Source organism: Streptomyces sp. enrichment culture, from assembly GCF_964272895.1.
Taxonomy (GTDB): Bacteria; Actinomycetota; Actinomycetes; order Streptomycetales; family Streptomycetaceae; genus Streptomyces.
Genome location: NZ_OZ186832.1, coordinates 6,522,663 through 6,752,034 on the forward strand (window position 1 = coordinate 6,522,663; position 229,372 = coordinate 6,752,034).

A 229,372-nucleotide genomic window follows, 5' to 3' on the forward strand; every position below is an offset into this window, starting at 1 on the left:
CCCTCGAACTCAGCGCCGCCCGCGACCAGGTCACCCTGGAGGAGCTGACCAACCACATGGCCGGCGGCGCCGAACTGGCCGCGCTCAAGCACGAGCTGGCCCAGGTGAGCGGCGTCGACACGGCCGGGCTCCCCGACGCCGAGGACGTCACGCCGAGGCCGGGGGCCGGCTGACCGGCTGGGGCACGGGGGCCTCGTCGGCCCGCGGCTGTGGCGTGCCGGGCCGGCGGCCCCGTACCAGCAGCACCGCCCCGGCCGCCCCGAGGAGCACCCCGAGGACCGCGGCGCCGGCCGGTGCGGTCGTGCCCAGGGCCCGCAGCTGCGCGTTGTCCTGCTCGGCCTTGTCCACCGCGGCCTTCTGCGTGGCCTCGGTGTGCGCCAGCTTCGGCACGTCCAGCAGCACCACCGCGTCCTCGGTGGCGCCGGGCGCGCGCAGCACCTGACGCGGACCGAGCTCGGCGTACAGGACGCGTCCGGTGGTCTGGTCCACGATCAGCTTGATGCCGTGGTTGGAGTACCACTCCTCGGCGAGCACCTGCGGGGCGCCCGCGCGCCCCACCAGCGCGCCCGGCACCTGCCGGGTGCCGACCTTGGTCGGGGCGACGGTGCCGGTGAACACGTACCCCTCGTACCCGCGGACCTTCTCCGTCCCCGCGTACGCCAGCGGGACGGTCGCGCCGAGCGTCCTGTCCCACCATTGATACGTGCGCTTCTCCACGTCGAAGGGGAACTTCAGGAACGCCTCACCCTCGTGGTACGGCTCCTCCTCGCAGCAGTGCGCGGGCCGGTTGGTGGCGCGGTCGGTCACCCAGCGGGACACCGAGAAGTCCAGGGCGTCGTGCGGATCGGCCGCGGGCAGCGACTTGTCCGTGTCGACCGTCGTCACGACGTCCCACACGGCCTTCCCGCTCGCCTCACTGTCCTCGACGTCGCCCCGCACCCGCTGGGTGACGGTGATCCGCCGGTCCTCGACCGTCTCGGCCTCGTCGACGTCGAAATAGCTGCCCCGGCCCTGGTAGACGGCGGTGACGTCGATGTCGATCGGGTTCACGGCCGCGCGGGGCTTGACGTACCAGACCAGCATCGGTGCGAGAACCAGCAGAAACACGCCCACGCCCAGCAGGATCAGGGACAGCGGTGAGGCACTCCGACGCATCCGGCACTCCCGAGGGTTCGACTGCCGGGACCGTAGGAGGGCAGGAGGGGCCGCGTCTACGCACGCGGGTGACAAAAACACGGCCGGCGGGACCGGATCCGGGCTGCGCCGCGTGGGCGCGACGCGCCACGGCGATCGCCGCACCCGCCCACGGCCCGGATGGACGCCCCCGGAAGGCGCCGCGTCCCCCACCGTGCGAGATTCCCCTCAGGAGGGGGCCGGTCGCGGCGTCGCAGTCCTCCCGCGTGCTGCTCGGGTGATCGCACCGGCCTCCCTCCACCACCGGCCCGTCAGCCGGTGCGCACCTCCGCCACCCCCACCGGCCGGTGCCCGGCCAGCGACAGCGCGCACGCCTCCGCGACCCACCCGGCCTCCAGCGCGTCCGCGACCGTGCACGGCGAGGGCCGGGACCCGGCCACCACCTCGGTGAACGCGGCGAGTTCGGCGCGGTAGGCGGCGGCGAAGCGGTCCATGAAGAAGTCGTGCGGGACGCCCGCGGGGAAGCTCACCCCCGGCTCCACCGACCTGAGCGGCAGCTTGTCGTCCAGACCGACGGCGACGGAGTCCAGGAACCCGTGGATCTCCAGGCGCACGTCGTAACCCCGCCCGTTGTGACGGGAGTTGGACACGACCGCGATCGTCCCGTCGTCCAGCGTCAGCAGCGCGCCCGCGGTGTCCGCGTCCCCGGCCTCCTCGATGTAGTCGGCGCCCCGGTTGCCGCCGACCGCGTACACCTCCGTCACCTCGCGCCCCGTCACCCAGCGCACGATGTCGAGGTCGTGCACCGCGCAGTCCCGGAAGATGCCTCCGGACGCGGCGACGTACGCGGCGGGCGGCGGCGCCGGATCCAGCGTCGTCGACCGTACGGTGTGCAGGGCGCCCAGCTCCCCGGAGCGCACCGCCTCCCGAGCGGCGGCGAAACCCGCGTCGAAGCGGCGGTTGAAGCCGATCTGCACCGGCACCCCGGCCTCCTCCACCACCTTGAGCACCTCGACGCCCTCGCCCATGGTCCGGGCCACCGGCTTCTCGCAGAACACCGGCAGCCCGGCCGCCACGGCCGCCCGGATCAGCCCCGGATGGGCGTCGGTCGCCGCGGCGATCACCACGCCGTCCACCCCCGCCGCCAGCAGCGCCTCGGGGGAGTGGGCGACCTCGGCGCCGAACCGCTCGGCGGCGGCCTCGGCCGCGCCGGCCGACGGGTCGGCCACCACGAGCGAGTCGACCGCGTCCAGTCCGGACAGGGTCTCGGCGTGGAAGGCGCCGATACGGCCGAGGCCGAGGATTCCGATGCGCATGGTGCTCCCTGGTGCGTGGCGGCGGTCCGTCATGGTCCGCGAGGGGTACGGGGCCGGTCGTGCGCCATTCTTGTCAGGACAAACCCCTCGCGCCACCATCAGGAGGCCGTCAAAAACCCCTCAAGGAGCCGTCCCATGGGCCACCCGTTCCCGATCCGCGAGATCGCACGTCAGGCGGGACTGAGCGAGGCCACCGTCGACCGGGTGCTCAACGGCCGGGGCGGCGTGCGCGAGAGCACCGCCCAGGAGGTCCGGCGGGCCATCGCCGACCTGGACCGGCAGCGCACCCAGGTGCGGCTCATGGGCCGGACCTTCATGGTCGACCTCGTGATGCAGGCGCCCGAACGCTTCACCACCGCCGTGCGCGCCGCCCTGGAGGCCGAGCTGCCCGGCCTGCGCCCGGCCGTGCTGCGCTCCCGCTTCCACTTCCGCGAGACCGGGCCCGCCGCCGAACTGGTCCGCACCCTGGACCGCATCGCCCGGCGCGGCTCGCAGGGCGTCCTCCTCAAGGCCCCCGACGTCCCCGAGGTCACGGACGCCGTCGCCCGGCTCACGGCGGCCGGCGTCCCCGTGGTCACCCTGGTCACCGACCTGCCCGGCACCGCCCGGTCGGCCCACGTCGGCTGCGACAACCGGGCCGCCGGCGCCACCGCCGCCCATCTGACGCAGCAGTGGCTCGGCGACCGCCCCGGCCATGTCCTCACCACCCTCAGCAGCGGCTTCTTCCGCAACGAGGAGGAGCGCGAGATGGGCTTCCGCGCCGTCATGCGAGCCCGGCAGCCCTGGCGCACCCTCGTGGAGATCACCGAGGGCGACGGCCTGGACGCCACCCAGTACGACCTCGTACGCGCCGCCCTCGACCGCGACCCGGAGATCCGCGCGGTCTACTCGATCGGCGGCGGCAACGACGCCACCCTGCGGGCCTTCGCCGACCTCGGCCGCCCGTGCACGGTGTTCGTCGCGCACGACCTCGACCACGACAACACCCGCCTGCTGCGCGCACACCGCCTCTCCGCCGTGCTCCACCACGATCTGCGCCACGATCTGCGCCAGGCATGTCACGCCGTGATGCGCGCCCACGGCGCCCTGCCGCCGGCCGGTCCGGTACCGCCGTCCGCGATCCAGGTGGTCACGCCGTACAACATCCCTACGACGGCTCCACGCTGACCCAGGCGCCGCTGTGCGCCGAGGCCGCCATCGCCTCCAGCGCGGCGGCACTGCGCACGGCGTCCGCGAGCGTCGCCCCGTAGGGCCTGCCCTCGGCGACCGACCGCAGGAAGCGGTACGCCTCGATCACCTTGAGGTCGTCGTAGCCCATGGCGTTGCCCGCGCCCGGCTGGAACGCGCCGAACTCGCCGTCGCCCGGCCCCACGTACACCCGGCTCACCGGCTGGTCCTGGTAGGCCGTGCCGCGGCTGACGCCGAGCTCGTTCATCCGGCGGAAGTCCCAGAACAGCGCACCGCGGGTGCCGTGCACCTCGAAGCCGTACGCGTTCTGCTCGCCGACCGAGACCCGGCACGCCTCCAGGACACCGCGGGCGCCGGAGGCGAAGCGCAGCAGGCAGCTGACGTAGTCCTCGTTCTCGACGGGGCCGGGCGCGCCGCCCGCGGCCCGGGTGTGCCCGGCGGTGGCGCCGCGGGGCCGGGGGCGCCCGGGGAGGAACACCGCGGTGTCCGCGGTGAGTTCGGTCAGGTCGCCCAGCAGGTACCGGGCGAGGTCGACGCCGTGCGAGGCGAGGTCGCCCAGCACCCCGCTGCCGCCGCGCGCCCGTTCGTACCGCCAGGTCAGGGCGGACTCGGGGTGGGCCGCGTAGTCGGAGAACAGCCGCACGCGGGCGTGGGTGACGGTGCCGATCTCCCCGGCCGCGATCAGGTCGCGGGCCCTCTCGACGGCGGGCGCGTTGCGGTAGTTGAAGCCCACCGAGCCCTGCACGCCCGCGCCGGCGACGGCGTCGGCGACCGCGCGGGCGTCCGCGAGGGTCAGACCGACCGGCTTCTCGATCCACAGGTGCTTGCCGGCCGCCGCCATCGCCGCACCGATCTCGCGGTGCAGGAAGTTCGGCGCGGTGACGCTGACCGCCTCGACCCGCGGATCGGCCGCCACCTCCCGCCAGTCGCGGGTCGCCACGGCGAACCCGAACTGCTCGGCCGCCTCCTCGGCCCGCCCCGGCACCTCCTCGGCCACCGCCACCAGCTCCGGCCGCACGGCGAGCCGCGGATAGTGGTGCAGCACGCGGGCGTAGGCCCGGGTGTGGACCCGGCCCATCCAGCCGAACCCGACGACGGCGACACCGAGGGGGCGCGCGACCATGGCAGCTCCTACTTGGACCGGTCCAACAGCTGTTCAGCCCACCCTGCGCGCGCTTCCCCGAGGGTGTCAACCCCTTTGACAACCCGGCGCGCCGCGTGGAACGGTCCATCCCATGAGACCGCCGACCATCCGTGACGTAGCCGAACGCGCCGGAGTGTCCAAGTCGCTGGTCTCGCTCGTGCTGCGCGGTTCCCCGCAGGTGCGGCCCGAGAAGCGGGACGCCGTGCTGCGGGCGGTGCGCGACCTGGGCTACCGGCCCAACGCCGCCGCGCGCAGCCTCAGCGAGCAGCGCACCCGCACCGTCGGCGTGCTCCTGAGCGACCTGCGCAACCCCTGGTTCGTCGACCTGCTGGACGGCCTGAACTCCCTGCTGCACGACAACGGCCTGAACATGCTCCTCGCCGACGCCCGCCTGAACCGGCGCGCCGGCCAGGACCCGGCGGGCCCCCTCATGGACCTCGGCGTGGACGGGGTCGTGGTCGTCGGCACCCTCCCCGAGCCCGCCGCCCTCGGGCCGGTCGCGGCACGGGTCCCCGTCGTCGTGGCCGGCGCCCGCGAGCCGGTGCCGCCGGGTGTCGACCTGGTGGCCGGCGACGACGAGCAGGGCGTCCGCCTGGTCACCGAGCACCTCATCGCCCTCGGCCATCGCCGGATCGCGCATCTCGCCGGGTACGGGGCGGTCGGCGAGCTGCGCCGGCGCGCCTTCGAGCGGACCATGCGGGAGCACGGGCTCGCCGACGGGGCGCTGGTGGAGCCGGGCGACATGACCGAGGAGAGCGGCCACCGGGCCGCCGTGCGCCTGCTCGCGGCCCCGCACCGGCCGACGGCCGTGATCGCCGTCAACGACACCGCCGCCGTCGGCGCGCTGTCCGCCGCCGAGGCGCTGGGACTGCGCGTCCCGCACGATGTGTCGGTGACCGGCTACGACAACACCGGCGTCTCCCGGCTGTGGCACCTCTGGCTCACCACCGTCGACCAGGCCGGCCACGAGGTCGGCCGCCGCGCCGCCCGCTACCTGCTCGACCGGTTCGCGGGGGAGCGCGGCGAGGGCCGGGTGCACCTCGCGGTGCCGACACTGCAGGTGCGGGGGACGACGGGACCGCCGCCGGAGGGTGTGGGGTGAGGACCGGCAGACCTCGGGGACCGATGGGGGAGGCCGACGCCAGAGGTCGACGCCAGAGGCCGATGTCAGAGGTCGATGTCAGAGGCTGATGTCAGAGGCTGATGTCGATGTCAGAGGTTGATGGCGTACGCCTTGCGCAGTGTCTCGTGGACCGTCCACGTCGTACGGTCGCCCGCGCGCAGCACCGCCATGTCGCCGGGGCCGACCTCCAGCGTCGGCCCGCCCTCGACCTCGACCGTCGCCGAGCCGCTGACGACCACGAACAGCTCGTCCGCCTCGGTGTCGGTGACGACGCCGGGGGTGATCTGCCAGATGCCCCGGATCTGCCGCCCGTCGGCCGACTCCCAGAGCACCTTCCCGGTCACCTCGGGGTGTCCGGACACGATCTGCGCCGGGTCGAGCGGCTCGGGTTCGAGCTCGGCGTCGGGGATGTGGAGAGCGAAGCTGTGCGTCATGCGCCCGACCCTAGCCAGCGGGTCCGGGCCGCCGGCGGCGACAGAGTGTGGGGTATCGCCCCTGGTGACAGGACAGTTCGTCGGGGCGCCGGAGTGGCGGGGGCGCGCGGGCCGGGTCATCGTGGAGGATCGGGTGCAGGGCAGAGCAGCGAGAGGGAGCGAGTCGTGATCGACGTCCAGCGGCAGATCGAGGCCGTGCACCGCCGGGTCGGGCGGCGTGACTTCAAGGGCGGCGAGGTCCGCGTGGTGAGCCTCGGGCAGACGTACGACGTCCCGGTCGAGGACCTGTGGGCCGCGCTCACCGACGCCGAGCGGATCCCGCGCTGGTTCCTGCCCGTGTCGGGGGAGCTCGGTCCCGGCGGCCGCTATCAGCTCCAGGGCCACGCCGGCGGCACCGTCGAGCGCTGCGACCCGCCGAAGGGCTTCCTGGCGACCTGGGAGTACGGCGGTGACGTCAGCTGGATCGAGGTCCGGCTGGTGCCGGAGGGCGAGCGGCGCACCCGCTTCGAACTGGACCACATCGACCCCGACAGCGACGACAAGTGGGCCGACTTCGGCCCCGGCGCGGTCGGCGTCGGCTGGGACATGGCCCTGGTCGGCCTCACCCTGCACCTGCCCACGGGTGCCGCCGTGGACCCCTCCGCGGCCATGGCCTGGTTCGGCTCCCCGGAGGGCCTGTCCTTCGTCCGCGCCGGCAGCGAGGCATGGTGCGCCGCGAACATCGCCGGCGGCGAGGACCCCGCCGTGGCCCGCGTCGCCGCCGACCGCACCACCGCCGCGTACACCGGCCAGGACGCCTCCTCCGCATGAGGTAGGCTTTATCCCGCATGATCACGCGGTCACCGCTGATCACCGCATCGGGACGTGGCGCAGCTTGGTAGCGCACTTGACTGGGGGTCAAGGGGTCGCAGGTTCAAATCCTGTCGTCCCGACTGATGCGAAGCCGCAGAGCGAGGCCGTTCCGGAGGAATCCGGGGCGGCCTCTTCTCGTGCAACGGCCCTGAGGTGTACGGGGGATGCCGCCGCGGCCGGGCGGGGCCCGTGCGGGTTCCGTGACGGGCGGTCGCTTCGGACTGCGGAGCCCCCCTGACGGGCGTATCGCTTCGCACTGTGGAGCCCCCTGACGGGCGGTCGCTTCAAACTGGTGAGCGAGAGGTGGGGCGGATGTGGCTATGATCCTCCGCAGCAAGGCCGTAGCGCAGAGGTCGTCGCGCCCAAGCAGCGAGCTGGAGGACGTCGGTTCGAATCCGACCGGCCTTGCGTCTCCTTGAAGTCGACGCGGACGCCGGGCACCGGCGCAGGACCGGTGGAGTGGTGATGAGCCAGCCGACAACACCCGTACGCTGCCCGGCGATCGAGCACCCCGACCTGCCGCTCGCCGACCCCGCGCGGCTCGGCCCGCTGGTGGCGCGGCTCGCGGACGCGCGGCCCGTCACCGAGGACGAGACGTTCCCGCTGGGCACGCTGCGCGCCGACGGCCGTGTGGACCTGTGCAAGCGGGGGCTCGGCCCGCGGGGCGCCGCCCGGCTGCTGCCCGCGGCCACCGCCTCACCGCACGCCGCCCATCTGCTGCTCGGCACCAACTCCCTGGGCGACGAAGGCGTCCGGTCCGTCGCGCGCGCCCTGACCGCCGACGCCTCCCACGGCATCCACACCCTCTACCTCGGCTGCAACCGCATCGGCCCGGACGGCGTGAACGCCCTCGCCGAGGCCCTCGCCGACGACACCTCGGTACGCGCCCTGTGGCTCAAGCGCAACCCCGTGGGGGAGTCCGGCGCCCGTGCCCTGGCCGCCCTGCTGCGCCGCAACCCCGCGCTGCGCACCCTCGACCTGGTCAACTCCGGTATCGGCGCCACGGGCGTACGGCTGCTGCTGGACGCCCTGCTGGACCGGGACACCCCCGTCGAGCGGCTGTTCCTCGGCGGCAACGGCCTGACCGCCGCCGAGACGCCGCTGCTCGCCGCGCTCGTCCGGGACGCGGGCGTACGCGAGCTGTATCTACCCGCCAACCACCTCGGCGACGAGGGCGCCGCCCTGCTGGCCGCCGCCACCGACCCCGCCCGCCCCGTCCGGCTCGGCCTCGGCGGCAACGGCATCGGCCCCGACGGCGCCCGCGTACTCGCCGGTGCCCTCGACGGCATCGACACCCTCGACCTCGGCCGGCCCCTGTCCGAGCGCAGCCTCGGCGCGCCCGCCAACAACACCGGCGACGACGGCGCCCGCGCCCTGGCCGCCGCCCTGCCCGGCAGCCCGCTGCGCCGCCTGGAACTGCGCCACACCGGCATCACCGGCCGCGGCGCCAAGAGCCTGCTCGCCGCCCTGCCCGACGGGCACCGTCTGGAGTACGTCGGTCTCGGCCCCGGACTGCCCCGCCGGGTCAAGCGCTCCTTCGCCGAGCGCCTGCGCCCCGCTCGCCCCACCCACCCCGACCTGCACGCGATCGGCAGCGTCTACCGATGAGCACACAGCCCCTGCCGCCCGGTGCCCTCCCGCCCGCCGACACCGCCGCCTGGGCACGCATACGCCGCTACGCCGTCCCGCGCCGGATGATCGAACGCGCCACCGAGGCCCGCCTGGCCGGCGACTGGCGGGCCGCCTGCGCGGTGGCCGCCGTGGACGTCCCCGACGACCTCGACCCGGAGCGGATCGCCGACCGCCACGGCCCCGAGACCGCCGCCCGCGTCCTGGACGACCTGCGCCATCTCGCCCCCGACCTGCTGCGCTGGCACCTGCCGCGGATCCTCGGCGGCCACACCACGATCACCCCCGCCCAACGGATCGTCCTCGCCTCCTACGGCACGGACGGCCCCGTCCTGTCGCTGACCACCTCCCCGATGCTGGAGGGCCCCCAGCGGCTGCGGCTGCACCTCGAACCCGCCGCCGAGGCCCAGCGCGACCGGCTGCACGGCCTGATCCACGGCAGCCAGGACTGGACGGCCGCCCGCCGCTTCTGGGACGCCCGCCGCACCGCAGAACTCCGCCTGAGCGCGGGCCCCGCCGACTGCGCCCGGCTGCCGTTCCTGCACCCCGACGGCACCGCGCTCGCGCCCGCCGACCTGCCCACCGAGGACCCCGGCCCCGCCGACCCCGCCGCGCGCGCCGAGTGGGTCGCCGTCCTCCAGTCCCGCGGCGCCCATGCGGAGGCGTACGCCGCCGCCGGGCTCGACCTCGACCTCACCACCCCGCCCCGCGGCCCGCGCTCCTACCGGGACCTCGACGTCGCCGAGTTCATCACGCACATCGCCCCGGACCTGACCCGTCTCGCCCCGGAGACACGGCTGCTGGAGCGCGCCGGACGCGGGACGCGCTTCCGCCTCCCCGTGGACTGGCGCGGCTCCCTGCTGATCACCCTCGACGGCGAGGGCGGCCCGGTGCGGGTCGGCGGCCTGGACCGGGGGCTGGGCGAGGACCTGCCCCCGCTGCCCGACTACGCCTGGCAGCGGCTGCCCGACATCGCGCTGCTGCGGGCCGGCCGCATCCGCATCGAGGACCTGCATCCGCTGGTCGCGGCCGCCCTGTTCCCGCACGCCGCCCCCGCCGCCGGACCGCCCGGCCCCGACCTGCCCGCGCCGGTCCGGGTGCGCTGCGGCGCCGACTGGCACGAGATCGGTTCCAGGAACGGTGTGCTCGACATCCCGCACTCCGAGCAGGAGCAGCAGCGCGAACTCGCCCTGCGCGCCTTCGGCGGTACCGTCTCCGGCTGCTTCGCCGCCCGGCACGCCTGGACCAGCGGCGAGGGACGGCTGCCGCGCGCCCTGCGCGACCAGCGGCGCGCGCTGTTCCAGCACATCCAGCACGGCGACACCGCGGCCGTGCTCGCGCTGCTCGACGCCGGACTCGACCCGCAGGTGCGCGACCGCAAGGGCCGCGGCCTGCTGCACGTCCTCCACCTGCTCGAGCACCGGGAGCTGCTGCCGCGCCTGCTGGCCGCCGGACTCGACCTGGAGGCCCGGGACAAGGCCCGCCGCACCCCGCTCCAGGTCGCCGTCGCCGAGCGCGGTTCGACCGCCCTGGTCGCGGACCTCCTGGACGCCGGTGCCCGCATCGACGTCGTCGACGAGAACGACCTCTCCCTCGCCCAGGTCATCCGCCGCTACCGGCGCACGGACCTGCTGCATCTGCGCCGCCGCGTGCTGGCGGAGCACCCCGGCCTCGGTGCCGACTGGTGGGACGAGTGGATGGCCGAGCGGTACACCGACGACGCGGACGGCGTATGGGACGAGGACCGCCCGGCCGAGAACGACGAGGACAGCCACGGATGACCGGTTCCCCGCCCGCCGCGCTCGCGGCGGCCGACGACCTCAACGCCCGCCTCCGCCGCACCCGCAGCGAACCGGCAGGCAACCCCCAACTCGAAGCGCTGGCCCTCGCCGTGACGGCCAATCAGCCGGTGCTGCTGTGGGGCGAGCCGGGCATCGGCAAGTCCGCCGGCATGGAACAGCTCGCGGCCGCGCTCGGCGTACGCCTGGAGACGGTCGTCGCCAGCGTCCACGAACCGTCCGACTTCGCCGGACTGCCGATCGTCGGCGACGACCCGGCCGACCGGGGCGTGCCGATGGCCCCGCCGGACTGGGCCGTGCGCCTCGCCCGTACCGGCCACGGGCTGCTGTTCTTCGACGAGTTGTCCTCGGCGCCGCCCGCCGTGCAGGCCGCCCTGCTGCGGGTGGTCCTGGAACGCCGGGTCGGCAGCCTGGAGCTGCCCGAGCCGGTACGGATCGTCGCCGCCGCCAACCCGCCCTCCAGCGCGGCCGACGGCTGGCATCTGACCCCGCCGCTCGCCAACCGCTTCGTCCACCTCGACTGGACCCACGATCCGCGCACCGTGGCCCGCGGCATGGCCGGCGTCTGGCCGGAGACCGCCCTGCCCGCGGTGGAGCCCTCGCGGGTGCCGGGCGCGGTGGCGCGGGCCCGCGGGGTGATCTCCGGCTTCCTGACGGCCCGCCCCGGCCTGGTGCACCACATGCCCCAGGAGGCCGAGGGCCGCGGCCGTGCCTGGCCCTCCCCGCGCACCTGGGAGATGGCGCTGCGCCTGCTCGCCGCGGGCTACGCCTCCGGCGCCGGACGCGAGGCGCTCGCCGCCGCCGTGACCGGTGCCGTCGGCGAGGCCGCGGGCATCGAGCTGCTGTCGTACCTGGAGAACCTCGACCTGCCCGACCCCGACAAGGTCCTCGCCGACCCCTCGGCCTTCGCGCTGCCCGAACGCGGCGACCGCCAGCTGGCGTTCCTCATCGCCGTGGTCGCCGCCGTGCAGAGCGAACCCACCCGCCCCCGCTGGGAGGCCGGCTGGGACGTCCTCGCCAAGGCCGTGGACGCCGGGGTGCCCGACGTGGCCGCGCGCGCCGCCCGCGACCTGGCCGCCCTGCGGCAGCCGGACTGGCCGATCCCGCCGGGCATCGACGCCTTCCTCGAACTGCTCCAGCTCGCCGGCGCCCTGCCCGGCGCGCGCTGACCCGCCATGACCGCCGCGCCCGGCCGGACCGGCGCCCTGGACCGCGCCAAGCTGCTGGCCGCCCGCTACAAGGCCGCCGAGGCCCGCCCCTACCTGGCCTCCGCGCTGTACGCGCTCTCGGTCGTGCCCACCGAGCAGGTGCCCACCATGGCCGTCGACCGGCACTGGCGCTGCTATGTCTCGCCCGCCTTCGTCGAGGCCACCGGCGTCGAGGAGCTCGCCGGGGTCTGGGTCCACGAGGCCGCGCACCTGCTGCGCGACCACCACGGCCGCGCCGACCGGCTGCCCGCGGCCGACCAGCGCGACCGGCTGCGGGTCAACATCGCCCAGGACTGCGAGATCAACGACGACCTGCTCGCCGACGGGCTGCGGCTGCCCGAAGGACGCGCGGAACCGGGCCTGTTCGGGCTGGCCACGGGCCGGCTCTTCGAGGAGTACCTGCCCGGCGTCCCCGCCACCTGCCCGCACGCGGACTGCGGCTCCGGCGCGCACGGCGTGCCCTCGCCCTGGGACCTGGGGGAGGGCGCGGGGGTGACCGGGGTCGGCCCGGTGGAGGCCGAGGCGCTGCGCCGCCGCACCGCCCAGGCGATCCGCGCCCACCAGCGCTCCCGCGGCACGCTCCCGGCGGGCTGGCGGCGCTGGGCCGAAGAGGTCCTGGAGCCCGCCGTCGACTGGCGCAAGGCCCTGACCGGCGCCGTCCGCGAGGCCGCCGCGTGGGCGGGAGGCGCCGTCGACTACACCTACCGGCGCCCGTCCCGCCGTACCCCCGCCCTCGGCGGCCGGGTGGTGCTGCCCAGCCTGCGCCGACCGCTGCCGCGCGTGGCGATCGTCGTCGACACCTCCGGTTCGATGGGCGAGGACGACCTCGCCGCCGCGCTCGCCGAGGTGCGGGGCGTGCTGCGCGAGGTCGGCGTCGGCGGCAACCGGGTCGCCGTCCTCGCCTGCGACGCCGACGTCCAGGCCGTCGCCCGGGTCACCGCCGTCGACCAGGTCGAACTCGCGGGCGGCGGCGGCACGGACATGGCCGTCGGCATCCGTACGGCCCTCGCCGCGCCCGAGCCGCCGAGCATCGTCGTCGTCCTCACCGACGGGTACACCCCCTGGCCGCCGGAGCCCGTCTCCTGCCGTCTCGTCGTCGCCCTGATCGGCCAGGACGCCCCCGAGCCGCCGCCGTGGGCGGAGACCGTACGGATTCCCGGCGGCCGCTGACCTCCCGCATGCCGGACGCCCCCTTGACGGGGGCCGGAGGCCGGGCGGAGACTCCGGAGAGAATTCCTAGCGAATGGGTAGGGAAACATGGGGCGCCGTGAGCAGGTCACCACGTGGCCGCCCCGCGCGTTCCCGCGGCCACCGCTGCTGACCTCCCGCCGCCACATCGACCTGCTGCGCGTCTGCAGCGCGGCCGGCGCCGGGGGCCGGGGCCTGCCGTCCTGACCGGGCACCGGCGGTGAGCTGCGGCGCGTGCCCGCCGCACCGGATGCCGTGCCACCGGTCGCACCGCGCGACAGACCCCGAGCCCGGCCGACCGCCGACTCGCCCTCCGCCCGCGTACGTCGACGCCTCCACCCAGGGGAGAACCATGTCCGTCGCCCCCCTCGCGCCCGCCCTCAGAGCCCGTATCGGCCCCGACTCGCGCAGCGGCCACTACCCCGTGCCGCGCCGCTACCGCCTGTATCTGTCGACCGCCTGTCCCGACGGTCTGCGCCTCGCCGCCACCCACGCCCTGCTCGGGCTCGGCACCGCCCTGCCCGTCACCCGCCTGCCCGCCGCACCCGACCTGCCCGACGGCGGCCACTCGGCCCTCCTCCCGCTCTACGAGGCGAGCGCGCACCGCCACCCCGGACCGGCGGCCGCGCCGGTGCTGGCGGACGACTGGACCGGCCGGGTCGTCAACACCCATGCCCCGGACATCATGAGCGACCTCGCGCACTGCTTCGGCGCGGGCCGCCCCGCCCTGTACCCGATCGGCGCCGAGGCGGCGATCGCGCAGGTGCGGCGGCTGTGCGCGCACGGCGACCTGGGGGAGCTGCGGCCCCGCCCGGACGGATACCTGCTGGGCCCCCACCCCACCGCCGCCGACATCGAGTTGTGGGTCGCCCTCGTACAGCGCGGCACCTCGGCCAAGGCGCCCCTGCACCCCACTCTGGCGGCATACCTCCGGCGGCTGACCGCACACCCCGCCCTCCGCCCCCTGCTCGACCGCGCCCGACCCCGGCCCGCGGACCGGCCCTGACAGGCGCGGCCACCGGCGCCCCGCCCACCCCGACGCGGCCCGCGCCACGCGGGCGGCGTCATAGGGCCCCTCACACCCCGGACACGCGAAAGCCCCGCACCTCCCTCGTAGTGCGGGGTTTCCGCGGGCGGTCGGGACTTCGTCACCCTCCCCCGAAGGCGACGAAGTCCCGGCCGCTCCCCCGGTGCCGGACTGTGGTTCTCGCGTGTGCTGTCACCAGCACATGACCGCGGTCTCGCCCGGACCCCAGCCGGAGTACAGACGGACCCGGACGAAGTAGCGGCGCCCCTTGACCAGCCGGGCGCGGAGCCTGGCGTTGCGCGGGGTGCCGCCGTCGTCGTCGCCCGCGAGATAGCGGGGCTCCCCGTCCCGCTCCTCGAACAGCACGACGACGGTGTCGCAGTCGCCGAACGCGGCGACGGTGTACTCGCGCGTCTCGGCCGGTTCGACCGTGAAGTCCGCCTGCTCGCCCGGGCCGAGACGCAGCGGCGCGGACCGGAACGGCACCAGCGCGGGCGGCCGGGACGCGTCCAGCGGCGGATACCAGCGCAGGACGAACTCCTTGTCCAGCGGCGACAGCGTGCCGGGCGGGTCGAGTCCGCCGCGGAACTCCTCCGGCTCCAGGATCAGCCCCGGCGGGAACGGATACTCCATCACCGACTGCGGGTCCCACACCGAGCCGTTGACCTCGGCCGGGCTCAGCTTGCGCAGGATGTTGACGTCGGTGGTCTCCCGGCTCCAGTGGTTCGGCGGGCCCGCCAGCTCCGCGTAGACCGCCTCGTCGTCGAAGTGGATCCCGGCGCACGGCGCCTGGTGCTCGTGGCGCATGCCCAGCGCGTGCCCGATCTGGTGCAGGGCCGTCGCACGCTCACCGGGCGCGGTCAGGTCCCAGCCGAAGTTCATGGTGCGGTCGTTGATGCCGACGCGCAGCGCGTCCTTGCCCACCGCCGACCAGGAGCCGTCGCCCAGCTGGAACCCGATGCGCAGCTCCGCCTCCGAGCGGTCGGCGACCTCCACGAAGGACAGCCCGATGCCCAGGCCCTGCCACTCCCCGAACGAGGCGCGCACCACGTCCCGCTGCTCCTCGCCGCCCACCCACGACACCCGCCGGGTCTCCCCGGATCCGGGCACATGGATGACCGAGGCGTCGGACCGGGCGTCGAAGAAGTAGTAGTGCAGGACCGTGCCGTTGACCCACTTGGGCCGGCCGCCCACGAGCGCGCTCAGCCGCTCGGCGGCCAGCCCCGGCGCGAACACGGGGGCCGGTGCCTGCGCGAGCGAGCAGTAGCGTCCGGTCATGGGAAGAGACTGCCGCCGGGCCGCCGCCGGACGCCTGAGTCGGGGTCTGCTCAAGTCGCCCTGTATCAGAAGTGAGTAGCCGCACTCCTGTTACCGTGACGCCTTTCGAACGGGACGCCAAGACCCTGGACACACCCTGGCCGTTCACCGGCCGGGAGGAGGAAGTGGAGCTGGTGCGCCGGTCCCTGACCGGCTCCCGGCACGGGATCGTCGTGACCGGGCCGGCCGGCTGCGGCAGGACCCGGCTGATCGAGGAGGCGGTACGGGGCACGGACTGCGTCCGCACGTCCGGCACCCCCGACAGCCGTGACACGCCCTTCGCCGCGTTCGCCACCCTGCTGCCCGAGTCCGTCACTTTGCACCGCGCCGTGCGCCTGCTGTCCGGCGTGCGGCTGCTGGTCGTCGACGACGCCCACCTCCTCGACGACGCCTCCGCCGCGCTGGTCCACCAGCTCGCCGTGCACACCCGCACCCGCCTGATCGTCGCCGTCACCGACGCGGCCCCGGCACCCGGTGCGGTGCGCCGCCTGTGGACCGGCGACCTGCTGCCCCGGCTCGCCCTGGAACCGCTGCCCCCGGACGACACCGTGCGGCTCCTGGAGGCCGGCGCGGGCGGACCGGTGGAGCCGCTCACCGCGCGCCGCATGCACCGCCTGTGCGGCGGCGACCTGCGGCTGCTGCGCGACCTGCTCGACGCGGTCCGCGCCCGCGGGCTGCTCACCGCCGACCCCGGCACCGGGGAACACACCTGGTACGGTCCGCTCCCGCTGACCCCCACTGTCCGGGAGCGGACCGCACCGGTCCTCGGCCGTACCGACCCCGCCGAGCGCGAGACCCTCGACCGGCTCGCGTTCGCCGAACCCCTGCCGCTGGACGCCGCCGACTGCGATCTGCGGATCCTCGAACGCCTGGAGGCCGACGGCCTGATCCGCGTCGAGGACGGCCCCCGCCCGCCCGACGCCGTCCGCCTCGCCCACCCGCTGCACGGCCCCGCCCTGCGCGCCGCCGCGGGCCGCCTGCGCGCCCGGCGCCTCGCCCGCACCGCCGACGAGACCGACCTCGCCCTCAAGACGGAGGCGGCCACACTGGAGCGCCGGATCGAGGAGGCCGACGTACGGGACGTCCCGACGCCCGCGGGGGAGTGGCTGCTGGAGTCCGGCGGCCCGGTGCCGCCCGCCTACGCCGCCGCCCGCGCCCGCTTCGCCCGCCTGCGCGGCGAACTCCGCGACGCCGCCGCGTGGGCCCGCCGGGGCCTGCACCACCTGCCCGACGACGCCCCGTGCCTCCTGGAACTCGCCCTGAGCGACGCCCAGTCGGGCAGGGGCGGCCCCCCAACGGGCGGCACGCCGCGCCCCGCGGCGGCCTGGGTCGCGGCGGCGCGCGGAGACCTGGAGGGTGCGCTCGCCGCACTCGACGCGCGGCGCCCCTACGACGCCGTCCGCCTCGGCGCGCCCGAGCGTGCCGCCGGACTGCTGCCCGCCGGCAGCGTGTTCGCGGCGCAGGCCGAGGCGCTGGCACGCCGGGACGGGTCCGCGCTCGACCGGGCCGCCGAGGCGCTGCGCGAGCGCGGCTTCCTGCTGTTCGCGGCGGAGGCGCACGCCCAGGCCGTCCGCGCCCACCGCGACCCGCTGGCCGCGCGGACCTCCCGCACCCGTGCCGTCGCCCTCGCCCGCCGCTGCCAGGGCGCCCGCACCCCGGCCCTGACCGGCCTGGTCCTCGGTGAACTCACCGCACGGCAACGGCAGATCGTCACCCTGGCCGCCGCCGGCCTCAGCAATCGGCAGATCGCCGAACGCCTCACCCTGTCCGTACGCACCGTCGGCAACCACCTCTACAGCGCCTATACGCGCCTGGGCGGCGACCGGCAGACCCTGCCCTGCCTGGTGGCCGTCCCCGAGGCGAAGTCGGCGTGAGTCCGGGCCCGTTGGGCGGCCGGGGCTCCGCAGGGGGCCCCGGCCGGGTCACGCCGCCCCGAACGCCGTGAACGCCCAGCCCGTCGCCTGGTGGACCGCGTCGTCCGGTACGGCGGCACGGGCGTCGCGCAGCGCCTCCGCAAGGGACAGCCCGGCGGCGAGCCCCTTGTGCAGGGCGAGCATCAGCGGCACCACCGCTTCGTCGTTGACGGGCGCGGTGCACGCGACGACGCCCGCCGTGCCGAGCGGCAGCAACGCCGTGACCAGACCGAGGAGTTCGTCCGCGCCGACGGACGCGAAACGGGCCGTGTCGCAGCAGGACAGGATGATCCGGTACGGGCTGCGGTCCAGCCGCTCCAGGTCGTGGACGACGATCGGGCCGTCCGCCATCCGCAGCGAGGAGAACAGCGGGCTGTCCGCCCGGAACGCACCGTGCGCCGCGATGTGCGCCAGCGCCGCCCCGTCCAGTTCCTCCAGCACCCGCGGCACCCGCGCCTCGGCCCCCTCCAGCACCGTGGGCGACCCGTACCGGCCCACCAGCTCCGGCACCTCCGCACCGCCCGTCGCCAGCCCCGGCCCGCGCACCAGCACATGGCGCCCTCCCGGCGGCGGCGTCGTCCGGCGGGCCCGCAGCCAGCTCGTGGCCGACGGCGACACACTCAGCACCCGCTCCCGCAGCGACGGCAGCAGCGCCCACGGCACCCGGTGCAGCCGCCCCGGCGGCACCACCACGACCGGCCCGCCGCCCAGGTGCGCGGCCGCGGGCCCCAGCAGCAGCTCCTCCAGCCGCCGCCCCATGGCCTCCACCAGCGGCAGCCGCGCCTCCGCGCCGGGATGCGCCAGCCGCCGCAGGCCCGCCTGGACATGCTCGGCCTCGGCCTCCGCCTGCGCCACCGGCCCCGCCTCGAACCGCCGCACCCGGCCGCCGCCGCACACCAGCGCGTGCACCCGGCCGTCCACCACCGCCAGCTCCACCAGCCGCGTCTCCCCGAGCGCCGCCAGCAGCCGTCCCGCGTCGAACCGGTCCCCGTCGCCCGGCACCTCCCCGCGCATGTGCAGCGTCCGCGAGCGGATCTCCCGCTCCAGGCGCCGCTGTTCACGCTCCAGCGTCGGCACCGGCCGCCCCTCCCGGCGGGCGGCCTCCGCGCGGGCCGCGATCTCCCGGAACGCGGCCAGCCCGCTCTGCAGCGCCGGGTCGGCGGGCGGCCGGGTCGGCGGCGCCGACAACGCTGTCGCACGCCACCGCTCGCTCCACTCCAGCAGCCGCCGCGGCCCGCCCGCCGCCAGCGACGCCCGCTGCGCCAGCGCGGCCAGCTCCGCGCCCTGCTGGGTGGCCCGCGCCCTGAGCTCCGAGGCGCCCAGCGTCATCCGGTGGTCGTCGAGTACGGCCAGCCCGCGCCGGCACGCCTGGAGCACCCCGCGCCCCGACCCGGCCGCCTGGGCCCGCAGCGCCTGCGCCGCCCAGCCGGTGATCCGCGCCAGCGGCGGCCCGCCGTGCCGGCTGCGCGCGGCCACCGCCAGATGCCGCTCCGCGTCCGCCCGCCAGCCCAGCGCCAGCGCGATCCGCCCCGCCAGCAGCGACGCCTCCGGCGCGGCCGGCGCCTTGAACGCCGCCAGCCGCTCGGCGACCGCCGCCGCGTCCGCCACCAGCCGCCCCGAACGCCGCCCGGCCGCCACCCGCGCCTCGATCAGCACCAGCCGGGCGTGCGTCTCCCACCAGGTGCGCCGCTGACCGGCGAACAGCCGCACCGCCAGCGCCGCCCGCGCGATCGCCGTGTGCGGATCACCCGCGAGCCGGGCCGCCCGCGCCGCCGCCAGCAGCAGCTCCGCCTTGCGCGTGGACTGCCCGCCGATCCCGTCCAGCGCCGCGATCGCCGCGTCCGCCTCCGCCAGCGCCTCCGGCGCCAGCCCCGCCGCCATCAGCACCTCGCAGCGCCGGATGTTCAGCATGAACGTCGGCGTGCCCAGCGCCGCGTACCGGCCCTCGGCCTCGTCGAGCAGCCGCAGCGCCGCCGGCACGTCCCCCGCGCGGAACGCGGCCAGCCCCCGGCTCTCCACCGCGTCCGCCTTGTCGTGCTCCTGGCCCGTGGTGTCCCACAGCGCCTCCGCCGCCGTGAAGTCCGCCTCCGCCCGGTCCACCGCGCCCAGCGCCAGATGCACCGTCGCGCGCAGGGTCAGCGCCCGTGCCGTCCAGATCACGTCGTCCGCCTGCCGCAGCACCGGGATCGCCCGCCGTACGTCCTCCAGTGCCTGCCCGTGATGACCCAGCACCCACCAGGCGTACGCCCTGCGGTACAGCACCCGCGCCCTGGTGTGCCCGCTGCCGCGCAGCACACCCCGCTCGAAGGCGGCCAGCCCCTGCCGAGTGCGCCCCGCGTGCACCAACGCGACCCCGAGCGTGCCCAGCACATCCGCCTCCCGCTCGGCGGAGTCCGCGCGTGCCGCGCAGTCCCGCGCCCGGCGCAGATGGTGCAGCGCGAGCCGCAGATCGCCGAAGTCCCGCTGCCAGATACCGATCACCTGGTGGGCGACGGAGGCATGCAGGGGTGACGCGTCGGACTCCAGCACGCGCCGGGCCCGCGCGAGCGCCTCGTTCGGGGCGGCGAACACCATCGGCAGCAGTTCGAGCACCGAGTCGCTTCCCGCTGTCACCCCACGGATGGTAGTGGCGGCGGAACCGCTGCACACGTGGCGGGGTCTGTATCAGGCAACGGTTCCGCGGCTCTGTTTGACGACCATGGCCACAACGGGAGGACACCCCATGGCTCCGCAGCGTTTCTCCGAGCAGTTCGACCAGATCCAGCGCTCACTGCCGGACGTCCCCCTGGCGATGGGGCCCGACGACTCCGCCGAGTTCATCTACGAGAAGGGCGTCGTCCTCGCCCGCGACGGCGAGGAGGCACGCCTCGTCGAGGACACCGTGCGCGCCCACTTCACCGAGAACCCGGCCCTGACCGCCGACACCGTGCGCCGGGCGAGCCCGCAGACCAACCGCTCCGGCATCACCCGCATCCAGGTCGGCGACCCGGGCCAGGGCCTCAGAGCGGGCGGCGACCGCGAGGTGGCCGCCGCGCTGCGCGCGCTGCGCCGGGCCGAGGGTCGTGCCGGACGCCGTCTGGCCAGCCGCAACCACCTGGTCTCCATCGCGGTCAACGCCTGCCCCGGCGACGAGCCCGTGCCCGTCCCGCGATCCGACACCCCCAACCCCGGCCCGGACACCACCCCGTACAACCCGGAGACCGCCGTCGGCGTCCTGGTCGTCGACACCGGCCTGATGCACGACTACCGCTCCTACCCGCCGCTCGCGCACACCGAGGGCGACGCCCAGATACGGGAGACCGACGAGGAGGGCGTCCTCCAGCAGTACGTCGGCCACGGCACCTTCATAGCCGGGCTCGTCGCGGCCGTCGCACCCAACACCGAGGTCACGGTGAGCAACGCGCTCAACGACGCCGGCGCGATCCTGGAGTCGGAATTCGGCGAGAAACTCTTCGAGGCCGTCGACCGCAGCGGCTGGCCCGACATCCTCAGCCTGTCCGCCGGCACCTCCAACGGCCGCGACGACGGCCTGCTCGGCATCGAGAACTTCATGCGCGAACTCAAGCAGCGGCGCACCCTGTTGATCGCCGCCGCCGGCAACAACGCCAGCGCCACGCCCTTCTGGCCCGCCGCCTACGCCGCCCTCCCCGACTACCAGGACGCCGTGCTGTCCGTCGGAGCGCTGCGCGGCGACGGCGAGTTCGGCGCCTGCTTCTCCAACCACGGCCCCTGGGTGAAGGCGTACGCCCCCGGCGAGCGCCTGACCAGCGCCCTCACCGGCTTCGCCACGCCGGTCCCGTACATCTACCAGCACTCCACCTACGACGCCTGCCGCTACGGCTTCGGCTACGCCTGCACCTGCCAGACCCCCAGCCACACCGGGGTGCTGAGCGAGCAGCACGGCGGCGGCACCGGCAAGGCCGACCAGGTCATGTTCGAGGGGTACGCCAGCTGGAGCGGCACCTCCTTCGCCACCCCGGTGGTCGCCGGGATGATCGCCGCGCACATGACCGCCCACAAGGAGACCGACCCGCGCCTGGCCCGCGCCCAACTGCTCGCCGCCACCACCGAGTTCGCCGAGGTGCGCGGGGCGCATGTGCCGGCCCTGCTGCCGCCCACCTGGCGACCGGTGCCGGTCGCGCCGACCTCATGAGGACCGAGGCGCGCAGGACGACCGAGGCGCGCAGGACGACCGAGGCGCGTACGACGACCGGTGCGCGTACGAGGATCGGAACAAGCCCTTCCACGGCGTACGATGACAGGCCGTACTCGAGGGGTGGGGCCGTGGACCGTGCAGATGTCGGCGCGCTCGTCCAGTCGGCCGTCGACGGTGACGCGGCGGCCTGGAAAGCGCTGGTGGAAGGGTTGAGCCCGCTGGTGTGGTCGGTGGTGCGCGCCCACCGGCTGTCCGACGCCGACGCGCACGAGGTCTACCAGACCGTCTGGTTCCGCTTCGCTCAGCACCTGGGGCGGCTGCGCGAACCGGGCAAGGCGGGCTCCTGGCTCGCCAGCACCGCACGGCACGAGAGCCTGAAAGTCATCAAGAGCCTCAAGCGGCTGACCCCCACCGACGACCCCCAGCTCCTGGACCGGGTCAGCGAGGACCGCACGCCCGAGCAGTCGGTGCTGGACTCCGAGGAGGCGGCCGCCGAGACCGAGCGGATCCGCCGGATGTGGCAGGAGTTCGAGGCGCTCGGCGAGCGCTGCCGGCAGCTGCTGCGGGTGCTGATGGCCTCGCCGCCGCCCACCTATCAGGAGGTGTCCGCGGCCCTGGGGATCGCCGTGGGCTCCATCGGACCGCTGCGCCAGCGCTGTCTGCGACGGCTGCGCGCCCGAATCGACGCACGGGGAACGCTGTGAACACCAACCACGGGAACGAAGACGCCTTCGACAACGGGTTACTCGAGGAGGAGCTCAGGCGCGCCGCGACGGTCCTGGACCCCGTCCCCGCCGAGCTGCGGCGCATCGCCGTGGACGCCTATGCCCTGCACGACCTCGACGCGCGGATCGCCGAGCTGACCTTCGACTCGCTGGTCGACGGCATTCCCGTCAGAGGAGTGGCCGACCCGCCGCGGATGCTGACCTTCCGCGCGGGCGACCTGACCGTCGACGTCGAGGTCACCGGCGACGGTCTGATGGGCCAGGTGCTGCCCCCTCAGCCGGCCGGCATCGAGGTCCTCGGCGGTCCGCACCCGGCGGTGCCGACCTCCCTCGCCGCCGACGACATGGGCCGCTTCACCGGCGACGCACCGCCGTCCGGCCCGTTCGCCCTGCGGCTGCGGACCGGGGGGCAGGTGGTGGTCACGGAGTGGCTGCGCGCCTGAGCGGCCGCTGAAGCGCGGCGGCGGGCTACGACCCCCAGGCGCACGGCAGGCTCTTCGGTCCCCGGATCATCGTCCTGGTGCGCCAGGGCACCTGGTCGGCGGGGACCGCGAGCCGCAGGTCCGGCAGCCGGGCGAGCAGGGTGTCCAGGAGCAGCTCGGTCTGGAGGCGGGCGAGCACCGCGCCGGTGCAGTAGTGCGGGCCGTTGCCGAAGGCGAGATGGGCGTTGGGCTCGCGGTCCGGATCGATGCGGTCCGGGTCGGGGAAGACCTCGGGGTCGCGGTTGGCGGCGAGGTAGGACACGTACACCGGCTCGCCCGCGGCGATGCGGTGGCCGGCGACCTCGACGTCCTCCAGGGCGATCCGGGCGAGGCCGACGCTGCTGCGGTGCGGGACGAACCGCAGCAACTCGTCGACGACGCGGCCGCGTTCCTCCGGCGTCCCGCGCATCCGGCTCATCAGTTCGGGCCGGGTCAGCAGCAGGAACAGCATCTGCCCGCAGTTGTGGGTGACCGCCTCGCCGCCGATCTGCAGCGGCCCGGCCAGGCCCACGGCCTCCTCCTCGCGCACCTCGCCCCGGGCGACGGCCCGCCCGAGCAGGGAGTACACATCCTCACCGGGGCTGTCGGCACGGGCCCGCACGGTCTCGGTGATCCACCCGTACAGCCCCTGCTTGGCGGCCTCGGCGGCCTCGGCGCCGACGGTGGAGATGATCACCCGCGTCCAGGAGTGCACCCGCTCGCGGTCCTCGGCCGGTACCCCCATCACCTCACTGACGACGGCGATCGGGAACGGCTCCAGCACCCGCTCGACCAGATCGGCGGGCGGCCCGTCCGCCACGACCCCGTCCACCAGCTCGTCGAGCAGCTCCTGCGCCCGGGGCCGCAGCCGCTTGGCCGCGCCCACCGTGAACGCGCCGGCGACCGCCTTGCGCAGCCGGTTGTGGTCGGGCTGGTCGGCGAAGGCGAGCGAACCGGGCCGCGGCTTGAAGTGCGGTGCCATCCGCGTCACGTGACGCCGTGTCACCTCGGCCCGTCCGAACCGGGGGTCGTTGGTGATGAACCGTACGTCCTCGTAGCGGGTGGCCAGCCACGCCCACCCCTCCCCGTGGGGCAGCCGGATCCGGGTCAGCGGGCCCTCGCGCATCAGCTGGGCCAGCACAGGGTCGAAGTCCGTGCCGGTCACGTCCAGCGCGGGCCAGTCCCACACGGGCGGCGGCGCCTGCCCGGTCAGCGTGGTGGTCTCCTCGGTCATGCCCCCACCCTCCCCGGCCCGGCGCCGCCTGTCGCGCCGGAGTGCTCCAGCCGGATCAGCCGCGGGGCACGGCGTCCACGAGACGCGCCAGCGCCGCCGCGAGCGCGGTGAGCCCGGGACCGGCCGGCCCGCCCGGCTCGCTCATGTACGTGTCCCGCCGGATCTCCACCATCAGCGCGGCGACGCGCGGGTCACGCCCGTAGAACTCCAGCGGCACGTACGTCCCCGCGAACGGGCTGTCCAGCCCGGTCTCCCCGAACGCCTCGCGCGCGGCGGCCAGCAGCTCGGGCGGTGTGTGGAAGGAGTCGGTGCCGAGGCACACGGGGGGCCGGGGACCGGCCCCGTGCAGCTCGTAGGGCAGCGCCCGGCTCGGGTACGAGTGCACATCGACGATCACGGCCCGCCCGGTCGCCGCCAGCCGCTCGGCCACGGCCTCGGCCATGGCCCGCGCGTACGGCCGGAAGTACCGCTCGATCAGCGGCTCCGGGTCCCCGTCCCCCTCCCGCAGCACCTCCTTGTGCGTCGTCCGCGTGTACACGGCCCCCATCCCCACGGCGAGCATCTCCTCGCGCTCGTCCGGGAACCGCTCCGGATCGACGACCAGCCGCGACAGCCCGTTCACGAACCGCCAGGGCGTCAGCCGCGCCCGTCGGGCCGCCTCCGCGGCGATCTCCGCCGTGTGCGCGTCGGTGATGTGGTCCAGCTCCGTCTCCAGCGCCTCGTCGTCCAGCACGATCCCGCCGCGCACCTCGGCGGGTATCTCCCGCGAGGAGTGCGGGACATGGAGGATCACGGGGGAGTCGTCGGAGCCGGGCAGAACGCGGAAGGACGCTTCGGCAGAGGTCATCGGTCGGCTCCCGGTGCGTTGTCAGTGGTGTGCTGCATGATCGCATCATGACGATCGAGAACCGGCAGGTGGCCGCACATCCGTTCCTCAAGGGCCTGGAGGAGGACGACTACTACCCCGAGGAGGCGGTGGCGCGCGGCAAGGAGATCCTGCTGCGCCTGTGCGAGCGGATCGAGCGGGACCGGCCCGCCGACGTGACCGCGCTCTACGCGCTGACCCGGGAGGCGACCGAGGAGTTCAACGACCTCCAGGACGACGACTTCGACATCGAGACCGTGGGCCGCGAGCTGATAGCCGAGGACTTCTGGTTCATCGCCCAGGCGTACGGGTTCCCGGACGCGGACGTGGAGGAGCTGATCGCCACGCGGGACTGGTGAGCTGCGCCGGGATCGGTGATCCGCGCCGGGCCCGGTGCTGCGCGGGGACCGGTGATCCGCGCCGGGACCGGCGAGCTGCGCCGGGGACGACGGCGCCCCGGCCGGGCGCGGTGCCGGCCGGGGCGCTGTTCAGGCGGTACGCCTGGGAATCAGCCCGGCGTCACAGGGACGCGAGGGCCTCGTTCCAGGTGGCCGACGGGCGCATGACGGCCGCGGCCTTGGCCGGGTCGGGCTGGTAGTAGCCGCCGATGTCGACCGGCTTGCCCTGGACGGCGATCAGCTCCTCGACGATCTTCTGCTCGTTGGCGGCCAGGGACTCCGCCAGCGGGGCGAACGCCTTCGCCAGGTCGGCGTCGTCGGTCTGCTGGGCCAGCTCCTGCGCCCAGTACAGGGACAGGTAGAAGTGGCTGCCGCGGTTGTCGATGCCGCCGACGCGACGGGTCGGGGACTTGTCCTCGTTGAGGAAGGTCGCCGTGGCGCGGTCCAGGGTGTCGGCGAGGACCTTGGCCTTGGGGTTGTCGGTGGCCGCCGCGTACTGCTCCAGGGACGGGACCAGCGCGAAGAACTCACCGAGGGAGTCCCAGCGCAGGTAGTTCTCCTTGACCAGCTGCTGGACGTGCTTCGGCGCGGAGCCGCCGGCGCCCGTCTCGAACAGGCCGCCGCCCGCCATCAGCGGGACGACCGACAGCATCTTGGCGCTGGTGCCCAGCTCCAGGATCGGGAAGAGGTCGGTGAGGTAGTCGCGCAGCACGTTGCCGGTCACCGAGATCGTGTTCTCGCCGCGGCGGATGCGCTCCACCGACAGCTTGGTCGCCTCGACCGGGGCGAGGATCCGGATGTCCAGGCCCTCGGTGTCGTGCTCCGGCAGGTACTGCTCGACCTTGGCGATCAGGTTGGCGTCGTGGGCGCGGGTGGCGTCCAGCCAGAACACCGCCGGGTCGCCGGTGGCGCGGGCGCGGGTGACGGCCAGCTTGACCCAGTCGCGGATCGGGGCGTCCTTGGTCTGGCAGGCGCGGAAGATGTCGCCCTCGGCGACCGGCTGCTCGATCAGGACGTTGTCGGCCTGGTCGACCAGGCGGACGGTGCCCGCGGTCGCGATCTCGAAGGTCTTGTCGTGGGAGCCGTACTCCTCGGCCTTCTGCGCCATCAGGCCGACGTTCGGGACCGAGCCCATGGTCGACGGGTCGTAGGCGCCGTTGGCGCGGCAGTCGTCGATGACGGCCTGGTAGACACCGGCGTAGGAGGAGTCCGGCAGCACCGCGAGGGTGTCGGCCTCCTGGCCGTCCGGGCCCCACATGTGGCCGGAGGTGCGGATCATGGCCGGCATCGAGGCGTCGACGATGACGTCGGAGGGCACGTGCAGGTTGGTGATGCCCTTGTCGGAGTCGACCATCGCCAGGGCCGGGCCCTCGGCGAGCTCGGCGTCGAAGGACGCCTTGATCTCCGCGCCGTTCGGCAGGGCCTCCAGGCCCTTGTAGATGCCGCCCAGACCGTCGTTCGGGGACAGACCGGCGGCGGCCAGCGTCTCGCCGTACTGCTCGAACGTCTTCGGGAAGAAGGCGCGCACGACATGGCCGAAGATGATCGGGTCGGAGACCTTCATCATCGTGGCCTTCAGGTGCACGGAGAACAGCACGCCCTCCGCCTTGGCGCGGGCGACCTGCGCGGCGAGGAACTTGCGCAGCTCGGCGACGCGCATCACGGAGGCGTCGACGACCTCACCGGCGAGCACCGGGACGGACTCGCGCAGCACGGTGGTGGTGCCGTCCTCGGCGACCAGCTCGATCTTCAGCGTGCCGTCCTCGGCGACGACGACCGACTTCTCGGTGGAGCGGAAGTCGTTCTCGCCCATGGTCGCCACGTTCGTCTTGGACTCGGGGGTCCAGGCGCCCATGCGGTGCGGGTGGGTCTTGGCGTAGTTCTTCACCGAGGCGGGGGCGCGGCGGTCGGAGTTGCCCTCGCGCAGGACCGGGTTCACCGCGGAGCCCTTGACCTTGTCGTAGCGGGCCTTGATCTCCCGCTCCTCGTCGGTCTTCGGGTCGTCCGGGTAGTTCGGCAGCGCGTAGCCCTGGCCCTGGAGCTCGGCGATCGCGGCCTTGAGCTGCGGGATGGACGCCGAGATGTTCGGCAGCTTGATGATGTTGGCCGCGGGCGTCTTGGCCAGCTCGCCCAGCTCGCTCAGCGCGTCGGGGATGCGCTGGTCCTCGCTCAGGTACTCCGGGAACACCGCGATGATGCGCCCGGCCAGCGAGATGTCCCGGGTCTCCACAGAGACACCCGCCTGCGAGGCGTACGCCTGGACCACCGGCAGGAAGGAATACGTCGCCAGGGCCGGGGCCTCGTCAGTGTGCGTATAGATGATGGTCGAGTCAGTCACCGGGTGCTCCGCTCCACGTCTGCAACATTGCTCGACATCAAGATATCTCGTGATCGCCCCCGTCTCGACAGGGGTCCGGCCGGATGCGGCCACAGATCGTGCGCGCCGCGGCGGAACCGGACAGGGTGATCTGGCGGTCATGGGGGGTGATCGTCAGATCGTCGACGACGGCCGGACCTGACCAGCCGGCCGCCCGAACGAAAGCGGACCATGAGATATCGCAGCAGAGTGACCGCCCCGGCCGCCCTCATCGGCACGGCGGCGGCCCTGACCGCCGGCCTGCCGGCCCACGCCGCCACGGGGGAACACCGCGGCACCGCCCACAAGCCGTCCCCGGGCCCCGAGACCCTGGGCGACCCCGTCTACCCCGGCCTCGGCAACGACGGCTACCGCGTCGCCGCCTACCACCTCGACCTGGCCTGGGACGCCACCGCCCGGACCGTCACCGGCACGGCGACCCTCCGAATCACCACCACCCAGGCCCTCAGCCGCCTCTCCCTGGACGCCCTGGGCCTCGACATCCACGCCGTCCGGGTGAACGGCCGTCCGGCCGCGCACGCCCAGGAGGGCGAGAAGCTGCGGATCACCCCCGCCAAGCCGCTGCCCGCGAAGGCCGGCGCCCGGATCACCGTCGCCTACACGGCCGACCCGCGGCGCACCCTCCCGCACACCGCCTGGGTGCCCACCCCGGACGGCTTCGCGCTGTGCCCGCAGCCGAAGTCGGCGCACACCGTCTTCCCCTGCAACGACCACCCGGCGGACAAGGCGGACTTCACCTTCCGCCTCACCGTCCCGGCCGGTCTGCGCGGCGTCGCCAGCGGCACCCTCACCGGCACCGAGACCCTCGCCGACGGCCGCACCGCCTACTGCTACCGCTCCCGCCACCTCATCGCCACCGAGGTGGTGCAGATCACCGTCGGCGCCTACGAGGTCAAGGAGCGCACCGGCCCGCACGGACTGCCGCTGCGCGACATCGTGCCCACCGCGCGCGCCGCCGCGCTGGAACCCGCGCTCGCGCTGACACCGGGCATCGTCGAGTGGATCGAGGCGCGCCTGGGCGCCTTCCCCTTCGAGACGTACGGACTGCTGCCCTGCAACACCGACGACCCGAAGGCGTTCGACTTCACCGGTCTGGAGACCCAGACGCTCACCCTGTACAAGCCGAACTACCTCCTCCAGGAGGAGAAGAAGATCGGCTCGCACATGATGCACGAGGTGGTGCACTCCTACTTCGGCAACAGTGTCAGCCCCGCCACCTGGGCCGACCTCTGGCTGAACGAGGGCCACGCCGACTACTACGGGCTGCTCTACCGCTACGAGCGCGGCTGGCCCGACTCGCTCGGCATGACCTCGCTGGAGGCGCGGATGAAGCACACCTACGCGCTCGGCGACCAGTGGCGCCGGACGTCCGGCCCGGTGGCCGCCCCCGACGAGGCCAACCTCTTCGACTCCCAGCGCTACCTGGGCGGCGTCCTCGTGCTCTACGCGCTGCGGCAGCGGGTCGGACAGAGCGCGTTCGACGCGATCGAGCGCGCCTTCCTCGCCCGCCACCGCAACTCCACGGCGTCCACCGCGGACTACATCGCCGTCGCCTCGGAGGTCTCCGGCGAGGACCTGTCCGGCTTCCTCACCGAGTGGCTGTACGGCACGAAGACCCCGCGGATGCCCGGCCACCCGGACTGGACGGTCACCCCGGTGAACCCGGCCCTCACCGCCCCGCACCACCGTCGGGGCGGGCACCCGCACGACAACTCGGCGACTCTCTGAGCGAGCCGTCAGTCGAGCCGGGCGGCGCTCAGGTCGCCCGGCTCGGCCGCCACCGTGCGCTGCTGCGGGATGACCACCGCACCCTGCTCCAGCGACACCGTGCGGGTGGGCGCCGGGATGCGGATGCCCTCCTCACGGAAGCGCCGGTGCAGCCGCTTGATGAACTCGTGCTTGATCCGGTACTGGTCGCTGAACTCGCCGACACCGAGGATGATCGTGAAGTTGATCCGGGAGTCGCCGAAGGTGTGGAACCGCACGGCCGCCTCGTGCTCCGGCAGCGCCCCGGTGATCTCGCGCATCACCTCGTCGACGACCTCGACGGTCACCCTCTCCACGTGCTCCAGGTCGCTGTCGTAGGCGACGCCCGCCTGGAGCAGGATCGTCAGCTCCTGCTCGGGGCGGTTGTAGTTGGTCATGTTGGCGCCGGCCAGGCGTCCGTTGGGGATGATGATGAGGTTGTTGGACAGCGAACGGATCGTGGTCTGGCGCCAGTTGACGTCCGTGACATAGCCCTCCTCGCCGCTGCTGAGCTTGATGTAGTCGCCCGGCTGCACGGTCTTGGAGGCGAGGATGTGGATGCCCGCGAAGAGGTTGGCGAGGGTGTCCTGGAGGGCGAGCGCCACGGCCAGACCGCCCACGCCGAGGGCGGTGAGCATCGGGGCGATGGAGATGCCCAGCGTCTGGAGCACCACCAGGAAGCCGATCGCCAGGACCACGACGCGGGTGATGTTCACGAAGATGGTGGCCGAACCGGCGACCCCGGAGCGGGACTCGGTCACCGTGCGCACCAGCCCGGCGACCACCCGGGCCGCGGCGACCGTCGCCGCGACGATCAGCAGCACGGTCAGGGACTGGTTCACATGCCGCTGCGCGGTCCGGGTCAGCGGCAGCACCGCTCCCGCCGCGGCGGCCCCGCCCAGGACCGCGGCCCACGGCAGCACCGTGCGCAGCCCGTCCACGAGCACGTCGTCGCCGCCCCAGCGGGTGCGGTCGGCCTGCTTGCCCAGCCAGCGCAGCAGGATGCGCAGCGCGAACGCCGCCAGCAGGCCCGCGGCGAGCGCGATACCGGCGAGCATGCAGTCGTGCACGGTCAGCGAGCGGGTCACCACCGGGCACCCCCGCGCGGACGGTGTGCGGCGGCGGAGGGGGCCGCCGGCGGCCGGATGTGAAGTGTCGTCACGTTGTCACCTGCTCGGTTTCGGGATGTGCTCGTGCGCCGGCCGGAGACGGGTCGCACACCGGCGCGAGCGCTCATCCTGCCGTATCCGGAACACCAGTTCGCGCACGTGGTCGGCGTCCGGCCGCCCTTGACGGCCCGCGGGCGGCGCGGGCAGGCTGGCGAGCCGTGATCACTGGGGGAGGGGACCGATGAGCGCGGGGCCCGTGCACACCGCCGAGACCGTCCGGGGACCGGTCCGATGACCGCGGCCGTGCTCGCCGTCGACCAGGGCACCTCCGGCACCAAGGCGCTGGTGATCTGCCCCGAGCGCGGCGTGATCGGCGCCGGGTTCGCGCCGGTGCGCCCCCGCCACCTCCCCGGCGGCCGCGTGGAGGCGGACCCCGGTGAGCTGTACGGCTCGGTGCTCGACGCCGGCCGGCAGGCGCTCGCCGCGGCGGGCGAACCGGTCGCGGCGATGGGCCTGGCCAACCAGGGCGAGACCGTGCTCGCCTGGGACCCGGCCACCGGCCGCCCGCTCACCGACGCCCTCGTCTGGCAGGACCGGCGGGCCGAGCCGCTGTGTGCCGGACTGGCCCCGCACGACGAGGAGTTGCGGCAGCTGACCGGGCTGCCGGTGGACCCCTATTTCGCCGCGCCCAAGATGGCCTGGATCCGCCGTCACCTCACCACCGAGGGCGTGGTCACCACCTCCGACGCCTGGCTGGTGCACCGCCTCACCGGCGCCTTCGCCACCGACGCCGCCACCGCCGGCCGCACCCAGCTCCTCGACCTGGAACGGGTGACGTGGTCCCCGCGCGCCCTCGACCTGTACGGCCTGTCCGACGAGCGCCTGCCGGACGTCGTCGACGCCGCCCACGTCGTCGGTACGACCCGTGCCTTCGGCCCCGAGATCCCGCTCACCGGCCTCGTCGTCGACCAGCAGGCCGCCCTGCTGGCCCAGCACCTGACCGGGCCGGGCGGGGCCAAATGCACCTACGGCACCGGCGCGTTCCTGCTCGCGCACACCGGCGGCACACCCCGGCGCGGTGACTCGGGCCTGGTCGCCTGCGTCGCCTGGCGGCTCGGCGGACGCACCGGCTACTGCCTCGACGGCCAGGTCTACACCGCCGCCTCCGCCGTCCGCTGGCTCACCGACCTCGGCGTCATCCAGGGCGCCGCCGACCTCGACCGGGTGGGCGGCGCGGTCCCCGACGCCGGCGGCGTCACCTTCGTACCGGCACTGTCCGGGCTCGCCGCCCCGTGGTGGCGCGGCGATGTCCGCGGCGCGCTCACCGGCCTCGGCCTGGACAGCGGCCCCGGCCACCTGGTCCGCGCCCTGTGCGAGGGCCTGGCGGCGCAGGTCGTGGAGCTCGCCGACGCGGCCGCCGCCGATCTCGGCAGCCCGCTCACCCACCTCCGCGTCGACGGCGGCCTCACCCGCTCCGCCCTGCTCATGCAGACCCAGGCCGACCTGCTGCAACGCCCCGTCGAGGTGTCCGCCCTGCCCGACGCGACCGCCCTCGGCGCCGGCGTCCTCGCCCGCCTCGGCGCCGAACCGGGGCTCACCCTGGCCGAGGCGCTGCCCGAGTGGCGCCCGTCCGCGGTGTACGAACCCCGCATCACGGCGGAGGAGGCGCAGGAACGGCTCGGCGTGTTCCGGGACGCGGTGGCCGCCGTACTGGAGAGGGGCGCGCGCCCATGACACCCCCGTCCGCCGTGGGCCGCCGATGACCGTCACCAGGAGCGGACCGCTGCCGCGGCAGCTGTACGACGTCGCGGTCGTCGGTGCCGGAGTCGTCGGGTGCGCGATCGCCCGCGCGCTCGCGCGGCACGCGCGCCTGCGGGTGGCGCTGGTGGAGGCCCGCGAGGACGTGGGGGAGGGGACGTCGAAGGCCAACACCGCGATCCTGCACACCGGTTTCGACGCCACACCCGGCTCCCTGGAGGCGCGGCTCGTCCGTGAGGGCGCCCGGCTGCTCGCCGCCTACGCCGCGGAGTCCGACATCCCCGTCGAACCCGTCGGCGCCCTCCTCGTCGCCTGGGACCGGGAGCAGCTCGCCGCCCTGCCCCGCCTCGCCGACAAGGCCGTCCGCAACGGCTACGACGCCGCACGGCCGCTCGGCCCGGACGAGCTGTACCGGCGCGAACCCCACCTGGGCCCCGGCGCGCTGGGCGCCCTCCACGTCCCCGGCGAGAGCATCGTCTGCCCGTGGACCACGACCCTGGCCTACGCCACCCAGGCCGTGCGGCACGGAGTCGACCTGCACCTCGAGGCGCCGGTCACGGACGCGAGCCGGCGGGACGCCGTCCACACCCTCACCACCGCCCGCGGGCCCCTGCGCGCCCGCTGGCTGGTGAACGCGGCCGGGCTGCACGCCGACACCCTCGACCGGCGGCTCGGCCACGACGACTTCACGGTGACCCCGCGCCGCGGCCAGCTGATCGTCTTCGACTCGCTCGCCCGCGGCCTCGTCCGGCACATCCTGCTGCCCGTGCCCACCGCACTCGGCAAGGGCGTCCTGGTCGCGCCCACCGTGCACGGCAACGTCCTGCTGGGCCCCACCGCGGAGGACCTGGACGACAAGCGGGCCACCGAGTCCACCGCCGAAGGCATCACCGCGCTGCGGGAGAAGGGCCGCCGCATCCTGCCCCGGCTGCTTCAGGAGGAGGTCACCGCCGTCTACGCCGGGCTGCGCGCCGCCACCGAGCACGACGACTACCGCATCCGCGCCCACCCCGAGCAGACGTACGTCGTCGTCGGCGGCATCCGCTCCACCGGCCTGACCGCCTCCCTCGCCCTCGCCGACCACGTCGTCGGCCTGCTGGCCGCCTCCGGCCTCGACACGGGCCGGCCGAGGAAGCTGGCGCCGGTGACCATGCCCCATCTCGGCGCCGCCGTCCCGCGCCCCTGCCGGCAGCCCGAACTGGTCGCCGCCGACCCGGAGTACGGCACCCTCGTCTGCCCCTGCGAGCAGGTCTCCCGCGGTGAGATCCGGGACGCCCTCGCCAGTACGATCCCGCCGCGCACCCTGGACGGACTGCGCCGCCGCACCCGGGCGAGGGCCGGCCGCTGCCAGGGCTTCCACTGCGGCGCGGCCCTGCGGGCGCTGCTGGAAGGGGCCGGGCATGACGCGTGAGGCGGACGTCCTGATCGTCGGCGCCGGTCCCGCCGGGCTCGCGGCCGCCGCGCGGCTGGCCGCCGCCGGAGCGGGCCGGGTGGAGGTCCTGGAGCGTCAGACGCGGGCCGGGGGAGTGCCCCGGTACTGCGCGCACGGCGGCTTCGGCACCTGGCTCCGCCCGGCGACCGGACCCGCCTACGCCCGGCAGCTGCTGGCGGGCGCCCGGCGCGCGGGCGCGGTCGTCAGCACCGGCGTCACCGTCCTGGACTGGGCCGGGCCGCTCGCCCTGGACACGGTGAGCGCCGACGGGCCGGAGACCGTCGCCGCGCGGGCCGTCCTCCTGGCCACGGGCTGCCGCGAACGCCCCCGCGCCGCCCGCCTGGTGCCGGGCACCCGCCCGGCCGGCGTCTACACCACGGGCGAACTCCAGCAGGCCGTCCATCTGTTCGGGCAGCGGATCGGCAGCCGGGCCGTCGTCGTCGGCGCCGAGGACGTCTCCTACGCCGCCGTCGGCACCGTACGCGCCGCGGGCGCCGAGGCCGTCGCCATGGTCACCGAACGGGACCGCGCCGGGGCGGCGCCCGTGCGGACCGCCACCGCCCGTCTGCTGCGCGGGGTTCCGCTGCTCACCGGCACCACCGTCGCCGAACTCCTCGGCCACGGCCGCCTGTCCGGCGTCCGCGTACGGCACCGGGACGGCCGTACGGCGGTGCTGGCCTGCGACACCGTCGTCTTCACCGGCGACTTCGTGCCCGAGCACGAACTGGCCCGGCGCGGCGGCCTGACCCTCGACCCCGCGGGGGACGGCTCCGTACGCACCTCACGCCCCGGCGTGTTCGCCGCGGGCGGCCTCAGCCGCCCCGGCCGGAGCGCGCGGGAGGCGGCGCGGGACGGCGAACGGGCGGCGGACGCGATCCTCACCGCACTCACCCGCTGACGGCCGGCGCGCGTCCTCACCCCGCGTCGAACGAACCGTGCCGCCCCGCCCCCGCCGCGAACCGCGCGGCGCCCTCCAGGCTCTGCGCCAACACCCCTGTGCCATGGGCGAGTTCCACCCGCAGCGCCTCCTCCTCGCCCAGGCCCTCCTGGTCCAGGACGGACGCCCGGTCCGAGCGCAGGCAGCCCTGGGGGAAAGCGGCGATCTCGGCGGCCAGCGCCTCGGCCGCGGTACGGGCCGTGCCGGTCGGGACGACACGGTTGGCGAGGCCGATGGCGTGCGCCTCGGCGGCCGGGACCGGGCGGCCGGTGAGGATCAGGTCCATCGCCCGGCTCGTGCCGATGAGCCGGGGCAGGCGTACCGTGCCGCCGTCGATCAGCGGGACGCCCCAGCGGCGGCAGAACACCCCGAAGACGGCGTCCTCCTCGGCGACCCGCAGATCGCACCACAGGGCCAGTTCCAGACCGCCCGCCACCGCGTGCCCCGCGACGGCGGCGATCACCGGCTTCGACAGCCGCATCCGGGTCGGCCCCATCGGCCCGTCACCGTCCCGCTCGACCCGGTTGGAGCGCTCGCCGCCGAGCGCCTTGAGGTCGGCGCCCGCGCAGAACGTGCCGCCCTCGCCCCACAGGACCGCCACCCGCGCCCGCGGGTCCGCCTCGAACGCGCGGAAGGCGTCCGCCAGTTCGGCGGCGGTCGGCCCGTCGACCGCGTTGCGGACCTCGGGGCGGGAGAGGACGACGGTGGTGACGTGACCGTGTCGTTCGACGCGGACCGGCATGGTGGAATCCCCTTCGACTCGACGCGGGAGCGACGACGAAGGAGTGTGTCACGGTGCGCTCCTGCGGAGTGGGGCACGGTGCGCTCCCGCGGAGTGGGGCACGGTGGGCTCCCGGCCGACGCCGTGGCGGTGGTGACCGGCGCCGACCCCGGTGTCGGCCTCGAAAATCCTTGACCTCATGTTTGCTTCAGGTCCTACGGTCGTCGCCATGAACATGGAGACCACCGCCTGGACGCAGCTGTACAGCGTCATGAACGCCCAGCAGGACAGCCGGCCCTTCGCCGTCGCCACCCTGCGCCGGATCGCCGCGTTCGCCCGCCCCCATCGCCGTCGTATCGCGCTGTTCGTGCTGCTCGGGATCGCCACCGCGCTGCTCGCCGTCGCCACGCCCGTGCTCGCCGGAAGGGTGGTGGACGCGATCGTGACCGGTGGCGAGGAGGGCACCGTCGTACGCCTCGCCCTGCTGATCGCGCTCATCGCCCTGGTCGAGGCCGCGCTCGGCATCCTCGGGCGCCGGCTGTCGGCCCGGCTCGGCGAGGGGCTGATCCTCGATCTGCGGACCGCCGTCTTCGACCACGTCCAGCGCATGCCGGTGGCCTTCTTCACCCGCACCCGCACGGGGGCGCTGGTCAGCAGACTCAACAACGACGTCATCGGCGCGCAGCGGGCGTTCAGCAACACGCTGTCCGGTGTGGTGAGCAACGTGGTCACGCTGCTGCTCACGCTCGCCGTCATGCTCACCCTGTCCTGGCAGATCACCCTGCTCGCGCTGGTGCTGCTGCCGGTGTTCGTGGTGCCCGCGCGGCGCATGGGCGCCCGGATGGCCCGGATGCAGCGTGAGGCAGCGGCGCTCAACGCGGCGATGAGCACCCGGATGACCGAGCGGTTCTCGGCGCCCGGCGCCACCCTGGTCAAGCTGTTCGGGCGGCCGGAGGAGGAGTCCGCCGAGTTCGCCTCGCGGGCCGGGCGGGTCGCCGAGATCGGGGTGCGCACGGCCACCGCCCAGTCGGTGTTCATGACCGCGCTGACCCTCGTCTCCGCCCTCGCGCTCGCCCTCGTCTACGGACTCGGCGGCTGGTTCGCGCTGCGCGGCAGTCTGGAGCCCGGTGCCGTCGTCGCGCTCGCGCTGCTGCTGACCCGGCTGTACGCGCCGCTCACGGCGCTGGCCGGGGCGCGGGTCGAGGTGATGAGCGCACTGGTCAGCTTCGAGCGCGTGTTCGAGGTGCTGGATCTCGTGCCGCTGATCGAGGAGCGGCCGGACGCGCGGGAGGTGCCCGAGGCGCCGGTGGCGGTGGAGTTCGAGGACGTCCGCTTCGGATATCCGTCGGCCGACAAGGTCTCCCTCGCCTCGCTGGAGGAGGTCGCGGCCCTGGACACCCGCGGTGGCGCGGAGGTGCTGCACGGGGTGTCCTTCCGGGCCGAGCCGGGGCGGACCGTGGCACTGGTCGGCTCCTCGGGGGCGGGCAAGTCGACGATCGCGCAGCTGCTGCCCCGGCTGTACGACGTGGACGAGGGCGCGGTGCGGATCGGGGGCGTCGACGTGCGGGAGGTGAGCGCGCGGTCGCTGCGCTCGGCTGTCGGCATGGTCACGCAGGACGGGCATCTCTTCCACGACACCGTGCGCGCGAATCTGCTGCTGGCCAGGCCCGACGCGGGGGACGAGGAGCTGTGGGACGCGCTGCGGCGGGCTCGGCTGGAGGAGCTGGTGCGGTCCCTGCCGGACGGGCTGGACACGGTGGTGGGGGAGCGGGGCTACCGGCTGTCCGGCGGTGAGCGGCAGCGGATGACCATCGCACGGCTGCTGCTGGCCCGGCAGCGGGTCGTGGTGCTCGACGAGGCCACGGCGCATCTAGACAACACCTCCGAGGCGGCGGTGCAGGAGGCTCTCGCCGAGGCGCTGTCAGGGCGGACGGCGCTGGTCATCGCGCACCGGCTGTCCACGGTGCGGTCCGCCGACCTGATCCTGGTGCTGGAGGGCGGGCGTGTGGTGGAGCGGGGGACGCACGAGGAGCTGCTGGCGGCGGAGGGCCGCTACGCCGAGTTGTACCGGACGCAGTTCGAGGAGCAGCAGGGGGTGGCCGTCTGAGGTCCGAGGTGCCCGGTTCCGGCGCCCGGCGGGGGCGGCGTGGTGGCTGATCGCGCGGCTCCCCGTGCCCCCGAGGGCGTCACCTCGCCGGCATCACCAATGCGCCGGCCGGTCCAGTGTCCTCGGCAGCCTCGTCGTCGCATCTCCCCGCGCCGCGTTCACCTGGGCCTGGGTCAGAAAGACGCTGTCGGTCAGATCGGCGCCGCTGAGGTCGGCGTTGCGCAGGTCGGCGCCGATCAGGTCGGTCATGCGCAGATCGGCACCCGTGAGGTCGGCGGCGATCAGGAGGGCGCCGCGCAGGCTCGCGCCCCTCAGGTCGGCGCCGGCGAGGCGGGCGCCCATGAGGTCGGCGCCCCGGTGATTGCGGGTGCGGCCGGGCACCTGGGCGCGGACCAGGTCGCCGACCTGGAGCAGGAGGACGTTGACCTCGCCGCGCAGGGCGTTCACGTCCAGGGCCAGGAGGTCGGCGGCGGCACCGCGGGTGAGGGAGCGCAGGCGGGAGTACTCACGCCGTAGCCGCTTGTGCACGGGGCGGGCCACGTCCAGGGCGAGGCCCTCGGCGACGTACCACAGCAGCTCGTGCAGCTGCCGCATCACCGGGAACACCTCGAACATCTGCCGGGCCGTGCCGGGCGCCCGGCGCCAGTCGGTGCCGCCGTAGGTGACCCTGGAGACCTTCTGCCCGGCCCCGAAGCAGTCGAAGACGGTGCAGCCCCGGTAGCCCGAGTCGCGCAGCCGGTCGTGGATCCCGCAGCGGAAGTCCGCGTCCAGGTTGGCGCAGGGCTCACCGGCCGGCTTGTCGACCGCGAAGTCCGCGGAGCGCGCGAAGGGCAGGGCCACACAGCACAGGCCGAAGCAGGAGCCGCAGTCCGACCGCAGTTCCTCCAGGTCCGGGCCGGCGATGAGGGCCGGGCCCGCGGACGGGGCCTTGCGCTGTCGGGTCACCGGGCGATCTCTCCTCGTACACGGGCGGGGGCACCGGGCGATGCCCCGGCGGCCAGCCATTCTCGCAGAGGCATCACCCCCGCCGGCCTGCGTGTTTCACAGGACGCCTCATGAGTCGACTTCCATCGGTCACAAACCAGGAATCAACGTGTGAAACCAACTCGTGGGGTAACCCGTGGCGGTGCGCGCCCTGCCGGGCAGGGCGGCCACCTCAAGAGATGTCGCTCGTTGCCCGCGAGACGGGCCCGTGCCTTCAAGCGGCACACGGACTCCGCACCGCTCACAAGGACGACGCATGAACCCTTCGACCCGTGCCCCCTGGCGCCGTGCCCTGGTGACCGGCGGCGCCGGCTTCCTCGGCAGCCATCTGTGCGAGCACCTGTTGGCTTCGGGTGCCGAAGTCGACTGCGCCGACAACCTCGTGTCGGGAACGACCCGCAACATCAGCCATCTGCTCGGCCGGCCCGGCTTCCGGTTCATCGACATCGACGTCTGCGCCCCCGACGCCCCCGAGCGCCTGGCCGGCCCCTACGACCTGGTGCTGCACTTCGCCTGCCCCGCCTCCCCGGCGGACTATCTGCGGCTGCCCCTGGAGACCCTCGACACCGGCAGCCTGGGCACCCGCGGCATGCTCGCCGTCGCCGAGCGCGACGGGGCCCGCTTCCTGCTGGCCTCCACCTCCGAGGTGTACGGCGACCCGCTGGTCCACCCGCAGCGCGAGGACTACTGGGGCAACGTCAACCCGGTCGGACCGCGCAGCGTCTACGACGAGACCAAACGGTTCGCCGAGGCCCTGGTCACCGCCCACGCCGGCACCCTCGGGACCGACGCGGGCATCGTCCGGCTCTTCAACACCTACGGCCCGCGGATGCGCGCCCACGACGGCCGGGCCGTGCCCACCTTCGTCTGCCAGGCCCTGGCCGGGCAGCCCCTGACCGTCGCCGGCGACGGCACCCAGACCCGCTCCCTGTGCTACGTCGACGACACGGTCGACGGCATCCTGCTGGTCGCCGCCAGCCGTTCGGTACGGCCGGTGAACATCGGCGGCACCGACGAGGTCGCCGTCCGCGACATCGCCCGCCGGGTCGTGGAGCTGACCGGGTCCTCCTCCACCATCACCTTCGTGGACCGGCCCGTCGACGACCCCCAGCGCCGCCGCCCCGACACCTCCCTGGCCCGCGAGCTGCTGGGCTGGACGCCCCGCGTGCCCTGGGAGGAGGGCATCAAGCAGACCATCGCCTACTTCGCGGCCGCGCAGCCCGCCCGCGAGCCCGCCCCGCAGCCCTGAGCGCCTTTGGAGACCCGCATGCGCGTGCTGGGAATCAACGCCCTCTTCCACGACCCCGCCGCGGCCCTCGTCGTCGACGGCACGGTCGTCGCGGCCGCCGAGGAAGAACGCTTCACCCGCCGTAAGCACGGCAAACGGCCCGTCCCCTTCTCCGCCTGGGAACTGCCCGAACGCTCCGCCCGCTGGTGCCTGGACCGGGCCGGCCTCACCCCCGCCGACCTGGACGCGGTCGCCTACTCCTACGACCCCTCCCTGGCCCGCCCCGCCGAGGCCATGGGCCTGCACGACCCCTGGGACCACCTGCGCCAGGAGTACGCGCGCCGCGCCCCGGAGTTCCTCGCCGAGGCCCTGCCCGGCCTCGATGCGGACAGGGTGCGCTTCGTCCCCCACCACGTGGCCCACGCCGCCTCCGCCGGACCGGCCTCCCCGCACCCCGACTCCTCCGTCCTGGTGCTCGACGGCCGCGGCGAGAGCTGCTCCCACCTCGCCGGCCGCTACACCGGACCCCGCCTCGACGTCCTGGCCACCCAGACCCTGCCCGACTCCCTGGGCCTGTTCTACGAGGACCTCACCCAGCACCTGGGCTTCCTGCGCAGCAGCGACGAGTTCAAGGTCATGGCCCTCGCCTCCTACGGCAAACCGCGCCTCGCCGACCAGCTGCGGCCCTACGTCCACGCCGACGGCGACGGCGGCTTCACCGCCCGGCCCGTGCCCTGGGCGTCCCTCGTGCCGCCCCGCACCGAGGGCGAGCCCTGGACCCAGGACCACGCCGACCTCGCCGCCAGCGCCCAGCTCTGCCTGGAGGACGTCCTGCTGGAACTGGCGCACTGGCTGTACGGCCGTACCGGCGACGAGGTCCTGACGCTGGCCGGCGGCGTCGCGCTCAACTGCGTCGCCAACACCCGGCTGCACCGGGAGAGCCCCTTCCGCCGCATCTGGGTGCAGCCCGCCGCCGGAGACGCCGGCACCGCCCTCGGCGCCGCCCTGCACGTGGCCGGGCAGACCGAGCCGCGCACCGAGCCCATGCCGACCGCCGCCCTCGGCCGCGACTGGACCGACGCCGAACTGCGCGGCTGGCTGGAGCGGGCCAGGGTGCCCTACGAGGAGCCCGCCGACATCGCCGACACGGTCGCCGCCGAGCTGGACCGGGACGGCATCGTGGCCTGGTTCCAGGGGCGCAGCGAGTACGGGCCCCGCGCCCTCGGCCACCGCTCCCTGCTGGCCCACCCCGGACGCGCGGCGAACCTGGAGCGGCTCAACGCCGTCAAGGGCCGCGAGGAGTTCCGGCCGGTCGCGCCCATGGTGCTGGCCGAACGCGCCGCCGAGCTGTTCGACGGGCCGCTGCCCAGCCCGTACATGCTCTTCGTGCACGACGTCGGCCCCGACTGGCGGGACCGGATCCCGGCCGTCGTCCATGTCGACGGCACGGCCCGCATCCAGACCGTGGACCGGCTGACCGAGCCGCTCGTGGCGCGGATGCTGGACGCGTTCGAGCGGCGCACCGGGCTGCCCGTCGTCGTCAACACCAGTCTCAACACCGCGGGCCGGCCCATGGTCGACGATCCCCGGGACGCCCTGGAGTGCTTCGGCTCCGCCCCGGTGGACCTGCTGGCCCTCGGGCCGTTCGCGATCCGGCGCGGGGCGGTGTTCGCATGACGGCCGCCGCTCCCGCCTACACCGTGGTCGTGCCGACGATCGGCCGCCCCTGCCTCGGGGACTGCCTGCGGGCCCTGGCCGTCGCCTGCGGGGCCGCCGCCGAGGCCCCGGAGGCGGCCGGTGGGGCCGGGCGCGCCCGCGAGACGGCCGGCGGTGCCGCGCGCCCCGCCGTCGGGACGCAGCGCTCCGCCACCTCCCTGGCCGACGCCGTCGGCGGGCCCCCGCCCGAGGCGATCGTCCTCGTCGACGACCGGCCCGACCCCGTCCTGCCGCTGCCGCTGGACGCCGCCGGTGCGCTGCGCGGGCGGATCCGTGTGGTGCGCAGCGGAGGCCGGGGGCCCGCCGCCGCCCGCAACGCCGGGCTGCGGCTGGTGCGGACGCCCTGGACCGTCTTCCTGGACGACGACGTCCGGGTGCTGCCCGACTGGGCCCGGCGCCTCGCGGCCGACCTGGGCTGTGCGGCCGAGCGCACCGGAGGGATCCAGGGGCGGCTGCGGGTGCCGCTGCCCGCCGACCGCAGGCCCACCGACTTCGAGCGCGGCACGGCGGGGCTGGAGCACGCCGCGTGGGCGACCGCCGACATGGCGTACCGCACCGCCGCGCTGGAGGCGGTCGGCGGTTTCGACGAACGCTTCGGCCGGGCCTTCCGCGAGGACGCCGACCTCGCGCTGCGGGTCCAGCGGGCCGGCTGGACCCTGCACCGCGGCCGGCGCACCACCCTGCACCCCGTACGCCCCGCCGACCGCTGGGCCTCGGTGCGCGCCCAGCGCGGCAACGCCGACGACGCCCTGATGAACCGGCTGCACGGCCGCGACTGGTGGACCCGCGCCCGGGCACCGCGCGGCAGGCTCCCCCGGCACGCGGCGGTGACCGGCGCCGCGCTCACCGCGTGCCTCGCCGCCGTCGCCGGCCGCCGCCGTACCGCGGCCGCCGCGGGGGCGCTGTGGGCGGCCGGCACCGCCGAGTTCGCCCTGGCCCGCATCGCGCCGGGCCCCGCACCGCAGACGAGGTCCTGACCATGGCCGCGACCAGTGTGCTGATCCCGCCCCTGGCGACCGTGCACTGGTGCACCGGCACCTGGCGCCACCGCCGGGCCGCCCGCCTGGGGGAGGCCGGGCCATGACCGCCGCTGACCGCGACGCCGGGACGGCCCGTACGGCAGAGGCCGGGTTCTCCGTCGGCACTGGGACGGCCCGTACGGCAGAAGCCGGGTCCTCCGTCGGCACCGGGACGGCTCGTACGGCAGAAGCCAGGGCTCCCGTCGACGCCGGGACGGCGCCCGCGGGACGGGCCGCCCCCGTGGACGCCGTGCTGTTCGACCGCGACGGCACCCTCGTCGAGGACGTGCCGTACAACGGCGACCCCGACCGGGTGCGGCTGCGCCCCGGTGCGCGGGAGGCACTGGAGCTGCTGCGGGACCGGGGCATCGCGACGGCCGTCGTCAGCAACCAGTCCGGCATCGGCCGCGGACTGCTCACCCACCAGGCCGTACGGCGGGTCAACGCCCGCGCCGACGCCCTGCTCGGCGGCCTGGACGCCTGGCTGTACTGCCCGCACCGCCCCGACGAGGGCTGCCCCTGCCGCAAGCCCGCGCCGGGCCTGGTCCTGGAGGCGGCCCGGCGGCTGCGGGTGGCCCCGCAGCGCTGCGTGGTGATCGGCGACATCGAGGCCGACCTCCGCGCCGCCCACGCGGCCGGTGCCCACGCCATCCTCGTGCCCAACGCCGTGACCCGCCCCGAGGAGATCGCCTCCGCCTCCGCCACCGCCACCGATCTGCTCGGGGCGGTCCGCGCGGCGCTCACCCCCCGGAGGGAGCCGTCATGAGGACCCTCGTCGTACGTCTCGACAGCTTCGGCGACGTCCTGCTCGCCGGCCCCGCGGTACGGGCCGTGGCCGCCCAGTCCTCGCACGTCACCCTGCTCTGCGGCCCGCTCGGCGAGCCCGCCGCGCGCATGCTGCCCGGCGTCGACGAGGTGATCGTGTGGGCCGCGCCCTGGGAGGGCTTCACCCCGCCGTCCGTCGCCGAGGCGGACGTCCCCCGGCTCCTGCGGCTGCTGGAGGACGCCGCCTTCGACACCGCGCTGATCCTGACCTCCTTCCACCAGAGCCCCCTGCCCACCGCCCTGCTGCTGCGGCTGGCCGGGATCGGACGGATCGGCGCCGACAGCGTGGACCACCCCGGGCGGCTGCTCGACGTACGGCACCGGCGGCTGCCCGGCCGGCACGAGGCCGAGGCCGCCCTGGACACCGCCGCCGCGATGGGCTTCTTGCCGCCGCCCGGCGACGACGGCCGACTGCGCGTGCTGCCCCCGCCGGACACCATCGCCCTGACCGGGAACGGCCCCTACGTCGTCCTCCACCCCGGCGCCAGCGCGCCCGCCCGCGCCTGGAGCCCCGAGCGCTGCGCCGAGGCCGTCGACCTGCTGGCCGACGCCGGGCACCGGGTCGTCGTCACCGGCGGCCCCGAGGAGACCGCGCTGACCCACCGGGTGAGCGGCGACATCGCCGTCGACCTCGGCGGCCGTACCGACCCGCGGACCCTCGCCGGCATCCTGCGCACCGCCGACGTCGTGATCAGCGGCAACACCGGCCCCGCGCATCTCGCGGCCGCCGTCGGCACCCCGGTCGTCTCGCTGTTCGCGCCGGTCGTCCCCGCCGAGCGCTGGGCCCCCTACGGCGTGCCCTGCATCGTCCTCGGCGACCAGAACGCGCCCTGCGCGAACACCCGCGCCCTGCACTGTCCCGTCCCCGGCCACCCCTGCCTGGAGGAGGTCACCGGCCGGGACGTGGTGGCCGCGGTCCACAAACTCCTGGAGGAGAGCGCATGAACGTCCTGGTGTGGCACGTGCACGGCTCATGGCTGACCGCGTTCGTCCAAGGGCCGTACACCTATCTCGTCCCGGTCACCCCCGACCGCGGGCCGGACGGCCTGGGCCGGGCCAGGACCTGGCGCTGGCCCGACTCCGTGCGGGAGCTCGGCCCGGACGAGCTCCGCGACGCCGACATCGACCTCATGCTGCTCCAGCGGCCCCACGAACTCGCCCTCGCCGAACGCTGGACCGGCCGCCGCCCCGGCGTCGACGTGCCCGCCGTGTACGTGGAGCACAACTGCCCGGACGGCACGGCCGTCGGCACCCGCCACCCGCTGGCCGACCGCGACGACATCCCCGTCGTCCACGTCACCCACTTCAACCGGCTGATGTGGGACAACGGCCGCGCCCCCACCGAGGTGGTGGAGCACGGCATCATCGACCCCGGCCCGCTGTGGACCGGCGAGGACCCGCGGGCCGCGGTCGTCGTCAACGACCCGGTCCGCCGCGGCCGTACGACCGGAACCGATCTGCTGCCCCGGTTCGCCCGCGTCGCCCCGCTGGACGTGTTCGGGATGCGCACCGAGCCGCTGGCGGACCGCCCCGGCCTTGAGCACTGCCGGACGCGGGACCTGCCGCAGGGCGAACTGCACCCGGCGATGGCCCGCTGCCGCCTCTATCTGCACCCCGTGCGCTGGACCTCCCTCGGACTGTCCCTGCTGGAGGCCATGTTCCTCGGCATGCCCGTCGTGGCCCTCGACACCACCGAGGTCCGCGAGGCCGTGCCCGCCGGGGCCGGAGTCGTGTCCAACCGGTTCGACGTGCTGGAGGACGCGGTCCGCGCCTTCCTCGCCGACCCGGCGTACGCACGCCGGACGGGGGAGGCCGCCCGGGCCGCGGCACAGGCCCGCTACGGAGAGCGGCGCTTCCTGGACGACTGGGAGCGCCTGATCAAGGAGGTCACGCGATGAGCCCCACCTGCCCCCAGGCCGGCCGTGTCGCCATGGTGTCCGAGCACGCGAGCCCCCTGGCCGTGCTCGGCGGCCCCGACGCGGGCGGCCAGAACGTGTACGTGGCGCAGGTCGCCGCCCAGCTCGTCCGGCGCGGGCACGAGGTCACCGTCTACACCCGGCGGGACTCGACCCGGCTCCCGGACCAGGTGACCACCCCCGACGGCGTCAAGGTCGTCCATGTCCCCGCCGGACCCCCCGCCCCCGTCCCCAAGGACGAACTCCTGCCCTACATGCCCGAATTCGGTTCCTGGCTGGCCCGGTGCTGGGCGAACCGGCCGCCCGACGTGGTGCACGCCCACTTCTGGATGTCCGGCATGGCCGCCCTGGCCGGCGCCCGCGCGCTCGGCGTACCGGTCGTGCAGACCTACCACGCGCTGGGCACCGTCAAGCGCCGCCACCAGGGCGCCGACGACACCAGCCCGCGCGAACGCATCGCCATCGAGACGGCCATCGGCCGCGAGTGCGCCGGGATCATCGCCACCTGCCGCGACGAGGTGTCCGAACTCCAGGCCATGGGCCTGCCGCGGGACCGCATCTCGATCGTGCCCTGCGGGGTGGACCCGGTGATGTTCCGCCCCGTCGGCGAGCGGCGCCCGCCCGGCCCGCGGCGCCGCCTCCTCGCGGTCGGCCGGCTCGTGCCCCGCAAGGGCTTCGACCGGGCCATCCGCGCGCTCGCCGGGGTGCCCGACGCCGAACTGCTCATCGCCGGCGGCCCCGAACCCGCCCTGCTCTTCGCCGAACCGGAGGCCGAGCGGCTGTGGTCCGTCGCCGAGGAGTGCGGCGTCACCGACCGGGTGCGGCTGCTCGGCGGGGTGAGCCGCGACCGGATGCCCGGCCTGATCTCCGGCGCCGACCTCATGCTCTCGCTGCCGCGCTACGAGCCGTTCGGCATCGTCCCCGTGGAGGCCATGGCCTGCTGCACCCCCGTCGTCGCCACCGCCGTCGGCGGCCAGCTCGACACGGTCGCCGACCGCATCACCGGCCGCCTGGTGCCCGCCGACCCCGGGCACGACATCACCGGCGACATCCGCACCCTGCTCGACGACCACGAACTGCGCGCCCGCTACGGCGCCCAGGGCCGGCGGCGCGTCCTCGCCCACTACACCTGGGACCGCGTGGCCGACGGCGTCGCCCGCGTGTACGCCGCCGTCTCCTCCGTCCCCTCGCTCTCGGGAGCCCTGCGATGACCCTCGCCACCGACGTCACCCACTGCGACGACCTGATCCGGGCCGTGGCGGAGTTCCGCCGGTACGCGCCGCTCGTGCAGCGCTGGGGCAGCGACCTCGCCGGGCGCCTCGGCGCCGGGGGCCGGCTCCTGGTCGCCGGCAACGGCGGCAGCGCCGCCCAGGCCCAGCATCTGACGGCGGAACTGGTCGGCCGCTACCGCGAGGACCGGCCGGCGTTCTCCGCGCTCTCGCTGCACGCCGACACCTCCTCCACGACCGCCATCGCCAACGACTACGGCGTCCGCGAGATCTTCGCCCGCCAGGTCACCGCGCACGGCCGCGCCGGCGATGTGCTGATGCTGCTGTCCACCAGCGGCGCCAGCGCCAACCTGCTCGCCGCCGCGTCCCGCGCCCACGGCATCGGCATGACCGTCTGGGCCCTCACCGGCCCGTCCCCCAACCCCCTGCAGAGCGTCGCCGACGAGTCCGCCTGCGTGAACGCGCCCACCGCGGCGACCGTCCAGGAGCTCCACCTCGTCGCCGTCCACATGCTCTGCGAGTACTTCGACGAGGAACTGGCCCGCAGGGAGCGGCTGCGGACGGCCCCGCTGACGCGGGACGCATGGGCCCGGAAGGAGAGGGCATGAACGGCAACGGCCGCGGAGGGGGAGAGGAGTTCGGGCCCGCGGGGCAGCGCCCGCGTGCGGCCGAGGAGCCGGGGGCCTCGGGGAGCCGGCGTCGTGAGGGAACGGAGTCCGAGGCCCCCGCCCGCCGCCCACGCCGGGGCGGCGGACGTACCGCCCGGCCCGTGCCGCTGCTGGTCGTGGGCGACGCGCTGATCGACCACGATCTGGCCGGCCGGGCCGAGCGGCTGGCGCCCGACGCGCCCGTGCCGGTGGTCAGCGGCGCCCGCCGGACCACCCGGCCGGGCGGCGCGGCCCTCGCCGCGTGCCTGGCGGCGGCCGACGGCCGCGAGGTCACCCTGATCACCGCGCTCGGCGAGGACCCGGCCAGCGCCGAGCTGCGCCGCCTGCTGCCCGACGCGGTGCGGCTGCTGCCGCTGCCCCTGACCGGCGAACTGTGCAGCAAGACGCGCGTCCTCGCGGCGGGCCGGCCGCTGCTGCGCCTCGACGACGGCGACGGCCGCGCCGCGGACGGCACCCAGGAGGCGTGCCGGGCGATCGCCGGTGCCGCCGCCGTCCTGGTCGCCGACTACGGCCGGGGCACCGCCGACGTCCTGCGCGACGCGCTCGGCGAGGCCGCGGCGCGGGTCCCCGTCGTCTGGGACCCCCACCCGCGCGGGCTGCCGCCCGTCCCCGGCGTCCGCCTCGCCACCCCGTCGGCGGCCGAGGCCCACACCTTCGCGGCCCGCGCCCGGGGCCGGGACACCGGGACCTCCCCGGCCGCGCAGGACGCCGTGCTGACCCCGGACGACGTGCCCGACGCGGCCGGCCCGCGCGGACGCGGAGCGCCGGCGCCGCAGGAGCCGCCCCACCCGGACACCACCCGGCCCCGCTCCGACGCCGCCCCCCACGACCCCGTGCCCGCGCCGGACGGGCCGCCCCGCCCCGAAGCCACCGCCGCGCAGGACGGCCCCGGCGAGCTGCCCACCGCCGCGCAGGACGCGGCGGCGCTGGTACGGGCCTGGCGGGCCGTGTCCGTCGCGGTGACCCTCGGCGGGCGCGGGGCCCTGCTGTCGTACGGGGAGACGCCGCTGCTGGTGCCCTGCCCGGTCACGGCGGAGGGCGACGCGTGCGGCGCCGGGGACCGCTTCGCGGCGGCCGCCGCTGGGGCGCTGGCCGACGGCGAGCTGACCGAGGACGCCGTGCGGATCGCCGTGCACGCCGCCACGCGGTACGTCGCCGAGGGCGGGGTCCGCTCCCTCGCGCCCGCCGCCCCACGCCCGGCCACCGCGGGCGAGCCCACGCGGGACGCGCTGCTCACCGCCGCCCGGGTGCGTGCGGCGGGCGGCACGGTCGTCGCCGCCGGCGGCTGCTTCGACCTGCTGCACGCCGGGCACGTGGCGCTGCTTCAGGCCGCCCGGCGGGCCGGGGACTGCCTGGTGGTGTGCGTCAACTCCGACGCCTCGGTGCGCCGGCGCAAGGGCGAGGGCCGCCCGCTGGTGCCGCTGGCCGACCGGGTGCGGGTGCTGCGGGCGCTGGAGTGCGTCGACGCGGTCGCCGTCTTCGACGAGGACACCCCCGAGCGGCTGCTGGCCGAACTCCGCCCCCACATCTGGGCCAAGGGCGGCGACTACGCCCGCACCGAGCTCCCGGAGGCCCGCCTGATCGCCGGCTGGGGCGGGCAGGTGGTCCTCCTGCCGTACCTGGACGGCCGCTCCACGACCGGCATCGCGGAACGCGCCGCACTCTCCTCCCACGGCCGGTGACCCCATGACCGTCCGTCACGCCTCGGCCCCTCCCTGACCGTCCGCCGCCCCCGCTCCTCCACGACCCGACCCCCAGGAGCCGCCTATGACCCGCCCCACGAGCCACCGCCCCCGCGTCCTCGTCCTGCGTGCCCTCGGACTCGGGGACCTGCTGGCCGGCGTGCCCGCGCTGCGGGCGCTGCGGCGGGCGTTCCCCCGGCACGAGATGGTGCTGGCGGTACCGCCCGCCCTGGAGGACGCCGTGGCCGCCACCGGCACGGTCGACGGCGTCCTGCCCGCCGAGGCGCCGAACCGGGGCGTGCCGGCGCTGACGCACTGGCCGTACCCGCCCCCGGAGATCGCCGTCGACCTGCACGGCAACGGCCCGGCGAGCCGGGACGCGCTCGCCGCGCTCGCCCCCCGCCGCCTGATCGCCTACGCGGGCTCCCGGCCCCTGCCCGAGCACCCTCCCACCTGGCACCCGCACGAGCACGAGCGGGCGCGCTGGTGCCGTCTGCTGGGCGCGCACGGCATCCCGGCCGACCCCGGTGACGTACGCCTGCCCCCGCCGCCGCGGCCGTCCCCGGCGCCCGGCGCGGTCGTGCTGCACCCCGGCGCGGAGGCCGCCGCGCGCCGCTGGCCGGCCGAGCGGTACGCCGCCGTGGCGCGGGCCCTGCGCGAAGCGGGACAGCGGGTCGTGGTGACCGGCGGGCCGCGCGAGGACGCCCTGGTCGCCGAGGTCTGCGCACGGGCGGGCCTCGACGGCGCGGACGTGCTCGCCGGCGGGCTGCCGTTCGCCGAGTTCTCCGCGCTGGTCGCCGAGGCGGCCCTCGTGCTCAGCGGCGACACCGGTCCCGCCCATCTGGCGGTGGCCCACGGCACCCCGTCCGTCACGCTGTTCGGCCCGGTGTCCCCGCTGCTGTGGGGCCCGCCCCCGACCCCCCGCCACACCGTGCTGTGGAAGCCCGGCCCGCCCGGCGACCCGCACGGCGCCGAACCCGACCCCCGGCTGCTGGGCATCGGGACCGGCGAGGTGGTCGCCGCCGCCCTGCGTCATCTGCGGCCGGACGCCGGAGCGGAGGACGACCCCTGTGCCCCCTGCGCCCTGTGAGCCCCGCCCGGATCCCCGGGTCACGGTCGCGGTGATCACCCGCGACCGGCCGGCGGGTCTGCTGCGCACCCTCGACGCCCTGGCCGCACTGCCCGAGCGGCCCCCGGTGATCGTGGTGGACAACGGCACCGGTGCCGACCGGCCCCTGGACCACCCCGCCGCGCCCCTGGTGCTCCGGCCCGGCCGCAACACCGGGGCCGTGGGCCGCAACCTCGCGGCCCGGTACGCCACCACGCCCTACGTCGCCTTCTGCGACGACGACTCCTGGTGGTCGCCGGGTGCGCTGCGGCAGGCCGCCGACCTGCTGGACGCGCACCCGCGCCTGGGCCTGCTGGCGGCCCGCGTCCTGGTCGGGCCGGACGCCGCCGAGGACCCGATGAACGCCGTGCTCGCCGCGTCCCCGCTGCCCGGCGACGACGATCTGCCGGGCCGCCCGGTGCTCGGTTTCCTGGCCTGTGCCTGTGTGGTGCGCCGGGAGGCGTTCCTCGGCGCGGGCGGTTTCAGCAAGCTGCTCTTCTTCGGCGGCGAGGAGACCCTGCTCGCCTACGACCTCGCCGCCGCCGGGTGGGGCGTGGCCTACGAGCCCTCCCTGACCGCCCGCCACGATCCCGACCACTCCGGGCGCGAGGGCCGGGGCCCGCTGATGCGCCGCAACGAGGTGCTCACCCTGTGGCTGCGCCGCCCCCTGCCGCTGGCCGCACGGGCGGGCGCCCGTCTGGCGGCCGACGCTGTCACCGGGGACGCCGGCGCACGCCGGGCCCTGGGCGGCGTACTCCTGCGGCTGCCCGCCGCACTGGTCAGGCGCCGGCGGCTGCCGGACCGCGTGGAGCGGGCCGCTCGGCTGCTGGACGCGGGTGCGGTGGCCACGGGGGAGCGGTCGTGAGCCCCGCCCCGGCGCGCCCCGACGGCCGTACGACCGTGGTGGTCATCACCCACAACCGCAGGGCCGAACTCCTGCGCACCCTCGGGCGGTTGCGCGAGCTGCCCGAGCGGCCGCGGGTCGTCGTCACCGACAACGGCTCCCGCGACGGGACGGCCGAGGCGGTCCGCCGGGGCTTCCCCGAGGTGACGCTGCTGTGTCCCGGACGGAATCTGGGCGCGGTCGGCCGCAATCTGGCGATGCGTCAGGTGCGCACGCCCTACGTGGCGTTCTGCGACGACGACACCTGGTGGGAGCCGGGCAGCCTGCGCCGGGCGGCGGACCTGCTGGACCGGCGGCCCGGGCTCGCCGCCGTCACGGCGCGGATCGTGGTGGAGCCGTCCGGCACGGAGGACCCCGTGGTGGCCGAGCTCAGGGAGTCGCCGCTGACCGGTCCTGACTGGCTGCCCGGACCCGCGCTCGGCTCGTTCCTCGCGGCGGCCACCGTCATGCGCGCCGACGCGTTCCGCGCCGAGGGCGGCTTCCACCCCGGTCTGTGGCTGGGCGGCGAGGAGGAGTTGCTGGCCACCGATCTGCTGCGGCACGGCTGGTGGCTCGCCTACGCCGAGGAGCTGACCGTGCATCACGCCGCGTCGCCGGTGCGGGACAGCACCGAGCGCCGGGTCCTGGGCCTGCGCAACACACTGTGGTTCACCTGGCTGCGCCGCCCGCTGCTCCCGGCCCTGCGCCGCACGGCACGCCTCGTGGCCGTCGCGCCCCGTGACCGGGCCTCGGTCCGCGCCTTCGCGCTGGCCGCCGCCGGGCTGCCGTGGGTGCTGCGCGGCCGCGATCCGGTCCCGCCCGAGCTCGAACGCCGGATCGCGGCCCTGGAACACGCCCGCCGCGACTCCCCGGCCCGCCGGTACGTGGGCTGAGCCGGCCGGGCTGCGGGGCCGTCGGCCGACGCGGCTGGGTGGCGCGGAGTCCGGGTCCCTCGGCCTGGCCTGGATGTGCCGGGTCCCTCGGACTCAGCTCCTTCGGCCTGCGTGGGCCGGGGCCTCGACCTGCGGGGCCAGGTCCCTCGGTCCTGGGCCGGGCGTCGGATGCCGGGTCCCTCGGCCTACGTGGGCCGGGTCCCTCGGACTCAGGGTCCCTCGGACTCAGGGTCCCTCGGCCTGCGGGGCCAGGTCCCTCGGTCCAGGTGGGCCGGGCCTCGGACGCCGGGTCCGTCGGCCGGGCCTCAGACGCCGGGGCCGTTCGCCTCGTCCTCCTCGCGCTCGCCCTCCGCCTGGGACGGTGTGGGGTCGCCGGGCAGGGGAAGGTCCTCGATCTCGGCCATGTCCCGCACGTCCTCGTCGTCCGCTGCGCCCTCGGCCTGGGACGGCGTGTGATCGATCATGGTCTCGCTCCTCCCGCGGGACGTTCGGGACCGGCGGTCCGCTCCACCGGCCCGGCTTCCGGGTACCCCCGCACGAAACGCCGACCCGCGTCACCCCCGGGGACGGTCATTCCGCCCGGCCCCTCTCCGCCGCCCGCACCGGACGGCGCAGCAGATACACGCCCGCCCCCGACACCAGCACCGCCATGCACGCGATGAACACGAGCCCGGCGCCCTCCAGCCCCATCGGCCCGGCGAGCACCCCCACCCCGATGACGGGGACCGAGATCCCGGCGTAGGCCACGACGAACAGGGAGGACACGACGGCCGCGCGCCGGTCGGCCGGGGCCGCCCCCGCCACCGCGGCCATCGACCCGCGGAACGACAGGCCCTGCCCGACCCCGCCGACCACCGCGCTCAGCACCACCAGCGGCAGCAGCTCCCACCGCAGCGCCCCGGCCAGCAGCGCCAGCCCGGCCAGCAGCGCCGCACAGCCCAGCGGCAGCGACCGGCCCACCCCGACCGCACCCACGGCCAGTTGACCGGCCGTGGAGGCGAAGAAGGCGAGGGCGACCACCAGCCCGCTCACCGCGCGGTCGTGCACCCCCAGGGACTGCGCGAGGAACGACGGACTGACCGAGGTGAACACGCCGAACAGCGCGAACCCCACGAAGGACGCGGCCGCCGCTGGCCCGAACACGGCCCGCACCCGTGAGGGCAGCCCCGGCCGCTGCGGCCGCACCGTGCTCAGCGGCCGCCGCTCCCGCACGGTCTCCGGCAGCCGCAGCAGCAGCGCCGCCGAGCAGGCCACCAGACACAGATGGACGACGAACGGCAGATACAGCGGCCAGTCGGCGTACTGCGCCAGCACCCCGGCGAGCAGCGGACCGCAGCCGAGCCCGCCCATGTTGGCGGCGGTCGCCACGAACGTGGCCCGCGACGCCCCGCCGGGCGGCGCCAGCTCCATGACGTACGCCGTGGCGGCACCCGTGAACAGGCCGGCCGACAGCCCCGACAGCAGCCGTCCCACGTACAGCCAGCCCAGCGCGGTGGCGCCCAGGAAGCACAGGGCGCTCGCCGCCGCGAACCCCAGCCCCCACCACAGCACCGGACGCCGGCCCACCGCGTCCGAGGCGTTGCCCGCCAGCAGCAGCACCCCGATGACCCCGAACGCGTAGACGGCGTACACCACGGTGACGGTGAGCTCGGAGAAGCCGAACTTCTCCTGGTACAGGCCGTACAGCGGCGTCGGCAGGGTCGTACCGGCCATGCAGACGGCGAACACGGCCCCGGCGAGCAGACACCGGCGCAGGCCCCGCGCGTCACCGGCCATCAGACGGAGTCGTCGCCGGTGCCCGGCAGAGGCTTCTCGGGCCGGTCGATCGCATGCTGTGCGGTCATCGGATGTCCTTCCGTCGGTCCACGCATACCCGCGCCCGGGTGCCGTCGCGACGGTGTCACCCGAACGTCGGCGTCCGGTCCCGGACCGGGAAGGGCCCCCGGCGAGGTACGCCGGCGCGGGGCGGACGCGCGCTTACCGTGATCCGATGCGAGCCGTACCGAGCTGGGCCCTGGTGCCGTCCGGCTGCGCCCCCGTGGTGCTGGTCGCCGGCTGGACGACGGCGGCCGTCCTGGAGGGGCCGTCCTACGACGCGGCCCGGCAGACCATCAGCGTCCTCGCGGCCCACGGCGCCGCCGGGTTCTGGGTGATGACCGGGGCGCTGCTCGCCCTGGGCGTGTGCCACCTGGGGACCGCCTGGGCGCTGCGGCCGGCCGCCACGGCGGGACGCGTGGCGCTGGCCGCCGGTGGAGTGGCGGCCTTCGCCGTGGTGCTGGTCCCGGCCCCGAGCAGCGGAGGGGCCCTGCGGCACGGGGCCGTGGCCGCCACCGGCTTCGTCGTTCTGGCCCTGTGGCCGGTGCTGGCCGCCGCCGGACCGGCCGCCCCCTGGGGGCTGCGCCCCGCACCCTGCCTCGCCGCCACGGCCGTGATGGGCCTCGGCGCGCTGTGGTTCCTCGTCGAGACGAACCGCCACGGCGCCCCCGGCCTCGCCGAACGCGCGGTGACCTGCGTCCAGTCCCTGTGGCCGTTCGTGGTGGTGGTCTCCTGCCTGTACCACCAGCGCACCAACGGCACCACCTGAACGGGAGGGGGCTCGGCGGGCCCACTCCCGTCCGGGGGCGCAGGGAAGGAACAGAGGTGCTCTACAGCGGGGTGACGTACGCCCCCGCGATACCGCCGTCGACGAGGAACTCGGCGGCGTTGACGAAGGAGGAGTCGTCGCTGGCCAGGAAGGCGACGGCGGCGGCCATCTCCTCCGGCTCGGCGAACCGTCCCACGGGCACATGGACCAGGCGGCGCGCGGCCCGCTCCGGGTCCTTGGCGAACAGCTCCTTCAGCAGCGGGGTGTTGACCGGGCCGGGGCACAGGGCGTTGACGCGGATGCCCTCGCGGGCGAACTGCACGCCCAGTTCGCGGGACATGGCGAGCACGCCGCCCTTGGAAGCGGTGTAGCTGATCTGCGAGGTGGCCGCGCCCATGACGGCGACGAACGAGGCGGTGTTGATGATGGAGCCCTTGCCCTGGCGCCGCATGTAGGGCAGCGCGGCCTTGCAGCACAGATAGACGGAGGTCAGGTTGACCTCCTGCACCCGGCGCCAGGCGTCCAGGCCGGTCTCCAGGATGGAGTCGTCGTCGGGCGGGGAGATCCCGGCGTTGTTGAAGGCGATGTCGACGCTGCCGTAGGTGTCGTAGGCGGTCCTGAACAGGGCCTCGACCTGCTCGGGGTCGGTGACGTCGACCTGGACGAACAGCCCTCCCACCTCGTCGGCGGCGGCCTTGCCGGCCGCCGGGTCGATGTCGGCGCACACCACATGGGCGCCCTCCGAGGCCAGCCGGCGGACGGTGGCCAGGCCGATGCCGCTGCCGGCTCCGGTGACGACGGCGGTACGGCCGACCAGGCGGCGGCAGATGACGGACTCGGACATGCTCAGTTCTCCTCGGTGCTGATGAAGACGTTCTTGGTCTCGGTGAAGGCGGCCAGCGCGTCGGGGCCCAGCTCCCGGCCGAGGCCGGACTGCCGGTAGCCGCCGAACGGGGTCCAGTAGCGGACGCTGGAGTGGGAGTTGACGGACAGGTTGCCCGCCGCGACCGCCCCCGAGACGCGGAGCGCGCGGCCCACGTCACGGGTCCAGATCGAGCCGGACAGGCCGTACTCGGTGGCGTTCGCCAGGCGTACGGCGTCGGCCTCGTCGTCGAAGGGCAGGACGACGGCGACGGGGCCGAAGATCTCCTCGGTGACCGTGCGGTCGTCGGGGGAGGCGGGGGCGAGCACGGTCGCCGGGTACCAGAAGCCCTTGCCCTCGGGCGCCTCGCCGCGGATGACGACGGGGGCGTCGTCGGGGACGTAGGAGCGCACTCTCTCGCGCTGCGCCGCCGAGATCAGCGGGCCCATCCGGGTGTCCGGATCGGCCGGGTCACCTACCCGCCACGCCATGACGGCCGGCTCCAGCAGGGCCAGGAAGCGGTCGTAGACGCCGCGCTGGACGAGGATGCGGCTGCGGGCGCAGCAGTCCTGGCCGGTGTTGTCGAGGAAGGAGCCGGGCGCGGCGGCCGCGGCCCGCTCCAGGTCGGCGTCGGCGAAGACGATGTTGGGGCTCTTGCCGCCCAGTTCGAGGGTCACCCGCTTCACGCCGTCGGCGCACTTGGCCATGATCTGCTTGCCGACGGAGGTCGAGCCGGTGAAGACGACCTTGGCCACCGCCGGATGCTCCACGAGGGCGTTGCCGGCGACCTGTCCGGCGCCCGGCAGGACCTGGAACAGCCCCTCCGGCAGGCCCGCCGCCAGGCCCAGCTCGGCGAGCCGGATCGCGGTCAGCGGGGTCGTCTCGGCGGGCTTGAGGAGCACGGCGTTGCCGGCGGCCAGTGCCGGGGCCGCACCCCAGGAGGCGATCGGCAGGGGGAAGTTCCACGGCGCGATCACCGCCACGACACCGAGCGGCTCGTGGATCGTGATGTCCAGGCCGCCCGCGACGGGAATCTGACGTCCGGTCAGGCGCTCGACGCCGCCGGCCGCGTACTCGAACAGATCGCGGGCGTTGCCGGCCTCCCAGCGGGCGTTGCCGATCGGGTGGCCCGCCTCGGCGACCTCCAGCCGGGCCAGCTCCTCAAGGTGGTCGTCGATCACCGCGGCGAAGCGGCGCAGCAGCCGGGCCCGGTCGCCGGGGGCGGTCCTCGCCCAGTCCTCCTGGGCCTTGACCGCCCGTGCGACCGCGGCGTCCACGTCCTGGGGGGTGGAGGCGGGGACGGTGGCGACGATCTCCTCGGTCGCCGGATCGAGTACGTGGTGCTCACTCACAGCAGGTTCTCCAGGGTGGGCGACGCGGTTGCGGATCGCAGAGGGCGGGGGGAGGGGAAAGGGCGAGGGCGCCGAGGCGGGGGCGGGGTGGTGCGCGGCGCGGGTCACAGGCGCTCGAAGGAGCGGAAGCGTTCCCAGTCCGTGACGGCGGAGTCGAACGCGTCCAGCTCGACGCGCGCCATGTTGAGGTAGTGCTCGACGACCTCGTCACCGAAGGCGGCACGGGCGATCGCGCTGTTCTCCCACAGCTCGGCCGCCTCCCGCAGGGTGGTCGGCACATGCCGGGCGTCCCCGCCGTAGGCGTTGCCGGTGCACGGCTCCGGCAGCTCCAGTCCCTGCTCGACGCCGTGCAGACCGGCGGCGACCATGGCGGCGACCGCGAGATAGGGGTTCACATCACCGCCGGGCAACCGGTTCTCGAACCGGTGGGCGGGGCCGTGCCCGATCACCCGCAGCGCGCAGGTGCGGTTGTCCGGGCCCCAGGCGACGGCCGTGGGCGCGAAGGAGCCGGGGCGGAAGCGCTTGTAGGAGTTGATGTTCGGCGCGTACAGCAGGGTGAAGTCGCGCAGGGCGGCGAGCTGGCCGGCCAGGAAGTGCCGCATCAGCCCGGACATCCCGTACTCACCGGTGTCGTCGGCCAGGACGGGCCGTCCGGCCTCGTCGCGCAGGGACAGGTGGATGTGACAGGAGTTGCCCTCGCGTTCGTCCCACTTCGCCATGAAGGTCAGCGCCATGCCCTCCTGCGCGGCGATGGTCTTGGCGCCGGTCTTGTAGACGGCGTGCTGGTCGCAGGTGGTGAGAGCCTCGTCGTAGCGGAAGGCGATCTCGTGCTGGCCGAGGTTGCACTCGCCCTTGGCGGACTCCACGGTCATCCCGGCCGCGCCCATCTCGTTGCGGATGCGGCGCAGCAGGGGCTCGACGCGGTGCGGTGCCGAGGACGGAGTAGTCGACGTTGTACTGGTTGGCCGGGGTCAGGTCCCGGTAGCCGCGTGACCAGGCGTCCTCGTAGGTGTCGCGGAAGACCATGAACTCCAGTTCGGTTCCCGCGCAGGCGGTCCAGCCGTGCTCGGCGAGGCGGTCCAGCTGGCGGCGCAGGATCTGGCGCGGGGAGGCGGCGACCGGGGTGCCGTCGTGCCAGGCCAGGTCGGCGAGGACGAGCGCGGTGCCCGGGTCCCACGGGGTGCGGCGCAGGGTGGCGGGGTCGGCGTGCAGCGCGAAGTCGCCGTAGCCCCGCTCCCAGGACGACATGGCGTAGCCGCCGACGGTGTTCATGTCGGTGTCGACCGCGAGCAGGTAGTTGCAGCCCTCGGTGCCGCGGTCGAGGGCGTCGTCGAGGAAGAAGCGTGCGGCGAACCGCTTTCCCTGGAGCCGTCCTTGCATGTCGGTGAAGGCGAGGACCACGGTGTCGATCTCGCCGGAGTCGACGAGTCTCCTCAGCTCCTCGACGGAAAGCGGGGGCGTACGGTCGGCCACGGGAATGCCTCCTGGCGTCAGTCGTGGAACTGGGAGATCCGGGGCCCGTCTCCCACGGGTGCCGCACCGGATGGGGTAAAGGTATGCACAGGAACCATTGGTTGGGAAGGGGGTGGCGGGGACGCGCTCGGCGAAGATCGATGTAACCGACCGTTGACATTCAGGGGTCTTGCGCTCGGGCGTCCGTAGGGCAAAGGTGTGGCCCCAAACCTTTGATTCGAGGCAGGGAGCGGCTCATGGCCGACGGAACCCACCCGCGCACAACGGCATCCTCCTCAGCGCCGCCCGCAGACGCGGACTCCGCGGCATCACCCTCGGGCGACGCCTATCTGGAACGGCGCACCCTGCGCCGCGGCAGCGCCGGCTGGCTGCTGCTGACCGGACTGGGCGTGGCCTACGTCGTCTCCGGCGACTTCGCCGGCTGGAACTTCGGTCTGAGCGAGGCCGGTTTCGGCGGGCTCGCCGTCGCCGCCGCCCTGATGGGTCTGATGTACACCTGTCTGGTGTTCTCCCAGGCGGAGATGGCGGCGGTCCTGCCGACGGCGGGCGGCGGCTACGGCTTCGCCCGCCGGGCGCTCGGCCCCTGGGGCGGATTCCTCACCGGCACGGCCATCCTGATCGAGTACGTGCTCGCGCCGGCCGCCATCGCCATCTTCATCGGCGACTACGTCGAATCCCTGAACCTCTTCGGACTGAACTCCGGCTGGCCCGTCTACCTGGCCTGCTTCGTGCTCTTCATCGGCATCCACCTCTGGGGCGTCGGCGAGGCCCTGCGCTTCAGCTTCGTCGTCACCGGCATCGCGGTCGCCGCCCTGATCGTCTTCGTCGCCGGGGCCCTCGCGGACTTCGACGCGAGCCGGCTCAACGACATCCCCGTGGACCACTCGGCCTTCGGCGCCAACTCCTGGCTGCCGTACGGCCTCCTCGGCATCTGGGCGGCCCTGCCCTTCGGCATGTGGTTCTTCCTGGGCGTCGAGGGCGTGCCGCTGGCCGCCGAGGAGACCAAGGACCCGGCACGCACACTGCCCAAGGCGATGGCCCTGTCCATCGGCATCCTGCTCGTCCTCGCGGTGCTCACCTTCGTCGCCACCACCGGCGCGCAGGGCTCCGCCGCGGTCAAGGACGCCGGCAACCCCCTGGTGGCGGCACTGGAGGGCTCGGGCGAGCCGACCACGCTCAGCCGGTTCGTGAACTACGCGGGCCTGGCCGGGCTCGTCGCCTCCTTCTTCTCCCTCATCTACGCCGGCTCACGGCAGCTGTTCGCCCTGTCCAGGGCCGGCTACCTGCCCCGGTTCCTGTCCCTCACCAGCCGCCGCAAGGCCCCCTACTTCGGCCTGCTGGTCCCCGGCGCGATCGGGTTCGCCCTCGCCGCCGGCACCGGCGACGGCGCCCGCATGCTCAACGTGGCCGTCTTCGGCGCGACCATCTCCTACGCCCTGATGGCCCTGTCCCACATCGTGCTGCGCCGCCGCGAGCCCGACCTGCCGCGGGTCTACCGCACTCCGGGAGGCACCGTGACCTCCTCCGTCGCCCTGGTGCTCGCCTGCGCCGCGCTCGCCGCGACCTTCCTCGTGGACAAGACCGCGGCCTTCATCGCCCTCGGCGTCTACGCCGCCGCGCTCGCCTACTTCGCCCTCTACAGCCGGCACCGCCTCGTCGCCTCCGCGCCCGAGGAGGAGTTCGCCGCGCTGGCCGCGGCCGAGGCCGAACTCGAACGCGACTGAGCCCCGTACACCGCACCAGATCGGAGCACCGTGTCCAAGCCCCTCATCGGCGTCAGCAGTTACCTGGAATCCTCCGTGCGCTGGGGAGTGTGGGACCAGCCCGCCGCCGTCCTGCCGGCCGCCTATCACCGGCTCGTGCAGAACGCGGGCGGCCTCGCCGCGCTGCTGCCGCCCGACGCCCCCGCCGCCGCCGAGACGGTGGTGGCCCGCCTCGACGGACTCGTCATCGCCGGCGGCCCGGACGTGGACCCCGCGCACTACGGCGCCGACCGGCACCCGAGGACCGGACCGGCCCACCCGGAGCGCGACGCCTGGGAACTGGCCCTCGTCCGGGCGGCCCTGGAGGCCGGCAAGCCGCTGCTGGGCATCTGCCGGGGCCTGCAACTGCTCAACGTCGCCCTGGGCGGCACCCTCGTCCAGCATCTGCCCGACCAGGTGGGGCACGGCGGCCACTGCGGCCCGCCCGGAGTGTTCGCCCGGCACACGGTGAAACCGGTCCCCGGCACCCTGCTGGCCGAGACCGTTCCCGACCAGGTGAGCGTGCCCACGTACCACCACCAGGCGGTGGACATGCTCGGACGGGGACTGCTGCCGTGCGCCCACGCGGAGGACGGCACCGTGGAGGCGATCGAACTGCCGTCGGCGCACGCCTTCACCCTCGCCGTGCAGTGGCACCCGGAGGCCGGCGACGACCCGCGCGTCATGCAGGCGCTGGTCGCCGCCGCGAGGCGAGGGGGACGGCAGGCCCACCACGGGGTGGGGAGGTGAGGGTGCGGTCCGCGGGGCTCAGCCGGTGATCTCCTTGCCGAAGACGGTACGGGCGATGACCCACTTCAGGATCTCGTTGGTGCCCTCGTAGATCTCGCCGATCTTGCTGTCGCGGTAGATCGCCTCGACGGGACCCGGAGTTCCGTCGGCGCCCAGTTCCCGGGCGAAGCCGAGGCCGCCGAACGCCTGGACCGCGTCGCGTGCCATGTCGACGGCGAGCCGGCTTCCGTACTGCTTGGCCATCGCGGCCTCCGGCTCGGGGAACACCTCGCCGGCGTCACGGCGCAGCGCGGCCTTCAGATACAGGGTGCGGGCGTTCTCGATCTCCGTGGCGCGGTCGGCCAGGAGGAACTGCCAGTGCTGGTTGGCGGCGATCTTCCGGCCGAACGCCTCCCGGCTCGACAGATGGGCGACGGTGTGGTCGAACGCGGCCTGCGCCATGCCGACACCGGCGGCGGCGATGCCGATGCGGCCGAGCGTGAGGGTGGCGAGGGCGTGACGCAGCCCGTGTCCGGGCTCGCCGCCGAGCAGGCAGTCGTCCGTCAGCTCGACGTCCTCGAACCACACGTCGGCGGTGAGCTGGCCGCGGTTGCCCATCTTCCGGTCGGGCTCGCCGACGCGCACTCCCGGCAGAGAGGTGTCCACGATGAACATCGACAGCCTCTCGCCGGTGCGGGCGAGGGTGACGACGAAGCCCGCGACCGGGGAGTTGGAGATCCAGCGCTTGCGGCCGTTGAGCACCCAGGTGTCACCGTGCCGGACGGCGACCGTCCGGACCGCCTGCGGACTGAGGTCGGAGGACGCCTCGGGCTCGGTGGTGGCGAAGGCGCCCACGACCGAGCCCTCGGCCACCGGTCGCAGCCACCTCTGGCGCTGGGCGGCGGTGCCGTGGGTCAGCACATTGCCGGCGAGGATGCAGTGGACGTCGAAGACCGCCGCGACGCTGCTGGAGTAGTAGGCCAGCTCCTCGATGGCGACGGCGGTCGCCGTGACCGGGTGCGCGAGGCCGTCCCCGCCGACCTCGGCGGCGAACGGCACCCGGAACAGGCCGGCGGCGGCGAGGCCGTCGAAGACATCGCGGGGGAAGCCGTCGGTGCGCTCGTCGCCGTCGGCGATCCGGCGTGCGGCGGGGGCGACGACATCGGCGGCGGTCTTGCGCGCGCGGTCGCGGACCTCGCGGGTCTCGTCGGGGGAGAGGAGGTCGTGGTAGAGCCGGTCCGCCTGACGGGCGGGGGACTGGGGGGCAGGCATGGGCACCTTCTTCGCAAGGGTGTGGCGGGGAGCGCGCGGCGGGGGAGTGCGGTCGCGCTGGAGGGTCGGCGCGGCGTGCGCTGGAGGGTCGGCGCGGCGGGGGGCGGTGCGCGCCGAAGGGTCGGCGGGGCCGGGGGGTGCGGTGCGCGTCGGAGAGGTCAGCGCGTCGGAGGGGTCGGCGCGTCGGAGGGGCCGGCGCGCCGGGCGGGTCAGCGCGTCGGGCGCGTCAGGCTCGCCAGCGCCTGCGTCGCGGCCCGCTCGCCGGACGTGGCCGCGTCGGCGAGTGAGGGCATGTCGAGCTGGTAGTCGCCGGCCAGGTGGACGGGGCCGAGGGGCCGGCGCAGCGTCGGCAGCGAGGCGCGCCCGCCGGGTGCCCAGAACGGCACGACCCGGTGGTGACGCCGCACGATCCCGTCGTCGAGCTTCCCCTCCAGCTCGGGGTAGAGCGAGAGGAGGTCGCCGGTGAACCGGTCGAGGATCTCCTCGTCGGTGAGTTCGAACAGCCGGTCGGCCGCCGCGCCGCCCGCGAAGCAGGCCAGCGCGCCGCCCGGTGTGCGCGGGCCGGGACCGCGCTGCGCCGCGGCATGGTTGAACATCGCCTGGAAGGACAGCTGCGGCGTCGAGACGGCGATGTGGTCGTCCCAGCGCTGCGGTCCCTCCTCGCGGGTGAAGTAGCCCACCACCACGTACCGGCCGTAGCGGATGTCCTCGAACGCCGCGCGGTACCGGGGCGGGAGGCCCGGCATGATCTTCACCGCCACGTCGCCGGGAACGGCCACGATCGCGCGGCGGGCGCGTATCCGCGCCGGTCCGTTCTCGTCCGCGTAGTCCACGACGACGGCGTCCTCGGTCCATTCCACCGACCGCACCGGCGAGTTCAGCCGCAGCCGGTCGCCGAGGTCGGCGGCCAGGACGTCGGTGAGGGTCTGGTTCCCTCCCTCGGGCAGGGAGAAGTTCGGCACCTTCGCCGGGTCCGTCAGCAGGATCCCCATCGAGATCGCGAACTGGGTCGCCGCCGTCTCCTCCGGCTCGCAGCCCATCCACTGCCCGGACCAGGACCGGACCATGGCCCGCGCGACGTCGGAGCGGATGCCGCGCAGCACGTACGAGGCGGGGCGGGCGTCGAGTGCCGCCCGGACCCGCTTCGCCAGCGGGTTGCCGGGGTTCATCGCCAGGAACGGCACGGCCGCGAGGATGCGGGCGCCGACGGCCGCCAGCCCGACCCGGTCCATGAAGGTCATCCGGGAGCGCAGCATCAGGGCGAACGGATTGGAGGTGTCGACCTGCTTGCCGTTGAGCGCGAGGGCGACCTTCTTGCCCGCCAGCGTCCCCATGGGGATGCGGTGGCGTTCGAGGGCTTCGATCAGGGTTCCGGTTCCCTCGGTGAACTGCGTTCCCAGGTTGATCCAGTAGTCGCCCCGGCGGACCGACTCCACGCGTCCCCCGGCCCGGCCGGAGGCTTCCAGCACCACCACGTCCCTGCCGGTCAGCGTGGTCGCCGCCGTCAGCCCCGCCATGCCGGCACCGACCACGACGACCTCGCAGGTCTCTTCGCGTACGCCGCTCGATGTGTCCATAGCTGCTTCAACTCCCGTTCTGGATCGCGCCGGCGGGGACGACGCCCGTCCCTCGGGCACGCGTGGCGACGATGGGCTCGGCGAGCACCTCCGCCCGGCCGGTCTCGTCCACGGACCGGCAGATGACGCGCAGTTCGAACTCGACCGTCCGGCTCCGCCTGCCCCGCGCGGCGAGGCGCGCCTCGACCTCGACGATGTCCCCGCCGCGGACCGGCGCGAGGAACTCGACCGAGGAGTATCCGGCGAAGAGGCTCTCGTGGCCGTCGACGGTGATCGCCAGGTGAGTTCCGGCGTCCCCGAACAGCTTCAGGCTGTACGCGCCGTCGACGAGGTTGCCGGCGTAGTGGGCGTCGGAGTGGGCGACGTAGCGCTGGTGGACGACCTTCACGCGATCTCCTCGTCGATGCGGCCGATCCGGCGGGCGACGGCCTCGCCGCCGATGCGGACACCGGGGTAGCCGCGCTTGGCGATCTCGGTGCACATGCGGCGGTACTTGCCGACACCGCCGACGTAGCCGAGGAACGTGGTCGGTTTGCCGGTCACGTTGGAGCCGCGGTACCAGGAGTCGGTGGTCGCGTACAGCGTCTGCCCGACGGTGGCCTCGGTGATGGTCACCCAGTCGTCCTGGGCCTCGGGAGTGGCTTCGACGACGTCGCCGCCCTCCTCCTTGGCATGGGCGATCAGGTCGGTGATCCAGTCGACCGCCTGCTCGATCGTGACGACGACATTGCTCGCGAGGGCGGGGCTCTGGGGGCCGCCGATCATGAAGAAGTTGGGGAATCCCGCGGTCATGATGCCCAGGTAGGTGCGTACGCCGTCGCGCCACGCGTCCTGGAGCCTGCCCGAAGGCGTGGTGATGTTGAGCGCGTACAGGGGCCCGGTGAAGGCGTCGAAGCCGATCGCGAGCACGATGGCGTCGACGTCGTAGGAACCGCCCTCCGTGACGATGCTGCCGGAGGTGATGGTCGTGATGGGTTCCTCGCGCAGCGACACGAGCGAGACGTTCGGACGGTTGAACGTCTCGTAGTAGTCGGTTCCGAAGCAGCTGCGCTTGGCGCCCAGCGGGTGGAAGCGGGGCTCCAGCAGGGCCGCGGTCCGCGGATCACGGACGATCTGACGGATCTTGTGCCGCACGAACTCCGCCGCGGTCTCGTTGGCCGCCGGGTTGGTGAGCAGGTCGGCGAACTCCGCGCCGACGCCGAGGAATCCGCTGCGCTCGTAGGCCCGCTCGTAGCGCTCCCAGCGCTCCTCGTCGGAGACGTCGAAGGCGCAGTCGGTCACCGGGCGGTCCGGGATGCCGCCCGGGGACTGCCGGCACTCCTCGCGGATCGCGGGGTAGTTGCCCTTGATCTCGGCGACGGTCTCCGCGGGCAGCGGGGCGTTGCGGGCGGGGAAGACGTAGTTGGGGGTGCGCTGGAACACGGTCAGGTGGGCGGCCACCTCGGCGATGAGCGGGATGCACTGCACGCCCGACGAGCCCGTGCCGATGACGGCGACCCGCTTGCCGGCGAGCTCGTCGAGCGCGATCGTCCAGCGGCTCGTCGACACCGTCAGCCCGGTGAAGTTCTCCATGCCGGGTACGTCGACGTCCTTCGGCGTCGACAGTCCGCCCGAGCCGGCCAGCAGGTAGCGGCCCCGGCAGGTGTCGCCGGAGTCGAGGGTCAGCTCCCAAAGGCGCTCGTCCGCCAGCCAGTTGGCCGCGGTCACCTTGGTGTTGAAGCGGAAGTGCCGGCGCAGGTCGAAGCGGTCGGCGACGTGGTTGATGTAGGCCAGGATCTCCGTCTGCGGGGCGAAGCGCTCGCTCCAGGTCCACTCCTGCTGGAGCTCCTCGCTGAACGAGTACGAGTAGTAGACGCTCTCCACGTCGCACCGGGCGCCCGGATACGTGTTCCAGTACCAGGTGCCGCCGACGTCGGGGGCGGTCTCGAACCCGGCGACGGTCCAGCCCTGCTCGGACGCCTTGTAGGCCGCGTAGAGGCCGGAGAACCCGGCGCCGATGCACAGGACATCGACGACCGGGGCGGTGGGGCGGGTGTCAGTCATGGTCTCTGCCTTCTCGTGGTCCGGGGGGCGTGACGGGCGCACGGAGGTAGTCATCTGTCTAGGTCGGATGACTAAGAATGTAGCTACGGACGGTTACCCCGTCAATGCCCGGCCTGCCGTCATGCGCGGGTGATCGTCACGCGCGGGTGGTCGTCACGCGGGGGGTGTCGTCACGCGCGGCGATCGTCACGCCCGGTCGGCCGTCACGTGCCGGTGGCGACACCGCGCAGATGCCGCACCACGTCGTCGATCGCCGCGTCGGTCTGGGTGAAGGTGCCGACCTCGGTGAAGAAGCCGTGGAACACGCCCGAGTGGCGCACCGCTGTCGTCGGGACGCCGTCGCGCCGCAGCCGCTCGGCGTACGCCTCGGCGTCGTCGCGCAGCGGGTCCACCTCGGCGGTGAGGACCAGCGCCGGCGGCAGCCCGCGCAGGGACGCCGCCTTCATCGGGGCCGCGTACTGGTCGACGCGGCCGGGGTCGACGTACTGCTCCCAGAGCCAGCGCGCGTCGGCCGTGGTCAGCAGGGGGGCGTCGGCGAACTGCGTCCACGACGGCGCCGCGAACCGGTCGTCGACCGCGGGATAGACGAGGATCTGCGCCGCCGGCAGCGGCAGCCCGCCGTCCCGCAGGCGCAGGCAGAGCGCGGCGGCGAGGTTGCCGCCCGCCGAGTCGCCGCCGACGGCGATCCGGTCCGGGTCGATGCCCGCCTCCTGGGCCGGTCCGCGCAGCCAGGCCAGCGCGTCGAGGGCGTCCTCCAGGGCCGCCGGATAGGGGTGCTCCGGGGCGAGCCGGTACTCCAGGGACAGCACCGCCCACCCGGAGCGGGCCGCAAGGGCGCGGCAGACCTCGTCGACTCCGTCGAGGGTGCCGAGCACGAAGCCGCCGCCGTGCAGATACAGCAGCGCCGGCCGCGGTTCCGCGGCCGGCGGGGCGGGCGGGTGGTAGAGGCGCGCCCGCAGCGGGCCGGAGCGGGTCGGCACCGCCACCTCCTCGACCCGGTCGAGGGGGGTGAGCGGGCGGTCGGACGGCGCGCTCGCCAGCAGTGCGCGCGCCGTCCGGACCCCCAGCTCGCGGAGCGGAGTCGTCAGGGTCCCGGCGATCAGCCGGGCGACGGACAGGGCGACGGCGTCCAGGCGCTCCCAGCCCGGAGGGACCGGCTCGGTCATGTGCGGAGCCTTTCGGCGAGGTGACAGGAAGGTGTTGACACGGTGTGAGCCGTGCCCCACCATCCTAGTCACGCGTTTGAGTCAGATGACTAAGAAATCGCGGCCGATACGTCGTGACGTGGTCATCAGGGCGTCGCCGTGATCGGGACGTCGTGATCGAGACGTCGTGATCGAGACGTCGTGAACGAGACGCCGTGATCGACGCCTTGATCGACGTCGTGATCAAGACGTCGTGACCGAGACATCGCGGATTCCAGAGACTGTGCGGCGCCTTGCGTGTCGTGCGGCTCGTGAAGGCGAAAGGACCGAAGGATGGCCGAGACGATGACGGCCCCCACGTCGACCCCGGCGGGTGCCGCGGCGGTCGACGTAAGGATCGAGGAGGACGCCAGTCCCCTCGTGCGATTGATCGGCCGCACCCTGCGTGACGCCGTCCGGACCGGGCATGCGCTCGACACCCTGGCCAGACACGCCGGCACCGTGGCGATCCGCTCCCACGACACCCCCCAGACCGCGACGATCACCTTCGGCGACGGCGGGATCGACGTCGCCGGCGGCGCCCCGGCCGAGCCGGACGCCGCCCTCACCGTCGACCTCGGCGCGCGCTTCACGCCCACGGCGGACCCCTCCGGCGACACCGACCTCGCCGAGGGCGTCCTGCGGGCGCTCACGCCGCCGCTGCCCGAGTGGCGGGAGGCCGCTCAGCGGTTCTGGGACGCGGCCCGCCCCCTGCCGGGCATCCCCGACGTGCTGATCGCGGTCACCGAAGGGCCCGAGGGCCTGGAGCAGGCGGTGTTCGGCGACGGCCCCACGCAGTACCTGATCGCCGGAGCGCCCGAGACGCTCGCCGGTGTGTTCTCCGGCGCCGACGACCTCGTCGCCGTCCTGTCCTCGGGCGCCCTGGGCATCCAGGGCACCATGTCCCAGCTGTCCGTGATGGTCGGCGCCTCCTGGAAGGTTCGTTACGATGTCTGACCTGCGCATCCCGGCCAGCAGCGCGCCGCACCGCGACTCGGGCGCACGGGCCGTCCGGCTCGAGGCGACCAACCCGGAAGGGTGCTTCCTCGGCAAGAACGTCTCGCCCGGGAAGTTCGCCGCGGGCAAGGACGCGGGCTTCCCCTTCGCGGACCTCCTGTTCGGCCTCGACCTCGGCAACCTCCCCGTCTTCGGCGCCGCCCACCCCGCCTGGCGCGGCCACCTCGACGACGTCTACCTCCGCCCCGACCTGTCGACCCTGGTCGAGTGGACGCCGGGCCTGCACGCGGTCATCGGCGACTACTGGCTCAAGGACGGCAGGCCGGTCCCGCTCTGTCCGCGCAACCTCCTGCGGAGGATGACCGAGCGGCTGGCGGCCCACGGATTCACCGCCACCGTCGCGGTCGAGATCGAGGCGACCGTCTTCGAGGAGCCGATCCACGAGGCGCGGGCCCGCGGATACCGCGACCTGACCCCCCTGGGCGGCAGCGCGGGCACGGCGTACCACCTGGCCAAGTCGGCGGACTGGACCGGCTACATGAACGCCGTCGCCGACCGCCTCGACGAGGTCGGCATCGCCTGGGAGGCGTGGAGCGACGAGGACGCCGCCGGCCAGATCGAGCTGAACCTCGCACCGGGCGACCCGATCGGCATCGGCGACGCCTGGGCCCGCACCCGCCAGATCATGCGCGAGGTCGCCTTCGAGCGCGGGCACAGCGTGACCTTCATGGCCAAGCCCACCGCCGGTTACGGCCAGGCGTCCCACATCAACCTCTCCTTGCAGCGCGACGGCGCCAACGCCTTCTACGCCGAGAACGGACCGTCGGACACGATGCTGCACGCCATCGGCGGGCTGCTGGCGACGATGGAGGGCGCCACCTCGATCGTGCTGCCGCAGATCACCTCGTACCGGCGGCTGGTCGACCTCAGCGGACCGCCCGTCACCATCAGCTGGGGCATCAGCAACAAGACGGCCGCGGTGCGCGCCGTGTGCGGGCACCCCCGGTACTCCCGCCTGGAGTACCGCCTGCCGGGCGCCGACGCCAACCTCTACCTCGCGCTCGCCACTGTGCTGGCCGGCGTCATCGCCGGTCTCGAGCGGAAGACCGACCCGCCCGAGCAGGTCACCGAGATGGCCTGGTGCCTGCCGCCGGGGCTGGGCGTCGACCGGATCCCCGACACCATCACCAAGGCCGCGGCGGCCCTGGAGGCCGACCTGGTCCTGCGCGAGCTGCTCGGCGAGGAGTTCGTCGACTGCTGGATCGCCTCGCGCAGATGGGAGTGGATGCAGTTCCACACCACCGGCGGCGACCCGTTCGCCGAACTCTCCGAGTGGGAGTCCACGCGCTACTTCGAACTGCCGTGAGCGCGCGCGAGGAGGCCGTCCCGGTGCGCCCGCTGATCGGCGTCACCGGGCGGCGGTACCGGCTGGACCTGATCGCGGGAGCCGACGCGCGGTACGGCGACCGCTGCACCGACAGCTACATGTCGGACTTCGCCACCCGCATCGCGCAGGCCGGCGGGCTTCCCGTGCACCTGTCGTACGACACGGATGCGCGGGAGGTCTGCCAGTGGCTGTCCGGTGTGGTGATCACCGGCGGACAGGACGTCCATCCGGCCTGCTGGGGCGGCGACACGGCCGTGGTCCGCGACATCGATCCGCGGACCAACCCGATGGTCCACGACCCGGCTCGGGACGCGTACGAGACCGGCCTCGTCCGCGCCGCGCTGGAGCGGGGCATTCCGGTGCTGGGGGTGTGCCGCGGCCTCCAGGTGCTCAACGTCGCCCTCGGCGGCACCCTCGTCGCCGACCTTCCGCCCGGACCCGTGAGCCACCTGTCCGCCGAGACCGCCCCGACCGACGGCACCGCTGATCACCTCGTGACCTTCGAGCAGGGCTCGCTCGCCGCCGGCCTGTTCGGCGAGCGCACGATGACCAACTCCTGGCACCACCAGGCCGTCGACCGCTGCGGCACCGGGCTGGTGGTGACCGGACGGACCAGCGACGGCGTGATCGAGGCGGTGGAACTCCCCGGTGCCCCGGTGCTCGGAGTCCAGTGGCACCCGGAGTGGATGAAGAGCGAGGACCCGACGATGACGTGGATCGTGGGGGCCGCGGCGAAGCTGCTCGCGGCCCGCGGTGAACCGACGCACAGGAGCGTGCGATGACGGACAACGTGACAGTCGAGCAGGCGGATCCCCCGCCCGCGCGCCCCCCGCAGGACGTACAGGCGGATCGCCCGGACGCGCGCCCCCTGCCGGTCGAGCAGGCGGGCCGCCCGGACGCGCGCCCCCTGCAGGACGTGCAGGCGGATCCCCCGCTCTCGCGCCCCCTGCCGGCCGTACAGCCCGGACGGATCGGCGAGGACCCCGCCGTCCCGACCCTGACCGAACTGCTGTCCCGGCGCGCACAGGACACACCGCAAGGGGAGTTCCTGCGCTTCGGCGACCGCTCCTGGAGCTTCGCCGACATCGACGCCTGGACCTCCCGGCTGGCACACCGGCTGATCGAGCGTGACGGCATCGAGCCGGGCGACCGGATCGCGATCATGCTTCCGAACGTCGTGCACTGGCCCGTCGTCTGGCTCGCCGCCCTCAAGGCGGGTGCGGTCGCCGTACCCGTCAACTCCTCCTACCGGCGCGGCGATCTCGCCTTCGTCCTGAAGGACTCCGGCGCGCGCGTCGCGTTCACCGACGCCGACCGGGCCGGGCTGATCGCCGATGTCGCCGCGACCGAGGACGGGCTCGCCGGGCTGCGGGTCGTCGACGTCGCCGACGACGGGTCCGCACCCTTCCCGCGGACGGCACCCGAGGTGCCGGTCGGCGCCGGGACACTGGCGAACCTCCAGTACACCTCCGGCACGACCGGTTTCCCCAAGGCGTGCATGCTCACCCACGACTACTGGGTCCGGCTGGCCTGGATCTGCGCGGCGGTGACCGGACTCGGCACCGAGGACGTGCTCCTGACGGCACAGCCGTTCTCCTACATGGACCCCCAGTGGAACACGGCGCTCGCCCTCACGGTCGGGGCCCCGCTCGTCGTGCTGCCCCGCTTCTCCGCGTCCACCTTCATGGCCGACGTCCGCCGGCACCGCACGACCTTCTTCTACGTCCTCGGGTCGATGCCCACGCTGCTGTTCAAGCAGCCGCCCGTGCCCGAGGACCGCGACAACGCCGTGCGCCAGGTGCTCTGTTCGGGCATCCCCGTCGCCCTGCACGCCCAACTGGAGGAGCGGTGGGGCGCGCCGTGGCGGGAGATCTACGGGATGACCGAGTCCGGCGTCGACCTGTTCAGCCCGCTCACCGACACCGGCGCGGTCGGGAGCGGAAGCCTCGGGCAGCCGGTGCCGACCAAGCAGATCCGTGTCGTCGGCCCCGACGGCACCGACGTGCCGGACGGCGAACCCGGCGAGCTGGTCATCAAGGGCAGGCCCATGATGAGCGGCTACTGGAACCGGCCCGAGGACACGGCCAGGGTCTTGCGCGACGGCTGGCTGCACACCGGTGACCTCGTCGTCCGGCGGCCCGACGGGGGCATCCAACTCGTCGGCAGGATCAAGGACATGGTGCGCCGCGGCGGCGAGAACGTCGCGAGCGTCGAGGTCGAGGCCGCCCTCGAGCGCGACGAGGTGGTCGTGGCGGCCGCGGTCGTCGCCGAACCCGACGACACCCTCGGCGAGGAGGTCAAGGCATTCGTCCAGCTGGCGCCCTGTGTGCCGGCGAGCCGTGCGACGGCCGAGGAGATCGTCGAGCGCGCCGGCAAGGAGCTGGCCCGCTTCAAGGTGCCCCGCTATGTGGAGTTCGTCGACGGCTTCCCCCGGACGCCGTCCGAGCGCATCTCCAAGCCGGCCCTCAAGGCCCGTGCCGCGAAGCGTCCCGGAGTGACGTACGACCTCGGCGCCCGGCGCCGCACGACGGGGGCGCGTGCGGCCTCCGGCGGAGGATTCCTGGACGTGGACGTCGTGCGGGAGGTCGCCGTGCTGACGCTGCGGCGCCCCGAGAAGCTCAACGCCATGGACGTCGCCACCCGGCGGCAACTGGCAAGACTCGTCCGTGAGTTCGGCACCGGCGAGCGCGTGCGCGGCCTCGTGCTCACCGGCGAGGGGCGGGCCTTCTCCGCCGGGGAGGACCTCCAGTCCCCGCCGACCACGGACGCCGAGGTCCGCGAGGCGTTCGAGAGCTTCCACGACATCACCCGCGCCGTCCTGCAGACCCGCGTACCGGTCGTCGCGGCGGTCAACGGACTCGCGGTCGGCGGGGCCTCGGAGATCACCCTGTGCTGCGACGCCCGCATCGGGACACCGGCGACGGAGTACTACCAGCCGGAGAACGGCCGGGGCCTGACCATCTCCAACGCCTCCAGCGTGCTGCTCCGGCGCCTGGTCGGCGGCCATGCGATGCGCCTGGTGCTCGGATCGCCCCGGATCCGGGCCGACGAGGCGCTGCGGATCGGGCTCCTGGACGAGATCGTCGAGCCCGGCGCCCTGATCGGCCGGGCCGTCGACACCGTCCTCGCCTGGACGCCCGAGGGCAACACGACCGCCCTCCACCTGGCCCTGCTGCGCCCGCAACCCGACGAGATCGAGGCGGCGTTCGCCCGCGAGGACCTCGCCGCGCGCGCGGCGTGGGAGAGCGGCGCCCTCAGCGCGGGGATCAAGGGCTTCTGGTCCGCCCGGGGCACCGGCGCGTGAGCCGCGCCCACCCCCGTCACCACACACCCATGCCACAGGAACCGACAGAGGGGACGTCGACATGATCGACACCCAGGCCGCGGTACTCACCGCGGTCGGCGAACCGCTCGAACTGACCGCCATCCGAGTCGACGACCCCGAGCCGCAGGAAGTGCGCGTCGCGGTCACCAACGTCGGGCTGTGCCACAGCGACCTGCACTACATGACGGGGACGGTCCCGACCGGCCTGCCGGTCGTGGTCGGCCACGAGGTGGCGGGCGTGGTCGAGGCGGTCGGGACGCAGGTGTCCGGCCTGCGCCCCGGCGACCGCGTGGTCGGCGCGCTGACCCCCTCCTGCGGCCGCTGCGTCAACTGCGAGGCGGGACGGTCGACCCAGTGCCGGCGCGTCGAGGAGATACGCCGCCGACCGCGGCCCGCGTTCCTCACCACGGACGGCCGGCCGATCGAACGGCTCGGCGACATCGGGGCGTTCTCCCGGCACACCCTCATGCGGGAGAACGCTCTGGTGAAGCTCCCCGACGACGTACCGCTGCCCGTGGGGTGCCTCCTGGCCTGCTGTGTCATCACCGGCGTCGGCGCCGTCTTCCGCGGCGCCCGGGTTCGGCCGGGCAGCACGGTGGCGGTCATCGGCTGCGGCGGCGTCGGATCGGCCATCATCCAGGGGGCCAGGCTCGCCGGCGCGTCCGCGATCGTCGCGATCGACCTGGACGACGCACGGCTCAAGGCCGCGCGCGGCTACGGCGCCACCCACGTCGTCAACGGCGCGAGCGGCGACGTCGTCGCGGAACTGCACCGCCAGTTGGGCGACGGAGTGGACTACGCCTTCGAGGCGGTCGGCTCGGCCCGTACCGCGGCGACGGCCGTGGCCCTCCTGCGCCCGACGGGCACCGCCTGCCTGGTCGGCATCGCGCCCGAAGGAACCGAACTGAGCATCCCGGCCTCGGACTTCTTCTTCGAGGAGAAGCGGCTCATCGGCTCCTACATGGGCTCGGGGCAGGCCCGGCAGGACATCCTCCAGCTCACCCGCCTCTACCAGCAGGGCCGCCTGCTGCTCGACGAGATGGTGACCCGCGTCGTCCCGTTCGGCGAGATCAACGAGGGCTTCGAGGCGATGAGGTCCGCAGACGTGACCCGCATCGTCGTCGACCTCCAGTCCTGAGCGACGAGCGACCGACGACCGAACGCAGAGGTGCACCTTATGGCGAGCAACGAGATCACGATCCCCCAGCCGGTGAACTACATCGCCGACGAGTGGAGCGAGTGCCGCACGGTCGACGACGTCTGGAACGTCGACCCCAACACGCGCGAACCCTTCCACCGCGGCGTCACGACGACACCCGGCGACCTCGAGCGGGCGCTGCGGCACGCGGAACGCGTGTACGACATCGGCCGCTGGGACGAGGACGCCCGGCATGAGCGCGCCGCCGTGCTGGAGCGTGTCGCCGCGATCATCGAGACCCGTACCGAGGAGATCGCCCGGACGGACTCGCTGACCAGCGGCACACCCATCGGTGTCACGCGCAAGGTCGCGGCCTTCCTGCCCGCGAGGATCCGGGCGGCCGCCTCCGACCTGGTGACCATCCCGCGCGTCACCGCGCTGGCGGCCGGCGGCCGCGACGTCCGCCTGCACAAGGTGCCGTGGGGGCCGGCCGCGATTCTCACGCCGTGGAACGGTCCGAGCTTCATTCCCGCCGCGAAGATCGCCAGCGCGATGGCGGCGGGCTGCCCCGTCCTCCTCAAGCCCTCGGAGCACGCGCCCGGCAGCGCGCAGATCATCGTCGAATGCTTCGTCGAGGCCGGTCTGCCCAGCGGCGCGCTGCAACTGGTGCACGGCGGCGGCGACATCGGCGCCAGGCTGACCGCCGACCCGCGCGTCAAGATCGTCTCGTTCACCGGCGGACCGGGCGCCGGCCGCGCCATCGCACGGGCCGCCGCGGAGGACTTCAAGGTCCTCCAGCTGGAGCTGGGCGGCAACAATCCGGTGCTCGTACTGGACGACGCCGACCTCGACATCACCGCCGACGGCATCCTCGACGGCATGACCAAGCTCAACGGGCAGTGGTGCGAGGGGCCGGGCAAGATCCTCGCGCACCGCAGCCTGGCCGGGCCTCTTCTGGAGGCGTTGACCGAGCGGATCTCCAAGCTCGTCGTCGGTCACTCCCTGGACGAGGAGACGGAGATCGGGCCGATCTCCAACGCGCCGCACTTCCAGACCCTCCAGAGCAGGATCGAGGGTCTGCGCAGCCTCGGGGCGAGCATCCACCGGCCCGCCCGGCTGCCCGAGCTGGACGGCTTCTTCTTGTCGCCGACGGTCGCCGCCGGCGCCGACCCCGCGCGGGCCACCGCCGAGCTGTTCGGCCCGCTCGTCTCCCTGCACGCCGTGGACTCCGCCGAGCAGGCGCTGCGTCTCGCCAACGCCCATCCCTCGGGCCTCGACGCCTATGTGTTCGGCGCCGACACCGACCGCGCGATCGACATCGGCTCCCGCGTCGTCGCCGGCGAGGTGCGCGTCAACGGCGCCAAGCTCGCGGACCTCGGTGAGGAGTCGGCGCAGAGCTTCTGGGGCCCGGCCGGCATCGGCGGCCACGGACCGGCGGAGTCGGTCCGCGTCTTCTGCGGCGACCGGGTCGTCGGCGTCGACTCGCCCGACCTGCCGTTGTGACTCAGGGTGCGGCGGGCGCGGGTCCCAGCCGGGCCGCGAGCCAGCCGTCGAGGACGGAGGCGGTGATGTCCATGTGCCGCGTGGCGGCGTCCCGGTCCCCGTAGGTGAACCAGTTCACGGCGAAACCGTCGGCCAGGGTGGCGATGACATAGGCGATCTGGTCGATGGTCTCCGGCTCGACCGGCTGGTCGGCGGACGCCTCGCGGAGCACGGCGCGCACCGTCTCGAGGGCCTGGTCGTACACCGCGATGCCGCGCTCTCCGTGCTGCCGCCGCGCCCAGCTGATGAGCTCGATGGTGGCCGCGGTGAAGCTGGCCGACTCCAGGTAGCACTCCATGACACCGCGCAGCAGCTGACGCGCCGTGTCCTTCAGATCGGAGCGCGGGTCGATGCCCTCGACCACCTCGCGGAACCTGCCGGACACGAACGCGTAGACGTCCGCGAAGAGGTCCTCCTTGGAGTCGTAGCAGTAGTGCAGCATCGCCAGGTTCGCCTGGGCCTGCTCGGCGATCCGCCGGGTCGTCGCGCCGTCGATGCCGTGGGTCGCGATGACCTCCACAGCGGCGTTGATGAAGTCGCTGCGCCGTTGGGCGACGGAGATCCGACGTGCCACGAGTTCCTCCCGTTGCAGGGCGCCCCCGGAGTTGGACGCTTGATTAAGTCGCTGACCAGCCTAACAGCCGCGTCGGCGGCCCGGTGGCAAGCGTCTTAGTCATATGTCTTGAACGCATGACCAACTCTGCCGTAGCGTGAAGCGTGGTCCGCCGCCTTCGTCGACCGAACGCTCACTCCGGACCGAGCACTCACTCCGGACCGAGCGCTCACTCCGGTCGGCGCGTCGCAGACGCATCGGCCCCAGCCGGTTCGCATCCGGATCTGCGAGTCCCGCCGAGGCGGGCGACGCCCCGATCCCGATCTCACCGCCTTCGCACAGCACCGAAGGCATCACCCGAAGGAATCAAGGACATGAAGGATCTGCTCTTCCTGCTGGCCGATCTCTGGATGATCTTCGCCGGCTTCTACTTCGGATGGCAGTTCATCAGGCGCTACGGCAACTACCTGCTCGGCCTGGAATGGATGATCGTCGCCACCTCGGGCTCCAACTTCCTGCTCTGGGCCCTGCTGAGCGGCGACGAGGGCAGCTTCCTGTACAACGTCGCATACTTCTTCGACGCCTTCTCACGCTCCGTCGGCATCACCCTCATTCTCGTCATGGGCCTGATGGCCGTGACGCACCGCTACAAGCCGACGGTCGCGGTGGACGTCGGCGTGTTCGCCCTCGCCACCGGCGCCGGCCTGTATCTCCAGCAGTTCCGCGGCCACCAACTCCACGTCGGCCCGGCGACGTTCTATGTCGTCGTCAACGTGCTCACCACCCTCTTCCTGGCCTACTTCTCGTGGCGGCTCTGGAAGATCGGCGCCAAGCGCCTCGCCGTCGGCGCCGGGCTGGCGACCGCTGTGGCCTCGGCGATCGCGATCACCTACGACTTCTTCCCGATCCCGGGCGACGACGAGCACCGAACCATCTTCTACACGGCCGCGCTGGCCACCTGGGGATTCCAGATGTGCGTGTACTTCTTCGCCTACCGCGCTCTGCACCACCACAACGCGGCGACGGGTGCGACGCCGGTCGGGCCTGAAGGCGTGAGGGCGTAGGGGCGTCAGGGCTTGAGGGCGCGAGGGCCTGAGCAACGCACCAAGGATCAGAGCAGGTTCGCGAGGAGCGATCACATGAAGACCGACAACGTCGAGTACACCACCTTCACCGGCTGGATCGACCCGCCCGCAGACATCCGGTCGGCCCTGAGGGGCGACCTGGCCTGCGAGGTCGCGGTGGTCGGCGGCGGCCTGGGAGGCATGTCGACGGCGCTGCGACTGGCCGAGCGCGGCCGGGACGTGGTGCTGCTTGAGGCCGAGTTCTGCGGTCACGGCGCCAGTTCGCGCAACGCGGGGCAGGTGGCGGGCGCTCCGGGCGGCGACCTCCAGCTCCTCAACCTGCTCCACCGCGCGAAGATGCCCGGCCTGATCCGGCTCGCCGAGCGCGCCGCGCACCACGTGGAAGACCTCATCACGACGCACGGCATCGACTGCGACTACGAACCGACGGGCAATTGTTTCGCGGCGGTGTCGCGTGGCCAGATGGGCCGCGTGCGCCGGGTGACCAAGATCCTCCAGCGGGCCGGCTGCCAGGTGGAGCTGGGCACGAGCGAAGAGCTTGGCATCCCGCGGGGATTTCTCGGCGGGATGCGCGAGAAGGTCGGAGGCATGCTGAATCCCGGCCTGTTCACCCTGGGGGTGCGCCGCGCACTGCTCGGCTCGTCCGCGCGCGTCTTCGAGCGGACCAAGGTCACCGACGTCACGCGCGACCGCGGCCAGGTCGTCCTCACCACCGCACGGGGCAAGGTGCGGGCGGACAAGGTGGTTCTGGCGACGAACGCCTACGCGGGGGAGTGGGACATCACCCCGCCACGGCTGGCCGTGCCCCTCTACGTCGCCGAGGTGGAGACCGAGCCCATCGACCCCGCCCGCCTGGCGGCCCTGGGCTGGACCAGTCGGTCCGGCCTCGTGACCCAGCACGCCATCATGGAGAACTACCGCCTGACACCGCGGAACACCATCGTCTTCGGCGTCCGACGCCTTCAGCGCGGCACGACGTATCCCCTCCCACAGAGGACACCCGACCCCGCCCTCGTCGAAGAACTCGCCCACGCCTTCGCGACCCGGTTCCCGGCCCTGTCCGACATCGCCATCGCTCGCGCCTGGGGCGGATGGATCGCCATCACCTCCACCTGGCTCCCCCTCGCCGGGCAGATCGGCGACACCGTCCACTATTCGATCGCCTGCAACGGCCACGGCCTGGCCCAGGCGCCCTACCTCGGCTCCCTCATCGCCGACCTGATCGTCGACGGCGAACGCCACGAGGACCTGGACGGAGTCTGGAAGAAGAACCCGGCCTTCCCCCGTCCGGTGATGATGAGCCCCCTGGGACTGCGCACCATCTGGGCCGTCGACCGCTTCAACGACCTGATCAACGGCAGCCGAAACAACGCCCGCCGAGCCACGACACCCTGACCCCCGACACCCTCACCACCGTTCCTCCCCCTCAAGGCGATGCCCTCCACCACCGCGGCCCACCGGTCCCCACACCCGGCGCACCCCGTCATGAGCTCGGCCAAGTGCCAGTGTGAGCCCCGGAACACCGGTCGGCAGCTGACCCGCCATCCGAATCGTTGTACGCTCCGAATTCCGCCCTTGACCTGCACAGAGCAGGCAGGGAGCAGACACATCGGGAGTCTCCGTGTTTCGAACCATGTTCAAGTCCAAGATCCACCGCGCCACCGTCACCCAGGCCGACCTGCACTACGTGGGATCGGTGACCATCGACGCGGATCTGCTCGACGCCGCGGACCTGTTGCCGGGTGAGCTGGTGCACATCGTGGACATCACCAACGGCGCCCGGCTGGAGACGTACGTCATCGAGGGGGAGCGGGGGTCCGGGGTGATCGGGATCAACGGGGCCGCCGCCCATCTGGTGCATCCCGGCGATCTGGTGATCATCATCAGCTACGCTCAGGTCACCGACGCCGAGGCGCGGGAGCTGAAGCCGCGGGTCGTGCACGTGGACGGCGACAACCGGATCGTGGCCCTGGGCGCGGACGCGGGTGAGCCGGTTCCGGGTTCCGACCAGCGGCGCAGCCCGCACGCCGTCACGGTCTGAGCACGGGGCCGCCCGGCACCCGCTCCGTCGCCTCGAGGGTCGGCGCGTCCGCCCGCCCGTTCGACGAGGAGTGCCCCATGAGCGACATCGAGATCCGCGACGACCGGGCGGCGGGACGCCTGGAGGCGTTCGGCGGCGACGGCGGTGGTGAGGTCGTCGGCCACATCGAGTACTTCGTGCTCGAAGCGCCCGAGCGGGCCCTGGTGCCCGTGCACACCATCGTCGAGCCCGCCCACGAGGGCCAGGGCATCGCCGGTTCGCTCGCCCGCGAGCTGTACGCCCTCGCCGCGCGCGAGGGCGTCCCGGTGGCCCCGCTGTGCCCGTACGTCGTGAAGTGGGCCGCCCGGCACCCCGAGGAGGCCCCGGCCGCCGCTCCCGAGCTGCTGCGCGCGGCGAAGGAGTGGCTGAGGGCCCACCCCGGGCGCTTCTGAGACGGCACCCCGCCGATGCTCGCCCTGCTGCACACCTCGCCCGTCCACGTCCCCGTCTTCGACGCCCTGCGCGACGAGACGCGGCCCGGCCTCCGGCTCCGTCACCTCGTCGACGAGGACCTGCTGGCCAGGGCCCGCGCCCACGGCCCCGAGGCGGTCGCCGCCGACGTGCGCGCCCTCGTCGAGCGGGCCGTCGCCGACGGCGCGCGTGCCGTGCTGTGCACCTGCTCCACCATCGGCGGCGTCGCCGAGGCGGCCGCCGCGCCGGCCGGTGTGCCCGTACTGCGCGTCGACCGCCCCATGGCCGCCGCCGCGGTCGCGGCCGGCCGTCGCGTGGTCGTCCTCGCCGCACTGGCGAGCACGCTGAAGCCGACGGCCGACCTGATCGACGAGGAGGCCCGCCGCGCCGGACGCGTGGTCACCGTACGCACCCGGCTCGTCGACGGCGCCTGGGCGCACTTCGAGGTGGGCGACACCGAGCGCTACGTCCGTCTGGTCGCCGCCGCGGCCGACGCGGTCACCGACGCCGACGCGATCGTCCTCGCCCAGGCATCCATGGCCCCGGCGCAGGCCCTGACGACCACCGGCGTACCGGTCCTCTCCAGCCCCCGCCCCGGCCTCGCGGCGGCGGCGTGCGCGGCCGGAGCGGCCGGGGCGGCGAACAGGGCGGCCGGGGCCTTCTGACTCAGCTCAGAGGTGGCCCCGGCTCCGGGTTCGGCGGCGGTTCCGGCCCCGGCGGGATCGGTGAGGGATCCGGCGGCCCCGGCACCGGATCGGGGCCCGGCACCGGTCCAGGGCCCGGTGGCGGCCCGGGCGCCGGCGGCGGGGGCGGCGGCGTCGGCTCCGGATACGGCTGCGGCCCGGGTGTCGGTCCGGGCGGCACCGGGTCGGGCGGCGGTCCGGGCGGCACCGGATCGGGCGGCGGCCCAGGCGGCACAGGATCAGGACGAGGTTCGGTCATGACGCCCTCCGGCACATCACAGACACGGGCATGGCCTCTGGACTACTCCCACGCGTACCCGTGGGCCGACCCCCCAGTCACCCTTTGGAGCCAACGGAGGAGCAACGCAGCCAAGGGGGCGCGGACCCTACCGGCATGAGGGGCACCGCCTCGCGGGCGCGGCCTGCCACAACGAACCCGCGCCCGCCGGGCACCGAAACCTCCCGAACCGCTACGCGGACACCTCCCCGCGATCTCCACCCCACAGCGTGTGGAACGCCCCCTCCCGATCCACCCTCCGATACGTGTGCGCCCCGAAGAAGTCCCGCTGCCCCTGCGTGAGCGCCGCAGGCAACCGCTCGGCCCGCAGCGCGTCGTAGTACGCCAGCGCCGCCGAGAAGCCGGGCGTCGGCACCCCCTGCCGGGTCGCCGCGACGATCACCTCGCGCCAGTCGTCCTGCGCGTCGGCGATCTCGTGGGCGAAATCGGCGTCGGACAGCAGACTCGGCAGATCGGCGCGCGCGTCGTAGGCCGCCCGGATGCGGTCGAGGAACGCCGCCCGGATGATGCAGCCGCCCCGCCAGATGGACGCGACCCGGCCGAGGTCGATGTCCCAGCCGTACTCGGCGCTGCCCGCGGCGATCTCGTGGAACCCCTGGGTGTACGACACGATCTTGGACGCGTACAGCGCCTGCTCGACCCGGTCGGCGAACGCCCCCGCCTCCGCCTCGCCCAGCGGCGATGCCTTCGGCCCGGCCAGCCCGCGTGACGCCTCGCGCAGCGCCGCGTGCCCGGAGAGGGAGCGGGCGAAGACCGCCTCGGCGATGCCGGAGACCGGCACCCCGAGGTCGAGCGCGATCTGCACGGCCCACCGCCCCGTGCCCTTCTGCTCGGCCTGGTCCACCACCACGTCGACGAACGGCTTGCCGGTCGCCGCGTCCACGTGCGACAGCACCTCGGCCGTGATCTCGATCAGGTAGGAGTCCAGCCGTCCGGTGTTCCAGGTCCGGAAGATCTCCGCGATCCGCGCGGGCTCGTACCCGGCGACATCGCGCAGCAGCTGGTACGCCTCGCCGATCAGCTGCATGTCGGCGTACTCGATGCCGTTGTGCACCATCTTCACGAAGTGCCCGGCGCCGTCCGGACCGACGTGCGTGACGCAGGGCGCCCCGTCGGCGGCCTTCGCGGAGATCTTCTCCAGCATGGGGCCGAGGGAGTCGTACGACTCGACGGGGCCGCCCGGCATGATGCTCGGCCCGTGCAGCGCACCCTCCTCGCCGCCGGAGACGCCCATGCCGACGAAGTGGATGCCCTGCTCGCGCAGATCCCGCTCCCGGCGCCGGGTGTCCGCGAAGTGCGCGTTGCCGCCGTCGATGATCATGTCGCCGGGCTCCAGGAGCGGCGCGAACTCCTGGATCACCGCGTCGGTCGGCTCACCGGCCTTCACCATGATCACCAGGCGGCGGGGCCGCTCCAGGGCCGCCACGAACTCCTTGGCGGTCTCGGCCGCGATGAACTCGCCCTCGCTCCCGAACTCCTCGACCAGCGCGCGCGTGCGCGCCGGCGTCCGGTTGTGCACCGCGACCGTGTAGCCGTTGCGCGCGAAGTTGCGGGCGAGGTTGCGGCCCATGACCGCGAGTCCGGTGACGCCGATCTGGGCTGAAGTGCTCATACCGCCTGCTCCTAGAAGATTCCGGTGGCTCCTGGTGGGCCCTGAGTACTGCGCGGGGCGTGATCGCCAGTATCACCCCTGGGGCCGTCGCGACGGGGCGTTGCCCCACCGCACGTGCGACTCCCGGACCCTTGTACGGACGGCGGCGGGCGGCTGCCTCAGCGTGCGTACGCCGGTCCCCCCAACAGGGGGACGATCCCGGCCACTTGCAGTGACCGCACGACCGATTGCTGTCTTGTCATGGCCTGTTCGGCACCTTTACTTTTGGCCCTCCTGACGCTTGCTAGGGGGCACCTCATGGCCGTACGCGGCCGGCACCGCCGGTATCAGCCGAACAGGATCAATCGCGCCTCACTCACCGTCACGGCGAGCGGAGCCGGAATGGCCCTCCCCCTGGTCGGCGCGGGTGCCGCCCAGGCGGCCGACGCGGAGACCTGGGAGAAGGTCGCCGCCTGCGAGTCGGGCCACGACTGGAACATCAACACCGGCAACGGCCACTACGGCGGCCTGCAGTTCACCCAGTCCACCTGGGAGGCGTACGGCGGCACCGCGTACGCGCCGCGCGCCGACCTCGCCACCCGCGAGCAGCAGATCGCCGTCGCGGAGAAGGTGCTCGACGGACAGGGGCCGGGTGCCTGGCCGGTCTGCTCGGAGCGGGCGGGGCTGACCCGCGGCGGCGAGAGCCCCGACCCGCACCCGCTGCGCGCCGCGGACCGCTCCGGCGACCTGCGCGATGTGCTGCCGCAGACCACGCCCCAGTCCCGTGCCGGCCGCGCCGAGATGTACACCGTCGTCCGCGGCGACACCCTGTCGGGCATCGCGGACCGTGAGCACGTACGCGGCGGCTGGCAGCGCCTCTACGACGCCAACCGCGCCGTCGTCGGCCCCGACCCCGACCTGATCCTGCCCGGCCAGCGGCTGACCCTGGACGGCGAGCGCGCCCGCCCACCGGCCGCCCCGGACAAGAAGCGGCCCGCGACCGGCGTCCCGCAGCAGAAGCGGCCCGAGCGAAGCCTCCCCGAGCAGAAGCGCCCGGAGCGCACCGCTCCGCAGAAGAAGCAGCCCGAGCGGGCCACGCCCGAGCACAAGCGCCCGGAGCGCGCCGCACCCGAGAGGAAGGGCAGCGCCCAGCAGCAGGAGCGGCGCACGCCCTCACGCTCCACCGAGCGTTCCCAGAACCGCGTCGGCGCGTCCCGCGTCGCCCCCGTCGACGCGGCCATCGGCACGCCGTACCACCAGGCCGGTTCCTCCTGGTCGAAGGGCTACCACACGGGCGTCGACTTCCCCGTGCCCACCGGCACCTCCGTCAAGGCGATCGGCGCGGGCCGGGTGGTCAGCGCCGGATGGGCCGGGTCGTACGGCTATCAGGTCGTCCTGCGGCACGACGACGGCCGCTACTCGCAGTACGCCCATCTCTCGGCGATCAGCGTCAAGGCCGGCCAGGGCGTGGCCGCGGGGCAGCGCATCGGGCGGTCGGGGTCCACCGGCAACAGCACGGGCCCGCATCTGCACTTCGAGGTGCGGACGGGGCCCGAGTTCGGTTCGGACATCGACCCGGTCGCCTATCTGCGCGCCGGGGGCGTCAGGATTTGACGCGCATGCGGTGCCGGTCGAGGTACGGCAGCGGTGCGCAGGGCAGGGCGAAGGCGGCGCAGGCCGGAAGGAACGGGCCGTACTGCTGGTCGGCCGCCGGCTCGTCGGGGAGGGCGGCCGGCGGCGCGACCGGTGCCCGCTGGGCGAGCACGGGCACGGGCCCCTCCAGGGCGGCCCGCCGGGGGACGACGACCGGCTCCACCGACGCCACCAGGGCGTCGGCGCTCTCGGCGGCCGTCCGCTGCGCCACGACCACGGGCTCCGGCGCCGCGGCCGTCCCGGTGCGGGAGATGCGCTCGGTGGTCAGCAGGATCAGACCGCCCGCCGCCACCACACCGCAGCCCAGGGCCAGCGCGGTGCCCGTGGCGCCGTAGCGGAACGTCTCACCGAACATCGTGATGCCCACCGCGGCCGCCACCACCGGGTTGACCACGGTCAGGGTGGCCAGCGGAGCCGCCAGACCGGCGCCCCGGTAGGCGGCCTGCGACAGCAGCAGACCGGCCGTGGCGAGCACACCGATGGCGGCCAGCGACGGGGCGTCCGACAGCGCCACACCGCCGGTCCAGTCGACCGCGACGGTCTTGGTGAACACCGACGACATGCCGAAGGCGATACCGGAGGCGGTGGCCAGGATCATCGCGCGCACCGCGGGATGCCGGTGCGCGGCCCGGCCCGCGGCCATCAGGGCGGCGACCACCGCACCGGTGACGACGAAGACGCCGACGCGCTGCGGCGAACTGAGCGACTGGCTGTCGGAGGCGCCGACCAGGGACAGCAGACCGGCCAGACCCACCGTCGCCATGACCGCGCCCCGCCAGGCGGTGGCACCGGCCCTGCGGCCCACGAACAGCGCCGCCATCGGCAGCGCGAACACGATGGTGAGGGCACCCAGCGGCTGCACCAGGCTGAGCGGACCGAACGCCAGAGCCACCACGTGCAGCAGTCCGCCGAGGCCGTTGAGACCCACCGCCGCCCACCAGCCGGGCCGGCGCAGCGGCGCGTACTCCTCGCCGGGCGAGCTCTCCGCCACCCGCTCCTGCACGATCGCCCCGCCCGCGTACGCGACCGCGGACACGAACGACAGAAGCACGGACAACGCGAGGGCGCTCATCGGCTGCTCCTCTGCGTGAGGCGGGGCGGTGCGGCCCTACGAGGCGAACCATCGGCTTCCATGGACAACACGATCCCCCTTTCCGATGTTCCCGTCGTCGTCCCTGAGCACTCAATGGCTCCTACTGCCGATGGAGTACGCAGGTGGTGCCGTCCTCCCCAGGGTGGGCACGCGCTTCGGACACCCTGAAGTCCCACCCCCTAGGGGGCTTGGTACTACTGCTGTTCGTGGACCTCGACCCTGATCTCGCGGCGCTGCGGCCGCTCGGCCCGTTCTTCGCCGTGCGCATCCTCCCCGGCCCGGCAGGACATCCGGCTGGACCCCCGCCCCGCCCCCTGCCGACCCTGGACCGCGCCTACGCAATCGTCACACCGGACGACCCCGAGGATCCACTGGGTTTCCGGGTCCGCAAGGTCGCCGCCGCCCTGCGCGCACCCGAGCCACGCGTCGCCGCCTCCGTCGCCCACCTGGGCCTCGCCGCCCGCCTCTGGTCGATCGCCCTGGGCTGCGCCGCCCGCTGCGGCAGGCTCCCCGACCTCGACCCGCGCCGGGTGCACTGGGACCCCGACGGCGGCGCGCCGGACGACCTGTGGCTGGCCGGGGTGGACTCCGGCCCCGCCGACGCGGCCGCCCTCGGGGAGGCGGTCCTCGGCGCCCACCTCCAGCCGCTGGCCGCGGCACTGCGCGCCCGCTACCGCCTCGCACCGGGACTGCTGCGGGGCAACGCCGCGTCCGCGCTGGCCGGAGCCGCCCGCGAGATCGTCCGCTGGGCCGGGGCCGCCGGCCGCCCGGAGACCGGTGAACGGGCGCGCGCCCTGGCCGCCGACCTGCTCGGGCACCCCTCGCTGACCGGCGCGGGCACCCTCGGCGGGACCGCCTTCCGGCGGCGCAGCTGCTGCCTCTACTACCGGGTGCCGGGCGGCGGGGTGTGCGGCGACTGCTGCTTCACCAGCCCCCCGCGCTCTTCCCCGGGCGCCGCGCCTGGGTGACCATGAGGGAGCCGGATGCGGAGAACTGGGGGTTCCTGTGCGTGTGGGACTGCTGACGCGGGAGTTCCCGCCGGACGTGTACGGCGGTGCGGGCGTCCATGTCGAGTTCCTGGCCCGCGAGTTGCGGCCCCTGGTCGATCTGGAGGTGCACTGCTGGGGCGAGGCGTCCCAGCGGGAGAGAGGGCACGGCGTCGTACGCCACCGCCCCTGGTCCGCGCTGGACGGCGCCAACGACGCGCTGCGCACCTTCTCCGTGGACCTCGCCATGGTGGCCGCGCTGGAGGGCCGCGAACTGGTCCACTCCCACACGTGGTACGCCAACCTCGCCGGCCACCTCGCCAAGACGCTGTACGGCGTCCCGCATGTGCTGACCGCCCACTCGCTGGAGCCGCTGCGCCCCTGGAAGGCGGAGCAACTGGGTGGCGGCTACGCCCTGTCGAGCTGGGCGGAGCGCACCGCGGTCGAGTCCGCGGACGCGGTGATCGCCGTCTCCGCCGCCATGCGTCAGGACATCCTCGACTGCTACCCGGCGCTGGATGCGGCCCGTGTCCACGTCGTGCACAACGGCATCGACACCGAGCTCTACCGCCCCGACCCCGCCACCGACGCCCTGCGGCGCGTCGGTCTCGATCCGGCCCGCCCGTACGTGCTGTTCGTCGGCCGTATCACCCGGCAGAAGGGCGTGCCCCAGCTGCTGCGCGCGGTTCGGGACATCGACCCCGCCGCCCAGGTGGTGCTGTGCGCGGGCGCGCCCGACACCCCGGAGATCGACCGCGAGTTCCGGGAACTGCACGAGGAGTTGAGCCGCGTCCGCGACGGCGTGCACTGGATCCCGAAGATGCTGCCGCGCCCCGAGGTCGTCCAACTCCTCACCCACGCGGCCGTGTTCGTCTGCCCGTCGGTGTACGAGCCGCTGGGGATCGTCAACCTGGAGGCGATGGCCTGCGGCACGCCGGTCGTCGCCTCGCGGGTCGGCGGGATCCCCGAGGTCGTCGTGGACGGGGAGACGGGGCTGCTGGTCGACGCCGACGCGGACTTCGAGGCGGGACTGACCCGCGCGCTGGACCGCGTACTGGCCGATCCGGTGGCCGCCCGGCGGATGGGGGAGGCCGGACGGGCGCGTGCGGTGGGGGAGTTCGGCTGGGACGCGATCGCGCGGCGCACGGCGGCGCTGTACGCGGACGTCCTCGGCCAGGCTTAGCCCCTCCCGTGCGGGGGCAGGCATGGGGCATTCACGTGAGGGGAGCGGCCATGCGTCGTGGTGGGCCTTCTGTTCTCGGGATCGTGCTGGCGGGCGGCGAGGGCAAGCGGCTGATGCCGCTGACCGCGGACCGCGCCAAACCCGCGGTGACCTTCGGCGGCACGTACCGCCTCGTCGACTTCGTGCTGTCCAACCTGGTCAACGCCGACATCCTGCGGATCTGCGTGCTGACGCAGTACAAGTCGCACTCGCTGGACCGGCACATCACCACCACCTGGCGGATGTCGAGCCTGCTGGGCAACTACGTCACCCCGGTGCCCGCCCAGCAGCGGCTCGGCCCGCGCTGGTACCTGGGCAGCGCGGACGCGATCCTGCAGTCGCTGAACCTGGTGCACGACGAACAGCCCGAGTACGTCGCGGTGTTCGGGGCCGACCATGTGTACCGGATGGACCCGCGCCAGATGCTCGCCCGGCACATCGAGTCCGGTGCCGGCGTGACGGTGGCCGGGATCCGGGTGCCGCGGGCGCAGGCGCCGGCGTTCGGTGTGATCACACCCGGCGCGGACGGCCGTACCGTCGAGCGGTTCCTGGAGAAGCCGCACGACCCGCCCGGCCTGCCCGACGCCCCGGACTGCGTGTTCGCCTCCATGGGCAACTACATCTTCACCACCAAGGCGCTGATCGAGGCGCTCCAGCGGGACGCCGAGGACCAGTCCTCCGTGCACGACATGGGCGGCTCGATCCTGCCCCAGCTCACCCACCGCGGCGAGGCCCAGCTGTACGACTTCGGCGACAACCACGTGCCCGGCGAGACCGCCCGCGACCAGGGCTACTGGCGGGACGTGGGGACCCTCGACGCGTACTACGACGCCCATATGGACCTGATCGCCGAGCGCCCGGCGTTCAACCTGTACAACCGCAGCTGGCCCATCTACACGCACTCCTACCAGCTCTCGCCGGCCCGGTTCAACGCGGGCGGCATCGCCGGCGAGTCGATCATCAGCGCCGGCTGCCTGATACGGGGCCAGGTCACCCGGTCCGTGCTGTCGCCGGGCGTCGTGGTCGACCCCGGCGCGGTGGTGCAGGGCTCGGTGCTGCACGACAACGTGCACATCGGGCGGGGCGCGGTGGTGCGGGGCGCGGTGCTGGACAAGAACGTGGAGGTACCGCCGGGCGCGACGATCGGCGTCAATCCGGAGCGGGACGGCGAGCTGTACACGGTCTCCGGGAACGGCGTGATCGCGCTCGGCAAGGGCCAGCGGGTGGGCTGAGCGGGGTCGCCCCGGTCACCCGGAGGGCGGCCCGGCGACGCGACTTAATCAGCTGTTAACTGTGCGTAGCGTGATCGTACTTGACCGTAATCGCCCGCACGGGTTTGACTGCTGACACACTCGCCGCCGACCCGAGGCAAGCCCTTGACTTCTGATCTGCTCGCACCCCTCGACCTGGCCTTCTGGAACATCGAGTCCCCCGAGCACCCCATGCACCTGGGCGCACTCGGCGTCTTCGCCGCCCACAGCCCCACCGCGGGCGCCCACGCCGCCGACCTCCTGGCCTCCCGCGCCGCCGCGGTGCCCGGCCTGCGGATGCGGATCCGTGACGCGTGGGAGCCGCACCGGCTGCTGCGCCCGACGGCCTTCGGGGGCGCGGCCCGTGAGCCGTACCCCGCCTTCGACCCCCTCGACCATGTCGTCCTGCACGCCCCGGCCGCCGGCTTCCAGGCCGCCGCCGGACGGCTGATGCAGCGCCCGCTGGACCGGGAGCGCCCGCCCTGGGAGGCGCATGTGCTGCCCGGCGAGGACGGCGTGTCCTTCGCCGTCCTCTTCAAGTTCCACCACGCCCTCGCCGACGGGCTGCGCGCGCTCACCCTCGCCGCCGCCCTCCTCGACCCCCTGGGCCCGCCCCCGTCCCGGCCCCGCCGCCCCCAGGAGCCGAGCCGCGGCCCGCTGCCCGCCGTGCGCCGCCTGCCCGCCCTGGTCCGCGGCGCCCTCGGCGAGGCGGGCCGCGCCCTGGACATCGGCGCGTCCCTCGCCGTCTCCTCCCTGGACGTGCGCTCCTCGCCCGCGCTGAGCTGTGAGCCGTCCGGCACCCGCCGTACCGCCGGAGCGGTCGTGGACCTCGACGACGTGCACCGGATCCGCAAGAGCGTCGGCGGCACCGTCAACGACGTCCTGATCGCGGTCGTCGCGGGCGCCCTGCGCCGCTGGCTCGACGACCGCGGCGCCGGCAGCGAGGGCGTGGCCCCCCGCGCCCTCGTCCCGGTCTCCACCCGCCGCCCGCGCACGGCCCACCCCCAGGGCAACCGCCTCTCCGGCTACCTGATACGGCTCCCCGTCGGCGACCCCGACCCGCTCGCCCGCCTCGCCGCCGTCCGCACGGCGATGGACCGCAACAAGGACGCCGGGCCGCACCGGGGCGCGGGCGCGGTCGCCCTGCTCGCCGACCACGTCCCCGCCCTCGGCCACCGCCTCGCCGGCCCGCTGGCCGCCCGGGCCGCCCGCCTCTGGTTCGACATCCTGGTCACGAGCGTCCCGCTCCCCGGCATCCCCCTGCGCCTCGGCGGCCACGAGCTCACCGCGGTCCACCCCTACGCCCCGCTGGCCCCCGGCCACGCGCTGGCGGTGGCCGTCTCGACGTACCGAGGCCGGGTGCACTACGGCCTTGTGGCCGACGCGGAGTCCGTGCCGGACGTGGACCGCCTGGCCGAGGCGCTGTCGCAGGAGGTGAAGAGGCTGATCATCGCGTGCGACGGGTGAGCGCCTGCCCCGAGGCGCAGGGCACCGAGCCTGAGCGCCCGCCCCGAGGCGCGGGGCACCGCGGCGCCTGGGCGCACACCCCGAGACGCGGGCACCGCGCCTGAGCGCACACCCCGCGGGCCGGGGCACCGCGCGACCGGCCCCGCACCCCGGAGATCACCCCGCGCCCGCACGGCGAGACCGATTTTGGCACCGCACCCCCGACCTCCGTAGAATCCCCCGTTCGAAAGCAGGCGCGAACCAGGGAAAAGCGATGACGGTGACAGAGGACGGCCCGGCGACCACGGACGAGGTCGTGTACGGACCCGGCATCGACCCCGAACGGCTCGCCGTCTGCCTGAGCGTCCTGGAGGAGCTCGACAAGCTGGAGGTCGACCACCCGGACGCGATCAAGGTGCGCCGGGCCACGTCGCACATCTACCGCACGGTCAAGCAGCGCCGCCGGCAGGAGCGCCGGGCCGCCAAGACCGCCCACGACCGGGCGGTCACCGAGGCCACCGCCACCGGCTCCGCCCAGCGCATCGACGACGAGACCGAGGGCATCCTGCCGTCGTCGAGCGTCGAGGAGGGCAAGATCGCGGGCATACTCCAGCGCCCGCGCTCCTGCTACACCTGCAAGACCCGCTACGTCGAGGTCGACTACTTCTACCACCAGCTCTGTCCGGCCTGCGCCCGCCTGAACCGCGGCAAGCGCGACGCCCGCGCCGACCTCACCGGCAAGCGCGCCCTGCTCACCGGCGGCCGCGCCAAGATCGGCATGTACATCGCGCTGCGGCTGCTGCGCGACGGCGCGCACACCACGATCACCACGCGGTTCCCCAAGGACGCCATCCGCCGCTTCATGGCGATGGACGACTCCGCGGACTGGATCCACCGCCTGGAGGTCGTCGGCATCGACCTGCGCGACCCGGCCCAGGCCGTCGCCCTGGCCGACCAGGTCGCCGAGCAGGGCCCGCTGGACATCCTGATCAACAACGCGACGCAGACCGTACGCCGGCTGCCGTCGGCGTACGCCGCGCTGGTCGAGGGCGAGAGCGCCCCGCTGCCCGCCGGCGAGCTGCCGCCCCACCACGTCATCGGCGCCTTCAACTCCGGCGCGGTCGACGGACTGGCCGCGCTGCCGCTGGGCACCAGCGGGCTGGACGCGCAGAAGGTGGCCGACCTCGCGCTGGTCGCCGGCAACGCCAGCATCGAGCGTCACCTCGACGGCACCGCCATCGACGCGGGCGGACTGCTGCCCGATGTCGTCGAGACCAACACCTGGGTGCAGACCATCGAGCAGATCTCGCCGGTGGAGCTCCTGGAGACCCAGCTGTGCAACTACACGGCGCCGTTCATCCTGATCAGCAAGCTGCGCCCGGCGATGGCCGAGGCCGCGCGCAGGGCGACGAGCAAGCGCGCGTACGTGGTCAACGTCTCCGCCATGGAGGGCGTGTTCAACCGCGGCTACAAGGGCGCCGGGCACCCGAACACCAACGCCGCGAAGGCCGCGATGAACATGGTGACCCGCACCAGCGCCCAGGAGATGTACGACGCCGACGGCATCCTCATGACCTCCGTCGACACCGGCTGGATCACCGACGAGCGCCCGCACTTCGACAAGCTGCGCCTGGCCGAGGAGGGCTTCCACGCGCCCCTCGACCTGGTCGACGGCGCCGCCCGCGTCTACGACCCGATCGTGCGCGGTGAGGCGGGCGAGGACCTGTACGGCGTCTTCATGAAGGACTACGCGCCCGGCAAGTGGTGACGGGCCGGCGCCTGTCGGAACGTCGGGTCTGCCGGTCCACCGCGCCCGGTCCGTCGGTCCACCGCGCCCGGCCTGCCGGTCCACAGCGCCCGGTCTGTCAGTCCACCGCGCCCAGGCGCGCGTGCCGGGCCGCGACCAGTTCCAGCAGGGTGCGCCAGTCGTCCAGGACGCCCGCGTCGAGACCGGGGACGTGCGCCGATTCATGGGCCTGGCGCAGGGCCAGCGCGTCCTCGGCGAGCGGGCCGTCCGCGGCCGTGGCCGTCCGATGAAGCCGGACCAGACCGGCGACCCGGTCACCGAGGAGGGTCCGTACGGCGTGCGCGCCCGGTCCTGTGTGACCGGTGCCGTCACCCGGGCGGAGCAGCCGGCCGACGTCGTGCGTGAGCCCCGCGATCTGGAGCTCCTTGTCGGCGGGACGGCCGCGGCGCAGCAGGGCCGCGGTCTGCAGGGAGTGTGCGAGCAGGTCGACCCGATCGCCCGGAGCGCGCACGCCCCGGCCCGCGCGCAGCAGGTCCATCAGCTCGTCGACGCCGCGCAGCTCCATGGGTCCGTCCTCCCGCGAGACAGCCGTAGCGGTTCGTCAGCAGATCATGGCGAGCTTTCGGTCGGGCCAACGGGATCTGAACGCCGTTCACGCATCGAAAACAGGTTCGATCTGCTGCGCTGAACGGGTGGCCGCAGAGCGGTTCATCTTGTACCAAAGAGGTGCGGAACGCTCGCGCTGTGAGGCCGTACGACCTCGGATAGTTACCCGATGTTTTCAGCCCGATCGAGCGGGCACCCGCTCATTTGGTTATCCTGACTCGGACGGACAGCACAGCGGGTACCACCCACACCCACGGTCCGTCCCGGGACAAGCCGGTGCACAACGGCCTGTGCTCCCACCGGAGATCGGCGCCACCGCGGCCGAGTCCAGCCAGACCCGAGCGGGCGTCAGGTGTCGGAGCGTTAGCCTGACCGGTATGCCCGAGGGTGACCCGACACATAAGGAGTGCGCGGTGACACCGGAGAAGACGAACAGAGACCAGCGCCCCAAGGAACGCACGGACCGTGCCGGCCGCCGACCGGGGGAGATCGGCAGCCTGGATGTGTGGGCCCGCTCCGCCCCCATCCGCCTGGCGGGCTACGAGGACGACCTCGCCGAGCCCCACATCCTGCCCAGCGTGGACTGAACCGCCGTCCTCCGTCGGCGCATGGGCGTGCGGGACCACGCCCATGCGGGATGCGACCGCTCCTTTCGCGACCTGAGCCGGGCGGCAGCCCCTAGTCGAGCGGAGCCGTCCGCCGCCAGGGGCGCAGCCGCTCCAACTGCCCCGCCAGGTCGAGCAGTTCCGCTTCCTTCCCCGGCCGCCCCACCAGTTGTACGGCGCACGGGGCGCCCGAGGGCAGCGTGCCGAACGGCACCGCCATCGCCGGCCAGCCCGTGAGGTTCCAGGGCGGCGTCATCGGCGCATAGGCGCTGTTCGCCGCGATGTTGCGCAGCCAGCCCCGCTCGTGCCACGGCCCCGCCTTGGGGGAGCGGCGGGCCAGGGCGGGCATCAGCAGCACATCGTGCTCGGCGAAGAACGGCTCCATCCGCCGCCGCAGCGCCGCACGGCTCGCCCCCGTCCGCGCGCCCGCCACGAAACGCCGGCCCACCGCGGCGTGCACGCGGGTGCGCCGGGTCAGCAGCCGCTGGTCGAGCCCCTGTGCGTCCACCGACGTACCCGCCGTCCAGTGCGTGAGCGCGGTGACGCCCAGCGACATCGGATACGGGGGATCCGCGCGCCGCACCCGATGACCCGCCCTGGCCAACAGCCCGGCCGCCTCCCGCACGGCGTCCGCGTACGGCTTCGCCACCGCCACCCCGGCCAGCGGAGCGCGGACCGAGACCGCCACGGAGCGGGGCGCCGCCGGCTCCTGCGGCTGCGGGATGTCGGTGGCCGCGAGCACCGACAGCATCAGCCGGGCGTCCTCGACGGTCGTGGCCAGCGGGCCGTTCTCCGACATCCCGAACCAGTCGCCCTCACCGATCCCGGCCGGCACGAGCCCGTGCCCCGGCTTGATGGTGACCAGCCCGCAGTTGGCGGCCGGGATGCGCAACGACCCCATGCCGTCGTTGCCGAGGGCGAGCGGCGCGAACCCGGCGGCGACGGCGGCCGCGCTGCCCCCGGAGGAACCGCCCGCCGTGCGCGAGGTGTCCCACGGGTTGCGGGAGAGGCCGAACGCCCCCTCCGTGGTACCGAAGACGCACAGCTCGGGGACGTGGGTCAGCCCTACGACCACCGCGCCCGCCGCCCGCAGCCGGGCCACCGTCACATGGTCCTCGGCGGCGGGCGCGTCCGGTGTCGCCGCCGAGCCGACGCGGGTCGACTCGCCGCGCACCCCGAGGTTGTCCTTGACCGCCACCGGCACCCCCGCGAGGGGCAGTTCGGCCAGATCGCCGCGGGCCCCGACCTCGTCGGCCTCGGCCAGCGCCGCCTCGGCCCGTACGGCACGGAAGGCGCCGATCCGCCCGTCCAGCCGCTCGATCCGCGCCAGATGCGCGGCCACCACCTCCCTGGGCGTGACCTCCTTGTCCCGTACGGCGGCGGCGATCTCGACGGCGGTCCGGCCCACCCAGCTGGTCACGGCGGCTCCTCTTCCCGGAACAGGGGGTTACTGATGAGTACGCAGGAGAACTCTGCCCCCACCGGAGGCCGTACGTCGAGAGGTGCGGGGCATCAGGTCGACGCCGCCCGGACGGCCCCCGTGCTCTCCCGTCCGATCAGCCGCGGCACCGGCACCCGCACCGTGCGTGCCGGGCCCCCGTCCAGCAGCGCGGTCAGCTCGGTGGCCGCCGTGCGGCCGAACTCCACGCTGTCGCGGGACAGGGCGGACAGCCGCGGCCGGACCATACGGCACAGCGCCGAGTCCTCCCAGGCCACCACGGACACCTCGCCCGGCACGGAGAAGCCCAGCTCCGCGGCGGCGGCGACCCCGGCGACGGCCATCACGTCGTTGTCGTAGATCAGCGCGGTCGGAGCCGGGTCCTGGGACAGCATCCGGCGGGTCACGGCGGCGCCGGCGGCGTCCGAGTAGTCCGTCGTCACCGACCGCACCTCCGTCAGCCCCCGCCGTTCCGCCTCGGCGCGCAGGGTGCGGATCCGGCGCTGGGTGTGGGCGAGCCCGTCCAGCCCGGCGATGTGCACGATCCGCCGGTGGCCGAGCCCGTGCAGTTCGTCCACCACCGCGGCCATCGCCCCCGCGTCGTCCGCCCAGACCGTCGACAGCCCCGGATGCCGGTCGTCGGGCGCGCCGCCGATCACCACCGCGGGCAGCCCGAGGTCGGCCAGCAGTCCGGGCCGCGGGTCCTCGGTGCGCGGGTCCGCCACCAGCAGCCCGTCCACCCGGTGCTCGGCCCACCACCGCCGGTACACCGCGCACTCGTCGGCCACGTCCTCCACCACCTGGAACAGCAGCCCCAGATGGCGCTCGGCGAGCACCTCCTGGATGCCCGAGACGAGCTGCAGGAAGAAGGAGTCGACGCCGAGCGTGTCGGCCGGGCGCGCCAGCACGAAGCCGACCGTGGCGGCGCCTTCGCCGGACAGCGCGCGAGCCGCGGTGCTGGGCCGCCAGCCGAGCTGCTCGGCGACCCGGCGCACCCGGTCGCGGGTGTCCTCCGAGACTCCCGGGCGCCCGTTGAGCGCGAAGGAGACGGCGCTCTGGGAGACGCCGGCATGCCGTGCGATGTCCTTCATCGTCGGCCGACGGGCCGGTGAACGCTTGCCCTGCACGCTGTCTCCCCCTTTCCGCGGCGGTCGCCGGGACAGTATGCGCTAATGCGGTTCAGCTCCGTCAACCTAATGCGCATTAGCCAATGTCGGCCACTAAACGCATTAGCTGCGTGAGATGCATTGACGGTCCTCCGGGACGGCGTGCAAGGTCTGCGTCATTGGCCGACTCCGCCGCAAAGGAGACCCGTTCGCCGTGCCCATGTCCCGCAGAACCTTCGCTTTTGCCGCCCTGTGTGTCCTGCTGCCGCTGAGCGCCTGCGGCTCCGGCGACGACGGCGGCTCCGGTGACGCCTCCGGAAAGATCGAGGGAGACATCACCTTCCAGACCTGGAATCTCCGGGCGAACTTCAAACCGTACTTCGAGGACCTGATCGCCGACTTCGAGAAGAAGTACCCCGGCACGAACGTCAAGTGGATCGACCAGCCCGCCGAGGGCTACGCCGACAAGATCAGCGCCGACGCCGCCGGCGGCACCCTGCCCGACGTCGTCAACGTCTCCCCGGACCTGGTCGCCCCGCTCGCCAAGGCGGGCCTCGCCCTCGACCTGGACAAGGCGGCGGGGCAGTACCGGAAGGAATACCTGGAGGGCGCCTGGGCCGGCCACCAGGTGCCGGGCATGACAGGGACGTACGCCTTCCCCTGGTACCTCAACACCGGCCCGCTCTTCTACAACAAGGCCCTCTTCGAGAAGGCCGGCCTCGACCCGGAGCGGCCGCCGAGGACGTACGACGAACTCTTCGACGCGGCCCTGACGATGGCACGCAGGACCGACGGCAAGGTCGCCACCCTCGCCAACGTCCCCACCATCGAGGACTTCGGCCGCTACGGCGTCCCGCTGATGAACGACGACGGTACCGGCTTCACCTTCAACGACCCCAAGGGCGTCGAACTCCTCACCCGGTACAAGGAGCTCTACGACGCCAAGGCCCTCGACCCGCAGGCGCTCACCGCCACCCCCGAGTCGTCCGGCAAGAAGTTCCTCACCCAGGCCGTCGCCATGAACCCCGGCAGCGCCCTCGACCTCGGCAACTTCAAGAAGCAGGCACCGAGCCTGTACGAGAACATCGGCATCACCGACCAGATCACCAGCACCGGCCACGCCAACATGTACGTCATGGGTGTCATGGTCAACGCGCAGACCAAGCGCACCCCCGCCGCCGTCGCCTTCGCGCGCTTCGTCACCGACGCCCAGCACCAGATGTCCTTCGCCCGGCAGGTCGCGATCTTCCCCAGCACCGCCGGCTCCCTCGACGACCCCTACTTCACCAAGGAGGACGGCACCGACGAGACCCGGGTGCGGGTGGCCGCCGCCAAGTCGCTGAAGACGGCCGTCAATTACACGCCCGTGCTGTTCAGCGAGCAGATGAAGACCGAGCTGCGCAACGCCGTCGCCCGCGCGCTCCAGGGCAAGGAGAGTCCCGAAGAGGCTCTTGACAACGCTGTCAAAGCCTGCGACCGGCTTCTCCGGCAGCAGGGCTGAGCCGGTATGACCCGATCGACCGCCATCCGGGAACGGCCGGTGGCCAAGGGTGCGGCACGGCCCGCGGAGCCGGGTGGGCGGCGCCCGGTGCGGCGCCAACTGCCCACCAGCCCCTGGCTGTTCGCCGCGCCCGGACTCGTGATCGCCGGCGCCTTCGTGCTGTACCCGTTCCTCTCCACGCTGGCGAACGCCTTCACCGACCGGCGCACCCTGGTCCCCGGAGAGTTCGTCGGCCTCGCCAACTTCCGCGAGATGCTCCACGACGACATGTTCTGGATCGGCCTGCGCAACAGCACCCTCTACGTCCTCGGAGTCGTCCCCGCGCTGGTGATCCTGCCGCTGTTGCTCGCGCTGCTGGTGCAGAAGAACATCCCCGGCATCGCCTTCTTCCGGTCCGCCTTCTACACCCCGGTGGTCGCCTCGATCGTCGTGGTGGGCCTGATCTGGGTGTGGCTGCTGGACGAACGCGGCCTGGTCAACGCGGTCCTGGAGACCGTCGGCGTCGGCCGGGTCGGCTTCCTCAGCGACCAGTGGCTGCTGCTGCTCAGCGCCATGACCGTGACCGTCTGGAAGGGCCTCGGCTACTACATGATCATCTACCTGGCGGCCCTGGGCAACGTCCCGCGCGAGCTCCACGAGGCCGCCGCCGTGGACGGCGCCGGCGCGGTGCGCCGCTTCCTCAGCGTCACCGTCCCCGCCGTCCGCTCCACCATGGTGCTGGTCGGGGCACTGTCCTCGGTCGCCGCGTTCAAGGTGTTCTCCGAGGTCTATCTGATGGCCGGCCCCAGCGGCGGACCGGCCGGCGAGGACACCACCCTGGTGATGCTCGTCCAGCGCACCGGCACCGGCCTGACCGGCCGGGTCGGCTACGCCTCCGCGCTCTCCGTCGTGGTCTTCGTCGTCACCGTCGCCCTGATGCTGCTGGTCCTGCGCGCCGACCGGAGGGAGGGGACATGAGCGTCACCGACGAGCACGGCCGTCGCCTACGCGTCGGGGAACTGGCCCTGCGGTACCTGCTGCTGCTCGCCGTACTCGCCCTGACCGTCGGGCCGTTCCTCTGGCAGCTGTCGACGTCCCTCAAGGGACCGACCGAGGACATCTACAGCTCCCCGCCGAGCTTCGTGCCCGCGGATCCGACGCTGCGGAACTACGAACGCGTCGCCGACACCATCCCCGTCTGGGACTACGCCCTGAACTCCCTCAAGGTCGCCACCGCCAACGTCGTCACCAACTGCGTCGGCGCGGCCCTCGCCGGCTACGCCCTGGCCCGGCTGCGCTACCGGGGCCGCCGCGTGGCCACGCTCGCCTTCATGCTGGCGATGCTCGTGCCCGTGGAGGGCATCATCATCGCCCAGTTCACGACCATGCGGGACCTCGGCCTCAACAACACCCTGATCGGTGTGGTGCTGCCGGGCTGCATCGGAGCGATGAACGTGCTGCTGATGCGCAACGCCTTCCTCAACCTGCCCTACGAGATCGAGGAAGCGGCCTTCGTCGACGGCGCCAACGTCTGGCAGCGGTTCCTGCGGATCGCCCTGCCCTCGGTGAAGGGAACCCTCGCCGTCGTCGCGATCTTCGCCTTCATGGGTGCCTGGGACGACTTCCTCTGGCCGCTGATCGTGCTCAGCGACCCGTCCAAGTTCACCCTCACCATCGGCCTCAACTATCTGCACGGCACCTTCGCGGGCGACGAACGCCTCGTCGCCGCGGGCACCGTCATCGCCGTCGCCCCGCTGATCGCCCTCTTCGCCTGCCTCCAGCGGTACTTCTTCCGGGGGGTCGGCGAGGGCGCGGTGAAGGGCTGAGCGCTCCGCTTCGTTCCGCCGTGAGGCGCTGAGCCTTCCGTCCGCTCCACCGTGAAGGGCCGAGCATCCCTTTCGTTCCCAAGGACACCGCATGCCTCCTGCCGTGCGCTTCGGCGTCAACTACACTCCCAGCGAAGGGTGGTTCCACCACTGGCTCGACTTCGACCTCGACTCCGTACGCGCCGATCTCGACTCGATCGCCGCGCTCGGCCTGGACCACATCCGCGTCTTCCCGCTGTGGCCGTACTTCCAGCCCAACCGGTCACTGATCCGCGCCCGCGCCGTCGACCAGCTCGTCCTGCTCGTGGACGCGGCCGCCGAACGCGGCCTCGACGTCAACGTGGACGGCCTGCAGGGCCACTTGAGCAGCTTCGACTTCCTGCCCGCCTGGACCCGCACCTGGCACCGCCGCCATCTGTTCACCGACCCCGAGGTGGTGGAGGGCCAGGCCGCCTATCTGCGCACCCTCGCCGCCGCGCTCGCCGACCGCCCCAACTTCCTCGGCATGACCCTCGGCAACGAGATCAACCAGTTCGCGGCCGGACCCCACCCCGACCCCGACCGGGCCCGCGCCGAGCAGATCGACGCCTGGCTGGAGCGGATGCTCGCCGCCTGCGAGGAGGGCGCCCCCGGCCGGCTCCATCTGCACGCCGAGTACGACGCCACCTGGTACCAGGACGACCAGCCCTTCACCCCCGCCCAGGCCGCCCGCCGAGGTGCCCTCACGGCCGTGCACTCCTGGGTGTTCAACGGCACCGCCCAGCGCCACGGCCGTACCTCCGTGCCCACCGAGCACCACGCCGCCTACTTGGTCGAGCTGGCCAAGGCATGGTCCGTCGACCCGCACCGCCCCGTCTGGCTCCAGGAGGTCGGCGCCCCCGCCCCGCTGATCCCGCCCGAGCACGCGGCCGCCTTCACCGCGGCGACCGCGGCGAACGCGCTCGACTGCCCCGACCTGTGGGGCATCACCTGGTGGTGCTCGCACGACGTGTCCCGAGAGCTCGCGGACTTCCCCGAACTCGAATACGGACTCGGACTGTTGACGAACGACCGCAAGCCCAAGGAGTCGGCGCTGGCCTTCGCCCGGATCGTCCGCGAGGGCAGTCCCGTGCCGCGGGTCCGGACGACCGCCCTCGTCGTCCCCGCCGATCCGGGCGCCCGGTCGCGCTGCGCACCCGGCGGGGACGTCTTCGACGCCTTCTTCCGGCTCACCGCCGACGGCGCCCGCCCCACCACCGTCCTGGACACCCGCGCCGACGACAAGGACCACCTGGCCGCGCGCGGCATCACCGAGACCGTCACCGCCGAACAGGTACTCCCCGCCCCCCACGGACTCCCAGGAGGCACCCGCTCGTGAACGCCGAACCCACCAGACGCACGCTGCTCATCGCCGCTACCGCCGGGGCCGCGGGCGCCCTGCTCCCGTGGCCGGCGGCGGCCTCGGCCGCCGCCGACCCCGCGACCGACGCCTTCACCCGCGGGGACTCCGCGGACGTCGAGCCGCGGGCAGCCGCCCTCCAGCCGTACGCCTCGTACTGGTACCCGGACTCCCTGCCCGCCGGCACCCCGGGCCCCGGCATCACCTGGCGCAGCCTGAAGCGCTGGCGCGCCGCCGACGACACCGACCTCCCCTTCAACGCCTCGACCGTCCCTCTGGCCGCACGGTTCACCCCCGCCCCGGCCAACGCCACCGCCCGCGACGGCCAGGCCCGCATCCAGTCGCTCGTGTCCTTCGGGCCGACGTCCGCCAACCCCTCCCAGGGCTCGGCCACCGCCGACTACTACGCCCTCACCCACTGGGCGTACCTCGACGAACTCGTCTTCTGGGGCGGCTCCTCCGGCGAGGGCCTGATCCTCGCCCCCAACGCGCCCGTCGTCGACGCCGCCCACCGGCACGGGGTCCGCGTCCTCGGCAACGTCTTCCTGCCACCGGTCGCCTACGGCGGACAGCTGCGCTGGACCCGCGACCTGGTCCAGAAGGACGCCGCCGGCCGGTATCCGCTGGCCGCGCGCCTGGTGGAGGTCGCGGCCGCGTACGGCTTCGACGGCTGGTTCGTCAACGCCGAGACCGGCGGCGGGGACGCGGCGCTCGGCGCGGCCATGCTCGGCTTCCTGCGCGAGCTGAAGTCGCTGGCGGCGGCGCGCGGACAGCGGGTGACCTGGTACGACGCGATGACGGTCGACGGCACGGTCAGCTGGCAGGGCGGGCTCACCTCGCAGAACGAGCCGTTCTTCCTCGCCGCCGACGACATGTTCGTCGACTTCCGCTGGACGGCCTCGCGACTCGCCTCCTCGGGGCAGCGGGCCGAGCGGCTGGGACGCAGCCGGTACGAGCTGTGGGCGGGCGTCGACGTGGAGGCCAACGGCTGGAACTCCACCGTCGACTGGGACGCCATCGTCCCCGCCCGGTCCCCGGACGTCGTCTCCCTCGGCTTCTACCGGCCCGAGTGGACGCGCCACCACCTCCCGGCGGACCGCCGGGCGCCGGGTGACTTCCACGCCGCCGACGACCGCTTCTGGACCGGGCGCTCGCTGGACCCGTCCCGGCCGGACGCCGGCGACCCGTGGCGGGCACCGGCGGTCGTGGTGGCCGACCGGTCGACGGTGACATCGGTGCCCTTCGCGAGCGTGTTCAACACCGGGCACGGGCTGCGGTGGTACGAGCGGGGGCGGGTGACGTCGGACGTGCCCTGGAACCACCTCGGGCTGCAGGACCGGTTGCCGTCCCGGCGGTGGGCCGTACACACCGAGGGCGGCAGCGGTGGGCGGCCGGCTGTGAACTTCGCTTTCGACGACGCGTGGTGTGGCGGGAGCAGCGTGCTGGTCACGGGTGAACTGGACGCGCCGGTCGTGCTGGATGTGTATGCGACACGGCTGCCGGGGGCTGTTGACGGGGTTCACACCATTGTCGAGCTGACCGACCGGATCGACGAGGGGGCGGTGAACGTCGAGTTGGCCGTCGCCACCGCCGAGCCGGCCATGCCGGGGGCGACACCGCCGTACACCTACTTCCCTGTGAACTCGGTCAACACCTGGCGCACCTCGACCGTGCGGCTCACAGAACTCGTCGCCACGGACACGATCCACGCCCTCGGTGTCCGTCTCACGCCCACGGCACCCGGCTCCGGCCCCGTCCGCTGGCGCCTCGGCGGGCTCGCCGTCCGCACCGCCTCGGCCCAGGCCCCCGCCGCGCCCACCGGCTTCCGGATCACCGCCGCCTCCGGCGGTGACCTGCGCCTGGCCTGGAACCCGGCGCCCGCAGCGGTGCGGCACCACACCGTGCACCGCCTCCTGCCCGACGGCACCCGCCGCTTCCTGGGCGGCACCTGCCAGCGCGCCTACTTCCTGCGCGGGCAGCAGCGGGAGCAGGGCGAGCGGGCGGCGCGGTTCGAACTGCGCGCGGTGGGGGAGCTCTACACCTCGTCGGCCCCCGTCACCGTCATCCACCCCTGGTAGCACCCGACCACCCGCCCTGGTAGCACCCGACCAACCGCCCCGGTAGCACCCGACCACCCGCCCCGGTAGCACCCGACACCGCAGTCCCACCGGACGAACCCACGGAGCACCCCACATGCATGACGACCGCACTCTCGTCGAGGCCCGGCTGAGGCGTGTCCTCGACGAACGCATCCGTCCCGCCGTGTACCCCGAGTCCGTACCGCTGGAGGTGGCCGTCTGGCACGCCCCCGGCGAGCCGGTCCCGGTCGCCGAGGGGCTGGCGGCCGAGCCCGCGCCGATCGAGGTGGGCGCCCGGTGGGGTGCTCCCTGGGGCACCAGCTGGTTCCGGGTCACGGGCACCGTCCCCGTGGCCTGGGCCGGCCGGACCGTCGAGGCGATCCTGGACCTCGGCTTCGACGAGAACATGCCCGGCTTCCAGTGCGAGGGCCTGGTCTACCGGCCCGACGGCACCCCCGTGAAGGGCCTCAACCCGCGCAACCAGTGGGTGCGGATCGGGGCGCCTGTCGAGGGCGGCGAGGAGGTGCGGCTGCACATCGAGGCCGCCTCCAACCCCGTCATCCTGGACTACCACCCCTTCCGCCCCACCCTGCTCGGTGACAAGGACACCGCCGGCAGCGACCCCCAGTACACCCTCACCCGCATGGACCTCGCCGTGCTCGACGAGACGGTGTGGGAGCTGGTGATGGACCTGGAGGTGCTCGGCGAGCTGATGGCCGAGCTGCCGGCGGACTCGGCGCGGCGCCACGACATCCTGCGGGCGGTGGAGCGGGCGCTGGACGCCGTCGACCTCCAGGACGTCAACTCCACCGCCCGGCAGGCGCGTTCCCTGCTGCGACCCGCCCTGGCCGCCCCCGCCGCCCCGTCCGCCCACCGCATCAGCGCCGTCGGGCACGCCCATATCGACTCGGCGTGGCTGTGGCCCCTGCGCGAAACGGTCCGCAAGGTGGCGCGGACGACGGCCAACATGACCGCCCTGCTGGAGGACGAGCCGGACTTCGTCTTCGCCATGTCCCAGGCCCAGCAGTGGGCGTGGGTGCGCGACCACCGGCCCGAGGTGTGGGCGCGGGTGAAGAAGGCCGTGGCCGAGGGGCGGTTCGTGCCGGCCGGGGGCATGTGGGTGGAGTCGGACACCAATATGCCCGGCTCGGAGGCGATGGCCCGGCAGTTCGTGCACGGCAAGCGCTTCTTCCTCGACGAGTTCGGCATCGAGAACGACGAGGCATGGCTGCCCGACACCTTCGGCTTCGCCGCCGGGCTGCCGCAGATCATCAAGGCGGCCGGCTCCAAGCGGCTGCTGACACAGAAGATCTCCTGGTCGCAGACGAACAGGTTCCCGCACCACACCTTCCAGTGGGAGGGCATCGACGGCACCCGGATCTTCACCCACTTCCCGCCCGTCGACACCTACAACTGCTCCATGAAGGGCAGCGAGATCGCCCACGCCGCCCGCAACTTCAAGGACAAGGGCGTCGCCCGCCACTCCCTCGCCCCCACCGGCTGGGGCGACGGAGGCGGTGGCACCACCCGCGAGATGGTCGCTAAGGCCGCCCGCCTGCGGGACCTGGAGGGCTCCGCGACCGTCACCTGGGAGACGCCCGCCGACTTCTTCGCCAAGGCCGAGGCCGAGTACCCCGAACCGCCCGTCTGGGTCGGCGAGCTCTACCTCGAACTCCACCGCGCCACCCTCACCAGCCAGGCCCAGACCAAGCAGGGCAACCGGCGCAGCGAGCACCTGCTGCGCGAGGCCGAACTGTGGGCGGCCACGGCAGCCGTGCGCACCGGATTCCCCTACCCCTACGAGGAGTTGGACCGCATCTGGAAGACGGTCCTGCTCCACCAGTTCCACGACATCCTGCCCGGCTCCTCCATCGCCTGGGTCCACCGCGAGGCCCGGCAGACCTACGCACGGGTGGCCGAGGAACTGACCGGTGTCATCGACGCGGCCCAGCGCGCGCTGGCGGGCGAGGGCACGCGGGAGCTGCTGTTCAACTCGGCGCCGCACAGCGTCAAGGGCGTCGCGGCGGGTGGCGCCGGCACGCCGAAGGACACGGCCTCCGTCAGGCCCTCGCCCCGCCCGGACGGCGGGTTCGTCCTGGACAACGGCCTGCTCCGGGTCGAGATCGACGACCGGGGCCTCGTCGTCTCGGCGTACGACGTGGAGGGGGACCGCGAGACGATCGCCCCCGGCGCCGCCGCGAACCTGCTCCAGCTCCACGCCGACTTCCCCAACATGTGGGACGCCTGGGACGTCGACAAGTTCTACCGCAACACGGTCACCGACCTCACCGACGCCGACGAGGTCACCCCCACCGACGCCGGCGTCCGGATCGTACGGTCCTTCGGCGCCTCCCGCGTCACCCAGCTGCTGTCCCTGGCGGCGGGGGAGCGGCGGCTGGTGCTGGACACCGAGGTCGACTGGCACGAGACGGAGAAGTTCCTCAAGCTGGCCTTCCCGCTCGACGTGCACGCCGAACGGTACGCGTCCGAGACGCAGTTCGGGCACTTCTTCCGGCCCACGCACACCAACACCAGCTGGGAGGCCGCCAAGTTCGAGGCGTGCAACCACCGGTTCGTGCATGTCGCCGAGCCCGGCTGGGGCGTGGCGATCGTCAACGACTCGACGTACGGCCACGATGTGACCCGCGCGGTCCGCACCGACGGCAACCTGGGTACGACGACCACGGTCCGGGTGTCCCTGCTGCGCGCCCCCCGCTTCCCCGACCCCGAGACCGACCAGGGCGTCCACCGCTTCCGGCACGCCCTGGTGCCCGGCGCGGACATCGCCGACGCGGTCCGCGAGGGCTGGCGGGTGAACCTGCCAGAGCGGCGACTGACCGGCGCGGACGAGGTGGCCCCGCTGGTCACGGTCGATCAGGACGCGGTGGTCGTCACGGCGGTGAAGCTCGCGGACGACGGCAGCGGTGATGTGATCGTCCGCTTCCACGAGTCCCACGGCGGCCGCTGCCGCGCCACCCTCACGCCCGGCTTCGCCTTCGCGCGGGCACAGGTCACCGACCTGCTGGAACGCCCGCTGGCCCAGGCCCCCGCCCCTCGGACCGAGGGCGGTCGGATCACCGTGAGTCTGCGCCCGTTCCAGCTGGTCACGCTGCGGCTGGGCAGGGGCTGACGGCGGGCGCGGCCGGCCGGAGCAACGGGGGTGTCCGCGCGGTCCCGCCCGCCCCTTTCGCGCGGGTGACGCGACCGCGCGGACACCGCCGACTCCCGTACGCGCCGGGCCTCCAGGAGTTCCGGCACGCCGGGACCCGCGCGAGAGGTCGGCGACGACCCCGAGGTCGTCGTACAGCCCTGTCGTGTGCCCTGATCGGTCTGATAAGCATGCGGTCGTCGATGCCCCGGAACCGAAAGGCCCTCCGTGCCCGCGCCCTCCGCCCGCATCACCGCCCCGGACAGCTACGACGTCCGCTTCCCCACCTCCCGCGACCTGATCGACTTCCGCCATCCGACCGACGCGCTCGCCCCCGACGAGGCCCTGGCCCTCCTGCGCGCCGGCCGCGCGCCCGAGGCGCCCGCCGCCACCAGGACCCGGCGGACCCCGTGAACCGCCTCGGCTCCACCGCCGTCCACGTCAGCCCGCTGGCCTTCGGCGCCGCAGCCATCGGCAACCTCTCCGCCCCGGTCGGCGAGGAGCAGGCGCACGCCGCCGTGGCCGCCGCCTGGCAGCGCGGCATCCGCTACTTCGACACCGCCCCGCACTACGGACTCGGCCTGTCGGAACGCCGCCTGGGCGCCGCCCTGCGCGAGCACCCCCGCGCCCGGTACACGGTCTCCACCAAGGTGGGCCGCCGCCTGGAGCCGTCCGACGCCGGTGGCGACGACCTCGCCCACGGCTTCGCCGTCCCCGCCACCCACCGCCGCGTCTGGGACTTCAGCGCGGACGGCGTACGACGCACCCTGGACGCCAGCCTGGAACGGCTCGGCCTCGACCACGTCGACATCGTCTATCTGCACGACCCCGACGGCCACGCCGAACAGGCATTCCGGGAGGGCTACCCGGCCCTGGAGAGGCTGCGCACCCAGGGCGTGGTCGGCGCCATCGGCGCGGGCATGAACCAGGCCGCGATGCTGACCCGCTTCGTCCGGGACACCGACGTGGACGTGGTGCTGTGCGCCGGCCGCTACACACTGCTCGACCAGCAGGCGCTCACCGAACTGCTGCCCGCCGCCGAGGAACGCGGCACATCGGTGGTGATCGGCGGCCCCTTCAACTCCGGCCTGCTGGCGGACCCCAGGCCCGGCGCCACGTACGACTACGCCGCCGCGCCCCCGCGGCTGCTGCACCGCGCCCTGCGCCTGAAGTCCGTCTGCGCCCGCCACGGCACCACCCTGCGCGCCGCCGCGCTGGCCTTCTGCGCCGCCCACCCGGCCGTCGCCTCGGTGCTGGTCGGCGCCCGCTCCGCGCACGAAGTCGTCGACTGTGCCCATCAGTTCGCCGCGCCCGTGCCCGCCGCCCTCTGGCAGGAGCTGCGTGACAGCGGCCTGCTGCCCGCCGCCGCACCCGTCCGATGAGGAGGAGGCCCGCGCCGCCGCAGGCCGCCGGGAGCGTGCGCGCGTGCCTACTGCAGCCGCGTCGGCGGCAGATACTCCCGCACATACGTCCGCTCCCAGCACGCCCCCGTCTCCCGCAGCTCCCGCCAGGTCGTGTACCGGTAGCGGAACAGACGGGCGCGCACGAAGCGCGGAGGGGTGTCGGGCGGGAACGGTGAGCGGCGCAGCAGCTTCAGGGTGTCGCGGTCGTTCTCCAGCAGCCGCTCCACCAGCGCCCCGAACCACGCCCCGGCGTAGGCGGGGGAGAGGGCCGCGAACCACATCAGCCAGTCGAGGCGCAGATGGTAGGGGGCGAACTGGCGCGGCCAGCGCCGGGGATCACCGGGCTTGCCCTTGAACTCGTACTCCCGCCAGTCCGAGTCCGCGCGCGGTACGTCGTCCAGCGTGCCCTCCAGGACCACCTCGTAACGGACCCGGCTGACGCTGCCGAACGCACCGTAGGTGTTGACCAGGTGGAGCGGGTCGAAGGACCGGTTCATGACCTGCCGGCGGGAGATCATGTTCACCACCGGGTGGTAGCTGAGGAAGGCGATCAGCGCGGCGACCCCGAGGACGACGATCACGTACCAGAGCGGGGCGTCGGGCACGGACGGGGGGTCGGCGGGGAACTCGATCACCGACAGCGCCAGCACGATGGTGATCCAGTTCAGCCAGGAGAAGTTGCCGGACAGCACCAGCCACAGCTGGGTGACGATCATCAGTGCCGCCGCTGCCGAGGCGACCGGCTGCGGGGTGAACAGCAGGAAGGGGACCCCGAGTTGGGTGACGTGGTTGGCGGCCACCTCCACCCGGTGCAGCGGCCGGGGCAGATGGTGGAAGAACCAGCTCAGCGGGCCCGGCATCGGCTGCGTCTCATGGTGATGGTCGAGGCACGTCAGCTTCCGCCAGCACTCGTCACCGCGCATCTTGATCAGACCCGCCCCGAACTCCACCCGGAACAGGATCCAGCGCAGCAGGAAGAGCACCAGGATCGGCGGCGCGACCTCGTCGTTGCCGAGGAACACGGCCAGGAACCCGACCTCCAGCAGCAAAGACTCCCAGCCGAAGGAGTACCAGGTCTGGCCGACGTTGACGATCGACAGATACAGCGCCCACGGCACCAGCCACAGCAGCATGGCGCCCCACAGCGGCAGCAGCGCGTCGAGCCCCGCGACCAGCGCGGCCGACACCGCGCAGCCCGCCCACGCGCAGGCCGCGAACAGGCGGTCGGAGTAGTGCAGGTGGAACACACTGGGCGCCTGCCGGAACGGCACCCGGGCCACGAAACGCGGTACCGGCAGCATGCCCCGCTCACCCATGAGCGCCCGGAACTGCAGGGCCGCCGTCAGGAACGCCACGAGATACACGGCGGCCAGCGCCCGCTGGAAGACCAGCCGGCTCAGCCAGTAGTCGGGTGCGGTGAACCAGTCCACGGCCGCGCTCCTCTCCTCCATGCTGCGCCGGTCACGCTCAGTGGTCGCCCGCTGCGTTTGCGTAACCCGTGTGAGTGAAGCAAACAATGGTGAGGTATTGCCCGAAACCAGGCGGGAGAACGTGGTGCGGTCACCCATCCGAACCCTCGTCACCGCAAGCGCGCTCTCGGTGGCGCTCCTCGCCACCGGCTGCGGCGGTGAGCACGGCACATCCAGTGACGCGGGCGGCGAGATCTTCCTGCAGCCCGTCGCGGCCAAGGGGCCCGACCCCTTCACCGAGTCCACCGACACCTCCGGCGCCAAGCCGGCGGCCCTGACGCCCCGCGCGTCCGAGGCCCCCTCCCGGCCGCGCCCCGTCTCCGGCGGCACGCCGGGTCTGTACGGCGGCAAGGCGCGGACCGGCAGCTGCGACGTCCAGCGGCAGATCGACCTGCTGACCGCCGACCCCGCCAAGGCGCGCGCCTTCGCCGGGGTGGAGGGCATCGGCCCCCAGGCCGTCCCCGGCTATCTGCGCGGCCTGACCCCGGTCGTGCTGCGCGCCGACACCCAAGTGACCAACCACGGCTACCGGGCCGGCCGGGCGACGGCCTTCCAGTCGGTCCTCCAGTCCGGCACCGCCGTGCTCGTCGACCGCAAGGGCGTGCCCCGCGTGCGCTGCGCCTGCGGCAACCCGCTGAGCGCGCCCGAGGCGAGCGGCGGCGCCCGGACGGCCAAGGGCAGCCCCTGGCCGGGGTACCGGCCCGCGCAGGTGGTCGTGGTGACCCCGGCGCCCAAGGTGATCACCCACATCACCATCATCAACATCGTCGACAACACCTGGATCGAGCGGCGCTGCGGCCACGACGCCCGGCACGACCGCCCCGTACGCCCGCCCGTGTGGGCGACGACCCGGCCGCCGACCCCCAGCGAGCTGGAGAGCGCGAGCAACAGCCCGAGCCCCAGCGGCTCGACGAGCCCCGGCGACTCCACGAGCCCGAGCGGTTCCACGACTCCGGACGCGCCGACCCCCGGCACGCTCACCCCGCGCAGTCCCGACCCGGACGCCTCCAGCCCGGACGCCCGCGAGTTCGGCACCTCCCCGGACGCCTCGGTGCCCGGCGAGTCGCCGGCCGACTGCGTGACCCCGACGGTCACCGTCACCCCCGGCGCCACCGACCCCGCCCCGCTGCCCCCGACGGCGGCGGACTGCACGCCGGTCACCGTGACCGCCACACCCCCGAGCGTCGAGCCGCCGAGCCCGCCCGACTCCGGCACCCCGCCGGAGGAGATCGGCCCGGAGACCGTCCCGGACACCCCCGACGTGCCCGACGGCGGCGGCCTGATCCCCGACGCCCCCGACACCGGCAGCATCTTCGGCAGCCCCACCGACGTCTTCGCCGGGTGAGCCCGACGGCGGCCGCGGGCCCTGATCGCCGTATCCCGGCGCGCGGACCCCGGCCGCCGTACCCCGGCGCGGACCCCGGCCGCCGTACCTCCGCGTGGCCCCCGGTCTCCGTACCCCGTCGCGGGGCCTCCCCCTCGGGCGGCCCCGCTCGAAGAATCGGACAAATGCTGGCAAGGTGGGCCCATGGTTGATCGGGGAGCGAGCCCGCTGTCACTCCCGGACGACTGGCCCGCCCACGCGGACGCGGTGCTCGCGCTCAACCGCATGGGCAGCTTCGACTGGGACCTGGACACCGGCCTGATGGTGATGGACGCCCAGGCCCACAACGTCTTCGACGTGCTGCCCGAGGAGTACGACGGTCACCCCGAGACCCTCGGCGTCCGGGTCCCGCCCGGCGAGGCGCTCCGGCTGGACGCCATGGTCTCCCAGGCGCTGAAGGACGGCAGCGAGAACTACGGCGCCTACTTCCGCATCCGCTGCCGCGACGGCACCCTGCGCTGGACCCACACCCAGGGCTACATCCGCCGGGACGACACGGGCCGCCCGCGCCGCATCATCGGCATCGTCCGCGACGCCACCCAGGAACTCGCCGAGAGCGAGGCGCGCGGCCGGCGCCTCGTGCAGGACGACGCCCGCCTCGAACAGACCAACGTCATCCAGCTGGCCACGGCCGCCCTGGCGCACGCCCGCACCGTCCAGGACGTCATCGACGTCATCAAGGACACCCACGGCCTGACCCACCTCGGCGCCACCAGCCTCGTCATGGGCCTGGTGGAGGCGGGCCGCATCCGGCTGATCGCCGAGGGCCCCACCGGCAGCTTCGTCCCCGGCACCGGCGTCACCGGCATCGACGAGCCGTACCCGATGAGCGAGGTGGTGCGCACGCTCAGCCCCCGCTTCATCGAGTCCCCCGAGGAGTTCGCGGCCGGCTACCCCATCCTGTGGCCGCACATCACCGACCTGCGGATCACCGCCGCCGCGTATCTGCCGCTGATCGTCCAGGCCCGCCCGATCGGCGCGATGGGCCTGCTGTACAGCGACCGCCACGGCTTCACCCCCGAGGAACGCAACATCCTCGTCGCCCTCGGCAGCAGCATCGCCCAGAGCCTGCAACGGGCCATGTTCTACGAGCAGGAGAAGGACATCGCCCAGGGCCTCCAGCAGGCCATGCTGCCGCGCACCATCCCCAGCGTGCGGGGCGCCGACGTCGCCGTCCGCTACCGCGCGGCGACCATCGGCGGTTCCCTCGGCCGGGACATCGGCGGCGACTGGTACGACCTGATCCCGCTGCCCGGAGGCCGGGTCGGCGCCGTCATCGGCGACGTCCAGGGCCATGACACGCACGCCGCCGCCGTCATGGGCCAGCTGCGGATCGTGCTGCGCGCCTACGCCGCCGAGGGCCACCCGCCGGCCACCGTGATGGCCCGCGCCTCCGTCTTCCTGCACGAACTCGACACCGACCGCTTCGCCACCTGCCTGTACGCCGAGGCGGACCTGGCCACCGGAGTGGTCCAGGTGGTCCGCGCCGGCCACATCGACCCCCTGGTGCGGCAGCCCGACGGCACCTGCCGCCGCGTCACCGTCGAGGGCGGGCTGCCGCTCGGTCTGTCCGCGGAGTTCGGCAGCCTGGACTACCCCGTCGCCACACTCGAGCTCGACCCCGGCCACACCCTGCTGCTGTGCACCGACGGCCTGGTCGAGGTGCCCGGCGCCGACCTGGACGACGGCATGCGCGACCTCACCGCGCTCATCGCCTCCGGCCCCGAGGACGTGCGCCACCTCGCCGACATGCTCATCGACCTCGCCGAGGAACGCGGCGGCGACGACGACGTGGCACTGCTCCTGCTGCACCGCCGCGGCCCGGACGCCCCGCAGGACGGCGGCCGGCTCCAGCAGCACGTGGCCCCCGGCGACCCGGAGGCCCTCCGCGAGGCCCGGCACATGATCCGCGCCGCCGTCCGCGCCTGGGGCGCCCAGGGCCGCGCCGACGACGTCGAACTGGTCGCCGACGAACTGATCACCAACGCCCTCATGCACACCGAGGGCGCCGCCATCGTCACCCTGCGGGCCCTCGCCGCCGGACGCCGGCTGCGCGTCGAGGTCGAGGACTCCTCCAGCGCCCTGCCGCGCCGCCGCGAGGCGGGCGACTCCGGGGTCTCGGGCCGCGGGCTGCTCCTGGTCGACCTGCTCACCGACGCCTGGGGGGTGGAGGCGCGGGGCGGTGGCAAATGCGTGTGGTGCGAGTTCGAGGTGGCGACATGACGGACCCGGCCCCGGCGGGCGACATGACGGACCCGGCCCCGGCGGGCGACATGACGGACCCGGCCCCGGCGGGCGACATGACGGACCCGGCCCCGGCGGGCGACATGACGGACCCGGCCCCCGCGGGCGACATGGCGGACCCGGCCCCCGCGGGCGACATGAGGGGCCCGGCCCCGGATGGCACCCTGGACGTATGCCGGAACTCCCCGAGGTCGAAGCGCTGAAGGACTTCCTGACGCAGAACCTGGTCGGCCACGAGATCGTCCGGGTGCTGCCCGTGGCGATCAGCGTCCTGAAGACGTACGACCCGCCCCTGACGGCTCTGGAGGGCCGTACGGTCACCGAGGTGCGCCGCTACGGCAAGTTCCTCGACCTCGTCACCGACGGCGGCCCGCAGCTGGTGACCCACCTCGCGCGCGCGGGCTGGCTGCACTGGAAGGACCGCCTCCCCGACGGCCCGCCCCGCCCCGGCAAGGGCCCGCTCGCCCTGCGCGTCGCCCTGGAGACCGGCGCCGGATTCGACCTGACCGAGGCCGGCACCCAGAAGCGCCTCGCGGTGTACGTCGTCCAGGACCCCCAGCAGGTCGAGGGCATCGCCCGCCTCGGCCCCGACCCGCTCGCCGACGACTTCGACGAGGCCCGCCTCGGCGCCCTCCTCGCGGGCGAACGCCGTCAGCTCAAGGGCGCCCTGCGCGACCAGAGCCTGATCGCCGGCGTCGGCAACGCCTACAGCGACGAGATCCTGCACGCGGCGAAGATGTCCCCGTTCAAGCTCGCCGCCTCCCTCACCCCCGAGGAGACCGCCCGCCTCTACGAGGCCCTGCGCACCACCCTGACCGAGGCCGTCGAACGCTCCCGCGGCCTGGCCGCGGGCCGTCTGAAGGCGGAGAAGAAGAGCGGACTGCGCGTCCACGGCCGCACCGGCGAGCCCTGCCCGGTCTGCGGCGACACCATCCGCGAGGTCTCCTTCAGCGACTCCTCGCTGCAGTACTGCCCCACCTGCCAGACCGGCGGCAAACCGCTGGCGGACCGCAGGCTGTCGCGCCTGCTGAAGTGAGCCTCACCGGGTCGGCGGCCACCACTCCAGCATCAGGATCGTGGCGTCGTCCCGCAGCCGGCCGGGCTGCGCGTCCAGCAGCGAGTGGATCAGCCGCCGCAGGATCTCCGGCGCCAGCTCACCCGCCGCCGTGGCCCGGATGACGAAGTCCGCGAACCGGTTGAGGCCGAGCTCCTCGCCGTCGTGCATACGGGACTCGGTGACCCCGTCGGTGTACATCAGCACCCGGTCGCCCGGCTCGAGCGCGATCTCATGGCATGCGCGGCCGTCCTCGGCGAGCACGGACGGCAGCCCCATCGGCGGATCGGCGTCCCGCGCCAGCGCGTCGACCAGCAGACGCTGGCCGCGGATCAGCAGCGGCGTGGGATGGCCGCAGTTGGTCCAGCGCAGCATGCCGCTCGCCAGGTCCAGCTGGGCGAGGATGCCGGTGCAGAACTGGTCCGGCAGCCAGGTCGACAGCGCCGCGTCGACGCTCTGCACGAGTTCCGGCAGGTCCGCGCCGGTGCGCCGGGCGTTGCGGCACGCGGCCAGCGCCACCGCGCTGGTCAGCCCCGAGGCCAGGTCGTGGCCCATGGCGTCCAGCACCGAGGCGTGCAGCGTGGTCTCGGTCAGCGCGTGGTCGAAGGCGTCGCCGCCCAGATCGTAGGCGGGCTCCAGCACGGCCGTCGACACGGCGTGCGCGGTGCCGATGGTGCGCGGCGGCAGGAACGCGCGGAGCATCTCCGCGGGCAGCCGCATCGGCTCGGTACGGGTGCGCCGCACGAAGGAGTCCTTGTAGGCGCGCTTGGAGGTCACCAGCATCGCCATGAGGGTGGCGAGCGCGCGGGCGTGCCGCAGCGACGCCGGGGTCAGCTCGGGGGTGTGCAGGGCGAGGACGCCCAGCCGTTCGGCGCCGTCCAGGAGCGGCAGCCAGGCGGTCAGGCCCCCGGTGTCGGACTCCGTCACCCGCAGCGACTGCGTGCGGTACGCCCATCCGGCCTCCGAGGCGTCGACGGGCAGAGCGGGGACGACATCGGTCAGCGGGACGAGTTCGCGCTGCTGGAGGTCGGCCAGATAGACCACGCAGTGCTGGAGCCCCATCGCCTTGGCACACCGGGTCACGGCGGTGGTCAGATCCAGCCGGCCGTTCTCCGGGTCGGCGAGGAACTCCTCCAGGAGGCCGTCACCGCTGTCCGCCGTCACCACACGGCTCCCCTCGTCGGTCCCCCCAACGGTCGGGTGCGTCGTCCAGCAGTCTCACACCGGGGCGCTCCACATGCCCGGCGGGAGTGTCAGTGGGGTGTCCTACGCTGGGCGGCACATGATCCACCGTGGGGGGATCCGATCGGGGGAGGCCCTGTGACCACGCTGCCCGACCGCCCGAACAGCGCGCTGCTCGTCATCGACTTCCAGAACGACGTCGTGGCGTCCGTGCACGACCGCGCGGCCGTCACCGCCAACATCGCCTCCCTGGTCGACCGGGCCCGGACCGAGGGCGTCGACGTGGTGTGGGTGCAGCATTCCGACGAGGACCTGCCGCGCGGCAGCCACGGCTGGGAGTACGTCCCGGAGCTGGTCCGCCGCGCCCCCGAGCCCGTGGTCCACAAGAGCTACCGGGACTCCTTCGAGGACACCGATCTGGAGCGGGTGCTGGCCGAGCGGGGGATCGGGCGGCTGTTCGTCGCGGGCGCCCAGACCGACGCCTGCATACGCTCGACCGTCCACGGCGCCTTCACCCGCGGCTACGACGTCTTCCTGGTCGGCGACGCCCACACCACCGAGGACCTGAGCGCGTACGGCGCCCCGAGCCCGGCCCAGGTGATCGCGCACACCAACTTCTACTGGCGGGGCCAGCGCGCTCCGGGCCGCACCGCGGGCACCGTGGCCACGGCGGACGTCGACTTCAGGGGCTGAGCGGCAGGCCGGGTGTGCGGGGGAGAGCCCGTCAGGGCGAGGGGATCGCGACCAGCCGTTCGCCGGTCGTGGTCCGCACCTCGTAGCGGGCGATCTCGCCCGGATGCAGGGAGGCGCCGCCGTGCAGGGAATGGGGGCGGGCGTCGTGCGGGGCCACGGTCCAGCTGGTGACGGTCTCCTCGGAGCCGTCGCGGCCGACGGCCACCAGCAGACAGGAGCGCGGCCCGGCCGCGTCCCTGACCTCCAGTCCCACCTGGCTGCCCCAGGGCTCGTCCTCGGAGGTCACCCGCGCCCAGACGCCCGAGCGCTCGTCGGTGGCGGACACCCGCACCGACCCGCCGCCGCCCCCGGCCGCGAGGGCCATCACGGGCCCGGCCACGGCCAGCACCACCGAGGCGGCCACGGCGAACAGCACCCTGCGACGGCCCGCCCTGCGGCGGGCGGCGACCTCGCTCAGCAGCCGGTCCAGGAGCCGGGGGCCGGGCCCGGCCAGGGGGTGCACGGTGCGGGGCGTCGCCTGCCGGTAGAGCATCAACTGCCGGGTCACGGGGCCGAATTCGGTCACTCGGGTGGTGCAGCTCGGGCACTCCATGAGGTGGTCCTCGAAGCGGAACGCCTCCGCCTCGTCCAGCACGCCGAGCGCGTACGCGGCGACGTCGCGATGCCTCTCCAGGGACCTCATGCCGAATCCTCGTGCCATTGAGTGCGGGTGGGGTTACTCCTTGCTCCCACCCGTACGCACCGCACGGCCGAATCACTCAAGCCACACGCGAATCCGGCCCGGAGGATTCGGAGCGGCGGGGGCCGTGGATTGGTCGCGTCGGGGAGAAAGTCGCAATCCCCTCGGCACGGGTCCGGATCCGACCGGATCGCGACCCGTGCCCGGCCTCCGGTCCGGCCGTGTCCTTGATCGCGGCGGGTCCGGCTCCCGCTAGAAGAGGCTGATGGCGAGGTGGCCCAGGGGCAGGCCCAGCTGCCAGGCCGGGGTCCAGACCTTCGGGCCCTCGTCCTCGCCGCCCGCGCCGCCCGGCACCGCGTTGAGGTCGGGGGCGAGCAGCTCGGTCTCCTCCAGCCAGCGCCACGCGGCGGCCGCGAGGTCGAGGTCCGGTGCGGGGCCCCCGGCCGCGTCGGCCCGCTCGGTCAGCTCGGCCATCCGGTCCCGAACCCAGTCCTGCCACGGCTGGTCGTAGGCCGTCAGGGACAGCCAGGTCTCCAGCTGGGTGATCACCCGGATCCCGGAGAGCTCGCCCTCGGTGTCGGAGAGGAAGACGGTGAGCGCCAGCGCGTCCCGTCCCGCACGGAACTCGAAGGACGTCGGCGGCATGAGGTCACCGGACCGCAGCAGCTCGTCGGCGATGTACTCGGCGTACAACCAGGCCATGGGGACGGTGAGTTCCCCACCGCCCTGGCCGTCCGTGCCCTGACCTCTGTGCAGCATCCCTTCCTGCCTTCCTCCGGTGCGTGCGCGTCGCCCGACCCCGGTCCTCGCGGTCGAGGACCCATCCGGAACACGGATGAGGACAGCCGATTACTCAACCGGGGTTCCGGGCAAGGCGCTTTACGGAGGTTTGACTCGACCGTCGGTTTCACCGCAGGTCGGCCGCGTACCCCGGCAGCACCCGGCGCAGGGCGCGCAGCGCGTAGTACGCGCGCGACTTCACGGTACCCGGCGGGATGCCCAGCGTTTTCGCCGCTTCCGCCACACTCGCCCCCTGGAAATACACCAGCACCAGGACTTCACGGTGCTCGGGAGTGAGTGTCTTCACAGCCTCGCGCACATCGACCGTCGCGGCCGACCGCTCGGCGTGGTCGGCGCACACCCTGGCGTGCTCCAGATCCGCGTCGCCGACCTCCGCGGGACGCGCCTGCCGGGCCCGCCGCGCGTCGATGGCGAGCCGCCGGGCCACGGTCAGCAGCCAGGGCCGTACGGAGTCGAAGGCGTCGGCGCGCAGCGCCTCGGGATGCTGCCAGGCGCGCACCAGCGTCTCCTGCACGAGGTCCTCGGCGCGTTGCCGGTCGCCGTCGCAGAGCCGCAGGAGCAGCGCGAAGAGGGGCCGGCCGTGCTCGCGCTGCAGCGCGGCGAGCTCGTGCTCGGCGGTCGTCGTCCCGGTGGTGAGAGTGGTCGCGGCCGTCATGGCCGTATCGCATCGCAGGGGCGCGGGGCGGGACAGGGAGCGTGCGGCGGTTGTGCGGCGGACGGTCGAACGCGTCGACGAACGGTTCGACGAACGGTCCCGGACCGCCCTTACGCGCGGACCGGACGGGTTAAAGAGAGGGTTCGTGCTGTTTGCGGCAGGAGTCACCTTCGTACCTATTGGTGGGTAAATATGACCAATGTGAGGTGAACGGATGATCGCACGCAGCCGACAGATCGCCCTCGCCCTGACGGCCGTTCTCGCCGCGGGTGCCGCCTGCCAGGCCCAGAACCAGGAGCCCGCCGCCCGCCCCGGCCGTCCGGCGCCCACCGCCGTGGATCCCCGCGGCTTCACCCTCGTCGCGTCGGGGGACGTGCTGCCGCACAGCTCGATCATCGACCGGGCCCGCTTCGACGCGGGCGGCACGGGCTACGACTTCCGGCCCATGCTCGCCGGGATCGAACCGGTCGTCTCCCGCGCCGACCTGGCGCTGTGTCACATGGAGACCGTGTACGGGGCGGACGGCCAGTACACCGGCTACCCGGCCTTCAAGTCCCCGCCCGAGGTCGCCGGCGGTCTCGCCGCGACCGGCTACGACGGCTGCTCCACGGCCTCCAACCACAGCCTCGACGACGGCGCCGACGGCATCCGGCGCACCCTGGACGCCATGGACCGGGCCGGTCTGCGGCACGCGGGCACGGCCCGCAGCGAGGCCGAGGCGCGCACGGTCACCGTCCTGCGGGCGGGCGCGGCGAAGGTCGCCCACCTCGCCTACACCTACGGCACCAACGGCTACCCCCTGCCCGCCGGGCAGCCCTGGGCCGTCAACCTGATCGACGAGCAGCGCATGATCGCCGACGCCCGCGCGGCCCGCCGGGCCGGCGCCGACGTGGTCGTCCTGTCCGTGCACTGGGGCACCGAATGGCAGGACGCCCCCGACGACCGGCAGCTCGCCCTCGCCCGCACCCTCACCGCGTCCCGCACCGGCGGCCGCCCCGACATCGACCTGATCCTCGGCACCCACGCCCACGTCCCCCAGGCATACGAGAAGGTCAACGGCACCTGGGTGGTCTACGGCATGGGCGACCAGATCGCCGGCCAGATGTACAACCACCAGGGCGCGCCCGACCCGCGCGGCAACCAGTCCACCGTCGGCCGCTTCACCTTCGCCCCACCGGCCCGGCCCGGAGGGCGCTGGGAGGTCACCAGGGCCGAGTTCGTGCCGCAGCTGTTCGACATCGACGCCGGACGGGTGGTGAATCTGAACGCCGCGCTGGAGCAGGGCGCCGACGTCGCCGCCGTACGCGACCGGATCCGTGACGTCGTCCTCAGCCGGGGCGCGGCGCAGGACGGGCTGGTGATGGGCGGGTGACGGGGCCCGACCGGGCGCGGGCGGCGACGTCCGGCTAGGGCACGACCGTCACCGGCCAGCGCCCGGCCTTCACCAGCCGGATCGCCACCGAACCGACGAGGCGGTGGCCGGCCCGCTCCGAGGCGCCGACGACCACGGCGTCCGCCTTGAGCTCGTCGGCCGCCCGCGCCAGACCGCCGTAGGGGTCCCCCCGGAAGGTGTGGAACTCCCAGCGCACCTCCGACACCCCCTTGAGCCGCTCGGCGGCCTCCCGGATCTGCGCCACGAGATCCTCGGCGATCTCCTCGGTCGCCTCGGCCACGGGCAGCCCCAGCGCCGCCCCGGCCGGCACGACCGGCTGCACGTACACCACGGCCAGCAGCGACCGCTGCCGCCGCGCCAGCCCCGCCGCGTAGGCCGCGGCCCGCAGCGACGAGTCCGACCCGTCCAGGCCGACCAGGATCACCTTGGGCCCGTCCGTGCCCCGCTCGAACCGCTGTTGTTCCGTCACACCCGAGAGGCTAACGGAACGGATCCCTCCGACGACGGGGCGGACGGCGACGGCACGGAGGCCCCGCTCGGCCAAGTCCCGTTGGGCCGGGTGGGTGCAATCGTGCCGCCGCACCGGTGGCATGGTGGTGCGTCAGCCGCCCGTGGGGCGACTGATGAGTCATGAAGAAGGATCAGTTGCTCACCCGGCGCCGGGTGTTGGCCGCCGGTGCCGCCGCCGCGTGCGCGGCCGGTACGGCCGGTCTGCTCACGCTGGGAGGCGACCCCGCCGCGCCCGTGGCCCCCGCGCCCGGCGCCCCGGCCCGCCGCGTCCCGATGAAGCCGTCCGCCTACCGCCTCCAGCCGCTGACCGGCTACGGCCCCCCGCGCACCGCACCCGGCAGGACCCCGGTGCGCCGCGAGCCGCTGCTGCGCGTCTCCGGACGCGGCCGGACCATGGTGCTGACCTTCGACGACGGCCCCGACCCCCGCTACACCCCCGACATCCTCGACACCCTGCGCGACTACGACGTGCGCGCGATGTTCTTCGTGTGCGGGGAGATGGCCGAGGCCAACCCCGACCTGCTGGCGCGGATGGCCGACGAGGGCCATGTGGTCGGCAACCACACCTGGTCCCACCCCCTGCTCACCCGGCTCGGGCGCGCCCGGATCCGCACCGAGATGGAACGTACCTGCGACATCATCGAGGAGGCATGGGGCGACCGCCCCGAGTGGTTCCGCGCGCCCTACGGGGCCTGGAACCGCGCCGCCTTCCAGCTCGGCGCCGAACTCGGCATGGAGCCGCTCGCCTGGACCGTCGACACCCTGGACTGGACCAGCCCCGGCGCCCGTACCATCACCCGCCGGGTGGAGAACGGCGCCGCCCCCGGCGTCGTGGTGCTGTCGCACGACGCCGGAGGCGACCGTTCCCAGAGCGTGCGGGCGCTGCGCGAGTATCTGCCGCAGCTGCTCGACGACGGCTATCACATCACCGTGCCGCGCCGGCACCACGCCTGAGGGCGTCCGCCCGCCCGGTCGGAAAGGACGCTCAGCGCACCTCGACCAGGCGGGCGAAGGCGACGACATTCCCGTCGTAGCCGTTCTGCTTGGAGAAACCGCCGCCGCAGGTGATGACCCGCAATTCCGCGGTTCCCTTGGACGCGTAGACGCGGTCGCCCGGGAAGTTGTTCTTCTCGAACACCTCGATGCCGTAGATCTCGAAGACGGCCGTCTTCCCGTCCTGCCGGGCGACCTCGACCCGATTTCCCTGCTTCAGCGCACCGAGGCCGTAGAACACGGCGGGTCCCTGCTTGTTGTCGACATGGCCGACGACGACGGCGGTGCCCTTCTCCCCGGGGGCGACCGCGCCGGTGAACCAGCCGGCGAGGTTCGGGTCCTCGGGCGGCGGCGCGTCCACCCAGCCCTCCGCGTCCAGACCGACCGGCATGATGGGCGCGTCGACCTGGATCGCCGGGATCCGCACCCGGTCCGGCACGGCGTACGGCAGCGGGTCCGGGGCCTGGCCGAAGGTGCCGCCCGGCGCGGTGCGGCTGTCCGCGGCCGCCGCGGACGCCGGCTGCGGCGGGCCCACGTCGAACTCCCCGGACCCGTTGCGAATGAGCGCGAGACCGGTCAGCAGAACAAGCGCTATCACGCCCCAAGGGGCGCGCTTCTTCCGCCGCTCCTCCTCTTCGGCCAGCTCGGCCGCCAGCTCGGACGCAGACATTCGCCATCCCCTCTCGACGCGGCCGTCGCCGCGTCATTTCGCGCATACGAGAACGCTAAATGCCGCGGGCTCAACCGGCGACGGGGCAGAGACGAACGGGTTATGCGCCGCGGCCTCCGGTGCGCCATCCGAGTAGCGCCGAACAGGAATTTTCTGACGGTCCGTGACCTGCGGCAATATCCGATTGTGCGGTTTTCCGTCGGCGTGTCGCCTCACCGGTACGGACCATTGCCGAAATGCGGGCCCGCGCGGGGCGTCTGAGGGTCTTTCGTGGGAGGCGTTCTCTCGCCGATCGACCGGGGACGGGCCCCGGGGCGCCTTCCGCGGAGGATCACATGCGCAACTCACGTGCCCTGGCGGTCTCCGCCGCCGCGGTCGCCGTACTCGGGCTCGCCGGCCCCGCGGCCGTCGCCTCGGAGGCCGGCGGCAACAGCGGCGGTCACGGCGGCGGCTTCGGCGGCAACGGCGGCGACCACGGCCACCACGGGGGCTTCGGCGGCGGCATGGGCGGCAACGGCCACATGGTCAGCAACATCGTCGCCCTGCCCAGCGTCATCGCCCGCGGCGGCCAGATGACCATCACCGTCGACGGCTGCCCGCAGGGCGGCACCGCCACCTCGGCGGCCTTCCCGTCGACCACTCTGACGCCCATCCACGGTGCCAACGAGACGTCCAAGGGCACCGCGACCATCCACAGCAACGCCAACCCCGGCTCGTACAGCATCACCGTCCACTGCACCGGACGGGCGCCGCTGACGAAGGACAACGCCTTCACCGTCATCGGCGGTGTCCGGGGCGGCCTCGGCGGCAGCAGCACCAGCGGCGCCACCCCGACCGACATGGCCATCGGCGGCGGTCTGGTGGCGCTGGCCGCCATCGGCGGTGGCGTGTTCTGGCTGCGCCGCCGCGCCGAGAAGCGGATCTGACCGCCCGCCGCGTCCTTCCCCCGCCTCGCACGTGGCGCCTACGGCTCGGCCCCGGATCCTGGGATCCGGGGCCGAGCCGTTGCGGGCGGCGGGGCGGTCAGCCGCCGTCCTCGCCGGTGCGGCGACGGGAGAAGTGGTACGCCGCTCCGATCGAGCCCGCGATCAGGGCGGCTCCGAGGCCGATCTCCTTCAGGTCGAACCCGCCGACGGTGCCGCCCTCACCGGCGTGCACACCGTGCGGCGGCACCACGGGCACCGGCGTCGGACCGACCGGCCGGCCCCCGGCGATGGTCAGGTCCGTCGAGCCGCTCACCCCGTCACAGGTGAACGTCACCCGGTACATCGCCCCGGCCTTGGCGTCCCAGTCGACCGTCGCCGTGCCCGAGGAGTGGTGGGCGTGGATGGAGACGGTGTCGAAGACGGCCGACGTGACCCGGACGGTGCCCTTGCAGCCGCCGTCCCGGTCGACGTTCAGGGTGACCTGGCCGCCCGCGGCGATGGTCGAGGGCAGGACGCTGAAGCCGAACGGCGTGATGTTCTCGTCGCCCTTCGCGACGGCGGCCGGCGCGGCGCAGGCGAGAGCGGTGACGCCCAGCAGTGCGGCCGAAGCGACGCGTATCGCGCGCATGGTGAATCCTCCGGTCCCCGAGGAGCAGCTGCGGACCTTTTCCGCTTGCGCCAGAAATGCACCTCGATGACCGAAACGCTAGGAACATGCGCACAGGTGCGCGAACGCAGTCGTGCGAATGGGGCACGTCCCTGGGCCGCCCGGGGGACGCCGACGGCGTGGCGACCGCCGGGCCGGGCCGGAGCCGAGTGAGGGCGCGTCAGTCACCGGCGCCCGGGAACAGATGCAGGAACGGCTCCGCCGACGCCGTGATGCCCCGGCTGTAGGGGGCGTCGAAGTCCCAGATGAGGAACAGCAGAAAGGCGATGAGCGCGGAGAACAGCCCCGCCAGCACGAGTTCGCGCGGGGTGCGCCGGATCTGCAGCGCCAGCACCATCCCGATGGTCACCACGGCACCCGCGAGCAGCCCGAACCACACCACCCCCGGCATGGTGGCGCCGGTCGAGGTGGCCCGGGAGGTGCGCGCCTGGTCGGCGGCGGCCACCTGGTCGACCAGCGGCTGGTACGCCTGGGCCTCGAAGTCGCTGCGCGGCTCGTAGTCGGTCACGTCCCGCCGGACGCGGTCCAGCAGTTCCTCGCCCCGCTCGGTCACCTCGCCGGAGTCCGCCATGTGCTTCCACTCGGTGGTGACGACGTGTCCGACATAGGCGTTGACATCCGCACGGATCCGGTCACGGACGTCGGCCGGATACACCCGCACCCGCTCCACCACCTCGTGCAGCGCCTGGGCCTCGGCCCGCACGTGCTCCTGCGCGGCGCTGCGGGCCTCCCAGACACCCGCGATGGCCAGACCCAGGACGATGGCGTACACCACACCGATCCACATCGTCATGTACTCGATGACGTCCGGGGTCTCGCTGGGATCCTCGTCCTCGCTCGCCGCGCGGTGGCGGATCAGGGTGATGAGGACCACCACCGCACAGGCGGCGAGCATCGCGAGGGTGAGAACAAGCCATTCCGGCAAGGGGGGCCTCCAGGGTCAGCGCGACCGCAGCGCGGCCACGGCGATCACCGCGGGCACGGTGATGAGCAGGACGAAGGTGAGCGGCGAGGTCGTCCCGCCGTGCGCGGCCCGCTGCGGTGCCGACGGCTGGTACGGCGGGTAGCTCACCGGGGGCGCCGACGGGCGCGGGGTGGGGGTCGGCGTCGGCGTCGGCTTCGGTGTGGGGGTCGGCGTGGGGTCCGGGGTGCGCTCCGGCGGGGGTGTGACCGCGGGAGCCGGTGCCGGTGGGGGCGCCGGGGCCGGGGGAGGGGGCGGCTCGGGCGGCGGCGTCGGCCGGGGCCTCGGCGGCGGTGGCGGTGGCGTGGGGGTGGGCTCCGGAGGCGTGGGCGTGGGCGTGGGCGTCGGCGTCGGCTTGGGCGGTGTCGGCGTGGGCGTGGGGGTCGGCTCCGGGCACGGCGGGGGAGGCGGCGGCTTCGGGCACGGCGGAGGGGGCGGCGGCTTCGGGCACGGCGGAAGCGTCGGCCAGGGCCAGGACCCGCCACCGCTCCCGCCGCTCGAGTTCCCGTTCCCGCTGCCCGCGACCGCCACCGCCTCCGTGCCGCCGGGGCCCGTGGAGGCGTAGGCGCAGGCGTCCGCCGCCGCGTGCTCCGCCGGCGCGCCCACCAGGGCCCAGGTCAGCGCCGTGAGGGCCACCGCCCGCACGGCGACGGCGCGATGGGTCGGTCGGTGTCCATGCACGACGCAGATCATGAGCCCTGTCCCCCGTAGGTCAGGCCCGACGGCAGGGAGATTGCCCCGAACGGGGGATTCGGGGGCCGGGGAGGTTTGGGCGGCGTTGACGCCCGGAGCGAAGAAATCCCCCGCGGCATTGAACACGCCCGGCCGCCGCCGCGTACCCCATGCCGTGCGGCGGTCGCAGCAGCGCGCCGCAACATCCTTGGGAACTTGGGGAGTTGACGATGAAGACCTCCTGGCGGAGCGCCTCTCTCGTGGCGAGCGCCGTGGCCGTACTGGCGCTGACGACGGCGTGCGGTCAGGACAAGGGGACCCAGCCGGCCAGCGAGAACGTGGGCGCGGCCGCACCGGCCGGCGGCTACGGCGTGGGGTCCGGCGGCGGTTACGACGCCGGTACCGGCGGCACCCAGCAGGACGGCCAGGCGGGCGGCGCGGCGGCACAGCCCGCGGCCGAGAGCGCCGGCAGGCTCGCCGTGTCCGCCAACGCCGAACTGGGCCAGGTGCTCACCGACGGCGCGGGCCGCACCCTGTACCGGTTCGACCAGGACACCGCGGAGCCGCCCAAGACCAACTGCGACGGCGACTGCGCCGCCGCCTGGCCGCCGGTCCTCGCGGACGACGCCAGCGCCGGCGAGGGCGTGGACCCGCAGATGCTCGGCGAGGTCACCCGCCCCGACGGCACCAAGCAGCTCACCATCGGCGGCTGGCCCGCCTACCGCTACGCCAAGGACCTCAACCCCGGTGACGTCAAGGGGCAGGGCGTCAAGGGCACCTGGTTCGCGCTGGCCCCCGACGGCAAGAAGGCCAAACTGGCCGATCTGCCCGGACTGTCCACCCGGAACGACCCGAAACTGGGGGAGATCGTCGTCGACCGCAACGGCATGACGGTCTACCGCTTCATGAAGGACGAGGCATGGCCCGAGCCGGTCTCCGCGTGCACCGGCGCCTGCCTGGAGAAGTGGCCGGTCGTCGAGCCGGTCGCCGTGAACGACACCAAGGGCGTGGAGAAGAAGGGCCTGATGAGCTTCACGCGCCCCGACGGCAAGAAGCAGCAGACGATCGACTGCTGGCCGATCTACACCTTCTCCGGCGACAAGTCCCCGGGTGACACCAACGGCCAGGGCGTCGGCGGCACATGGTTCGCCGTGGCGCCCGACGGCAAGCCGATCGGCGCTCCCAAGGAGTAGCCCGGCTGCGCCGTCCGGTCCGCCTCTCCGCCCCCACGGAGAGGCGGACCGCTTTGGTGTGTTCGCACAGGTTCACCGGGTATCAATTCGGCACATGCCGCAGGCAGTGACCGGGAACGGATGGTCAATTTCCGTTTCCACTCGCTCCTTTGCCGGGCGATCAGTAGCCTCAGCTCGAACACCGGATCGCCTACGCCTTGGAGAGATAGATGGAGCGTCCCGCCTGGGCCCCACGGAGCATCGACATCTCGGTGCCCAGCGTCTCCCGCATCTATGACTACTACCTGGGTGGCTCGCACAACTTCGAGGTGGACCGGGAAGCCGCCCGCAAGGCGATGGAGTTCATGCCGGGCCTGCCCAAGATCATGCAGGCGAACCGGGCGTTCATGCGGCGTGCCGTGCGCTACGCCGTCGGCGAGGGCATCACCCAGTTCCTCGACATCGGCTCCGGCATCCCCACCCACGGCAATGTGCACGAGGTGGCCCAGGCCGCCCTGCCGGGCGCGCACGTCGTCTACGTCGACCACGACCCCGTCGCGGTCGCACACAGCCAGGCGGTCCTCCAGGGCAACACCGACGCCGACGTGGTCGCGGGCGACCTCCTGAAGCCGCACGACATCCTCGGCAGCCCTCAGGTGGAGCGGCTGATCGACCTGAACCGTCCGGTGGCCCTCCTCCTCGTTGCCATACTGCACTTCGTGGAAGACGCGGACGACCCGTACCGAGCGGTGGCCGAGCTGCGCGACGCGCTCGCGCCCGGCAGCATGCTGATCCTCACGCATGCCTCGTACGAGGGAATCCCGCTGCCCGCCGAGCGGGCCGAGGGCGCGGTGGACGTATACAAGGACATTCGCAACCCGCTGATCATGCGCTCGCGCGACGAGGTCGCGCGGTTCTTCGAGGGGTACGACATGGTGGAACCCGGACTGGTGGCGATGCCGCACTGGCGGCCCGACACCGCACCGGAGGACGAGGATCCTTACGCGTTCTCCGGTTTCGCCGGCGTGGGGCGTACGGCGTGATCGCGGAACCGGACGGGCCGGAGGACAGACTGCGCCGGTTCGCGACGATCTGGAGCCGGGCGGTGTTCCCGGTCACCGTGACGTCCCTGACCCGGCCGGAGTTCGAGACGCAACTGCTGCCACTCGCCCGCAGGCTCAGCGAGGCGCTGCGGGCCAGGGCCTTCGACGCCGCCGAGGGCAGGGCCGTCGGCGCCGCGCTCGTCGACGCGCACTGCACCGACCCCGAGGCGCTCAGCCGCACCCTCGACTGCGTCGACGCCTACCTGGTGCTGTACTGCGGCGAGGACGGCCAGCAGGAGGAGCTGCGCGCCCGCTCCGCACGGCTCCAGCACTCCATGGCCGCCGGGTTCGCCCAGGCGCTGCGCCAACGTACCCTCGCCGAGCAGGAGTCCATCGCGCAGGCCGCGCTGCGCGCCCAGGGCGTGGTGGCGCAGGCCCTGCACGCCAGCGAGGCCCGGTTCCGGGCGGTGTTCGAGGGGGCGGCCATAGGGATCGGCATCGCCGACCTGGACGGCACCGTCCTGGAGGTCAACGACGCGCTGCTGCGCATGTTCGGCGGCTCCGAGCAGAACGTACGCGGCCGCAACGTCCGCGAGTGGATGCACGCCGAGGACGCCCCGCAGGTGTGGCGCCTGTACCAGGAGCTGGTACGCGGCGAGCGCGAGCACTACCACGTCGAGAAGGCGTTCTACCGCCCCGACGGAACGGTCCTGTGGACCAACCTCACGGTCTCCCTGCTGCGCGACGCCGACGGACGCCCGCAGTACCAGCTGGCGCTGATGGAGGACACCACCGAGCGCCGCCTGCTCAACCTGCGGCTGCGCTACGAGGCCACCCACGACGCCCTGACCGGGCTGCCCAACCGCACGCTGTTCTTCGAGCGCCTGGAGAAGGCCCTCAGCGCGGCCCCCGGTCAGCGCTTCGGCCTGTGCTACCTCGACCTGGACGGTTTCAAGACCATCAACGACAGCCTCGGGCACGCGGCCGGCGACCGGCTGCTGGTGGAGGTCGCCGACCGGCTGCAGTCCTGCGCCACCGCGCCCGGTGAGATGGTCGCCCGTCTGGGCGGTGACGAGTTCGTCGCGCTGACGACCGGCACCGACACCGAACGCGAGGTCGACGAGCTCGCCGCCCGCATCCAGAACGTGCTGCTCGCGCCCGTGCGCATCGACGGCCGGGAGCTGACCGTGCGCGGCAGCATCGGCATCGTCGAGGGCCCGGCGGGCGGCGAGCGCAGCCCCGCCGAGGTGCTGCGCAGTGCCGACATCACCATGTACCGGGCCAAGTCGGCGGGCGGCAACCGCTGCGAGCTGGCCGATCCGGAGGCCGACGCCCGCGCGATCACCCGGCACGGGCTGACCACCGCGCTGCCGGCGGCCCTGGAGCGCGGCGAGTTCTTCATCGAGTACCAGCCGCTGGTCCACCTCGGCGACGGCAGCGTGCGCGGCGCCGAGGCGCTGGTGCGCTGGCTGCATCCGCAGCACGGTGTCCTCGGGCCCGACCGGTTCATCCCGCTCGCCGAGCACACCGGGCTCATCGTGCCGCTCGGCCGCTGGGTGCTGGAGCAGTCGGTGCGCCAGGCCCGCGAGTGGCGCGAGCGCTACGCCGGCACGGAGGCGGGGCCGCTGCGCATCAATGTCAACCTCTCGCCGTGCCAGCTCAACCATCCCGGTCTGGTCCAGGACACCGTCGACATCCTGGAGGCCGAGGGCGTCACCCCGGACGCGCTCTGCCTGGAGGTCACCGAGTCGGCCCTCATCGGCGCCGACGACGACCTCCTCAAACCCCTGCGGCGCCTGGCCGAGATGGGCGTGGACATCGCCCTCGACGACTTCGGCACCGGCTACTCCAACCTGGCCAACCTGCGCCGGCTGCCGGTGAGCATCCTCAAGCTGGACCGCTCCTTCACCCAGAGCATGCAGCAGTTCCCCGCCGACCCCGTCGACCTCAAGATCGTCGAGGGGATCGTCTCCCTGGCCCACAGCCTCGACCTCGGGGTGACCGTGGAGGGCGTGGAGACCGGCGCCCAGGCCGAGCAGCTGCGGATACTCGGCTGCGACACGGCCCAGGGCTGGTACTACGCGAGGCCGGGCCCCCCGGAGCGGCTGCACGAGCTGGCCCTGGCGGACGCGAGGGGATGACGGCGGTGCCCTCGGGGGCGCGGGGCCGCCATCGTGGTGCGGCTCCCGCCGCGGGGGCGCGACCCGTCACCACGGACGGAAAGGTCAAGGCGGAGAGAACTCCGGCCGCCGTGTCCGCTACCGCTCCGACAGCATCCGCTGCAACTCCCGAGCGGCGCGGGGCGGAGCCACATCGCTGCGGTGGGCCAGCGCGATGGTGCGGTGCAGTCCGGGCCGGGCCAGCGGGGTGACGCGGAGCCCGTGCCCGGAGCGCGCGGCGACCATCCGCGGCACCACCGCCACCCCCAGCCCCGCCCGCACGAACCCCAGCACGGCGTCCATCTCCCCGCCCTCCACCGCGAAGTCCGGCTCGAACCCGGCGGAGCGGCACGCCGCGACCGTCAGCTCCCGCAGGTCGTACCCGTGCCGGAACATCACCAGCCGCTCGCCCTCCAGATCGGCGACGGACACCGCCCGCCGCCCGTTCCCCGGCCGCGGCGAGTCCGGGGAGGACACCACGACCAGGTCCTCCCGCAGCAGCTCCACCGTCGTCAGCGCCGGCGACGGCGTCGGCAGCGGCAGCACCACCAGCGCGAGATCCAGCGCACCGCGCGCGAGCTGCCGTACCAGATCCAGCGAACCGCCCTCCTCGATCAGCAGCCGTACGCCGGGGTAGCGGTCGTGGAAGGCGCGCAGCACATCCGGCAGCAGACCGGTGCACAGACTCGGGGTCGCCCCCAGCCGCACCCGCCCCCGCTGGAGCTGCACCAGCTCCTGCACCTCGTGCCGGGCCGTCTCGGCGTCGGCGAGGATGCGCCGGGCCAGCGGCAGCAGCGCCTCGCCCGCGTCGGTGAGCGTGATGTTGCCGCGCGCCCGCTGGAAAAGATCGGCGCCCAGCTCCCGCTCCAGCGCCCTGATCTGCTGCGACAGCGACGGCTGGGCGACATGCACCGCCTCGGCGGCCCGCGTGAAATGCCGGGTCTCGGCGACCGCCACGAAGTACTGGAGCTGCTGGAACTGCATCCCCTCATCATAGGCATCGCCTATCGAAACGAGCCGGACCATGTCTTGGACCGATGGGGACCTCCGGCCCTAGCGTCATGAGCATGGCTCTGGCAACGCGGACGGACCGACGGCCGTCCATGGCGCGCACCTTCTGGGACAGCACCGTCGGCAAGAAGACCGTGATGGCCGTCAGCGGCGTGATCATGCTGCTGTACCTGGTCGTCCATGTGTACGGGAACATGAAGATCTTCTTCGGTCCCGACGACTTCAATGCCTACGGCCACTGGCTGCGCACGGTCGGCGAACCGTTCATGCACTACGGCTGGACGCTCTGGGTGATCCGTGTCGTGCTGCTGGTGGCCGTGATCGCCCACGCCGTCTCCGCCTACCAGCTCAGCCGCCGTGACATCAAGGCCCGGCCGAGCAGGTACGCGCACAGCAAGCCGCGGGCGAGCTACGCCACCCGCACCATGCGCTGGGGCGGGATCATCCTCGCCCTGTTCATCGTCTGGCACGTCCTGGACCTGACCACCGGCCATGTGCACTCCGGCGGCTTCCAGGAGGGCCGCCCCTACGAGAACGTCGTCGACACCTTCTCCACCTGGTACGGCAACGTGATCTACATCGTGGCGATGCTCGCCGTCGGCCTGCACATCCGGCACGGCTTCTGGAGCGCCGCCCAGACCCTCGGCGTCGGCAGCCGCACCCGCGACCGCGCCCTGAAGACGACCGCGAACGTCCTCGCCCTGCTGCTCACGGCCGGCTTCGTCGCCGTCCCCGTGGGCGTGATGACCGGACTGGTGAGCTAGAGATGACCGACTACACCCACTACACGACCGGAGAGCCGGCCGTCGACCGCAAGGCGCCCTCCGGCCCCGTCCACGAGCGCTGGGACAAGCGCCGCTTCGAGGCCAAGCTGGTCAACCCCGCCAACCGGCGCAAGCACACGGTGATCGTCGTCGGCACCGGCCTCGCGGGCGGCTCGGCCGGCGCCACCCTCGCCGAACAGGGCTACCACGTCGTCCAGTTCTGCTACCAGGACTCCCCGCGCCGCGCCCACTCCATCGCCGCGCAGGGAGGCATCAACGCGGCGAAGAACTACCGCAACGACGGCGACTCCGTCCACCGCCTCTTCTACGACACCGTCAAGGGCGGCGACTTCCGCGCCCGCGAGTCCAACGTCCACCGCCTCGCCCAGATCTCCGTCGAGATCATCGACCAGTGCGTGGCGCAGGGCGTGCCCTTCGCCCGCGAGTACGGCGGCCTGCTCGACACCCGCTCCTTCGGCGGCGTCCAGGTCTCGCGCACCTTCTACGCCCGCGGCCAGACGGGCCAGCAGCTGCTGCTCGGCGCCTATCAGGCGCTGTCCCGGCAGATCGCGGCGGGCAACGTCGAGATGCACCCGCGCACCGAGATGCTCGACCTGATCGTGGTCGACGGACGGGCGCGCGGCATCGTCGCGCGGGACCTGATCACCGGGCGGATCGACACGTATTTCGCGGACGCGGTCGTCCTCGCGAGCGGTGGCTACGGCAACGTCTTCTATCTGTCGACGAACGCCATGAACTCCAACGCCACCGCGATCTGGCGGGCGCACCGGCGCGGCGCCTGGTTCGCCAACCCCTGCTTCACCCAGATCCACCCCACCTGCATCCCGCGTACCGGCGACCACCAGTCCAAGCTGACGCTGATGAGCGAGTCGCTGCGCAACGACGGCCGCATCTGGGTGCCGAAGGCCAAGGGCGACACGCGTCCGCCGCACCGGATCCCGGAGGACGAGCGCGACTACTACCTGGAGCGCCTGTACCCGTCGTTCGGCAACCTCGTGCCGCGCGACATCGCCTCCCGCGCCGCGAAGAACGTCTGCGACGAGGGCCGCGGCGTCGGCCCCGGCGGCCAGGGCGTCTACCTGGACTTCGCCGACGCCATCCAGCGCATGGGACGGGCGGCCGTCGAGGCCAGGTACGGCAACCTCTTCGACATGTACCAGCGGATCACCGACGAGGATCCGTACGAGGTGCCGATGCGCATCTACCCGGCCGTGCACTACACGATGGGTGGCCTGTGGGTCGACTACGACCTCCAGACCACCGTCCCCGGCCTGTTCGCGATCGGCGAGGCCAACTTCTCCGACCACGGAGCCAACCGCCTGGGCGCCTCCGCCCTGATGCAGGGCCTGGCCGACGGCTACTTCGTGCTGCCGGCGACCATCAACGACTACCTCGCCAACAACCCGCGCCAGAGCGAGGTCACCGACGACCACCCGGTCGTGCAGGAGGTGCTGGCCGAGACCGAGGACCGCCTCAACCTCCTGCTGTCCGTCGACGGCGACCGCACGCCCGACTCCTTCCACCGCGAACTCGGCGAGCTGATGTGGGAGTTCTGCGGGATGGCCCGCTCGGACGCGGGTCTGCGCAAGGCGCTGGAGCGCATCCCGCAGATCCGCGAGGAGTTCTGGCGGCGCATCAAGGTGCCGGGCACCGGCGAGGAGTTCAACCAGTCGCTGGAGAAGGCCAACCGGATCGTCGACTATCTGGAGCTCGCCGAGCTGATGTGCCTCGACGCGCTGCACCGCACCGAGTCCTGCGGCGGCCACTTCCGCGAGGAGTCCCAGACCCCGGACGGCGAGGCGGCCCGCAGGGACGAGGAGTTCTCCTACGCCGCCGCCTGGGAGTTCACCGGCACCGGAACCGCTCCCGTCCTGCACAAGGAAGACCTCGTCTTCGAGTACGTCCACCCCACCCAGCGGAGCTACGCATGAAGCTCACCCTGCGCGTCTGGCGGCAGAAGAACGCCGACGCCGACGGCACCATGTCCACGTACGAGGTGGACGGGATCTCGCCCGACATGTCCTTCCTGGAGATGCTCGACACGCTCAACGAGGAGCTCATCCTGCGCGGTGAGGACCCGGTGGCGTTCGACCACGACTGCCGGGAGGGCATCTGCGGGGCGTGCTCCCTCGTGATCAACGGCGATGCGCACGGGCCCGAGCGGACGACGACGTGCCAGTTGCACATGCGGTCGTTCCAGGACGGCGACACCATCGACGTGGAGCCGTGGCGGGCCTCCGCCTTCCCGGTGATCAAGGACCTGGTGGTGGACCGGTCCGCGTTCGACCGGATCATCCAGGCCGGCGGGTACATCACCGCGCCCACCGGGTCCGCGCCGGAGGCGCACGCCACACCGGTGCCGAAGGCGGACGCCGACTCCGCGTTCGAGCACGCGGAGTGCATCGGATGCGGGGCGTGTGTGGCGGCGTGCCCCAACGGGGCGGCGATGCTGTTCACGTCCGCCAAGGTGAACCACCTCAATGTGCTGCCCCAGGGGGCGCCCGAGCGGGAGAGCCGGGTGCTGGACATGGTGGCGCAGATGGACGAGGAGGGGTTCGGTGGGTGCACGCTGACCGGGGAGTGCGCGACCGCGTGCCCCAAGGGGATTCCGCTGATGTCCATCACCAGCATGAACAAGGAGTGGCTGCGGGCTGTGCGCAAGACCAAGCGGTAGCGCCGCGGGGGGTTCTGTCGTCCTCGGGGTGCGGGGCCCCGTGTGGCCGGTCGCGCGCTTCCCCGCGCCCCTGAGGGCATGTCCGCGCCCGGCATTCAACAGTTCCACATCCTCATTCCTGGCAATGGTCACGCACGCGCCAATCGGCGTCGGAAGAACTTGGGGTGTCCCGAAGCACTCGGGGCGTCCCCCAACACCGCTCCACCGGCCCGTGCCCCAGGAGAGAGCCATGTCCGGCGTCAGTACCCTCGCCCCCACCCGCTACACCGTCTCCCTGGCCCGCGACGAAGAGGAGGTGCGGGCCGCGCAGCGGTTGCGGCACGACGTCTTCGCCGGGGAGATGGGCGCCCTGCTGTCCAGCCCGCAGCCCGGACTCGACATCGACCCCTTCGACGCGTACTGCGATCACCTGCTCGTGCGGGAGGAGGCGACCGGCGAGGTCGTGGGCACCTATCGGCTGCTGCCGCCGGAGCGGGCCGAGGTCGCGGGACGGCTGTACTCCGAGGGGGAGTTCGACCTCGCGCCGCTCGACGCGATCCGTCCGGGACTGGTCGAGGTCGGGCGGTCCTGTGTGCACCCCGATCACCGGGACGGTGCCGTCATCGGGCTGATCTGGGCCGGTATCGCGCGGTACATGGTGGACGGCGGGCACGAGTGGCTCGCCGGCTGCTGCTCGGTGCCGCTCGCCGACGGCGGCGCCCTCGCCGCGGCCACCTGGGACCGGGTGCGGGCCAAGCACCTGGCGCCGCCGGAGTTCCGGGTACGGCCGCTGCGGCCCTGGGCGCCGCGGGAGGGCGCCCCGCGGCAGCGCCGGGAGCTGCCGCCCCTGCTGCGCGGCTATCTGCGGCTGGGCGCGTGGGTGTGCGGCGAGCCCGCGCTGGACGCGGACTTCGGGGTCGCCGATCTGTATGTGCTGCTGTCGATGCGCCGGGTCGACCCGCGCTACCTCAAGCACTTCCTCTCGCTCGCCGCGGGCCGGTGAGCGCCTGGCTGCCCGGCGCGCCCTGCACCGCACGGACGTGCGTGGGGGAGACCGGGGCCTCGGCGCTCGCCGCGGCCCGCGGTGTGCTGCGGCTCGCCGCGGTGCTCGGCCTGCTCCTCGCCGCGGTGCTCGGGCTGCTCCTCGCCTGGGTGCTCGGCCTGCTCCTCGCCGGGGTCGCGGTGCCGCCGTTCGCCCGGCGGCGGTTCGCCCGGCGGCACCCCCGCAGGATCGCCGACGGCCTGGTGCGGCGCTGGTGCCGGGGTCTCGTGCGGGCCGCGGGCGTACGGGTCCGCGTCACCGGCACCGCGCCGCCGGAGGGCGGACTGCTGCTGGTGGCCAACCACATCTCCTGGCTGGACGTCCCGCTGCTCGCCGCCGTACGCCCCGCCCGCATGCTGGCCAAGCAGGAGATACGGCGGTGGCCCGTGGCCGGGCCGCTGGCCGCGCTCGGCGGTGCCCTGTTCATCGACCGGGACCGGCTCCGGGCCCTGCCCGGCACGGTCGCCCGGCTCGCCGACGCCCTGCGCTCCGGCGCCGCCGTCGGCGTCTTCCCCGAGGGCAGCACCTGGTGCGGGCGCGCGCAGGGCCGGTTCCGGCGCGCGGCGTTCCAGGCCGCCCTGGAGGCGGGCGTCCCCGTCCAGCCGGTCCGCATCCGCTACCGGCTGGGTGACGGCTCGGCCACCACCCGCCCCGCCTTCATCGGCGAGGACTCCCTGCTCACCTCGGTGTGGCGGGTGGTGACCGCGCCCGCGCTGGTCGCCGAGGCCGAGGTCCGCCCCGCCCTCACGCCGGGCACCCACCCGGACCGCCGCACCCTGGCGCGGGCGGCCGAGGAGATGACCCTGGGCCCGGCCGGCCCCCTCGGGCACGCGGGGAACCACGCGCCCACCCACGCGCCACCGCTGCCCGCCGGACGCCACGAGCTCCCGACTCCCTAGGGGGTGTCTCGTCGATCCGGCCTGGTCGACGGCACACCCCTAGGCGGTCAGGGCACGCGCCAAGTACGTCGACGTCGGCCCACCCGAGGCACCCGCGACCTCCGCGGGCGGCCCCGCCGCCACGATCCGCCCGCCCGAGTCGCCCCCGCCCGGCCCGAGGTCGACGACCCAGTCCGCCCCGGCCACCACGGACATGTCGTGCTCCACGACGATCACCGTGTTCCCCGAGTCCACGAGGCCGTGCAGCCGGCGCACCAGGACCTCGACGTCGGCCGGGTGCAGCCCGGTGGTCGGCTCGTCGAGCAGGTACACCGTGTGCCCCCGCCGCCCCCGCTGCAGCTCCGCCGCCAGCTTGATCCGCTGCGCCTCCCCGCCGGACAGCTCCGTCGCCGGCTGCCCCAGCCGCAGATAGCCGAGCCCCACGTCCAGCAGCGCGCCCACGCTGCGCGCCACGGCGGGCACACCGGCGAAGAAGTCCGCGGCCGCCTCCACCGTGAGGTCCAGCACCTCGGCGACGGTCAGCCCCCGGTACGTCACCTCCAGCGTCTCCGCGTTGTACCGGGCCCCACCGCAGTCCGGGCACGCCGCGTACGTGCTGGGCAGGAACAGCAGCTCGACGCTGACGAACCCCTCGCCCTGGCAGGTCTCACAGCGGCCCCCGGCCACGTTGAACGAGAACCGGCCGACACCGAAGCCGCGGGCGCGGGCCGCGTCCGTGGCCGCGAACTCCTTGCGGACGGCGTCGAACAGCCCCGTGTAGGTGGCCGGGTTGGAGCGCGGGGTGCGGCCGATGGGCCGCTGGTCGACGACGACCAGGCGCTCGACGCCGTCGAGCTCTTCGGTGATCTCGCCGATCAGCGTGGACTTCCCGGACCCGGAGACACCGGTGACGGCCGTCAACACCCCCAGCGGGAACTCCGCGGTGACCTCGCGCAGATTGTGCCGGGTCACCGGGCCGACCTTCGACCAGCCGCGCGGCGTGCGGACCTCGCGGGCCGGCGCGGGGGAGCGGCCGAACAGGAAACGGGCCGTCGCCGACTCCGGCACCCCGGCGAGCTCCCCCGGCGGCCCGCTGTGCAGCACCCGGCCGCCGTGCTCACCGGCACCCGGCCCGACGTCCACGATCCAGTCGGCGCCGCGCACCACGTCCAGATGGTGCTCCACGACGAACACCGTGTTCCCGGCCGCCTTCAGCCGTCCCAGCACCGTCAGCAGCGCCTCGGTGTCGGCCGGGTGCAGACCGGCGGACGGCTCGTCGAGAACGTAGACCACCCCGAACAGGCCCGAGCGCAACTGGGTGGCCAGGCGCAGCCGTTGCAGCTCGCCCGCGGACAGGGTGGGGGTGGGGCGGTCCAGGCTGAGGTAGCCCAGCCCCAGCTCCAGAAGGGGAGCGATACGGGACTTCAGGTCCTCGGTGAGGACCCGAGCCGTCTGCGAGGTGCCCGTGAGCGTCCCGGCCAGCTCGGCCAGCGGCAGCGCGGCCAGCTCGGCGATCGTCCGGCCCGCGAAGGTCACCGCCAGCGCCTCCGGGCGCAGCCGGCTGCCGCCGCACACCGCACAGGGAGCCGCCGTCAGGAAGCGTTCCGCCTTCGCCCGCAGGGTCGGGCTCTTGGAGTCCGCGAACGTCTTCAGCACATGGCGGCGGGCGCTCATGTACGTGCCCTGGTACGGCCGTTGGATGCGGTCCGCGTCCCGCACCGGGTGCACGGTGACCACCGGCTGCTCGTCGGTGAACAGGATCCACTCCCGCTGCGCGGCGGGCAGTTCGCGCCAGGGCCGGTCCACGTCGTACCCGAGCGCGTCGAGGATGTCCCGCAGGTTCTTGCCCTGCCAGGCGCCGGGCCACGCGGCGATCGCGCCCCCCCGGATCGACAGCGACGGATCGGGGACCAGCAACTCCTCGGTCGTACGGTGCACCTGACCGAGACCGTGGCACTCCGGGCAGGCCCCGGCCGCGGTGTTGGGGGAGAAGGCGTCGGAGCCGAGCCGCTCGGCGCCCGGCGGATGGTCACCGGCGCGGGAGAACAGCATGCGCAGGGAGTTGGACAGGTTCGTCACCGTGCCGACCGACGAGCGGGACGTCGGGGAGGAGCGGCGCTGCTCCAGCGACACCGCGGGCGGCAGCCCGCTGATCTCGCCGACCTTCGGCGCGCCGACCTGGTGGATCAGCCTGCGGGCGTACGGCGCCACCGACTCGAAGTACCGGCGCTGCGCCTCGGCGTAGATCGTGCCGAACGCCAGCGAGGACTTCCCGGAGCCGGACACGCCGGTGAACACGGTCACCACGTCCCGCGGGATGTCCACGTCCACGTTCCTCAGGTTGTGCTCACGGGCGCCGCGGACGCGGACGTAGGGGTCGGGGGAGTGGTGCATAACGGGCGACTCTATCGGGTGACGCCCACCCCGAGACGAGTCAGGCCGGCCGCCGGTGCCGGGCCGGCCACGCTCACCCCGAGACGATCGACGCCAGCCGCCGGTAGGAGTCCACCAGCCCCGCACGGTCGTAGGTGCTCGTGGTGACCAGGACCTCCTGCGCCCCCGTCTCCTTCAGCACCGTCTCCAGCTCGTGCGCGACCTGCTCCTCGGTGCCGGCGATCTGACCGGTGAGCCCGGACTCGTAGAAGCCGCGCTCGCGCTCGGTCAGGGTGAGTGCCTCGACGCGTTCGGCGGGCGGCAGCGGCGGGAAGGTGCCGTGGGTCCGGGAGTACGCCATCGACCATGCCTCCGGGACCAGCAGCCGCCGGGCCTCCTCGGGGGTGGCGGCGACCGCGACCGTGCCGGAGATCACCACGTACGGCTCCACCGCCCAGGGGGAGGGGCGGAAGCGCGCACGGTAGTGCTCGACGCCGCGCAGCATCTTCTCGCGGTTCCCGAGGTCGCCGATCACCATCGGCAGCCCGGCCTCCGCGGCGATCGTCGCGCCCTCGCCCATCGCCAGCACGAACGGCGGCACCGCCAGCCCCTCCGCGGGCCGCGCGTGCACGCCCGTCGGGGAGGTGCCGCGGAAGAAGTCCAGCAGCTCCCGCAGCTGGCCCGCGAAGTCGTCGGCGTCGTCCTTGCCGCGGCCCAGCGCCTTGCGCACCCCGTCGGTGAAGCCCACCGAGCGGCCGAGACCCATGTCGATCCGGCCGGGGAACAGCGACTCCAGCACCCCGAACTGCTCGGCCACCACCAGGGGCCGGTGGTTGGGCAGCATCACCCCGCCCGTGCCCACCCGGATCGTCTCCGTGGCCGCGGCGACGGCCGCCGCCAGCACGGTCGGCGCGGAACCCGCGACCCCCGGCACCCCGTGGTGCTCCGAGACCCAGAACCGGTGGTACCCGAGCGCCTCCGCCTCCCGTGCCAGCGCCACGGTGTCACGCAGTGCCTCCTCGGGCGAGTGCCCCTCACGGATGCGGGAACGGTCGAGCACGGAGAAGCGGGCCGAGGCGATCACGGAAGTCACACAGGGTTCAACGCGGCAGGGGCGCGCGCATTCCCGGCGGTGGTGGACGTACGGGTTTTTAATTCGCTGGCATGCTCACGGCACACGGTCCTACGGTGATCACCCGGCTTCGCGCCTGGTGGCGCGCGTGCGCCCGAGTGCCCGGCGCGCCTGTCCCGTTCCCCTCTCCCGTCGACCGAGGAGATCTGCCATTTCCCGTTTCAACAGCCGCCGTTCGCGTGCCCTCGCCCCGTCCGCGCCCCTCACCACGACCGGCGCGCGCACGACGACCTACGAGGGCGGTGCCGCGTACGTGCGGGACGCGAAGAGCGAACTGTTCCTGCTGGCCGTCGTCAACATGGTCGGGCAGCGGACCTTCTACGAGGCGGCGGGGGACAGGGACGCCCGGTACCGCGACCTGGTGCGCCGGCTCGCGGTCGAGGACCCGGTGTGGACGGCCGGCCTGCTCGGCTGGCTGCGCGGCTCGGCCCAGATGCGCACCGCCTCCCTGGTCGGCGCCGCCGAGTTCGTCAGGGCACGCCTGGACGCGGGCCTGACCGGCCACTCGCGGCAGGTCGTCGACTCCGTCCTCCAGCGGCCCGACGAGCCGGGCGAACTGCTCGGCTACTGGACCCGCAGCCACGGGCGCGCGCTGCCCAAGCCGGTCAAGCGCGGCGTCGCCGACGCGGTACGGCGCCTGTACCACGCGCGCTCGCTGCTGAAGTACGACACCGCCTCCAAGGACTTCCGCTTCGGTGACGTCCTCAACCTGGTGCACGCCTCGCCCGACCCGGCGAAGCCCTGGCAGGGCGAGCTGTTCCGGTACGCGCTGGACCGGCGCCACCACCCCGAGACCGCCGAACCGCCGGCCGCCGACGCCACGCTCACCGCGCACCGGGAGCTGGCCGCGCTGCCGGCCGGCGAACGCCGGGCGCTGCTGCTGTCCCCGCAGGGCCCGCAGCGGCTGGCGCGGGCCGGGATGACCTGGGAGGCGCTGGCGGGCTGGCTCCAGGGGCCGATGGACGCCGCCGCCTGGGAGGCGATCATCCCCTCGATGGGCCTGATGGCCCTCACCCGCAATCTGCGCAACTTCGACGAGGCCGGGGTGAGCGACGCGGTCGCCGAGCAGGTCGCCGCACGCCTCGCCGACCCGCAGGAGGTGCGCCGCTCGCGGCAGTTCCCCTACCGCTTCCTCTCCGCGTACCGCATGGTGCCCTCGGGGCGCTGGACGCACGCTCTGGAGCGGGCGCTGGCCGCGTCCACGGCGAACGTCCCGGCGCTGCCCGGTCGCACGCTGGTGCTGGTGGACACCTCGGGCTCGATGCTGGGCCAGGTGTCGGCCAAGTCGATGATCCGGCACGTCGACGTCGGCGCCCTGTTCGGGGTGGCGCTCGCGGCCCGAGGCTGCGAGGTGGACCTGTGGGGCTTCGCCGACCGTGCCTTCCGGCACCCGCTGGAGCGGGGCGGCCCGGTGCTGCCGCAGACCGAGGCGTTCTGCGCCCGCGTCGGCGAGGTCGGCTACGGCACCGAGACGGTGGCGGCGCTGAGGGAGGCGTACGACGGCCACGACCGGGTCGTCATCGTCTCCGACATGCAGGCATTCGCCTACCCCGGCCACGGCGCAGTCCACCGCCGCGTCACCGCCGCTCCGCCCGCGCTCGTCTGGGGCCCGCGCGGGTGGCAGCGCAAGGCGGGCACGCCGGCCCAGCCGGTCGTCCAGGCCGAGCCGCTGTCGGTGTCCGACGCGATCCCCGCCGACGTACCCCTGTTCGGCATCGACACCACCGGCTACGCCCCGGCATCCCTCGACACCGGAGCGCCGCACCGCTACGAGATCGGTGGCTTCTCCGACCAGCTGTTCACCATGGTGGACCTGCTGTCCCGAGGACTGGACGCGGGCTGGCCCTGGGGGCATAGGTCCCCGGCGTGATCGGCGTCCCCGGCGTGATCGGCGTGATGGGTGTCCCCGGCGTGATCGGGGAGACACCCCTAGGCTGGACGGCGTGACCGCAGACGCCCGACGGCCGCTGGCCGTGTTCGATCTGGACAACACCCTCGCCGACACCGCGCACCGCCAGCACTTCCTCCAGGCGCGGCCGCGGAACTGGGACGCGTTCTTCGCTGCCGCGCCCCAGGACCCGCCGATCGCCGAGGGGGTGGCGCTGGCGCTGGAGAGCGCCGAGGAGTGCGAGGTCGTCTATCTCACCGGGCGGCCCGAGCGCTGCCGGCGCGACACGCTGGCGTGGCTCGCCGCGCACGGGCTGCCCGAGGGGCGCGTCCATATGCGCGGCAACGCCGACCGCAGGCCCGCCCGCTTCACCAAGCTGGAGATCCTGCGCCGCCTCGCCCGCACCCGTGAGGTACGGGTGCTGGTGGACGACGACGAGCTGGTGTGCGAGGACGCCGAGCGGGCGGGCTTCACGGTCGTACGGGCCCGCTGGGCCACGCCCTCCGCCGAGCTGAAGGTGGCGCAGGAGCGGGAGGGGCGGACCTGACCCCGGCGGTCAGCCTGCGTCCTCCAGCCGGAAGCCCACCTTCAGGCCGACCTGCCAGTGCGCGATCTCCCCGTTCTCGATCTGGCCGCGAACTTGGGTCACCTCGAACCAGTCGAGGTTGCGCAGCGTCTGCGAGGCGCGGGAGATGCCGTTGCGGATGGCCTTGTCGACGCCCTCGGGCGAGGTGCCGACGATCTCGGTGACCCGGTAGGTGTGGTTCGACATGCGGGTGCTCCTCCTGAGTGCCGCGAGCGCGGTGTTCTGAGACGCGAGCGCGCTGTGTGGCGCGCGTCACTCCACCGTGCCCCAGGCTGCGGCGGAACGCGAGGCGTCGGGCCGGTACGGGTGGGCCCCTTGACCTTCGCATTGGTCCATACCAAAATCCAGCTCACCCGTACGGGCCCCGCGCCCGTCCCCCCACGTCGGGTCCCTCTCCCCCTGTCCGTCAGGCAGAACAGGACCGACCCAGTGACACGCCGACGCCGTCTCCTCGCCCTCGTCTGTGCCTCCGCCTCCCTCGTCAGCGGCTGCGGCCTGCTGCCCGGCGGCACCGAACGGCAGACCGTCACCGTCTGGCTGATGAAGGGCAGCGCCTCCCAGGACTTCCTGAAGCGGTTCACCGAGGACTTCGAGAGCACGCACTCCGACGTCGACCTCGACATCCGCATCCAGGAATGGACCGGCATCGGCCCCAAGGTGCAGGCGGCGCTGGAGGCGAAGGGCGACGACGCCGACGCCGGGCCGGACGTCATCGAGGTCGGCAACACCCAGGTGCCCCAGTACGTCGACGGGGGCCGGCTGGTCGATCTGACACTGGAGTCGGTACGGGACTGGGGCAGCGAGGAGTGGCTGCCCGGCCTCGCCGAACCGGGCATGCTGCGCGGCCACCAGTACGGCATCCCCTGGTACGCCGCCAACCGGGTGGTCGTCTACCGCAAGGACCTCTTCGCCGAGGCCGGGATCGACGCCCCGCCGAAGACCCGTGAGCAGTGGCTGGAGATCACCGAGAAGCTCGACTCCGGCTCCCGCCAGGGCATCTACCTCGCCGGACAGGACTGGTACACCCTCGCCGGGTTCATCTGGGACGAGGGCGGCGAACTGGCCGAGGAGCGGGGCGGCACCTGGGAGGGCGCCCTGGACACCCCCGAGGCGCTGCGCGGCATGGACTTCTACCGCCGGCTGCAGGCCCTAGGCGACGGCCCGGTCGACGCCGACGAGGAACACCCGCCCCAGGCGGGCGAGTTCGCCGAGGGCGACATCGCCCAGATCGTGGCCGTGCCCGGCGTCGCCCAGGCCGTCGTGGAACGCAACCCCGGCCTCGCGGGCAAGCTCGGCTTCTTCCCGATACCCGGCCGCACCGCCGCCGTGCCCGGAGCCGTCTTCACCGGCGGCTCCGACCTCGTCATCCCCGAGAACACCGACCGGCGCGAGGCCGCCATCGCCGTCGTCGAGGCACTCACCGGCGCCAAGTGGAACACCGAGCTGGCCCGCACCATGAACTACGTCCCCAACAAGTCCACCCTCGCCGACGCGGTCGCGGGCGAGGAGGGCGTGGCCGCCATGGCCGCAGGCGCCGCCCGCGGCCGGGCCACCCCCAGCACGCCGGAGTGGGCCGTGGTGGAGGCGGACAACCCGATCAAGCCCTATATGACCCAGGTCCTGCGCGGCGCGGACCCCGCGAAGGAGGCCCGCCGCGCGTCCCGGCGCATCACCGAGCAACTGGACATCTAGCCGCCCTACCTCGCGGTGCTCAACGACAGCGCGAACCGGCCCCGCGGGTCCGTCCACCAGTGGCTCAGTTCCAGGCCGGCGGCGGCCAGTTCGGCACGGACGCCGTCCTCGCGGAACTTCGCCGAGACCTCCGTACGCAACTCCTCGCCCGGCGCGAAGTCGACGGCGAGGTCGAGTGCGGGGATCTTCACGGTCTGCTCGACGCGGGAGCGCAGCCGCATCTCGATCCACTCCTGCTCGGCGTCCCACAGGGCCACATGGTCGAACGCGGCCGGGTCGAAGTCGGCGCCGAGCTCGCGGTTGACGACGGTGAGCACGTTCTTGTTGAACCGAGCCGTCACCCCGGCCGCGTCGTCGTACGCCGGGACCAGGACCCGCTCGTCCTTGACCAGATCGGTGCCGAGCAGCAGCGCGTCCCCGGGGGAGAGCAGCGCCCGTACGGCGGTGAGGAACTCGGCGCGCTCGGCCGGGAGCAGGTTCCCGATGGTGCCCCCGAGGAACGCCAGCAGCCGCGGCCCCGGTGTCGCGGGCAGGCTCAGGCCCGCCGTGAAGTCGGCGATCAGCGCGTGCACGCTCAGCCCGGGGAAGTCGGCCACCAGTGCCTTGCCGGCCTGGGTGAGGGCGCTCTCGCTGACGTCGACGGGGACGTACGTCTCCAGCGAGGTCAGCGCGCCCAGCAGATGCCGGGTCTTGTCGGAGGAGCCCGAGCCCAGCTCGATCAGCGTACGGGCGGGCAGCGCGGCGGCGATCTCGCCGGACCGGGCGAGCAGGATCTCCCGCTCGGCGCGCGTCGGGTAGTACTCGGGCAACTCGGTGATCTGCTCGAACAGATCGCTGCCGTGGGCGTCGTAGAACCACTTCGGCGGCAGCGTCTTGGGGTGGGCGGTCAGGCCGCGGCGGACGTCGGCGCGCAGGGCGGCGTCCATGGCGTCCTCGGCCAGGGTGCGGGTGAGCTGGAACGGGGTCACGAGCGGGGCTCCTTGAGTGGTGCGGGGGCCGAGGCGTCGCTCGGTTCCTTGAGCGGGGACAGCAGGACATCGGCGTCGGTCGCGACGAGCAGGGTGCGGTCGGGGACCTCCTGCCAGCGGGGGTCGTCGTCGTGCGGCTCGGAGGCCACGACCGTGCCGCGGCCGGGTTCCGCGCGGTACCACAGGGTGTCGCCCCAGGCCGTCGCGGCGATGCCGGTGCCGTCGGTGAGCAGCAGGTTGAGGCGGGAGCCCGGCGCGGCGGCGGCCACCTCGGGGACGGTGTCGGCCAGCGCCCGGCCCATGTCGTCTCCGGCCCGCAGCCGGGCCAGGACGAGCGCCCACACCAGCGCCGAGTCGTTGCGGGCGGCGAGCGCCAGCAGATCGGCCGGCGGCAGGCCGTGCGCGAGGGGCGCGAGGGAGTCCGGCCAGCCGGTGACCGCGCCGTTGTGGCTGAACAGCCACCGGTCGGCGGCGAAGGGCGCCGCGGCCGCCTCCCCGTCCGGGCTCGGCACGGTCGCGTCGCGCACCGCGGCGAGCAGCGCACGGCTGCGCACCACCCGCGCCAGATCGGTCAGATCGCAGTCCGCCCAGATCGGCCCGAACCGCCGGTAGCGGGCCGGCACCGGGTCGCCCTCGGCGTACCAGCCGACCCCGAAGCCGTCCGCGTTGACCGTGCCGTGCCGCTGCCGCCGCGGCGCCCACGACTGCCGGTACAGCGAGTGCGGCGGTTCGAACAGCAGCCGTCCGAGAGGGACTTCGGGACCCACATAGGCCAGGTGGCGGCACATCAGACGTCCTCCGCGGAGCGCGCGGTGCGGAACCCGGAGAAGATCTGCCGCCGGATCGGATAGTCCCAGTTGCGGAACGTGCCCCGGCAGGCGACCGGGTCCACCGCGAACGAACCGCCGCGCAGCACCTTGTAGTCGGGACCGAAGAACACCTCCGAGTACTCCTTGTACGGGAACGCCGTGAAGCCCGGGTACGGCAGGAAGTCGCTGGCCGTCCACTCCCAGACGTCGCCGATCAACTGCCGTACCCCGAGCGGTGACTCCCCGGCCGGGTAGGAGCCCGCCGGGGCCGGGCGCAGATGCCGCTGGCCCAGGTTGGCGTGCTCGGGCGCCGGATCGGCGTCGCCCCACGGGTAGCGCCGCGAGCCTCCGGTGGCCGGGTCGAAGCGGGCGGCCTTCTCCCACTCGGCCTCGGTGGGCAGCCGCCGCCCGGCCCAGCGGGCGTAGGCGTCGGCCTCGTACCAGCACACGTGCACCACGGGTTCCTCGGGCGGCACCACCTCGGTGACCCCGAACCGGCGGCGCAGCCACTGTCCGCCGTCGCGGCGCCAGAACAGCGGCGCGTGCAGGGAGGCGCGGCGCACGTGCGCCCAGCCCTCGGGCGTCCACCAGCGTTCCGTCTCGTAGCCGCCGTCCTCGATGAACGCCAGATAGGCGCCGTTGGTGACGGGTGTGGTGTCGATCCAGAAGGGCGCCACCTCACGCGTGTGCGCGGGGCGTTCGTTGTCCAGCGACCACGGCTCGGCGGAGGTGCCCATGGTGAACGGGCCGCCGGGCACGAGAACCTCGGGCGGTCCCGTGTACAGCGGCACCGGCTCCGGGTCCGGGGCGGTCAGCGCCTGCGGGCCCCTGCGGAGCTGATGGGTGATCAGCATCGTCTCGTCGTGCTGCTGTTCGTGCTGGGCGATCATCCCGAAGGCGAAGCCGGCCTCGGTCAGCCGGGTGCCGTGGAACGCGGCGGCCTCCAGCACGTCCAGCACCCGCCCGCGCACCTCGGCGGCGTACTTCCGGGCCTCGTCGGGCGGCAGCAGCGGCAGCCTCGGCCGCTCGGCGCGCGGGTGCTCGAAGGCGTCGTAGAGGCTGTCGATCTCCGGGCGCATCGCCTCCTGCCCGGCGACGGCCCGCAGCAGCCACTGCTCCTCCTGGTTGCCGATGTGCGCCAGGTCCCACACCAGCGGGGACATCAGCGGCGAGTGCTGGGCGGTGAGGTCGGGGTCCTCCACACAGGAGGTCAGCAGCGTGGTGCGGGCGCGGGCGGCGGTCAGCGAGGCCAGCGCCCGCTCGCGGAACGCCTCGGTGTCGAGGGCCGGCTCGGTGGTCATGCGGGGATGTCCTTCCCGTGCGCCCCGGTGAACGGGGGAGTGTCCTGGCCGCGCGTCCCTGTGGCCGGGGGAGCGTCCTCGCGGTGCGTCCCTGTGGCCGGGGGAGTGTCCTGGGGGTGCGTCCCGGCGACCGGGGGAGTGTCCTGGGGGTGCGTCCCGGTGGCCGGGGGCGTGTGCGTCCCGTGCGCCTCGGTGGCCGGGGGGAGATGCGCGCCGTGCGCGTGGTCCAGCAGATCGTCGGCGGGGCAGCGGCCACGGGCCACATAGCGGTCCCGGTACGCCGCGACGGCGTCCGTGATCCCGGATCCGGCCCCGAGCCGGGGCAGCGCCTCCAGCGCCGCCGCGAAGCAGATCCCGGCCACCTCGCGCAGCTCGGGGTCCGCGAGCGCGTCGCGGGCGGCGGCCAGCCACAGCGGGTTGTGCGGCGCGGGCAGGCCCAGGGAACGCTCGGCCAGCGGCTTCACCGCGCGATAGGCGGTCTCCGCGGCCTCCGGATCGTCGAACAGGGCCGTCGTCACCGCGAGCGGCACGATCCAGCCGTCGTCGCCCGGCTGCGCGTCGATCATCCGCAGCTCCAGATGCCCACGCGGTCTGACCGGCGGGAACAGCGTGGTGACGTGGTAGTCGAGGTCCGCCCGGGTGGGCGGGCGCGGCAGGCCCGAGCGGGTCCACTGCCGGAAGGTCAGCCCCTCGGGCACCTCCCACGGCCCGCCGTCCCGGCGGACGCACATCACCGGCGCGTCCAGCACATGCCGGGCCCACGCGGTGCGCGGATCGCCGTCCAGGGCGGGGGCGCCCGCGCGGCCGGCACCGATCCGGGTCCAGGTCAGCTGCCGGGTGGAGCGCCAGCCGGTGGGCCGGTCACCGTCCAGCGGGGAGTTGGCGAAGGCGGCCACCAGGACCGCGCCCAACTGGTGCGCCAGCCACCAGCGCCGCCCCATGCCGAGCGGTCCTGGCTCCTCGAACCCGGCGTCCAGACAGACCTGCACGGACGCCGAGGCGCACATCATGGCGCGGCCCGCGGGACCGGTGCGGTCCAGGCAGGTCTCCATCGCGTCGTAGCGCGGGGAGCGCAGATAGCGGCGGGGCGGACGCCAGGGGTCCTGGCCGATGCCGAGGAGCGCGAGACCGTCCTGGCGCAGGGCCGCCCGTACGGCGGCGAGATCGGCGGAGACGGTGGCGATCGCGTCCGTCAAAGACGCGGCGGGCGGCGAGCTCAGCTCCAGCTGGCCGCCGGGTTCGACGGTGAGCGCCGAGCCGAGGGGGACGGCGCGCAGTGCGGCGTAGACCGCGGAGAGTTGTTCGGGCGGCACCGGGTGCCGGGGCCGCAGCGGGTCGTGGAGCAGCCACTCCACCTCCACCCCGACCGTGCCGGGCGGCCCGGTCTTGAAGCAGATGCCGCGCACGAGGGCCTCGACCTCGGCCTCCGTGATGGCTGCACGGTCCTCCGTACAGCCGCCTGCCGAATCGGACACGTCAGGATCCTCCTGAGATTCCCTGTGGGCGCCGCACGGTCACCTCTGGGCTCCCGCCCGGCATCACCCGTCCCAGCCAAGACCCTCGCGCCGGTTCGCACAAGAGCGCCCCTCGGGACCGAGGGGACCGGGAGCCTCCGGTTCCGGGCTGTCCTGGTGATCGTTCTCCGAGGTCAGGCGGGTGGGGGAGCGCCGGGCCGTCCCCGTCCGTTTCCGGTCCGTTCCTCGAACACTCATCGGGATGTCACGGGCGGCCGGGCCCGGAAAAACCCTTTGCCCGCCCGTCCAGCATCGCGCAGGATCACTCCATGAGCACCATGGGGGAGGGCGCACGACGTGCGCTCACGGCGCCGACGGGGGTGGCGCCGTGAGCGCACGTCTGCGCGGCATCGCGAAGGAGACGGAAGAGATCGTCGCGGCCGGGGGCTACCGCACCCGCGGCGGACGCGAGGTGTCCATCGGGGCGGCCGTGGCCGCGGCCCGCGCGGGCACCCGTATGCACGGCCCCGGACCGGTGGCGGTGGCGCCGGCGGAGCCGGTGGAGACCTCGGTGGAGGTCACCGGCGAGAGCAGCCTGGAGGCGGCCCGCCGCGTCGGCGGCGGGGTGGCCGTCCTGAACTTCGCCTCCGCCCGCAATCCCGGCGGCGGCTTCCTCAACGGCGCCCAGGCCCAGGAGGAGGCCCTGTGCCGCGCCTCGGCGCTGTACCGCTGCCTGCTGCAGGCCCCGCAGTTCTACGACCACCACCGCGCCCACCGCGACCCGTTCTACACGGACCGCGTCATCCATGCGCCCGGCGTACCGGTCTTCCGCGACGACCGCGGCGAGCTCCTCGACGAACCGTACCTGGCGGGCTTCCTCACCGCCGCCGCCCCGAACGCGGGCGTCGTACGGCGTACGGCACCGGAGCGCGCCGCCGGCCTTCCGGCCGCCCTGCGCGCCCGTGCCGAGCGCGTGCTGGAGACGGCCGCGGCCGAGGGCTACCGGCGCCTGGTGCTGGGCGCCTGGGGCTGCGGGGTCTTCCAGAACGACCCGGCGCAGGTGGCGGGCGCCTTCCACGCGCTGCTGGGGCCCGGCGGGCGGTTCGCCGGGCGGTTCGAGCACGTGGTGTTCGGGGTGCTGGACCGGACACGGGACGCGGCGGTGCGGGGCGCCTTCGAGCGGACCTTCCAGGCAGGGGCGGCTCAGCTGCGGCGCTAGCGGTCCGGCGGCTGGGAAGTCCGGACCGCGCTCCGGCGTCCGGGCGGCTCAGCTCCAGCCGTAGCGCAGCCGCAGCCGATGCCGGACCAGGTCGAAGCGCGCCCGGTCCAGCGCGCACGCCTCGCGGCGCATGCCCATCTCGTGCAGCCGCAGCACCCGGTCCACGTCCACCCAGGACTCCCGTCCCGAGCGGTCCCAGGGCCCGGAGCCGATCGGCACCCAGTCGCGCTGGTGGTCGTGGCGCTTGCTGGACAGCCGCACCGCCAGCAGCGTGCCCGCCGGCTCGCGGGCCACCACCAGCACCGGCCGGTCCTTGCCCCGCCCGTCGTGCTCCTCGTACGGCACCCACGTCCAGACGATCTCACCGGGATCGGGGTCGCCGTCATGCGCGGGCGCGTACTCGGTGCGCACCCGGCCCACCGTGCGCGGGTCGACGTCGGTGGTCGCGTGCGGGCCGAACCGGCCGGGCACGTTCTCATCGGTAAACGCGGTCACGGGGGGCACCTTAGAGGGTGCCGGCCGTGCCCACGCGCACGGCCGCTCACCGGGCCGCCACAGCGCACGGCCCAACTCCCTCACGCCGCCCGCGTGTCCGCCCCGAGCTCGTCCGGCGGCCACCTCTCGTGCCAGCGCAGCTCCGCCTCCACCTGTGCGGCCAGCGACACCAGAAGGGGCTCGCTCGCGGCCGGTCCGAGCAGCTGGGCGCCCACCGGCAGGCCGCCGGTGACGAAACCGGCGGGGACGTTCACACCGGGCCAGCCGAGCACGTTCCACGGCCAGGCGTACGGACAGGCGGCGATCATCGCCCGGTCGGTGGCGAACCCACCGAGGCCGAGCATCGCGCCGACGCGCGGCGGCGGAGCGGCCGTGGTGGGCGCGAGGATCACGTCGTACGAGGTGAAGAAGGCGCCGATGCGCCGGTGCAGCCGCGCCTCCGCGGTCCGGGCGGCCCGCAGCGGGGCCCCGCCGAGCAGCCGCCCGAGCCGGGCGGCGTCACGGGTGCGCGGGTCCAGCAGGGCGGGGGCGGGGGACTCCCGGACGTACTCGGCGATCCCGGCGGTGGCCCGCGGGACGAAGGTCAGCCCGATCCGGCCGTAGGGCGGGTCGGCCTCCTCCACCGCGTGCCCCAACCCGGCCAGCGTCTCGGCGAGTTCGACGACCCGCGCCCGGATCTCCGGGTGCAGCCGGGCGGGCAGCGCGGTGAACGGCGGCTTCAGCGCGAGGGCGATGCGCAGCCGGCCCGGGTCGCGGCCGACGGCCGCCGACACGTCGAGCGGCGCGGGCCGGTGCGGGTCCAGGTCGTGGTTGCCGCTCGCACAGTCCAGCAGCAGGGCCGCGTCGGCGACCGTGCGGGCGAGGGTGCCGTTGACGGTGATGCCCTGGAACGCCTCGCCGCGCGGCCAGGTCGAGATGCGCCCGCGCTGCGGCTTGATGCCGACCAGGTTCGTCCAGGAGGCGGGGATGCGCACCGACCCGGCCCCGTCCGAACCGAGCGCGGCCGGCACCAGCCCCGCCGCGACCGCCGCCGCCGAGCCGCCGGACGAACCACCCGGCGTATGCCCGGAGTTCCACGGATTGCGGGTCGCGCCGAACGCGGGACCCTCCGTGAACGGCCACTGGCCCAGCTCACAGGTGTTCGTCTTGCCGACGATCACGGCCCCGGCCGCCCGCAGCCGCCGTACCGCCTCCCCGTCCGCCGCGGCCGGCGGGAACGCCCCGGCACAGCCGAACGCGGTCGGCTCCCCGGCCACGTCCATGTCGTCCTTCACCGCCACCGGCACCCCGAGCAGCGGCTTGCGCACCCCGGCGGCCAGCGCCCGGTCCGCCGCCTCGGCCTCCGCGAGCGCCGCCTCGGCCCGCACGACCCGGAAGGCGTTGAGCGACCCCTGCGTCGCCTCGATCCGTGCCACGGCCCGTTCGACGAGCGCGCGCGAGGACACCTCCCCGGCGGCCAGCGCCCGCGCGGTCTCCGCCAGCCCTGCGGCACGGTCGAGCGTCATACGGGACACCTCCGGGGGGAACGCCGTCGTCCTACCGAACGGTAACGTCAGGAAGGCGTCTGCGGAACGCCCTGTGGAATCCCGCAGCGGTGTGAACGACGCACCGGGCGGCGGCCCCCGTGGTGCTACGGAGCCGTCGGCAGCGTCACCTCGAAGCGGCAGCCGCCCGGAATGTTGCGGACGGTGGCCCGCCCCTGGTGCGCCTCGACGATGCCCCGCACGATGGCGAGGCCCAGACCCGCGCCGGCCGGGGGCGTCCGGGCGTCGGTGCCGCGCCAGCCGGTGTCGAAGACGCGCGGCAGATCCTCCTCCGGGATGCCGCCGCAGCCGTCCGTCACGGACAGCACCACCCCGTCCGGCGAGCGCTCGGCGGCCACCGCGACCGTGCCGTCGGCGGGGGTCCGGCGGATCGCGTTGACCAGGAGGTTGCCCAGCACCCGGCTCATCTCCTTGCCGTCCACCTCCACCGGCACCGGCTCGACGCGGTCGCCCACCAGCCGCACCCCGTGCTCCCGGGCCAGCGCGTCCGCCCCGGCCAGCGCGTCGCCCACCAGGTCGTACAGGGACATCCGGGTGGGGGCCAGGGCGAGCGCGCCAGCGTGGATGCGGGAGAGCTCGAAGAGGTCGCCGACCATGTCGTTGAGGCGCTCGACCTCGGTGCGCATCTGCCGCAGATAGCGGTCCGGGTCGGCGGCGACCCCGTCCTCCAGGGCCTCCGACATCGCGCGCAGACCGGCCAGCGGGGTGCGCAGATCGTGCGAGATCCAGGCGACGAGCTCGCGCCGCGAGGTCTCCAGCGCCCGCTCCCGCGCCCGGGACTCCGCCAGCCTGGCGCTGGTGGCGGCCAACTCCCGGCTGACCGCGTCGAGTTCGGCGGTGGTCGCGCCACCGGGCGCCGCGAAGGCGCCCCCGTCGCCGAACGAGCGTGCCGCCACGGCCAGTTCCCGGCTGCGGGCCACCACCCAGCGGCCCAGCAGCAGCGCGGTCGCCAGCGACACCACCGCCGCCATGGCCACCACCGTCGTCACCACGGTCAGGTCGTGCGGGGACAGGAACATCGCCCACGCCACCGCCAGCGTCCCCGACAGCATCGCGACCACGCCGACCGCCGCCACGACCGCGAGCGACGCCGTGAGCGAGCGCCGCCGGATCAGGAACAGCACCCCCGCCCCGGCCAGCCCCGACGCGGCGGCGCCCGCGAACGCGTACAGGGCGATGAGCAGCATGTCCTTCACCTCACACCGCCCCCTCGCCCGGCTCGAAGCGGTACCCCACACCCCACACCGTCTGGATCAGCCGGGGTCGCGCCGGATCGTCCTCGACCTTGCCGCGCAGCCGCCGGATGTGCACGGTGACCGTCGACAGATCGCCGAACTCCCAGCCCCACACCTCCCGCATCAGGTCCTCACGGCTGAACGCCCGTCCGGGGTGGCGCAGGAAGAACAGCAGCAGGTCGAACTCCCGCAGGGTGAGGGCGAGTTCCGTGCCGTCCTTGGTCACCCGGCGGGCGTCCGGGTCGACGGTGAGCCCGGCCGCGGCCACCCGGTGACCGGACGGGGCGGGCCGGCTGCGGCGCAGCACCGACTCCACGCGCAGCACCAGCTCGCGCGGGCTGAAGGGCTTGGTGACGTAGTCGTCGGCACCGACCTCCAGGCCCAGGATCCGGTCGTCCTCGTCACCGCGGGCGGTGAGCATGATGACCGGCACGGGACCGTGCCCGCGCAGCCTCCGGCAGACCTCCAGGCCGTCCATCCCCGGCAGCATCAGGTCCAGCACCACCAGGTCCGGCCGGTGGGCCGCGGCCCGCGTCAGGGCCGTCGGCCCGTCGCCCGCCCGGTCGACGGCATAACCGGCGCGGTCCAGATATCCGGCCACGACCTCGGAGACGGTCGGATCGTCGTCCACGACGAGGACCCTCGCCGGCGAGGGTCCGGCGGTGTGCGCCCCGGAGGGCTCCTGCGGCTGCTGCATGCGCACAGCCTCGCATTTCACCTGGCCGGCGGGGCAGCCGCGGGGGGCGATGTCCGCGTTCCGTAAGAAGCTCGTGGACCGGGGGAAAGCCATGGACGGCGAGAAGCCCGCGGACTTATGGACCACTGAACCCCGCACACTTTGGCCCTGTCCGCCGGACCATGACCTCGGCAGAGTGGAAGCGTCCGAAAGCCCGGAGCGGAGGTTCCCTTGAGCGTCGCCTTCCTGTTGACCACCCTCGTCATGGTGGTCACCCCCGGCACCGGCGTGGTGTACACGCTGGCCGCCGGACTCGCCCACGGCCGCAGGGCGAGCGTGATCGCCGCCTTCGCGTGCACCCTCGGCATCGTGCCGCACCTGCTGGCCACGATCACCGGGCTCGCGGCGCTGCTGCACACGAGCGCCGTCGCCTACGAGACGGTGAAGTACCTCGGCGTCGGCTATCTGCTGTACATGGCCTGGGCGACCCTGCGCGACCGGGACGCCCTGACGGTCGCGGGGGAGAGCGAGCCGCGGTCCGCCGGCCGGGTGATCGTCTCCGGTGTGCTGCTCAACCTGGTCAACCCCAAGCTCACCATGTTCTTCGTCGCCTTCCTCCCGCAGTTCGTACCGGCCGGGGCGGACGGCTCCGCCGGGGCGATGCTGCGGCTCGGCGCCGTGTTCATGGCACTCACCTTCGTGGTCTTCGCCGCGTACGGCCTGTGCGCCGCCGCCGTACGCGACCGCGTCCTCGCCCGGCCCGCCGTACTGACCGGGATCCGCAGGGTGTTCGCCGTCTGCTTCGTGGGCCTGGGCGCCCGGCTGGCGGTGGCCTGACCATGCGCTTCCGGCACGCGGACACCCTCCGCTCGCAGTACCCGGAACTGACGGCGGGCGTCCTCCACGCCACCTCCGTCGACGCCCTCGCCGACACCGGTCCGGCCGTCGCCGAGTACACCGCCCGGGCCGCGTCCCGGCTGGCCGGGGCCACCGAGGGGGAGTTCCCCGAAGTGCTCGCCTGGCGGCGGGCGTTCTCCCGGATGGGGCTGAGGCCGACCCAGTACCGGTGCGCCTCGGAGTCCCTGCTGCGCAGGCTTCGCAAGGAGGGCGGCCTGCCGCGGATCCATCCGGTCGTGGACCTCTGCAACGCCGTCTCGGTCGCCTACGCCGTTCCCGTCGCCGCCCTCGACGCCGACCGTATCGCCGGACCGCTGCTGGAGGTGCGCCCCGCCCGCGGCGACGAGCACTACACCCCCTTCGGCGGCGGCACCGAACACCCCGCCCCCGGCGAGGTCACCTTCGTGGACTCCGCCGGCCGCGCCCACGCCCGCCGCTGGACCCACCGGCAGAGCGGCCACTCCGCCGTGGGCCCCCACACCCGGCGCATCCTGGTGGTCACCGAGGCCATGCACGAGGGCGGCCACGACACCGTGCCCGAGCTGCTGAAGACCCTCGCCGCGGAGCTGACGGCCCACTGGCCGACGGACCCCGACACCGCCGTACTCACCGACGCGCGGCCCGAGTTCACGTTTCCCGGCTGAGCGGCGTGCATGGCACGATCGGCACGGTGAACGAGCAGACGGCCGTGGACGCGGGGGCGCCGAGTGCCGTGCCCACCGCCGGAGCCGTGTCCCCGCACGGGGAACACGGCTCCGACTTCCTCCAGTTGGACGCCGCCGCCGTACCCGCCGCAGGCAAGGCCGACTGGCTGGCCGGGCGGCTGCGGCAGGCGATCGCCGACGGACGGCTGACCGTCGGCAGCAGGCTCCCCTCCACCCGGCTGCTCGCCACCGAACTGCGCCTCTCACGCGGTGTGGTCACCGAGGCGTACCGGCGCCTGGCCGAGGACGGCCATGTGGAGGGCCGCCGCCGCGGCGGCACCGTCGTCGTCGCGGTGCCCCGCCCCGCGCCCCGGACCCCGGCGCCGCCCGGACACACCGCCCCCGCCGCCCTGTTCACCGGCGCCCCCACCCTGGACGTCTTCGACGCCCTGCGCACCGCGCCCGCCCGCGTCGACTTCACCCCCGGCCGCCCCGACCTCGCCGTCTTCCCCCGCACGGCCTGGCTGCGCGCCGAACGCGCCGTGCTCGCCGACCTGTCCGCCGACACCCTCGGCTACGGCGACCCGCGCGGCGCCCCGCCCCTGCGCCGGGCCGTCGCCGACTGGCTGGCCCGCAGCCGCGGCATCCGGGTCGCGCCCGACGAACTGATCGTCGTCGCGGGCACCGCCCAGGCCCTCACCCTGCTCAACCCGGTGCTACGCGCGGACGGCGTCGACGCCGTCGCCGTCGAGGAACCGGGCTCGCTCGGCGCCCGCCAGCATCTGCACCACGGCGGGCTGGCCACCCCGCCCGTCCCGGTCGACGAGGACGGCGTACGGGTCGACGCCCTGCGCGCCACCGGCGCCCGCGCGGTCCTGCTCACCCCCGCCCACCAGTTCCCGATGGGCGTGGTGACCAGCGGTGAGCGCCGCCGTGAGCTGCTGCGCTGGGCACAGGAGGGCGGGCTGATCCTGGAGGACGACTACGACGCCGAGCACCGCTACGACCGCCCGCCCGTGCCCGCGCTGCGCGCCCTCCTCGCCGACCACGTCTGCTACCTGGGCAGCGTCTCCAAGCTGCTCGCGCCCGCTCTGCGCATCGGCTGGGCGGTTCCGCCGCCCCGCTTTCTCGGCGCCCTCACCGACGCCAAACGCTTCACCGACCTCGGCAATCCGGTGCTGCCGCAGCTGGTGCTCGCCCGGCTGATGGAGTCCGGCGAGCTGGAGCGCCATCTGCGGATGCTGCGCGGCCGTCACCGGCGCCGCCGCGACACGATGATCGCCGCCGTCGCCCGGCACCTGCCGGGTGCGGTGGTGCACGGCGCCGCGGCCGGTCTGCACCTGACCGTCACCTACGCGCCGGACGTCCCCGACACCGAGCTGGCCGCCGCCGCGCTTGCCGCGGGCGTCAAGTGCCAGCCCCTGTCCTGGCACCGCCAGACCCCCGGCCGCCCCGGCCTGGTCCTCGGCTACTCGGCCACCCCGCCCGGGGTCATCGAAGAGGGGGTCGCGGCACTGGGCCGCGCCCTGCGGGCGCTGTCGGCCTGAGGCCAGGCCGCGCAATCCGTAGCTCCTCCTGGGCGCCGAACCCCTTGCGCTAGATACCCCCAGGGGGTATATCTGTCTCTCGTGGATACCCCCCAGGGGTACCTACTCCTCATGGACCGCACACGCCCAGAGAGGTACGCGATGTCAGCCGCCGACCCCCGCCGCTGGTGGGCCCTCCTCGTGCTCGCCGCAGCCCAGTTCATGGTGATCATGGACACCTCGATCATCGGGGTGGCCCTGCCCGAGATGCAGCGCGACCTCGGCTTCTCGCCAGGGGACCTGCAATGGGTGTTCAACGCCTACGTCATCGCCTTCGGCGGTCTGCTCCTGCTCGGCGGCAGACTGTCCGATCTGCTCGGCGCCCGCCGGGTGTTCACCGCCGGATGGGTCGTGCTGATCGCCGGCTCCGTCGTCGCGGCGGCCGCGCGGACCGCCTGGGTGGAGGTGCTCGGCCGGGCCGTCCAGGGCGTCGGCGGTGCCCTCATCGCCCCGGCCGCCATGACCCTGCTGATGATCCTCTTCTCCCACGACCCGAGGGAGCTCGGCAAGGCCATGGCCCTCTACGGCGCCGCCGCGCCCGCGGGCGGCACGGCCGGGGTCTTCCTCGGCGGCGTCTTCACCGAATGGCTGAGCTGGCCCTGGGTGTTCATCGTCTACGTCCCGATCGGCCTCGCCACCCTCGCCGCCACCGGTCTGCTCCCGGCCGTGGCACCCCGGCGCGGCGCGGTCGACCTCCTCGGTGCCGTCACGGTGACCGCCGGTCTGGCGCTGGCCGTCTTCGCCGTCGTCCGAGCGCCGGAGGCCGGGTGGGGATCCGCGCAAACCCTGCTCGGACTCGGCGGAGCCGCAGCCCTGCTGGCCCTGTTCCTGCTGGTGCAGAAGACGGTGCGCACGCCGCTGATGCCGCTCGGCATCTGGCGGGTGCCGCGGCTGGGCTCGGCGAACCTGGCGATGACGCTGCTCGGCGCCGCGTGGATCCCCATGTGGTACTTCCTCAACCTCTACCTCCAGCAGGTCCTCGGCCACGGGGCGTTCGCCTCGGGTGCCGCGCTGCTGCCGATGACCGGTCTGCTGATGGTCTTCATGACGGCGATCACCGCCCGTCTGCTGGGCCGCTTCGGCGCCAAGCCGCTGATCGGCGCCGGGCTGCTGGTCCTGGCCGCGGGCCTGCTGTGGCTGTCGGCCGTGGAGCCCACCGGCACCTTCGTGGTGGACGTCCTGCCCGCCTCCCTGGTGGCCGCGCTCGGTATGTCGCTGGCGTACATCCCGGCGATGATGGCCGCCATGTCGGGCGCCCCGCAGGAGCAGGCGGGCCTGGCCTCCGGCATCGTCAACACCACCTACCAGGTCGGTTCGGCCCTGGGGCTGGCCGCCCTCACCGCCCTGGCCACCTCGCAGGGCGCCGGCGAACTCGGTGACGCCGCCGCGCTCACCGACGGCTTCGGCACCGCCTTCCTCGCCGCCGCCGTCATCGCGGCCGTCGGCGGACTCGCCACCCTGTTCGCGATGCGCGGCGAGAACGCGGAGCGCCCCCGGCAGGAGGTGCCGCAGAAGGTGTCCGCCTGAGCCCCCCGGACACCCAGGGGCGCCGGACCAGACCCCCGGACACCTTAGGGGCGCCGGACCGGACCCACGGACGCTCAGGGGCGCCGGACCAGACCCCGGACGCTCAAGGGCGGCGGACCAGACCCCGGACGCTCAGGGGCGCGATGGCCCCAGACACCAAGGGGCGCGATAGCCCCGGACACCGCAGAGGCGCCCGAACAGCCCCCGGACACCACAGGGGCGCCCGACGGCCGCGAAGGCCGCCGGGCGCCCCTGGGCGTGCGTTCCGTCAGCCCGTGCCGAGCAGCGCCTTCATCTCCTCGATCTCGGCGCTCTGACCGGAGATCACCGCGCCGGCCATCTCCTTGGCCGGACCGTGACGGCCCTGCTTCTGCTCGGTCCTCGCCATCTCCACGGCGCCCTCGTGGTGCTCGACCATCAGCGTCAGGAACAGGGTGTCGAACTCCCGGCCGGACGCCTGGCCCAGCTCGGCCATCTCCTCCTCGTCCATCATCCCCTCGGCCCCCGCGTGCTCGGAGTGGCCCGAGCCGGGCGACGGCACTGTCTCGCCCCAGGACTCCAGCCAGCCGGTCATCGTCCGGATCTCCGGCGCCTGCGCCTTCTCGATGCGCGCGGCCAGATCCTTGACCTCGGGGGAGGCGGCCCGGTCCGCGGCCAGCGCGGCCATCTCCAGGGCCTGCCGGTGGTGCGGGATCATCCCCTGGGCGAAGGCCACGTCCTGGGCGTTGTGATCGGCGGCGGACGCCGACGCCGGGGCGGAGGTGTCGGCGTGGCCGCCCGCGTGGGAGCCGCCGTCGCCGCAGGCGGCGAGGACGAGGGCCGCTGCGACGCCGGCCGCGGCGAACGCGGCACGGCGGATCGGGGCACGGGTGCTGGTCATATGTGAACTCCTGCGTGAGGTGGGGCGCGCACAGGGCGCGGGACATGACGGCGTGCCGCGCCGCCACCGGGTCGGCGGCGGACGGCGGGCCGTGTCCTATATCCGCAGGAGCTGGAGTTCGGCGAGCGAGGGAGGCGCGCGTCCGCCCCGGGCGTCGCCCGCGACGGAACGCCGGGCGTCGGGGGCCACCGTCGCGTGCCCGATGGGATCGGCCGACGGAGGCAGCGGCGCGGGACCGGCGCCCACGGCTCCCGAGGCGCAGGTCGGATCGGCGTGCTGCGGGTGGTTGCCGCCGTCGCCGTGGCACACGGACTCCGCGTCCGGGTGCGCCCGCGCGTGGGCGGCCATGGCCGCGTGGTGCCCGGAGGGGTGGGCCGTCCCGCCCGGCGCCAGGCCGTGCATGCCCACCAGCCCGGTCAGCAGCCCCCACACCAGCAGCGCCGGCCACCACACGGGCGGTACCGGCGCGCGGTGGAGCGCGGCTCGGGCTGTCACGGAGCACATGCTACGAAAGCCCGGAGCCCCGGCCGACAGGGGCTCACCGCCGAACGGCTCAGAGCACATGCGGCCCGCCTGCCGTCCGTGGTCTGTCCGGCGGTACGAGGAACAGGGCCGCCGGCGCGGCGCCGCCGGCCCCGAGCGCGCCGACCGCGAAGGCGTCGGTGAAGCCGCCGATCGCCCCGCGCTCGATCCCGCCCGCGGCGCCGGTCGACCTGACCGCACCCCGGCCGAACCGCCCACCTCCCGGTACGGGACCGATCAGTACAGGTCCTGGTCCGCAGATTCGCCCCGAAGTGCCCCGGAGCAGTCGATGGCGCGCGATCTCCCCCCGCGGGCTAGCCTGAACCCCAGGGACAAGGCGCGTCCTGCGGCCCCGTACGGCCTCCTGCGCACGCCGCCTTCGCCCCGTCGCCGGCACAGCTCCCGTCCCCTGAAGGAGGTAGCGGCCATGGCCGACTGGCGCGGACGCGCGGTACGCGCGGGCAAACGGCCCTTCACCCGGCCGCCGGCCGCACCTGTCGTCGGGGGCAAGGAGGAGGCGCCCGAGCACACGATGGACCCGCGTGCCGACGAGGAGCAGGAGTCGCCCTCGGTGTCCCTGGCGCGCAGCGTCGTCGACGCGGGCCTCTACCGCAACGGACACCGCATCGAGACGCCGTCCTCGCTGGCGGAGATCTACCGCAGGCTGCCCGGCGAGCCCGGCACCATGGCCTGGATCGGCCTGTACCGGCCCGCCGCGGCCCAGCTGCTGGCGGCCGCCGAGCAGTTCGACCTGCACGAGCTGGCCGTGGAGGACGCGATCGTCGCCCATCAGCGCCCCAAGCTGGAGCGCTACGGCGACACCCTCTTCGTCGTCCTGCGCGCCGCCCGCTATCTCGACGAGGCCGAGGAGGTCGACTTCGGCGAGATACACCTGTTCATCGGCCCCGACTTCGTCCTCACCGTCCGCCACTCCCAGGCCCCCGACCTCGGCGCGGTCCGCGCCCGCCTGGAGAAGGACCCCGAACTGCTGGCCCGCGGCCCCGAGGCCGTGCTCTACGCCGTGCTGGACGCGGTGGTCGACGGCTACGCGCCCGTCATCGCGGGTCTGCAGAACGACATCGACGAGATCGAGACCGAGGTCTTCGGCGGCGACCCGAAGGTGTCCCGCCGTATCTACGAGCTCTCCCGCGAGGTCATCGAGTTCCAGCGGGCCGCGCGTCCGCTGCTCGGAATCATGCGGGATCTGGAGGCCGGGTTCGAGAAGTACGGCACCGACGAGGAGCTCCAGCGCTATCTGCGCGACGTGGCCGACCACGCCACCACGGCCGCCGAGCGGGTCGACGGGTTCCGGCAGATGCTGGAGAACATCCTCACCGTGAACGCCACGCTCGTCTCTCAGGCGCAGAACGAGGAGATGAAGCTGATGGCGGAGGCCGGGCACGCCCAGAACAACGAGATCAAGAAGATCTCCTCGTGGGCCGCCATCCTCTTCGCCCCGACCCTCGTCGGCACGGTCTACGGCATGAACTTCGACCACATGCCCGAGCTCCACTGGATCCTCGGCTACCCCTTCGCCATCACCCTGATGGCCCTGGTCTGCGTCAGCCTCTACCTGGTCTTCAAACGCCGCGACTGGCTGTGAGCCCGCGCGGTGCCGCCGGTCCCGCGACCCTGCGCCGCGCCGGCGCCGTCACCCCCCGGACATGCGGAAGGGGCCGCCGCCCGAAGGCTGCGGCCCCTCCCACGGGCTGCGGCGCCGCTCAGGCCGCAGCCGCCTCACCGGCGTGGCCGTGCACGGCGGAGAGGACGGCGGTGAGCTGCTCGACGACCTCGGCGTCGTCGGCCGGGTGGATCTCGGCGAAGCGGGTCACGGAACCGGGGACGGACATCTTCACGTCCTCCAGCACCTTGCCACCGGCGATGCCGACGGCCTTGCGGGCCTCGTCCTGCGCCCAGACGCCGCCGTACTGGCCGAAGGCGGTGCCGACCACGGCGACCGGCTTGCCGACGAGCGCACCGGCGCCGTACGGACGCGACAGCCAGTCGATGGCGTTCTTCAGCACGGCCGGCATGGTGCCGTTGTACTCGGGCGAGAACAGCAGCAGCGCGTCGGCGGCAGCGGCGGCCTCGCGCAGCCGCACGGCGGCGGCCGGGACGGAGCCCTCGACGTCGATGTCCTCGTTGTAGAAGGGCACCTCGGCCAGGCCCTCGAACAGCTCGATCTGCGCGCCCTCGGGAGCGTGCTTCACGGCCGCCTCGGCGAGCTGGCGGTTGTGCGAACCGGCGCGAAGGCTGCCGACGAGCGCGAGGATGCGGACAGACATGACTACTCCCGATGGCTGAAACTGTGCCGTCTAACGATCCGGACCGGGGTCCGTTGAAAGTTGTACCACTAGAACCGGACCGCGGTCCAGTTCCCCCGTCCGGCTAACCGGACCGCGGTCCACTTAGGTGTACCAGTTAACCGGACCACGGTCCAGTTTCATTCCCGATGGTTTACGCTTTCTTCATGGCCGCCGACCTCCCCCTGCTCCCTCCGCAATCACCCGCCACCGGCGTCGAATTGATCCAGATCGGAGCGCCGGACGACGAGCCCTGCCTGCGCGCCGACGCCGCGCGCAACCGCGCCAAGCTGCTCGACGCGGCCGCCCGGCTGATCGCCGAGCACGGCGCCGCCGGCGTCACCATGGAGGCCGTGGCGGCGGCCGCCCAGGTCGGCAAGGGGACGGTGTTCCGGCGGTTCGGCGACCGCAACGGCCTGCTCGCGGCCCTGCTGGACCACTCCGAGCGCCAGTTCCAGGCCGCCTTCATCAGCGGGCCGCCCCCGCTCGGACCCGGCGCCCCGCCCGTGGAGCGGCTGCGCGCCTTCGGCGTCGCCGTGCTGCGCCGCACCCTCGACCAGCTCGACCTGATGGCGGCCGCCGAGCCGAGCGACGAACGCCGCTTCGCCGCGGCGCCCCGGCGCGCCCTGCACGCGCACGTCGCCATGCTCCTGCGCCAGCAGGTGCCCCAGGCGGACTCCGAACTGCTCGCCCACACCCTGATGGGCTACCTCAGCCCCGTGCTGGTCCACCACCTGGCCCAGCAGTGCGCCATGCCCTTCGAACGGCTGGAGGCGGGCTGGCTCGACCTCGTCGCCCGCGTGACCGGCACCGGCGCCGAAAACTGACGCTCACTCAACTTCCGTCTACGCGCGGCATGTTCGTAGAAGCGTGAAGCAGCGGAGCCCGCCCGGAACCCCGCACCCCGGCTCTGCCAAGATGCCTCTGTCATGGTGCAGATACCGAAGCAGTCCACGCCCTCGTCGCCCGCACACCCCGCCGTGCCCACGAGCGCCGACGTGGCGCGTCTGGCCGGAGTCTCGCGCGCGACCGTCTCCTACGTCCTGAACAACACCAGCGACGTGCGCATCAGCGAGCCCACCCGCCGCAGGGTCCGCGAGGCGGCCAAGGAACTCGGCTACGTCCCCCACGCCGCCGCCCGCAGCCTGCGCGCCGGCCACAGCCGCACCGTCCTGATGCCCGCCCCCGCCGTCCCCGTCGGACCGCTGTACGGCCAGTTCCTCAACGACCTGCAATGGGCCCTCGGCCGCCTCGACTACACCGTCGTCCAGTACGGCTCGATCGGTGCCGAGGGCGACGAGGCCGCCCGCGCCTGGGCCGAGCTGCGCCCCGTGGCCGTGCTGGTCCCCGGCTCGGGCATCGGCCCGCGGGGCGTGACCGTCCTCAAGCGCTCCGGCGCCCGCGCCGTCGTCACCCTCGGTCCCACCAGGGTCGACGGCGCCCACGCCCTGCTCATGGACCACGAGGAGGTCGGCCGCGCGGCCGGCGCCCATCTCCACGCCAGGGGCCGGCGCCGTATCGGCGTCGTCGTCCCCGCCGAACCCGGCCTCGACGCCTTCGCCCGGCCCCGCCTCGCCGGCGTACGCCGCGCCCTGCGCGCCACCCCGGCCACCGTGCGCGAACTCCCCCTCGCCTACGACGAGGAGTCCGCCGCCCGGCTCGCCGCCCGCTGGCGCGACCTCGGCCTGGACGCGGTCTTCGCCTACAACGACGAATACGCGATGCTGCTGATGCGCGCCCTCCAGGACGAGGGGATCTCCATCCCCGAGGACACGGCCGTGATCGGCGCCGACGACCTGATGCTCGGCCGGCTGCTGCGGCCCCGGCTCAGCACCGTGCACATCGAGCTGCCCGCCGCGGGCGACCTCGCCCGGCTCGTCGACCGGGCCGTACGCGATCCGGGCGCCGCCCCCGAGACCCACCGGGTGCTGGGAGCCACGGTGATCCACCGCGACTCCAGCTGACCGGACCCGTCACTCTCCCTGCGAGCCGGCCTGCTGCGCGGCGACCGCCTTGCGGACCTCGTCCATGTCCAGCCTGCGGGCCTGCCCGATCACATCGGCCAGCGCCGCCTCGGGCAGCGCCCCCGGCTGCGCGAACACCGCCACCTGGTCACGCACGATCATCAGCGTCGGGATCGACTGGATACCGAAGGCCGCGGCCAGCTCCGGCTGCGCCTCGGTGTCCACCTTGCCGAACACCAGATCGGGATTGGCCTCGGCCGCCTTCTCGTAGACCGGCGCGAACTGCCGGCACGGCCCGCACCAGGCTGCCCAGAAGTCGATGAGAACGAACTCGTTCTCGGTGACCGTCCGGTCGAAGTTCTCCTTGGTGAGCTCCACAGTGCTCGTCATGGCGTGATCCCTCTTCCTGGTGTCGGGCTGAGCCGTCCGCACAACACAGAGGGACGGGCAGCTATTCCGTGCGCGCACAGCCGCACAACCGCGCGCGTACCCGTGTGGCCACACCGCACACCACCCGTAAGACTGACCCCATGACGGAAACGGATCCCAACGCGTACGACGTCGTGGTGCTCGGAGCCGGGCCCGTGGGGGAGAACGTCGCCGACCGCACCCGCGCGGCCGGCCTGTCCACCGCGGTCGTGGAGAACGAGCTGGTCGGCGGCGAGTGCTCCTACTGGGCCTGCATGCCGAGCAAGGCCCTGCTGCGCCCGGTCATCGCCCACGCCGACGCCCGCCGCCTGCCCGGCCTCGACCGGGCCGTGCGGGGCCCCCTCGACGCGGGCGCGGTCCTCGCCCGCCGCGACGAGTACACCTCCCACTGGAAGGACGACGGACAGGCCGGCTGGATCGAGGGCATCGGCGCCGACCTGTACCGCGGGCACGGCCGTCTGGTGGCCCCGCGCACCGTGGAGGTCACCGCCGCGGACGGCACCCGCCGCACGCTGACCGCCCGGCACGCCGTCGCCGTGTGCACCGGCACCCGCGCCCTCCTGCCCGACCTGCCCGGCCTCGCCGACGTACGCCCCTGGACCAGCCGCGAGGCCACCAGCGCCCAGGCCGCCCCCGGCCGGCTGATCGTCGTGGGCGGCGGCGTCGTCGCCACCGAGATGGCCACCGCCTGGCAGGCCCTCGGCTCGCGGGTCACGCTCCTCGTCCGCGGCAAGGGGCTGCTGGGCCGCATGGAGCCCTTCGCCGGCGAACTGGTCGCCGAGGCGCTGAAGGAGGCCGGCGCGGACGTGCGCACCGGCACCTCCGTGGACTCCGTACGCCGTGACGACGGCACGGTGACCGTCACCACCGGCTCCGGCGAACGCCTGGAGGCCGACGAGATCCTCTTCGCCACCGGCCGCGCCCCGCGCACCGACGACATCGGCCTCGACACCGTCGGCCTGGAACCCGGCTCCTGGCTCCCCGTCGACGACAGCCTGCGTGTCACGGGCACCGACTGGCTCTACGCCGTCGGCGACGTCAACCGGCGCGCCCTCCTCACCCACCAGGGCAAGTACCAGGCCCGCATCGCCGGCGCCGCCATCGCCGCGCGCGCCTCCGGCGAGACGGCCGACCTGGAGTCGCCGGAGCCCTGGAGCGCCCACGCCGCCAGCGCCGACCACGCCGCCGTCCCCCAGGTCGTCTTCACCGATCCCGAGGCCGCCGCCGTCGGCCTCTCCCTCGCCGAGGCCGAACAGGCCGGGCACCGGGTGCGTGCCGTGGACGTCGAGTTCTCCTCCGTCGCCGGAGCGGGCCTGTACGGCGACGGCTACCGCGGCCGCGCCCGTATGGTCGTCGACCTCGAGGAGGAGATCCTGCGCGGTGTCACCTTCGTCGGCCCCGGCGTCGGCGAACTCATCCACTCGGCGACGATCGCCGTCGCCGGCCAGGTCCCCGTCGGCAGGCTGTGGCACGCGGTCCCGTCCTACCCGACCCTCAGCGAGGTGTGGCTGCGCCTGCTGGAGGCGTACCGGGACAACTGACGTACGGTCAGAGCAAGGGGGCGAGCCCTGTCAGCCGCAGGGCGAACCAGTGCTCGTCCACGAGGACGTACACCAGGTCGGGCCCGGCCGTCGACACATCGGCGATCGTGCCCGGCAGCGGGATGCGCAGCGGCTCCCGGCCGGGCAGCGTCGGGTTCCACACCCGCAGGGTGTCGTCCGCACAGGCGGCCACGATAAGGTCCTGGTCCGGCCGCTCCAGCCGGGTCCACACGGTCGGGGTGGCGTCGGCGGACAGGCTCAGGACCCGTGGGGCGCGCGCGACCCGGTCGCCGCGGTGCAGGTCGCACACTTCGACGGCGCGGAGATCCCCGCGGTCGCCGGTGCCCACCGCCAGTTGCCAGTGCCCGGTCGCGGTGCGCACGGCCAGCGGAGGCAGTGCCGACACAACCGCACCGCTGACCGCACCCGCGGGGTAGAAGCCGGTGGGGGGACCGGTGCGGACCTCGATCCGACCGAACACGTCCAGCACGGCAGTCCCGTGCTCGAAGGGCACCGCACCGACGACCGTCTTTCCCAGATGGGCGCTCGTCACGCGGGGGGCACCGCCCGGCAGCCACGTGACGGTCCGCGTCTGGCCCGATGCGTACCGCACCAGCAGGCTCGCGATCCGGCCGGGTGAGCTGTGGGCATGCAGCGAACTCACCTCGTCCCAGAAGGAGGTGGGTGCCGTGAGCCCCTCGGGCCTGCCGATCTCCTGCCCCGTCTCGACCGCCACGAGATGGACGTACCGGGACTTGCGCTCCACGAGCGCGACGACGCGGCCCCCGTCGGGCAGCGTCAGGGCGGCCAGCATCGACACCCGCCGATGGGCGGGCCACAGCGGGCTCGTCTTCTCGCCCCGCGCGTCCGTCAGCCAGGCCCCGCCCGCGGCCCCGGCGACGGCGAGGGTCCACGGCGGTCCGTCGGGGGCAGGGGGCAGGGCCGCGATGCGCCGCGCGCCCAGCGCGTCGTAGTCCGGCAGCTCCGACCGGCCCTCGGCCCCCGCGTCCCACAGGCGCACCGCCGCGTCCCAGCCGGCCGAGGCGAACAGACCGGACGCCAGGGGCGCCAGGGCGTACGACCCGGCCCCGGTGACCGACCGGGGCTCCCGCGACCGTGCCGAGACGGCCACCTGACGGCTCGTGGCCGTCTTGGCGGCGAGCGGCTTCAAACGGGCGGCCCCTCGGTTCAGCAGCGTCCGCCGTGCGGAACCGGTCGACGGATCGACCACCGTGATGCGCGAGTCCGTGCCCGCGACCGCCACCAGCCCCCGCCCACCGACCGCGAACGGCGCCACCGAGCGAACCGCCCGCACCCGCCCCGCAATCACCCGCTCCAGCGTCAGGCGCCCGATGTCCCACACCCGTACGGTCCCGTCGTCGCAGCCGGACACCGCGCGGGTGCGCGCGTCCGTCCCCGGCAGACACGCCAGCGCGTGCACCGTCCCGGTGTGTCCGTACAGCACCCCGGCGGGACCGTCCGGGAACCAGCGGCGCACGGTGCAGTCCGCGCCCCCCGACAGCAGCACCCCGCGCCCGTCGGGCAGCCGTCCCGAGGCCACCGCGGTCACCGGACCCACATGCCCCGACAGCACGGTCGCGGTCCAGTCGTCCGGCCGCCACAGCCGCAGGGTGCGGTCCTCGCCCGCGGAGACCAGCAGCGGTGCGCCGTCGCCGGCCAGGGCGGTCAGGCACAGGACGGTGTCCGTGTGGCCGCGCAGCACGGTGACCAGCCGGCCGGTGCCGAGCTCCCACACGTACAACTCCCGGCCGGCCGCCGCGACCAGCAGACGGCGGCCCGACGCGTCGGTGAGCCGGGTCAGCGCCGTCACCGTGGTGTCCGGGCCGGTCAGCACCATCCGGGTCTCCCCGGTGTCCGGCTCCCACAGCCGTACCGTGGCGTCACCGCCCGCCGAGGCGAGCAACTCCCGTCCGTCACCGGTCCGCACGGTCTCCAGCGCGACCACCGGCCCGGCGTGTCCGCGCAAGGTGACGCTGAAGTCGTCCGGGGGAGCGGAGGCGGCCTCCAGCCTCGCGGGCACGCCGACCTGCCCCCGGAACCAGCCGACCAGGGAAGGCTCCTCGAACAGGGCCGTCATCTGCAGGACCCGCAGCCGCTCCTGGACCGGCCGGCCGGGCAACCGGTGTGCCGCCCGCAGATACAGCCGGGCCACCGGCAGCGTGAACCGGCCCGGCAGGGAGCGCACGGCGGCCGCCGTACGCGCCGGGTCGGAGCAGACGAGGAAGCCGAGGTCGCGCAGCAGGTCCGGCAGCAGGCCCGCGGCCAGCGCATGGCCGGCGAGATGCCGCCGCAGATACGGATGGGCGGACTCCCAGGGGCCGACGCCCCGGCCGGAGACGGTCGCCAGCAGCGCCCGGGTGATGCGGGTGTGCGCTGCCGTGGGCGCCATGTCACGGAAGTGGTCGATCAGCGCCTGGTGGTAGAGCCGGTACACGGTCTGCCCCGACTCGCCCGACTCCACGACATGGAACCCGGCGTGCTCCAGCACCCACGCCACGTCCTCGTCCCGGTAGACGCGCCCTCCGGTCGAGAGCGCCCCGGCCAGCGCCGGCCACAGATCGCGGCGCGGCAGCCCCGCCCCCTCGGCCCAGGCCAGCGGACGCAGCAGGTCCCGCAGCCGCTCGGGGTCGGGGGAGCGGGCGAACTCCTCGTCCAGCACGGCCGAAAGGCCCCCGGCGAGCAGCCGTTCCAGCCGCAGGTCCCGGTCCGCGGCGTCCGGGCGGGCGAGGGCGGCGAGCACGGCACGGGTGGCGACCCGCGCGTACAGGAACATGCCGCCGCCGGTCTCGGCGATCCGCTCGGCCCACTCGAGGGCGAGGCCGTCCCGGCCCCGCAGCGGCGAGCGCTCGGCCCCCAGCAGGCGGCGCCGCGCGTACGCGGTGAGGTCGGCCCGCGTCTCCGGCTCGGCGTCCAGCACCGCCGTCGCGTCCGCCGCCAGCGCCCGCAGCAGCGGACCGGCGTCGGCGCTCACCTCCGTGCCGCCGGCGCGATGCGGCCGGGTACCGACCAGGACCCGCACCCGGGGCAGGTCGGCGAGCGGGCGCAGCAGGTCGGCCGCGATCGGCACCGCCTCGCCCGCGCGGGCCTCGTCCAGGCCGTCGATGACCAGCGTCACCCGGCGGCCGAGTTCGCCGACCTCCCGCACCACCTGTGCCGCGCGCAGCCAGCCGGTGCGGCGGCAGGGCAGGTCCAGGGTGTCGGCCACGGCGCCGAGACAGTCGTCCAGGGTCTTGTTCCGGCAGGACAGCGCGAGGTCCACCGAACCCAGCGGCGGCAGCTCGGCGTTGGGCGTGCCGCTCAGCGCGCCCTCCTCCTCGGCCACGATCCGCAGACCCGGCACCGAGAGGGTGGCGATCCTGCCGAGCAGTGCGGACTTGCCCGTGCCCGGCGAGCCGGTGACCGCGAACAGACCGTGCTCGGCGTCCGTCAGCCAGCTCACGAGCCGCCGCATCAGCCGGCTGCGGCCGCAGAAGTACCAGCCGGTCTCACCGACCTCGATGCCGCGGGCCGACAGCACCAGATGCTGGTCCACCTCCACCGCCCGCAGCCGGCGCCACCGCTTGGTCTCCACGTCCTCGTCCGGCACGGTGGCCGACGGGTGCAGGGGGTTGCACAGCGCCGGCACCGGGGCACCCAGCGCGACATAGGCGGTCGCCGCGTCCCGCTCCGCCATGATCCGGCCCATGGCGTCGGCCAGTTCGTCGGAGCGGATGGTCTCGTCGTGCTCCGTCCACCGGCGGTCCTCCGGCCCGTGCCGTACGACCTGCTCCAGGGCCTCGGCGAACACCCCTTCCTCCGCGCTGTCGTAGCCGCGCGTGGAGGCGATCACCGCGAACCGCCGCTCGGCCCCGGCGGCGCTGGTGTGGTCCAGCACCCGGCAGATCTCGTGGGCCACCCGGGACGCGGCGACGCCGCTCGCACAGCAGTCGAGGAGGACCAGGACCTCGTCGAAGTCCCGGTGGGCGAGGAAGCGGGCCAGTGCCCCGGCCGCGATGGCGCGGTAGCCGTCGAGCCGGGTGCCGGGGGAGTCGGCCGCGATCAGGAAGTGCTCGTCGGCGTCCACACAGCCGTGCCCCGTCCAGTACAGCACCAGGCGGGAGCCGCCGCCGTGCCAGGCCCTGAGCCGGTCGGTGACCAGGGCCCAGTCCCCGCCGCGGGCCAGCTCCGGCAGCTCGTGGCCGTACCCCAGCGACCGGAACAGCCGGTACAACCGGTCCACGCTCGCCGGGACATGGCGCAGCCGGGGCCAGCTCGCGTCCCGGTAGTCGCTCATCCCGACCAGGACGAACCGCCCGTCACCCGTCATGCGCGCCACCGCACGTGTCGGTACTCCCCCTCGCCGTCCCCGCGGCGTCGACAGACACCGGGGCCGGGGCCGCCGGGCGGCCGTAGCATGAGGTCTGTCGTCGACCAGGCGCATGGTACGGCGAATCGGGCGGCGGGGGGTATCGGTGCGGAGCACTCCGGTGACGGATCTGGTCGTCGTCCTGCCCGGGATCATGGGCAGTGTCCTGGCCCGCGACGGGCGCGAGGTCTGGAACCACACACTCGCCGTCGTCGGACGGCACGCCCTCGGCCGGCTCGACGAGGTGCGGCGGCTGGCGCTGCCCGCGGACACCGGCGACGCGGATCCGGGCGACGGAGTCGAGGCCGTGGGCCTGATCGAGGGGCTGCACGTCCTGCCGGGCGTCAGCGCGATCGACGGCTACGGCCCTTTGATGTCCTTCCTGCGACGGCGACTGGGGCTGTCCGCCGAGTCGGGCAACCTGCTGCCCTTCCCCTACGACTGGCGGCTCTCCGTCCGCCTGACGGCCCGTCGGCTCGCGGCCCGTGTCGAACCGGCGCTCGCCGCCTGGCGCGCCCGCAGCGGCAACCCCGAGGCCCGAGTCGTGTTCGTCGCGCACTCCATGGGCGGCCTCGTCGCCCGCTACTACCTGGACGTCCTGGGCGGCAGCGCGTACGCCCGCGCTCTGATCACCATCGGCACGCCCTACCGGGGGTCGGTCAACGCCCTGGAGACGCTGTACCACGGGGTGGCGCCGGGCCTCGGCCGCCTGTCGGGTCCGTTCACCCGGCTGGCGCGGTCCATGCCCTCACTGCACCAACTCCTGCCGAGCTGGCGGTGCCTGGCCGACGAGAAGGGCGTCCGCTCCGCCCTGGGCGCCGCGCCGCTGCCGGGCGTGGACGGCCACCTCGGGGCCGACGCCGTGCGCTTCCACGAGGAACTGGACCGCGCGAGCGGCGACGGATACGCCCTGCACGTCTTCGGCGGCTACCGCCAACCCACGCGCCAGTCCGCGCTGTGGGCGGCCGACGGGCTGCGCGGCCGCCGGGACCTCGACGGCACGGACCACACCGGCGACGGCACGGTGCCCCGGTTCTCGTGCTTCCCGGCACAGTCCGCCGACGACACCCAGGTGCGCTTCTTCGCCCAGAGACACGGGGCGCTGCACAACGAGCGGGCCCTGCTGAACCAGCTGGAGGCCCTGCTGACGGCCCGCGATCCGCGCCGGTTCCTCGACGGCGGACAGGAGCTGGGCGTCGACCTGCCCGAGGTGGCCGTCGGCGGCCACTGCCCCGTGGACGTGGTGACCGACGACGACCGCCTCGTCCTGTCGGCCACCGCCGAGGACGTCGAGACCGGCCGGGTGGGCGCCCGCAGGCCCCTGCGCAACCGCGGCGACGGCCACTACGGCACCCGGCTCACCCTGCCCGGCCCGGGCGCCTGGCGCGTCACCGTGGCCGACCCGGCGAACCCGGGCCGGGTGCACGCGGTGAGCGGGATCGTGCTGGCGGGGGAGCCGTAGGAGCGGGTAGCCGGGGGACGCGTAGTCCGTGGGGCGCGTAGCTCGCAGGACGGGTAGCCCGTCGGGCCCGTGCCGCAGGAGCGTGTGCCGTGGGAGCGTGTGCCGTCGGTCCCCGTGCCGCAGGAGCGTGTGCGGTGGGACCGCGTGCCGCGGGAGCGTGTGCCGTGGGACCGCGGGCCCCAGGAGCCTCTGCCGTGGGACCGCGGGCCCCAGGAGCCTCTGCCGTGGGACCGCGGGCCCCAGGAGCCTCTGCCGTGGGACCGCGGGCCGCAGGGCCATGGCCCCGGTGCCGCGGGTGCCCTACGCCTCGCCGTCCGGCAGGGCGAAGCCCAGGGCCCGCGCGGCCGTCGCGGGCGTCGGCTGGTTCCAGCGCTCCGCCATCGCCTGCGCGGACGACAGGGAGCGCGGCTCGGCGCGGTCGAGGTAGAGCGTGCCGTCGAGGTGGTCCGTCTCGTGCTGGACGATCCGCGCGGGCCACCCGGTGAACACCTCGTCGACCGGGCGACCGTGCTCGTCCTGGCAGGTCAGCCGCACCTGGGCGGGACGCGCGACCACCGCCTGCCAGCCGGGCACGCTCAGACAGCCCTCGAAGAACGCGGCACGCGCCGGCCCCACGGCCTCGTACGACGGATTCACCAGCACCCGGAACGGCTGCGGCACCCGGCCGCGGGCGAGCCGTACCTCCTCCGGCACCGGCGCCGGGTCCTCGATCACGGCGATCCGCAGGGGCACGCCCACCTGCGGTGCCGCCAGCCCCACTCCGGGCGCCGCGTGCATCGTCGTGCGCAGCGCCTGGACGAACCGCTCCAGCAGAGCGGGCGCCAACTGTCCCTCGTAGGGCTCGGTGCCCTGCCGCAGCACCGGGTCGCCGGCCGAGACGATGGTCAACTCTCCGCCGTCCGCGAGGAGTTGCTCGACCTGCTCGGCAAGGGGCGCGCGTGCGCCGGGGTCTGTCATCGGGCCAGCATGCCACGCCCCTCCCCACGCCTGTGACACAGGTCACTGAATCCCGCGGGAACTCGACCGTGTGCGCGCCCGACTACTGGACCGCAACGGCTGACAGGCACCGTTGCCCAGCCATGGAGAGACCCATCGATGACCACCGCTCCCTCGACCGCGACGGACGAGACCCCACCGTCCGCGCACGCGGCCTCCCGCCCCGGCAGTAACCGGCCGCTGCGCTCCCTCGTCCTGCGTCTGCACTTCTACGCAGGTCTGCTGGTCGCCCCCTTCCTGCTCGTCGCCGCCTTCACCGGCTTCCTGTACGCGGCCTCCTACCAGGCCGAGAAGATCCTGTACGCCGACGAGATGACCGTCCCGGTCGGTGACACGAAACTCCCCGTCTCCGCTCAGGTGGCCGCCGCCCGCAAGGCGTACCCCGAGGGCGACCTGGCCGCCGTACGGCCCTCCCCGAAGGACGACGCCAGCACGCGCGTGCTGCTCTCGGGTGTGCCGGGGGTGGACGAGGACCACAAGCTCGCCGTGTTCGTCGACCCGTACACCGCGAAGGTGCGCGGCGCCCTCGAACAGTACGGGGCGACCGGCGCGCTGCCCCTGCGGACCTGGATCGACGAGCTCCACCGCGATCTGCACCTCGGCCAGAACGGCCGCCTCTACAGCGAACTCGCCGCGAGCTGGCTGTGGGTGATCGCGAGCGCCGGACTGGTGCTGTGGTTCTCGCGGATGCGTTCCCGGCGCAAACTGCGCGGCACCAGCGGCCGCCGCCGCACCCTCGGCCTGCACGGCACCGTCGGCGTCTGGGCCGCGACCGGCTTCTTCTTCATCTCCGCGACCGGGCTGACCTGGTCCACGTACGCCGGCGAGACCATCGACGAACTGCGCACCGCCGTCGGTCACGCCACTCCCTCGGTGTCCGCGGGCGCCGGCGGCGACCACGGCGAGCACGGGGGCGGTGGCGCCGGCTCCGGCGACGGCTCGGCCGGCGGCGCCGGTCTGGACGAGATCCTGGCCGCCGCCCGCGCCGAGGGGCTGGGCGACCCCGTGGAGATCGTCCCGCCCGCGGACGCCTCCTCCGCGTACGTCGTCAAGCAGATCCAGCGCAGCTGGCCCGAGAAGCAGGACTCGGTCGCCGTCGACCCGGCCAGCGGGCAGGTCGTGGACGTGCTGCGCTTCGACGACTATCCGCTGCTGGCCAAACTGACCCGCTGGGGCATCGACTTCCACTCCGGCGTCCTGTTCGGGTTCGCCAACCAGCTGCTGATGATGGCGTTCGCGCTCAGCCTGATCGTGATGATCGTGCTGGGCTACCGCATGTGGTGGCAGCGCGGCCGCGGCTCCGCCTTCGGCCGGCCGGTCCAGCGCGGCGGCTGGGCCCAGGTGCCGCCGCAGATCCTGGTGCCGGCACTGGCCGCCGTCGCCGTACTCGGCTACTTCATGCCGCTGTTCGGCATTCCGCTGGCCGCCTTCTTCGTCGTGGACGTGATCCTGGGGGAGATCACGTACCGGCGCGGCAAGCGGCACTACGGCAAGGGGTCGGTGACGGAGGTGTCGTAGCGGGGCCGCGTGCCGATCGGCTGCCGTCGGGGGCCGTCGGGTGCCGCCGGGGTGCCGCTGGGTGCCGTCGGGGGCCGCGACGTGTGCAGCGCGCGCCCGCGGGCGCGCGGCGGCGCGGGTTCGTGATCAAGCGGTGCGTCGAGCAGGGGCGCCCGGCCGACGGCGGTACGCGTCTGCATGGGCGGCCGCCACACCCGGAAGCCGGGTGTGGCGGTCTCGTCCATGACGGGACGGCCCGCGCGGGGCTAGGTTGTCGGTATGAGCAATCTCGACCGCGAGGCGGTCCCCGCCGTGTGCGGCGGCCGCGGTTTCGTGGTGGCGGAGCCCGTACGCGAACTCCTCAGCCCCCGCACCGTCAAGCTCGGCGAGTCCAGCGAGGTCCGCCGCCTGCTCCCGAACCTGGGCCGGCGCATGGTCGGCGCGTGGTGCTTCGTCGACCACTACGGCCCCGACGACATCGCCGACGAGCCCGGCATGCAGGTGCCCCCGCACCCGCATATGGGCCTGCAGACGGTGAGCTGGCTGCACGAGGGCGAGGTGCTGCACCGCGACTCCACGGGCAGCCTCCAGACCATCCGCCCGCGCGAACTGGGCTTGATGACCTCCGGCCGGGCGATCAGCCACTCCGAGGAGAGCCCCCGGCCCCACGCCCGCTACCTGCACGGCGCCCAGCTCTGGGTCGCCCTGCCCGACAGCCACCGCCATACCGACCCGCGCTTCGAGCACCACGCCGAGCTGCCGGTGGTGACGGCGCCGGGCCTGCGGGGCACCCTGATCCTCGGCACCCTCGACGGCGCCGTCTCGCCCGGCACGACATACACCCCGATCGTCGGCGCCGACCTCGCCCTCACCCGCGGCGCCGACCTCCGCCTCCCCCTCGACCCCGACTTCGAGTACGCCGTCCTCTCCATGTCCGGCGAGGCCCACGTCGACGGCGTCCCCGTCCTCCCCGGCTCCATGCTCTACCTCGGCTGCGGCCGCACGGAACTGCCTCTGCGGGCCGAGTCGGACGCCGGTCTCATGCTCCTGGGCGGCGAGCCGTTCGAGGAGGAGCTGATCATGTTCTGGAACTGGATCGGACGGTCCCAGGAGGAGATCGAACAGGCGCGGCGGGACTGGATGGAAGGGACACGCTTCGGCGAGGTCAAGGGGTACGACGGCGCCCCGCTGCCGGCCCCCGAGCTGCCGGCGACGCCGTTGAAACCCCGAGGGAGAGTCCGTTGAGCTGCGGAAACGCCTGAACTTGCATGACTCGTGGGGTGGGGATGGCGTGACGCCTCCCCTCTCCCCTCGACCTCTGACTTACTGACGCCTCATCAGATGGGATAGGCAGGTCATTCCCGCAGCTCCGAAGTGTGCGGCAGTCTTTGCAGACACTGTGGCTGCCGGACCAATGCTGACCTGCATTTCCTTTGATGTCTTTCTCTCGATTGCTGACAATGTGTGCGTTGTCAGTTTTGGGTGGAAGATTTCATTGCCAAGGGGAATGTGATCGTGTTCTCGTGTAATACCTTAGGAGTCTGGTATTCGCCTTGCCGTCGCGATGTGTCGATATTCCTTCACCTCGAAGGTCGACGGTGAGCGCCTAGCTGAGAAGAGCTCGGCATTTGACGAGATTCGATGCCCAGAGCTGAACGAACTGCTATGGCCTGTCTGATTGGCTCCAGATTTCCTATTTCTATGGCGTTGAGGGTATCTCGGCGTAGGCTGGCTCTCCCTAGACGCCGATGCCCCTTTTCTCTCTCGGGGCCGCCGGCTTCAGTGTTTCACTCACCGAAGCTGACTCGCGGACGTTTCTTGTGTCCCGACTGAATAGCTGCAGGCCCCAGCATAGGGAACGCTACGGTCAGGGTCGGTGCGTATTTCGGCACATCCTTCCCCTGTCGCCTCAAGCGCACGTCCCGTCTGCGTTATTCACAAGATCTTGACGATGCCCTCACGCTGCAATCAAGGGCGTGATTGTCGTGTCTGTTACCAAAACTCCCGAGATTGCCAGTGGCGTTACGCAATCTTTACGCACCGTCGCGGTTCAAGAGGTGCGCCTACTGCTTAGCGCGGGGGTGGCTGCAGGCGCTGCCGGGGTCGTCAGCCCCTGCCACCCGCGACGTCTCCTCGGGGCGTGTTACGCGCGCCAGCGGCGAAGTGTCCGAACGCAACGCCCCCGCCTCGCCGGGAGGTGAAATCAAGCCGCAAGCCGAGTCGCCGTCCAACATGGTCTCGCCACCACATCTCGTCCGAACTCCCCTTTGAGAACACTGCGTTGAGTGAGCTCGTTGCCCTGCGTGGGAGGTATGAAAATGAGCCACCCTGACCTCTGCCTCTTGCTCCTCGATTGAAGTCTCTTCAAGATCCTTTGTTTGCGTGTGGGGTGTGTTACCTCGCGTGCAGGCTGTGAGAGGGGTGGGGGAGTGCTGGTGTCTGTGTCTGCGCGGGTGCGGATGCTGATCGTGCTGCTGACGCTGTCCGTGATCGCGGGTGGTGGCTGGTTGATCAATGTTCCTGCCAGCGCGTCCAGCCAGGACGATGGCTACGTCTATCGAGGGCCACGTCCGGTCGCCCACCAGAAGCCGGTGACGCTGCAAGAGCGGCGTGAGCAGACGAAGGACAGGGCGAAGCCCGTCAAGCCGCATGCTCTGCCAGGGACGAAGAGCAGACCTGCCACACCCGCCCAGATCGACCTGCTGAAAGCCAATCAGGGCAAGTTGCGTGCGGCAGGCCCCGAGTGGCCAGTCAGTCCGACGTCGTCTGCCAAGACTCCCGGCCAGGCTTCTTACTCGAGCAGTGAATCGGCTGCCGCTGCGTCGTACAGCAGTGGCGCCTTGTACCAGGTGAGCACCGACCCGTTCGGCAACGCGGCGGCTCAGCAGGGCGGCTGGCTGATGACGCTGGGCAACCACATCGGCGCGGCGGTGCCGGGGGAGCCGCTCCAGGTCAAGGCGGCGATCTGGCAGTCCGGGGGCGCGGACACCGAGGTGCACCCCGTGAAGGTGCGCTGGAAGGTGGACTACTACGGCTGCCGCCTGAGCAGTGAAGACGTGCAGTGGTTCGATTTCGGGCAGACCGTGCAGGCGCCGACACTGAACACCGACAAGGTGTTCCCTGAGGTGAACGCGACGTTCACGGTGCCGACCACCGAGTGCACGCAGCTCGTTCCGAGCTACACCATCTGGGTCTGCACGACCGTGACGGACGATCCCGCGGCCACCGAGACCTGCGGCTCGTACAACGTGTTCTACATCGTCCCGGCCCTCCCCGACGGTGCCGCGTGCAGCGCCGTCTGCGGCGACGCCAGCGGCGCGGCCGGCACCACGGTGATGCGTGCCGACCCGGTCAACACAGCGACCGGCGCGTTCACCGAGGCTTACACCGACGCGCAGGTTCCGGCGCCGGGCGTGCCACTGACCGTCGGACGTGTCTACTCCTCCGACAACACCCTCACCGGGGCCCTCGGCAAGGGCTGGCAACTGCCCTGGGAAACAAGGCTGCAGATCGACTCTGCCGGCAACGCCGTCCTCATCGGTGAAGGCGGCTCCCGCCACCTCTACACCAAGACATCCAGCGGCACCTTCACCACCCCTGGCCAGGCCCGCTCCAAGCTGGCTCCGGACGGCACCGGCTACAAGCTGACCACCGCCGACCACGCGACCTACACCTTCAACGCCTCGGGCCAGCTGACAGCCATCAAGGACCGCACCGGCCGGGGCCTGACCCTGACGTACACCGCCGGCAAGCCCACCACGATCACTGACGCAGCCGGCCGCGCAGCAACACTGGCCTACGCCGGTGACCGGCTGGACAAGGTCACGCTCGCGGACGGCCGCCTGATCGACTACACCTACACCGGCGATCAGCTCACCGGCGTCACCGCGCTGGACGGCAACGCGGAGACCTACGGCTACGACACCGCCGGGCGCCTTAACAAGATCACGGACGCGCGCGGGAAACAGAAGACCTTCAACGTCTATGACACCCAGGGCCGGGTGACGTCCCAGAAGGACGCCCTGAGCTATGAGACGAAGTTCTCCTACAGCAAGAACGGCGTGTTCGACCAGGTCGACACCACCGCCCCCGACGGCGGCATATGGACGGACATCTACTACAAGAACGTCCTGTTCACCCAGATCGACCCGCTGAACAACAAGAGCTACTACCGCTACGACAAGTTCTTCAACCGCACCAGCGCCATCGACGCGGAGATCCGCAGAACCGAGTGGACCTTCGACAGCGCCGGACGGCTGACCGGCCGCTCCAACACAGCGTCCGACGAGTCCTGGACGTACGACGCCAGCGGCAACGTCGCCACCTACACCGACGGCGAGTACAACAAGACCACCTTCGGATACACGGGCAACCAGCTCACCTCGGTCACCGACCCGCTCGGCAAGAAGACCGTCTACGGCTACAACGCCACCACCAAGCTGCTCGAGACCGTCACCACACCACGCGGCAAAACCACCACCTACGGATACGACGCTGACGGCAACCTGACCTCGGTCACCTCGCCCAAGGGCAACAAGACCACCTACACCTACTACCCCAGCGGTCAGGTCAAGACCGTCGTCGAGCCGCGCGGAAACGTCACCGGCGCGAACCCCGCGACGTACACGACGTCCTACACCTACGACAACGCCAACCGCATCAAGACGGTCACCGACGCCCGCGGCAACACGACCACGTACGGATACGACGAGACCGGCAATCTGCTGACGGTCACCGACGCCGCGAACCGCACCACCACCTACGCCTACGACGACGCCGGCCGCCTGAAGACGATCACCGATCCGGCCCTGAAGCAGACCGTCCTTGCCTACGACCCGGCAGGCCGCCTGACGAAGGAGACGAACCGCGTCGGCGCGTCCGTCACCTACGAGTACGACAAGGCCGGCAACCAGATCCGGATCGTCGCCGCACGGGGCAACATCACCGGCGCGGACCCCAAGCCGTACACCTGGACGATCGGCTACGACAAGGTCGGCAACCGGAAGACCGTCACCGACCCGCTCGGCAAGACGACCGCCTTCGCCTGGGACGCCGACAACCGCCCCCTCTCGGTCACCGATCCGCTGAGCCACACCCGCAGCGTCACCTACGACGACAACGGCAACGTCGTGAAGACCACCGACGGCCTCGGCCGCGGTACGACGCTGACGTACGACGACAACAACCGGCTCGCGACCTCGAAGACCTGGGCCGGATACATCACCACATACGAGTACGACGACGACAGCCACCTGTCCGCCGAAGTCTCTCCCGAGGCCGAACGGACCACCTACGGCTACGACGACGACGGCCAGCTCACCACCGTCGTCGACCCGCGCGGCAACGTCACCGGCGCCGACCCGGCCAAGTACACCTGGACCTACGGCTACGACCCGGCCGGCCGACCCACCTCCGTCACCGACCCGCTCGGCCACAAGCACACCAGCACCTACGATCCCGTCGGCAACCTCACCACAGTCACCGACGCCCGCAATCAGAAGACGCTCTACGAGTACGACGTACTCAACCGGCCGACGAAGGTCACCGCACCCGACACCGGCACGACGACCTTCACCTACAACGCAGCCGGCCTCCTTGCGACCAGCACCGACGCCAACACCCACACCAGCACCTACGGCTACAACGCCGAAGGCCAGCTGACCTCGGTCAAGAACCCGCTGGGTAAAACCGTCTCCTACGAGTACGACCTCGACGGCAACCGCACCAAGCACACCAACGCCCGGGGCCAGACGATCACCACCACCGTTGACGCCCGCAACCTGCCGACGAAGATCGCCTACTCCGACGGCACCCCTGCTCAGACCTACGTCTACGACGACGCCAGCCGTATCAGCGAAGTCACGGACGCCACTGGCACCCGCACCCTGACCTACGACAACGACGACAAGGTCCTCACGATCACGTCGCCGGGAGACACCAGGCCCTTCAGCTACGCCTGGAACACCGACGACACCCTCAAATCACGCACCTACCCAGACGGCCGCGCCACCGCGTACACCTACGACAAGACCGGCCGGATCAAGACCCAGACCACCAACAGCAAGGCCATCGCCTACGCCTACGACAAGGCGGGCAACCTCACCACCGTCACCCTTCCCACCACCACAGCCCGCACCGAAACTCGCACCTACGACGAAGCCGGCCGCCTCGCGTCCCTGACCACACCCACCCTCAGCAGTACCTACACCTACGACGAGAACAACCGCCTCGTCACCGACAAGCCCTCCACCGGCTACCCGACCCGCTACGCCTACGACAACGCGGGCCGACTGACCCGCCACTGCACCGACACCTCGGCCACCTCCTGCCTGACCGGAGGCCCTGGGGCCACTTACACCTACGACAAGGTCGGCAACCTCAAGACGAAGACCGAGAACGGCGCGACCACCAGCTACACCCACGACGCAGGCGACCAACTGCTGAGCTCCACGGCCGCCGGCGTCACCACCAGCTACACCTACGACGCCGACGGCAACCAGACCAAAGACGACGACGGCACCTACACCTACGACGCCGCCGGCCGCATCAAAACCGCCACCATCGGCACCAACAACTACGCCTTCACCCACGACGCCGACGGCAACCGCACCACCGTCAAGAACAACAACGCCCTGGCCAGGACATCGCGCTGGGACATCGTCGGAGCGCTGCCGCAGGTAGCCACCGACACCAACGCCTCAGGCGCCCTCATCGCCGACTACCACTACGACCCCGACGGCACGGCCCGCGCCATGGACCGACCCGCCGGCCCCTACTACTTCACCCAAGACCGCCAGAACTCCGTCAACACCGTCTACGACGCAGCCGGCACCGACAACTACCGCTACACCTACAGCCCCTGGGGCGTCCCCACCGGAAAGGCCACCATCACCGGCGGCCAGACCAGCCCCCTCGGCTACGCAGGCCAGTACAGGGACCAGTTCATCCCCGACCGCCTCCAGCTGCGCGCCCGCTCCTACGACACTGCCCAGCACCGCTTCACCACCCTCGACCCGATAGCCGCGGCAGCAGACAACCCCAACCAGTCCCCGTACAACTACGCCGACAACGACCCCACCAACCTCGCCGACCCCACCGGCAACTGCCCGATGTGCATCGGTGCGGGCATTGGAGCGTTCCTTAGCGGCGGCGTTTACGCGCTGACTCACCGGGACGACTTCGACTGGGGCGACTTCGCCGCCGCAACAGCACAAGGCGCAGCAGTTGGGGCCGTTGGAGGCTTCCTCGCCCCTGCCGGAACAGCCCTGGCCACCCAACTTGGCCTGTCGGGCGGCCGAGCCCTTGCTGTTGCTGCAGTCACCGACGCCGCGATCGGTATGGGCCTCACTTGGGCCATCAACACCGCTCAATGCCAGCCCACCACCCCCACCGACCTCCTCGTTGGCGCCCTCACTGGCGGGCTCAACGCGCTTGTAGGACCAGCGTGGAACGGACTCAAGGGCCTGTTCTCCCGATCGCCCAATGCTGGCCTCACCTTGGATCTGCCGCATCAGCCCACTATCCGAGGGCCTGCAGGGGCTCGAGGTCGTCCTCATGTGGTAGAGGTGTACGACGCGCCTCCAGGCTGGACGCCCGCCGGTCAGCTCGCCCAAGCAGAGGGCATGGTTGACGACTTCGCGGTGAGGAACTACAGCAACAGGACGAACACCCGCACTTACGTGGGCGGCTACAACACTGAGACGGGCCAGATCGCCGTGGCATCATCAGGCGGCAGGTGGCCTGGCTACAGCCTCTGCGCTGAGGGGAACGTATGTATGGCTCTCGGCGGCGACGCATCCAAGGTTGTCTTCACAAATGCGAAGACCGTGGAAAAGGTCAAGGGGGTCAAGACGGCACTTCCGAAGCCGGTGTGCGTCAAGTGTCAGAATGATTACGACCCTTCGCAATTCATAGACGGCGTAAAGGTAGAGCCGGGGGGTCGCTGGGAAGGGCTAGGATAAGAGCATGCAACAGGTCGATATCGTCGAGGTGGAGGCCGCTCGGCACGACTGGGCACGGATGGCCTGCGGGTGCGGCAGAACAGCCGAGCACATTCCCGTGGACTTCATCAGTGCACTACGTGAGCCCCCCTCGGGACGTGCGGGTGAGGGCTGGGCCGACAATCACTCCTATGTCCAGTCGAACCTTATGCAGCCGGCCGCAGCCACGACTTGCATAGTTATGGCGGCGCTTGCGGGTGGCGTACCAGCTGAACATCGGCGTCAGTTGTTCGTCGTGCTTGCCCACTTGGTCAACGGCGAGCAGGATGACGTAGCCGATGAGTGCCTGGATGTGGTGAAGAGTGGCTTGTGGCTCCTTTATGAGGAAATCTCATCGGGGCGCGACGTCGATGCCGCCTCGTATGCGTTTGAAATCCTCGAGCTCGTGGAGGGGGAAGGTGATCACCTTGCGCATTTTCGTGAATTCGTCAAGGGGAACCTCTCGCCTGATCTCCAGTGAGATCTCCTTGCTGAGGCGATAGAAGGGGGCCCAGTGCTGGGGAAGCCAGCCGATTCAGTAGCCGTCGAGATGTAGTAGTAGCGGGACCATGGTGTGTCGGCCCGCACCAGCCGCGGCCCCGACTCCTTGATACGCAGCTCCACCCACATGTCCCGGACTCCGCCGTCGCCCTCACCTCATAGTGCGCGCCGGGGCCGGTGCAAGCCGATTCGCCTGGGCGAGAGCCTCGGACAAGCTCTTGTACGGCAGGCCGGTCCCCATGTCGTGGAGTAGAGACCCCCAGGTGGTGGAAGGGACACGCTTCGGCGAGGTCAAGGGCTACGACGGCGCTCCGCTGCCGGCCCCGGAGCTTCCGGCGACGCCGCTGAAGCCGCGCGGCCGGGTGCGTTGACCTACGGGACGGGGCTAGCCGCCGTCCTGCGCGCGCCCGAGCCGGACCGCCTGCCGCCCCTCGACCACGGACTCAGGAGGCGAGCGCTCAGCGGGTGGGTGGGACGAACTCGGGTTGGTCGAGGAGGCGCAGCCAGCTTCCATCGGGCTGGCGCCGGACGACCTGCGCCCGGGCGCCGGCGCCGTCCTTCGGGGGAGTCGAGGTGAGGGCGATGCCGTCACTGATCAGCGTCGGCAGCGGTTGTTCCGGCTCGAAACGGGGACGGTCGGCCAGCACCTTCTCCCACAGCGCACGAATCGCCTCCCGGCCCACCGTCTGCTCGCCGGGTGGGTAGGCCATCACCGCATCCTCTTCGTAGAGTGCGGCGACCCCGGCCGCGTCACCGGCGTTGGACCGTTCGACGAACAAGCGGGTGATGTCCTCGGGCCGCATGGCCTTCTCGTACTCCGGCATGAATTCCTCCTGACGTCGGGCTTCGACGCTTCCCAGCGTGGCCGCCGACCGGCCAGAATTCCAACAGATGAATCTTCTGGAAACGAGAACCTGCAGTCATGGAACTGAGGCAGCTGGAATACTTCGTCGCGGTGGCCGAGGAGCGGAACTTCACCCGGGCCGCCGAGCGGGTGCACATCAGCCAGTCCGGCGTCAGCGCCCAGATCCGCCAGCTGGAACGGGAACTCGGAGCGGAGCTGTTCGACCGGTCGGCCCGTACCGTCACGCTCACCGTTGCGGGGAAGGCCGCACTCGAACACGCCCGTGCCGCACTCGCCGCCGCTGCGGCAGTCGGCCAGGCGGTGGGCGAGGTGACCGACCTGATCCGGGGGCGCCTCACCGTCGGGATGGTCATCGGCTGCACCGTCACCCCGCTGTTCGACGCCCTCGCCGCGTTCCACCGGGCACATCCCGGTGTGGAGATCTCGCTGCTGGAGGACAGCTCCGACCGGCTCATCGAGGGGGTGCGCACCGGCACCGTCGACCTGGCACTCATCGGGGCGGCAACCGCCACCCCCGCAGGGCTGGACGCGCTGACCCTCATCAGCGAGCGGCTGGTCGCGGCGGTCCCGGCCGGGCACCCCCTGGCGGAACAGCGGCGGGTCACGCTGCGCGATCTGATCGCCTACCCGATCGTGTGCATGCCGCCCGGCACCGGCCTGCGGACAGTACTCGACCAGGCGTGCGCCGCACAGGGCCTCCGACCCTCGATCGCGCTGCAGGCCAGCGCCGCGGACGCCATTGCCGACCTCGCCGCCCGCGGGCTCGCCGTCGCCGTCCTCAGCGCCTCCATGGTCGCGAGCTACCGCGACCGGCTCACCGCCCGCACCATCGATGATGTCGACACACCCGCACTGCTCGCCCTGATCTGGAAGAACACGCACAGTCCGGGGCTGCGCGAACTGCTCGCGCACAGCCGGCGAGCATTCACCGAGCCCGACCCCACGACTTCACCGTGACCCCACGGGCCAGCCCTGACACCAGCAGCGGGCGCGACTCCTCTGTGAGGCACACGGCGGTGCGGTGCGGGACGATCCGGAACGTCATCGGCGCCGACGCGGTCGCGGCCTTCTACGAGGTCACCTCGAGCTCCTGCTCGCGCATCGCGGCGACGGTCCTGTCCTGGGTGTCGCGCAGGGCGCCGTAGATGGTGCCCTGCCCCGACCATGCCGTGCGGAGGCCGTCGTCGAGATCGGTCGCCGTCTTCGTCATCAGCGGGCCCCACGTCCAGTCCGGGTTGACCTGGTGGGAGGCCGCGCTGAACACGTCGTAGATCTTCTGACCGCCGAAGTACGGGTCGGCGGCGGCCAGTTGCGGCAGATCGAGGAGGTCGGTGGCGGCGGGGTAGCGGGCGGCCTTCTCCACGAGGACGCCGAACGCGTCGCGGTCGGTGCTCATCCAGTGCGCGAACTCCCAGGCGGCGGCGGGGTTTTCGCAGCCCTTGAGGACGGCGGTCGCGCCTCCGCCGGCGTTGCCGACCTCGATCTGGCCCTCGTCCCACTGGGGCATGGGCGCGACGGCCCACTGACCGGCGCCGTCCTTCGCGCCGCTCTTGATGACGCCGGCCTGCCACACCGCGCCGACGACGGTCGCGATGTCACCGTCGCCCAGGCCCTCGTACCAGGACCGGTCGTACATGGGGGCGCTGCTGATCAGGCCCTCGTCGACCAGGCTCTGCCAGTAGGCGGCGACCTTCTCGTTGGCCCGCGAGGCCATGGTGACCTGCCAGACGTCGTCCTTGACGCCGAACCACGAGGCGCCGGCCTGGCGGGCCAGGCCCGCGTAGTCGTAGGTCATGTAGGGCGAGGAGATGAACCGCCGGGGGTCCGAGGCGTGGATCGTCCTTGCCGCGGTTCTGTACTCGGCCCAGGTGGTGGGCACTTCCAGGCCGAGTGCGTCGAAGACCTTCTTGTTGTAGAACAGGGCCATCGGCCCCATGTCGACGGGAACGCCGTGGACCTGCTCCTCCACGGTCACCGCCGACCAGGCGGCTTCGGGGAAGGCTGCCTGCTGGGCGATGGTCCGGTGCTCGCCGACGTCGAGCAGGGCGCCCTGTGCGGCGAAGCTCGGCAGCGTCTCGTAGCCGATCTGGGCGAGACAGGGGGCGTTGCCCGCTTTCACCGCGTCGAGCAGCTTCTGGTAGCCGCCCTCGGCGCCCGGCCGCACCGCCTGGTAGGTGACCTCGATGTCCAGGTGGCTCCTGTTGAACGCCTCGACGGCGTCGGCGTATCCGGGCGCCCAGCCCCAGAACGTCACCGCCGCCCTGCCGGAGGACGAGGGCCCGTCCGCTCCGGGTCCGGAGCATCCGGCGACGGCCAGGAAAGCGACGGCCAGGAAGGCGACGGACAGGGACGTGACGGCCAGGGACGTGACGGACAGCGCGCCGCCCGGCCCGATGCCGCGCGCGATGGATCGCTTCATGAGCCCTCCCGGGAAGGCGTGGGTGGAGCGGAGAAGACGTCCCCGCAGGACGTGGGTCGCGCTGTGCGCCGGAGCGGTGCGGGCAGCGGGCCGACAGCCGAACTATGGCATGGAATGTTATCGATGCCAATGCGGGATCAGCGGGATCTTCTCTCCTCAGCAGTTGTGAGGGGAGGGCGAACGCAGTCCTATGGGATCGCTCACCCGCGTCGGGACGGCGCGCACGTTCGCCGCCGGGCAGCGCAGCCCCGCGCGTCAGCGAGCGGGCGCGGTCGTGGTGCTGGAGCGCACCACCAGGCGGGGTTCGACCGAACGCGGCTCGGGCAGAGTGCCCGGGTCCTCGATGTGACGCAGCAGGTGGGTCACGGCGAGTTCGCCCATGTACTGGAAGGGCTGGGCGATGGTGGTCAGGGAGGGTGAGCAGTACTCGGCGAGCTCGATGTCGTCGAACCCGACGACGGAGATGTCCTCCGGCACGCGCCGCCCCGCCTCGTGGAGCGCTCTGATGACCCCGAACGCCATCTCGTCGCTGGCGACGAAGACCGCGGTGACGTCGGGGATGCGCGCCAGCACAAGGCCGTTGCGGTATCCGGAGGCGGCCGACCAGTCGCCCTCCAGCGGTGGCGGAACCGAGCGGCCGGCGGCCTCCAGGGCCGCGCGCCAGCCGTCGCGCCGGTTGCCCGCTTCCAGCCACTCCGCCGGTCCGGCGATGTGCCAGACCGTCTCGTGGCCGAGGTCCAGCAGGTGCTGGGTGGCCATGCGGGCGGCGAGCACCTGGTCGAGGGCGACGACCTCGGTGGCATCGGTGCGCGAGCCGTCGATGGTGATGGTCGGGGTGGCGCGGGTGAGCTGCTCGATCCTGGGGCTGATGTGGATCAGCGGCACCGACAGGATGATCCCCTCGACGTCCTGCCCGGCCAGTCGGGACAGGGCGTTCTCGATGGCGTAGGTGTCGAGGTTGGTGGTGGAGGCGGTGCTCACGGCGTAGCCGGCCTCGTGGGCCGCCTGCTCGATGCCGGTGGTGACCGCGGCCCTGGAGTAGGAGTTCGTCTGGAGGGTCACCACGCCGATCGTGCGGCTGCGGCCCGAGGAGAGCATCCGGGCGGCGTTGTTGCGTCGGTAGCCGAGTTGCTCGACGGCGGAGAGGACCTTCTTCCTGGTCGCCTCCTGCACATTGGGGTGGTTGGCCAGGACACGCGAGACGGTCTGCGCCGAGACGCCGGCGAGGCGGGCCACGTCCGTCATGCCCGGCGGCCGCGTCCCCTTGTCGTCGCTGCGCTTGCTCATGTCTCTCCCCTCGGTCCCGACCGATGATACCGGCCACATGTGCCTTCACCTGCTGTTTTACCACCTGGATCGCCAATCGGTAACGGCTCTTGGCATCGATAACATTCTCTGTCATAGTTTCGGCCATCAGCACACGGCGGCCGGATGTGCCCCCCGGTGCTCGCCGGACAGGCGGCCCCGGGCAATGGGGCGACTTCCCCTTGCCACGGCACTCAGGAGGAGCTGTGAAGCGCTACTATGTCCGTTTTGCGGGAGCAGTTGGAGCTCTCGCGGTCACCCTCGCAGCCACCGGGTGCTCGACGAGCGGTCCGGATTCCGGCGAGGGCCCCGCGAAGGCATCGATAACATTCTGGGGGTGGGCTCCGGGTTACGAGGACGTCGTCAAGGCGTTCAACGCCGGCCACCCGCACATCGAGGTCGACTTCCAGACCGTGCAGCCCGGCGCCAAGGGCGGCTACCAGAAGATGCTGAACGCCGTGAAGGCGGGAAACGCGCCCTGTCTGGCGCAGGTCGGGTACGAGACGATGCCGAGCTTCGCGGCCCAGGGCGCGCTGGAGGACGTCGCGAAGCACGCCGCTGCGGCGGAGCGCGACTATCAGCCCGCGGCGTGGAACGCGGTGACTCTGGGCTCCGGTGTCTACGGGGCACCCGTGGACACCGGACCCATGGCGCTGTTCTACAACAAGAAGGTCTTCGACTCCCTCGGCCTCAAGCCGCCGGCCACCTGGGACGAGTACCGTGCCGCCGCGAAGCGGATCCAGGCGTCCGGCCCGAAGCGGTACATCTCCTCGCCCTACCTGGACTACGACTACGCCGGGTTCGCCTGGCAGGCCGGGGCGGACTGGTTCGGTGTCCAGGGCGACTCCTGGAAGGCGAGCATGGACTCGCCGGCGAACAAGAGGGTCGCCGACTACTGGCAGAGGCTCGCCGACGAGGGTCTTCTCAGCAGCGCTCCGATGTACGACCAGTCCTGGTACAACGGGCTGAGCGACGGCAGCATCGCGACCGTCGTGGGCGCGGTGTGGCAGGCAGGTGTCATCAAGGGCGGTGCCAAGGCGTCCGCCGGGCAGTGGGCCGTCGCGCCGATGCCCCAGTGGAAGCAGGGGGAGAACAAGGTCGGCAACGCCGGCGGGTCGGCGACGGCCGTTCTCAAGGGCTGCGAGAACACCGCGGCGGCCTGGGAGTTCGCCCACTGGATGAGCACCGATCCCGACGCGTTCGGCACACTGATCGAAAAGGCTTCCCTCTATCCCGCCGCCACCGAGCTGCTCGCTCATCGGCAGCTCAAGGCAGACCCCTACTTCGGCGGTCAGAACATCTACGAGGTCATCGCCGCCGCCTCGCCGAACGTCGACTCCGGCTGGACCTGGGGCCCGCTGATGACGACCACCGTGGCGAAGCTCAACGACGGCCTCGGCAAGGCATGGACGGGCAAGGGCACGATCGCGCAGGCCCTGAAGGAGGCGCAGACGGCGACGCTCGCGGAGATGCGCAAGCAGGGCCTCCAGGTCACCCCGTGAGCACTCCCGCCGGGCGGGTGCCGTCCACCCGCCCGGCGGTGACCGCACCGATCCGCCCGCCGACGCGCCCCGCCCCCGGCCCATCCGACCGCGGGGCGCCACAGTGAGGAACCCACCCATGACCCACGCCCCCTCCGCCGCAGCCCCTGCTGCCGACCGGCGCCGGGCAGACGCTCCGCGGACGACCGTACGTCCGACGGCGCGGCCCGCACGTTCTCGCCGATATCGGCCGCTGCTGTTCTGCGTACCGTTCGTCGTCCTGTTCGCGGCCATGTACATCGCTCCGATCGCCTACGCCGCGTTCAGCAGTCTGTTCACCCTGCGCCGATCAGGACTGGGCCTCACCGCCCCGGTCGAGGTGTTCGCCCCCCTCGACAACTATGCGCGCGCCTTCCAGGACGCCGACTTCATCGCCGCTCTCGGCCGCGTGACGCTCTTCGGCGTCGTACAGGTGCCCCTGATGCTGGGCCTCGCCCTGGTGCTGGCCCTGCTCATCGACTCGAAGTCCGCGCGCGGACGCGGATTCTTCCGCACGTCCAGCTTCGTTCCGTACGCGATCCCCGGCGTCAGCGCCGCCCTGGTCTGGTCGTTCATGTACTCGGCGCAGTCGAGCCCCGTCAACCGGCTGCTCGAACCGGTCGGAGTCACCATCCCGTTCTTCGACGAGGACGTGGTGCTGTGGTCGGTGGCGAACATCGTCACCTGGAGCTGGGCCGGCTACAACATGATCATCATCTACGCCGCTCTGCAGGCGATCCCGCAGGAGGTGCTGGAAGCCGCACGCATGGACGGCGCCTCCGCCCTCCGTATCGCCTGGAACGTCAAGATTCCCGCCGTGCGCGGCGCCCTCGTCCTGACCGCCGTGTTCTCCATCATCGGCTCGGCCCAGCTGTTCAACGAGCCGACCGTCCTGCAGCCCGTCTCGGGCGGGGCGATCTCCTCGGCCTTCACCCCCCTGATGTCCGCGCAGAGCGCCGTAGCGGCCGGCAACTACCCCTACGCGGCGGCACAGTCGGTGCTGCTCGCGGTCGCGGTGGGCGCGGTGTCCTTCGTCTTCTTCAAGCTGACCAGTCGAGGAGACCACGCATGACCACGGCCACCCCTGCGCACAGGGCGGCACCGAGGACCCGGCGGGAGACCCGTCCGGCCGGCCGGGTCACCGTACTGGCCCTTCTGACCCTGTCCGCCTGCTACTTCCTCTTCCCGCTCTGGTGGCTTCTGGTCGCGGCGACCAAGCCGTTCGGCGAGCAGTTCAGCGGCAGCGGCCTGTGGTTCGACGGCTTCGACCTGGCCGACAACATCGCCCGTCTGAGCCGGCAGGACGGCGGCATCTTCTGGCGGTGGATGCTCAACAGCGTCGCCTACTGCGGAATCGGCGCGCTCATCGGGACCGTCCTGTCGGCACTGGCCGGCTATGCGCTGGCCAAGTACGACTTTCCCGGCCGGGGCGCGCTCTTCGGCATGGTCCTCGCGGCTGTCCTCGTGCCCAAGGTGCTGTTCACGCTCCCGCTGTACCTGATGTTCTCGGGCGTGCACCTGATCGACAACCCGCTGGCCGTCCTGCTGCCCAGCGTCGTCAGCCCCTTCGGCGTGTATCTCGCGCGCGTCTTCGCCGCCCAGACCGTCCCCGACGAGGTTCTGGAGGCGGGCCGCCTCGACGGCGCCGGGGAACTGCGCATCTTCTGGACGATCGGTGCACGGATGATGCTTCCCGCACTCGTGACGATCTTCCTCTTCCAGTTCGTGGAGATCTGGAACAACTACCTGCTGCCCGCCATGGTGCTCGGCGACGACGAGCTCCAGCCCGTCACCGTCGGGCTGGTCGGCTGGAACGCCAGCCATGTCGCCGTACCCCCGCCGCTCGTCGTCATCGGATCGCTCGTCTCCGTCGTCCCTCTTCTGATCGCCTTCCTCGTGCTCCAGCGGTTCTGGCGTGCGGGCATGACCGCCGGAGCCATCAAGTGACCCTTCCCACCACGCACCCGGGCACGCGCGCGCGGACGTCGTCCCGCTCACCGCAGCCCGTGCTCACCTGGGCCGACAACACCTTCCTGCGCGACGGGCGCCCCCACCGCATCCTGGCCGGCGGCCTGCACTACTTCCGGGTCCACCCCGCGCAATGGGCGGACCGCCTCGAACGGATGGCCTCGCTCGGCCTCAACACCGTCGACACCTACGTCCCCTGGAACTTCCACGAGCGCCGGCCCGGAGAGATCCGCTTCGACGGCTGGCGCGACCTGCCCCGGTTCCTCGACCTGGCCCGGCAGGCAGGACTGGACGTCATCGTCCGCCCTGGCCCCTACATCTGCGCCGAGTGGGACAACGGCGGCCTGCCCGCCTGGCTCACGGGCCTGCCGGGCATGCGTCCGCGCAGCAGCCATCCCGCCTTCCTCGAGCAGGTGGGTCGCTGGTTCGACGTCCTCGTTCCGCTCATCGCCGCCCGGCAGGCCGCCCACGGCGGCCCCGTCGTGGCAGTCCAGGTCGAGAACGAGTACGGAAGCTACGCCGACGACCACGCCTACCTGCGGTGGGTCCGCGACGCCCTGACCGCTCGCGGCATCACCGAACTGCTGTACACCGCCGACGGACCCACACCGCTGATGCTCGACGGCGGCGCCCTGCCCGGCCAGCTGGCCGCGGCGACCTTCGGTTCCCGACCCGACCAGGCGGCCGCGCTCCTGCGTTCACGCCGAGCCGCAGAGCCCTTCTACTGCGCGGAGTTCTGGAACGGCTGGTTCGACCACTGGGGCGAGAAGCACCACATCCGCTCGGCCGCGAGCGCCGCCGAGGACGTGGCGGACCTCCTCGAACTGGGCGGTTCCCTGAGCCTGTACATGGCACACGGAGGAAGCAACTTCGGTCTGTGGGCCGGAGCCAACCACGACGGCCGGACGCTGCGGCCGACGGTCACCAGCTACGACTCCGACGCCCCGATCGCCGAACACGGCGCGCTCACGGAGAAGTTCTTCGCCCTGCGGGCCGTCCTCACCGCCGTCGGCGACGGTGCCGCCCCGCCCGTACCGGACGACCCGCCGCTGCTGCCGCCCGCGACCCTGCCCGTCGCGCGCCGCGCCGGCCTCCTCGAGACGCTCAGGGGCATGGCGGTCCCGGTCCGCGCGGCGACGCCGCTGAGTTTCGAGGAGCTCGGACAGGCATCCGGCCTCGTGCTGTACACCGCCCGTCCGGTGCTGCCGCCGGGCGCGCAGGAGGTGACCGTGACCGGCCTGCACGACCGAGCGCAGGTGTTCGTCGACGGTGTCCTGACGGCTGTCCTGGACCGGGAGACCGCGTCGTTCGGTGTGACGGGCAGCGGTGCCCCGGTCCAGCTCGACCTGCTCGTCGAGAACCAGGGCCGGATCAACTACGGTCATCTGCTGGGTCAGGGCAAGGGAATCCTCGGCGGTGTGCGCGTGGAGCGGCGGCTGGTGCACGGATGGTCGATGCGCTCGCTTCCCCTCGACGAGTGGGGCGCGGACGACATCGCCCGGGCCACGGCCCTCACCGACCCGGCGGGAGAGTCCGGCTTCGCCACCGCCTCGCTGCCCCTCACCGAGCCGGCCGACACCTTTCTCAGCCTGCCCGGCTTCGGCAAGGGCTTCGTCTGGGTCAACGACACCCTGCTCGGCCGCTACTGGGACATAGGTCCGCAGAGGACCCTCTACGTCCCGGCACCGCTGCTGCGTGCGGGCGACAACCTCCTGACGATCCTCGAACTCGACCGTTTCGGCAGCCACCTCGCCCTCGTGGACGCCCCCGACCTCGGGCCCGGCGAGGAGTACGTCGAAAGCTTCGGCTGAAGTCCGGCGACTTCCGTCCGGGCGCCCGGACGCCTCCCTCCCGTGGCTCGCACCGTCGCGATGCCCCCCTTCCCCGGCCCACGCTCACGGCCGTTCCCCTTCGAAGAAGGCAGGCAGTCATGCCCACCACCCTGGATTCCGCACACAGCTCGCACACCTCGCGCGAGATCGCTTCCCAGCCGGACTGCTGGCGCCGGGCCGTCGCCGAGGCCGCCCGGCACGACGCGGTGCTGCCCCAGCGCGGCGAACGAGTCGCCGTGGTGGGATGCGGTACCTCCTGGTTCATGGCCACGGCCTACGCGCACCTGCGGGAGAGCGCCGGACACGGCGAGACCGACGCCTTCGCCGCCTCGGCCTTCCCGGCCGGCCGCCGCTATGACCGCGTCGTGGCCCTCACCCGCTCCGGCACCACGACCGAAGTCGTGCGGCTCCTCGGCCGACTCGCCGGCAGCGCCCCGACGACCGCCGTCATCGCCACCCCCGGCACCCCCGTGGTGTCCGTCGCCGACCACGTCGTCGTCCTGGACTACGCCGACGAGGAATCCGTCGTGCAGACCCGGTTCGCCACCACGACGCTGGCCCTGCTGCGCGGCCACCTCGAGAGCCAGGGCGCCCTGGCCCACGGCGTGCGGCCGCTGGAGCGCGTCATCCCGGACGCCGAGCGCGCGGTCACCGAGCCGCTGCCCGGCAGCATGCGACAGGCGGAGCAGATCACCTTTCTCGGCGGCGGCTGGGCCTACGGACTGGCCCAGGAAGCGGCGTTGAAGATGCGCGAGGCCGCGGGCGCCTGGACCGAGGCGTACCCGGCGATGGAGTACCGGCACGGCCCCATCAGCATCACGCGCCCCGGCAGGCTGGCCTGGGTGCTGGGTCCCGCACCGCACGGCCTGGAGCACGACGTCGAGCGCACCGGAGGCGGCTATGTGGCCGAGTCCGGGGACGCGCCCGGTGACCTGGATCCGCTGGCCGACCTGGTGCGTGCGCAGCGGCTCGCCGTCCACCTCGCGGTCGGCCGCGGTCTCGACCCGGACAAGCCCCGCTCGCTGAGCCGCTCGGTCGTCCTGGACGGCGAGCATGGGTGACCTCGCCCCGAACACGGAGTGCGTGATCGCGCTGGACGTCGGTGGCACCTCGATGAAGGGTGCCGTGCGCGACCGCGCGTCGCGAGCCGTGACGACGCTCCGCACGCCGACCCCGAGCCGCCTCGGACCCGACGCCGTCGTCCAGGCGATCACGCAGGCGCTGCGCGCACTGGCCGCACAGGCGGCGCGCAGGAACCTCGCCCCGGTCGCGGCCGGGGTGGTCGTACCCGGCATCGTCGACGAGCCCGCCCAACTGGCGGTGGAATCGGTCAACCTCGGGTGGCGCAACGTGCCACTGGCCGCCCTCCTCACCGACGCCCTGGGGCTCCCGGTCGTCCTCGGCCATGACGTCCGCGCCGGAGGCGCCGCCGAGCACCGGCTGGGTGCCGCCTCGGGAGCGAACGACGCCTTGTTCGTCGCCATCGGCACCGGCATCTCCGCCGCCGTGATCGCGGACGGCCGCCTGCTGCGGGCCCACGGGCACGCCGGAGAGCTGGGCCACCTGCCCGTGGCCCAGGAGACCACGCGCTGCGCATGCGGCGGTGTCGGCTGCCTGGAGGCCGTCGCCTCCGCCCGCGCCATCGCGTCCGCGTACACCGCGCGCTCCGGCCGCCCCGTGGACGGCGCCGAGGGCGTAGTGGCATCGGCGGCTCACGGTGATCCGGACGCGTGCCGGGTGTGGGAGCGCGCGATCGATGCGCTCGCCCAGGCCCTCACCGTGTCCGTCAGCCTCCTCGGGCCGGAGGTGATCGTGATCGGCGGAGGTCTGTCGGAGGCCGGCAGCCTCCTTCTCGATCCGCTGCGTACGGCGCTCGGCGACCGTCTGGGCCACCGGCGCCGTCCCGAGGTGGTGCGCGCGGCCCTCGGTTCCCAGGCCGGCTGCGTAGGCGCGGGGCTCGCGGCGTGGGAGGTGGCCGGCGCCCCTCTGGTGCCGTCCGGGCCCGACGGGGGTGGCCGGGCGTGAGGGTCACCGTCACCCGGAACGCGGCCCTCGATGTCCCCCCTGTCGCCGACATGCTCGCCGGCGACCTTCCCCGCACCCTCTGCGACTCGTTCCGTCCCCTCGACACTGTGGAGAAGTCTCATGCCCCTGGCCCCTACTGATGCGATCGTCGACCCCGCGTACGCGCACCGCCGCGCGGTCGGCGCGTTCAACGTCGTCCAGCTGGAGCAGGCCGAAGCGATCGTGGCGGGAGCCGAGCGGGCAGCGCTGCCCGTCATCCTGCAGATCAGCGAGAACACCGTCCGCTACCACGGTGCGCTGGAGCCGATCGGCAGCGCCACCCTCGCGCTCGCCCGACGCGCGGCGGTGCCGGTCGCCGTTCACCTGGACCACGCGGAGTCGGAGGCCCTGGTGCACGAGGCCGTGGAGCTGGGGTTCACCTCCGTGATGTTCGACGCGTCCAAACTGCCGTACGACGAGAACGTCCTGGCCACCAGCATCGTGGTGGACCACTGCCATCGCGCGGACGTGTGGGTGGAGGCGGAACTCGGCGAGATCGGCGGGAAGGACGGCGCCCATGCCCCCGGTGTCCGTACCGACCCGCGGGAAGCCGCAGAGTTCGTACGGGCCACCGCCGTCGACGCCCTCGCGGTCGCCGTGGGCAGCTCGCACGCCATGCTCACGCGTGACGCCGCCCTGGACTTCACCCTGATCGGCCGCCTGCGCAGCACCCTTGACGTGCCCCTCGTCCTGCACGGCTCCTCCGGTGTCGGGGACGCGGATCTCGCCTCGGCGGTCGAGGCGGGCATGACCAAGATCAACATATCGACGCATCTCAACCGGATCTTCACCCGGACCGCCCGCGAACAGCTCGACGCCCAGCCGGGCATCGCGGACACCCGCACATACCTCGGCCCGGCGCGCGACGCGGTCGCCGCGGAGGTGGCACGCCTGCTGACGATCCTCTCGGGAGCCGTTGTCGACCCCCGGCCGAGAACCGCGGCCCGAGCACGCAGAAAGAGTTCCCCATGAAGATCACCGCCCTGCGTACCTACCTGGTCGGTCCCCGGTGGTGTCTCGTGCGCATCGACACCGACGAGGGCATCACCGGCTGGGGCGAACCGGTCGTCGTCGCGGGCCGGGGCCGCACTCTGGTGGCCGCCGTCGAGGAACTGTCCCACCACCTCACGGGGCAGGACCCGATGCGTATCGAGGAGCACTGGCAGGTTCTCGCCACGGGCGGCCGCTACCGCGGCGGAGCCCTGATCGCCAGTGCGGTCGCCGGCATCGACCAGGCCCTGTGGGACATCGCCGGCAAGGCCCTGGGCGTGCCGGTGTGGCAGCTGCTCGGCGGTCATGTGCGCGACTGGATCCGCGTGTACAGCAGGATCAGCGGCGGCTGCCCCACCGACGTCGCCGAACAGGCGGCCGCACGAAGGGCGGAGGGGTTCACCGCGGTCAAAGTGGCGGCGCATCCGCGACTCGGTCTGATGGACACGCCGGAAGCCGTCCACGACCTGGTGGAGCGCGTGGCGACGGTCCGCGCGGAGGTCGGCGACCGGTTCGACATCGTCGTGGACCTTCGGGGACGCCTCACCCTCGCCATGGCACGCCGCGTACTTCCGCTGCTTGAGGAGTACTTGCCGGTCTTCGTCGAGGAACCGGTGTGCTCCGAGTCCAGCGACCGCCTCGGTGACATCGTGCGCTTCACGGGCATCCCCGTCGCCGCCGGCGAACATCTCTGCTCTCGCTGGGACTTCGGCAAGGCCCTCCAGCACGGCATCGCCGTCGCCCAGCCGGATCTGTCCCTGTCCGGCGGCATTTCCGAAGTGAGGCGGATCGCGGCCGTGGCGGAGACCTACCGGGTCCCCCTGGCCCCACAGTGCCCGAGGGGTCCTGTCGCCCTGGCCGCCTGTCTGCAAGTCGGCTTCGCCACAGCCGACTTGCTGATCCAGGAGATGAGTCCGAGCGTCCACGACGGCTCCGGCTCCGGCCTTCTGGACCACCTCACCGACCGGTCGGTGTTCCAGCACCACGAAGGACATGTGCGTCTCCTCACCGGCCCCGGCCTCGGCATCGAACTGGACGCCGAGGCCGTCGAACGCGCCGCCCGGACCGCATAGCGGTGGTGCACCGCCTCAGGAGGGAGGACAGCGGGGCGTTCGCCGAACGGTGAGCCGGCCGCGCTGCAACAGCCGCGGGCGTCCCGCCGTGCACCGCGCTGGGGCGCCGCGCCGTACCGCGCCGACACGACTCGGCCGCCGCCCCGCGCGCTCAGGCGGGCCGGGCGGTGCTGTCGCGGACGACGAGTTCGGGGCGCAGCAGCCACTGCCGGGGTGCCGGAGGGCCGGCCGACTTGACCGCCTGCATCAGCGCCTCGACGGCCCGCCGCGCCATCTCCCGCGTGGGCAGGACCACGCTGGTGAGGGCGGGCCGGGCCGGCATCCCTTCCGGGGTGTCGTCGTGCGCCACCACCGACAGGTCGTGCGGCACGGATCGTCCCGCCGCACCGGCGGCTTCCAGGGCTCCCAGGGCGAGCACGTCGTGGGTGGCGAAGAGAGCGGTGACCGACGGGTCCTCGCGCAGGGCGGCCTGCGCGGCTGCCGTCCCGCCGCCGAAGGTGGGTTCGGGCGCCATGTGCACGGCGCTGTCGGCGAGGGGCACCCCGTCCTCGGCGAACGCCTTGCGGAACCCCTCCACGCGCATCCGATGCGCAGGGCTGGCCAGGATCGCCACGCGCTCGTGGCCGAGTTCACGCAGGTGACGGCCCGCCAGGTAGCCGCCGTGGGCGTAGTCGATGGTGACGACAGGGAACCGGTCCGGAGCCTCGCTCTCCCAGGCGCAGAGAACCACCGGGAACCGAGCGCCGGCGAGCAGCGGGAGGTGAGCCGTCAGCCCATGGTCACCGGCGATGAGGAGAGCGTCCACGGAGCGGCTGGTCAGGCTCGCCAGATGGCGTCGCGCGCGTTCCCCGTCGAGACGGGTGGTGCACAGCAGCAGGTAGTACCCCTGCTCCTCGAGGGCGTCCTCGACCTCCTCGATCACCGCGGCGTAGAAGGTCGCGGAAACGGTCGGCACGAACAGGCCCACCGTGCGGGTGCTGCCGGTCGCGAGCGAGCGGGCCACGAGATTGGGTACGTAGCCGAGTTCGGCGATGGCCTCGCGCACGCGCGCTTCGGTGGACGGGCGCACCGGCACTCGGCCGGTGATGACGTTGGACACGGTCTGCTTGGTGACGCCGGCCCGCTCCGCCACGTCCTGCATCGTCACCATGAGAACCTCGTTTTACCGATCAAATGTGGGTCGCAAGCTACCCCCGCCGGGCGCTACAGGTCAAGGGAGTGCGGCGCTGACCAGGCGGTTCGGCGGATGCGTGCCATGCGGTCGGCGGCGCGGCCGGCGAAGCCGAATTTTCAGCTCCGGTTGGTCTTGTTTTACCGGTCAAAGAGCGCGTACGGTGCCTGCAACCAGCGGCGCCCGTGACCCGGGTGACCGCAGTACGGTGCGCTCGCCCGTGCCGTGGAAAGGGGGCGTCGATGCTTGCCGGCGACCGCCATGACCATCGCCGAGGGCCCCCTCGCCGCTGCGGCGCCACCCCCGCCCGGCGGCTCTTCCCCGGCCAGGAGAACCGGCCACGCGTTCCCGCGCGCGGCCCCTGACATCCCGGGCCGCACCGACTTCGTCACCCGCGCGCCCATGGCGTCACCCGCGAGCTCGGGGCGCCACCCGCGCGCTCAGGGCGGCACCCGCCGCACGGGCGGTCCGCCCGGCACCACAGGCACGGCCACGACACACCTTCCCCCGCTTTCCCGCCCGAGGTGAAGCCGCTCTCCTGCTCCCTTCCGTCCGCGCGAAGGGCGCGCCACACCCGGCTGCCCCGCACGGCGTCCCAGAACGGCTACTCGTCGTTCCCCCCTCGCAGCGCACCCGCCTCGCGTGTGTCTGCCCCCTAACCGCTCCCCGGCTCTTCTCCGGCCGGCGCAGCCGCGCCCGTCCGGGCTGCCCCGTCCCGCCGGGAGAGCACGGTGTCCGGGCCCCGAGGCCCGGACACCGACGGCGCTCCTCGACCGGCGCCACCCTCCACACCGGAGCTGTTGCAGCAGCCCGGCTCCTCCGACCAGGGAGTACCCGTGACAACTCCTCTCAGCAGACTGGTGGGCGTGCTCACCGCGGCGGCGCTGGCCGTGACCAGCGGCGCCACGATCGCGGCCACCTCGGCCTCGGCCGCCTCGCCCACCGCCACGTACACGGTGAACGTCGGAGCCAAGGGCTCCTGGACACACCCGGACGACACCCCGGCCGCTCCGTACCTCGACAAGGACGGCACGTTCTACTTCCAGCAGGCCCACTCGCTCTACGGCGCGACCGACTCGCGCAAGTGGAGCTTCTTCACCGGTACGAACTTCGACACCGCCACCCGGTCCAGCGCCCTCAGCGACGCGGTCGACCCGGCCAACTCCAACGACCGCAACAACGACACGACATGGCGCTGCAACAACAGCGTGACCGGCGTGAAGTCCACCCAGGCGCCCTCCAGCGCGACCTACGCCCACCGGAACTACTGCGTCCTCGTCGGCACCTGGGTCGACCCGGACACCGGTGACTGGTACGGGCTCGTGCACAACGAGTTCACCCCGGAGCCCTTCGGTGACCACGTGCACTACGACGGCATCGACTACGCCGTCTCCAAGGACCAGGGACGCACGTGGACCATCAAGGACCACGTGATCACCTCGCCGTACAGCACCAAGCGCGGCGACAACGCCGCCTTCCCGCACCAGACCTACCACTACGGCACCGGTGACCCGAGGCTGTTCGTCGACACCGCCTCCGGCTACTTCTACGTCTTCTACGGCTCCCGGATCGTGAACAAAGGCGGCGGCTGGGCCGCGTTCTACGGGCACGTCGCCCGGTCGCCGATCTCGGCGAAGATGGCGCCCAGCTCCTGGCGGAAGTGGTACAACGGCGCCTGGACCGAGGCCGGCGTCGGCGGCCGCGAGAGCACCATGGTTCCGGTCGGTTCCGGCAGCACCACCGGCTACACGCCGCCGTCGAAGGAGTACAACCCGGCCAACACCGGCACGGTGAGCCAGCAGATCGCCGCCGGCCTGACACCCCCCACGTCCCCGCTGTTCGTCATGGACATCACCTACAACGCCCATCTGGGCCTGTACATAGGGCAGCCACAGGCCGTCGACCAGAGCGGCAACGCCTCCCAGGAGATCTACGCCACCGACGACCTCACCACCCAGAAGTGGTTCCGCCTCGGCGACACCGGCAGCTACAAGAACGCCTCCTGGTACCGCTGGTTCCTCGACAACGGCAACAGGACCAGCTCCGCGATCGTCGGCAAGGACTTCCGCTCGTACTGCTCCTTCGGCTGCTCCAACGGCGCCAGCAGTGAGTACATCAACCTGAGGATCGACACCAACGAGCCGGCCTCACCCGTCGACACCGCCAGGACCTACCGCATCACCAGCGCCGACGGCCGCGTCCTCGCGCAGGTGTCCGGCAGCTCCGCCACCACCTCCCTGGCCTCCGCGTCCGGCTCCGCCCTGGAGTCGTGGACCTTCGTGTCCAACGGCGACGGCTCCTACAAGATCGCCAATGCGTCCACCGGTCAGCTTCTCGGCGTCGGCTCCACGACGACGACCACCCGGGCCTGGGGCACCAGGCCCACCGTCACCGCCCCCGGTTCCACCGGTCCCACCGTGGGTCAGCAGTGGTTCGTCGTTCCGGGTGCTTCCCCCACCGACGGCAGCCCCACCGGCACGTACCGGATCGTCAACCGGTACAGCGGACTCGTCATCGGCCTGTCCGCCGACTCCGGCCGCCTCGCCGAGACCACTCCCACCCGCACGTGGACCAACGCCACCGGAAATGCCGTCGGCGGCTCCCGTACGGCCGGCGAGCAGACCCTGACCCTGACTCCGACCGGCGAAGCCCCCGAGACGGTCAGCGTCACCCACCCCGGGAACCAGTCCGGCACCGTGAACAAGGCCGTCTCGCTCCAGCTCGACGCCACCGACTCCGCCGGCAAGCCGCTGACCTTCTCCGCCACGGGCCTTCCCGCCGGACTGGGCATCAGCTCCGGCGGCCTGATCACGGGCACCCCGACCACGGCCGGTTCCTCCACCGTCACGGTCACCGCCACCTCCGGCACCGCCAGTGGCACGACCACGTTCACCTGGTCGATCTCGCCCGTCCTCGACGGAGTCCGCACCCTGATCGCCGGGGGCAAGGCGCTCGACAACCCCAACAGCAGCACCACCCCCGGCACCCAGCTCGTCACCTGGACACCGAACGGCGGCGCCAACCAGAAGTGGACCTTCACCCAGCAGACCGACGGCAGCTATCAGCTCAAGAACGGCACATCCGGGCTCTGCGCCGACGTCGAGGGCGGCTCCAAGAGCGCCGGCGCCAAGGTCATCCAGTGGACGTGCAGCGGTGCCGCCAACCAGCGCTGGCGGGTGGAGCGGCAGCCGGACGGCACCTACACCGTCACATCGGTCAACAGCGGCCTGCTGCTGACCACGGCCTCCACCACCAACGGCGCGCTGGTCACCCAGCAGCCCAGCAGCAGCACCGCCCTGCAGAAGTGGACCATCAGCTGACCCCACGAACCGCGTGATCACCAGGGGCCCGGTCATCGCCCGGGCCCCTTTCACCGGGCTGGGCCCGGGGGCCGACCCGATGTAGTTAGGGCCACCTAACCTAAGATGCTGACGCGGCGAGTGACGGGCCTGCTCGGGCCGTGAGCGCGTTCGGTTAGCCTGGCGGTGTGCCCCCAGGGGAGCCGGCTCCGCTTCGGGCCGGGCTCCGGCGTCGCCGCGGCGGGACGCAGGGGACGGACGGAACGGGCAGAGGCAGGCCACAGGTGAGAGACACAGACCGGGCTTGTGCCCGTCCGAGGCCCACCGCGGCCGGGCCCGCGCGACGGGTGACACGGGGCGCGGGCGGACTCGGGCCCGCGCGACGGACGACGGGCGTCGCGGACGGTCTCGGCCCCGTACGGCGGGCGACGGGCGTCGCGGGCGGTCTCGCCCCCGCGTCCGGGGCGAGGCGTCGTGGATAGGGTCGTACTCACCGCCGCCGCGCTGTACGCCATCGTGCTGCTCCGAGCCGGAGGGACGTTCGCCGTCGGATGGCTCGCCGGTGCCGGAGCCCGGCGCGGCAGGCTCGCCGAGCGGACCTCCTCGGCCCGCTTCCGGCGCGTGGAGCGGGCGATCCAGCGGTGGGGCGCGCCGGTGGTCGCCGTCTCCTTCCTCACCGTCGGCTTCCAGACCGCCGCCAACTTCCTGGCGGGCACCATGCGCATGCCGCTGTCGCGCTACCTCCCCGCACTCTTCGTCGGGGGAGCGGCCTGGGCGCTGGTCTACGCGACCGCTGGGCTCGGGGCGCTCGACCTGCTGGCGGAACTGTTCGCCGAACGGCCGGCCGTCGGTGCGGGCGTGGTCGCCGCCCTCGTCCTCGGGGTGGGCGGTGTGGTGGTACGCCGCCGGAGAAGGGCCCGGCGGACGCCCCGCGACGCCGAGGCCGAGAAGCCCTCGAACGCGTCCCCGGCACGCTCGGACGGAGAGGACCCGAAGCGGGGGCGCTAGGGAGGGACACGACCCCTCTCGCCGGCCCCGGGGCCCGGCCTGGAGAGGGGCAACCGTGGGCGCGGAGACCTCGACGAGCCGACCACGCGCACTCCGGCACGGTCACGTGGGCGACCGGCAGCCGAGACGACGACCTTCCCGACGTGCCCCTGGCCCCGGCCGGTCGTCATCGACAGTGACGACGCCGGGCGGCTCCGTCACGCAGAGTGGCCGACGCTCGAGGAACAAGCCAGGCAGCCGCCTCCTCACACCCGCGGAGGCGTCACCTGACGGAGAATGAACCGGTGGACATCAGACGCCTGTTACTTCTGCCAGGCCCTCCGCGCCGCGTGGAGCCGCAGGAGCCGGCCCGTGTGCTGCGCGAGGACGCGCAACTCGCCGGCGCGTTACTGGTCGTCGCCGCGACCTTGGCGCTCCTGGTACCCAACGACGGCCGTGAACCGACCCTCCTGGGCTGGACGTTGCTGATCGTGGGGCATGTGCCCGCGGTGTGGCGGCGGCGCGCCCCGCTGCCCGCGTTCCTCGGCGGCGTCGTCTGCATCGCCCCGTACCACGCGCTGGACTTCAACCACACCGCGCCGCTGCTGGTCTCCATGACGCTGCTGTTCACCGTCGCCGTGACGGGACCGGTGCTGCGGTCCGTGCTGCTCGGCACCGCCGTCATCGCGGGGCTGGTCGGCGTCAAGTTCGGGCAGGGCATGACCCAGGGCGCGCAGATGCTCCGTATCGCCGGGTGGATCGTGACCGTCCTCCTGCTCGGCGTGTGCACCCGCGTGTACCAGCAGTACCTCGACTCCGCCGTCGAACGGGCCGAGCGCGCCGAACGCACCCGCGAGGAGGAGGCGCGGCGCCGCGTCGTCGAGGAACGGCTGCACGTGGCCCGCGATCTGCACGACCTGCTCGCCCACAGCATCACCCTGGTCGGCGTCCAGACATCGGTCGCCGCCCACATCCTGAACGCCGACCCCGACCGCCTCGACCGCGCCGCCGTCGCCAAGGCCCTGGACGACATCGCCGACACCTGCCGCAGCGCGCGCGAGGAACTGCGCACCACACTGCAGGTGCTGCGGTCCTCGCCGGACGAGGTGCACGAACCCCTCCCCGGACTCGACGGGATCCCCGACCTGGTGTCGGCGGCCCGCACGGCCGGCGCCACCGTCACCGTCGATCTGGAGCCGTCCGCACCCCAGGTGCCGCCCGCCGTGGGCGCCGCCGCGCACCGCATCGTCCAGGAGTCCCTCACCAACGCGGTACGGCACGGCGGACCCGGGGTCGCGGTGCAGGTGAGGGTGCGTGAGGTCGAGGGCCGCCTCGAGGTGTCCGTGACCGACGACGGCCGTGCCACGCCGGAAGTCCCGCCGTCCGCCTCCGGGTTCGGCCTCATCGGCATGCGCGAACGGGTGCGCAGCGTCCTGGGCACGTTCGAGGCGGGACCGCGGGAGAGCGGCGGCTTCCAGGTACGGGCGACGCTACCGCTGCGGGGTGCTCCGCCGGACGAGCGGCAGACCGCCGATCAGCCGCCGCTCCACGAGGGCCCGCGTCCGGACCGTCCGACGCCCTCCGTACCGTCCCCCTCGGCGCCGACGCCACGGCTGGCCTCCTGATCCGGCGCCCAGCCGCCTTGGCTGTCCCGGCCGCACGATCGGTGCGGTGCGGCGCGTGGTCGCCGCGCTCCCCGTACCGTCGCAGGACGACCCGGCACCGGCCCGGCGGCCGGGGCCGACGAGGCGCGGGCCGCTACGAGTTCACCGGTCGCCGCCCCTCGGCCCCGCGCTGCCGGCCGTGGCCCGCGGACCGGATGTCAGGGCGTGCAGCTCGGCGAGCACCGGCGCGTCCGTCCCCTCCAGTGCGGACCGTGCGCTCTGCCAGCGGTCGAGGGCCGCTTCCGCGTCGCCCAGGGCGTGCAGGACATGCCCGTACTCGTACGCGGAGAGACCGTGCCCGTAGGAGTCGCCGCGCGCGGCCGTCTCCCGCAGCAGCTCCGCGCAGGACTCACCGGCCTGTCCGAGGCGGCCCAGCGTCCGCAGGGCCTGGGTACGGCCCAGCCGGGTCTCCCGTTCCGCGTTCCAGTGCGCCACCCCGGCCGCCATCACCCGCAGCGCCTCGTCGAAGCTGCGCAGCGCCCGGTCCGGCTCGCCGAGGCGCAGCTGGGCGCGTCCGGTGTTGCACAGGGCGACCTGCTCGATCACGGCGCTTCCGGCCTGGCGGGCGAGCTCCCGGCTGCGCCGGTGGTACGACAACGCCGTGCGCAGGTCGGTCAGTTCGGCCACGTATCCCTGGTGCCCGAGCAGCACCGCCTCCTCGCCCGGCGTGAGGTGGTCGGGGCGCAGCGCGAGGCAGCGGGCCAGCGTCGCGCGGGCTTCGGCGCCCCGGCCCAGCTCGCGCAGCAGCGCGGCCCGGTTGCCGAGGTGGCGTCGGCGGGCGGCGTCGTCGTGGAGGCGTTCGCTGAGCTCGACGGCCTCGTCGAGGAGCAGCAGCGCCTGCCGCAGGCGTCCGGCGGAGTAGTGCGCGGAGGCGAGGTGGCCCAGCGCCCGCCCCTCGGCCGCGGTGTTGCCGCTGGACCTGGCGAGGGAGATGGCGTGCCGGGTCAGCCGCTCGAGATCCCGGGCCCGGCCCCGGTCGTGCAGATACGGGAACAGGGCGCCGATCAGATCCAGGGTGCGGGTCGTCCCCAGCCGCCCGTGCCCGCCGGAGCCGGCCAGTGCCAGCAGGTTCGCCGCCTCCCTGTCGCCCCAGGCGAGGGCGGCGGCGGTGTCCGCGAAGACCGGCGACGGGCCGGGCGTCGGCCAGGAGGCGGGGCGCAGGGCCGCCGCGCACTGGGCGAGCCGCTGCTGGTACCAGGACAGGGACCGCTCCACGGCCGCGGCGGTGCCGTCGCGGCCGGGCCCCGCCGTGCTGGTGCCGTCCCGTCCGGGCCGTTCCGTGGCGGTGCCGTCGCGGCCGGGCCGCTCCCCGCCGTATCCCTCCGCGGCGCTGCCGGCCCGGCCGGGCCGCTCCCCGCCGTATCCCTCCGCGGCGTTGCCGGCCCGGCCGGCGAGCTCCCGGGCGAAGTCGCGGACCAGGTCGTGCGGGGCGTACCGGCCCCAGTCCGTCTCCTGGAGCAGCGCCACCTCAGCCAGCCGCTCCAGCGCCCGTTCGGCGGTGCGCTCCGGGCGGTCCATGGCCGTGGCCATCAGCGGTGCCCCGTACTCGGGCAGATCCAGCGCCCCGACGAGCACCAGGGCGGTGGCGGCGTCGGCGTCGAGCGGGTCGCCGGAGGCCAGCAGCGCCTCGTGCGCCGCCAGCAGGGAGCGGCGCACACTGAGGTCCTCCAGCTCCAGGTGGTCCAGGCGCTCCTCGTGCCGGGCGAGGCGTTCCACCAGCTGGGCCACCGGAAGGTTCCGCCGGCTGCCCAGGCGGGCCGCGGACACCCGCAGCGCCAGCGGCAGCCGACCGCACAGCTGCGCCAGCCGGGGCACCGCCGCCGCGTCGGACGCGGTCCAGGACCGGCCCGAGGCCCGCTCAAGGAGCAGGGCGCTGTCCCGCGGCGAGAGCGGATCGAGCCGTACGTGTGCGGCGGCCTCCAGGGTGGCCAGCGGCCGTCTGCTGGTCACCAGCACGGCGCAGCCGTCACCGGCCGGCAGCAGCGGACGCACCTGGCTCACCGAGGCCGCGTCGTCGAGGACGAGCAGCGTGCGGGTGGGGGCCAGCACCGAGCGCAGCAGGGCGGAGGCGGCCTCGGTGCCGGCGGGGATCCGCCGGGCGTCCACCCCGAGGCCGCGCAGCAGCACGGAGAGGGCGTCGGCGGGTTCGAGCGGGGACACGCCGGGGGTGGCCCCATGGAGGTTGAGACAGAGCTGGCCGTCGGGGAAGGCGTGCCGCAGCTGACGGGCGACGTGCAGGGCCAGGCCCGTCTTGCCCACGCCCGGCATGCCGCTGACCACGGCGAGCGCGGTGCCGCCCCGACCCGACTCCAGCGCGGCCCGCAGCAGCGCGGCCTCCCGGTCCCGGCCCACTAACTCCCTGGGCGGCGCAGGGAGTTGCGCCGCCGGTCGGGGCGGCTCGTCGTCCGTGTCGCGCAGCACCTCCCGATGGGCCTCCTGGACCGCCGTACCGGGCTCCACGCCCAACTCCTCGACCAGCGCCCGGCGCAGCGCCCGGAACGCGGCCAGCGCCTCCGCCCTGCGGTCCGTGCGCCCGAGGACCAGGATCAGCTGGCGGTGCAGCGACTCCCGGAACGGATGCTCCTCGACCAGGGCCCCCAGTTCGGCGGCGAGCCCGTCGAGGCGGTCCTGGCGCAGCAGCGCCTCGAAACGGCACTCCAGCGCCTGCAACCGCTGTTCCTCCAGGAACGCCACCACCGGGTGCCCGGCGAGCGCGGGCACATCGGCGAACGGCGTGCCGCGCCACAGCGCCAGCGCGGCGGCGGCCTCCCACTCGGCCGCGTCCCACTCCTCCCGGTCACGGGCCGCCAGCGCCCGGCGCAGATGCTCCTCGAACACCAGCCGGTCCAACTCGCCCTCGCCGACCCGCAGTCGCAGACCGTGCGGCAGGGTGCGCAGCCGCTCGCCGCCGGCGTCCCGCAGGCTGCGCCGCAGCCGGGCGACGTGGTTGTGCAGCGAGGCGGTGGCCGTCGGCGGCGGCTCCTCGCCCCACAGCGCCGCCATCACCGAGTCCACCGGCACCGTCCGGTCCGGCTCCAGCAGCAGTGCGGCCAGCAGGGCACGCGCCTTCGGGCCGCCGAGGACGACGGCCGCGCCGTCGTCGTCGACCGCCTGCAGCGACCCCAGTACCGCGAACCTCACGGACATCATCTTCGTCCAGCACCGCGCCCGGTTCAAACGGCCGCCGTTGGCCCGCCGTTGGCGGCCGGTTGGCGACGGCCGTCACGCTGTCCGCCCCGTATGCCGAGAGAGGGTTGGTGCACATGTCCAGACGCCTGGTACGGACGACGCTGGTGGGTGTGACGGTGGTCGCGGCGACGGGTTCGGGCCTGCTGGCCACCCCGGCCGCCGCCACCGACGTACGCGAGTCCCGGCACGCCGCCACCCGCGCCGCGATGGACGCGGCCGTCGCCGCCGGCGTCCCCGGCGTCGTGGCCGAGGTCCGCGACGGCCGGGGCGCCTGGAAGGCCGCCGCCGGCGTCGCCGACCTCTCCACCGGGCAGCCCCGCGCGAACGGCGACAGCTTCCGCTCCGGCAGCGTCACCAAGACCCTGGTGGCGACCGTCCTGCTCCAGCTCCAGGCGGAGGGCAGGCTCGACCTGGACGCCACCGTCGACCACTATCTGCCCGGCCTGGTACGCGGCAACGGCCACGACGGTACGCAGATCACGGTCCGTCAGCTGATGAACCACACCAGCGGCATCTTCAACTTCACCGAGGACGCCACGTTCGCCCAGAAGGTCCTCGGCATCGACTTCCTCAAGACCCGCTACGACGACTGGACCCCCGAGCAGGTGATCGCCCTCGCCCTGAGCAACCCGCCCCAGTTCGCCCCCGGCACCTCCTGGAAGTACTCCAACACCAACTACCTCCTGCTGGGCCTGATCATCGAGAAGCTGACCGGCAGGCCCTACGCCGAGGAGATCGAGCGGCGCATCACCCGGCCGCTCGCGATGCGCGCCACCCGCTTCCCCGGCTCCGACCCGCACGTGCCCGCCCCCACCCGGCACTACTCCGGCTTCGCCGAGGACCCCGGCGAGATCTACGACGTGACGGACCTCAACCCCTCCTGGGCGTGGGCGGCAGGCGAGATGATCACCAACGCCTCCGACCTCAACCGCTTCTTCGCCGCCCTCCTCGGCGGCCGCCTGCTGCGCCCCGCCCAGCTGGAGCAGATGACGACCACCGCCTCCACCGAGGGCAACCTGCCGCGCCAGCGCTACGGCCTGGGCCTCATCGAGTACGAGACGAGCTGCGGGACCAAGGTCTGGGGCCACTCCGGCGGCATCCACGGCTCCTCGACCCAGGCATTCGGCACCCGCGACGGCCAGCACATGATCACCCTGAACTTCAACGGCGACTGGGTGGGCGGCGGGAAGAACGTGGTGTCGGCCGAGTTCTGCCCGCCGGCCCGAGCCCCTAGGACGCCTTCGGCCTGAGCCCTGAGACACCGTCAGACGTTCTCAGGGGTCTTCCGGTGTCCTCAGACACCCTCGGGCGGGGTGCCGAGGACGAGTCCGTAGGCGCGGCGGTCGACCCGGCCGGTGAGGTCGACGGTGACGGCCTTCTGCTCGGTGAACTCGTCGAGCGCGTCGGCGCCCAGCTCCCGGCCGACGCCGCTCTGCTTGAAGCCGCCGAACGGCATGTGGCGGGAGATGTTGTGCCAGTCGTTGATCCAGACCGACCCGGCCTGGAGCCGGCCGGCGATCTCCAGCGCCCGGGGCACGTCCTGGCTCCAGATACCGGCCGAGAGGCCGTACTCGGTGTCGTTGGCGATCTCGACGGCCTCGTCGACGGTGTCGTAGGACAGCACCGACAGGACGGGGCCGAAGATCTCCTCGCGGGCGATGCACATGTCGTTGCGGACACCGGTGAAGACGGTGGGCTCGATCCACCAGCCCTTCTCGAAGCCGGGGCCGGTGGGGACGGTGCCGCCGTGGACCAGGGTGGCGCCCTCCTTCTTCCCGGTCTCGATGTAGCCGAGGATGCGGGCGTGCTGGGCGGGGCCCATCACCGGGCCGATGTCGGTCGCCGGGTCGAGGGGGCTGCCGAGCCTGAGGGTCTTCAGCCGGGCGAGGAGACGGGTGACGAACTCGTCGTGCAGGCCGGCGGGCAGCAGCAGCCGGGTGCCGGACTCGCACGCCTGGCCCGCGTGCAGCAGGAAGGCGTAGGCGGAGCCGTCGACGGCGGAGTCCAGATCGGCGTCGTCGAGGACGATGTTGGGTCCCTTGCCGCCGAGTTCGAGGGTGACGCGTTTGATCGTGTCGGCCGCGCGGTGCATCACCGCGCGGCCGGTGGCCGTGGAGCCGGTGAAGGAGACCTTGCGGACGTCGGGGTGGCCGACGAGATGGTCGCCGACGACCGGGCCGTCGCCGGTGACGACGTTGAACACACCGTCCGGCAGGCCGGCGTCCCGCAGCATGGCGGCGAGTTCGAGGGTGGCGACCGGGGTCTTCTCGTCCACCTTGAGGACGACGCTGTTGCCCACGGCGAGAGCGGGGACCGCCTTCCAGACGGCGAGGAGCAGCGGGAAGTTCCACGGCACGATGCCCACGCACACACCGATCGGCTCCCGGCGCACCAACTGGGCGCTGAGCACCTGCCCGGTGACCGGGCCGGGCCGTTCCCAGGCGTAGGAACGGGCCAGACCGGCGAAGTGCGTCAAGTGCTCCAGCGGGAAGCCGACGCACATCGCCTGCGCCAGCCGCAGCGGGAAGCCGCACTCCCGGCTGCCCCACAGGGTCAGTTCCTCGGCCCGCGCGCCGACCGCGGCGGCCACCCGGTCGATGACGGCGGCCCGCTCGGCGGGCGGGGTGGCGCTCCACACCCCGCTCTCGAAGGACCGCAGCGCGGCCGCGACCGCCGCGTCGGCGTGGCCGGCACCGCCCTTGGCGGCGGTGGCGATCACCTCCTCCGTCGCCGGATCGATCACGGCGTAGTGCTCCTCGGAGTCGACCCACTCGCCGCCGATGAACATCCGGTAGTGCGGGACGCCCCCGCGCTCCACGGCCGGACCCTCGGTCGTCGCAGCTGCCACCATGCGCTCCTGTTCCGCGTCCTACCGCCGGACGGATCGCCGGGGCGGCTCCGCGCCCACCGTAGGAAGGACCCACCGGTCCGCACGGCGTCGTAACCGGACAACTTGCACGACACACCCGGTACTGAATGTCCGCACGGTGGTACTGGATACCCTTGCTCGGGTCGCACCGCCCCGGCCGGGCGAGACAGGAAAGGATGGGTGGTCATGAGCAAGGCACCCGAACGGCTCCCCGCACGGCTCCGACTCGCCGAGGCGGCCTTCGCGCTCTTCGACGAGCGCGGCTACGAGCAGACCACCGTCGAGGACATCGCCGAGCGCGCCGGAGTCGGGCGTACGACGTTCTTCCGGAACTACCGGTCCAAGGAAGCGGTCATCTTCCCCGACCACGACCGGCTGCTGCGGCTGATCAGGGACCGGCTGGCTACCTCCAGCCACAGCACCGCCCTGGTGGCCGTCTCGGACGCGGTCCGCCTGGTCCTCCTGCACTACCTCGACGAGGGCGATCTGGCCCGCCGACGGTACGCGCTCACCAGCAAGGTGGGCGCCCTGCGCGACCGGGAGATCGCCAGCGTCGCCCGCTACCAGCGGCTGTTCCGGGAGTTCATCGCCGAGTGGATGGGCGACCCGACGGCGTCCGCCTCGCTGCGCGCCGAGCTGATGGCGGCCTCCGTGGTCGCGGCCCATAACCACGTCCTGCGGCGCTGGCTGCGCGGGGAGTCCGACGATCCGGTCGCGGAGATCGACGAGGCGATGCGCGAGGTGCTCGCCCTGTTCCCGACGCCCGGCGGGACCGGGGGCACGCCCGGCGGCGGCACCACCGTGATCGCCTTCCGCAGCGGGCAGGACCTGGACGCTCTGCTGCCGTCCCTGCGCCGGGCCGTCGAGGGCACTTCCCCCTGACCCCGGACGGGTCCGGACCGTCGCGCGCTGGGGCCGGGGGCCGTCGCGTCCGCCGGGTCAGAGGGTCGCCGCGTGGTCCGGGACGTAGGTCTGCAGGTCGCGGGGCGGGCGTTCGTAGCCGGTGGAGGGCGGGCGCTCGGGCAGTTCCAGGACCGGCGGCGGGACTTCCTTGTAGGGGACGGAGTCCAGCAGGTGGGCGATCATGTTGAGGCGGGCGCGGCGCTTGTCGTCGCTCTCCACGACGTACCACGGTGCCTCGGCGATGTCGGTGTGCACCATCATCTCGTCCTTGGCCCGTGAGTACGCCTCCCACCGCGTGATCGACTCCAGGTCCATGGGGGACAGCTTCCACTGCCGCAGCGGATCCTCCAGGCGGCGCCGGAAGCGGTCCTGCTGCTCGGCGTCGCTCACCGAGAACCAGTACTTGCGCAGCAGGATCCCGTCCTCGACCAGCATCCGCTCGAAGATCGGGCACTGGCGCAGGAAGAGCTGGTACTCCTCGTGCGTGCAGAAGCCCATCACATGCTCCACACCGGCCCGGTTGTACCAGGACCGGTCGAAGAGCACGATCTCCCCGCCGGCCGGCAGATGCTCGATGTAACGCTGGAAGTACCACTGGGAGCGCTGGCGTTCGGTCGGCTTGGGCAGGGCCGCGATCCGTGCCACGCGGGGGTTGAGGTGCTCGGTGACCCGCTTGATCGTGCCTCCCTTGCCCGCCGCGTCCCGGCCCTCGAAGACCACGACCAGCCGGGCGCCCTCCGTCCGCACCCACTCCTGGAGCTTCACCAACTCGGTCTGCAGACGCAGCAGTTCGCGCTCGTACGTCTTGCGGGGCACCCTCGGCGTCCCGTTCGCCGTCTTCTTGTCGCCCATGACGCCGCTCCACTGCCGGTCGAACACCTGGTCGTCATCCGCTCGCCACCGTACTGTCCTGCCGGGCACCCCGCACCCGGGCGGCCGCCCGGACCCGCCAACGCCGGTGCCCGGCCGCCGGCTTGCCGGTCCGCGCAGTCACGCGGGACTGGGATGGCGTACGGCGGTGCCGGGCCGGGTGAGATGCGCGGTGAACCAGTCACAGGCCAGCGAGGCCACCGTCTCCAGGGTGCCGGGCTCGGTGAACAGATGGGTGGCGCCGGGGACGACGGCCAGCCGGTGCTCGCAGTGCAGCCGGTCGGCGGTGAGCCGGTTGAGGCTGAGCACCTGGGTGTCGAGGCTGCCGACCACCAGCAGTGTGGGTGCCCGCACCGCGGCCAGCGCGGCGGGGGAGGCGAGATCGGGACGGCCGCCGCGGGAGACGATCGCCAGGATGTCGTCGTCGGCGGCCGCCTCCAGACAGGCGGCGGCCCCGGTGCTCGCCCCGAAGTAGGACACCGCGAGCCCGGTCTCGCGGCGCAGCCAGTCCGCGGCGGCCCGCAGCCGCCGGGCCAGCAGCACGGTGTCGAAGACATTGCTCCGGTCCGTCTCCTCCTCCTCGGTCAGCAGATCGAGCAGCAGAGTGGCGAGGCCGGCGCGCTGGAGCTCGGCGGCGACGAACCGGTTGCGGGGACTGTGCCGGCCGCTGCCGCTGCCGTGCGCGAACGCCACCGCGGCCGGGGCCGCTTCGGGCAGTGCCAGCAGCGCCGCGAGCCGCACCCCGTCCGCGGGCACCTCCAGCTCCGGGTCCGCCGGCGGCTCCCCGGCCGCCGGGCGCGCGGCGCGGGCGAGGAGCGCGGTGACCTCAGCGTCGCCGGTCTGGTCGAAGTTGCGGTACCAGGCGCCGACCGAGCCGAAGGCGCCCGGTGTCTCCAGGCACACCACCTCGTCGGTGACCTCGCGCAGCCGCGGCACGGTGCGGTCGGGGGCGACGGGGACGGCGAGCACGACCCGTGCGGCGCCCTGTCCTCGTACCACCCGGCAGGCGGCCAGCGCGGTGGCGCCGGTCGCCAGGCCGTCGTCCACGACGACGACCGTCCGCCCGCGCAGCCGAGCCGGCGGGCGGCCGGAGCGGTAGGCCCGCACCCGGCGCTCCAGTTCGGCGCGTTCGGCCTGCTCGACCGCGTCCTGCTCGGCGGGATCCAGCCCGGTCGAGGCCAGCACGTCGTCGTTCAGGACCCGCACACCGTGCTCGCCGATCGCGCCGAAGGCCAGCTCCGGCTGCCAGGGCACGCCCAGTTTGCGCACCACCAGCACGTCCAGTGGCGCGTCGAGGCGGTGGGCCACCTGGTAGGCGACGGGGATGCCGCCGCGGGGCAGGCCGAGCACGACCACGTCCTCGCCCCGCAGGTCCGTCAGCGCCTGGGCCAGCCGCCGTCCGGCGTCCACCCGGTCGTCGAAGCGCATGCGCCCACCTCCTCCTGACCGCCCCGCGCGGCAACGCGGGGCCGGGCCGGGCGCCCCGCAGGCCCGACCCGTCCGTCGTATTCGACCGCGCGCCGCGTGCCTTGGCGGGTGGCCCGCGTGGCGTGGCCCGCCTGGTGACCCGCCGTCACCGGGCTCGCTCACCGGCCTCGCGTGCCGGGCTCGTGTGCCGTGGGCCCGGCCGGTGACCGGTGCGGCGCGGCCGCCGCGCACGGTGCCGTCAGCCCGTCTTGTGACCGCCCCAGCGCGGGCCGACCAGTTCCCACTCGCGGGCCCACAGCTCCAGGCGGTGCTTGTCGAGTACCCAGCGCGCCGCGGCCCCGGCGCCGACGGCGGCACCGGCGAAGGCGACGGCCGCGGCGGCGCCCAGCAGGGCCGCCTCGATCGCCGCCTCGGTGGTGGTCGGCGGCTGGGTGGCCAGAGCGCCGTGCGCGTCCTGCCACACGGTGACCCGCGCACCGGCCTTCTCGCCCCGGTCCACCAGCGCGGTACCGGTGTGCGTGGCGCCGTCCGCGCCGGTCCAGCGGACCTTGGCCCTCACCTGGTCGGACACGGTGCCGGCGCGTGGCGCGTCGTCCGGTGCGTCGGCCACGACCACGGCCTGCACGGGGGTGCGCTCCCGGCGCTGCCGGTCGAAGGAGTCCTCGGCGGTACGGGCGGTCAGCGCGCCGACGACGGCTCCGCCGACCAGCACCACCAGCCACACGGCCAGCACGATCCAGGCTTCCAGGACATCGTCGTGCCGCCGTAGCGGGTTGTGCCGCCACCGCCAGAGCCACTGCTTCGAGTACGCGCTGCCGTGCATGGTCCGTACCTCCCTCCCAGGGTCACACTCCGGCCGTGACAGCGTCGAGACCCGTGCGGGGGTCGGGGCGGTTTTCCCACCGCGCCTTCGTCCCCGCGCCTGCTCGGCCCGCGCCCCGGAGCGGGGGCGCTCGCCGCGCTCAGGACGTGCCGGGCCCGGAGGGGCCCGTCAGGTCGCTCCGACGGGTGAGGCCCGGACGGGTCCACCGGGTCGCTCACGGCGTCCCGGCCCGGACGGGTCCGCAGACCACCTACGGCGTCCTCCGGTCCGGACGGGGCACGCAGATCGGCCACGGCGTCCTCCGGTCCGGAGGGGGCGCGCAGATCACCTACGGCGTCCTCCGGTCCGGACGGGGTACGCAGATCAGCCACGGCGTCCTCCGGTCCGGACGGGGTACGCAGATCGGCCACCGCGTCTCCTCCGGACGGTCCCGCCAGGCTCCTCCGCGTCTCAGGTCCGGACGGGTCCCGTCAGGTCCACGATGTCGTCGGCGGCCACGTCGTGCAGCCGGATGGCGAGGTCCTCCAGGGCGCGGCTGGCGGCGAGTTCGTCACCGATCTCCGGCACCGGCCGGTCCATCGGGTTGCGCCGGGCCCGGCCCCGGCCGGTGACGCTCTCGCTGCCCTCGGTGGTCAGCACGGCACGCGCCTCAGTGTCGTCCCCGTTCTCGGTGATGAAGATCTGCACGTTCCACTGCTTGGCTTCCATCGCGATCACTCCCGTAACGGGCGCTTTTGCCCCTTCCTGTACAGATTGCGCTCCGACGGCGATCCGGTCCACATCACTCTTTCGGGGGTCTTGCGGAGACCGGACCCTTCGCGCCTAGACTGTCTGTACAGACATTGGACGTTCAGTCCAGGCAGGGGGAGGGGCGGCACATGCAGGGCGATGAGGCACTGGAGCGTGAACGGGACGCGATCGTCGCGGCGCTCACCCCGGTCGTCGAGGGCGTCGCGGCGACCTTCGGCCCGCTCTGCGAGGCGGTGCTGCACGACTACCGCCGGCCGGAGGCATCCGTGGTCGCCGTCGCCGGCTCGGTGACCGGGCGCGAGGTCGGCGGCGCGATGAGCGAGATCGGCATGCGCGTCCTGGCCCGCGGCGACGAGGCGGCCGACGAGCTCAACTACGTCACCCGCACCGGCGACGGCCGGCTGGTCAAGTCGTCCACGATGGTGCTGCGCGACTCCACCGGCGCGGTCTTCGGCGCCCTCTGCCTCAACCTGGACATCGGCCCGCTCTCCCAGGCGCAGTCCCTGCTGAGCGGGCTCACCGCACCGGGCGGTCCCGGCGGACGCGACGCCGACTCCTCGGTGGGCGTACCGGTGACCACGTTCGGCAACGACATCGACTCCGTGGTGGACGCCATAGTCGACGCCCACCAGCTGCACGGCCACCCCAGCTGGGCCGGCCTGGACCGCGCCGCACGCCTGGAGCTGTTCCGCAGCCTGGACGAGCACGGTGTCTTCGCCGTGCGCCGGTCGGTCGAGCAGATCGCCGGCCGCCTCGGCATCTCCCGCGCCTCCGCCTACCACTACCTGTCCCAGGCCAGAGCCACGGACCGGGCCGAACCCGGCCCGTCCCCGAAGGGAGCCCGCCCGTGACCGACACCACCCCCGTGATCACCCTCGACGACGTCCGAGCCGCCGCCGACCGCCTCAAGGGCGTCGCCCACCGCACGCCCGTCCTGCGCTCCCGCACCCTCGACGCCCTGGCCGGCGGCGAGGTGTTCCTCAAGTGCGAGAACTTCCAGCGGGTGGGCGCCTTCAAGTTCCGCGGCGCGTACAACGCGGCCTCGCGGCTGAGCGCCGAGCAGCTGGCGCGGGGCATCGCCGCCTACTCCTCCGGCAACCACGCCCAGGCCGTCGCCCTCGCCGCCCGCGAGCTCGGCACCACCGCGGTGATCGTCATGCCGGAGGACGCGCCCCGCTCCAAGCGGGAGGCGACCGAGGGATACGGCGCCGAGATCGTCACCTACGACCGCTACAGCGGTGACCGTGTCGCCGTCGCCGAGGCGCTGGCCGCCGAGCGCGGGCTGACCCTCGTCCCGCCCTACGAGCACCCGCACATCATCGCCGGACAGGGCACCGCCGCGCTGGAGCTGATCGAGGAGACGGGTCGGCTGGACACCCTGGTCGTGCCGGTCGGCGGCGGTGGGCTGATCGCCGGGAGCGCCACCGCGGTCAAGGGGCTGCACGCCGGGACCCGGATCGTCGGCGTGGAGCCGGAGGCCGGTGACGACACCAGGAGGTCCCTGGCGGCGGGCCACCGGGTGAGCATCCCGGTACCGCGCACCATCGCCGACGGCCAGGCCCTGCACACGCCCGGCGAGCTGACGTTCTCCGTCAACCGGCGGCTGGTCGACGACATCGTCCTGGTCGGCGACGACGAGATACGGGCCGCGATGCGCTTCGCCTTCGAGCGGCTGAAGATCGTCCTGGAGCCCAGCGGCGCCACCTCGCTGGCCGCTGTGCTGGCCGGCCGCACCGGACCCGCGTCCGGCCGCACCGGCCTGATCCTGTCCGGCGGCAACATCGACGCCGACCGGTTCGCGCGGGTGTGCGCCGGGGGCGAGTGATCGCCTCCCCCGAATGGCGGACTCCGGCTTGACGGGCGGACGATGAGAGGGAGGGCCAGGTCCGTACGGGAGCCGTTCCCGGCGCGGGAGCGGGAGTCAGGACCGGACCCGGCCGTCGGGAGACGGCGGGAAAGGAGGAGCGTCATGCTGCAGGCGAAGGCGCTCGACACAACGGACGATCGGCGCGAGTTCCCCCACGGTCACCTGGAAGCGGTCCACCTGCCAGGGTGCGACTTCGCCGTGGCGACCTTCGAACCGGGCTGGCGCTGGTCCCAGGACGTCGGACCGATCGCGGGCACCGACAGCTGCCAGATGAACCACAACGGCTACGTCGTCCAGGGGCAGCTGCACATCCGCATGGACGACGGCACGGAGAGCGACGTCGGCCCGGGTGACGTCTTCGTGTGCTCACCGGGGCACGACGCATGGGTCGTAGGAGACGAGACCTGTATCGCCTACGACTTCGAGGGCCAGACGGCCAAGGAGTACGCGAAGGGCAAGGAGGGGTGAGGAGTCGAGGAGGACGTGACGAGGGCCCCGGCAGATCCTGGAGGATCGAACGGGGCTCGGACGTCCGACAGCCGACCGGAGGTCACACGGGGAGCAACCGGCTGATGATCGCCCCCAGTTGACGGGCATTGCGGCACTCGTGCATCTCGACCAGCCCGGCGTAGTCGGGCGCGGCCGAGTCGCCGGTGCCCCACTGGGCGCGCGGCTCGGGGTTCAGCCAGTACACGCGCCGGGCCCGCGCGGCGATGCGGCGCACGGCGGGGAGGTTCGGATCGGCCATGTTGGTCCGGGCGTCCCCGAGCACGAACACCGTGGTGCGCGGCCCGACCGCGTCCCCGTGGCGCTCCACGAACTCGCCGAGCGCCACACCGTAGTCGCTGCTGCCGTGCCAGCCGGTCAGCCGCGCCTCGGCCCGGATGCGGGCGCCCAGCCCCTCCGGGTCGGCGTGGCCGTGCACCAGCAGGCCGGTGACCTCGTCGACCTGGTTGACGAAGGCGAACACACGCACCTTGCTGAACTGGTCGTGCAGCGCCTGCACCAGCAGCATCGTGAAGTCGGAGAAGCCGGAGACCGAGCCCGACACATCGCACAGCAGCACCAGTTCGGGCCGGGCGGGCCGCCGCCTGCGCAGCACCGGGCGCATCGGCACCCCGCCCGTCGACAGCGACCCGCGCAGGGTGCGCCGCAGATCGATGCTGCCGCGGGAGGCCCGGCGCCGGCGCGCCGCCAGCCGGGTGGCGAGCTTGCGCGCCAACGGGCGTACCGTACGGCGCAGTTCGGCCAGCCGGTCCTTGCCCGCGTAGAGGAAGTCGACCCGGTCGGCGGTGGGTGCGACGGCCCGGCGGGCGATCTCCTCCCGTCCGCGCCGTTCGGCGACCCGGCGCCGCGCCTCCGCCGCCACCCGGCCGCGGAACTCCTCGATGCGCCGCCGGATCTCGTCCTCAAGGAGCCGGTCGGCGAAGCCGTTCCCGCCGCCGCGCGCCCGCACCTCGTCCCGCACACGGGCGAGCAGGGTCTGCGGGCGGATCCGGTCCAGGGCCTGGTACGAGGACCAGCCGTCCGAACCCGACGGGCCGCCGTACCCGCCGAAGCCGTCGACCGCCTCCGCCGCGAGCCGGGCCAGGGCCGCCCGGTCGTCGTCGGCGAGGGCCGCGGCGAGCCGCTCGCGCAGGTCGTCGCGGTCCGCCGGGGACGCCTCCGGTCCGCCGACGGCACGCGGGAAGTACAGGTCGAAGACGGGGTCGAACACACGCCGCTGCGCCTCGGCGTGCAGCAGCGTCGCGGCCAGCCCCTCGCGCAGCAGCTCCCGGTCCGCGAAGCCGAGCTCGGCCGCCGCCCGCGCCGCGTCCACACTCTCGCCGGTGCCGATGTGCAGCCCGTGCGCGCGCAGCGCCGCGACCAGGCCCGTCAGCCGGGAGGTGACGTCCGCCGGGGCCGTCACACGGCGTCCAGGTCGAGCTTGGCGGCCGCCTTCTGGACATCCTCCTGATGCTTGAGGACCACGCCCAGAGTGGCGCGTACGACCGTCTCGTCCAGGGTGTCGGCGCCCAGCGCCAGCAGGGTGCGCGCCCAGTCGATGGTCTCCGCGACCGACGGCACCTTCCTGAGGTCCATCGCCCGCAGCGCGCCCGCCACCCGTACGAGGGAGGCGGCGAGCGCCGAGTCGAGCTCGGGCACCTTCAGCCGGACGATCCGGCGCTCCAGCTCCTCGTCGGGGAAGCCGATGTGCAGGAACAGACAGCGGCGGCGCAGCGCCTCCGACAGCTCACGGCTGGCGTTGGAGGTGAGCACGACGAACGGGCGGCGGGTCGCGGTGACGGTGCCCAGCTCGGGGACGGTCACCTGGAAGTCGCTCAGCACCTCCAGCAGCAGGCCCTCCACCTCGACATCGGCCTTGTCCGTCTCGTCGATCAGCAGGACCTTGGGGTCGTCGCCGCGGATGGCGGTCAGCAGCGGGCGGGGGAGCAGGAACTCCTCGCTGAAGATGTCCGTGCGGGTCTCGTCCCAGGTCTCGTCGCGGCCGGCGCTGATGCGCAGCAGCTGCTTGGCGTGGTTCCACTCGTACAGGGCGCGGGACTCGTCCACGCCCTCGTAGCACTGCAACCGCACCAGCCGTGCCCCCGCGACCGCCGCGACGGCCTTGGCCAGCTCGGTCTTCCCGACACCCGCCGGGCCCTCCACCAGCAACGGCTTGCCCAGCCGGTCGGCGAGGAACACCGTGGTGGCCACGGCGGGGGAGGCGAGATAGCCCGTCTCGGCGAGGCGGGCGGTGACATCGTCGACGGAACGGAACAACCGGGCCTCCGGCGCTCGGACGGACTGATCCCGTCTATCTAAGCGCTTGTTCAGCGGCGTGTCACTGTCTCGCCCAGGGGCGATCCAGTGCCGTGTCACCGCGTCGCCTAGGCGCGGTCCAGCGCCGTGCACACGCACACCCGGTTGCCGTCCGGGTCGGCGAGGACCGTGTACGAGGGGGCGTGGGAGTCGTCGACGACGGTGCCGCCCGCGGCGACGGCCGCCGCGATACGGGCGTCGGCCACCTCGGGGGCGAGCCACAGGTCGATGTGCCAGCGCTGGCGGGGCGGCTCGTGCGGGTCGGTGGGCTGGAACCAGACGGGGGGCACGCGATCGGTGGGGTCCAGGACGGTGTCGTCCACCGTGTGGCCGGGCTCGCCCGTGAGCAGTGCGGACCAGAAGGGGGCGAGGGCCGACCGGTCGGCGGTGTCCAGCCCCAGCTCCACCTGCGTCACCTCGCCGGGCACGGGGGTCAGGCCGTGCTCGTGGGCGAGGTCGCTGATCGTGCGGGCCAGCTCCAGGTCCGCCGCGGTCACCCCGCGCTCTCCGGTCGTGCCGTCCACCGTGCACAGCGCCACGTCGACGCCGCCGCGCCCCCAGCGCACCTCCGGCTCCCGCCCGGCCTCGCCCGCCGTCTTGGCGACGGCGGCCACGAAGACGGCCGCCGTCACCCGGTCGGCGACCCGGTAGCGCGCGGCCAGCGGCTGCGACATCTTCCGCCAGTCACCGAGGCCCCCGGCCTCGATCTCCCGCAGCACCTCTCGATTGCTGAGCATCTCCATGCCGCCATGCTCCCAGCGCCACCCGCTGCCGGCGCCCCGACGACACGACCACCGCCCGGCGGCCCAAGGCTCCCGAGGCCACGCCCCGCTCCCCGCCGCCGGCGCCCCGGCGACCCGACCGCCGCCCGGCGGCCCAGGGCTCCCGAGGCCACGCCCCGCCACCCGCTGCCACGCCCCCACCATGCGCCCCCGCCACGCGCCGCCGGCCGATCCGCCCCCGCCGCGCGCCGCCGGCCTATCCACCCCCGCCACGCGCCGCCGACCGCCCCGCCCGTCAGCGAAACGCCCCCGCATTCCGCCGCGCCCACTCCGCGTAGGACCGCGCCGGCCGACCCAGCAGCCGCTCCACATCGGGGCTGATCCGCCGCTCGGCCTCGGTCGGCTCGCCGAGGATCGACAGGGTCGTGTCGACGACCGGCTCCGGCATGAACCGCGTCATCACCGCCCGCGCCTCCGCCCGCGACTGCTCCACGAACCGCACCGGCTCCCCGAGCGCGGCCCCGAGGGCCTCGGCCTGCTGCCGGGGCGTGATGAGCGCGGGCCCCGTCAACTCGTAGACCAGCCCGGCGTGTTCGGCCGAGCGCAGCGCCACCGCGGCCACCTCGGCGATGTCGTCCGGGTCGATCACCGGAAGACCCACGTCACCGAAGGGCGCGGCGACCGTGCGCGCGGTGCGCACCGGCTCGGCCCAGGCGTAGGTGTTGGACGCGAAACCGCCCGGCCGCAGGATGGTCCACTCCAGGCCGGACGCCCGTACCGCTTCCTCGATGGCGTGCGCGACCTTCCCGTGCGACTCCGACTCCGGCCGGGTGGCCACGCCCTGCGAGGACAGCAGGACCACCCGCTTCACCCTGCCCGCCGCGGCCGCCTCCAACACCTCACCGGTGCGCAGGAGAAGGGACGTCGGCCCGCCGTTCTGCAGGAACACCGCCTCCGCGCCGTCGAACACCGGCCGCAGGCTCGACGCGTCCGTCAGATCCGCGCGCCGCGCCGCGACACCGTCGGGCAGGTCCGCCGGCGAGACCGACCGCGATGTCGCGGTCACCCGCTCCCCGGCCGCCGCCAGCACCCGTATCAGCGACCGTCCCACGTTCCCGGTCGCACCCGTCACCACGATCATGCCCAACTCCCGGTCGTCAAAAGGTGATTGGAGACGCCGGAACGGGTGAGAACCGCTCGCCGAGGCGCCGGGGACGACGCTAACAGCGCGGATATAGTAGGTACCTAGAGGAAAGTGACTACCTTCAGGGGATGCACATGGCCGCCGACCCGATGCCGATCGCGCCCCCGGGCTCCGATCCCCAGCTCGCCTGTCCGATCGCGCCGGTCGTGGACATCGTCTTCAGCCGCTGGACCACCCCGATCCTGTGGGTCCTGCACACCTACGGCCGTCAGCGCTTCGTCGAACTGGAGCGCCGCATCACTTCCATCACGCCCAAGGTGCTCACCCAGCGGCTGCGCCAACTGGAGCGCGACGGCCTCGTGGTGCGGACCTACCACCCCGAGGTCCCGCCGCGCGTCGAGTACGAGATCAGCGACCTCGGCCGCAGCCTCGCCCCGCTCTTCGCCCACCTCGCCGACTGGACCACCGAGAACCTGCCCAAGGTGGAGAAGGCACGCGAGGCGTACGACGCCGGCACCTAGCCCTCGACCAGCACCACCTCAAGAGTGCGGGGGCCGTGCACGCCCTCCACCCGGTCCAGTTCGATGTCGCTGGTCGCCGAGGGGCCCGAGATCCAGGTCAACGGGCGGAGCGGGTCGAGCCGTTCCAGTGCCTGCGGGACCGAGGCGACGACCTGGTCGGGGACCCGGACGACACAGATGTGGTGGTCGGGGACGAGGGTGATGCGGCGGCGGCCCTGGTCGGGGGAGCCGTCCAGGACGATGGTGCCGGTCTCCGCGATCGCGAGGGCGCAGGCGGTGACGACGCTGTCGACGCGGTCGAGTTCGGCCGGTGTGCTGGCGGCCCGGTCGTGGACGCGGGTCGCGTCGGCCGCCGCCAGCCAGTCGGACGGCAGCTCCGGAGGCACCAGCACGGTCCGCGCGCCGCGCTCCGCGAGCAGCCGCCCGAGCAGCGCCGGCAGCTCCGCCTCCGCACACCGATGCACCACCGCGCGGTAGTCCGCAAGGTTCTCCGCCAGCAGTTCCACGGTCTCGGCGACGCTCCGCTCCCCGTGCTCGCGCAGATACCCGCGCTCGACGGGACCTTCGTCGCGCGGCGCGTCGGCCAGCGCGCGCCGCACCCGGCCCAGGATCCGTTCCCTACTGCTCACTCGTCCCCGCCTTCCCGCCGTTCGTACGCTGCCACCAGTCCCGGAACGGCTCCGCGGGCAGCGCGGGCAGCTCCCGCGACGCGCTCCACGCCCGGCCCGGACCCGGCAGCGACCGGGGATGCAGCCGCCGGGTGCGCGAGGCGACCCGCTGCCCGGCCCGCAGGGCACCGGGACGGGCCAGCGCCCAGCGCGCCGCGCGCATGGCGGCCCGCTCGGCGGCGTGCCCCTTGGCGGGCCTGAGCACGACCTTGTTGCCCGCCCGCGTCACCGTCCCGCCCTGGGCGACCCGCTCCCGCAGATGCACCAGCACCTCGGGGATGTCGATGGCGACCGGGCACACCTCGTAGCACGCCCCGCACAGCGAGGAGGCGTACGGCAGGGAGGCGTCGATCTCACTGCCCGTGCCGCGCAGCTGGGGGCTGAGGATGGCGCCGATCGGTCCCGGATACACCGAGCCGTAGGCGTGGCCGCCGGCGCGCTCGTAGACCGGGCAGACATTGAGGCAGGCCGAGCAGCGGATGCAGCGCAGGGCCTGCCGGCCGACCTCGTCGGCGAGCGTGTCGGTGCGGCCGTTGTCCAGCAGCACCAGGTGGAAGACGCGCGGGCCGTCCCCGTCGGTCGTGCCGGTCCAGGTCGAGGTGTACGGGTTCATGCGCTCGGCCGTGGAGGAGCGGGGGAGCGTCTGCAGGAACACCTCCAGGTCCCGCCACGTGGGGACGACCTTCTCGATGCCGACGACCGAGATCAGCGTCTCGGGCAGCGTCAGGCACATCCGGCCGTTGCCTTCCGACTCCACGACCACCAGCGTGCCGGTCTCGGCGACCATGAAGTTGGCGCCGGAGATCCCGACCTTGGCGCGCAGGAACTTCTCCCGCAGATGCAGCCGCGCCGCCTCGGCGAGCTCGGCCGGGCTGTCGGTCAGGCCCTCGGGCGCCGGGCGCCCCCACGCGCCCATCTCGGAGCGGAAGATGTCCCGGATCTCGCCGCGGTTGCGGTGGATCGCCGGGACCAGGATGTGCGAGGGCCGGTCCTTGCCCAACTGCACGATCAGCTCGGCGAGATCGGTCTCGTAGGCGTGAATGCCCTCCTGGAGAAGGGCCTCGTTCAGCCCGATCTCCTGCGTGGCCATCGACTTGACCTTGACGACCTCCGACTCCCCGGTCGCCTTCACCAGTTCTGCCACGATCCGGTTCGCCTCGTCGGCGTCGGCGGCCCAGTGGACGACTCCGCCCGCGGCCGTCACCGACTCCTCCAACTGCACCAGATAGCGGTCCAGATGACGGAGCGTATGATCCTTGATCCGCCGGCCGGCCTCCCGCAGCTCCGCCCAGTCGGACACCTCCGCCACCGCCCTGGCCCGCTTGGCGCGGATGGTGTGCGTGGCGTGCCGCAGGTTCCCGCGCAGCGTCCGGTCGCCGACCGCCTTCCGCGCGGCCTCCGGGAACGCCGGCATCCCCAGATACGTACCGCTCATACCGCCGGATCCTCCTTCGTGCTCGCCAGGATCTCCCCGAGGTGCACCGGCCGCATCCCGGTGCGCAGCCGGGCCATCGTGCCGCCGATGTGCATCAGACAGGAGTTGTCGGCCGCGCACAGCACCTCCGCGCCCGTCGACTCGGCGTTGCGCACCTTGTCGGCGCCCATCGCCGCCGACACGTCCGCGTTCTTCAGCGCGAACGTGCCGCCGAACCCGCAGCACTCCTCCGCGCCGGGCAGCTCCCTGAGCTCCAGCCCCTCGACGGCCTCCAGGAGCCGCCGGGGCCGGTCACCCAGCCCCAGCCCGCGCAGTCCGTGACAGGTGGGGTGATAGGTGACCGTGTGCGGGTAGTAGGCGCCGACGTCGGTCACACCGAGGACGTCCACCAGGAACTCCGTCAGCTCGTACGTCTTCGGCACCACCGGCGCCAGCGTCGCCGCGAGCCCGTCCCCGCGGCCCTCGGCCCGCGCCCGCTCGCCCAGGCGCGGATACAGCTCCCGCACCATCGCCGCGCACGAACCGGACGGCGTCACGATCGCCTCGTACCCCCCGAACACCTCGGCGAAGTGCCGGGCCAGCGGCTCCGTCTCGTGCCGGTATCCGGTGTTGTAGTGCGCCTGCCCGCAGCAGGTCTGCGCCATGGGGAAGTCCACGTCCACGCCCAGCCTGGTCAGCAGCTTCACCACCGCACGCCCCGTACCGGGATACAGCGTGTCGTTGACGCAGGTCAGGAACAGGGCGACACGCATCGCGGCTCCTCGTGATCGGTCGTAGGACGACTGCAGACTAATGGGCGGGCGGAGGCCCGGTTCCGTACGCACAAGCCGCTCACCGCGCCGCGAGCCGCGTCTCCGCCTCGCGCCAGCGGGCGGTGCCGCCCTGGGGCTCGTACCGGGTCAGCGACTGCGTACGGGTGAGCAGGCGCCGCATGTCGGCGAGGTCGCCGACGAGGCCGTGCCCGCGGGCCTGCACCAGGACGTTGCCCAGCGCGGCACCCTCGGTGGGCCCCGCCACCACCGGCAGCCCGCACGCGTCGGCGGTCAGCTGGCACAGCAGCGCGTTGCGGGTGCCGCCGCCCACGATGTGCACCACGTCGACCGGGTGCCCGGCGAGCCGCTGGGCGTCGTCCACGGCCCGCCGGTGCGCCAGCGCGAGGGAGTCCAGGATGCACCGCGTCACCTGGGCCGGAGTCTCCGGCACCGGCTGCCCGGAGGCCCGGCACGCCTCGGCGATCCGCTGCGGCATCCGCCCCGGCGCCAGGAACGCGGCGTCCCCGGCGTCCACGACCGACCGCAGCGCCGGCACACCCGCCGCCTCCCGCAGCAGCGCACCCAAGTCGTCCTCGCCCCAGGCGCGTTGGCACTCCTGGAGCAGCCACAGCCCCATGATGTTGCGCAGATAGCGCACGGTGCCGTCCAGCCCCAGCTCATTGGTGAAGTTGGCGGCCCGGCTCTCCTCGCTCAGCACCGGCGCGTCCAGCTCCAGACCGGCCAGCGACCAGGTGCCGGTGCAGATGTAGGCGAAGCGCTCACCCGACGCGGGCACCGCCGCCACCGCCGACGCCGTGTCGTGCGAACCGACCGCCGTCACCGGCACCGGACCCGCCAGCCCCGTCTCCTCCAGCACCCGCGGCAGCAACTCGCCCGCCGGATCGCCCGGTTGCCGCAGCGGCGCGAACAGTCCGAGGTCGATGCCCAGCCGTTCGACGACATCGCGGGCCCAGCTCCGGGTGCGCGGGTCGATCAGCTGGGTGGTGGAGGCGTTGGTGAGCTCGGTGCCCTGCTCTCCGGTGAGCCAGTACGCGATCAGGTCGGGGATCAGCAACAGGCGCGAGGCGTGGGCCAGTTGACGCGTCCCGCTGGCCGCCACGAGCTGGTACAGGGTGTTGAACGGGGCGTACTGGATCCCCGTCGCCGCGTACAGCTGCGCCGCCGGGACGGTCGCCCACACCTTCTCCGCGACACCCTCCGTGCGGTCGTCGCGGTAGTGCACCGGGTTGCCGAGCAGGGCCCCGTCGGCGTCCAGCAGACCGTAGTCCACCGCCCAGCTGTCGATGCCGACGGAGTCCACCTGGCCGGCTGCCCGCAGCCCCTCCAGCACCCCGGCGTACAGCCCGAGGATGTCCCACCGCAGCCCCTCCGGCACCCGCACCGGCCGGTTCACGAAGCGGTGCGCCTGCGCCAGCTCCAGCGAGTCCAGTCCGACCCGGCCGACGATGACCCGCCCGCTGGACGCGCCGAGGTCGACCGCGGCGTACGCCTTCACGCGCGTCACCGCAGGAAGGCGGCGGCGACGCCGGCGTCGACCGGGACATGCAGTCCGGTGGTGTGGGTCAGCTCGCCGCCGGTCAGCGCGAACACGGCGTTCGCCACATGCTCGGGCAGCACCTCCCGCTTGAGGAGGGTGCGCTGCGCGTAGAACTCGCCCAGCTTCTCCTCCTCCACCCCGTAGACCGCCGCCCGCTGCGCACCCCAGCCGCCCGCGAAGATCCCCGAGCCGCGCACCACTCCGTCCGGGTTGACCCCGTTGACCCGGATCCCGTGCTCACCCAGCTCGGCGGCCAGCAGCCGCACCTGATGGGCCTGGTCGGCCTTGGTGGCGGAGTAGGCGATGTTGTGGGGGCCGGCGAACACGGCGTTCTTGGAGGCGATGTAGACGATGTCGCCGCCCAGCCCCTGCGCGATCATCACCCGTGCCGCCTCCCGCGACACCAGGAAGGACCCACGGGCCATGATGTCGTGCTGGAGGTCCCAGTCCTTCGCCGACGTCTCCAGCAGCGGCTTGGAGATGGAGATCCCCGCGTTGTTCACCACCAGGTCCACGCCACCGAAGGCGAGCACGGCCGCCCGGAACGCCGCGGCGATCTGTTCCTCGTCCGTCACGTCCACGGTGACGGCCACCGCCCTGTCGGCACCGCCGAGTTCCTCGGCCACGGCGCGGGCGTTGTCCCCGTTCAGATCGGCGACGACGACACACGCCCCCTCGGCCACCAGCCGGTGCGCGACGGCCCTGCCGATCCCGCTGCCGGCGCCGGTCACCAGGGCCACCCGCGTCGCCAGCGCCTTCGGCCTCGGCATCCGCCGGAGCTTGGCCTCCTCCAGCGCCCAGTACTCGATACGGAACTTCTCGGACTCCTCGATCGGCGCGTACGTCGACACCGCCTCGGCCCCGCGCATCACCTGGATGGCGTTCACATAGAACTCGCCGGCCACCCGCGCGGTCTGCTTGTCCTTGCCGAAGGAGAACATGCCGACGCCGGGGACGAGCACGATCGCGGGGTCGGCGCCGCGCATCGCGGGGGAGTCGGGCAGTGCGTGGCGCCGGTAGTAGGCGGCGTATTCCTCGCGGTACTCGGCGTGCAGCTCCTTCAGCCGGGAGATCGTCTCGTCCAGCGGGGCGGTCGGCGGCAGGTCGAGCACCAGCGGCCTGACCTTCGTCCGCAGGAAGTGGTCGGGGCAGGAGGTGCCGAGGGCGGCCAGCCGCGGGTGCTCGGCGCGCGCGACGAAGTCCAGCACCGCCTCGGAGTCGTCGAAGTGGCCGACCTGCGGGCGGTCCTGCGAGGCGAGGGCCCGGACGTGGGGGGCGAGTGCGGCGGCCCGCTCCCGCCGTTGGGCCTCGGGCAGGGGCGCGTAGCCCTCCAGAACGGGGCCGAAGGGCTGCGGCCTGCCGCGCTCGGCGAGGAACCGCTCGGCGGTGCGGATGATGTGCAGCGAGTTGCGCTCGCACTCCTCGGAGGTGGCACCCCAGGCGGTGATGCCGTGCCCGCCGAGGACGCAGCCGACGGCCTGCGGGTTGGCCTCCTTGATCGCGGCGATGTCCAGCCCGAGCTGGAAGCCGGGCCGCCGCCACGGCACCCAGACGACGGTGTCCCCGAAGCACTCGGCGGTCAGCTTCTCCCCGTCCGCCGCACACGCCAGCGCGATGCCGGAATCGGGGTGCAGATGGTCGACGTGCGGCGCGTCGACCAGCCCGTGCATCGCCGTGTCGATCGAGGGCGCCGCACCGCCCTTGCCGTGCAGGCAGTAGTCGAACGCGGCGACCATCTCGTCCTCCCGGTCCTCACCCGGGTAGACGTCGACGAGTGCCCGCAACCGGTCCAGACGCAGCACCGCGAGCCCGGCCTCGGTGAGCGTCCCGAGATCGCCGCCCGACCCCTTGACCCACATCAGTTCCACCTCACCCCCCGTCACGGGATCGGTGTCGGTGCCTTTGGCGGAGGTGTTCCCGCCGGCGTAATTGGTGTTCCGGGGATCAGAACCGAGCCGATGTGATCGAGCGAGCAGAGCGGCGGCTTCCGGATGGGTGGTCATGAGCTTCGAGTCCAATCTGAACAAGGAGGGCGGATATGTCCTTCAGCGGCGCGGGCTGTGGTGGATATGGGGGGCTGTGGTTGATGCGCGGGGCTGTGATCGATATGCGGCTGCCGCCCCGAGCGCGATCAGCCGCGACAGACCCGCAGCGCGAACGAACAACAACCCGGCAGACGCTCACGCGCCGGAACGAACGGCGACCGGGCAGACGCTCACGCGCCGGAACGAACAACAACCCGGCAGACGCTCACGTGCCGGAACGAACAACAACCCGGCAGACGCTCACGCGCCCCAACCGGCCTGCTGCCCTCCCACCCGCTCAGCCACGATCTTCTCGGCCCACCCGGACCGCGCGTACGCCTCCAGCGGCGAGGGATCCAAGCCCATCTCCTGCCGCACCTCACGCAGCAGCGGCCGCACATCCGTGTTGTAGGCGTCCATCAGCACACCGTTGGCCGCCAGCACGTCTCCGGCGGCCTGGGCCGCGGTCAACGCCTCCCGGTCCACCAGCAGCGCCTTGGCCGTGGCCTCCTGAACGTTCATCACCGATCGGATGATCGCGGGGATCTTCGCCTCGATGTTGTGACACTGATCGAGCATGAACGCGACCTCGGAGGTGAACCCCCCACCGCGCACGACCTCGTACATGATCCGGAACAGCTGGAAGGGATCGGCGGCCCCGACCATCAGATCGTCGTCCGCGTAGAAGCGCGAGTTGAAGTCGAACCCGCCGAGCTTCCCCTCCCGCAGCAGCGTCGCCACGATGAACTCGATGTTCGTGCCCGGCGCGTGATGCCCCGTGTCGACCACGACCTGCGCCTTCGGCCCCAGCTTCAGACAGTGCGCGTAGGCCGTCCCCCAGTCGGGGACGTCGGTGGTGTAGAACGCCGGCTCGAAGAACTTGTACTCCAGCAGCATCCGCTGCCCCTCGCCGAGCCGCGCGTACACCTCCCCGAGCCCCTCGGCGAGCCGGTCCTGCCGGGCCCGGACATCGTCCTGGCCGGGATAGTTCGTCCCGTCGGCGAACCACAGCTTCAGATCGCGCGACCCCGTGGCGTCCATGATGTCGACGCACTCCAGCAGATGATCGACCGCCTTGCGGCGCACGGCCGCGTCCGGGTGGCAGATGCTGCCCAGCCTGTAGTCGTCGTCCTGGAAGGTGTTGGAGTTGACCGCCCCGAGCCGCACCCCGCGCTCCTCGGCGTGCTTCGCCAGCGCGGCGTAGTCGTCGACCCTGTCCCAGGGGATGTGCAGGGCGACCGTCGGGGCCACCCCCGTGAACGCGTGCACCTGGGCCGCGTCGTCCACCTTCTCGTACGGCGTGCGCGGCACACCCGGCTGCGCGAACACCTTGAAACGGGTCCCCGAGTTCCCGTACGCCCACGACGGCGTCTCGACGGCCTGGGTCTTCAGCGCGGCCTTCACCGCGGCGAGGTCGGTCACTTCGGGCTCCTGCATCAGTCGGAAGGCTCCTCTATGAAACGATTCAGAACGGGAAGCTATGGGCCCCCGAAGAACGTGTCAACCCCTCTGTCCAGGACCGTCTCGAGCACCCGGAACGGAGCCTCACCTTTCGAAAATCTTTCGACGCGGCCCCATTGACGCCGCGCGGCGGAGGTGCCTAACGTCCCCGGCAATCCGCTTGAAACCTTTCACGCTGCGGCAGCGGACTGCTCCGCCCCGGCGGTCGGTCCCGGTCCCAGCGGTCGGTCCGGTCCCGGCGGTCGGTCCCGGCCCCAGCGACCGGTCCCGGCAGGCCGGCCGGGTTCGACGCGAAGAACATCGACCACGACAACTCCGAGTGACGAGGCGGTACTTCACCATGCAGCGCGTCTGTTTCCTGCTCAAGGTCCGCCAGGACCGGATCGACGAGTACCGCGAGCGCCACGCCGAGGTGTGGCCGGAGATGCTTCAGGCGCTCACCGCCACCGGCTGGCGCAACTACTCCCTCTTCCTGCGCGACGACGGCCTGCTGGTCGGCTACCTGGAGACCGAGGACTTCCCGGCCGCCCTCGCCGGCATGGAGGCCACCGAGGTCAACGCCCGCTGGCAGAAGGAGATGGCGCCGTACTTCGAGTCGCTGGACGGCGCCCGCCCGGACGAGGCGATGAAGCCCCTCACGGAAGTCTTCCACCTCGCCTGAGCCGGGAGGGTCCCCGATGAAACCGTCCGTCACCCTGCGAGGCACCTCCCGGCTGGACGAGCGCGCCCTGTACTTCGTCTCCTACGACGGCCTGGTCAACAACAACTCCTTCCAGAAACACGGCCTGTTGACCTACCGGGGACACCAGTACGCCGCCTGGTACACCGCCGACCGGTCCGCCGTGGTCGGCCGACGGGCCCTCGGCGCGGACACCTGGGAGACCGTGCCGGTGGGCCACCGCCTGCGGTACGACGACTCCCACAACGTCATCTCGATGGGCGTCTGCGCCGTCGACGGGCGGCTGCACATCGTCCTCGACGCGCACAGCGACGCCTTCTTCTGCGTCCGCTCGGCCGCCGGTCTCCTCGACGAACCGGCCGCCACCGCCTGGACCCCGGCCGCCCTGGGCCCCGTTCGGACGACCCTGGACGGGCTCGCGCTCACCCCGCGCTTCACCTATCCGCAGTTCCTCACCACCCCCGAGGGGCTGCTCCAGCTCAGCTACCGGGACGGGGTGTCCGGCGACGGGCGCAACGCCCTCGCGGAGTACGACGGCACGCGATGGCGGGCGCTGGGGGAGTGGTCCGCCTCCACCGGCCGCTACGGCACCTCGAGGGCCCGCAACATGTATCTGCACGGCCTCGACTACGACCGCCACGGCCGGCTGCACGCCTTCTTCACCTGGCGCGAGCAGGACCCGGGCGTCCTGGCCGCCCCCGGCGGCCTCACCAACCACGACACCGGGTACGTGTACTCCGACGACCGAGGGCGCACCTGGCGCAACGACGCGGGAACACCCCTCGGCACGGTCGGCGTCACCTCACCCGGCGTGACCGTCGACCCTCTCGGCCCCGACCACTGCCTGATGAACCAGGAGAGCCAGGCCGTGGACTCCGCCGGCCGGCCGCACGCGCTCATCAGCCATGTGCCGGTCCGCCTCGGCCCGCGCACCGGCGACTACGTCACCGAACGCGTCCGGCACGCCCGCGTCCACCACCTGCGCAAGGACGCCTGCGGACGCTGGCGCAAGACCGAGATTCCCGTCCCGCTCGGCTCCAGCCAGCGCACCCGCCTGGTCCTGGACGCCTACGACAACGCCTACGCCGTCCTGCCGTACGGGCGGATCGCCGCGGCCTCCCGAGACTCCGGCCACACGGACTGGACCCTGCTGTTCGACGGGGACGGGCTGAACGCCTTCGGCGAGGTCGTCGTGGACGAGACGCGGATCGCCGCCGACGCAGTGCTGTCGTTCCTGTACCAGGAGCGGTCGACGGGAACCACCCCCTCGCCCCTGCACGTCGTGGACTTCGCCCTGCCCCGCCGGCCGGGGCCGCACGGCGCGGGACGGCGGTAGTGTGAAGACCTTCCCGCCGCTCCCCGTACACCTGGAGGACTTCGCCCGATGGCCCAGTCGGTGGGTATCAAGGACGTCGCCCGCGCCGCCGGAGTGTCCGTCGGCACGGTGTCCAACGTCATCAACCGCCCGGACACCGTCGCGACCGAGACCCGCGCGCGGGTGCTGAGCGCGATCGACCGGCTCGGCTATGTGCGCAGCGAGTCGGCGCGCCAGCTGCGGGCGGGACGCAGCCGCATCATGGGGCTGCTCGTCCTCGACATGGGCAACCCCTTCTTCGTGGACGTGGCGCGCGGCGCCGAGCGGGCCGCCCGCGAGGCCGGGCTCGGCGTGATGGTCTGCAACAGCGCCGAGAGCGCCGGCGAGGAGGCCGAGTACCTGGCGCTCTTCGCCGAGCAGCGGGTGCGCGGCGTCCTGCTCACGCCCGCCGACGCCACCGGCCGCAACATCGCCTCCTTCCGCCGGCACGG

At 73.3% G+C, this 229,372-nt stretch carries 191 protein-coding genes, 2 tRNA genes and 3 pseudogenes (2 of these 196 only partly in view); 119 read left to right on the plus strand and 77 right to left on the minus strand.

Annotated elements, in window-relative coordinates; translation table 11 throughout:
* Positions 1 to 173, plus strand: the end of a protein-coding gene (locus ACSU6M_RS29155) for an ATP-binding cassette domain-containing protein (RefSeq protein ID WP_437073647.1). 670 nt of this gene lie to the left of the window's left edge; only the last 173 of its 843 coding nucleotides appear in the window; its start codon lies off the left edge, out of view; it ends in the stop codon at positions 171 to 173.
* On the opposite strand, the gene ACSU6M_RS29160 is transcribed toward ACSU6M_RS29155, so the two are convergent.
* Complete coding sequence (locus ACSU6M_RS29160; protein WP_437073648.1) at positions 148 to 1,155, minus strand: DUF3068 domain-containing protein; 1,008 nt, start codon at positions 1,153 to 1,155, stop codon at positions 148 to 150. The genes ACSU6M_RS29155 and ACSU6M_RS29160 overlap by 26 nt on opposite strands.
* A 290-nt stretch (positions 1,156 to 1,445) precedes the next feature.
* Positions 1,446 to 2,450, minus strand: coding sequence for a Gfo/Idh/MocA family protein (locus ACSU6M_RS29165; protein WP_437073650.1), 1,005 nt, complete (start codon positions 2,448 to 2,450; stop codon positions 1,446 to 1,448).
* Between the two features lie 135 nt (positions 2,451 to 2,585).
* On the opposite strand from ACSU6M_RS29165, the gene ACSU6M_RS29170 reads away from it, so the two are divergent.
* On the plus strand, positions 2,586 to 3,617 hold the full coding sequence (locus ACSU6M_RS29170; RefSeq protein WP_437073651.1) for a LacI family DNA-binding transcriptional regulator: 1,032 nt from the start codon (positions 2,586 to 2,588) through the stop codon (positions 3,615 to 3,617).
* Here the strand turns inward: ACSU6M_RS29170 and ACSU6M_RS29175 are convergent.
* Complete coding sequence (locus tag ACSU6M_RS29175) at positions 3,598 to 4,761, minus strand: Gfo/Idh/MocA family protein (RefSeq protein WP_437073653.1); 1,164 nt, start codon at positions 4,759 to 4,761, stop codon at positions 3,598 to 3,600. The genes ACSU6M_RS29170 and ACSU6M_RS29175 overlap by 20 nt on opposite strands.
* A 112-nt stretch (positions 4,762 to 4,873) precedes the next feature.
* On the opposite strand from ACSU6M_RS29175, the gene ACSU6M_RS29180 reads away from it, so the two are divergent.
* Positions 4,874 to 5,884, plus strand: a complete 1,011-nt coding sequence (locus tag ACSU6M_RS29180; protein WP_437073654.1) for a LacI family DNA-binding transcriptional regulator — start codon at positions 4,874 to 4,876, stop codon at positions 5,882 to 5,884.
* 110 nt (positions 5,885 to 5,994) lie between these two features.
* Here the strand turns inward: ACSU6M_RS29180 and ACSU6M_RS29185 are convergent, their stop codons facing one another.
* Positions 5,995 to 6,339 (minus strand): cupin domain-containing protein, encoded by a 345-nt coding sequence (locus ACSU6M_RS29185; protein ID WP_437073656.1) that lies wholly within the window; start codon positions 6,337 to 6,339, stop codon positions 5,995 to 5,997.
* A 165-nt stretch (positions 6,340 to 6,504) separates the two neighbouring features.
* Between ACSU6M_RS29185 and ACSU6M_RS29190 the strand changes: the two genes are divergently transcribed.
* From ACSU6M_RS29190 to ACSU6M_RS29230, 9 genes are all read left to right on the plus strand, one after another.
* Positions 6,505 to 7,149, plus strand: coding sequence for an SRPBCC domain-containing protein (locus ACSU6M_RS29190; protein WP_437073657.1), 645 nt, complete (start codon positions 6,505 to 6,507; stop codon positions 7,147 to 7,149).
* A gap of 48 nt (positions 7,150 to 7,197) precedes the next feature.
* Positions 7,198 to 7,271 (plus strand) — tRNA-Pro (locus ACSU6M_RS29195).
* A gap of 255 nt (positions 7,272 to 7,526) precedes the next feature.
* A tRNA-Arg gene (locus tag ACSU6M_RS29200) sits at positions 7,527 to 7,599 on the plus strand.
* A 57-nt stretch (positions 7,600 to 7,656) separates the two neighbouring features.
* On the plus strand, positions 7,657 to 8,799 hold the full coding sequence (locus ACSU6M_RS29205; RefSeq protein ID WP_437073658.1) for a gala protein: 1,143 nt from the start codon (positions 7,657 to 7,659) through the stop codon (positions 8,797 to 8,799).
* Positions 8,796 to 10,601, plus strand: coding sequence for an ankyrin repeat domain-containing protein (locus tag ACSU6M_RS29210; protein ID WP_437073659.1), 1,806 nt, complete (start codon positions 8,796 to 8,798; stop codon positions 10,599 to 10,601). The genes ACSU6M_RS29205 and ACSU6M_RS29210 overlap by 4 nt, the downstream gene beginning before the upstream one ends.
* Complete coding sequence (locus ACSU6M_RS29215; RefSeq protein WP_437073660.1) at positions 10,598 to 11,788, plus strand: AAA family ATPase; 1,191 nt, start codon at positions 10,598 to 10,600, stop codon at positions 11,786 to 11,788. Before ACSU6M_RS29210 ends, ACSU6M_RS29215 begins: the two co-directional genes overlap by 4 nt.
* Before the next feature lie 6 nt (positions 11,789 to 11,794).
* A complete protein-coding gene (locus ACSU6M_RS29220; protein WP_437073662.1) occupies positions 11,795 to 12,997 on the plus strand; it encodes a vWA domain-containing protein in 1,203 nt (400 codons plus the stop codon).
* A gap of 87 nt (positions 12,998 to 13,084) precedes the next feature.
* On the plus strand, positions 13,085 to 13,222 hold the full coding sequence (locus ACSU6M_RS29225) for a putative leader peptide (RefSeq protein WP_437073664.1): 138 nt from the start codon (positions 13,085 to 13,087) through the stop codon (positions 13,220 to 13,222).
* A gap of 145 nt (positions 13,223 to 13,367) precedes the next feature.
* A complete protein-coding gene (locus ACSU6M_RS29230) occupies positions 13,368 to 14,021 on the plus strand; it encodes a glutathione S-transferase family protein (RefSeq protein ID WP_437073665.1) in 654 nt (217 codons plus the stop codon).
* Positions 14,022 to 14,234: 213 nt separating this feature from the next.
* Here ACSU6M_RS29230 and absR1 read toward each other — a convergent pair whose 3' ends face one another.
* On the minus strand, positions 14,235 to 15,320 hold the full coding sequence (absR1, locus tag ACSU6M_RS29235) for a beta-glucuronidase AbsR1 (RefSeq protein ID WP_437073666.1): 1,086 nt from the start codon (positions 15,318 to 15,320) through the stop codon (positions 14,235 to 14,237).
* Positions 15,321 to 15,415: 95 nt separating this feature from the next.
* Here absR1 and ACSU6M_RS29240 point away from each other — a divergent pair, with 95 nt between their 5' ends.
* The gene (locus ACSU6M_RS29240) at positions 15,416 to 17,233 is read left to right on the plus strand and encodes a LuxR family transcriptional regulator AbsR2 (protein ID WP_437073667.1); all 1,818 of its coding nucleotides are present in this window, start codon (positions 15,416 to 15,418) and stop codon (positions 17,231 to 17,233) included.
* Positions 17,234 to 17,281: 48 nt separating this feature from the next.
* Here the strand turns inward: ACSU6M_RS29240 and ACSU6M_RS29245 are convergent, their stop codons facing one another.
* Positions 17,282 to 19,885, minus strand: coding sequence for a CHAT domain-containing protein (locus ACSU6M_RS29245; protein WP_437073669.1), 2,604 nt, complete (start codon positions 19,883 to 19,885; stop codon positions 17,282 to 17,284).
* 109 nt (positions 19,886 to 19,994) lie between these two features.
* Between ACSU6M_RS29245 and ACSU6M_RS29250 the strand changes: the two genes are divergently transcribed.
* The 3 genes from ACSU6M_RS29250 (at position 19,995) to ACSU6M_RS29260 (ending at position 22,596) form a co-directional block, all read left to right on the plus strand.
* Complete coding sequence (locus ACSU6M_RS29250; protein ID WP_437073670.1) at positions 19,995 to 21,425, plus strand: S8/S53 family peptidase; 1,431 nt, start codon at positions 19,995 to 19,997, stop codon at positions 21,423 to 21,425.
* 131 nt (positions 21,426 to 21,556) lie between these two features.
* The gene (locus ACSU6M_RS29255; RefSeq protein ID WP_437073672.1) at positions 21,557 to 22,132 is read left to right on the plus strand and encodes an RNA polymerase sigma factor; all 576 of its coding nucleotides are present in this window, start codon (positions 21,557 to 21,559) and stop codon (positions 22,130 to 22,132) included.
* Positions 22,129 to 22,596 (plus strand): hypothetical protein, encoded by a 468-nt coding sequence (locus tag ACSU6M_RS29260; protein WP_437073674.1) that lies wholly within the window; start codon positions 22,129 to 22,131, stop codon positions 22,594 to 22,596. Before ACSU6M_RS29255 ends, ACSU6M_RS29260 begins: the two co-directional genes overlap by 4 nt.
* A gap of 25 nt (positions 22,597 to 22,621) precedes the next feature.
* Here ACSU6M_RS29260 and ACSU6M_RS29265 read toward each other — a convergent pair whose 3' ends face one another.
* Together ACSU6M_RS29265 and ACSU6M_RS29270 are read right to left on the minus strand one after the other, a co-directional pair.
* Positions 22,622 to 23,848, minus strand: coding sequence for a cytochrome P450 (locus ACSU6M_RS29265; RefSeq protein ID WP_437073676.1), 1,227 nt, complete (start codon positions 23,846 to 23,848; stop codon positions 22,622 to 22,624).
* A 55-nt stretch (positions 23,849 to 23,903) separates the two neighbouring features.
* Entirely contained in the window at positions 23,904 to 24,695 is a 792-nt protein-coding gene (locus ACSU6M_RS29270; protein ID WP_437073677.1) for an N-formylglutamate amidohydrolase, read from the minus strand.
* A gap of 47 nt (positions 24,696 to 24,742) precedes the next feature.
* On the opposite strand from ACSU6M_RS29270, the gene ACSU6M_RS29275 reads away from it, so the two are divergent.
* The gene (locus ACSU6M_RS29275; protein WP_437073678.1) at positions 24,743 to 25,072 is read left to right on the plus strand and encodes a DUF5713 family protein; all 330 of its coding nucleotides are present in this window, start codon (positions 24,743 to 24,745) and stop codon (positions 25,070 to 25,072) included.
* A 160-nt stretch (positions 25,073 to 25,232) separates the two neighbouring features.
* Here the strand turns inward: ACSU6M_RS29275 and ACSU6M_RS29280 are convergent, their stop codons facing one another.
* Positions 25,233 to 27,449, minus strand: a complete 2,217-nt coding sequence (locus ACSU6M_RS29280; protein WP_437073679.1) for an NADP-dependent isocitrate dehydrogenase — start codon at positions 27,447 to 27,449, stop codon at positions 25,233 to 25,235.
* Between the two features lie 210 nt (positions 27,450 to 27,659).
* Between ACSU6M_RS29280 and ACSU6M_RS29285 the strand changes: the two genes are divergently transcribed.
* Entirely contained in the window at positions 27,660 to 29,216 is a 1,557-nt protein-coding gene (locus ACSU6M_RS29285) for a M1 family metallopeptidase (protein WP_437073681.1), read from the plus strand.
* An 8-nt stretch (positions 29,217 to 29,224) separates the two neighbouring features.
* Here ACSU6M_RS29285 and ACSU6M_RS29290 read toward each other — a convergent pair whose 3' ends face one another.
* Positions 29,225 to 30,322: a mechanosensitive ion channel family protein gene (locus tag ACSU6M_RS29290; protein WP_437073683.1), complete on the minus strand. Its 1,098-nt coding sequence runs from the start codon at positions 30,320 to 30,322 to the stop codon at positions 29,225 to 29,227.
* Positions 30,323 to 30,634: 312 nt separating this feature from the next.
* On the opposite strand from ACSU6M_RS29290, the gene ACSU6M_RS29295 reads away from it, so the two are divergent.
* From ACSU6M_RS29295 to ACSU6M_RS29305, 3 genes are read left to right on the plus strand one after another with little or no spacing between them, the layout of a single operon-like run.
* On the plus strand, positions 30,635 to 32,077 hold the full coding sequence (locus tag ACSU6M_RS29295; protein WP_437073684.1) for an FGGY family carbohydrate kinase: 1,443 nt from the start codon (positions 30,635 to 30,637) through the stop codon (positions 32,075 to 32,077).
* 25 nt (positions 32,078 to 32,102) lie between these two features.
* Positions 32,103 to 33,512: an FAD-dependent oxidoreductase gene (locus ACSU6M_RS29300; protein ID WP_437073686.1), complete on the plus strand. Its 1,410-nt coding sequence runs from the start codon at positions 32,103 to 32,105 to the stop codon at positions 33,510 to 33,512.
* Positions 33,502 to 34,431, plus strand: a complete 930-nt coding sequence (locus ACSU6M_RS29305) for an FAD-dependent oxidoreductase (protein ID WP_437073687.1) — start codon at positions 33,502 to 33,504, stop codon at positions 34,429 to 34,431. Before ACSU6M_RS29300 ends, ACSU6M_RS29305 begins: the two co-directional genes overlap by 11 nt.
* A gap of 16 nt (positions 34,432 to 34,447) precedes the next feature.
* Here ACSU6M_RS29305 and ACSU6M_RS29310 read toward each other — a convergent pair whose 3' ends face one another.
* Positions 34,448 to 35,212, minus strand: a complete 765-nt coding sequence (locus ACSU6M_RS29310) for a crotonase/enoyl-CoA hydratase family protein (protein WP_437073688.1) — start codon at positions 35,210 to 35,212, stop codon at positions 34,448 to 34,450.
* A 214-nt stretch (positions 35,213 to 35,426) separates the two neighbouring features.
* Between ACSU6M_RS29310 and ACSU6M_RS29315 the strand changes: the two genes are divergently transcribed.
* On the plus strand, positions 35,427 to 37,298 hold the full coding sequence (locus tag ACSU6M_RS29315) for an ABC transporter ATP-binding protein (RefSeq protein WP_437075404.1): 1,872 nt from the start codon (positions 35,427 to 35,429) through the stop codon (positions 37,296 to 37,298).
* 93 nt (positions 37,299 to 37,391) lie between these two features.
* On the opposite strand, the gene ACSU6M_RS29320 is transcribed toward ACSU6M_RS29315, so the two are convergent.
* Positions 37,392 to 38,243: a pentapeptide repeat-containing protein gene (locus ACSU6M_RS29320; protein ID WP_437073690.1), complete on the minus strand. Its 852-nt coding sequence runs from the start codon at positions 38,241 to 38,243 to the stop codon at positions 37,392 to 37,394.
* Positions 38,244 to 38,538: 295 nt separating this feature from the next.
* Here ACSU6M_RS29320 and ACSU6M_RS29325 point away from each other — a divergent pair, with 295 nt between their 5' ends.
* From ACSU6M_RS29325 to ACSU6M_RS29380, 12 genes and pseudogenes are all read left to right on the plus strand, one after another.
* Positions 38,539 to 39,531 carry an NAD-dependent epimerase/dehydratase family protein gene (locus ACSU6M_RS29325; RefSeq protein ID WP_437073692.1) on the plus strand — a complete coding sequence of 331 codons (993 nt, stop codon included), beginning with the start codon at positions 38,539 to 38,541 and terminating at the stop codon, positions 39,529 to 39,531.
* An 18-nt stretch (positions 39,532 to 39,549) separates the two neighbouring features.
* Positions 39,550 to 41,187: a carbamoyltransferase family protein gene (locus ACSU6M_RS29330; RefSeq protein ID WP_437073693.1), complete on the plus strand. Its 1,638-nt coding sequence runs from the start codon at positions 39,550 to 39,552 to the stop codon at positions 41,185 to 41,187.
* Between the two features lie 206 nt (positions 41,188 to 41,393).
* Positions 41,394 to 42,310, plus strand: a pseudogene (locus ACSU6M_RS29335) (glycosyltransferase family 2 protein); the annotation flags it as partial.
* The gene (locus ACSU6M_RS29340) at positions 42,307 to 43,011 is read left to right on the plus strand and encodes a D-glycero-alpha-D-manno-heptose-1,7-bisphosphate 7-phosphatase (protein ID WP_437073695.1); all 705 of its coding nucleotides are present in this window, start codon (positions 42,307 to 42,309) and stop codon (positions 43,009 to 43,011) included. The pseudogene ACSU6M_RS29335 and the gene ACSU6M_RS29340, both read left to right, overlap by 4 nt.
* Positions 43,008 to 44,015: a glycosyltransferase family 9 protein gene (locus ACSU6M_RS29345; RefSeq protein ID WP_437073697.1), complete on the plus strand. Its 1,008-nt coding sequence runs from the start codon at positions 43,008 to 43,010 to the stop codon at positions 44,013 to 44,015. Before ACSU6M_RS29340 ends, ACSU6M_RS29345 begins: the two co-directional genes overlap by 4 nt.
* Positions 44,012 to 44,968 carry a glycosyltransferase gene (locus ACSU6M_RS29350; protein ID WP_437073699.1) on the plus strand — a complete coding sequence of 319 codons (957 nt, stop codon included), beginning with the start codon at positions 44,012 to 44,014 and terminating at the stop codon, positions 44,966 to 44,968. The genes ACSU6M_RS29345 and ACSU6M_RS29350 overlap by 4 nt, the downstream gene beginning before the upstream one ends.
* A complete protein-coding gene (locus ACSU6M_RS29355; RefSeq protein WP_437073700.1) occupies positions 44,965 to 46,197 on the plus strand; it encodes a glycosyltransferase in 1,233 nt (410 codons plus the stop codon). The genes ACSU6M_RS29350 and ACSU6M_RS29355 overlap by 4 nt, the downstream gene beginning before the upstream one ends.
* A complete protein-coding gene (locus tag ACSU6M_RS29360; protein ID WP_437073701.1) occupies positions 46,194 to 46,823 on the plus strand; it encodes a D-sedoheptulose-7-phosphate isomerase in 630 nt (209 codons plus the stop codon). The genes ACSU6M_RS29355 and ACSU6M_RS29360 overlap by 4 nt, the downstream gene beginning before the upstream one ends.
* Positions 46,820 to 48,565, plus strand: a complete 1,746-nt coding sequence (gene rfaE2 / locus ACSU6M_RS29365; RefSeq protein ID WP_437073702.1) for a D-glycero-beta-D-manno-heptose 1-phosphate adenylyltransferase — start codon at positions 46,820 to 46,822, stop codon at positions 48,563 to 48,565. The genes ACSU6M_RS29360 and rfaE2 overlap by 4 nt, the downstream gene beginning before the upstream one ends.
* A gap of 85 nt (positions 48,566 to 48,650) precedes the next feature.
* Entirely contained in the window at positions 48,651 to 49,655 is a 1,005-nt protein-coding gene (locus ACSU6M_RS29370; RefSeq protein ID WP_437073704.1) for a glycosyltransferase family 9 protein, read from the plus strand.
* 31 nt (positions 49,656 to 49,686) lie between these two features.
* Positions 49,687 to 50,538 carry a glycosyltransferase family 2 protein gene (locus tag ACSU6M_RS29375; protein ID WP_437073705.1) on the plus strand — a complete coding sequence of 284 codons (852 nt, stop codon included), beginning with the start codon at positions 49,687 to 49,689 and terminating at the stop codon, positions 50,536 to 50,538.
* A complete protein-coding gene (locus ACSU6M_RS29380; protein WP_437073707.1) occupies positions 50,535 to 51,449 on the plus strand; it encodes a glycosyltransferase family 2 protein in 915 nt (304 codons plus the stop codon). The genes ACSU6M_RS29375 and ACSU6M_RS29380 overlap by 4 nt, the downstream gene beginning before the upstream one ends.
* Before the next feature lie 305 nt (positions 51,450 to 51,754).
* On the opposite strand, the gene ACSU6M_RS29385 is transcribed toward ACSU6M_RS29380, so the two are convergent.
* Positions 51,755 to 51,913, minus strand: coding sequence for a hypothetical protein (locus tag ACSU6M_RS29385; RefSeq protein WP_437073709.1), 159 nt, complete (start codon positions 51,911 to 51,913; stop codon positions 51,755 to 51,757).
* Positions 51,914 to 52,019: 106 nt separating this feature from the next.
* Positions 52,020 to 53,225: an MFS transporter gene (locus ACSU6M_RS29390; protein ID WP_437073711.1), complete on the minus strand. Its 1,206-nt coding sequence runs from the start codon at positions 53,223 to 53,225 to the stop codon at positions 52,020 to 52,022.
* Positions 53,226 to 53,439: 214 nt separating this feature from the next.
* On the opposite strand from ACSU6M_RS29390, the gene ACSU6M_RS29395 reads away from it, so the two are divergent.
* On the plus strand, positions 53,440 to 54,033 hold the full coding sequence (locus ACSU6M_RS29395; RefSeq protein ID WP_437073713.1) for a DUF998 domain-containing protein: 594 nt from the start codon (positions 53,440 to 53,442) through the stop codon (positions 54,031 to 54,033).
* A gap of 61 nt (positions 54,034 to 54,094) precedes the next feature.
* Here the strand turns inward: ACSU6M_RS29395 and ACSU6M_RS29400 are convergent, their stop codons facing one another.
* From ACSU6M_RS29400 to ACSU6M_RS29410, 3 genes and pseudogenes are all read right to left on the minus strand, one after another.
* Entirely contained in the window at positions 54,095 to 54,877 is a 783-nt protein-coding gene (locus ACSU6M_RS29400) for a 3-oxoacyl-ACP reductase (RefSeq protein ID WP_437073715.1), read from the minus strand.
* A 2-nt stretch (positions 54,878 to 54,879) separates the two neighbouring features.
* Entirely contained in the window at positions 54,880 to 56,247 is a 1,368-nt protein-coding gene (locus ACSU6M_RS29405) for an aldehyde dehydrogenase family protein (protein WP_437073717.1), read from the minus strand.
* Positions 56,248 to 56,351: 104 nt separating this feature from the next.
* Positions 56,352 to 57,720: pseudogene (locus ACSU6M_RS29410) on the minus strand (glutamine synthetase family protein).
* A 236-nt stretch (positions 57,721 to 57,956) separates the two neighbouring features.
* On the opposite strand from ACSU6M_RS29410, the gene eat reads away from it, so the two are divergent.
* Positions 57,957 to 59,444, plus strand: a complete 1,488-nt coding sequence (gene eat / locus ACSU6M_RS29415; protein WP_437073719.1) for an ethanolamine permease — start codon at positions 57,957 to 57,959, stop codon at positions 59,442 to 59,444.
* Between the two features lie 30 nt (positions 59,445 to 59,474).
* Complete coding sequence (locus ACSU6M_RS29420; RefSeq protein ID WP_437073721.1) at positions 59,475 to 60,212, plus strand: gamma-glutamyl-gamma-aminobutyrate hydrolase family protein; 738 nt, start codon at positions 59,475 to 59,477, stop codon at positions 60,210 to 60,212.
* A gap of 18 nt (positions 60,213 to 60,230) precedes the next feature.
* On the opposite strand, the gene ACSU6M_RS29425 is transcribed toward ACSU6M_RS29420, so the two are convergent.
* The 5 genes from ACSU6M_RS29425 to ACSU6M_RS29445 form a co-directional block, all read right to left on the minus strand.
* Positions 60,231 to 61,463 carry an acyl-CoA dehydrogenase family protein gene (locus tag ACSU6M_RS29425; protein WP_437073723.1) on the minus strand — a complete coding sequence of 411 codons (1,233 nt, stop codon included), beginning with the start codon at positions 61,461 to 61,463 and terminating at the stop codon, positions 60,231 to 60,233.
* 209 nt (positions 61,464 to 61,672) lie between these two features.
* Positions 61,673 to 63,040, minus strand: a complete 1,368-nt coding sequence (locus ACSU6M_RS29430) for a flavin monoamine oxidase family protein (protein WP_437073724.1) — start codon at positions 63,038 to 63,040, stop codon at positions 61,673 to 61,675.
* 7 nt (positions 63,041 to 63,047) lie between these two features.
* Positions 63,048 to 63,428 (minus strand): hotdog domain-containing protein, encoded by a 381-nt coding sequence (locus ACSU6M_RS29435; protein ID WP_437073726.1) that lies wholly within the window; start codon positions 63,426 to 63,428, stop codon positions 63,048 to 63,050.
* On the minus strand, positions 63,425 to 65,083 hold the full coding sequence (locus ACSU6M_RS29440; protein WP_437073728.1) for a flavin-containing monooxygenase: 1,659 nt from the start codon (positions 65,081 to 65,083) through the stop codon (positions 63,425 to 63,427). The genes ACSU6M_RS29435 and ACSU6M_RS29440 overlap by 4 nt, the downstream gene beginning before the upstream one ends.
* A 203-nt stretch (positions 65,084 to 65,286) precedes the next feature.
* Positions 65,287 to 66,249, minus strand: coding sequence for an alpha/beta hydrolase (locus tag ACSU6M_RS29445; protein ID WP_437073729.1), 963 nt, complete (start codon positions 66,247 to 66,249; stop codon positions 65,287 to 65,289).
* Positions 66,250 to 66,561: 312 nt separating this feature from the next.
* On the opposite strand from ACSU6M_RS29445, the gene ACSU6M_RS29450 reads away from it, so the two are divergent.
* The 6 genes from ACSU6M_RS29450 to ACSU6M_RS29475 all read left to right on the plus strand — a co-directional run bounded on the left by ACSU6M_RS29450 (position 66,562) and on the right by ACSU6M_RS29475 (position 74,577).
* Complete coding sequence (locus tag ACSU6M_RS29450) at positions 66,562 to 67,224, plus strand: hypothetical protein (protein WP_437073730.1); 663 nt, start codon at positions 66,562 to 66,564, stop codon at positions 67,222 to 67,224.
* Complete coding sequence (locus tag ACSU6M_RS29455; protein WP_437073731.1) at positions 67,217 to 68,590, plus strand: glutamine synthetase family protein; 1,374 nt, start codon at positions 67,217 to 67,219, stop codon at positions 68,588 to 68,590. Before ACSU6M_RS29450 ends, ACSU6M_RS29455 begins: the two co-directional genes overlap by 8 nt.
* Positions 68,587 to 69,393: a gamma-glutamyl-gamma-aminobutyrate hydrolase family protein gene (locus ACSU6M_RS29460; RefSeq protein ID WP_437073732.1), complete on the plus strand. Its 807-nt coding sequence runs from the start codon at positions 68,587 to 68,589 to the stop codon at positions 69,391 to 69,393. Before ACSU6M_RS29455 ends, ACSU6M_RS29460 begins: the two co-directional genes overlap by 4 nt.
* Entirely contained in the window at positions 69,390 to 71,915 is a 2,526-nt protein-coding gene (locus ACSU6M_RS29465; RefSeq protein WP_437073733.1) for an AMP-binding protein, read from the plus strand. Before ACSU6M_RS29460 ends, ACSU6M_RS29465 begins: the two co-directional genes overlap by 4 nt.
* A gap of 61 nt (positions 71,916 to 71,976) precedes the next feature.
* The gene (locus tag ACSU6M_RS29470; RefSeq protein ID WP_437073734.1) at positions 71,977 to 73,074 is read left to right on the plus strand and encodes a Zn-dependent alcohol dehydrogenase; all 1,098 of its coding nucleotides are present in this window, start codon (positions 71,977 to 71,979) and stop codon (positions 73,072 to 73,074) included.
* A gap of 39 nt (positions 73,075 to 73,113) precedes the next feature.
* Positions 73,114 to 74,577, plus strand: a complete 1,464-nt coding sequence (locus ACSU6M_RS29475) for an aldehyde dehydrogenase family protein (protein ID WP_437073736.1) — start codon at positions 73,114 to 73,116, stop codon at positions 74,575 to 74,577.
* A 1-nt stretch (position 74,578) separates the two neighbouring features.
* On the opposite strand, the gene ACSU6M_RS29480 is transcribed toward ACSU6M_RS29475, so the two are convergent.
* Complete coding sequence (locus ACSU6M_RS29480; RefSeq protein ID WP_437073738.1) at positions 74,579 to 75,190, minus strand: TetR/AcrR family transcriptional regulator; 612 nt, start codon at positions 75,188 to 75,190, stop codon at positions 74,579 to 74,581.
* 353 nt (positions 75,191 to 75,543) lie between these two features.
* Between ACSU6M_RS29480 and ACSU6M_RS29485 the strand changes: the two genes are divergently transcribed.
* The 5 genes from ACSU6M_RS29485 to ACSU6M_RS29505 all read left to right on the plus strand — a co-directional run bounded on the left by ACSU6M_RS29485 (position 75,544) and on the right by ACSU6M_RS29505 (position 79,410).
* Positions 75,544 to 76,233, plus strand: a complete 690-nt coding sequence (locus tag ACSU6M_RS29485; protein WP_437073740.1) for a transporter — start codon at positions 75,544 to 75,546, stop codon at positions 76,231 to 76,233.
* 75 nt (positions 76,234 to 76,308) lie between these two features.
* On the plus strand, positions 76,309 to 77,649 hold the full coding sequence (locus tag ACSU6M_RS29490) for an NAD(P)/FAD-dependent oxidoreductase (protein ID WP_437073742.1): 1,341 nt from the start codon (positions 76,309 to 76,311) through the stop codon (positions 77,647 to 77,649).
* 226 nt (positions 77,650 to 77,875) lie between these two features.
* Positions 77,876 to 78,295: an aspartate 1-decarboxylase gene (gene panD / locus ACSU6M_RS29495; protein ID WP_437073743.1), complete on the plus strand. Its 420-nt coding sequence runs from the start codon at positions 77,876 to 77,878 to the stop codon at positions 78,293 to 78,295.
* Between the two features lie 77 nt (positions 78,296 to 78,372).
* A complete protein-coding gene (locus ACSU6M_RS29500; RefSeq protein WP_437073745.1) occupies positions 78,373 to 78,726 on the plus strand; it encodes a GNAT family N-acetyltransferase in 354 nt (117 codons plus the stop codon).
* 15 nt (positions 78,727 to 78,741) lie between these two features.
* Complete coding sequence (locus ACSU6M_RS29505; RefSeq protein ID WP_437073747.1) at positions 78,742 to 79,410, plus strand: aspartate/glutamate racemase family protein; 669 nt, start codon at positions 78,742 to 78,744, stop codon at positions 79,408 to 79,410.
* Positions 79,411 to 79,898: 488 nt separating this feature from the next.
* Here ACSU6M_RS29505 and gndA read toward each other — a convergent pair whose 3' ends face one another.
* Positions 79,899 to 81,338 (minus strand): NADP-dependent phosphogluconate dehydrogenase, encoded by a 1,440-nt coding sequence (gene gndA / locus ACSU6M_RS29510; RefSeq protein ID WP_437073748.1) that lies wholly within the window; start codon positions 81,336 to 81,338, stop codon positions 79,899 to 79,901.
* A gap of 297 nt (positions 81,339 to 81,635) precedes the next feature.
* Between gndA and ACSU6M_RS29515 the strand changes: the two genes are divergently transcribed.
* Complete coding sequence (locus tag ACSU6M_RS29515; RefSeq protein ID WP_437073750.1) at positions 81,636 to 82,931, plus strand: transglycosylase family protein; 1,296 nt, start codon at positions 81,636 to 81,638, stop codon at positions 82,929 to 82,931.
* On the opposite strand, the gene ACSU6M_RS29520 is transcribed toward ACSU6M_RS29515, so the two are convergent.
* Entirely contained in the window at positions 82,921 to 84,042 is a 1,122-nt protein-coding gene (locus ACSU6M_RS29520; protein WP_437073752.1) for a DMT family transporter, read from the minus strand. The two genes, ACSU6M_RS29515 and ACSU6M_RS29520, sit on opposite strands and share 11 nt — an antisense overlap.
* A gap of 227 nt (positions 84,043 to 84,269) precedes the next feature.
* Between ACSU6M_RS29520 and ACSU6M_RS29525 the strand changes: the two genes are divergently transcribed.
* The 5 genes from ACSU6M_RS29525 to ACSU6M_RS29545 all read left to right on the plus strand — a co-directional run bounded on the left by ACSU6M_RS29525 (position 84,270) and on the right by ACSU6M_RS29545 (position 90,735).
* Positions 84,270 to 85,031, plus strand: a complete 762-nt coding sequence (locus ACSU6M_RS29525; protein WP_437073753.1) for a (2Fe-2S)-binding protein — start codon at positions 84,270 to 84,272, stop codon at positions 85,029 to 85,031.
* Between the two features lie 37 nt (positions 85,032 to 85,068).
* Entirely contained in the window at positions 85,069 to 86,232 is a 1,164-nt protein-coding gene (glgA, locus tag ACSU6M_RS29530; RefSeq protein WP_437073755.1) for a glycogen synthase, read from the plus strand.
* Between the two features lie 50 nt (positions 86,233 to 86,282).
* Entirely contained in the window at positions 86,283 to 87,503 is a 1,221-nt protein-coding gene (gene glgC, locus ACSU6M_RS29535) for a glucose-1-phosphate adenylyltransferase (protein ID WP_437073757.1), read from the plus strand.
* A gap of 144 nt (positions 87,504 to 87,647) precedes the next feature.
* A complete protein-coding gene (locus ACSU6M_RS29540; protein ID WP_437073758.1) occupies positions 87,648 to 88,988 on the plus strand; it encodes a wax ester/triacylglycerol synthase family O-acyltransferase in 1,341 nt (446 codons plus the stop codon).
* A gap of 253 nt (positions 88,989 to 89,241) precedes the next feature.
* On the plus strand, positions 89,242 to 90,735 hold the full coding sequence (locus ACSU6M_RS29545; protein WP_437073760.1) for an SDR family NAD(P)-dependent oxidoreductase: 1,494 nt from the start codon (positions 89,242 to 89,244) through the stop codon (positions 90,733 to 90,735).
* 97 nt (positions 90,736 to 90,832) lie between these two features.
* Here ACSU6M_RS29545 and ACSU6M_RS29550 read toward each other — a convergent pair whose 3' ends face one another.
* Positions 90,833 to 91,279 (minus strand): hypothetical protein, encoded by a 447-nt coding sequence (locus ACSU6M_RS29550; protein ID WP_437073762.1) that lies wholly within the window; start codon positions 91,277 to 91,279, stop codon positions 90,833 to 90,835.
* Positions 91,280 to 91,733: 454 nt separating this feature from the next.
* On the opposite strand from ACSU6M_RS29550, the gene ACSU6M_RS29555 reads away from it, so the two are divergent.
* The gene (locus ACSU6M_RS29555) at positions 91,734 to 91,907 is read left to right on the plus strand and encodes a hypothetical protein (protein ID WP_210919683.1); all 174 of its coding nucleotides are present in this window, start codon (positions 91,734 to 91,736) and stop codon (positions 91,905 to 91,907) included.
* A gap of 91 nt (positions 91,908 to 91,998) precedes the next feature.
* On the opposite strand, the gene ACSU6M_RS29560 is transcribed toward ACSU6M_RS29555, so the two are convergent.
* On the minus strand, positions 91,999 to 93,345 hold the full coding sequence (locus ACSU6M_RS29560) for an amidase (protein WP_437073763.1): 1,347 nt from the start codon (positions 93,343 to 93,345) through the stop codon (positions 91,999 to 92,001).
* Between the two features lie 92 nt (positions 93,346 to 93,437).
* On the minus strand, positions 93,438 to 94,454 hold the full coding sequence (locus ACSU6M_RS29565) for a LacI family DNA-binding transcriptional regulator (RefSeq protein WP_437075406.1): 1,017 nt from the start codon (positions 94,452 to 94,454) through the stop codon (positions 93,438 to 93,440).
* A gap of 229 nt (positions 94,455 to 94,683) precedes the next feature.
* Between ACSU6M_RS29565 and ACSU6M_RS29570 the strand changes: the two genes are divergently transcribed.
* The 8 genes from ACSU6M_RS29570 to ACSU6M_RS29605 all read left to right on the plus strand — a co-directional run bounded on the left by ACSU6M_RS29570 (position 94,684) and on the right by ACSU6M_RS29605 (position 105,761).
* Positions 94,684 to 95,970, plus strand: a complete 1,287-nt coding sequence (locus ACSU6M_RS29570) for an ABC transporter substrate-binding protein (protein ID WP_437073765.1) — start codon at positions 94,684 to 94,686, stop codon at positions 95,968 to 95,970.
* Positions 95,971 to 95,976: 6 nt separating this feature from the next.
* Positions 95,977 to 96,927, plus strand: a complete 951-nt coding sequence (locus ACSU6M_RS29575) for a carbohydrate ABC transporter permease (RefSeq protein ID WP_437073767.1) — start codon at positions 95,977 to 95,979, stop codon at positions 96,925 to 96,927.
* The gene (locus ACSU6M_RS29580; RefSeq protein ID WP_437073768.1) at positions 96,924 to 97,775 is read left to right on the plus strand and encodes a carbohydrate ABC transporter permease; all 852 of its coding nucleotides are present in this window, start codon (positions 96,924 to 96,926) and stop codon (positions 97,773 to 97,775) included. Before ACSU6M_RS29575 ends, ACSU6M_RS29580 begins: the two co-directional genes overlap by 4 nt.
* Before the next feature lie 91 nt (positions 97,776 to 97,866).
* Positions 97,867 to 99,132: a glycoside hydrolase 5 family protein gene (locus tag ACSU6M_RS29585; RefSeq protein WP_437073770.1), complete on the plus strand. Its 1,266-nt coding sequence runs from the start codon at positions 97,867 to 97,869 to the stop codon at positions 99,130 to 99,132.
* A complete protein-coding gene (locus ACSU6M_RS29590) occupies positions 99,129 to 101,231 on the plus strand; it encodes an endo-beta-N-acetylglucosaminidase (protein ID WP_437073771.1) in 2,103 nt (700 codons plus the stop codon). The genes ACSU6M_RS29585 and ACSU6M_RS29590 overlap by 4 nt, the downstream gene beginning before the upstream one ends.
* A 115-nt stretch (positions 101,232 to 101,346) precedes the next feature.
* Positions 101,347 to 104,361, plus strand: coding sequence for an alpha-mannosidase (locus tag ACSU6M_RS29595; protein WP_437073773.1), 3,015 nt, complete (start codon positions 101,347 to 101,349; stop codon positions 104,359 to 104,361).
* A gap of 246 nt (positions 104,362 to 104,607) precedes the next feature.
* Positions 104,608 to 104,793 (plus strand): hypothetical protein, encoded by a 186-nt coding sequence (locus ACSU6M_RS29600; RefSeq protein WP_437073775.1) that lies wholly within the window; start codon positions 104,608 to 104,610, stop codon positions 104,791 to 104,793.
* Entirely contained in the window at positions 104,790 to 105,761 is a 972-nt protein-coding gene (locus ACSU6M_RS29605; RefSeq protein WP_437073777.1) for an aldo/keto reductase, read from the plus strand. Before ACSU6M_RS29600 ends, ACSU6M_RS29605 begins: the two co-directional genes overlap by 4 nt.
* 47 nt (positions 105,762 to 105,808) lie before the next feature.
* Here ACSU6M_RS29605 and ACSU6M_RS29610 read toward each other — a convergent pair whose 3' ends face one another.
* Positions 105,809 to 107,212: a lipase maturation factor family protein gene (locus ACSU6M_RS29610; RefSeq protein WP_437073778.1), complete on the minus strand. Its 1,404-nt coding sequence runs from the start codon at positions 107,210 to 107,212 to the stop codon at positions 105,809 to 105,811.
* A gap of 97 nt (positions 107,213 to 107,309) precedes the next feature.
* On the opposite strand from ACSU6M_RS29610, the gene ACSU6M_RS29615 reads away from it, so the two are divergent.
* The 4 genes from ACSU6M_RS29615 (at position 107,310) to ACSU6M_RS29630 (ending at position 111,915) form a co-directional block, all read left to right on the plus strand.
* Complete coding sequence (locus ACSU6M_RS29615) at positions 107,310 to 108,596, plus strand: DUF6777 domain-containing protein (RefSeq protein WP_437073780.1); 1,287 nt, start codon at positions 107,310 to 107,312, stop codon at positions 108,594 to 108,596.
* 183 nt (positions 108,597 to 108,779) lie between these two features.
* Positions 108,780 to 110,858 (plus strand): SpoIIE family protein phosphatase, encoded by a 2,079-nt coding sequence (locus ACSU6M_RS29620; RefSeq protein WP_437073781.1) that lies wholly within the window; start codon positions 108,780 to 108,782, stop codon positions 110,856 to 110,858.
* Entirely contained in the window at positions 110,855 to 111,082 is a 228-nt protein-coding gene (locus ACSU6M_RS29625; protein WP_437073783.1) for a hypothetical protein, read from the plus strand. Before ACSU6M_RS29620 ends, ACSU6M_RS29625 begins: the two co-directional genes overlap by 4 nt.
* Positions 111,052 to 111,915 (plus strand): Fpg/Nei family DNA glycosylase, encoded by an 864-nt coding sequence (locus tag ACSU6M_RS29630; protein ID WP_437073785.1) that lies wholly within the window; start codon positions 111,052 to 111,054, stop codon positions 111,913 to 111,915. The genes ACSU6M_RS29625 and ACSU6M_RS29630 overlap by 31 nt, the downstream gene beginning before the upstream one ends.
* A 3-nt stretch (positions 111,916 to 111,918) precedes the next feature.
* On the opposite strand, the gene ACSU6M_RS29635 is transcribed toward ACSU6M_RS29630, so the two are convergent.
* Positions 111,919 to 113,100, minus strand: coding sequence for a PP2C family protein-serine/threonine phosphatase (locus ACSU6M_RS29635; RefSeq protein WP_437073787.1), 1,182 nt, complete (start codon positions 113,098 to 113,100; stop codon positions 111,919 to 111,921).
* A 153-nt stretch (positions 113,101 to 113,253) separates the two neighbouring features.
* Here ACSU6M_RS29635 and ACSU6M_RS29640 point away from each other — a divergent pair, with 153 nt between their 5' ends.
* Complete coding sequence (locus ACSU6M_RS29640) at positions 113,254 to 113,808, plus strand: cysteine hydrolase family protein (protein WP_437073789.1); 555 nt, start codon at positions 113,254 to 113,256, stop codon at positions 113,806 to 113,808.
* 31 nt (positions 113,809 to 113,839) lie between these two features.
* On the opposite strand, the gene ACSU6M_RS29645 is transcribed toward ACSU6M_RS29640, so the two are convergent.
* From ACSU6M_RS29645 to ACSU6M_RS29655, 3 genes are all read right to left on the minus strand, one after another.
* A complete protein-coding gene (locus tag ACSU6M_RS29645) occupies positions 113,840 to 114,490 on the minus strand; it encodes a zf-HC2 domain-containing protein (RefSeq protein WP_437073791.1) in 651 nt (216 codons plus the stop codon).
* A 249-nt stretch (positions 114,491 to 114,739) separates the two neighbouring features.
* Positions 114,740 to 115,246, minus strand: coding sequence for a hypothetical protein (locus ACSU6M_RS29650; protein WP_437073792.1), 507 nt, complete (start codon positions 115,244 to 115,246; stop codon positions 114,740 to 114,742).
* Positions 115,247 to 115,394: 148 nt separating this feature from the next.
* Complete coding sequence (locus ACSU6M_RS29655; protein ID WP_437073793.1) at positions 115,395 to 115,943, minus strand: sigma-70 family RNA polymerase sigma factor; 549 nt, start codon at positions 115,941 to 115,943, stop codon at positions 115,395 to 115,397.
* Positions 115,944 to 116,157: 214 nt separating this feature from the next.
* Here ACSU6M_RS29655 and ACSU6M_RS29660 point away from each other — a divergent pair, with 214 nt between their 5' ends.
* Positions 116,158 to 117,315, plus strand: coding sequence for a CapA family protein (locus tag ACSU6M_RS29660; RefSeq protein ID WP_437073794.1), 1,158 nt, complete (start codon positions 116,158 to 116,160; stop codon positions 117,313 to 117,315).
* Positions 117,316 to 117,349: 34 nt separating this feature from the next.
* Here the strand turns inward: ACSU6M_RS29660 and ACSU6M_RS29665 are convergent, their stop codons facing one another.
* The gene (locus ACSU6M_RS29665) at positions 117,350 to 117,805 is read right to left on the minus strand and encodes a universal stress protein (RefSeq protein ID WP_437073796.1); all 456 of its coding nucleotides are present in this window, start codon (positions 117,803 to 117,805) and stop codon (positions 117,350 to 117,352) included.
* A 161-nt stretch (positions 117,806 to 117,966) separates the two neighbouring features.
* On the opposite strand from ACSU6M_RS29665, the gene ACSU6M_RS29670 reads away from it, so the two are divergent.
* A complete protein-coding gene (locus tag ACSU6M_RS29670) occupies positions 117,967 to 118,800 on the plus strand; it encodes a polysaccharide deacetylase family protein (RefSeq protein ID WP_437073797.1) in 834 nt (277 codons plus the stop codon).
* A 31-nt stretch (positions 118,801 to 118,831) separates the two neighbouring features.
* Here the strand turns inward: ACSU6M_RS29670 and ACSU6M_RS29675 are convergent, their stop codons facing one another.
* Positions 118,832 to 119,509 carry a class F sortase gene (locus ACSU6M_RS29675; protein WP_437073799.1) on the minus strand — a complete coding sequence of 226 codons (678 nt, stop codon included), beginning with the start codon at positions 119,507 to 119,509 and terminating at the stop codon, positions 118,832 to 118,834.
* Between the two features lie 335 nt (positions 119,510 to 119,844).
* On the opposite strand from ACSU6M_RS29675, the gene ACSU6M_RS29680 reads away from it, so the two are divergent.
* Positions 119,845 to 120,435: a hypothetical protein gene (locus ACSU6M_RS29680; RefSeq protein ID WP_437073800.1), complete on the plus strand. Its 591-nt coding sequence runs from the start codon at positions 119,845 to 119,847 to the stop codon at positions 120,433 to 120,435.
* Positions 120,436 to 120,532: 97 nt separating this feature from the next.
* Here the strand turns inward: ACSU6M_RS29680 and ACSU6M_RS29685 are convergent, their stop codons facing one another.
* The 3 genes from ACSU6M_RS29685 to ACSU6M_RS29695 form a co-directional block, all read right to left on the minus strand.
* Positions 120,533 to 121,063, minus strand: a complete 531-nt coding sequence (locus tag ACSU6M_RS29685; RefSeq protein ID WP_437073801.1) for a hypothetical protein — start codon at positions 121,061 to 121,063, stop codon at positions 120,533 to 120,535.
* 199 nt (positions 121,064 to 121,262) lie between these two features.
* Positions 121,263 to 122,027, minus strand: coding sequence for a DUF4239 domain-containing protein (locus ACSU6M_RS29690; RefSeq protein ID WP_437073802.1), 765 nt, complete (start codon positions 122,025 to 122,027; stop codon positions 121,263 to 121,265).
* Positions 122,028 to 122,042: 15 nt separating this feature from the next.
* Entirely contained in the window at positions 122,043 to 122,174 is a 132-nt protein-coding gene (locus tag ACSU6M_RS29695; protein WP_437073804.1) for a hypothetical protein, read from the minus strand.
* Between the two features lie 22 nt (positions 122,175 to 122,196).
* On the opposite strand from ACSU6M_RS29695, the gene ACSU6M_RS29700 reads away from it, so the two are divergent.
* The 4 genes from ACSU6M_RS29700 to ACSU6M_RS29715 all read left to right on the plus strand — a co-directional run bounded on the left by ACSU6M_RS29700 (position 122,197) and on the right by ACSU6M_RS29715 (position 127,091).
* Positions 122,197 to 122,628 carry a hypothetical protein gene (locus tag ACSU6M_RS29700; protein WP_437073806.1) on the plus strand — a complete coding sequence of 144 codons (432 nt, stop codon included), beginning with the start codon at positions 122,197 to 122,199 and terminating at the stop codon, positions 122,626 to 122,628.
* A gap of 337 nt (positions 122,629 to 122,965) precedes the next feature.
* Positions 122,966 to 123,928, plus strand: a complete 963-nt coding sequence (locus ACSU6M_RS29705) for an SCO0930 family lipoprotein (RefSeq protein ID WP_437073807.1) — start codon at positions 122,966 to 122,968, stop codon at positions 123,926 to 123,928.
* Between the two features lie 209 nt (positions 123,929 to 124,137).
* On the plus strand, positions 124,138 to 124,950 hold the full coding sequence (locus tag ACSU6M_RS29710; RefSeq protein WP_437073809.1) for an SAM-dependent methyltransferase: 813 nt from the start codon (positions 124,138 to 124,140) through the stop codon (positions 124,948 to 124,950).
* A complete protein-coding gene (locus ACSU6M_RS29715) occupies positions 124,947 to 127,091 on the plus strand; it encodes a putative bifunctional diguanylate cyclase/phosphodiesterase (protein WP_437073810.1) in 2,145 nt (714 codons plus the stop codon). Before ACSU6M_RS29710 ends, ACSU6M_RS29715 begins: the two co-directional genes overlap by 4 nt.
* A 117-nt stretch (positions 127,092 to 127,208) precedes the next feature.
* On the opposite strand, the gene ACSU6M_RS29720 is transcribed toward ACSU6M_RS29715, so the two are convergent.
* The gene (locus tag ACSU6M_RS29720; RefSeq protein ID WP_437073812.1) at positions 127,209 to 128,093 is read right to left on the minus strand and encodes a LysR family transcriptional regulator; all 885 of its coding nucleotides are present in this window, start codon (positions 128,091 to 128,093) and stop codon (positions 127,209 to 127,211) included.
* Between the two features lie 119 nt (positions 128,094 to 128,212).
* On the opposite strand from ACSU6M_RS29720, the gene ACSU6M_RS29725 reads away from it, so the two are divergent.
* The 5 genes from ACSU6M_RS29725 to ACSU6M_RS29745 all read left to right on the plus strand — a co-directional run bounded on the left by ACSU6M_RS29725 (position 128,213) and on the right by ACSU6M_RS29745 (position 133,499).
* Entirely contained in the window at positions 128,213 to 128,884 is a 672-nt protein-coding gene (locus ACSU6M_RS29725) for a succinate dehydrogenase (protein WP_437075407.1), read from the plus strand.
* 2 nt (positions 128,885 to 128,886) lie between these two features.
* Positions 128,887 to 130,836, plus strand: coding sequence for a fumarate reductase/succinate dehydrogenase flavoprotein subunit (locus tag ACSU6M_RS29730; RefSeq protein ID WP_437073813.1), 1,950 nt, complete (start codon positions 128,887 to 128,889; stop codon positions 130,834 to 130,836).
* Positions 130,833 to 131,579, plus strand: coding sequence for a succinate dehydrogenase/fumarate reductase iron-sulfur subunit (locus ACSU6M_RS29735; RefSeq protein ID WP_437073814.1), 747 nt, complete (start codon positions 130,833 to 130,835; stop codon positions 131,577 to 131,579). Before ACSU6M_RS29730 ends, ACSU6M_RS29735 begins: the two co-directional genes overlap by 4 nt.
* 229 nt (positions 131,580 to 131,808) lie before the next feature.
* Entirely contained in the window at positions 131,809 to 132,561 is a 753-nt protein-coding gene (locus tag ACSU6M_RS29740) for a GNAT family N-acetyltransferase (RefSeq protein ID WP_437073815.1), read from the plus strand.
* Positions 132,558 to 133,499 (plus strand): lysophospholipid acyltransferase family protein, encoded by a 942-nt coding sequence (locus ACSU6M_RS29745; RefSeq protein WP_437073816.1) that lies wholly within the window; start codon positions 132,558 to 132,560, stop codon positions 133,497 to 133,499. The genes ACSU6M_RS29740 and ACSU6M_RS29745 overlap by 4 nt, the downstream gene beginning before the upstream one ends.
* A gap of 39 nt (positions 133,500 to 133,538) precedes the next feature.
* Here ACSU6M_RS29745 and ACSU6M_RS29750 read toward each other — a convergent pair whose 3' ends face one another.
* Together ACSU6M_RS29750 and ACSU6M_RS29755 are read right to left on the minus strand one after the other, a co-directional pair.
* Entirely contained in the window at positions 133,539 to 135,872 is a 2,334-nt protein-coding gene (locus ACSU6M_RS29750) for an ABC transporter (RefSeq protein ID WP_437073817.1), read from the minus strand.
* A 73-nt stretch (positions 135,873 to 135,945) separates the two neighbouring features.
* Complete coding sequence (locus tag ACSU6M_RS29755; protein WP_437073818.1) at positions 135,946 to 136,944, minus strand: LLM class flavin-dependent oxidoreductase; 999 nt, start codon at positions 136,942 to 136,944, stop codon at positions 135,946 to 135,948.
* Between the two features lie 190 nt (positions 136,945 to 137,134).
* Between ACSU6M_RS29755 and ACSU6M_RS29760 the strand changes: the two genes are divergently transcribed.
* A complete protein-coding gene (locus ACSU6M_RS29760) occupies positions 137,135 to 138,853 on the plus strand; it encodes a TROVE domain-containing protein (protein ID WP_437075409.1) in 1,719 nt (572 codons plus the stop codon).
* A gap of 73 nt (positions 138,854 to 138,926) precedes the next feature.
* Positions 138,927 to 139,418 (plus strand): LNS2 domain-containing protein, encoded by a 492-nt coding sequence (locus ACSU6M_RS29765; RefSeq protein WP_437073820.1) that lies wholly within the window; start codon positions 138,927 to 138,929, stop codon positions 139,416 to 139,418.
* A gap of 9 nt (positions 139,419 to 139,427) precedes the next feature.
* Here ACSU6M_RS29765 and ACSU6M_RS29770 read toward each other — a convergent pair whose 3' ends face one another.
* Positions 139,428 to 139,643 (minus strand): dodecin, encoded by a 216-nt coding sequence (locus ACSU6M_RS29770; protein ID WP_437073821.1) that lies wholly within the window; start codon positions 139,641 to 139,643, stop codon positions 139,428 to 139,430.
* A 243-nt stretch (positions 139,644 to 139,886) separates the two neighbouring features.
* Here ACSU6M_RS29770 and ACSU6M_RS29775 point away from each other — a divergent pair, with 243 nt between their 5' ends.
* Positions 139,887 to 141,149 carry an extracellular solute-binding protein gene (locus ACSU6M_RS29775; RefSeq protein ID WP_437073823.1) on the plus strand — a complete coding sequence of 421 codons (1,263 nt, stop codon included), beginning with the start codon at positions 139,887 to 139,889 and terminating at the stop codon, positions 141,147 to 141,149.
* A 5-nt stretch (positions 141,150 to 141,154) separates the two neighbouring features.
* Here the strand turns inward: ACSU6M_RS29775 and egtD are convergent, their stop codons facing one another.
* Genes egtD through egtA form a run of 4 tightly spaced genes read right to left on the minus strand, consistent with a single transcriptional unit; the run spans position 141,155 to position 145,702 of the window.
* Positions 141,155 to 142,117: an L-histidine N(alpha)-methyltransferase gene (egtD, locus tag ACSU6M_RS29780; protein ID WP_437073825.1), complete on the minus strand. Its 963-nt coding sequence runs from the start codon at positions 142,115 to 142,117 to the stop codon at positions 141,155 to 141,157.
* Positions 142,114 to 142,905 carry an ergothioneine biosynthesis protein EgtC gene (gene egtC, locus ACSU6M_RS29785; protein ID WP_437073827.1) on the minus strand — a complete coding sequence of 264 codons (792 nt, stop codon included), beginning with the start codon at positions 142,903 to 142,905 and terminating at the stop codon, positions 142,114 to 142,116. The genes egtD and egtC overlap by 4 nt, the downstream gene beginning before the upstream one ends.
* Positions 142,905 to 144,227 (minus strand): ergothioneine biosynthesis protein EgtB, encoded by a 1,323-nt coding sequence (gene egtB / locus ACSU6M_RS29790; protein ID WP_437073828.1) that lies wholly within the window; start codon positions 144,225 to 144,227, stop codon positions 142,905 to 142,907. Before egtB ends, egtC begins: the two co-directional genes overlap by 1 nt.
* Positions 144,224 to 145,702, minus strand: a complete 1,479-nt coding sequence (egtA, locus tag ACSU6M_RS29795) for an ergothioneine biosynthesis glutamate--cysteine ligase EgtA (RefSeq protein ID WP_437073830.1) — start codon at positions 145,700 to 145,702, stop codon at positions 144,224 to 144,226. The genes egtB and egtA overlap by 4 nt, the downstream gene beginning before the upstream one ends.
* A 367-nt stretch (positions 145,703 to 146,069) precedes the next feature.
* Between egtA and ACSU6M_RS29800 the strand changes: the two genes are divergently transcribed.
* Positions 146,070 to 146,900: a TIGR02452 family protein gene (locus ACSU6M_RS29800; protein WP_437073831.1), complete on the plus strand. Its 831-nt coding sequence runs from the start codon at positions 146,070 to 146,072 to the stop codon at positions 146,898 to 146,900.
* A gap of 48 nt (positions 146,901 to 146,948) precedes the next feature.
* Here the strand turns inward: ACSU6M_RS29800 and ACSU6M_RS29805 are convergent, their stop codons facing one another.
* From ACSU6M_RS29805 to ACSU6M_RS29820, 4 genes are all read right to left on the minus strand, one after another.
* Entirely contained in the window at positions 146,949 to 147,395 is a 447-nt protein-coding gene (locus ACSU6M_RS29805; protein ID WP_437073832.1) for a type II toxin-antitoxin system PemK/MazF family toxin, read from the minus strand.
* 80 nt (positions 147,396 to 147,475) lie between these two features.
* A complete protein-coding gene (locus ACSU6M_RS29810; RefSeq protein ID WP_437073833.1) occupies positions 147,476 to 148,900 on the minus strand; it encodes an amidase in 1,425 nt (474 codons plus the stop codon).
* Positions 148,901 to 149,025: 125 nt separating this feature from the next.
* Positions 149,026 to 150,126, minus strand: coding sequence for a sensor histidine kinase (locus ACSU6M_RS29815; RefSeq protein WP_437073835.1), 1,101 nt, complete (start codon positions 150,124 to 150,126; stop codon positions 149,026 to 149,028).
* Between the two features lie 10 nt (positions 150,127 to 150,136).
* Positions 150,137 to 150,871 carry a response regulator transcription factor gene (locus tag ACSU6M_RS29820; protein ID WP_437073837.1) on the minus strand — a complete coding sequence of 245 codons (735 nt, stop codon included), beginning with the start codon at positions 150,869 to 150,871 and terminating at the stop codon, positions 150,137 to 150,139.
* A gap of 210 nt (positions 150,872 to 151,081) precedes the next feature.
* On the opposite strand from ACSU6M_RS29820, the gene ACSU6M_RS29825 reads away from it, so the two are divergent.
* The 4 genes from ACSU6M_RS29825 (at position 151,082) to ACSU6M_RS29840 (ending at position 155,504) form a co-directional block, all read left to right on the plus strand.
* Positions 151,082 to 151,687: a LysE family translocator gene (locus ACSU6M_RS29825; protein ID WP_437073839.1), complete on the plus strand. Its 606-nt coding sequence runs from the start codon at positions 151,082 to 151,084 to the stop codon at positions 151,685 to 151,687.
* Between the two features lie 2 nt (positions 151,688 to 151,689).
* Positions 151,690 to 152,391 (plus strand): B3/B4 domain-containing protein, encoded by a 702-nt coding sequence (locus ACSU6M_RS29830; protein ID WP_437073841.1) that lies wholly within the window; start codon positions 151,690 to 151,692, stop codon positions 152,389 to 152,391.
* Positions 152,392 to 152,459: 68 nt separating this feature from the next.
* Positions 152,460 to 153,938: a PLP-dependent aminotransferase family protein gene (locus ACSU6M_RS29835; RefSeq protein ID WP_437075411.1), complete on the plus strand. Its 1,479-nt coding sequence runs from the start codon at positions 152,460 to 152,462 to the stop codon at positions 153,936 to 153,938.
* 141 nt (positions 153,939 to 154,079) lie between these two features.
* Positions 154,080 to 155,504 carry an MFS transporter gene (locus ACSU6M_RS29840; protein WP_437073842.1) on the plus strand — a complete coding sequence of 475 codons (1,425 nt, stop codon included), beginning with the start codon at positions 154,080 to 154,082 and terminating at the stop codon, positions 155,502 to 155,504.
* A gap of 268 nt (positions 155,505 to 155,772) precedes the next feature.
* Here ACSU6M_RS29840 and ACSU6M_RS29845 read toward each other — a convergent pair whose 3' ends face one another.
* Together ACSU6M_RS29845 and ACSU6M_RS29850 are read right to left on the minus strand one after the other, a co-directional pair.
* On the minus strand, positions 155,773 to 156,384 hold the full coding sequence (locus ACSU6M_RS29845) for a DUF305 domain-containing protein (protein ID WP_437073844.1): 612 nt from the start codon (positions 156,382 to 156,384) through the stop codon (positions 155,773 to 155,775).
* Between the two features lie 96 nt (positions 156,385 to 156,480).
* Positions 156,481 to 156,879, minus strand: coding sequence for a DUF6153 family protein (locus ACSU6M_RS29850; protein WP_437073845.1), 399 nt, complete (start codon positions 156,877 to 156,879; stop codon positions 156,481 to 156,483).
* Positions 156,880 to 157,333: 454 nt separating this feature from the next.
* On the opposite strand from ACSU6M_RS29850, the gene ACSU6M_RS29855 reads away from it, so the two are divergent.
* Positions 157,334 to 158,509, plus strand: a complete 1,176-nt coding sequence (locus ACSU6M_RS29855) for a magnesium and cobalt transport protein CorA (protein WP_437073847.1) — start codon at positions 157,334 to 157,336, stop codon at positions 158,507 to 158,509.
* 118 nt (positions 158,510 to 158,627) lie between these two features.
* On the opposite strand, the gene ACSU6M_RS29860 is transcribed toward ACSU6M_RS29855, so the two are convergent.
* Complete coding sequence (locus ACSU6M_RS29860) at positions 158,628 to 159,191, minus strand: NAD(P)H-dependent oxidoreductase (RefSeq protein ID WP_437073848.1); 564 nt, start codon at positions 159,189 to 159,191, stop codon at positions 158,628 to 158,630.
* 185 nt (positions 159,192 to 159,376) lie between these two features.
* On the opposite strand from ACSU6M_RS29860, the gene ACSU6M_RS29865 reads away from it, so the two are divergent.
* Both ACSU6M_RS29865 and ACSU6M_RS29870 read left to right on the plus strand, forming a co-directional pair.
* Positions 159,377 to 160,036 carry a TetR/AcrR family transcriptional regulator gene (locus ACSU6M_RS29865; RefSeq protein ID WP_437073849.1) on the plus strand — a complete coding sequence of 220 codons (660 nt, stop codon included), beginning with the start codon at positions 159,377 to 159,379 and terminating at the stop codon, positions 160,034 to 160,036.
* Positions 160,037 to 160,138: 102 nt separating this feature from the next.
* Positions 160,139 to 161,173: a LacI family DNA-binding transcriptional regulator gene (locus ACSU6M_RS29870; protein ID WP_437073850.1), complete on the plus strand. Its 1,035-nt coding sequence runs from the start codon at positions 160,139 to 160,141 to the stop codon at positions 161,171 to 161,173.
* Positions 161,174 to 161,182: 9 nt separating this feature from the next.
* Here the strand turns inward: ACSU6M_RS29870 and trxA are convergent, their stop codons facing one another.
* The gene (trxA, locus tag ACSU6M_RS29875; protein ID WP_437073852.1) at positions 161,183 to 161,605 is read right to left on the minus strand and encodes a thioredoxin; all 423 of its coding nucleotides are present in this window, start codon (positions 161,603 to 161,605) and stop codon (positions 161,183 to 161,185) included.
* A 98-nt stretch (positions 161,606 to 161,703) separates the two neighbouring features.
* Here trxA and ACSU6M_RS29880 point away from each other — a divergent pair, with 98 nt between their 5' ends.
* Positions 161,704 to 163,143 carry a dihydrolipoyl dehydrogenase family protein gene (locus tag ACSU6M_RS29880; protein ID WP_437073854.1) on the plus strand — a complete coding sequence of 480 codons (1,440 nt, stop codon included), beginning with the start codon at positions 161,704 to 161,706 and terminating at the stop codon, positions 163,141 to 163,143.
* A gap of 7 nt (positions 163,144 to 163,150) precedes the next feature.
* Here the strand turns inward: ACSU6M_RS29880 and ACSU6M_RS29885 are convergent, their stop codons facing one another.
* Positions 163,151 to 167,470: a hypothetical protein gene (locus tag ACSU6M_RS29885; protein WP_437073856.1), complete on the minus strand. Its 4,320-nt coding sequence runs from the start codon at positions 167,468 to 167,470 to the stop codon at positions 163,151 to 163,153.
* Positions 167,471 to 167,630: 160 nt separating this feature from the next.
* Between ACSU6M_RS29885 and ACSU6M_RS29890 the strand changes: the two genes are divergently transcribed.
* A complete protein-coding gene (locus tag ACSU6M_RS29890; protein ID WP_437073857.1) occupies positions 167,631 to 168,971 on the plus strand; it encodes an esterase/lipase family protein in 1,341 nt (446 codons plus the stop codon).
* A gap of 300 nt (positions 168,972 to 169,271) precedes the next feature.
* Here ACSU6M_RS29890 and ACSU6M_RS29895 read toward each other — a convergent pair whose 3' ends face one another.
* Positions 169,272 to 169,928 carry a peptide deformylase gene (locus ACSU6M_RS29895; RefSeq protein WP_437073859.1) on the minus strand — a complete coding sequence of 219 codons (657 nt, stop codon included), beginning with the start codon at positions 169,926 to 169,928 and terminating at the stop codon, positions 169,272 to 169,274.
* 138 nt (positions 169,929 to 170,066) lie between these two features.
* Between ACSU6M_RS29895 and ACSU6M_RS29900 the strand changes: the two genes are divergently transcribed.
* A complete protein-coding gene (locus tag ACSU6M_RS29900; protein WP_437073860.1) occupies positions 170,067 to 171,485 on the plus strand; it encodes a PepSY-associated TM helix domain-containing protein in 1,419 nt (472 codons plus the stop codon).
* On the opposite strand, the gene ACSU6M_RS29905 is transcribed toward ACSU6M_RS29900, so the two are convergent.
* The gene (locus ACSU6M_RS29905; protein WP_437073861.1) at positions 171,452 to 171,709 is read right to left on the minus strand and encodes a hypothetical protein; all 258 of its coding nucleotides are present in this window, start codon (positions 171,707 to 171,709) and stop codon (positions 171,452 to 171,454) included. The two genes, ACSU6M_RS29900 and ACSU6M_RS29905, sit on opposite strands and share 34 nt — an antisense overlap.
* Before the next feature lie 34 nt (positions 171,710 to 171,743).
* On the opposite strand from ACSU6M_RS29905, the gene ACSU6M_RS29910 reads away from it, so the two are divergent.
* From ACSU6M_RS29910 to ACSU6M_RS29925, 4 genes and pseudogenes are all read left to right on the plus strand, one after another.
* Positions 171,744 to 172,709: a pirin family protein gene (locus tag ACSU6M_RS29910; protein ID WP_437073862.1), complete on the plus strand. Its 966-nt coding sequence runs from the start codon at positions 171,744 to 171,746 to the stop codon at positions 172,707 to 172,709.
* A gap of 1,214 nt (positions 172,710 to 173,923) precedes the next feature.
* Positions 173,924 to 179,425 (plus strand): DUF6531 domain-containing protein, encoded by a 5,502-nt coding sequence (locus ACSU6M_RS29915; RefSeq protein ID WP_437073864.1) that lies wholly within the window; start codon positions 173,924 to 173,926, stop codon positions 179,423 to 179,425.
* Positions 179,426 to 179,429: 4 nt separating this feature from the next.
* The gene (locus ACSU6M_RS29920; protein WP_437073865.1) at positions 179,430 to 179,924 is read left to right on the plus strand and encodes a hypothetical protein; all 495 of its coding nucleotides are present in this window, start codon (positions 179,430 to 179,432) and stop codon (positions 179,922 to 179,924) included.
* Positions 179,925 to 180,216: 292 nt separating this feature from the next.
* Positions 180,217 to 180,315: pseudogene (locus ACSU6M_RS29925) on the plus strand (pirin family protein); the annotation flags it as partial.
* 87 nt (positions 180,316 to 180,402) lie between these two features.
* Here the strand turns inward: ACSU6M_RS29925 and ACSU6M_RS29930 are convergent.
* Positions 180,403 to 180,768 (minus strand): YybH family protein, encoded by a 366-nt coding sequence (locus tag ACSU6M_RS29930; protein ID WP_437073866.1) that lies wholly within the window; start codon positions 180,766 to 180,768, stop codon positions 180,403 to 180,405.
* Positions 180,769 to 180,866: 98 nt separating this feature from the next.
* Here ACSU6M_RS29930 and ACSU6M_RS29935 point away from each other — a divergent pair, with 98 nt between their 5' ends.
* Positions 180,867 to 181,766 carry a LysR family transcriptional regulator gene (locus tag ACSU6M_RS29935; protein WP_437073868.1) on the plus strand — a complete coding sequence of 300 codons (900 nt, stop codon included), beginning with the start codon at positions 180,867 to 180,869 and terminating at the stop codon, positions 181,764 to 181,766.
* Positions 181,767 to 181,878: 112 nt separating this feature from the next.
* On the opposite strand, the gene ACSU6M_RS29940 is transcribed toward ACSU6M_RS29935, so the two are convergent.
* Together ACSU6M_RS29940 and ACSU6M_RS29945 are read right to left on the minus strand one after the other, a co-directional pair.
* Complete coding sequence (locus tag ACSU6M_RS29940) at positions 181,879 to 183,228, minus strand: ABC transporter substrate-binding protein (RefSeq protein ID WP_437073870.1); 1,350 nt, start codon at positions 183,226 to 183,228, stop codon at positions 181,879 to 181,881.
* A gap of 255 nt (positions 183,229 to 183,483) precedes the next feature.
* Positions 183,484 to 184,515, minus strand: coding sequence for a LacI family DNA-binding transcriptional regulator (locus tag ACSU6M_RS29945; RefSeq protein ID WP_437073872.1), 1,032 nt, complete (start codon positions 184,513 to 184,515; stop codon positions 183,484 to 183,486).
* Positions 184,516 to 184,739: 224 nt separating this feature from the next.
* Between ACSU6M_RS29945 and ACSU6M_RS29950 the strand changes: the two genes are divergently transcribed.
* The 8 genes from ACSU6M_RS29950 (at position 184,740) to dgoD (ending at position 193,980) form a co-directional block, all read left to right on the plus strand.
* Complete coding sequence (locus ACSU6M_RS29950; protein WP_437073874.1) at positions 184,740 to 186,035, plus strand: ABC transporter substrate-binding protein; 1,296 nt, start codon at positions 184,740 to 184,742, stop codon at positions 186,033 to 186,035.
* Positions 186,036 to 186,306: 271 nt separating this feature from the next.
* Positions 186,307 to 187,125, plus strand: coding sequence for a carbohydrate ABC transporter permease (locus ACSU6M_RS29955; RefSeq protein ID WP_437073876.1), 819 nt, complete (start codon positions 186,307 to 186,309; stop codon positions 187,123 to 187,125).
* Positions 187,122 to 188,000, plus strand: a complete 879-nt coding sequence (locus ACSU6M_RS29960) for a carbohydrate ABC transporter permease (protein WP_437073878.1) — start codon at positions 187,122 to 187,124, stop codon at positions 187,998 to 188,000. Before ACSU6M_RS29955 ends, ACSU6M_RS29960 begins: the two co-directional genes overlap by 4 nt.
* The gene (locus ACSU6M_RS29965) at positions 187,997 to 189,832 is read left to right on the plus strand and encodes a beta-galactosidase (RefSeq protein ID WP_437073879.1); all 1,836 of its coding nucleotides are present in this window, start codon (positions 187,997 to 187,999) and stop codon (positions 189,830 to 189,832) included. Before ACSU6M_RS29960 ends, ACSU6M_RS29965 begins: the two co-directional genes overlap by 4 nt.
* A gap of 119 nt (positions 189,833 to 189,951) precedes the next feature.
* Complete coding sequence (locus ACSU6M_RS29970) at positions 189,952 to 190,914, plus strand: SIS domain-containing protein (RefSeq protein ID WP_437073880.1); 963 nt, start codon at positions 189,952 to 189,954, stop codon at positions 190,912 to 190,914.
* Complete coding sequence (locus ACSU6M_RS29975; RefSeq protein WP_437073881.1) at positions 190,907 to 191,878, plus strand: ROK family protein; 972 nt, start codon at positions 190,907 to 190,909, stop codon at positions 191,876 to 191,878. Before ACSU6M_RS29970 ends, ACSU6M_RS29975 begins: the two co-directional genes overlap by 8 nt.
* 120 nt (positions 191,879 to 191,998) lie before the next feature.
* A complete protein-coding gene (locus ACSU6M_RS29980; RefSeq protein WP_437073883.1) occupies positions 191,999 to 192,889 on the plus strand; it encodes a class II fructose-bisphosphate aldolase in 891 nt (296 codons plus the stop codon).
* A complete protein-coding gene (dgoD, locus tag ACSU6M_RS29985; RefSeq protein ID WP_437073885.1) occupies positions 192,886 to 193,980 on the plus strand; it encodes a galactonate dehydratase in 1,095 nt (364 codons plus the stop codon). Before ACSU6M_RS29980 ends, dgoD begins: the two co-directional genes overlap by 4 nt.
* Positions 193,981 to 194,131: 151 nt before the next feature.
* Here dgoD and ACSU6M_RS29990 read toward each other — a convergent pair whose 3' ends face one another.
* Complete coding sequence (locus ACSU6M_RS29990; protein WP_437073887.1) at positions 194,132 to 195,130, minus strand: LacI family DNA-binding transcriptional regulator; 999 nt, start codon at positions 195,128 to 195,130, stop codon at positions 194,132 to 194,134.
* Between the two features lie 857 nt (positions 195,131 to 195,987).
* Between ACSU6M_RS29990 and ACSU6M_RS29995 the strand changes: the two genes are divergently transcribed.
* The 3 genes from ACSU6M_RS29995 (at position 195,988) to ACSU6M_RS30005 (ending at position 201,062) form a co-directional block, all read left to right on the plus strand.
* A complete protein-coding gene (locus ACSU6M_RS29995) occupies positions 195,988 to 198,471 on the plus strand; it encodes an RICIN domain-containing protein (RefSeq protein ID WP_437073888.1) in 2,484 nt (827 codons plus the stop codon).
* A 453-nt stretch (positions 198,472 to 198,924) separates the two neighbouring features.
* On the plus strand, positions 198,925 to 199,458 hold the full coding sequence (locus tag ACSU6M_RS30000) for a DedA family protein (protein ID WP_437073890.1): 534 nt from the start codon (positions 198,925 to 198,927) through the stop codon (positions 199,456 to 199,458).
* A gap of 284 nt (positions 199,459 to 199,742) precedes the next feature.
* Positions 199,743 to 201,062 carry a sensor histidine kinase gene (locus ACSU6M_RS30005; protein WP_437073891.1) on the plus strand — a complete coding sequence of 440 codons (1,320 nt, stop codon included), beginning with the start codon at positions 199,743 to 199,745 and terminating at the stop codon, positions 201,060 to 201,062.
* Between the two features lie 141 nt (positions 201,063 to 201,203).
* Here ACSU6M_RS30005 and ACSU6M_RS30010 read toward each other — a convergent pair whose 3' ends face one another.
* Positions 201,204 to 204,242, minus strand: coding sequence for a BTAD domain-containing putative transcriptional regulator (locus tag ACSU6M_RS30010; protein WP_437073892.1), 3,039 nt, complete (start codon positions 204,240 to 204,242; stop codon positions 201,204 to 201,206).
* Between the two features lie 122 nt (positions 204,243 to 204,364).
* Between ACSU6M_RS30010 and ACSU6M_RS30015 the strand changes: the two genes are divergently transcribed.
* A complete protein-coding gene (locus ACSU6M_RS30015) occupies positions 204,365 to 205,540 on the plus strand; it encodes a serine hydrolase domain-containing protein (protein ID WP_437073894.1) in 1,176 nt (391 codons plus the stop codon).
* Between the two features lie 44 nt (positions 205,541 to 205,584).
* Here the strand turns inward: ACSU6M_RS30015 and ACSU6M_RS30020 are convergent, their stop codons facing one another.
* Positions 205,585 to 207,141, minus strand: coding sequence for an aldehyde dehydrogenase family protein (locus ACSU6M_RS30020; protein WP_437073896.1), 1,557 nt, complete (start codon positions 207,139 to 207,141; stop codon positions 205,585 to 205,587).
* 204 nt (positions 207,142 to 207,345) lie between these two features.
* Here ACSU6M_RS30020 and ACSU6M_RS30025 point away from each other — a divergent pair, with 204 nt between their 5' ends.
* Positions 207,346 to 208,041, plus strand: coding sequence for a TetR/AcrR family transcriptional regulator (locus ACSU6M_RS30025; RefSeq protein ID WP_437073897.1), 696 nt, complete (start codon positions 207,346 to 207,348; stop codon positions 208,039 to 208,041).
* Positions 208,042 to 208,098: 57 nt separating this feature from the next.
* On the opposite strand, the gene ppk2 is transcribed toward ACSU6M_RS30025, so the two are convergent.
* From ppk2 to ACSU6M_RS30045, 4 genes are all read right to left on the minus strand, one after another.
* On the minus strand, positions 208,099 to 208,914 hold the full coding sequence (ppk2, locus tag ACSU6M_RS30030; RefSeq protein ID WP_437073898.1) for a polyphosphate kinase 2: 816 nt from the start codon (positions 208,912 to 208,914) through the stop codon (positions 208,099 to 208,101).
* Positions 208,915 to 209,052: 138 nt separating this feature from the next.
* Positions 209,053 to 210,360 (minus strand): phosphoribosyltransferase family protein, encoded by a 1,308-nt coding sequence (locus tag ACSU6M_RS30035; protein WP_437073899.1) that lies wholly within the window; start codon positions 210,358 to 210,360, stop codon positions 209,053 to 209,055.
* Positions 210,361 to 210,598: 238 nt separating this feature from the next.
* Positions 210,599 to 211,183: an Rv1733c family protein gene (locus tag ACSU6M_RS30040; RefSeq protein ID WP_437073900.1), complete on the minus strand. Its 585-nt coding sequence runs from the start codon at positions 211,181 to 211,183 to the stop codon at positions 210,599 to 210,601.
* A gap of 450 nt (positions 211,184 to 211,633) precedes the next feature.
* A complete protein-coding gene (locus ACSU6M_RS30045) occupies positions 211,634 to 211,891 on the minus strand; it encodes a DUF1876 domain-containing protein (protein WP_437073901.1) in 258 nt (85 codons plus the stop codon).
* Between the two features lie 170 nt (positions 211,892 to 212,061).
* Between ACSU6M_RS30045 and ACSU6M_RS30050 the strand changes: the two genes are divergently transcribed.
* From ACSU6M_RS30050 to ACSU6M_RS30060, 3 genes are all read left to right on the plus strand, one after another.
* Entirely contained in the window at positions 212,062 to 212,784 is a 723-nt protein-coding gene (locus tag ACSU6M_RS30050) for a helix-turn-helix transcriptional regulator (RefSeq protein WP_437073903.1), read from the plus strand.
* The gene (locus ACSU6M_RS30055; RefSeq protein ID WP_437073905.1) at positions 212,781 to 213,758 is read left to right on the plus strand and encodes a threonine ammonia-lyase; all 978 of its coding nucleotides are present in this window, start codon (positions 212,781 to 212,783) and stop codon (positions 213,756 to 213,758) included. Before ACSU6M_RS30050 ends, ACSU6M_RS30055 begins: the two co-directional genes overlap by 4 nt.
* A 144-nt stretch (positions 213,759 to 213,902) precedes the next feature.
* The gene (locus ACSU6M_RS30060; protein ID WP_437073906.1) at positions 213,903 to 214,268 is read left to right on the plus strand and encodes a cupin domain-containing protein; all 366 of its coding nucleotides are present in this window, start codon (positions 213,903 to 213,905) and stop codon (positions 214,266 to 214,268) included.
* A gap of 82 nt (positions 214,269 to 214,350) precedes the next feature.
* Here the strand turns inward: ACSU6M_RS30060 and ACSU6M_RS30065 are convergent, their stop codons facing one another.
* The 4 genes from ACSU6M_RS30065 to ACSU6M_RS30080 all read right to left on the minus strand — a co-directional run bounded on the left by ACSU6M_RS30065 (position 214,351) and on the right by ACSU6M_RS30080 (position 218,465).
* Complete coding sequence (locus ACSU6M_RS30065) at positions 214,351 to 215,709, minus strand: VWA domain-containing protein (protein ID WP_437073907.1); 1,359 nt, start codon at positions 215,707 to 215,709, stop codon at positions 214,351 to 214,353.
* On the minus strand, positions 215,706 to 216,563 hold the full coding sequence (locus ACSU6M_RS30070) for an AAA family ATPase (protein ID WP_437073909.1): 858 nt from the start codon (positions 216,561 to 216,563) through the stop codon (positions 215,706 to 215,708). Before ACSU6M_RS30070 ends, ACSU6M_RS30065 begins: the two co-directional genes overlap by 4 nt.
* 107 nt (positions 216,564 to 216,670) lie before the next feature.
* On the minus strand, positions 216,671 to 217,345 hold the full coding sequence (locus tag ACSU6M_RS30075; protein WP_437073911.1) for a VOC family protein: 675 nt from the start codon (positions 217,343 to 217,345) through the stop codon (positions 216,671 to 216,673).
* 274 nt (positions 217,346 to 217,619) lie between these two features.
* Positions 217,620 to 218,465, minus strand: coding sequence for an NAD(P)H-binding protein (locus ACSU6M_RS30080; protein WP_437073913.1), 846 nt, complete (start codon positions 218,463 to 218,465; stop codon positions 217,620 to 217,622).
* Between the two features lie 137 nt (positions 218,466 to 218,602).
* Here ACSU6M_RS30080 and ACSU6M_RS30085 point away from each other — a divergent pair, with 137 nt between their 5' ends.
* Entirely contained in the window at positions 218,603 to 218,989 is a 387-nt protein-coding gene (locus tag ACSU6M_RS30085; protein ID WP_437075412.1) for a winged helix-turn-helix transcriptional regulator, read from the plus strand.
* Here the strand turns inward: ACSU6M_RS30085 and ACSU6M_RS30090 are convergent.
* From ACSU6M_RS30090 to rhaI, 6 genes are all read right to left on the minus strand, one after another.
* Positions 218,986 to 219,618, minus strand: a complete 633-nt coding sequence (locus ACSU6M_RS30090; protein WP_437073914.1) for a LutC/YkgG family protein — start codon at positions 219,616 to 219,618, stop codon at positions 218,986 to 218,988. The genes ACSU6M_RS30085 and ACSU6M_RS30090 overlap by 4 nt on opposite strands.
* Positions 219,608 to 221,092, minus strand: coding sequence for a lactate utilization protein B (locus ACSU6M_RS30095; RefSeq protein ID WP_437073916.1), 1,485 nt, complete (start codon positions 221,090 to 221,092; stop codon positions 219,608 to 219,610). The genes ACSU6M_RS30090 and ACSU6M_RS30095 overlap by 11 nt, the downstream gene beginning before the upstream one ends.
* Positions 221,089 to 221,844 carry a (Fe-S)-binding protein gene (locus ACSU6M_RS30100; RefSeq protein ID WP_437073917.1) on the minus strand — a complete coding sequence of 252 codons (756 nt, stop codon included), beginning with the start codon at positions 221,842 to 221,844 and terminating at the stop codon, positions 221,089 to 221,091. The genes ACSU6M_RS30095 and ACSU6M_RS30100 overlap by 4 nt, the downstream gene beginning before the upstream one ends.
* Positions 221,845 to 221,923: 79 nt before the next feature.
* Positions 221,924 to 223,360, minus strand: a complete 1,437-nt coding sequence (locus tag ACSU6M_RS30105) for a rhamnulokinase (RefSeq protein ID WP_437073919.1) — start codon at positions 223,358 to 223,360, stop codon at positions 221,924 to 221,926.
* A gap of 5 nt (positions 223,361 to 223,365) precedes the next feature.
* The gene (locus tag ACSU6M_RS30110; protein ID WP_437073920.1) at positions 223,366 to 225,405 is read right to left on the minus strand and encodes a bifunctional aldolase/short-chain dehydrogenase; all 2,040 of its coding nucleotides are present in this window, start codon (positions 225,403 to 225,405) and stop codon (positions 223,366 to 223,368) included.
* 282 nt (positions 225,406 to 225,687) lie between these two features.
* A complete protein-coding gene (gene rhaI / locus ACSU6M_RS30115; RefSeq protein ID WP_437075414.1) occupies positions 225,688 to 226,848 on the minus strand; it encodes an L-rhamnose isomerase in 1,161 nt (386 codons plus the stop codon).
* 379 nt (positions 226,849 to 227,227) lie between these two features.
* Between rhaI and ACSU6M_RS30120 the strand changes: the two genes are divergently transcribed.
* The 3 genes in view from ACSU6M_RS30120 to ACSU6M_RS30130 are tightly spaced (at most 48 nt apart) and all read left to right on the plus strand, a layout consistent with a single transcriptional unit that may run on beyond the window.
* Positions 227,228 to 227,548 carry an L-rhamnose mutarotase gene (locus ACSU6M_RS30120; protein WP_437073921.1) on the plus strand — a complete coding sequence of 107 codons (321 nt, stop codon included), beginning with the start codon at positions 227,228 to 227,230 and terminating at the stop codon, positions 227,546 to 227,548.
* A 16-nt stretch (positions 227,549 to 227,564) separates the two neighbouring features.
* A complete protein-coding gene (locus tag ACSU6M_RS30125) occupies positions 227,565 to 228,902 on the plus strand; it encodes a BNR repeat-containing protein (protein ID WP_437073922.1) in 1,338 nt (445 codons plus the stop codon).
* Between the two features lie 48 nt (positions 228,903 to 228,950).
* Positions 228,951 to 229,372 carry the 5' end (the start) of a LacI family DNA-binding transcriptional regulator gene (locus ACSU6M_RS30130; protein WP_437073924.1) on the plus strand. It continues 598 nt past the right edge of the window, so 422 of the gene's 1,020 nt are visible here — the first part of the coding sequence; it begins with the start codon at positions 228,951 to 228,953; its stop codon lies beyond the right edge, outside the window.

Excerpts from the sequence above, each read along its gene's own strand:
- absR1 (WP_437073666.1), bottom strand. The coding sequence starts at position 15,320 with ATGACCGGACGCTACTGCTCGCTCGCGCAGGCACCGGCCCCCGTGTTC.
- ACSU6M_RS29325 (WP_437073692.1), top strand. The coding sequence starts at position 38,539 with ATGAACCCTTCGACCCGTGCCCCCTGGCGCCGTGCCCTGGTGACCGGC.
- ACSU6M_RS29860 (WP_437073848.1), bottom strand. The coding sequence starts at position 159,191 with ATGTCTGTCCGCATCCTCGCGCTCGTCGGCAGCCTTCGCGCCGGTTCG.
- ACSU6M_RS29305 (WP_437073687.1), top strand. The coding sequence starts at position 33,502 with ATGACGCGTGAGGCGGACGTCCTGATCGTCGGCGCCGGTCCCGCCGGG.
- ACSU6M_RS29185 (WP_437073656.1), bottom strand. The coding sequence starts at position 6,339 with ATGACGCACAGCTTCGCTCTCCACATCCCCGACGCCGAGCTCGAACCC.
- ACSU6M_RS29220 (WP_437073662.1), top strand. The coding sequence starts at position 11,795 with ATGACCGCCGCGCCCGGCCGGACCGGCGCCCTGGACCGCGCCAAGCTG.
- ACSU6M_RS29670 (WP_437073797.1), top strand. The coding sequence starts at position 117,967 with ATGAAGAAGGATCAGTTGCTCACCCGGCGCCGGGTGTTGGCCGCCGGT.
- ACSU6M_RS29815 (WP_437073835.1), bottom strand. The coding sequence starts at position 150,126 with ATGCTGCTCATCGCCCTGTACGCGTTCGCGGGCGCCGCCGCGTCGGGG.
- ACSU6M_RS29650 (WP_437073792.1), bottom strand. The coding sequence starts at position 115,246 with ATGCTGCACAGAGGTCAGGGCACGGACGGCCAGGGCGGTGGGGAACTC.
- ACSU6M_RS29630 (WP_437073785.1), top strand. The coding sequence starts at position 111,052 with ATGCCGGAACTCCCCGAGGTCGAAGCGCTGAAGGACTTCCTGACGCAG.
- ACSU6M_RS29395 (WP_437073713.1), top strand. The coding sequence starts at position 53,440 with ATGCGAGCCGTACCGAGCTGGGCCCTGGTGCCGTCCGGCTGCGCCCCC.
- ACSU6M_RS30045 (WP_437073901.1), bottom strand. The coding sequence starts at position 211,891 with ATGGAAGCCAAGCAGTGGAACGTGCAGATCTTCATCACCGAGAACGGG.
- ACSU6M_RS29390 (WP_437073711.1), bottom strand. The coding sequence starts at position 53,225 with ATGGCCGGTGACGCGCGGGGCCTGCGCCGGTGTCTGCTCGCCGGGGCC.
- ACSU6M_RS29710 (WP_437073809.1), top strand. The coding sequence starts at position 124,138 with ATGGAGCGTCCCGCCTGGGCCCCACGGAGCATCGACATCTCGGTGCCC.
- ACSU6M_RS29170 (WP_437073651.1), top strand. The coding sequence starts at position 2,586 with ATGGGCCACCCGTTCCCGATCCGCGAGATCGCACGTCAGGCGGGACTG.
- ACSU6M_RS29360 (WP_437073701.1), top strand. The coding sequence starts at position 46,194 with ATGACCCTCGCCACCGACGTCACCCACTGCGACGACCTGATCCGGGCC.
- ACSU6M_RS29445 (WP_437073729.1), bottom strand. The coding sequence starts at position 66,249 with ATGACCGAGCCGGTCCCTCCGGGCTGGGAGCGCCTGGACGCCGTCGCC.
- ACSU6M_RS29370 (WP_437073704.1), top strand. The coding sequence starts at position 48,651 with ATGACCCGCCCCACGAGCCACCGCCCCCGCGTCCTCGTCCTGCGTGCC.
- ACSU6M_RS29725 (WP_437075407.1), top strand. The coding sequence starts at position 128,213 with ATGGCGCGCACCTTCTGGGACAGCACCGTCGGCAAGAAGACCGTGATG.
- ACSU6M_RS29980 (WP_437073883.1), top strand. The coding sequence starts at position 191,999 with ATGCCCCTGGCCCCTACTGATGCGATCGTCGACCCCGCGTACGCGCAC.
- ACSU6M_RS29955 (WP_437073876.1), top strand. The coding sequence starts at position 186,307 with ATGTACATCGCTCCGATCGCCTACGCCGCGTTCAGCAGTCTGTTCACC.
- ACSU6M_RS29575 (WP_437073767.1), top strand. The coding sequence starts at position 95,977 with ATGACCCGATCGACCGCCATCCGGGAACGGCCGGTGGCCAAGGGTGCG.
- ACSU6M_RS29935 (WP_437073868.1), top strand. The coding sequence starts at position 180,867 with ATGGAACTGAGGCAGCTGGAATACTTCGTCGCGGTGGCCGAGGAGCGG.
- ACSU6M_RS30080 (WP_437073913.1), bottom strand. The coding sequence starts at position 218,465 with ATGATCGTGGTGACGGGTGCGACCGGGAACGTGGGACGGTCGCTGATA.
- ACSU6M_RS29945 (WP_437073872.1), bottom strand. The coding sequence starts at position 184,515 with ATGAGCAAGCGCAGCGACGACAAGGGGACGCGGCCGCCGGGCATGACG.
- ACSU6M_RS29830 (WP_437073841.1), top strand. The coding sequence starts at position 151,690 with ATGCGCTTCCGGCACGCGGACACCCTCCGCTCGCAGTACCCGGAACTG.
- ACSU6M_RS29465 (WP_437073733.1), top strand. The coding sequence starts at position 69,390 with ATGACGGACAACGTGACAGTCGAGCAGGCGGATCCCCCGCCCGCGCGC.
- ACSU6M_RS29300 (WP_437073686.1), top strand. The coding sequence starts at position 32,103 with ATGACCGTCACCAGGAGCGGACCGCTGCCGCGGCAGCTGTACGACGTC.
- ACSU6M_RS29315 (WP_437075404.1), top strand. The coding sequence starts at position 35,427 with ATGGAGACCACCGCCTGGACGCAGCTGTACAGCGTCATGAACGCCCAG.
- ACSU6M_RS29975 (WP_437073881.1), top strand. The coding sequence starts at position 190,907 with ATGGGTGACCTCGCCCCGAACACGGAGTGCGTGATCGCGCTGGACGTC.
- ACSU6M_RS30075 (WP_437073911.1), bottom strand. The coding sequence starts at position 217,345 with ATGGAGATGCTCAGCAATCGAGAGGTGCTGCGGGAGATCGAGGCCGGG.
- ACSU6M_RS29475 (WP_437073736.1), top strand. The coding sequence starts at position 73,114 with ATGGCGAGCAACGAGATCACGATCCCCCAGCCGGTGAACTACATCGCC.
- ACSU6M_RS29490 (WP_437073742.1), top strand. The coding sequence starts at position 76,309 with ATGAAGACCGACAACGTCGAGTACACCACCTTCACCGGCTGGATCGAC.
- ACSU6M_RS29770 (WP_437073821.1), bottom strand. The coding sequence starts at position 139,643 with ATGTCGAACCACACCTACCGGGTCACCGAGATCGTCGGCACCTCGCCC.
- ACSU6M_RS29425 (WP_437073723.1), bottom strand. The coding sequence starts at position 61,463 with ATGCCTGCCCCCCAGTCCCCCGCCCGTCAGGCGGACCGGCTCTACCAC.
- ACSU6M_RS30040 (WP_437073900.1), bottom strand. The coding sequence starts at position 211,183 with ATGCACGGCAGCGCGTACTCGAAGCAGTGGCTCTGGCGGTGGCGGCAC.
- ACSU6M_RS30100 (WP_437073917.1), bottom strand. The coding sequence starts at position 221,844 with ATGCGTGTCGCCCTGTTCCTGACCTGCGTCAACGACACGCTGTATCCC.
- ACSU6M_RS29450 (WP_437073730.1), top strand. The coding sequence starts at position 66,562 with ATGGCCGAGACGATGACGGCCCCCACGTCGACCCCGGCGGGTGCCGCG.
- ACSU6M_RS29655 (WP_437073793.1), bottom strand. The coding sequence starts at position 115,943 with ATGACGGCCGCGACCACTCTCACCACCGGGACGACGACCGCCGAGCAC.
- ACSU6M_RS30020 (WP_437073896.1), bottom strand. The coding sequence starts at position 207,141 with ATGGTGGCAGCTGCGACGACCGAGGGTCCGGCCGTGGAGCGCGGGGGC.
- ACSU6M_RS29930 (WP_437073866.1), bottom strand. The coding sequence starts at position 180,768 with ATGCCGGAGTACGAGAAGGCCATGCGGCCCGAGGACATCACCCGCTTG.
- ACSU6M_RS29915 (WP_437073864.1), top strand. The coding sequence starts at position 173,924 with ATGCTGATCGTGCTGCTGACGCTGTCCGTGATCGCGGGTGGTGGCTGG.
- ACSU6M_RS29885 (WP_437073856.1), bottom strand. The coding sequence starts at position 167,470 with ATGACGGGTGACGGGCGGTTCGTCCTGGTCGGGATGAGCGACTACCGG.
- ACSU6M_RS29565 (WP_437075406.1), bottom strand. The coding sequence starts at position 94,454 with ATGAAGGACATCGCACGGCATGCCGGCGTCTCCCAGAGCGCCGTCTCC.
- ACSU6M_RS29505 (WP_437073747.1), top strand. The coding sequence starts at position 78,742 with ATGCTCGCCCTGCTGCACACCTCGCCCGTCCACGTCCCCGTCTTCGAC.
- ACSU6M_RS29265 (WP_437073676.1), bottom strand. The coding sequence starts at position 23,848 with ATGACCGAGGAGACCACCACGCTGACCGGGCAGGCGCCGCCGCCCGTG.
- ACSU6M_RS30125 (WP_437073922.1), top strand. The coding sequence starts at position 227,565 with ATGAAACCGTCCGTCACCCTGCGAGGCACCTCCCGGCTGGACGAGCGC.
- ACSU6M_RS29840 (WP_437073842.1), top strand. The coding sequence starts at position 154,080 with ATGTCAGCCGCCGACCCCCGCCGCTGGTGGGCCCTCCTCGTGCTCGCC.
- ACSU6M_RS29865 (WP_437073849.1), top strand. The coding sequence starts at position 159,377 with ATGGCCGCCGACCTCCCCCTGCTCCCTCCGCAATCACCCGCCACCGGC.
- ACSU6M_RS29500 (WP_437073745.1), top strand. The coding sequence starts at position 78,373 with ATGAGCGACATCGAGATCCGCGACGACCGGGCGGCGGGACGCCTGGAG.
- ppk2 (WP_437073898.1), bottom strand. The coding sequence starts at position 208,914 with ATGGGCGACAAGAAGACGGCGAACGGGACGCCGAGGGTGCCCCGCAAG.
- ACSU6M_RS30025 (WP_437073897.1), top strand. The coding sequence starts at position 207,346 with ATGAGCAAGGCACCCGAACGGCTCCCCGCACGGCTCCGACTCGCCGAG.
- ACSU6M_RS29595 (WP_437073773.1), top strand. The coding sequence starts at position 101,347 with ATGCATGACGACCGCACTCTCGTCGAGGCCCGGCTGAGGCGTGTCCTC.
- ACSU6M_RS29905 (WP_437073861.1), bottom strand. The coding sequence starts at position 171,709 with ATGGACGAGACCGCCACACCCGGCTTCCGGGTGTGGCGGCCGCCCATG.
- ACSU6M_RS29385 (WP_437073709.1), bottom strand. The coding sequence starts at position 51,913 with ATGATCGATCACACGCCGTCCCAGGCCGAGGGCGCAGCGGACGACGAG.
- ACSU6M_RS29180 (WP_437073654.1), top strand. The coding sequence starts at position 4,874 with ATGAGACCGCCGACCATCCGTGACGTAGCCGAACGCGCCGGAGTGTCC.
- ACSU6M_RS29750 (WP_437073817.1), bottom strand. The coding sequence starts at position 135,872 with ATGCACCACTCCCCCGACCCCTACGTCCGCGTCCGCGGCGCCCGTGAG.
- ACSU6M_RS29345 (WP_437073697.1), top strand. The coding sequence starts at position 43,008 with ATGAGGACCCTCGTCGTACGTCTCGACAGCTTCGGCGACGTCCTGCTC.
- ACSU6M_RS29645 (WP_437073791.1), bottom strand. The coding sequence starts at position 114,490 with ATGAGGTCCCTGGAGAGGCATCGCGACGTCGCCGCGTACGCGCTCGGC.
- ACSU6M_RS29730 (WP_437073813.1), top strand. The coding sequence starts at position 128,887 with ATGACCGACTACACCCACTACACGACCGGAGAGCCGGCCGTCGACCGC.
- ACSU6M_RS29515 (WP_437073750.1), top strand. The coding sequence starts at position 81,636 with ATGGCCGTACGCGGCCGGCACCGCCGGTATCAGCCGAACAGGATCAAT.
- egtB (WP_437073828.1), bottom strand. The coding sequence starts at position 144,227 with ATGACCACCGAGCCGGCCCTCGACACCGAGGCGTTCCGCGAGCGGGCG.
- ACSU6M_RS29295 (WP_437073684.1), top strand. The coding sequence starts at position 30,635 with ATGACCGCGGCCGTGCTCGCCGTCGACCAGGGCACCTCCGGCACCAAG.
- ACSU6M_RS29580 (WP_437073768.1), top strand. The coding sequence starts at position 96,924 with ATGAGCGTCACCGACGAGCACGGCCGTCGCCTACGCGTCGGGGAACTG.
- ACSU6M_RS29720 (WP_437073812.1), bottom strand. The coding sequence starts at position 128,093 with ATGCAGTTCCAGCAGCTCCAGTACTTCGTGGCGGTCGCCGAGACCCGG.
- ACSU6M_RS29225 (WP_437073664.1), top strand. The coding sequence starts at position 13,085 with ATGGGGCGCCGTGAGCAGGTCACCACGTGGCCGCCCCGCGCGTTCCCG.
- ACSU6M_RS29685 (WP_437073801.1), bottom strand. The coding sequence starts at position 121,063 with ATGCGCGCGATACGCGTCGCTTCGGCCGCACTGCTGGGCGTCACCGCT.
- ACSU6M_RS29275 (WP_437073678.1), top strand. The coding sequence starts at position 24,743 with ATGACGATCGAGAACCGGCAGGTGGCCGCACATCCGTTCCTCAAGGGC.
- egtC (WP_437073827.1), bottom strand. The coding sequence starts at position 142,905 with ATGTGCCGCCACCTGGCCTATGTGGGTCCCGAAGTCCCTCTCGGACGG.
- ACSU6M_RS29680 (WP_437073800.1), top strand. The coding sequence starts at position 119,845 with ATGCGCAACTCACGTGCCCTGGCGGTCTCCGCCGCCGCGGTCGCCGTA.
- ACSU6M_RS29340 (WP_437073695.1), top strand. The coding sequence starts at position 42,307 with ATGACCGCCGCTGACCGCGACGCCGGGACGGCCCGTACGGCAGAGGCC.
- ACSU6M_RS29895 (WP_437073859.1), bottom strand. The coding sequence starts at position 169,928 with ATGACAGACCCCGGCGCACGCGCGCCCCTTGCCGAGCAGGTCGAGCAA.
- gndA (WP_437073748.1), bottom strand. The coding sequence starts at position 81,338 with ATGAGCACTTCAGCCCAGATCGGCGTCACCGGACTCGCGGTCATGGGC.
- ACSU6M_RS29250 (WP_437073670.1), top strand. The coding sequence starts at position 19,995 with ATGGCTCCGCAGCGTTTCTCCGAGCAGTTCGACCAGATCCAGCGCTCA.
- ACSU6M_RS29990 (WP_437073887.1), bottom strand. The coding sequence starts at position 195,130 with ATGGTGACGATGCAGGACGTGGCGGAGCGGGCCGGCGTCACCAAGCAG.
- ACSU6M_RS29550 (WP_437073762.1), bottom strand. The coding sequence starts at position 91,279 with ATGGAGCTGCGCGGCGTCGACGAGCTGATGGACCTGCTGCGCGCGGGC.
- ACSU6M_RS29175 (WP_437073653.1), bottom strand. The coding sequence starts at position 4,761 with ATGGTCGCGCGCCCCCTCGGTGTCGCCGTCGTCGGGTTCGGCTGGATG.
- ACSU6M_RS29920 (WP_437073865.1), top strand. The coding sequence starts at position 179,430 with ATGCAACAGGTCGATATCGTCGAGGTGGAGGCCGCTCGGCACGACTGG.
- ACSU6M_RS29160 (WP_437073648.1), bottom strand. The coding sequence starts at position 1,155 with ATGCGTCGGAGTGCCTCACCGCTGTCCCTGATCCTGCTGGGCGTGGGC.
- ACSU6M_RS29855 (WP_437073847.1), top strand. The coding sequence starts at position 157,334 with ATGGCCGACTGGCGCGGACGCGCGGTACGCGCGGGCAAACGGCCCTTC.
- ACSU6M_RS29870 (WP_437073850.1), top strand. The coding sequence starts at position 160,139 with ATGGTGCAGATACCGAAGCAGTCCACGCCCTCGTCGCCCGCACACCCC.
- ACSU6M_RS30120 (WP_437073921.1), top strand. The coding sequence starts at position 227,228 with ATGCAGCGCGTCTGTTTCCTGCTCAAGGTCCGCCAGGACCGGATCGAC.
- ACSU6M_RS29205 (WP_437073658.1), top strand. The coding sequence starts at position 7,657 with ATGAGCCAGCCGACAACACCCGTACGCTGCCCGGCGATCGAGCACCCC.
- ACSU6M_RS29545 (WP_437073760.1), top strand. The coding sequence starts at position 89,242 with ATGACGGTGACAGAGGACGGCCCGGCGACCACGGACGAGGTCGTGTAC.
- ACSU6M_RS29585 (WP_437073770.1), top strand. The coding sequence starts at position 97,867 with ATGCCTCCTGCCGTGCGCTTCGGCGTCAACTACACTCCCAGCGAAGGG.
- ACSU6M_RS29705 (WP_437073807.1), top strand. The coding sequence starts at position 122,966 with ATGAAGACCTCCTGGCGGAGCGCCTCTCTCGTGGCGAGCGCCGTGGCC.
- ACSU6M_RS29430 (WP_437073724.1), bottom strand. The coding sequence starts at position 63,040 with ATGGACACATCGAGCGGCGTACGCGAAGAGACCTGCGAGGTCGTCGTG.
- ACSU6M_RS29440 (WP_437073728.1), bottom strand. The coding sequence starts at position 65,083 with ATGACTGACACCCGCCCCACCGCCCCGGTCGTCGATGTCCTGTGCATC.
- ACSU6M_RS29355 (WP_437073700.1), top strand. The coding sequence starts at position 44,965 with ATGAGCCCCACCTGCCCCCAGGCCGGCCGTGTCGCCATGGTGTCCGAG.
- ACSU6M_RS29165 (WP_437073650.1), bottom strand. The coding sequence starts at position 2,450 with ATGCGCATCGGAATCCTCGGCCTCGGCCGTATCGGCGCCTTCCACGCC.
- ACSU6M_RS29740 (WP_437073815.1), top strand. The coding sequence starts at position 131,809 with ATGTCCGGCGTCAGTACCCTCGCCCCCACCCGCTACACCGTCTCCCTG.
- ACSU6M_RS29285 (WP_437073681.1), top strand. The coding sequence starts at position 27,660 with ATGAGATATCGCAGCAGAGTGACCGCCCCGGCCGCCCTCATCGGCACG.
- ACSU6M_RS29400 (WP_437073715.1), bottom strand. The coding sequence starts at position 54,877 with ATGTCCGAGTCCGTCATCTGCCGCCGCCTGGTCGGCCGTACCGCCGTC.
- ACSU6M_RS29660 (WP_437073794.1), top strand. The coding sequence starts at position 116,158 with ATGATCGCACGCAGCCGACAGATCGCCCTCGCCCTGACGGCCGTTCTC.
- ACSU6M_RS29230 (WP_437073665.1), top strand. The coding sequence starts at position 13,368 with ATGTCCGTCGCCCCCCTCGCGCCCGCCCTCAGAGCCCGTATCGGCCCC.
- ACSU6M_RS29845 (WP_437073844.1), bottom strand. The coding sequence starts at position 156,384 with ATGACCAGCACCCGTGCCCCGATCCGCCGTGCCGCGTTCGCCGCGGCC.
- ACSU6M_RS29810 (WP_437073833.1), bottom strand. The coding sequence starts at position 148,900 with ATGACGCTCGACCGTGCCGCAGGGCTGGCGGAGACCGCGCGGGCGCTG.
- ACSU6M_RS29485 (WP_437073740.1), top strand. The coding sequence starts at position 75,544 with ATGAAGGATCTGCTCTTCCTGCTGGCCGATCTCTGGATGATCTTCGCC.
- eat (WP_437073719.1), top strand. The coding sequence starts at position 57,957 with ATGGCCGACGGAACCCACCCGCGCACAACGGCATCCTCCTCAGCGCCG.
- ACSU6M_RS29900 (WP_437073860.1), top strand. The coding sequence starts at position 170,067 with ATGACCACCGCTCCCTCGACCGCGACGGACGAGACCCCACCGTCCGCG.
- ACSU6M_RS29470 (WP_437073734.1), top strand. The coding sequence starts at position 71,977 with ATGATCGACACCCAGGCCGCGGTACTCACCGCGGTCGGCGAACCGCTC.
- ACSU6M_RS29620 (WP_437073781.1), top strand. The coding sequence starts at position 108,780 with ATGGTTGATCGGGGAGCGAGCCCGCTGTCACTCCCGGACGACTGGCCC.
- ACSU6M_RS30085 (WP_437075412.1), top strand. The coding sequence starts at position 218,603 with ATGGCCGCCGACCCGATGCCGATCGCGCCCCCGGGCTCCGATCCCCAG.
- ACSU6M_RS29820 (WP_437073837.1), bottom strand. The coding sequence starts at position 150,871 with ATGCAGCAGCCGCAGGAGCCCTCCGGGGCGCACACCGCCGGACCCTCG.
- ACSU6M_RS29520 (WP_437073752.1), bottom strand. The coding sequence starts at position 84,042 with ATGAGCGCCCTCGCGTTGTCCGTGCTTCTGTCGTTCGTGTCCGCGGTC.
- ACSU6M_RS30095 (WP_437073916.1), bottom strand. The coding sequence starts at position 221,092 with ATGAGCGGTACGTATCTGGGGATGCCGGCGTTCCCGGAGGCCGCGCGG.
- ACSU6M_RS29880 (WP_437073854.1), top strand. The coding sequence starts at position 161,704 with ATGACGGAAACGGATCCCAACGCGTACGACGTCGTGGTGCTCGGAGCC.
- ACSU6M_RS29215 (WP_437073660.1), top strand. The coding sequence starts at position 10,598 with ATGACCGGTTCCCCGCCCGCCGCGCTCGCGGCGGCCGACGACCTCAAC.
- rfaE2 (WP_437073702.1), top strand. The coding sequence starts at position 46,820 with ATGAACGGCAACGGCCGCGGAGGGGGAGAGGAGTTCGGGCCCGCGGGG.
- ACSU6M_RS29350 (WP_437073699.1), top strand. The coding sequence starts at position 44,012 with ATGAACGTCCTGGTGTGGCACGTGCACGGCTCATGGCTGACCGCGTTC.
- ACSU6M_RS29455 (WP_437073731.1), top strand. The coding sequence starts at position 67,217 with ATGTCTGACCTGCGCATCCCGGCCAGCAGCGCGCCGCACCGCGACTCG.
- ACSU6M_RS29940 (WP_437073870.1), bottom strand. The coding sequence starts at position 183,228 with ATGAAGCGATCCATCGCGCGCGGCATCGGGCCGGGCGGCGCGCTGTCC.
- ACSU6M_RS29970 (WP_437073880.1), top strand. The coding sequence starts at position 189,952 with ATGCCCACCACCCTGGATTCCGCACACAGCTCGCACACCTCGCGCGAG.
- ACSU6M_RS29310 (WP_437073688.1), bottom strand. The coding sequence starts at position 35,212 with ATGCCGGTCCGCGTCGAACGACACGGTCACGTCACCACCGTCGTCCTC.
- ACSU6M_RS29330 (WP_437073693.1), top strand. The coding sequence starts at position 39,550 with ATGCGCGTGCTGGGAATCAACGCCCTCTTCCACGACCCCGCCGCGGCC.
- ACSU6M_RS29960 (WP_437073878.1), top strand. The coding sequence starts at position 187,122 with ATGACCACGGCCACCCCTGCGCACAGGGCGGCACCGAGGACCCGGCGG.
- ACSU6M_RS30035 (WP_437073899.1), bottom strand. The coding sequence starts at position 210,360 with ATGCGCTTCGACGACCGGGTGGACGCCGGACGGCGGCTGGCCCAGGCG.
- ACSU6M_RS30015 (WP_437073894.1), top strand. The coding sequence starts at position 204,365 with ATGTCCAGACGCCTGGTACGGACGACGCTGGTGGGTGTGACGGTGGTC.
- glgC (WP_437073757.1), top strand. The coding sequence starts at position 86,283 with ATGCGTCGTGGTGGGCCTTCTGTTCTCGGGATCGTGCTGGCGGGCGGC.
- ACSU6M_RS29910 (WP_437073862.1), top strand. The coding sequence starts at position 171,744 with ATGAGCAATCTCGACCGCGAGGCGGTCCCCGCCGTGTGCGGCGGCCGC.
- ACSU6M_RS29625 (WP_437073783.1), top strand. The coding sequence starts at position 110,855 with ATGACGGACCCGGCCCCGGCGGGCGACATGACGGACCCGGCCCCGGCG.
- ACSU6M_RS29675 (WP_437073799.1), bottom strand. The coding sequence starts at position 119,509 with ATGTCTGCGTCCGAGCTGGCGGCCGAGCTGGCCGAAGAGGAGGAGCGG.
- ACSU6M_RS30060 (WP_437073906.1), top strand. The coding sequence starts at position 213,903 with ATGCTGCAGGCGAAGGCGCTCGACACAACGGACGATCGGCGCGAGTTC.
- ACSU6M_RS29735 (WP_437073814.1), top strand. The coding sequence starts at position 130,833 with ATGAAGCTCACCCTGCGCGTCTGGCGGCAGAAGAACGCCGACGCCGAC.
- dgoD (WP_437073885.1), top strand. The coding sequence starts at position 192,886 with ATGAAGATCACCGCCCTGCGTACCTACCTGGTCGGTCCCCGGTGGTGT.
- ACSU6M_RS29210 (WP_437073659.1), top strand. The coding sequence starts at position 8,796 with ATGAGCACACAGCCCCTGCCGCCCGGTGCCCTCCCGCCCGCCGACACC.
- ACSU6M_RS29270 (WP_437073677.1), bottom strand. The coding sequence starts at position 24,695 with ATGACCTCTGCCGAAGCGTCCTTCCGCGTTCTGCCCGGCTCCGACGAC.
- ACSU6M_RS30110 (WP_437073920.1), bottom strand. The coding sequence starts at position 225,405 with ATGACCACCCATCCGGAAGCCGCCGCTCTGCTCGCTCGATCACATCGG.
- ACSU6M_RS30050 (WP_437073903.1), top strand. The coding sequence starts at position 212,062 with ATGCAGGGCGATGAGGCACTGGAGCGTGAACGGGACGCGATCGTCGCG.